General features: G+C 69.1%; 226 protein-coding genes and 4 tRNA genes (2 of these 230 cut by a window edge). 95 read left to right on the top strand and 135 right to left on the bottom strand.

Features of this window, described 5'->3' with window-relative positions; translation table 11 throughout:
- A protein-coding gene (locus FHR19_RS05090; RefSeq protein ID WP_184025121.1) for a hypothetical protein crosses the window boundary here: on the top strand, positions 1 to 188 show its 3' portion. Its footprint begins 31 nt before the window's first position; the window shows 188 of its 219 coding nt (coding positions 32–219); its start codon lies off the left edge, out of view; its stop codon occupies positions 186 to 188.
- A 40-nt stretch (positions 189 to 228) separates the two neighbouring features.
- On the opposite strand, the gene FHR19_RS05085 is transcribed toward FHR19_RS05090, so the two are convergent.
- Positions 229 to 873, bottom strand: a complete 645-nt coding sequence (locus FHR19_RS05085) for a glutathione S-transferase family protein (RefSeq protein WP_184025119.1) — start codon at positions 871 to 873, stop codon at positions 229 to 231.
- Positions 870 to 1706: a class I SAM-dependent methyltransferase gene (locus FHR19_RS05080; RefSeq protein WP_184025117.1), complete on the bottom strand. Its 837-nt coding sequence runs from the start codon at positions 1704 to 1706 to the stop codon at positions 870 to 872. The genes FHR19_RS05085 and FHR19_RS05080 overlap by 4 nt, the downstream gene beginning before the upstream one ends.
- A 324-nt stretch (positions 1707 to 2030) precedes the next feature.
- Here FHR19_RS05080 and rpsA point away from each other — a divergent pair, with 324 nt between their 5' ends.
- Positions 2031 to 3743 carry a 30S ribosomal protein S1 gene (gene rpsA, locus FHR19_RS05075; RefSeq protein ID WP_184025114.1) on the top strand — a complete coding sequence of 571 codons (1713 nt, stop codon included), beginning with the start codon at positions 2031 to 2033 and terminating at the stop codon, positions 3741 to 3743.
- Positions 3744 to 3955: 212 nt separating this feature from the next.
- Positions 3956 to 4240: an integration host factor subunit beta gene (locus tag FHR19_RS05070; RefSeq protein ID WP_184025112.1), complete on the top strand. Its 285-nt coding sequence runs from the start codon at positions 3956 to 3958 to the stop codon at positions 4238 to 4240.
- Between the two features lie 497 nt (positions 4241 to 4737).
- Here FHR19_RS05070 and rimM read toward each other — a convergent pair whose 3' ends face one another.
- The 3 genes from rimM to ffh all read right to left on the bottom strand — a co-directional run bounded on the left by rimM (position 4738) and on the right by ffh (position 7332).
- Positions 4738 to 5238 carry a ribosome maturation factor RimM gene (gene rimM / locus FHR19_RS05065; RefSeq protein WP_343053165.1) on the bottom strand — a complete coding sequence of 167 codons (501 nt, stop codon included), beginning with the start codon at positions 5236 to 5238 and terminating at the stop codon, positions 4738 to 4740.
- 84 nt (positions 5239 to 5322) lie between these two features.
- Complete coding sequence (rpsP, locus tag FHR19_RS05060) at positions 5323 to 5733, bottom strand: 30S ribosomal protein S16 (RefSeq protein ID WP_184025108.1); 411 nt, start codon at positions 5731 to 5733, stop codon at positions 5323 to 5325.
- A 105-nt stretch (positions 5734 to 5838) separates the two neighbouring features.
- Complete coding sequence (ffh, locus tag FHR19_RS05055) at positions 5839 to 7332, bottom strand: signal recognition particle protein (protein WP_184025106.1); 1494 nt, start codon at positions 7330 to 7332, stop codon at positions 5839 to 5841.
- Between the two features lie 230 nt (positions 7333 to 7562).
- On the opposite strand from ffh, the gene FHR19_RS05050 reads away from it, so the two are divergent.
- The gene (locus FHR19_RS05050; RefSeq protein WP_246359288.1) at positions 7563 to 9176 is read left to right on the top strand and encodes a putative bifunctional diguanylate cyclase/phosphodiesterase; all 1614 of its coding nucleotides are present in this window, start codon (positions 7563 to 7565) and stop codon (positions 9174 to 9176) included.
- Here the strand turns inward: FHR19_RS05050 and FHR19_RS05045 are convergent.
- A complete protein-coding gene (locus tag FHR19_RS05045; protein WP_246359287.1) occupies positions 9151 to 9696 on the bottom strand; it encodes a DUF924 family protein in 546 nt (181 codons plus the stop codon). The genes FHR19_RS05050 and FHR19_RS05045 overlap by 26 nt on opposite strands.
- Before the next feature lie 83 nt (positions 9697 to 9779).
- On the opposite strand from FHR19_RS05045, the gene FHR19_RS05040 reads away from it, so the two are divergent.
- The 3 genes from FHR19_RS05040 to FHR19_RS05030 are packed head-to-tail and all read left to right on the top strand — an operon-like array spanning position 9780 to position 12504.
- Positions 9780 to 10961, top strand: a complete 1182-nt coding sequence (locus tag FHR19_RS05040; protein WP_184025096.1) for a MiaB/RimO family radical SAM methylthiotransferase — start codon at positions 9780 to 9782, stop codon at positions 10959 to 10961.
- Positions 10958 to 11887 (top strand): signal recognition particle-docking protein FtsY, encoded by a 930-nt coding sequence (gene ftsY, locus FHR19_RS05035; protein WP_184025092.1) that lies wholly within the window; start codon positions 10958 to 10960, stop codon positions 11885 to 11887. Before FHR19_RS05040 ends, ftsY begins: the two co-directional genes overlap by 4 nt.
- A 35-nt stretch (positions 11888 to 11922) precedes the next feature.
- Positions 11923 to 12504, top strand: coding sequence for an inner membrane-spanning protein YciB (locus FHR19_RS05030; protein ID WP_184025933.1), 582 nt, complete (start codon positions 11923 to 11925; stop codon positions 12502 to 12504).
- A gap of 97 nt (positions 12505 to 12601) precedes the next feature.
- Here the strand turns inward: FHR19_RS05030 and FHR19_RS05025 are convergent, their stop codons facing one another.
- The 6 genes from FHR19_RS05025 to FHR19_RS05000 form a co-directional block, all read right to left on the bottom strand.
- The gene (locus FHR19_RS05025) at positions 12602 to 12745 is read right to left on the bottom strand and encodes an entericidin A/B family lipoprotein (protein WP_184025088.1); all 144 of its coding nucleotides are present in this window, start codon (positions 12743 to 12745) and stop codon (positions 12602 to 12604) included.
- Between the two features lie 59 nt (positions 12746 to 12804).
- The gene (locus FHR19_RS05020) at positions 12805 to 12951 is read right to left on the bottom strand and encodes a hypothetical protein (protein WP_184025085.1); all 147 of its coding nucleotides are present in this window, start codon (positions 12949 to 12951) and stop codon (positions 12805 to 12807) included.
- Positions 12948 to 14459 (bottom strand): PAS domain S-box protein, encoded by a 1512-nt coding sequence (locus tag FHR19_RS05015; RefSeq protein WP_184025082.1) that lies wholly within the window; start codon positions 14457 to 14459, stop codon positions 12948 to 12950. Before FHR19_RS05015 ends, FHR19_RS05020 begins: the two co-directional genes overlap by 4 nt.
- 11 nt (positions 14460 to 14470) lie before the next feature.
- A complete protein-coding gene (locus tag FHR19_RS05010; RefSeq protein ID WP_184025079.1) occupies positions 14471 to 14938 on the bottom strand; it encodes a CsbD family protein in 468 nt (155 codons plus the stop codon).
- Positions 14939 to 14963: 25 nt separating this feature from the next.
- The gene (locus tag FHR19_RS05005; RefSeq protein ID WP_184025077.1) at positions 14964 to 15287 is read right to left on the bottom strand and encodes a hypothetical protein; all 324 of its coding nucleotides are present in this window, start codon (positions 15285 to 15287) and stop codon (positions 14964 to 14966) included.
- Between the two features lie 96 nt (positions 15288 to 15383).
- Positions 15384 to 15548, bottom strand: coding sequence for a hypothetical protein (locus tag FHR19_RS05000; RefSeq protein ID WP_184025074.1), 165 nt, complete (start codon positions 15546 to 15548; stop codon positions 15384 to 15386).
- A 158-nt stretch (positions 15549 to 15706) separates the two neighbouring features.
- On the opposite strand from FHR19_RS05000, the gene FHR19_RS04995 reads away from it, so the two are divergent.
- Positions 15707 to 16600, top strand: a complete 894-nt coding sequence (locus FHR19_RS04995) for an ROK family protein (RefSeq protein ID WP_184025072.1) — start codon at positions 15707 to 15709, stop codon at positions 16598 to 16600.
- Positions 16601 to 16609: 9 nt separating this feature from the next.
- Here FHR19_RS04995 and FHR19_RS04990 read toward each other — a convergent pair.
- The 4 genes from FHR19_RS04990 to FHR19_RS04975 all read right to left on the bottom strand — a co-directional run bounded on the left by FHR19_RS04990 (position 16610) and on the right by FHR19_RS04975 (position 19787).
- Positions 16610 to 16686 (bottom strand) — tRNA-Met (locus tag FHR19_RS04990).
- Between the two features lie 59 nt (positions 16687 to 16745).
- On the bottom strand, positions 16746 to 17258 hold the full coding sequence (locus FHR19_RS04985) for a 2'-5' RNA ligase family protein (RefSeq protein WP_184025070.1): 513 nt from the start codon (positions 17256 to 17258) through the stop codon (positions 16746 to 16748).
- On the bottom strand, positions 17255 to 19099 hold the full coding sequence (locus FHR19_RS04980; RefSeq protein WP_184025930.1) for a potassium transporter Kup: 1845 nt from the start codon (positions 19097 to 19099) through the stop codon (positions 17255 to 17257). Before FHR19_RS04980 ends, FHR19_RS04985 begins: the two co-directional genes overlap by 4 nt.
- 220 nt (positions 19100 to 19319) lie before the next feature.
- Entirely contained in the window at positions 19320 to 19787 is a 468-nt protein-coding gene (locus FHR19_RS04975) for an Lrp/AsnC family transcriptional regulator (RefSeq protein WP_184025068.1), read from the bottom strand.
- A gap of 132 nt (positions 19788 to 19919) precedes the next feature.
- On the opposite strand from FHR19_RS04975, the gene ald reads away from it, so the two are divergent.
- The 3 genes from ald to FHR19_RS04960 all read left to right on the top strand — a co-directional run bounded on the left by ald (position 19920) and on the right by FHR19_RS04960 (position 21826).
- Complete coding sequence (gene ald / locus FHR19_RS04970) at positions 19920 to 21026, top strand: alanine dehydrogenase (RefSeq protein WP_184025066.1); 1107 nt, start codon at positions 19920 to 19922, stop codon at positions 21024 to 21026.
- A gap of 52 nt (positions 21027 to 21078) precedes the next feature.
- Positions 21079 to 21303, top strand: a complete 225-nt coding sequence (locus FHR19_RS04965; RefSeq protein ID WP_184025064.1) for a DUF3072 domain-containing protein — start codon at positions 21079 to 21081, stop codon at positions 21301 to 21303.
- 67 nt (positions 21304 to 21370) lie between these two features.
- The gene (locus tag FHR19_RS04960) at positions 21371 to 21826 is read left to right on the top strand and encodes a nuclear transport factor 2 family protein (RefSeq protein ID WP_184025060.1); all 456 of its coding nucleotides are present in this window, start codon (positions 21371 to 21373) and stop codon (positions 21824 to 21826) included.
- Between the two features lie 249 nt (positions 21827 to 22075).
- On the opposite strand, the gene FHR19_RS04955 is transcribed toward FHR19_RS04960, so the two are convergent.
- Positions 22076 to 23044, bottom strand: coding sequence for a cysteine synthase A (locus FHR19_RS04955; protein WP_184025057.1), 969 nt, complete (start codon positions 23042 to 23044; stop codon positions 22076 to 22078).
- Positions 23045 to 23149: 105 nt separating this feature from the next.
- Between FHR19_RS04955 and FHR19_RS04950 the strand changes: the two genes are divergently transcribed.
- Both FHR19_RS04950 and FHR19_RS04945 read left to right on the top strand, forming a co-directional pair.
- Positions 23150 to 24928, top strand: a complete 1779-nt coding sequence (locus FHR19_RS04950; protein ID WP_184025055.1) for an ABC transporter transmembrane domain-containing protein — start codon at positions 23150 to 23152, stop codon at positions 24926 to 24928.
- 22 nt (positions 24929 to 24950) lie between these two features.
- Positions 24951 to 26108, top strand: a complete 1158-nt coding sequence (locus tag FHR19_RS04945; protein WP_184025053.1) for a saccharopine dehydrogenase family protein — start codon at positions 24951 to 24953, stop codon at positions 26106 to 26108.
- Positions 26109 to 26218: 110 nt separating this feature from the next.
- On the opposite strand, the gene FHR19_RS04940 is transcribed toward FHR19_RS04945, so the two are convergent.
- Genes FHR19_RS04940 through FHR19_RS17840 form a run of 4 tightly spaced genes read right to left on the bottom strand, consistent with a single transcriptional unit; the run spans position 26219 to position 29428 of the window.
- Positions 26219 to 26731: a hypothetical protein gene (locus tag FHR19_RS04940; RefSeq protein WP_184025050.1), complete on the bottom strand. Its 513-nt coding sequence runs from the start codon at positions 26729 to 26731 to the stop codon at positions 26219 to 26221.
- A gap of 32 nt (positions 26732 to 26763) precedes the next feature.
- Positions 26764 to 27738 carry a glutathione S-transferase family protein gene (locus tag FHR19_RS04935; protein ID WP_184025048.1) on the bottom strand — a complete coding sequence of 325 codons (975 nt, stop codon included), beginning with the start codon at positions 27736 to 27738 and terminating at the stop codon, positions 26764 to 26766.
- A 35-nt stretch (positions 27739 to 27773) separates the two neighbouring features.
- Entirely contained in the window at positions 27774 to 28580 is an 807-nt protein-coding gene (locus tag FHR19_RS04930; RefSeq protein ID WP_184025046.1) for a glutaminyl-peptide cyclotransferase, read from the bottom strand.
- Positions 28581 to 28606: 26 nt separating this feature from the next.
- Positions 28607 to 29428 (bottom strand): cold-shock protein, encoded by an 822-nt coding sequence (locus FHR19_RS17840; RefSeq protein WP_184025927.1) that lies wholly within the window; start codon positions 29426 to 29428, stop codon positions 28607 to 28609.
- A 210-nt stretch (positions 29429 to 29638) separates the two neighbouring features.
- Between FHR19_RS17840 and FHR19_RS04920 the strand changes: the two genes are divergently transcribed.
- The 5 genes from FHR19_RS04920 (at position 29639) to FHR19_RS04900 (ending at position 32992) form a co-directional block, all read left to right on the top strand.
- Positions 29639 to 30430: a TerC family protein gene (locus tag FHR19_RS04920; RefSeq protein WP_184025044.1), complete on the top strand. Its 792-nt coding sequence runs from the start codon at positions 29639 to 29641 to the stop codon at positions 30428 to 30430.
- Between the two features lie 31 nt (positions 30431 to 30461).
- Entirely contained in the window at positions 30462 to 31082 is a 621-nt protein-coding gene (locus FHR19_RS04915; RefSeq protein WP_184025042.1) for a ribonuclease D, read from the top strand.
- A 26-nt stretch (positions 31083 to 31108) separates the two neighbouring features.
- A complete protein-coding gene (gene lptC / locus FHR19_RS04910; protein ID WP_246359286.1) occupies positions 31109 to 31753 on the top strand; it encodes an LPS export ABC transporter periplasmic protein LptC in 645 nt (214 codons plus the stop codon).
- Positions 31753 to 32298 carry an LptA/OstA family protein gene (locus tag FHR19_RS04905; RefSeq protein WP_184025040.1) on the top strand — a complete coding sequence of 182 codons (546 nt, stop codon included), beginning with the start codon at positions 31753 to 31755 and terminating at the stop codon, positions 32296 to 32298. The genes lptC and FHR19_RS04905 overlap by 1 nt, the downstream gene beginning before the upstream one ends.
- Before the next feature lie 67 nt (positions 32299 to 32365).
- Positions 32366 to 32992, top strand: a complete 627-nt coding sequence (locus FHR19_RS04900; RefSeq protein WP_246359285.1) for a PAS domain-containing protein — start codon at positions 32366 to 32368, stop codon at positions 32990 to 32992.
- A 22-nt stretch (positions 32993 to 33014) separates the two neighbouring features.
- On the opposite strand, the gene FHR19_RS04895 is transcribed toward FHR19_RS04900, so the two are convergent.
- The 8 genes from FHR19_RS04895 to FHR19_RS04860 form a co-directional block, all read right to left on the bottom strand.
- Positions 33015 to 33338, bottom strand: coding sequence for a hypothetical protein (locus FHR19_RS04895; protein WP_184025038.1), 324 nt, complete (start codon positions 33336 to 33338; stop codon positions 33015 to 33017).
- On the bottom strand, positions 33335 to 34915 hold the full coding sequence (locus FHR19_RS04890; protein ID WP_184025036.1) for a cisplatin damage response ATP-dependent DNA ligase: 1581 nt from the start codon (positions 34913 to 34915) through the stop codon (positions 33335 to 33337). The genes FHR19_RS04895 and FHR19_RS04890 overlap by 4 nt, the downstream gene beginning before the upstream one ends.
- A gap of 42 nt (positions 34916 to 34957) precedes the next feature.
- Positions 34958 to 35782 (bottom strand): glycoside hydrolase family 16 protein, encoded by an 825-nt coding sequence (locus FHR19_RS04885; RefSeq protein WP_184025034.1) that lies wholly within the window; start codon positions 35780 to 35782, stop codon positions 34958 to 34960.
- A gap of 4 nt (positions 35783 to 35786) precedes the next feature.
- Entirely contained in the window at positions 35787 to 38120 is a 2334-nt protein-coding gene (locus FHR19_RS04880; protein WP_184025032.1) for a xanthine dehydrogenase family protein molybdopterin-binding subunit, read from the bottom strand.
- On the bottom strand, positions 38117 to 39100 hold the full coding sequence (locus tag FHR19_RS04875) for an FAD binding domain-containing protein (protein WP_184025030.1): 984 nt from the start codon (positions 39098 to 39100) through the stop codon (positions 38117 to 38119). Before FHR19_RS04875 ends, FHR19_RS04880 begins: the two co-directional genes overlap by 4 nt.
- A complete protein-coding gene (locus FHR19_RS04870) occupies positions 39097 to 39606 on the bottom strand; it encodes a 2Fe-2S iron-sulfur cluster-binding protein (protein ID WP_184025027.1) in 510 nt (169 codons plus the stop codon). Before FHR19_RS04870 ends, FHR19_RS04875 begins: the two co-directional genes overlap by 4 nt.
- 47 nt (positions 39607 to 39653) lie before the next feature.
- The gene (locus FHR19_RS04865; protein WP_184025025.1) at positions 39654 to 40757 is read right to left on the bottom strand and encodes a GNAT family N-acetyltransferase; all 1104 of its coding nucleotides are present in this window, start codon (positions 40755 to 40757) and stop codon (positions 39654 to 39656) included.
- Between the two features lie 122 nt (positions 40758 to 40879).
- Positions 40880 to 42256: a methyl-accepting chemotaxis protein gene (locus FHR19_RS04860; RefSeq protein ID WP_184025023.1), complete on the bottom strand. Its 1377-nt coding sequence runs from the start codon at positions 42254 to 42256 to the stop codon at positions 40880 to 40882.
- 157 nt (positions 42257 to 42413) lie between these two features.
- On the opposite strand from FHR19_RS04860, the gene FHR19_RS04855 reads away from it, so the two are divergent.
- Complete coding sequence (locus tag FHR19_RS04855) at positions 42414 to 44147, top strand: DUF885 domain-containing protein (protein WP_184025021.1); 1734 nt, start codon at positions 42414 to 42416, stop codon at positions 44145 to 44147.
- Positions 44148 to 44173: 26 nt separating this feature from the next.
- Here FHR19_RS04855 and FHR19_RS04850 read toward each other — a convergent pair whose 3' ends face one another.
- The 4 genes from FHR19_RS04850 to FHR19_RS04835 are packed head-to-tail and all read right to left on the bottom strand — an operon-like array spanning position 44174 to position 48831.
- Positions 44174 to 45535, bottom strand: coding sequence for an efflux transporter outer membrane subunit (locus tag FHR19_RS04850; protein ID WP_184025019.1), 1362 nt, complete (start codon positions 45533 to 45535; stop codon positions 44174 to 44176).
- Positions 45532 to 46665 (bottom strand): HlyD family secretion protein, encoded by a 1134-nt coding sequence (locus FHR19_RS04845; protein WP_184025017.1) that lies wholly within the window; start codon positions 46663 to 46665, stop codon positions 45532 to 45534. The genes FHR19_RS04850 and FHR19_RS04845 overlap by 4 nt, the downstream gene beginning before the upstream one ends.
- A complete protein-coding gene (locus FHR19_RS04840; protein ID WP_184025015.1) occupies positions 46662 to 48314 on the bottom strand; it encodes an MFS transporter in 1653 nt (550 codons plus the stop codon). Before FHR19_RS04840 ends, FHR19_RS04845 begins: the two co-directional genes overlap by 4 nt.
- 19 nt (positions 48315 to 48333) lie before the next feature.
- A complete protein-coding gene (locus FHR19_RS04835) occupies positions 48334 to 48831 on the bottom strand; it encodes a TspO/MBR family protein (RefSeq protein ID WP_184025013.1) in 498 nt (165 codons plus the stop codon).
- A gap of 45 nt (positions 48832 to 48876) precedes the next feature.
- Between FHR19_RS04835 and FHR19_RS04830 the strand changes: the two genes are divergently transcribed.
- Genes FHR19_RS04830 through bchO form a run of 3 tightly spaced genes read left to right on the top strand, consistent with a single transcriptional unit; the run spans position 48877 to position 52357 of the window.
- Positions 48877 to 49848, top strand: a complete 972-nt coding sequence (locus FHR19_RS04830; RefSeq protein WP_184025011.1) for an ATP-binding protein — start codon at positions 48877 to 48879, stop codon at positions 49846 to 49848.
- Entirely contained in the window at positions 49845 to 51488 is a 1644-nt protein-coding gene (locus FHR19_RS04825; protein ID WP_343053163.1) for a magnesium chelatase subunit D, read from the top strand. The genes FHR19_RS04830 and FHR19_RS04825 overlap by 4 nt, the downstream gene beginning before the upstream one ends.
- Entirely contained in the window at positions 51485 to 52357 is an 873-nt protein-coding gene (bchO, locus tag FHR19_RS04820; protein ID WP_184025009.1) for an alpha/beta fold hydrolase BchO, read from the top strand. Before FHR19_RS04825 ends, bchO begins: the two co-directional genes overlap by 4 nt.
- A 107-nt stretch (positions 52358 to 52464) precedes the next feature.
- Here the strand turns inward: bchO and FHR19_RS04815 are convergent, their stop codons facing one another.
- Positions 52465 to 53364, bottom strand: coding sequence for a hydratase (locus FHR19_RS04815; protein ID WP_343053162.1), 900 nt, complete (start codon positions 53362 to 53364; stop codon positions 52465 to 52467).
- Positions 53298 to 54851 carry a 1-hydroxycarotenoid 3,4-desaturase CrtD gene (gene crtD, locus FHR19_RS04810; protein WP_184025006.1) on the bottom strand — a complete coding sequence of 518 codons (1554 nt, stop codon included), beginning with the start codon at positions 54849 to 54851 and terminating at the stop codon, positions 53298 to 53300. Before crtD ends, FHR19_RS04815 begins: the two co-directional genes overlap by 67 nt.
- 55 nt (positions 54852 to 54906) lie before the next feature.
- Here crtD and FHR19_RS04805 point away from each other — a divergent pair, with 55 nt between their 5' ends.
- The 11 genes from FHR19_RS04805 to FHR19_RS04755 all read left to right on the top strand — a co-directional run bounded on the left by FHR19_RS04805 (position 54907) and on the right by FHR19_RS04755 (position 65833).
- Positions 54907 to 56001: a methyltransferase gene (locus FHR19_RS04805; RefSeq protein WP_184025004.1), complete on the top strand. Its 1095-nt coding sequence runs from the start codon at positions 54907 to 54909 to the stop codon at positions 55999 to 56001.
- 98 nt (positions 56002 to 56099) lie between these two features.
- Positions 56100 to 57026: a chlorophyll synthesis pathway protein BchC gene (bchC, locus tag FHR19_RS04800; protein WP_184025001.1), complete on the top strand. Its 927-nt coding sequence runs from the start codon at positions 56100 to 56102 to the stop codon at positions 57024 to 57026.
- A gap of 2 nt (positions 57027 to 57028) precedes the next feature.
- A complete protein-coding gene (locus FHR19_RS04795; RefSeq protein WP_184025913.1) occupies positions 57029 to 58006 on the top strand; it encodes a chlorophyllide a reductase iron protein subunit X in 978 nt (325 codons plus the stop codon).
- Between the two features lie 3 nt (positions 58007 to 58009).
- A complete protein-coding gene (gene bchY / locus FHR19_RS04790; RefSeq protein WP_184024998.1) occupies positions 58010 to 59521 on the top strand; it encodes a chlorophyllide a reductase subunit Y in 1512 nt (503 codons plus the stop codon).
- Positions 59518 to 60963 (top strand): chlorophyllide a reductase subunit Z, encoded by a 1446-nt coding sequence (bchZ, locus tag FHR19_RS04785; RefSeq protein ID WP_184024995.1) that lies wholly within the window; start codon positions 59518 to 59520, stop codon positions 60961 to 60963. Before bchY ends, bchZ begins: the two co-directional genes overlap by 4 nt.
- 139 nt (positions 60964 to 61102) lie before the next feature.
- Positions 61103 to 61255, top strand: coding sequence for a light-harvesting antenna LH1, beta subunit (gene pufB, locus FHR19_RS04780; RefSeq protein ID WP_184024992.1), 153 nt, complete (start codon positions 61103 to 61105; stop codon positions 61253 to 61255).
- 46 nt (positions 61256 to 61301) lie between these two features.
- Positions 61302 to 61478 carry a light-harvesting antenna LH1, alpha subunit gene (pufA, locus tag FHR19_RS04775; RefSeq protein WP_096342032.1) on the top strand — a complete coding sequence of 59 codons (177 nt, stop codon included), beginning with the start codon at positions 61302 to 61304 and terminating at the stop codon, positions 61476 to 61478.
- 126 nt (positions 61479 to 61604) lie between these two features.
- Entirely contained in the window at positions 61605 to 62429 is an 825-nt protein-coding gene (gene pufL, locus FHR19_RS04770; protein WP_184024989.1) for a photosynthetic reaction center subunit L, read from the top strand.
- Between the two features lie 14 nt (positions 62430 to 62443).
- On the top strand, positions 62444 to 63415 hold the full coding sequence (gene pufM, locus FHR19_RS04765; protein WP_184024986.1) for a photosynthetic reaction center subunit M: 972 nt from the start codon (positions 62444 to 62446) through the stop codon (positions 63413 to 63415).
- Positions 63412 to 64533, top strand: coding sequence for a photosynthetic reaction center cytochrome PufC (gene pufC / locus FHR19_RS04760; protein WP_184024983.1), 1122 nt, complete (start codon positions 63412 to 63414; stop codon positions 64531 to 64533). Before pufM ends, pufC begins: the two co-directional genes overlap by 4 nt.
- A gap of 46 nt (positions 64534 to 64579) precedes the next feature.
- Positions 64580 to 65833: a DUF3422 family protein gene (locus tag FHR19_RS04755; RefSeq protein WP_343053161.1), complete on the top strand. Its 1254-nt coding sequence runs from the start codon at positions 64580 to 64582 to the stop codon at positions 65831 to 65833.
- 148 nt (positions 65834 to 65981) lie between these two features.
- On the opposite strand, the gene hemA is transcribed toward FHR19_RS04755, so the two are convergent.
- From hemA to bchF, 14 genes are read right to left on the bottom strand one after another with little or no spacing between them, the layout of a single operon-like run.
- Positions 65982 to 67205, bottom strand: a complete 1224-nt coding sequence (gene hemA, locus FHR19_RS04750; RefSeq protein ID WP_184024980.1) for a 5-aminolevulinate synthase — start codon at positions 67203 to 67205, stop codon at positions 65982 to 65984.
- The gene (gene puhE / locus FHR19_RS04745; protein WP_184024977.1) at positions 67202 to 67993 is read right to left on the bottom strand and encodes a putative photosynthetic complex assembly protein PuhE; all 792 of its coding nucleotides are present in this window, start codon (positions 67991 to 67993) and stop codon (positions 67202 to 67204) included. Before puhE ends, hemA begins: the two co-directional genes overlap by 4 nt.
- The gene (gene acsF, locus FHR19_RS04740) at positions 67990 to 69054 is read right to left on the bottom strand and encodes a magnesium-protoporphyrin IX monomethyl ester (oxidative) cyclase (RefSeq protein ID WP_184024974.1); all 1065 of its coding nucleotides are present in this window, start codon (positions 69052 to 69054) and stop codon (positions 67990 to 67992) included. The genes puhE and acsF overlap by 4 nt, the downstream gene beginning before the upstream one ends.
- Positions 69051 to 69347: a hypothetical protein gene (locus FHR19_RS04735; RefSeq protein WP_184024970.1), complete on the bottom strand. Its 297-nt coding sequence runs from the start codon at positions 69345 to 69347 to the stop codon at positions 69051 to 69053. The genes acsF and FHR19_RS04735 overlap by 4 nt, the downstream gene beginning before the upstream one ends.
- Positions 69344 to 69820: a photosynthetic complex assembly protein PuhC gene (gene puhC, locus FHR19_RS04730; protein WP_184024967.1), complete on the bottom strand. Its 477-nt coding sequence runs from the start codon at positions 69818 to 69820 to the stop codon at positions 69344 to 69346. The genes FHR19_RS04735 and puhC overlap by 4 nt, the downstream gene beginning before the upstream one ends.
- Positions 69817 to 70428: a photosynthetic complex putative assembly protein PuhB gene (puhB, locus tag FHR19_RS04725; protein ID WP_184024964.1), complete on the bottom strand. Its 612-nt coding sequence runs from the start codon at positions 70426 to 70428 to the stop codon at positions 69817 to 69819. Before puhB ends, puhC begins: the two co-directional genes overlap by 4 nt.
- Positions 70425 to 71192, bottom strand: a complete 768-nt coding sequence (puhA, locus tag FHR19_RS04720; protein ID WP_184024961.1) for a photosynthetic reaction center subunit H — start codon at positions 71190 to 71192, stop codon at positions 70425 to 70427. The genes puhB and puhA overlap by 4 nt, the downstream gene beginning before the upstream one ends.
- An 11-nt stretch (positions 71193 to 71203) precedes the next feature.
- Entirely contained in the window at positions 71204 to 72628 is a 1425-nt protein-coding gene (locus FHR19_RS04715; protein WP_184024958.1) for an MFS transporter, read from the bottom strand.
- The gene (bchM, locus tag FHR19_RS04710; RefSeq protein WP_184025907.1) at positions 72625 to 73320 is read right to left on the bottom strand and encodes a magnesium protoporphyrin IX methyltransferase; all 696 of its coding nucleotides are present in this window, start codon (positions 73318 to 73320) and stop codon (positions 72625 to 72627) included. Before bchM ends, FHR19_RS04715 begins: the two co-directional genes overlap by 4 nt.
- Positions 73320 to 74210: a ferredoxin:protochlorophyllide reductase (ATP-dependent) iron-sulfur ATP-binding protein gene (bchL, locus tag FHR19_RS04705; protein WP_184024956.1), complete on the bottom strand. Its 891-nt coding sequence runs from the start codon at positions 74208 to 74210 to the stop codon at positions 73320 to 73322. The genes bchM and bchL overlap by 1 nt, the downstream gene beginning before the upstream one ends.
- A gap of 10 nt (positions 74211 to 74220) precedes the next feature.
- A complete protein-coding gene (locus FHR19_RS04700; RefSeq protein WP_184024953.1) occupies positions 74221 to 77748 on the bottom strand; it encodes a magnesium chelatase subunit H in 3528 nt (1175 codons plus the stop codon).
- The gene (gene bchB / locus FHR19_RS04695; protein WP_184024950.1) at positions 77738 to 79270 is read right to left on the bottom strand and encodes a ferredoxin:protochlorophyllide reductase (ATP-dependent) subunit B; all 1533 of its coding nucleotides are present in this window, start codon (positions 79268 to 79270) and stop codon (positions 77738 to 77740) included. Before bchB ends, FHR19_RS04700 begins: the two co-directional genes overlap by 11 nt.
- Positions 79270 to 80541 carry a ferredoxin:protochlorophyllide reductase (ATP-dependent) subunit N gene (locus FHR19_RS04690; RefSeq protein ID WP_184024947.1) on the bottom strand — a complete coding sequence of 424 codons (1272 nt, stop codon included), beginning with the start codon at positions 80539 to 80541 and terminating at the stop codon, positions 79270 to 79272. The genes bchB and FHR19_RS04690 overlap by 1 nt, the downstream gene beginning before the upstream one ends.
- Positions 80538 to 81050 carry a 2-vinyl bacteriochlorophyllide hydratase gene (bchF, locus tag FHR19_RS04685; RefSeq protein WP_184024944.1) on the bottom strand — a complete coding sequence of 171 codons (513 nt, stop codon included), beginning with the start codon at positions 81048 to 81050 and terminating at the stop codon, positions 80538 to 80540. The genes FHR19_RS04690 and bchF overlap by 4 nt, the downstream gene beginning before the upstream one ends.
- A gap of 371 nt (positions 81051 to 81421) precedes the next feature.
- Between bchF and FHR19_RS04680 the strand changes: the two genes are divergently transcribed.
- The 7 genes from FHR19_RS04680 to FHR19_RS04650 are packed head-to-tail and all read left to right on the top strand — an operon-like array spanning position 81422 to position 87762.
- A complete protein-coding gene (locus tag FHR19_RS04680) occupies positions 81422 to 82153 on the top strand; it encodes a cobalamin B12-binding domain-containing protein (RefSeq protein ID WP_184024941.1) in 732 nt (243 codons plus the stop codon).
- A gap of 31 nt (positions 82154 to 82184) precedes the next feature.
- The gene (gene ppsR / locus FHR19_RS04675; RefSeq protein WP_343053160.1) at positions 82185 to 83612 is read left to right on the top strand and encodes a transcriptional regulator PpsR; all 1428 of its coding nucleotides are present in this window, start codon (positions 82185 to 82187) and stop codon (positions 83610 to 83612) included.
- Positions 83613 to 83665: 53 nt separating this feature from the next.
- Entirely contained in the window at positions 83666 to 84562 is an 897-nt protein-coding gene (gene chlG / locus FHR19_RS04670) for a chlorophyll synthase ChlG (RefSeq protein WP_184024938.1), read from the top strand.
- A complete protein-coding gene (locus FHR19_RS04665) occupies positions 84559 to 85833 on the top strand; it encodes a BCD family MFS transporter (protein ID WP_343053159.1) in 1275 nt (424 codons plus the stop codon). Before chlG ends, FHR19_RS04665 begins: the two co-directional genes overlap by 4 nt.
- Positions 85830 to 86993: a geranylgeranyl diphosphate reductase gene (locus FHR19_RS04660; RefSeq protein WP_184024935.1), complete on the top strand. Its 1164-nt coding sequence runs from the start codon at positions 85830 to 85832 to the stop codon at positions 86991 to 86993. Before FHR19_RS04665 ends, FHR19_RS04660 begins: the two co-directional genes overlap by 4 nt.
- Positions 86990 to 87475: a TspO/MBR family protein gene (locus FHR19_RS04655; RefSeq protein ID WP_184024932.1), complete on the top strand. Its 486-nt coding sequence runs from the start codon at positions 86990 to 86992 to the stop codon at positions 87473 to 87475. Before FHR19_RS04660 ends, FHR19_RS04655 begins: the two co-directional genes overlap by 4 nt.
- Positions 87475 to 87762: a hypothetical protein gene (locus tag FHR19_RS04650; RefSeq protein ID WP_184024929.1), complete on the top strand. Its 288-nt coding sequence runs from the start codon at positions 87475 to 87477 to the stop codon at positions 87760 to 87762. The genes FHR19_RS04655 and FHR19_RS04650 overlap by 1 nt, the downstream gene beginning before the upstream one ends.
- On the opposite strand, the gene FHR19_RS04645 is transcribed toward FHR19_RS04650, so the two are convergent.
- Positions 87749 to 88294 (bottom strand): c-type cytochrome, encoded by a 546-nt coding sequence (locus FHR19_RS04645; RefSeq protein WP_184024927.1) that lies wholly within the window; start codon positions 88292 to 88294, stop codon positions 87749 to 87751. The genes FHR19_RS04650 and FHR19_RS04645 overlap by 14 nt on opposite strands.
- Before the next feature lie 245 nt (positions 88295 to 88539).
- Positions 88540 to 88615 (bottom strand) — tRNA-Ala (locus FHR19_RS04640).
- A 237-nt stretch (positions 88616 to 88852) separates the two neighbouring features.
- Here FHR19_RS04640 and FHR19_RS04635 point away from each other — a divergent pair.
- Complete coding sequence (locus FHR19_RS04635) at positions 88853 to 90127, top strand: DUF2171 domain-containing protein (protein ID WP_184024925.1); 1275 nt, start codon at positions 88853 to 88855, stop codon at positions 90125 to 90127.
- 57 nt (positions 90128 to 90184) lie between these two features.
- On the opposite strand, the gene FHR19_RS04630 is transcribed toward FHR19_RS04635, so the two are convergent.
- The gene (locus FHR19_RS04630; RefSeq protein WP_184024923.1) at positions 90185 to 91327 is read right to left on the bottom strand and encodes a DUF1501 domain-containing protein; all 1143 of its coding nucleotides are present in this window, start codon (positions 91325 to 91327) and stop codon (positions 90185 to 90187) included.
- 2 nt (positions 91328 to 91329) lie between these two features.
- Positions 91330 to 92718, bottom strand: a complete 1389-nt coding sequence (locus FHR19_RS04625) for a DUF1800 domain-containing protein (protein WP_184024921.1) — start codon at positions 92716 to 92718, stop codon at positions 91330 to 91332.
- A gap of 209 nt (positions 92719 to 92927) precedes the next feature.
- Here FHR19_RS04625 and FHR19_RS04620 point away from each other — a divergent pair, with 209 nt between their 5' ends.
- Positions 92928 to 93227, top strand: a complete 300-nt coding sequence (locus FHR19_RS04620) for a hypothetical protein (RefSeq protein ID WP_184024919.1) — start codon at positions 92928 to 92930, stop codon at positions 93225 to 93227.
- A gap of 45 nt (positions 93228 to 93272) precedes the next feature.
- On the opposite strand, the gene FHR19_RS04615 is transcribed toward FHR19_RS04620, so the two are convergent.
- The 20 genes from FHR19_RS04615 to FHR19_RS04520 form a co-directional block, all read right to left on the bottom strand.
- Positions 93273 to 94439: a deoxyguanosinetriphosphate triphosphohydrolase gene (locus FHR19_RS04615; RefSeq protein ID WP_184024917.1), complete on the bottom strand. Its 1167-nt coding sequence runs from the start codon at positions 94437 to 94439 to the stop codon at positions 93273 to 93275.
- Positions 94436 to 96724: an SPOR domain-containing protein gene (locus tag FHR19_RS04610; protein WP_184024915.1), complete on the bottom strand. Its 2289-nt coding sequence runs from the start codon at positions 96722 to 96724 to the stop codon at positions 94436 to 94438. Before FHR19_RS04610 ends, FHR19_RS04615 begins: the two co-directional genes overlap by 4 nt.
- A gap of 106 nt (positions 96725 to 96830) precedes the next feature.
- Positions 96831 to 98240 (bottom strand): cell division protein FtsZ, encoded by a 1410-nt coding sequence (gene ftsZ / locus FHR19_RS04605; protein WP_184024914.1) that lies wholly within the window; start codon positions 98238 to 98240, stop codon positions 96831 to 96833.
- 112 nt (positions 98241 to 98352) lie between these two features.
- A complete protein-coding gene (ftsA, locus tag FHR19_RS04600) occupies positions 98353 to 99612 on the bottom strand; it encodes a cell division protein FtsA (RefSeq protein ID WP_184024911.1) in 1260 nt (419 codons plus the stop codon).
- A 27-nt stretch (positions 99613 to 99639) separates the two neighbouring features.
- Positions 99640 to 100590 carry a cell division protein FtsQ/DivIB gene (locus tag FHR19_RS04595; protein ID WP_184024909.1) on the bottom strand — a complete coding sequence of 317 codons (951 nt, stop codon included), beginning with the start codon at positions 100588 to 100590 and terminating at the stop codon, positions 99640 to 99642.
- Entirely contained in the window at positions 100587 to 101555 is a 969-nt protein-coding gene (locus FHR19_RS04590; RefSeq protein ID WP_184024907.1) for a D-alanine--D-alanine ligase, read from the bottom strand. The genes FHR19_RS04595 and FHR19_RS04590 overlap by 4 nt, the downstream gene beginning before the upstream one ends.
- Positions 101522 to 102463: a UDP-N-acetylmuramate dehydrogenase gene (gene murB, locus FHR19_RS04585; RefSeq protein WP_343053157.1), complete on the bottom strand. Its 942-nt coding sequence runs from the start codon at positions 102461 to 102463 to the stop codon at positions 101522 to 101524. Before murB ends, FHR19_RS04590 begins: the two co-directional genes overlap by 34 nt.
- On the bottom strand, positions 102424 to 102621 hold the full coding sequence (locus FHR19_RS04580) for a hypothetical protein (RefSeq protein WP_246359283.1): 198 nt from the start codon (positions 102619 to 102621) through the stop codon (positions 102424 to 102426). Before FHR19_RS04580 ends, murB begins: the two co-directional genes overlap by 40 nt.
- Positions 102618 to 104024: a UDP-N-acetylmuramate--L-alanine ligase gene (gene murC, locus FHR19_RS04575; protein ID WP_184024903.1), complete on the bottom strand. Its 1407-nt coding sequence runs from the start codon at positions 104022 to 104024 to the stop codon at positions 102618 to 102620. The genes FHR19_RS04580 and murC overlap by 4 nt, the downstream gene beginning before the upstream one ends.
- Positions 104021 to 105157 (bottom strand): undecaprenyldiphospho-muramoylpentapeptide beta-N-acetylglucosaminyltransferase, encoded by a 1137-nt coding sequence (murG, locus tag FHR19_RS04570; protein ID WP_184024901.1) that lies wholly within the window; start codon positions 105155 to 105157, stop codon positions 104021 to 104023. Before murG ends, murC begins: the two co-directional genes overlap by 4 nt.
- Positions 105154 to 106383 (bottom strand): putative lipid II flippase FtsW, encoded by a 1230-nt coding sequence (ftsW, locus tag FHR19_RS04565; protein ID WP_246359282.1) that lies wholly within the window; start codon positions 106381 to 106383, stop codon positions 105154 to 105156. Before ftsW ends, murG begins: the two co-directional genes overlap by 4 nt.
- Positions 106383 to 107672: a UDP-N-acetylmuramoyl-L-alanine--D-glutamate ligase gene (gene murD, locus FHR19_RS04560; RefSeq protein WP_184024898.1), complete on the bottom strand. Its 1290-nt coding sequence runs from the start codon at positions 107670 to 107672 to the stop codon at positions 106383 to 106385. The genes ftsW and murD overlap by 1 nt, the downstream gene beginning before the upstream one ends.
- Positions 107669 to 108739 (bottom strand): phospho-N-acetylmuramoyl-pentapeptide-transferase, encoded by a 1071-nt coding sequence (gene mraY / locus FHR19_RS04555; RefSeq protein WP_184024896.1) that lies wholly within the window; start codon positions 108737 to 108739, stop codon positions 107669 to 107671. The genes murD and mraY overlap by 4 nt, the downstream gene beginning before the upstream one ends.
- Positions 108727 to 110109 (bottom strand): UDP-N-acetylmuramoyl-tripeptide--D-alanyl-D-alanine ligase, encoded by a 1383-nt coding sequence (locus FHR19_RS04550; RefSeq protein WP_184024894.1) that lies wholly within the window; start codon positions 110107 to 110109, stop codon positions 108727 to 108729. The genes mraY and FHR19_RS04550 overlap by 13 nt, the downstream gene beginning before the upstream one ends.
- A complete protein-coding gene (locus FHR19_RS04545; RefSeq protein WP_184024892.1) occupies positions 110106 to 111521 on the bottom strand; it encodes a UDP-N-acetylmuramoyl-L-alanyl-D-glutamate--2,6-diaminopimelate ligase in 1416 nt (471 codons plus the stop codon). The genes FHR19_RS04550 and FHR19_RS04545 overlap by 4 nt, the downstream gene beginning before the upstream one ends.
- Entirely contained in the window at positions 111521 to 113221 is a 1701-nt protein-coding gene (locus tag FHR19_RS04540) for a peptidoglycan D,D-transpeptidase FtsI family protein (protein WP_246359281.1), read from the bottom strand. Before FHR19_RS04540 ends, FHR19_RS04545 begins: the two co-directional genes overlap by 1 nt.
- Positions 113218 to 113862, bottom strand: coding sequence for a hypothetical protein (locus FHR19_RS04535; protein ID WP_246359280.1), 645 nt, complete (start codon positions 113860 to 113862; stop codon positions 113218 to 113220). Before FHR19_RS04535 ends, FHR19_RS04540 begins: the two co-directional genes overlap by 4 nt.
- Positions 113862 to 114791 (bottom strand): 16S rRNA (cytosine(1402)-N(4))-methyltransferase RsmH, encoded by a 930-nt coding sequence (gene rsmH / locus FHR19_RS04530; RefSeq protein ID WP_184024887.1) that lies wholly within the window; start codon positions 114789 to 114791, stop codon positions 113862 to 113864. The genes FHR19_RS04535 and rsmH overlap by 1 nt, the downstream gene beginning before the upstream one ends.
- The gene (locus FHR19_RS04525; protein ID WP_184024885.1) at positions 114788 to 115270 is read right to left on the bottom strand and encodes a division/cell wall cluster transcriptional repressor MraZ; all 483 of its coding nucleotides are present in this window, start codon (positions 115268 to 115270) and stop codon (positions 114788 to 114790) included. Before FHR19_RS04525 ends, rsmH begins: the two co-directional genes overlap by 4 nt.
- Positions 115271 to 115656: 386 nt before the next feature.
- On the bottom strand, positions 115657 to 115950 hold the full coding sequence (locus tag FHR19_RS04520) for a hypothetical protein (RefSeq protein WP_184024882.1): 294 nt from the start codon (positions 115948 to 115950) through the stop codon (positions 115657 to 115659).
- Positions 115951 to 116082: 132 nt separating this feature from the next.
- Between FHR19_RS04520 and FHR19_RS04515 the strand changes: the two genes are divergently transcribed.
- From FHR19_RS04515 to FHR19_RS04485, 7 genes are all read left to right on the top strand, one after another.
- Complete coding sequence (locus FHR19_RS04515; protein ID WP_184024880.1) at positions 116083 to 116985, top strand: DMT family transporter; 903 nt, start codon at positions 116083 to 116085, stop codon at positions 116983 to 116985.
- Between the two features lie 106 nt (positions 116986 to 117091).
- Positions 117092 to 117316, top strand: a complete 225-nt coding sequence (locus tag FHR19_RS04510; RefSeq protein ID WP_184024877.1) for a hypothetical protein — start codon at positions 117092 to 117094, stop codon at positions 117314 to 117316.
- A 46-nt stretch (positions 117317 to 117362) separates the two neighbouring features.
- Positions 117363 to 118316 (top strand): NAD(P)H-dependent flavin oxidoreductase, encoded by a 954-nt coding sequence (locus FHR19_RS04505; protein ID WP_184024876.1) that lies wholly within the window; start codon positions 117363 to 117365, stop codon positions 118314 to 118316.
- Between the two features lie 52 nt (positions 118317 to 118368).
- Complete coding sequence (locus FHR19_RS04500) at positions 118369 to 120051, top strand: GGDEF domain-containing protein (protein WP_184024874.1); 1683 nt, start codon at positions 118369 to 118371, stop codon at positions 120049 to 120051.
- 47 nt (positions 120052 to 120098) lie between these two features.
- The gene (locus FHR19_RS04495; RefSeq protein ID WP_184024872.1) at positions 120099 to 120299 is read left to right on the top strand and encodes a hypothetical protein; all 201 of its coding nucleotides are present in this window, start codon (positions 120099 to 120101) and stop codon (positions 120297 to 120299) included.
- 64 nt (positions 120300 to 120363) lie between these two features.
- Entirely contained in the window at positions 120364 to 122055 is a 1692-nt protein-coding gene (locus FHR19_RS04490) for a long-chain-fatty-acid--CoA ligase (RefSeq protein ID WP_246359279.1), read from the top strand.
- Between the two features lie 66 nt (positions 122056 to 122121).
- The gene (locus tag FHR19_RS04485; protein WP_184024871.1) at positions 122122 to 122385 is read left to right on the top strand and encodes a hypothetical protein; all 264 of its coding nucleotides are present in this window, start codon (positions 122122 to 122124) and stop codon (positions 122383 to 122385) included.
- On the opposite strand, the gene FHR19_RS04480 is transcribed toward FHR19_RS04485, so the two are convergent.
- The 8 genes from FHR19_RS04480 to FHR19_RS04445 form a co-directional block, all read right to left on the bottom strand.
- Positions 122382 to 123068: an N-acetylmuramoyl-L-alanine amidase gene (locus FHR19_RS04480; RefSeq protein WP_184024869.1), complete on the bottom strand. Its 687-nt coding sequence runs from the start codon at positions 123066 to 123068 to the stop codon at positions 122382 to 122384. The two genes, FHR19_RS04485 and FHR19_RS04480, sit on opposite strands and share 4 nt — an antisense overlap.
- A gap of 41 nt (positions 123069 to 123109) precedes the next feature.
- Positions 123110 to 123946, bottom strand: a complete 837-nt coding sequence (locus FHR19_RS04475; protein WP_246359278.1) for a CheR family methyltransferase — start codon at positions 123944 to 123946, stop codon at positions 123110 to 123112.
- Positions 123943 to 124956: a chemotaxis protein CheB gene (locus FHR19_RS04470; protein ID WP_184025883.1), complete on the bottom strand. Its 1014-nt coding sequence runs from the start codon at positions 124954 to 124956 to the stop codon at positions 123943 to 123945. Before FHR19_RS04470 ends, FHR19_RS04475 begins: the two co-directional genes overlap by 4 nt.
- Positions 124957 to 125018: 62 nt before the next feature.
- Positions 125019 to 125384, bottom strand: a complete 366-nt coding sequence (locus FHR19_RS04465) for a response regulator (RefSeq protein ID WP_184024867.1) — start codon at positions 125382 to 125384, stop codon at positions 125019 to 125021.
- A gap of 63 nt (positions 125385 to 125447) precedes the next feature.
- The gene (locus tag FHR19_RS04460) at positions 125448 to 125882 is read right to left on the bottom strand and encodes a chemotaxis protein CheW (RefSeq protein WP_184024865.1); all 435 of its coding nucleotides are present in this window, start codon (positions 125880 to 125882) and stop codon (positions 125448 to 125450) included.
- Positions 125879 to 128194 carry a chemotaxis protein CheA gene (locus FHR19_RS04455; protein WP_184024862.1) on the bottom strand — a complete coding sequence of 772 codons (2316 nt, stop codon included), beginning with the start codon at positions 128192 to 128194 and terminating at the stop codon, positions 125879 to 125881. The genes FHR19_RS04460 and FHR19_RS04455 overlap by 4 nt, the downstream gene beginning before the upstream one ends.
- Positions 128195 to 128247: 53 nt before the next feature.
- Positions 128248 to 128892 carry a histidine phosphotransferase family protein gene (locus tag FHR19_RS04450; protein ID WP_184024860.1) on the bottom strand — a complete coding sequence of 215 codons (645 nt, stop codon included), beginning with the start codon at positions 128890 to 128892 and terminating at the stop codon, positions 128248 to 128250.
- A 66-nt stretch (positions 128893 to 128958) separates the two neighbouring features.
- Positions 128959 to 129372: a M67 family metallopeptidase gene (locus FHR19_RS04445; protein ID WP_343053155.1), complete on the bottom strand. Its 414-nt coding sequence runs from the start codon at positions 129370 to 129372 to the stop codon at positions 128959 to 128961.
- A gap of 17 nt (positions 129373 to 129389) precedes the next feature.
- Here FHR19_RS04445 and FHR19_RS04440 point away from each other — a divergent pair, with 17 nt between their 5' ends.
- Both FHR19_RS04440 and rpoH read left to right on the top strand, forming a co-directional pair.
- Positions 129390 to 130343, top strand: coding sequence for an RluA family pseudouridine synthase (locus FHR19_RS04440; protein ID WP_184024858.1), 954 nt, complete (start codon positions 129390 to 129392; stop codon positions 130341 to 130343).
- Between the two features lie 68 nt (positions 130344 to 130411).
- The gene (gene rpoH, locus FHR19_RS04435; protein ID WP_184024856.1) at positions 130412 to 131317 is read left to right on the top strand and encodes an RNA polymerase sigma factor RpoH; all 906 of its coding nucleotides are present in this window, start codon (positions 130412 to 130414) and stop codon (positions 131315 to 131317) included.
- A 69-nt stretch (positions 131318 to 131386) separates the two neighbouring features.
- Here rpoH and FHR19_RS04430 read toward each other — a convergent pair whose 3' ends face one another.
- The 5 genes from FHR19_RS04430 to gspL are packed head-to-tail and all read right to left on the bottom strand — an operon-like array spanning position 131387 to position 135736.
- On the bottom strand, positions 131387 to 131929 hold the full coding sequence (locus FHR19_RS04430; RefSeq protein ID WP_184024853.1) for a hypothetical protein: 543 nt from the start codon (positions 131927 to 131929) through the stop codon (positions 131387 to 131389).
- 40 nt (positions 131930 to 131969) lie between these two features.
- On the bottom strand, positions 131970 to 132755 hold the full coding sequence (locus FHR19_RS04425; RefSeq protein ID WP_184024850.1) for a transporter: 786 nt from the start codon (positions 132753 to 132755) through the stop codon (positions 131970 to 131972).
- Positions 132742 to 134193, bottom strand: coding sequence for a type II secretion system ATPase GspE (gene gspE / locus FHR19_RS04420; RefSeq protein ID WP_184024848.1), 1452 nt, complete (start codon positions 134191 to 134193; stop codon positions 132742 to 132744). Before gspE ends, FHR19_RS04425 begins: the two co-directional genes overlap by 14 nt.
- On the bottom strand, positions 134190 to 134687 hold the full coding sequence (gspM, locus tag FHR19_RS04415; RefSeq protein WP_184024846.1) for a type II secretion system protein GspM: 498 nt from the start codon (positions 134685 to 134687) through the stop codon (positions 134190 to 134192). The genes gspE and gspM overlap by 4 nt, the downstream gene beginning before the upstream one ends.
- Positions 134684 to 135736 (bottom strand): type II secretion system protein GspL, encoded by a 1053-nt coding sequence (gene gspL / locus FHR19_RS04410; protein WP_343053154.1) that lies wholly within the window; start codon positions 135734 to 135736, stop codon positions 134684 to 134686. The genes gspM and gspL overlap by 4 nt, the downstream gene beginning before the upstream one ends.
- A gap of 45 nt (positions 135737 to 135781) precedes the next feature.
- On the opposite strand from gspL, the gene gspG reads away from it, so the two are divergent.
- Genes gspG through gspD form a run of 5 tightly spaced genes read left to right on the top strand, consistent with a single transcriptional unit; the run spans position 135782 to position 140068 of the window.
- Positions 135782 to 136240, top strand: coding sequence for a type II secretion system major pseudopilin GspG (gene gspG / locus FHR19_RS04405; protein ID WP_281375631.1), 459 nt, complete (start codon positions 135782 to 135784; stop codon positions 136238 to 136240).
- A 4-nt stretch (positions 136241 to 136244) separates the two neighbouring features.
- The gene (locus tag FHR19_RS04400) at positions 136245 to 136832 is read left to right on the top strand and encodes a prepilin-type N-terminal cleavage/methylation domain-containing protein (RefSeq protein ID WP_425505939.1); all 588 of its coding nucleotides are present in this window, start codon (positions 136245 to 136247) and stop codon (positions 136830 to 136832) included.
- Positions 136829 to 137185, top strand: a complete 357-nt coding sequence (gspI, locus tag FHR19_RS04395) for a type II secretion system minor pseudopilin GspI (protein ID WP_184024838.1) — start codon at positions 136829 to 136831, stop codon at positions 137183 to 137185. The genes FHR19_RS04400 and gspI overlap by 4 nt, the downstream gene beginning before the upstream one ends.
- Positions 137182 to 137982 (top strand): type II secretion system protein N, encoded by an 801-nt coding sequence (locus FHR19_RS04390; RefSeq protein WP_184024835.1) that lies wholly within the window; start codon positions 137182 to 137184, stop codon positions 137980 to 137982. Before gspI ends, FHR19_RS04390 begins: the two co-directional genes overlap by 4 nt.
- Before the next feature lie 4 nt (positions 137983 to 137986).
- A complete protein-coding gene (gene gspD / locus FHR19_RS04385; RefSeq protein ID WP_184024832.1) occupies positions 137987 to 140068 on the top strand; it encodes a type II secretion system secretin GspD in 2082 nt (693 codons plus the stop codon).
- A 7-nt stretch (positions 140069 to 140075) separates the two neighbouring features.
- On the opposite strand, the gene FHR19_RS04380 is transcribed toward gspD, so the two are convergent.
- From FHR19_RS04380 to FHR19_RS04370, 3 genes are read right to left on the bottom strand one after another with little or no spacing between them, the layout of a single operon-like run.
- Positions 140076 to 140468 (bottom strand): hypothetical protein, encoded by a 393-nt coding sequence (locus FHR19_RS04380; protein ID WP_184024829.1) that lies wholly within the window; start codon positions 140466 to 140468, stop codon positions 140076 to 140078.
- A complete protein-coding gene (locus tag FHR19_RS04375) occupies positions 140465 to 140917 on the bottom strand; it encodes a hypothetical protein (protein WP_184024826.1) in 453 nt (150 codons plus the stop codon). The genes FHR19_RS04380 and FHR19_RS04375 overlap by 4 nt, the downstream gene beginning before the upstream one ends.
- Positions 140914 to 141429: a hypothetical protein gene (locus FHR19_RS04370; protein ID WP_184024823.1), complete on the bottom strand. Its 516-nt coding sequence runs from the start codon at positions 141427 to 141429 to the stop codon at positions 140914 to 140916. Before FHR19_RS04370 ends, FHR19_RS04375 begins: the two co-directional genes overlap by 4 nt.
- 184 nt (positions 141430 to 141613) lie before the next feature.
- Between FHR19_RS04370 and FHR19_RS04365 the strand changes: the two genes are divergently transcribed.
- Positions 141614 to 144088, top strand: coding sequence for a PhoX family protein (locus FHR19_RS04365; protein WP_184024820.1), 2475 nt, complete (start codon positions 141614 to 141616; stop codon positions 144086 to 144088).
- 109 nt (positions 144089 to 144197) lie between these two features.
- Here the strand turns inward: FHR19_RS04365 and FHR19_RS04360 are convergent, their stop codons facing one another.
- From FHR19_RS04360 to FHR19_RS04340, 5 genes are read right to left on the bottom strand one after another with little or no spacing between them, the layout of a single operon-like run.
- On the bottom strand, positions 144198 to 144542 hold the full coding sequence (locus tag FHR19_RS04360; protein ID WP_184024816.1) for a hypothetical protein: 345 nt from the start codon (positions 144540 to 144542) through the stop codon (positions 144198 to 144200).
- Positions 144543 to 144544: 2 nt separating this feature from the next.
- On the bottom strand, positions 144545 to 145258 hold the full coding sequence (locus FHR19_RS04355; RefSeq protein ID WP_184024814.1) for a TetR/AcrR family transcriptional regulator: 714 nt from the start codon (positions 145256 to 145258) through the stop codon (positions 144545 to 144547).
- Positions 145259 to 145300: 42 nt separating this feature from the next.
- Positions 145301 to 146608 (bottom strand): amidohydrolase family protein, encoded by a 1308-nt coding sequence (locus tag FHR19_RS04350; RefSeq protein ID WP_184024811.1) that lies wholly within the window; start codon positions 146606 to 146608, stop codon positions 145301 to 145303.
- A complete protein-coding gene (locus FHR19_RS04345) occupies positions 146608 to 148011 on the bottom strand; it encodes an amidohydrolase (protein WP_184025877.1) in 1404 nt (467 codons plus the stop codon). Before FHR19_RS04345 ends, FHR19_RS04350 begins: the two co-directional genes overlap by 1 nt.
- A gap of 44 nt (positions 148012 to 148055) precedes the next feature.
- Entirely contained in the window at positions 148056 to 148856 is an 801-nt protein-coding gene (locus tag FHR19_RS04340) for a YciC family protein (protein WP_184024808.1), read from the bottom strand.
- 142 nt (positions 148857 to 148998) lie between these two features.
- Between FHR19_RS04340 and FHR19_RS04335 the strand changes: the two genes are divergently transcribed.
- The 8 genes from FHR19_RS04335 (at position 148999) to FHR19_RS04300 (ending at position 156546) form a co-directional block, all read left to right on the top strand.
- Positions 148999 to 149622 carry a hypothetical protein gene (locus tag FHR19_RS04335; RefSeq protein ID WP_184024805.1) on the top strand — a complete coding sequence of 208 codons (624 nt, stop codon included), beginning with the start codon at positions 148999 to 149001 and terminating at the stop codon, positions 149620 to 149622.
- On the top strand, positions 149619 to 150797 hold the full coding sequence (locus tag FHR19_RS04330) for a hypothetical protein (RefSeq protein WP_184024802.1): 1179 nt from the start codon (positions 149619 to 149621) through the stop codon (positions 150795 to 150797). Before FHR19_RS04335 ends, FHR19_RS04330 begins: the two co-directional genes overlap by 4 nt.
- On the top strand, positions 150794 to 151750 hold the full coding sequence (locus FHR19_RS04325) for an AAA family ATPase (RefSeq protein WP_184024799.1): 957 nt from the start codon (positions 150794 to 150796) through the stop codon (positions 151748 to 151750). The genes FHR19_RS04330 and FHR19_RS04325 overlap by 4 nt, the downstream gene beginning before the upstream one ends.
- Positions 151747 to 152994, top strand: coding sequence for a DUF58 domain-containing protein (locus FHR19_RS04320; protein ID WP_184024796.1), 1248 nt, complete (start codon positions 151747 to 151749; stop codon positions 152992 to 152994). The genes FHR19_RS04325 and FHR19_RS04320 overlap by 4 nt, the downstream gene beginning before the upstream one ends.
- On the top strand, positions 152991 to 153992 hold the full coding sequence (locus FHR19_RS04315) for a stage II sporulation protein M (protein ID WP_184024793.1): 1002 nt from the start codon (positions 152991 to 152993) through the stop codon (positions 153990 to 153992). Before FHR19_RS04320 ends, FHR19_RS04315 begins: the two co-directional genes overlap by 4 nt.
- A complete protein-coding gene (locus FHR19_RS04310; RefSeq protein WP_184024789.1) occupies positions 153976 to 154830 on the top strand; it encodes an RDD family protein in 855 nt (284 codons plus the stop codon). The genes FHR19_RS04315 and FHR19_RS04310 overlap by 17 nt, the downstream gene beginning before the upstream one ends.
- Before the next feature lie 62 nt (positions 154831 to 154892).
- Positions 154893 to 155813 carry a TraB/GumN family protein gene (locus FHR19_RS04305; RefSeq protein WP_246359277.1) on the top strand — a complete coding sequence of 307 codons (921 nt, stop codon included), beginning with the start codon at positions 154893 to 154895 and terminating at the stop codon, positions 155811 to 155813.
- 4 nt (positions 155814 to 155817) lie between these two features.
- Complete coding sequence (locus tag FHR19_RS04300; RefSeq protein WP_184024786.1) at positions 155818 to 156546, top strand: metallophosphoesterase family protein; 729 nt, start codon at positions 155818 to 155820, stop codon at positions 156544 to 156546.
- 151 nt (positions 156547 to 156697) lie between these two features.
- On the opposite strand, the gene groL is transcribed toward FHR19_RS04300, so the two are convergent.
- The gene (gene groL / locus FHR19_RS04295; protein ID WP_184024783.1) at positions 156698 to 158335 is read right to left on the bottom strand and encodes a chaperonin GroEL; all 1638 of its coding nucleotides are present in this window, start codon (positions 158333 to 158335) and stop codon (positions 156698 to 156700) included.
- 49 nt (positions 158336 to 158384) lie between these two features.
- Entirely contained in the window at positions 158385 to 158675 is a 291-nt protein-coding gene (groES, locus tag FHR19_RS04290; RefSeq protein WP_096342122.1) for a co-chaperone GroES, read from the bottom strand.
- A gap of 208 nt (positions 158676 to 158883) precedes the next feature.
- On the opposite strand from groES, the gene sppA reads away from it, so the two are divergent.
- The 3 genes from sppA to FHR19_RS04275 are packed head-to-tail and all read left to right on the top strand — an operon-like array spanning position 158884 to position 162047.
- Entirely contained in the window at positions 158884 to 160776 is a 1893-nt protein-coding gene (gene sppA, locus FHR19_RS04285) for a signal peptide peptidase SppA (protein WP_184024780.1), read from the top strand.
- On the top strand, positions 160773 to 161336 hold the full coding sequence (locus tag FHR19_RS04280; RefSeq protein ID WP_184024777.1) for a GNAT family N-acetyltransferase: 564 nt from the start codon (positions 160773 to 160775) through the stop codon (positions 161334 to 161336). Before sppA ends, FHR19_RS04280 begins: the two co-directional genes overlap by 4 nt.
- 39 nt (positions 161337 to 161375) lie before the next feature.
- Entirely contained in the window at positions 161376 to 162047 is a 672-nt protein-coding gene (locus FHR19_RS04275; RefSeq protein ID WP_184024774.1) for a DUF2490 domain-containing protein, read from the top strand.
- 34 nt (positions 162048 to 162081) lie between these two features.
- Here FHR19_RS04275 and FHR19_RS04270 read toward each other — a convergent pair whose 3' ends face one another.
- Positions 162082 to 162708 (bottom strand): trimeric intracellular cation channel family protein, encoded by a 627-nt coding sequence (locus FHR19_RS04270; protein WP_184024772.1) that lies wholly within the window; start codon positions 162706 to 162708, stop codon positions 162082 to 162084.
- Positions 162709 to 163016: 308 nt separating this feature from the next.
- Between FHR19_RS04270 and FHR19_RS04265 the strand changes: the two genes are divergently transcribed.
- The 5 genes from FHR19_RS04265 (at position 163017) to FHR19_RS04245 (ending at position 167640) form a co-directional block, all read left to right on the top strand.
- On the top strand, positions 163017 to 164615 hold the full coding sequence (locus FHR19_RS04265; RefSeq protein ID WP_184024769.1) for a DUF6311 domain-containing protein: 1599 nt from the start codon (positions 163017 to 163019) through the stop codon (positions 164613 to 164615).
- 185 nt (positions 164616 to 164800) lie between these two features.
- The gene (locus FHR19_RS04260) at positions 164801 to 165334 is read left to right on the top strand and encodes a CarD family transcriptional regulator (RefSeq protein WP_184024766.1); all 534 of its coding nucleotides are present in this window, start codon (positions 164801 to 164803) and stop codon (positions 165332 to 165334) included.
- A 122-nt stretch (positions 165335 to 165456) separates the two neighbouring features.
- Positions 165457 to 166164, top strand: coding sequence for a head GIN domain-containing protein (locus FHR19_RS04255; RefSeq protein ID WP_184024762.1), 708 nt, complete (start codon positions 165457 to 165459; stop codon positions 166162 to 166164).
- A gap of 41 nt (positions 166165 to 166205) precedes the next feature.
- The gene (locus FHR19_RS04250; protein ID WP_184024759.1) at positions 166206 to 166889 is read left to right on the top strand and encodes a head GIN domain-containing protein; all 684 of its coding nucleotides are present in this window, start codon (positions 166206 to 166208) and stop codon (positions 166887 to 166889) included.
- 115 nt (positions 166890 to 167004) lie between these two features.
- Positions 167005 to 167640 carry a hypothetical protein gene (locus tag FHR19_RS04245; protein WP_184024756.1) on the top strand — a complete coding sequence of 212 codons (636 nt, stop codon included), beginning with the start codon at positions 167005 to 167007 and terminating at the stop codon, positions 167638 to 167640.
- Between the two features lie 84 nt (positions 167641 to 167724).
- Here the strand turns inward: FHR19_RS04245 and pdeM are convergent, their stop codons facing one another.
- From pdeM to FHR19_RS04220, 5 genes are all read right to left on the bottom strand, one after another.
- Positions 167725 to 168387, bottom strand: a complete 663-nt coding sequence (gene pdeM / locus FHR19_RS04240) for a ligase-associated DNA damage response endonuclease PdeM (RefSeq protein WP_184024753.1) — start codon at positions 168385 to 168387, stop codon at positions 167725 to 167727.
- 40 nt (positions 168388 to 168427) lie between these two features.
- Positions 168428 to 169408, bottom strand: coding sequence for a retroviral-like aspartic protease family protein (locus FHR19_RS04235; protein ID WP_184024750.1), 981 nt, complete (start codon positions 169406 to 169408; stop codon positions 168428 to 168430).
- 153 nt (positions 169409 to 169561) lie between these two features.
- Positions 169562 to 171952: a ligase-associated DNA damage response DEXH box helicase gene (locus FHR19_RS04230; protein WP_184025871.1), complete on the bottom strand. Its 2391-nt coding sequence runs from the start codon at positions 171950 to 171952 to the stop codon at positions 169562 to 169564.
- 20 nt (positions 171953 to 171972) lie between these two features.
- Positions 171973 to 172878 (bottom strand): helix-turn-helix domain-containing protein, encoded by a 906-nt coding sequence (locus FHR19_RS04225; protein ID WP_184024747.1) that lies wholly within the window; start codon positions 172876 to 172878, stop codon positions 171973 to 171975.
- A 46-nt stretch (positions 172879 to 172924) separates the two neighbouring features.
- Positions 172925 to 173116 carry a hypothetical protein gene (locus tag FHR19_RS04220; protein WP_184024744.1) on the bottom strand — a complete coding sequence of 64 codons (192 nt, stop codon included), beginning with the start codon at positions 173114 to 173116 and terminating at the stop codon, positions 172925 to 172927.
- A gap of 92 nt (positions 173117 to 173208) precedes the next feature.
- Here FHR19_RS04220 and FHR19_RS04215 point away from each other — a divergent pair, with 92 nt between their 5' ends.
- The 3 genes from FHR19_RS04215 (at position 173209) to FHR19_RS04205 (ending at position 176586) form a co-directional block, all read left to right on the top strand.
- Complete coding sequence (locus tag FHR19_RS04215) at positions 173209 to 174207, top strand: ligase-associated DNA damage response exonuclease (RefSeq protein WP_184024741.1); 999 nt, start codon at positions 173209 to 173211, stop codon at positions 174205 to 174207.
- 100 nt (positions 174208 to 174307) lie between these two features.
- Entirely contained in the window at positions 174308 to 176110 is a 1803-nt protein-coding gene (locus FHR19_RS04210) for a DUF885 domain-containing protein (protein WP_184024739.1), read from the top strand.
- Between the two features lie 5 nt (positions 176111 to 176115).
- On the top strand, positions 176116 to 176586 hold the full coding sequence (locus tag FHR19_RS04205; RefSeq protein ID WP_184024736.1) for a hypothetical protein: 471 nt from the start codon (positions 176116 to 176118) through the stop codon (positions 176584 to 176586).
- 243 nt (positions 176587 to 176829) lie between these two features.
- On the opposite strand, the gene queG is transcribed toward FHR19_RS04205, so the two are convergent.
- Entirely contained in the window at positions 176830 to 177885 is a 1056-nt protein-coding gene (gene queG, locus FHR19_RS04200) for a tRNA epoxyqueuosine(34) reductase QueG (RefSeq protein ID WP_184024733.1), read from the bottom strand.
- A 60-nt stretch (positions 177886 to 177945) separates the two neighbouring features.
- Between queG and FHR19_RS04195 the strand changes: the two genes are divergently transcribed.
- The 3 genes from FHR19_RS04195 to FHR19_RS04185 are packed head-to-tail and all read left to right on the top strand — an operon-like array spanning position 177946 to position 181374.
- Positions 177946 to 178872, top strand: a complete 927-nt coding sequence (locus tag FHR19_RS04195) for an ABC transporter ATP-binding protein (protein WP_184024730.1) — start codon at positions 177946 to 177948, stop codon at positions 178870 to 178872.
- Positions 178869 to 180113 carry an ABC transporter permease gene (locus tag FHR19_RS04190; protein WP_184024728.1) on the top strand — a complete coding sequence of 415 codons (1245 nt, stop codon included), beginning with the start codon at positions 178869 to 178871 and terminating at the stop codon, positions 180111 to 180113. The genes FHR19_RS04195 and FHR19_RS04190 overlap by 4 nt, the downstream gene beginning before the upstream one ends.
- 34 nt (positions 180114 to 180147) lie before the next feature.
- The gene (locus FHR19_RS04185) at positions 180148 to 181374 is read left to right on the top strand and encodes a cytochrome P450 (RefSeq protein ID WP_184024725.1); all 1227 of its coding nucleotides are present in this window, start codon (positions 180148 to 180150) and stop codon (positions 181372 to 181374) included.
- Here FHR19_RS04185 and FHR19_RS04180 read toward each other — a convergent pair.
- Positions 181371 to 181643 (bottom strand): hypothetical protein, encoded by a 273-nt coding sequence (locus FHR19_RS04180; RefSeq protein ID WP_184024722.1) that lies wholly within the window; start codon positions 181641 to 181643, stop codon positions 181371 to 181373. The two genes, FHR19_RS04185 and FHR19_RS04180, sit on opposite strands and share 4 nt — an antisense overlap.
- Positions 181644 to 181714: 71 nt before the next feature.
- Here FHR19_RS04180 and msrB point away from each other — a divergent pair, with 71 nt between their 5' ends.
- A complete protein-coding gene (msrB, locus tag FHR19_RS04175) occupies positions 181715 to 182203 on the top strand; it encodes a peptide-methionine (R)-S-oxide reductase MsrB (RefSeq protein ID WP_184024720.1) in 489 nt (162 codons plus the stop codon).
- Positions 182204 to 182207: 4 nt separating this feature from the next.
- Here the strand turns inward: msrB and FHR19_RS04170 are convergent, their stop codons facing one another.
- Complete coding sequence (locus FHR19_RS04170; RefSeq protein ID WP_246359341.1) at positions 182208 to 182738, bottom strand: CHAP domain-containing protein; 531 nt, start codon at positions 182736 to 182738, stop codon at positions 182208 to 182210.
- Between the two features lie 336 nt (positions 182739 to 183074).
- On the opposite strand from FHR19_RS04170, the gene FHR19_RS04165 reads away from it, so the two are divergent.
- Positions 183075 to 183626, top strand: a complete 552-nt coding sequence (locus FHR19_RS04165; protein WP_184024717.1) for a hypothetical protein — start codon at positions 183075 to 183077, stop codon at positions 183624 to 183626.
- Positions 183627 to 183642: 16 nt separating this feature from the next.
- Here the strand turns inward: FHR19_RS04165 and FHR19_RS04160 are convergent, their stop codons facing one another.
- The 9 genes from FHR19_RS04160 to FHR19_RS04125 form a co-directional block, all read right to left on the bottom strand.
- A complete protein-coding gene (locus FHR19_RS04160) occupies positions 183643 to 184101 on the bottom strand; it encodes a MarR family winged helix-turn-helix transcriptional regulator (protein WP_184024714.1) in 459 nt (152 codons plus the stop codon).
- A gap of 4 nt (positions 184102 to 184105) precedes the next feature.
- The gene (locus FHR19_RS04155) at positions 184106 to 184345 is read right to left on the bottom strand and encodes a hypothetical protein (protein ID WP_184024711.1); all 240 of its coding nucleotides are present in this window, start codon (positions 184343 to 184345) and stop codon (positions 184106 to 184108) included.
- A 22-nt stretch (positions 184346 to 184367) separates the two neighbouring features.
- Positions 184368 to 184443, bottom strand: a tRNA-Val gene (locus FHR19_RS04150).
- Between the two features lie 50 nt (positions 184444 to 184493).
- A complete protein-coding gene (locus FHR19_RS04145) occupies positions 184494 to 185966 on the bottom strand; it encodes a S41 family peptidase (RefSeq protein WP_184024708.1) in 1473 nt (490 codons plus the stop codon).
- 83 nt (positions 185967 to 186049) lie between these two features.
- Positions 186050 to 187468 carry a dihydrolipoyl dehydrogenase gene (gene lpdA / locus FHR19_RS04140; protein WP_184024705.1) on the bottom strand — a complete coding sequence of 473 codons (1419 nt, stop codon included), beginning with the start codon at positions 187466 to 187468 and terminating at the stop codon, positions 186050 to 186052.
- Positions 187469 to 187894 (bottom strand): endonuclease domain-containing protein, encoded by a 426-nt coding sequence (locus FHR19_RS04135; RefSeq protein WP_425505947.1) that lies wholly within the window; start codon positions 187892 to 187894, stop codon positions 187469 to 187471.
- Between the two features lie 115 nt (positions 187895 to 188009).
- Positions 188010 to 188345 (bottom strand): acyl-CoA thioesterase, encoded by a 336-nt coding sequence (locus FHR19_RS04130; protein ID WP_246359340.1) that lies wholly within the window; start codon positions 188343 to 188345, stop codon positions 188010 to 188012.
- A gap of 44 nt (positions 188346 to 188389) precedes the next feature.
- The gene (locus FHR19_RS17610) at positions 188390 to 188590 is read right to left on the bottom strand and encodes a hypothetical protein (RefSeq protein ID WP_246359276.1); all 201 of its coding nucleotides are present in this window, start codon (positions 188588 to 188590) and stop codon (positions 188390 to 188392) included.
- A 13-nt stretch (positions 188591 to 188603) separates the two neighbouring features.
- The gene (locus FHR19_RS04125; RefSeq protein ID WP_184024696.1) at positions 188604 to 189926 is read right to left on the bottom strand and encodes a pyruvate dehydrogenase complex dihydrolipoamide acetyltransferase; all 1323 of its coding nucleotides are present in this window, start codon (positions 189924 to 189926) and stop codon (positions 188604 to 188606) included.
- Between the two features lie 146 nt (positions 189927 to 190072).
- Here FHR19_RS04125 and FHR19_RS04120 point away from each other — a divergent pair, with 146 nt between their 5' ends.
- On the top strand, positions 190073 to 190528 hold the full coding sequence (locus tag FHR19_RS04120) for a universal stress protein (protein WP_184024693.1): 456 nt from the start codon (positions 190073 to 190075) through the stop codon (positions 190526 to 190528).
- 31 nt (positions 190529 to 190559) lie between these two features.
- Entirely contained in the window at positions 190560 to 191855 is a 1296-nt protein-coding gene (locus FHR19_RS04115; RefSeq protein ID WP_184024690.1) for a M28 family metallopeptidase, read from the top strand.
- Positions 191856 to 191888: 33 nt separating this feature from the next.
- Here the strand turns inward: FHR19_RS04115 and trxB are convergent, their stop codons facing one another.
- Positions 191889 to 192860, bottom strand: coding sequence for a thioredoxin-disulfide reductase (trxB, locus tag FHR19_RS04110; protein ID WP_184024687.1), 972 nt, complete (start codon positions 192858 to 192860; stop codon positions 191889 to 191891).
- A 113-nt stretch (positions 192861 to 192973) separates the two neighbouring features.
- Here trxB and FHR19_RS04105 point away from each other — a divergent pair, with 113 nt between their 5' ends.
- The 3 genes from FHR19_RS04105 to FHR19_RS04095 all read left to right on the top strand — a co-directional run bounded on the left by FHR19_RS04105 (position 192974) and on the right by FHR19_RS04095 (position 196486).
- Entirely contained in the window at positions 192974 to 193558 is a 585-nt protein-coding gene (locus FHR19_RS04105) for a peptidylprolyl isomerase (protein WP_184025865.1), read from the top strand.
- A gap of 128 nt (positions 193559 to 193686) precedes the next feature.
- The gene (locus tag FHR19_RS04100) at positions 193687 to 195279 is read left to right on the top strand and encodes an isocitrate lyase (protein WP_184024684.1); all 1593 of its coding nucleotides are present in this window, start codon (positions 193687 to 193689) and stop codon (positions 195277 to 195279) included.
- A gap of 139 nt (positions 195280 to 195418) precedes the next feature.
- Complete coding sequence (locus tag FHR19_RS04095) at positions 195419 to 196486, top strand: ATP-binding cassette domain-containing protein (protein WP_184024681.1); 1068 nt, start codon at positions 195419 to 195421, stop codon at positions 196484 to 196486.
- On the opposite strand, the gene FHR19_RS04090 is transcribed toward FHR19_RS04095, so the two are convergent.
- From FHR19_RS04090 to FHR19_RS04080, 3 genes are read right to left on the bottom strand one after another with little or no spacing between them, the layout of a single operon-like run.
- Positions 196483 to 197334, bottom strand: a complete 852-nt coding sequence (locus FHR19_RS04090; protein ID WP_343053152.1) for a carbohydrate ABC transporter permease — start codon at positions 197332 to 197334, stop codon at positions 196483 to 196485. The genes FHR19_RS04095 and FHR19_RS04090 overlap by 4 nt on opposite strands.
- Positions 197331 to 198212, bottom strand: a complete 882-nt coding sequence (locus FHR19_RS04085; protein ID WP_184024678.1) for a carbohydrate ABC transporter permease — start codon at positions 198210 to 198212, stop codon at positions 197331 to 197333. Before FHR19_RS04085 ends, FHR19_RS04090 begins: the two co-directional genes overlap by 4 nt.
- Complete coding sequence (locus FHR19_RS04080; protein ID WP_184024676.1) at positions 198209 to 199504, bottom strand: extracellular solute-binding protein; 1296 nt, start codon at positions 199502 to 199504, stop codon at positions 198209 to 198211. Before FHR19_RS04080 ends, FHR19_RS04085 begins: the two co-directional genes overlap by 4 nt.
- Before the next feature lie 113 nt (positions 199505 to 199617).
- Between FHR19_RS04080 and FHR19_RS04075 the strand changes: the two genes are divergently transcribed.
- Both FHR19_RS04075 and FHR19_RS04070 read left to right on the top strand, forming a co-directional pair.
- Positions 199618 to 202533, top strand: a complete 2916-nt coding sequence (locus FHR19_RS04075; RefSeq protein ID WP_184024674.1) for a TonB-dependent receptor plug domain-containing protein — start codon at positions 199618 to 199620, stop codon at positions 202531 to 202533.
- Positions 202534 to 202582: 49 nt separating this feature from the next.
- A complete protein-coding gene (locus FHR19_RS04070) occupies positions 202583 to 203308 on the top strand; it encodes a glycosyltransferase family 2 protein (protein ID WP_184024672.1) in 726 nt (241 codons plus the stop codon).
- On the opposite strand, the gene FHR19_RS04065 is transcribed toward FHR19_RS04070, so the two are convergent.
- The 9 genes from FHR19_RS04065 to FHR19_RS04025 all read right to left on the bottom strand — a co-directional run bounded on the left by FHR19_RS04065 (position 203290) and on the right by FHR19_RS04025 (position 211970).
- Positions 203290 to 204636 (bottom strand): ABC1 kinase family protein, encoded by a 1347-nt coding sequence (locus FHR19_RS04065; protein ID WP_184024670.1) that lies wholly within the window; start codon positions 204634 to 204636, stop codon positions 203290 to 203292. The genes FHR19_RS04070 and FHR19_RS04065 overlap by 19 nt on opposite strands.
- A gap of 100 nt (positions 204637 to 204736) precedes the next feature.
- The gene (mmsB, locus tag FHR19_RS17605; RefSeq protein ID WP_184024667.1) at positions 204737 to 205615 is read right to left on the bottom strand and encodes a 3-hydroxyisobutyrate dehydrogenase; all 879 of its coding nucleotides are present in this window, start codon (positions 205613 to 205615) and stop codon (positions 204737 to 204739) included.
- Positions 205615 to 206388 (bottom strand): enoyl-CoA hydratase, encoded by a 774-nt coding sequence (locus FHR19_RS17600; RefSeq protein WP_184024664.1) that lies wholly within the window; start codon positions 206386 to 206388, stop codon positions 205615 to 205617. The genes mmsB and FHR19_RS17600 overlap by 1 nt, the downstream gene beginning before the upstream one ends.
- A 50-nt stretch (positions 206389 to 206438) precedes the next feature.
- Positions 206439 to 207482: an enoyl-CoA hydratase/isomerase family protein gene (locus tag FHR19_RS04050; RefSeq protein WP_184024661.1), complete on the bottom strand. Its 1044-nt coding sequence runs from the start codon at positions 207480 to 207482 to the stop codon at positions 206439 to 206441.
- A gap of 5 nt (positions 207483 to 207487) precedes the next feature.
- Complete coding sequence (locus FHR19_RS04045) at positions 207488 to 208636, bottom strand: acyl-CoA dehydrogenase family protein (protein ID WP_184024659.1); 1149 nt, start codon at positions 208634 to 208636, stop codon at positions 207488 to 207490.
- Positions 208633 to 209067: a hypothetical protein gene (locus tag FHR19_RS04040; protein ID WP_184024657.1), complete on the bottom strand. Its 435-nt coding sequence runs from the start codon at positions 209065 to 209067 to the stop codon at positions 208633 to 208635. Before FHR19_RS04040 ends, FHR19_RS04045 begins: the two co-directional genes overlap by 4 nt.
- Complete coding sequence (locus FHR19_RS04035; RefSeq protein ID WP_184024654.1) at positions 209064 to 209546, bottom strand: hypothetical protein; 483 nt, start codon at positions 209544 to 209546, stop codon at positions 209064 to 209066. Before FHR19_RS04035 ends, FHR19_RS04040 begins: the two co-directional genes overlap by 4 nt.
- Entirely contained in the window at positions 209543 to 210466 is a 924-nt protein-coding gene (locus tag FHR19_RS04030; RefSeq protein WP_184024651.1) for a polysaccharide deacetylase family protein, read from the bottom strand. Before FHR19_RS04030 ends, FHR19_RS04035 begins: the two co-directional genes overlap by 4 nt.
- Positions 210467 to 210470: 4 nt before the next feature.
- On the bottom strand, positions 210471 to 211970 hold the full coding sequence (locus tag FHR19_RS04025; protein WP_184024647.1) for a CoA-acylating methylmalonate-semialdehyde dehydrogenase: 1500 nt from the start codon (positions 211968 to 211970) through the stop codon (positions 210471 to 210473).
- An 80-nt stretch (positions 211971 to 212050) separates the two neighbouring features.
- Here FHR19_RS04025 and FHR19_RS04020 point away from each other — a divergent pair, with 80 nt between their 5' ends.
- Positions 212051 to 212938, top strand: coding sequence for a LysR family transcriptional regulator (locus tag FHR19_RS04020; RefSeq protein WP_184024644.1), 888 nt, complete (start codon positions 212051 to 212053; stop codon positions 212936 to 212938).
- A 34-nt stretch (positions 212939 to 212972) separates the two neighbouring features.
- The gene (locus FHR19_RS04015; protein WP_184024641.1) at positions 212973 to 213944 is read left to right on the top strand and encodes a cation diffusion facilitator family transporter; all 972 of its coding nucleotides are present in this window, start codon (positions 212973 to 212975) and stop codon (positions 213942 to 213944) included.
- Between the two features lie 92 nt (positions 213945 to 214036).
- On the opposite strand, the gene FHR19_RS04010 is transcribed toward FHR19_RS04015, so the two are convergent.
- Positions 214037 to 214762: an SDR family oxidoreductase gene (locus FHR19_RS04010; RefSeq protein ID WP_184024638.1), complete on the bottom strand. Its 726-nt coding sequence runs from the start codon at positions 214760 to 214762 to the stop codon at positions 214037 to 214039.
- 148 nt (positions 214763 to 214910) lie between these two features.
- Here FHR19_RS04010 and FHR19_RS04005 point away from each other — a divergent pair, with 148 nt between their 5' ends.
- Positions 214911 to 215807: an AraC family transcriptional regulator gene (locus FHR19_RS04005; protein WP_184024634.1), complete on the top strand. Its 897-nt coding sequence runs from the start codon at positions 214911 to 214913 to the stop codon at positions 215805 to 215807.
- Positions 215808 to 215829: 22 nt separating this feature from the next.
- On the opposite strand, the gene lepB is transcribed toward FHR19_RS04005, so the two are convergent.
- From lepB to FHR19_RS03985, 4 genes are all read right to left on the bottom strand, one after another.
- On the bottom strand, positions 215830 to 216612 hold the full coding sequence (gene lepB, locus FHR19_RS04000) for a signal peptidase I (RefSeq protein WP_184024631.1): 783 nt from the start codon (positions 216610 to 216612) through the stop codon (positions 215830 to 215832).
- A gap of 79 nt (positions 216613 to 216691) precedes the next feature.
- Complete coding sequence (locus FHR19_RS03995; protein ID WP_184025860.1) at positions 216692 to 217024, bottom strand: EF-hand domain-containing protein; 333 nt, start codon at positions 217022 to 217024, stop codon at positions 216692 to 216694.
- Between the two features lie 170 nt (positions 217025 to 217194).
- Positions 217195 to 217270: transfer RNA gene (locus FHR19_RS03990), tRNA-Ala, on the bottom strand.
- Between the two features lie 111 nt (positions 217271 to 217381).
- Positions 217382 to 217702, bottom strand: coding sequence for an FYDLN acid domain-containing protein (locus FHR19_RS03985; RefSeq protein WP_184025857.1), 321 nt, complete (start codon positions 217700 to 217702; stop codon positions 217382 to 217384).
- Between the two features lie 105 nt (positions 217703 to 217807).
- On the opposite strand from FHR19_RS03985, the gene aroA reads away from it, so the two are divergent.
- Together aroA and cmk are read left to right on the top strand one after the other, a co-directional pair.
- Positions 217808 to 219151 carry a 3-phosphoshikimate 1-carboxyvinyltransferase gene (gene aroA / locus FHR19_RS03980; RefSeq protein WP_184024628.1) on the top strand — a complete coding sequence of 448 codons (1344 nt, stop codon included), beginning with the start codon at positions 217808 to 217810 and terminating at the stop codon, positions 219149 to 219151.
- Positions 219148 to 219777, top strand: coding sequence for a (d)CMP kinase (cmk, locus tag FHR19_RS03975; protein ID WP_184024625.1), 630 nt, complete (start codon positions 219148 to 219150; stop codon positions 219775 to 219777). Before aroA ends, cmk begins: the two co-directional genes overlap by 4 nt.
- Before the next feature lie 95 nt (positions 219778 to 219872).
- Here the strand turns inward: cmk and FHR19_RS03970 are convergent, their stop codons facing one another.
- Genes FHR19_RS03970 through xseA form a run of 3 tightly spaced genes read right to left on the bottom strand, consistent with a single transcriptional unit; the run spans position 219873 to position 222289 of the window.
- Positions 219873 to 220685, bottom strand: a complete 813-nt coding sequence (locus FHR19_RS03970) for a M23 family metallopeptidase (protein ID WP_425505936.1) — start codon at positions 220683 to 220685, stop codon at positions 219873 to 219875.
- The gene (locus tag FHR19_RS03965) at positions 220682 to 220882 is read right to left on the bottom strand and encodes a DUF2093 domain-containing protein (protein WP_184024622.1); all 201 of its coding nucleotides are present in this window, start codon (positions 220880 to 220882) and stop codon (positions 220682 to 220684) included. The genes FHR19_RS03970 and FHR19_RS03965 overlap by 4 nt, the downstream gene beginning before the upstream one ends.
- Before the next feature lie 18 nt (positions 220883 to 220900).
- On the bottom strand, positions 220901 to 222289 hold the full coding sequence (gene xseA / locus FHR19_RS03960; protein WP_184024619.1) for an exodeoxyribonuclease VII large subunit: 1389 nt from the start codon (positions 222287 to 222289) through the stop codon (positions 220901 to 220903).
- Between xseA and purD the strand changes: the two genes are divergently transcribed.
- Both purD and FHR19_RS03950 read left to right on the top strand, forming a co-directional pair.
- On the top strand, positions 222288 to 223553 hold the full coding sequence (gene purD, locus FHR19_RS03955) for a phosphoribosylamine--glycine ligase (RefSeq protein WP_184024616.1): 1266 nt from the start codon (positions 222288 to 222290) through the stop codon (positions 223551 to 223553). The two genes, xseA and purD, sit on opposite strands and share 2 nt — an antisense overlap.
- Positions 223554 to 223590: 37 nt before the next feature.
- On the top strand, positions 223591 to 224057 hold the 5' portion of the coding sequence (locus FHR19_RS03950; RefSeq protein WP_184024614.1) for a hypothetical protein. Its footprint extends 193 nt past the window's final position; only the first 467 of its 660 coding nucleotides appear in the window; the start codon lies at positions 223591 to 223593; the stop codon falls past the right edge of the window.

Here is a 224057-nt window from a genome sequence, read left to right as displayed (position 1 = left end):
TCAAGACGAAGTTCGAAGCCTTCGTCGTCATCTACGGCCTCGGCACCGGGGCCGTGGAGCGTGGCATGCATTACCTGCACGATTATCCGGGCTTCGGCGGCAAGCTCCTGTTCGCGGTCTGCCCGCTCGCCGTCTTCATGGCCGGCGCGCGCATCCTCGATTCGATCGAGCGCGGCTACGGCGAGTAACCCCGTCACCCCGGACTTGATCCGGGGTGACGCGCAGATGTTAGGCGTAGGCGTACGGCCCACCCTTCGCCAGCGCGGTCTGGTATGCCGGGCGCGCGTGGATGCGCTCGAGCCATGCGATCGTCGCCGGCCGGCTGGCGTCCAGCCCGCCGCGGCTCTTCGCCGCCTCCAGCGGGAAACTCATCATCACGTCGGCGGCGGTGAAAGCATCGCCCGCGAACCACGGCCGGGTCGCGAGTTCGCTTTCGATATAGTCGAGATGCACGTCGATCATCGGCTGGATGCGCTTCATCGCCGCCTTGCCCAGCACCGGCACCTTGCTCAGTACCAGCTTGACCAGCAGCGGCGGCATCACCGACCCCTCCGCATAATGGAGGAAGAAGCGGTAGCGCAGCATATCCTCTCGCCGCGCCGGAGTACCGAGGCGGCCGTCGCATTTCTCGACCAGATATTCGACGATCGCGCCGGTTTCGGCGACGACAACACGGTCGCCGCCGGCGGGGGCGACATCCTCGATCACCGGCGACTTGCCGAGCGGGTGGATGCGGCGCAGTTCGGGCGGCGCGAGCATGGTCGCCTTGTTCCGCTCGTACCGCTTGACCTCATAGGGCAGGCCCAGTTCCTCGAGCAGCCAGAGCACGCGCTGCGACCGCGAGTTTTCGAGATGGTGGACGATGATCGTCATGCGGGCTCCTCGGGATTGCGGGCGGTCCAGATCCAGGCGGCGGCGGAAAAGGCGACGCGGTTCTCCGAACGCTTCGCCGCGCAAAGCGCCGCAAGCCGCTCTAGCAATTCGCCCTGCCGGTCGCGCGGCGCGTCGGCGATCGCACGGGCAGCCGGACCGATACGGCGGAGCAGCGCTACCGCCTCGTCCACCGCATCGGCGCCGTCGCCCGCGACATAGTCGTAATCGACTACCTCGCCCCGCGCATCGCGCCAGCCGGCATCGGCCAGGATGCGCTCGACCTCGCCCGCCAGTGCAAAGGCGAACGGCCCCGGCCCGCCCGCCTGCCCGTCGGCGCCGCCAGTCTCGACGCCGAGAGCCGCCGCCGGCTCGGTCGCCCAGCCGTTCAGCGCGCGCGCTCGAAAGCAACTGAAGACGATCCGCCCGTTCGGCGCCGTCGCGCGCCGGAGCGCTGCAAAGGCTGAGACGGGATCGTCGAAAAACATGACCCCGTGGCGCGAAACGAGCCGGTCGTACGCCGCCTCTCCCGTCAGCACCGCTGCGTCCGCGACCCGGAACGTCGCACGCCCCGCGCCCCGCTTCTCCGCCGCGGCGACCAGCGCGGCGGACAGGTCGACGCCCGTCACTGCCACGTCACGCCGCGCCGCGGCGATGGCGAGCGACGTCGCCCCCGCCCCGCACCCGACGTCGAGCACGCGCGCCCCCTCGCCCAGCCCGTCCAGCGCCGCCGCCAGCAGTGCGGGGTCCAGCTCGGCAAAGCTTCGGTCGGTCCGCAGCCACTCCGCGGCCCAGGCGTCGCCGACGCGCGCCCGCCAGTCGGCGCCGCCCGTCATGCAGTCGGAAGTTCGATCGTCATGGGGCGAAACTAGGCGGCTCGCCCCGCTACGGCAACGGCGGCGCGCGCTTGCGTTTTTGGCGCGCACGCGCTAGGCGCGCGACCGTCCGACGAGTATATGCTCGGCGGCGGAGCGGCCTTGCGGCATGACCGACCGGCCCCTTTCGCTATCGTAACCGCGATCGAGAGACCTTCGCCTCCCCGCTCATGCGCTCGCGCGGATGCCGTAGCGGCATTCGGCCGCCACGGCATTCTGGCCCAAAGACCGCCGGATCCAACCGGCTGGCCGGAAAACGTCAACACTGAGGATCCACTCCAACCCATGGCTACCAACCCCACCCGCGACGATTTCGCCGCGATGCTCGACGACATGTTCGGCGGTGCCGACAGCTTCGAGGGCCGTGTCGTCCACGGCACCGTCACCGCGATCGAGAACGACCTTGCCGTCATCGACGTCGGCCTGAAGAGCGAAGGCCGCGTGCCGCTGCGCGAGTTCGCCGCGCCGGGCCAGAAGGCCGAGCTCAAGGTCGGTGACGAAGTCGAGGTCTATGTCGACCGCGTCGAGAACGCCAATGGCGAAGCGATGCTGTCGCGCGACCGCGCCCGCCGCGAAGCCGCCTGGGACAAGCTCGAGCTCGAGTTCAGCCAGGGCAACCGCGTCGAGGGCGTGATCTTCGGCCGCGTAAAGGGCGGCTTCACCGTCGACCTGTCGGGCGCCGTCGCGTTCCTGCCGGGTTCGCAGGTCGACATCCGCCCCGTGCGCGACGTCACCCCGCTGATGGACCTGCCCCAGCCCTTCCAGATCCTGAAGATGGACCGCAAGCGCGGCAACATCGTCGTGTCGCGCCGCGCCGTCCTCGAAGAGACGCGCGCCGAGCAGCGTTCGGGCCTGATCCAGAGCCTGGCCGAGGGTCAGATCATCGACGGTGTCGTCAAGAACATCACCGACTACGGTGCGTTCGTCGACCTCGGCGGCATCGACGGCCTGCTCCACGTCACCGACCTCAGCTACAAGCGCGTCGGCCACCCGTCGGAGATGCTGAACATCGGCGACACGGTGAAGGTGCAGATCATCCGCATCAACCGCGACACCCAGCGCATCAGCCTTGGCATGAAGCAGCTCGAGAGCGATCCGTGGGATGGCGCCGGTGCCAAGTATCCGGTCGGCGCGAAGCTGTCGGGCCGCGTCACGAACATCACCGAATATGGTGCGTTCGTCGAGCTGGAGCCGGGCATCGAGGGCCTCGTCCACGTCAGCGAAATGTCGTGGACCAAGAAGAACGTCCATCCGGGCAAGATCGTCTCGACTTCGCAGGAAGTCGAAGTCGTCGTGCTCGAGGTCGACGAGGACAAGCGCCGCATCAGCCTCGGCCTCAAGCAGGCGCAGCAGAACCCGTGGGAGCGCTTCGCAGAGGCGCATCCGGTCGGCACCGAGGTCGAGGGCGAAGTCAAGAACGCCACCGAGTTCGGCCTGTTCATCGGCCTGGACGGCGACGTCGACGGCATGGTCCACATGTCGGACATCGCCTGGGGCATCTCGGGCGAGGACGCGCTGGCGCTCCACCGCAAGGGTGAGGTCGTCAAGGCGATCGTCCTGGCGGTCGAGGCCGACAAGGAGCGCATCAGCCTTGGCATGAAGCAGCTCGAGCGCGGCGCCCCGGTTGCGGGCGGTGCGGCGGCTGCCGGCGGCGCGGGCCGCGTGGGCAAGAACGAGATCGTTACCGTGACGGTGCTCGAAGTCCGCGACGCGGGCCTCGAGGTCCAGACCGGCGACGACGGCGCCACCGGCTTCATCAAGCGCACCGACCTCGGCCGCGACCGCGACGAGCAGCGCCCGGAGCGTTTCCAAGTCGGCCAGAAGTTCGATGCGATGGTGACCGGCTTCGACCGTTCGAAGAAGCCCACCTTCTCGATCAAGGCGATGCAGATCGCCGAAGAGAAGCAGGCGGTCGCGCAGTACGGCTCGTCCGACTCGGGCGCGTCGCTCGGCGACATTCTCGGCGAGGCGCTGAAGGCGCGCGGCGAGAAGAACTAAGACCTTTCGGGAAACCGGATGGGAATCGGGCGGCGGGTGCATTCGCATCCGCCGCCCTTTTCATTGGGTCTCACCCCAATGGATCATCGGTACGGGACAGGTTTCAACGCCGCTACCGATTGATGGAGATTAGCCCTATGCGCTAGGGTACGTCGTTAGCGGACTTATCTCGATCGATCGTTGGATCGATATCCGCAGGGGCATGATTTGACATGATACGTTCCGAACTCGTCCAGCTACTGGTCCGCGACAATCCGGATCTTGCGGTCCGTGACGTCGAGCGCATCGTCAACATCTTCTTCGACCAGATCACCGCGCGCCTGTCGGAGGATGGCCGCGTCGAGCTGCGCGGTTTCGGCGCCTTCTCGACCCGCGCACGCGATGCCCGCACCGGCCGCAACCCGCGCACGGGCGAGGTCGTGCCGGTGGATGCCAAGCGCGTCCCCTATTTCAAGCCCGGCAAGGAAATGCGTCAGCGCCTGAACGTCGGCGAATAGCTTGCCTTGCGCCGCGCCCGCCTTATGGCAGGAGCGCGGCATGCGGGCGTGGCGGAATGGTAGACGCAACGGACTTGACGCGAAAATTGAGTGCGCGCCGGGAAACCGGCGACGTAGAACCGCTCAAATTCGGGGAACCCTGTCAGATGGCGATCCCGAGCCAAGCCCGGCGGCCTCGTGCGGCCGGGAAGGTGTAGAGACTAGACGGGCGGCGCCTAAATCCCGGTTGCGGGACAGGGCGAAGGGATAGTCCAGACCCCGAACGCTTGCGGCCCCTAGCGGCCGGAGCGGCGGCGAAAGCCGTAGCGGGTACGAAAATCCGGTGGGCCGAACGGCCCGTGGGGGTTCGAGTCCCCCGGCCCGCACCAACCGCACTACCTCAGATCAACAGGTATCAAGCTGATCTCGGCGCTGGAGGAGATCGTCCAGTAAGCGCGCAACCGGCGGTCGAAGGCGCGGTTGAAGGAGGACAAAGGTCGCGTGACAGGCGATTGAGGCTAATCAATGAAGGCCTCGGCGACGACCAGTTCGGTCTCGTCCCAATGCGGCACCGCCTGCACCGTCAGGGGCACGAGGAAGCGGCGGCCGCCTTCGCGCTCGATCTCGACCAGGTCGCTCGCGCCGTAATTCTCGACCGCGACGACAGTGCCGAGCAGTTCGCCCGTCCCGCTGCGCGCGGGAAGGCCGATGAGGTCGGCATGGTAATATTCGCCCTCGCCCAGCGGCGGCAGGCACGATCGGGGTACGGTCAGCGCGGTGCCGCGCATCGCCTCTGCGGCGGTGCGGTCGGCCACACCCTCGAACCGGGCGATATCCTGGCGCAGGCTCACCAATTTCAGCGTGCCGCCGTTGAACAGGCGGTAGGATGCCAGATCGTTGGCGAAGATCTTGAGCTTCACCTCACCGCGAATGCCGTGCGCGCCGGTGATCGCGGCCAGCGTCACGGGCCGGTCCGGGTCCGCCGGGAGCGGCGCCTTGCTGTTCGCCGGATCGGTCACGCGCGGAATCCTTGTAATCGGTCGACGCATCGCCCGCCGCCGCGCGCGCCGGACCCGGCGGACCGCGCGGCGACGGGCAAGCCCTTACGCCTCGGCGCTCTCTTCGGCCGGGGCATCGGCGGGCGCGTTCTTCGCCGCTTCCGCGGCTTCCTGCTGCGCCTTCAGCTTCTCGGCCTTCTCCTCGGCGCGCTCGGTCGCCTTCTCGCCCGGCTTGGCCTTGTTCGGGTTGTTGCGCGCGGCGCGCTCACGGACGCCCGCGGCGTCGAGGAAGCGAGCGACGCGGTCGGTCGGCTGCGCACCGACGCTCAGCCAGTGCTTCGCGCGATCGGTGTCGAGCTTGACGCGCTCGTCCGAATCCTTGGCGAGCAGCGGGTTGTAGGTGCCGATCTTCTCGATGAACTTGCCGTCGCGCGGGCTGCGCGCGTCGGCGACGACGATGCGGTAATAGGGACGCTTCTTCGAGCCGCCACGCGACAGACGCATGCTGATTGCCATTTGAACTTCTTCCTTCTTCTCAATTCGTGACCCCGGCTGGCCGGGGCCTGATAGTTGTCGTTTGCTTGCGGCCGAAGACCCCCGCGTTCGCCGGGGCGACGGCCCTTACTTCTTCTTCAACAGGTCTTCGAAGCCGGGCGGCAGCTTGGGCATCTCGCCCCCGCCGCCGAGGCCGGGGAGCCCCCCGCCCGCCTTCGACATGAAATCGCCCATCGCCGGGCCGCCGAGCGCATTGCCGATCCCGCCCATGCCGCCGCCGGGGCCGCCCTTGCCGAGCATCGCGGCAAGGCCCTTGATGCCGCCCATCTTCTTGATGCGCTTCATCGCGGTCGCCATTTCCTGATGCATCTTCAGGAGCTTGTTGACGTCCTGCACGGTGGTGCCAGACCCCTTGGCCACGCGGATCTTGCGCTTGGCGTTCAGAAGCTCGGGCTTGGCACGCTCCTTGATGGTCATCGACCCGATCATCGCGTCCATGCGCAGGAGGATACGCTCGTCCATGTTCGAAGCCGCCATCGCGGCCTGCGCCTTCTTCATGCCGGGGATCATGCCGGCCAGCGCACCCAGACCGCCCATGCGCCGCATCTGCGCCAGCTGGCTGCGCAGGTCGTTCATGTCGAACTGACCCTTGGCCATGCGCGCGGCCATCTTCTCGGCATCGTCGGCCTGGATCGCCTCCGCCGCGCGCTCGACCAGCGACACCACGTCGCCCATGCCGAGGATGCGGCCGGCGACGCGCTTGGGGTGGAACGGCTCGATCGCGTCGAGCTTTTCGCCGACGCCCGCGAACTTGATCGGCTTGCCGGTGACGGCGCGCATCGACAGCGCAGCGCCGCCGCGCGCATCGCCGTCCATCCGCGTCAGCACGACGCCGGTCAGCGGCACCTGCTGAGAAAAGTTGGTGGCGACGTTGACCGCGTCCTGGCCGGTCAGCGAATCGACGACGAGCAGGATTTCGTCCGGCTTCGAGATGTCGGCAACCGCCTTCATCTCGTCCATCAGCGCCTGATCGACGTGCAGGCGACCCGCGGTGTCGAGCATCACCACGTCGAAGCCCTGGAGCTTCGCCGACTGCATCGCGCGCCGGGCGATATCGACGGGCTGCTGGCCCGCGACGATCGGCAGCGTCGCGACCTCGATCTGCGTGCCGAGTACCGCCAGCTGCTCTTGCGCAGCCGGGCGATTGACGTCGAGCGACGCCATCAGCACCTTCTTGCCGCGCTTCTTGACGAGGCGCGAGAGCTTGGCCGTCGTCGTCGTCTTGCCCGAGCCCTGAAGCCCGACCATCATCACGACCGCGGGCGGCGTCACGTCGAGGTTCAGGTCGGCGCTGTCCGACCCTAGCATCTCGACCAGCGCGTCGTTGACGATCTTAACGACCTGCTGCCCCGGCGTGACCGAGCGAAGGACGTTCTGGCCGACCGCTTCCTCGGTCACCTTGTCGACAAATGCACGCGCGACAGGCAGCGCCACGTCCGCCTCGAGCAGGGCGATCCGCACCTCGCGCATCGCGCCGCGCACATCGGCTTCGGTCAGCGCGCCGCGGCCGCGCAGACGGTCGAAGACGCCGCCAAGCCGATCGCTGAGACTGTCGAACATGCGCTTTCAACTCCGTTTCCGCGACCCGACCGGCGTAACGCAAAATGCGCCGGCGGACGAAACCTCGTCGGCCGGCGTACCCCTCGGGGCGCTCTGCATCACGATCCGTTCGGAGCGTTGGCCGCGGCGCATAGCGCAACACCCGCGCCGACGCAACGCCGCGTCGCGATTAACGGCTTCTTGACGCGACCTGTGGCACCCGGCGTTCGATGGGGAGCGATCGACACGCCATGCGGAAGACCGAACGGGCCGATTCCGGCGACAGCCAGCGCCTGACCGGCGCGATCAGCGTCGCAGCGATCCTGCTGTTCGTCGGCATCGGTTCGACCGTCCTGTCGCAGCTTGTCGGCCAGCAGCTGGGCACGCGTGACGGCGCGGACGAGATCCTCGTCATCGCGCTCCTCCTCAACACCGCGCTGATCCTGATCGGATGGCGGCGCCATGCGGGGCTTGTCGGCCAGGTGCGTGGCCATGCCGAGGCGGAGGCGCGCGCCCGCGCACTTGCCGCGCGCGATCCGCTGACGGGCTTCCACAACCGCCGCAGCCTGGCCGACGAGGGCGCGGCGATGCTCGTGGATGCGGAGCGGCGGGGCAAGGCGACCGCGCTGATGATGCTCGACCTCGACCACTTCAAGAGCGTCAACGACATGCATGGCCATGCCGTCGGCGACACTTTGCTGCGCATCGTCGCGCAGGAAGTGACAGCGATCACGCCGACCAGCGCGCTGCACGCGCGCCTCGGCGGTGACGAGTTCGCGATCGCGATGGTGTTCGATTCGAGCGCACCCGAGGTCGTCGAACGCGTGGCCGAACGCCTCGTCGCGCGCCTGGCCCAGCCCTTCGATGCCGAGGGGCAGAAGCTGCACATCAGTTGCTCGCTGGGCCTCGCCCGATCCGATTTCGGATCGCGGTCGATCGAGGCGCTGATGCGCGCGGGCGACATCGCGATGTATGCGGCCAAGAAATCGGGCCGCAACCGCTTCGCCTGGTTCGACGAATCGATGGAGCGCGAGCTCAAGGCGCGCAACGACCTGGAACAGGGTCTGCGCATCGCCATTCCGGGCGGCCAGATCGTCCCCTATTTCGAGCAGCAGATCGACCTTGCGACTGGCGCGCTAACGGGGTTCGAGGTGCTGGCCCGCTGGGAGCACCCGACGCGCGGCGTGATCGGCCCCGACCGCTTCATCCCGATCGCCGAGGAAACCGGCATGATCGCCGACCTGTCGCTGTCGATCATGCGACAGGCGTTCACCGCGGCGCGCGACTGGGACCAGGCGCTGACGCTCTCGGTCAACATCTCGCCATGGCAGCTTCGCGATGCGTGGCTGGCGCAGAAGATCATCAAGACGCTGACCGAGACGGGTTTCCCCGCCAGCCGGCTCGAGATCGAGATCACCGAGAGCGCGCTGTTCGACAACCTCGCGCTCGCGCAGTCGATCGCCGGCAGCCTGAAGAACCAGGGCGTTCGCCTCGCGCTCGACGATTTCGGCACGGGCTATTCGAGCCTCGCGCACCTGCGCGCGCTGCCGTTCGACCGGATCAAGATCGACAAGTCGTTCGTCACCTCGATCAACGAGGCGCCTGATTCGGCGGCGATCGTCACCGCGATCGTCCGGCTGGGCGAGAGCCTCAACCTGCCGGTGACGGCCGAAGGGGTCGAGGACGGCGCGATCGCCGCGCGCCTGATCGCAATGGGCTGTGCGAAGGCGCAGGGCTGGCATTATGGCAAGCCGCTGTCGCCAGTGGGCGTGCGGTCGCTACTTGCCGAGCGCCACCTGATCGTCGGCGCCGCGCCCGCGACCAGCAATGTCGAGCCGATCACCAGCCGGCGTCGGGCCGGCTGAGATAGGCCTGCTCGGCGGGCGTACTCTCCCGCCCCAGCGCCGCGTTTCGCGACGGGAAGCGGCCATACTCCTCGATCACTTCGCGATGCGCCCTCGCGAAATCGAGCGAGTCGGCATCGCCCAGCGCCTCGAACAGCCGCACGCATTCGGCCTGCGCGCCGGCATCCTCTGCGTGCATGAACGGCATGTAGAGGAACTTCGCGCGGGCGGGCGGCAGTTGCCCGTCATACCCCTTCGCCACGCCCTCTCGCGCCAGTTGCAGCGCCAGCGGGTCGGCGGCGAACGCCTCCCCCGACCCGCGATGGAGGTTGCGGCCGAACTGGTCGATCAGGACGATCGCGGCGAGCAGGCTGTCGGCATCGTCGCGCCAGCCCGCCGCTCCGCCCGCCACCACCACCCCGCGAAGCTCGCCGAAACGCCGCGCGATTTCGGCATCGAGCGCGTCGTCCTTGGCGAAATGCTGTTCGGGCGTGCATTCGCCGAACCAGAAATCGAGAATGGCGGCGGCATCCTTGTGCATCAGTCCCCTTTCGCGGTGATGGACTTCCGGGGCCATCGCTCCTAAGTCCCGGCCCATGTTCGCCGCCAAGCGCCCGGGCTGACATGGCCGAGATCGTCACGCTGGGCTGCCGCCTCAACCTCTCCGAAAGCGAAACGATCCGGTCGATGCTGGGCGATCGTCCCGTCGCGGTCGTCAATTCGTGCGCGGTGACGGGCGAAGCCGTGCGCCGCTCGCGCCGTGCGGTGCGGCGACTGGCGCGCGAAAATCCCGGCGCGGAGCTCGTCGTCACCGGTTGTGCCGCGACGATCGACCCGACGGCATTCGCCGCGTTGCCCGGCGTCACCCGCGTCGTCGCCAACCCTTTGAAGCTGGCGCCCGAGGCATGGGGCGCTTCGGCGCCCGCCGCCCTGCCCCCCTCACCCCACGCCCGCGCGCTGGTCGAGGTGCAGAATGGCTGCGACCACAGCTGCACCTTCTGCATCATCCCCGCCGGCCGCGGTCCCAGCCGGTCGCTGCCCGCCGGCGGCGTGGTCGAGCGTATCGCGGCGCTGGTCGCGGCGGGCCATCTGGAGGTGGTGCTGACCGGCGTCGACCTGACGAGCTACGGCGCCGACCTCCCCGGCGTGCCGACGCTCGGCCATCTGGTCGAGCGCATCCTGCGGCTGATTCCCGATCTTCCTCGCCTGCGCCTGTCCTCGATCGACCCGGCCGAGGTCGACGACCGGCTGTTCGCGCTGCTTGCGCACGAACCGCGGGTGATGCCGCACCTCCACCTATCGATGCAGGCAGGCGACGACCTGATCCTCAAGCGGATGAAGCGCCGCCACAGCCGCGCACAAGCCGTCTCGCTGGTCGACCGGCTGCGCGAGGCGAGACCCGACCTCGCCGTCGGTGCCGACCTGATCGCCGGCTTCCCGACCGAGAGCGAGGCGGCATTCGAGAACGGCCGCGCGCTGATCGAGGAATGCGGGATCGTCCACGCGCACATCTTCCCCTTCTCCCCACGCGAAGGCACCCCCGCTGCGCGGATGCCAGAGGTCGATCCGGTGACGGTGCGCGAGCGCGCCGCGATCCTGCGCGATACTGCCGCCCGTGTCCGCCGCGACTGGCTTACCAGCCTTGTCGGCACCGCTCAGTCGGTGCTGGTCGAACGCCCCGGCGATACCGGCCATGCCGAGAACTTCGCCGAGGTCCGCTTCGCCGCGCGGCGCGAGCCCGGCACCCTTATCCCGGCGCGCATCACGGCAGCCGCCGACGACCATCTGATCGGAGACATCGAATGAACGGCCCAAGCTGGCATGAAAAGCTGCTCGGGGGCTTTCGCAAGACCTCCGACCGGCTGATGGGCAATCTGGCCGGCCTCTCGCTCGCGCGACTGGACGACGCGACGCTCGACGAGATCGAGGAGGCGCTGATCGCCTCCGACCTCGGCCCCGAAACCGCCGCGCGTGTCCGCCAGCGGCTGGCCGAGGGGCAGTATGAGCGCAACATGGAGGAACTCGGCATCCGCCTGGTCGTCGCCGAGGAAGTGGAAAAGGCGCTGCAAAAGGTCGCCAAGCCGCTGGAGATCGAGGCCTTTCCGCGGCCGCAGGTGATCCTCGTCATCGGCGTCAACGGTTCCGGCAAGACGACGACGATCGCCAAGCTCGCCAAGACGCTGGTCGATCAGGATTACGGCGTGATGCTCGCGGCAGGCGACACCTTCCGCGCCGCCGCGATCGGCCAGCTTCGCACCTGGGCCGACCGCATCGGCGTGCCGATCGTCTCGGGCGCCGAGGGCGGCGACGCGGCCGGCATCGTCTATGAGGCGGTGAAGCAAGCGACCGCGACCGGCATCGACGTGCTGATCGTCGACACCGCCGGCCGCCTCCAGAACAAGCGTGAGCTGATGGACGAGCTGGCGAAGATCCGCCGCGTCCTCGGTCGCCTCAATCCCGCCGCGCCGCATGACGTGGTGCTCGTCCTCGACGCGACGACGGGGCAGAATGCGCTCAGCCAGATCGAGGTGTTCAAGGAAGTCGCCGGCGTCACCGGCCTCGTCATGACCAAGCTCGACGGCACTGCGCGGGGCGGCGTGCTCGTGGCGGCGGCGGAGAAATACGGCCTGCCGATCCACGCGATCGGCGTCGGCGAAAAGGCCGACGACCTGCGCCCGTTCGACGCGCGCGAAGTGTCGCGGATCATCGCCGGGGTGGAGGAACTGCTGTGAGCACGGCCAAGCCCCCCCTCTCCCCGGCCCTCCGCATGGCGGTCGACTATGGCCCGCTCGCGGTCTTTTTCGCGGTCAACGCGCTGGCGCCAGGGAACGAGATCGGCCGCATCCTCGCCGCCACCGCCGCCTTCATGGTCGCGATCGCCGCGGCGCTGATCTTTTCGTGGGTGAAGGCGGGGCACATCTCGCCGATGCTGTGGCTGTCGGGCGGGCTCGTCCTCGTGTTCGGCAGCCTGACGCTCTATTTCCACGACCGCACCTTCATTCAGGTGAAGCCGACCTTCGTCTATGCGATGTTCGCGGTACTGCTCGCCTATGGCCTCGCGACCGGCAAGCCGCTGCTCCAGAACCTGCTCGAGAGCGCCTATCCCGGATTGTCGGCAAAGGGGTGGCGGCAACTGACGATCAACTGGGCCGGCTTCTTCGCGGTGGCGGCCGTCGCAAACGAGGTCGCCCGCGCGAGCCTCGACTGGGATCAGTGGGTGACGTTCAAGACATGGGGGATGATCCCGGCGACGCTGATCTTCACCTTCGCCAACATTCCCATGCTGCTGAAAAACGGCCTGCAACTCGAAAAGCGCGAGGAAGCCGCCGTCCCGCCACCCGAGGGCTGACAAGCAAAAGGACGGCCGGCGGTAGGGGCGCCGGCCGTCCATTCGCCGCGGCAAGCCGCCGACTGGGCGGCCGAAACGCCGCCGCGGCGAAACCCGTTTAGTTCTTGCTCTTCTGGCCCGACGCTTTCTCGACGGCACTGCCCGCCGACTTCAGGTCCTTGCCCGCGCCGCCCACAGTGTTGCAGGCGCCGAGCGTCATCATCGCGGCCAGGCCGGCCATCGCGGCAATCTTCGTCTTCATCGATAGTCTCCTCTTCATGGGATCATCGCCCGCGGCCAAGCTGCGAGCGCCGGGGGAAGCTATTTCTTCGGGTTGGCGTCGGCCTTCGCCTCCGCCTTTTCGGCCTCGCCGCGGCGCACCGCGGCGTCGTCGCCGATCAGCTTGCCGATCGCCGCGCTTGCCGCGCCTTTCGCGGCCTTGGCTTCGTCCTTCGGCTTGTCGGTCATCCGCCATTCTCCAGTCGTCCGGCGATCAGCGCCTCGCCGTCGAAACCGCGCGCGCGCGCCCAGGCGGCGGCGGCGGTGCGGCGATTGACGCCAATCTTGGAATAGATGCGCGCGACATGATTGCGCACGGTGTTGCCCGAAACGCCCAGCGCCCGCGCGATGCTCTTGTCGTCGAGCCCGCGACAGATCTGCGCCAGCACCTCGCGCTCGCGCGGGGTCAGGTCATCGATCCCCGCCCCGTTCTCGTCGGGCTGCGGCGCGCGCAGCCGGGCGAGCTTGTCCATGATCGACCGGCTGAACCAGCGCGTGTCCTTCATCACCGCCTCGATCGCCTCTACGAGCTCGATTTCGGTCGCCTTGCGCTGGGTGATGTCCTGGAACGCCCAGAGCACGCAGTCGTCGCCGCCGATCCGGATCGAGACGGTGGAGACGAGGCAGTCGATATGCCCGCCCTCCCGCGCGGCGATGCGCACCTCATGCCCGCGCAGGTCGCGGCCGTCGGCGATCGCCTGTTCGACCTCCCGCCGGGTCCGCTCGTCGGCCCAGAGGCCCGCCTCGGCCAGCGAGCGGCCGATGATCGTCGCCTCCTCATGCCCTGTCAGGCCTGAGAAGCTCTCGTTGATCTCGCACAGGCGATGGCCGTCGCGCGCGCCGATCGCCATCGGCACCGGCGCCATCTGGAAGGTCCGGGTGAACCGCTCCTCGCTATGGCGCAGCGCCGCCTCGGCCGAGCGGCGCGGCTCGAGATCCGCGAAGGTGAACAGCATGCACGGCTCGCCGCTCATCTCGATCGGTTGCCCGGCGACGATGACCAGCTTGGTCCCGCCGCCCGGCAGTTCGAGTTCGGCCTCCATCTGGGGAATCGTGCGCCCCTCGGCCAGGCGCGACTTGGCAAGCTCGCGGTCGGTCGCCTCGCGCAGCACGTCGATCTCGTAAACCGTGTGCGCCATCACTTGGTCGCGCGCGTGCCCGGTCATGTCGAGAAAGCCCTGGTTGACCTTGACGTAGCGAAGGTCCGCCAGCCGCGTGATGACCGCGGGCGCGGGATTGGCGTTGAACGACTGTTCGAAGCGATCCTCCGCCTCGAACCGCGCGGTCACGTCCTGGATGACGAGCACGACCATCGCTGGCTCGCCCTCGTCATCGTCGTTGAGGACGAGGCTGCGGACCTGATGCACCCAGCGGGGCGTATCGTCGTCGCCGACCGACACCTCCACCACCACTTCGGAAAAGCTGTCGCCGGCGACCACCCGCTCGATCGGATAGTCATCGGCGGCGAGCCGGTGGTTGTTGCGATAGCGCAGGCGGAACCGCTCGCGATACTCGTCGACCGTCCGGCCGAGCTCCTCCAGACGCTCGACCCCGTGCATCGAAAGCGCGGCATCGTTCGCCCAGAGCAGCGTCTCGTCGGGGTCGATCAGGATCACGCCCTCGTCGAGCCCGGCGATGATCTGGCGGAGATGGCGCAGGTCGACGGACTCGCGAAGGGGCTTGAGCTGGCTCGCCATGCGCGTCTCGCTCAGGCGCGGCGCCCGTGGATCAGCGCGCCGATCGCATAGCCGCCGGCCAGCGCCGCGATCACCGCCCAGACCGGCGCGTCGCGGCGCACCGCCGCCTCGGCACGCCTCACACCGCGGCGCAGTTCCTTCTCGGCGCGATTCGCCCCGTGGCGCAGCTCGTGCTCGGCATGCTTGGCCCCGCGGCGCAGGTCGCGCTCTGCCTTGTCGGCCTCGTGGCCCAAATCCTTGCCCGAGCGGCCGACCAGATCGGCCGCACGGTCGCGCGCGCGCTCGATCAGCGAAGCGGTTGCATCGGCGACGTCGCCCGCCACCGACTGGGCGCGGCCGAGCAAGTTTTCTGCCCCACCGGCGAGCTGGTTCTTGACGCCGTTGGCCTGCATTTCGCGATTGCCGATCAGGTCGCCGACCGCTTCCTCCACCTTGCCGCCGGCATAGCAGACGTCGCCGCCCAGTTCATGCTTGTTCATCTGAAATCTCCTGTCTGGCTCGGGATCAGAGCACGACGCCGCATGTCGCGGCCGCCTTGCCCACTTCGAGCGCCACCTTGGGATCCTTGATCTCGCCCGCCACGCGGACGAGGTCGCCGCCCGTCAGCTGACCGGGGTTCGGGTCGTCGCGGCGATAGGCCGCCGCCGCCTTGCCCAGTTGCTGAAGCTGGCCGAACGAAAGCTCGCGCCCCAGCCGGTCGCCGACACACTGCGACCGTGCCTGGTCGAGGCCGTAGCGCTGGAGCCCGTCGGAGATGCGCATCGACGGCGCGGCGCAGGCGGCAAGCCCGCCCGCAGCGACGGTGATGATCGAAAGCGTCTTCTTCATGGCCGTCTCCGCAACGCGAACACGCCCACATCGGCGGGTTCGGGCGGAAAAACCTATGATAGGTTAGGGCGTTCCTGGTATCTTTGCGCCTGATCCTTAGTGGTCATCTACCATGACCGACGCCGCACGCTCGGTATAGAGCGTCGCAAACCGTTCATGCAGCACGCGATTTCCCGCCTCGGCGGTGCGCGCTGCTAGGTCGCGATGATCCGCGCTGCGGCGCAGGAAATAGTCACGCTCTTCGCTGGCGCTGCGGCTCATCGGAACATCCTTGGTCTGAAGGCCCACGCATATCCGAGCGTTCAGGAGGGCGGAATGGTGCGGACCGACCCCCCGCCTAGTGCAAGCCCCGCGTCCGTTCGGGTGGCTTGACGCGCATCGCGGGCCATGCGCTTTGCAGCAGGGCTGCGGAGATTTGTATGAGCGGAAATCGATTGTACGGCTGCGTCGAGGCCGGGGGTACAAAGTTCGTCTGTTCGCTCGGCAACGACGAGGGGCTGATCGGCGAGCGGGCGCGGATTGCGACGACGAGGCCGGAGCAGACGTTGGCCGAGGTTCGCGCCTTCTTCGCCGCTGCCGCTGACCGCCACGGCCCGATCGACGCCTATGGCATCGGCAGTTTCGGCCCGATCGACCGCGACCGCGGCTCGCCCGGCTGGGGCAGCATCCTGAAAACACCGAAGCCGCACTGGAGCGATGCCGCGCTAGTCGCCGGGATCGTCGGCGACGCCGACGTGCCGACCGGCTTCGACACCGACGTCGCCGCGGCGGCGATGGCGGAAGCCACGGTGGGCGCGATCGGCGGGATCGTCGTCTACGTGACCGTCGGTACCGGCATCGGCGGCGGCGTGGTCGCGGACGGCGTGCCGCTCGACGGCGAGCGTCATGCCGAGATGGGCCATTTCCGCGTGCCCCGCCATCCCGCCGACACGGGCTTTGCCGGCCGCTGCCCTTATCATGGCGACTGCCTGGAGGGGATCGCATCCGGGCCGGCGATCGTCGACCGCTGGGGTTGCTCGCTCTCCGACCTGCCGGACGATCATGTGGGGCATGAGATCGTCGCCCAAGCGCTCGCCCATCTGTCGATCACGCTGATCGCGACGCTGTCACCGCGCCGCATCGCGCTGGGCGGCGGCGTGCTGCACACGCCCGGGCTGATTGACCGGATCCGGCGCGAGGCACGGCGGCTCAACAACGGATATCTGCTGCCCGACGAGATGATCGACAGCGTGGTCGCCCCGACCGCGCTCGACGGCGATGCCGGCCTGCTCGGCGCGCTGATGCTGGCCCGGCGGGCAGCGCAGATCGACTGACTGAAGGGATGGTAGCGGAGGAGGGACTTGAACCCCCGACACGCGGATTATGATTCCGCTGCTCTAACCAACTGAGCTACTCCGCCCCAAGGGGCCGCGCCGCATGGCGGCGAGGCGGGCCACATATCGGCCGCCCGCCCCCCGGTCAAGCGAACATATGGCGGCTCATCAATTCCCACGGGCCGCCGCGATACCACCACGCGGCAAGGCCGGCGACGGCGAGCGGGCGGGGCGTGAACCCCGCCTCCAGCTCGGCCTTCAGCACCTTCGCCGCGGCGGGCTCGACCTTGTTCTGGATCGTCACGTGCGGGCGCCAGCCGGCCTGATCCTGCGGCATCAGCATGCCCCGGAACGCATCGGCCAGGCGAGCACGGATCGCCTCCAGCTCGGGACTCTCGATACGAAACGCTGTCCCCCGCCCCAGCGACATGACGCCGCCGACGCGCGCCGGCGGCATGGGCACGCCGCGAGTCTCGGCGACGAGGCGCTGCTTGAGCTCCGGCGCGAGGCTCGGCGCGATGTGGTGGAACAGCGTCAGATGCGCGTCGAGGTGGTTGCGCTCGGGCGGGAAGTACGCGCGGCGCAGGTCCGTTAGCCAGGCCGCATCCTCGGCCCCCAACAGCGCCGTCACGATGATGGGCGCGTCGACCGCGCTCAAATCTCCACCTGGCTGCCCAGTTCGACCACGCGGTTGGTGGGCAGGCGGAAGAACTCCATCGCGCTTTCGGCGTTGCGAAGCATCCAGGCGAACAGCTTTTCGCGCCACAGCATCATGCCCGGCCGGGCCGAGGGGAGCAGCGTCTGGCGCGCGAGGAAGAAGCTCGTCTCCATCATCCGGAACTCGCCCTCGCAATTGTGGATGCGCTTCAAGGCGGCGGGCACGTCGACTTCCTCCATGAAGCCGTAGCACAGCACCATGCGGTGGAAGCCGCTTTCCAGATGCTCCAGCCGCACGCGATTGGGCTCAGCCACATAGGGCTCGTCGATGACCTTGACGGTCAGGAGGATCACGCGCTCGTGCAGCACCTTGTTGTGCTTGAGGTTGTGGAGAAGCGCATGCGGCACCCCCTCTGGCGTCGAGGTCATGAAGACCGCGGTGCCGGGCACGCGGGTCGCCGAATTGGCGGCGGACTGAATGAACACCTTGATCGGCATCGCGCTCTCGCGCAGCCGCTCCATCATCAGCTTGCGCCCCTTCGACCAGGTCGTGAGCAGCGTGAAGATGACGATCCCGACGAGCAGCGGGAACCAGCCGCCATCGGTTACCTTGAGCATGTTGGACGCCAGATACGCGCCATCGATGATGATGAAGGCGGCGAACAGGATGCCCGCAAGGATCCGGTTGAACTTCCAAACCCGGAACATCAGCACGCCGAGCATGCAGGCGGTGATGAACATCGTCCCCGTCACCGCGATGCCATAGGCGGCGGCAAGGTCGGTCGAATTACCGAAGGTGAACACCAGCAGCAGCACCATGACGAGCAGCGTCCAGTTGACCGTCGGGATATAGATCTGCCCCACGGTCGTCGCGCTGGTGTGCGTGATCCGCATCCGCGGGATGAAGCCGAGCTGGATCGCCTGCTGCGTGATCGAGAAGGCGCCCGAGATCACCGCCTGGCTGGCGATCACCGTCGCCATCGTCGCCAGGATGACCAGCGGCAGGCGCCATTCGTCCGGGGCCATGCGGAAGAACGGATTGGACACCGCGCTGGGGTCGTTGAGCAGCAGCGCCGCCTGTCCCAGATAGTTGAGGATCAGCGCCGGAAAGACGAGATACAGCCACGCGATCGAGATCGGCCGGCGGCCGAAATGGCCCATATCGGCATAAAGCGCTTCCGCCCCGGTCACCGCGAGCACGACCGAGCCCAGCGCCAGGAAGGCGAGCATCGGCCGCTGCGCGAAGAATTCGGCCGCATAATGCGGCGAAAGCGCGAAAAGGACCTCGGGCCGGGTGACGATCTGCATCACGCCGAGCACCGCCAGCGTCGCGAAATAGACGAGCACGATCGGGCCGAACAGCTTGCCCATCGTCTCCGTCCCCCGCGCCTGAAGCACGAACAGGAAGACGAGGATCGCCGTCGCGATCGGCAGCACCCACGGGCCGAAGCCGGGGCTGACCGTCGTCAGGCCCTCCACCGCCGACAGCACCGAGATCGCCGGCGTGATGACGCTGTCGCCATAGAAAAGCGCGGTCGCGAACACGCCGAGCATGACGAGGCTGGCGGTCCACCCCGCCCCGCCGCTGCGCCGCGTGATGAGCGCGAGGAGCGACATGCTGCCCCCCTCGCCATTGTTGTCGGCGCGCATGATGAAGCCGACATATTTGACCGTGACGATCATCACCATCGTCCAGAAGACGAGGCTGACGACGCCGTAGATGAAGAAGCTCTCCACCGGCAGCCGGTGGTGGCCGATGAAGGTCTCCTTCATCGCGTAGAGCGGGCTGGTGCCGATGTCGCCGAACACGATGCCGATCGCGCCCACGACGAGTCGCCACATCGGCTGGCTCTTGTGATGCGGGGCGGCAACGGTTTCGGCCGTCGGGTCGGTGGGGGCGCCTTCGGCGGCGGCGGTCGCGCCTGCGGGAGGGGTCACGGGCGCGCGGCTTTCCGGGCGGCCGGTGGGGGCGAGGTCAGCGCGGTGGCGACGGTCCGGTCCATGATCGGCGCGCCGTTAGCACCGCGCGATGCGGCCCGCAATGCGGGGCGGGTAAGCCGGCTCATCCGAGCATCGCCTCCGCCTCGCCCAAGGTGGGCACCTCGCGCAGGACGAAGCTCGAATTGATCGTCGTCACGCCCGGCAACCGGCCCAGATGCTCGCGGTGAAGCCGTTCATAATCATCGAGATCGCGGGCAAGGATCGTCAGCCGGTAATCCTGCTGGCCGGAAACGAGCGCGCAGCCGACGACGCCGGGGATCGCGCCCACCGCCCGCTCGAACGCGGCCAGATCCTCCTCGACCTGAGTCGACAGCGTGATGTCGACAAGTGCGGTGACGTGCACGCCGAGTCGCCGCGCGCCCAGCCGCGCGCCGTATCCTCGGATCGCGCCCGCCGCCTCCAACGCGGCGATGCGACGCGAGCAGGCCGATTGCGACAACCCGCACTGGTCGGCCACGCGTGCGACAGGCGCGCGTGCATCGTCGGCCAACGCGCGCAGGATAACTCGGTCGATGCGATCGATCTGCATGGATACGCCATATAAACGGATCCTAGCGCGGCATCCATGCAAAGAACGCTTCCAAGGCGCGTGTCTTTGCAAGGACGCCGCTCCCGTCCCGATGCTATTTGCCGCGCAAATAACTCGACAGGAGATAGAGTGATGCGGATCGGCGTCCCCAAGGAAATCAAGAACCACGAATATCGCGTCGGCCTGACCCCGCCGTCGGTCGCCGAACTCGTCGCCGCCGGGCACGAGGTCGTCGTCGAGACCAAGGCGGGCGGCGGCATCGATTTCGAGGATCAGGATTATGTCGCCGCGGGCGCGCGCATCGTCGTCACCGCGGCCGAAGTGTTCGCGCAGAGCGACATGATCGTGAAGGTGAAGGAGCCGCAGGCGAGCGAGATCGCGCTGCTGGAGCCGCGCCACACGCTGTTCACCTACCTTCACCTCGCCGCCGACAAGCCGCAGGCCGAGGGGTTGATGAAGTCGGGCGCGACCTGCATCGCGTACGAGACCGTCACCAGCGACTCGCGCAGCCTGCCGCTGCTCAAGCCGATGAGCGAGGTCGCGGGCCGCATGTCGGTCCAGGTCGGCGCGCATTACCTTGAAAAGGAGCAGGGCGGCCGCGGCGTGCTGCTCGGCGGCGTGCCGGGCGTGGCGCCGGCGCGGGTCGCGATCCTCGGCGGCGGCGTCTCGGGCGTCAACGCCGCGCAGATGGCGGTCGGCATGCGCGCCGACGTGACGATCTACGACATCAACAACGATCGCTTGGCCGAGCTCGACATGTTCTTCTCGAGCCAGATCAAGACCGCGTACGCGTCGAAGGCGGCGATCGCGGCGGCGGTGAAGAACGCGCACCTCGTCATCGGCGCGGTGCTCGTCCCCGGCGCGGCCGCGCCGAAGCTCGTCACGCGCGAGATGGTCAAGACGATGAAGCGCGGTTCGGTGATGGTCGACATCGCCATCGACCAGGGCGGCTGCTTCGAGACGAGCCACGCGACGACGCACGAAGACCCGGTGTTCGAGGTCGACGGCGTGATCCATTATTGCGTCGCCAACATGCCGGGCGCGGTCGCGCGTACCAGCGCGTTCGCGCTCAACAACGCGACGTTGCCCTTCGCCCTCCGCCTCGCCAACCTGGGTGCGGAAGCGGCGATGAAGGCGGACCGCCATCTCGCCAACGGCCTCAACGTCTACAAGGGCAACATCGCGTTCAAGGCGGTCGCCGACGATCTGGGTCTGCCCTATCAGGCCTGGACCGCCTGATCGGAACACATTGAGAACATGATGCGTTGGCCGCGGCGAAGGAGACTTTGCCGTGGCCGAACCGCACAATCCCAAGACCGAACCCTTCTCCAATGCCGAGAAGGACCCCGACGACTGGACGACCGGCGACGAGCCGATGACCGGTGCGCAGGCGAGCTATCTCAAGACGCTGAGCGAGGAAGCGGGCGCGCCGTTCGACGACTCGCTGACCAAGGCCAACGCATCGAAGGCGATCGACGCCCTGCAGGCGAAAACCGGCCGCGGAACAGAAAGCTAGACTCCAGTCTTGCACCTCTCCGGCGCACATGGTTTGTTATGACAAACAAAAGCGTCGGAGAGTTGCCATGGGCCTGTCGAGCGTCGATCCCGTCACCAAGCTCGAGCTGCACGAAGTACTCAGCCGGTTCTGCTGGGCGATCGATCACGACGATACGGGTGAATGGGAACAGCTCTTCACGATCGACGCGCGTTACGCCAAGTCGGGCATGGACCCGATCGAGGGGCGCGCCGGCATCATGCGCATCCCCGGCGACCTCCGAGCGAAGAGCGGCGGCAACTGGCGGCACCATTTCACCAACATCATCGTCGACCGCGCGGCAAGCGGCCGCGAGATGAAGGTCCGCGCGTTCCTGACCGTGCGCGACTGCATGGACTGCGCCCCCGTCGCCTCGGCCGACTGCGTCATCCTGATGCGCCGAACCGATCACTGGCGCATCGCCGGGTTCGAGGCGGTGTCGGTTTGCAAGGGCGCCGGCCTGCCCCGCCCGGCGGCGAGTGAGAGCGAAACACGAGTCCATTGATCGGCTCAGCGTACCCCGGCGAAGGCGGGGGTCCAGTAGGGCGACGCTGTTTGGCGGGCGCACCTCCAGATCACCGCCGGCCCGTAACTGGCCCCCGGCCTTCGCCGGGTACGAACGCTTAATCCTGCCCCGTCAGGGGGAGGGGGACCGCCGCAGGCGGTGGAGGGGGCGGACCGCAGACGAAACGCTCGTGGCCTGCCCCCTTCGTCGCACTACGCGCACCACCTCGCCCTGACGGGCAGGGTGGACTCAAGCTAACCCCTTCGCCGCCAGCCACTCATCATTGTACAGCGTCGACAGATACCGGAATCCGGTATCGCACAGGATCGTCGCAACGCGCGCGCCCGGCCCGATCTCGCGCGCCAGCCGCACCGCGCCCGCGACGTTAATGCCCGACGACAGGCCCAGGCACAGCCCCTCTTCGTCGAGCAGGCGGCGGACCCATTCATAGCCTTCGGCGTCCGAGATGCGGAACTGGGTGTCGATCGGCGCGCCCTCCAGATTTGCGGTGATCCGCCCCTGCCCGATCCCCTCGGCGACCGAAGACCCTTCGGCCTTCAGCTCGCCATGCGCGTAATATTCGTAGAGCGCCGCGCCATGCGGGTCGCTCAAGGCGATGCGAACGTTCGCGTCCTTTTCCTTGAGCCCGAGGCCGACGCCCGCCAGCGTCCCCCCGGTGCCCACCGCACAGGTAAAGCCGTCGATGCGCCCGTCCATCTGCTCCCAGATTTCGGGCGCGGTGCCGACGATGTGCGCGCGGCGATTGGCGATATTGTCGAACTGGTTCGCCCAGACGGCGTTCTGCGTCTCCTCGGCGATGCGGCGGCTGGTGTGCACGAAATGGCCGGGGTTGGAATAGGGCGCGGCGGGGACGAGGACGAGCTCGGCGCCCAGCGCGCGAAGCGTGTCCATCTTTTCCCGGCTCTGCGTCTCGGGCATGACGATGATCGTCTTATAGCCCTTGGCATTGGCGACCAGCGCCAGGCCGATGCCGGTATTGCCCGCCGTCCCCTCGACGAAGGTACCGCCGGGCTGGATCAGCCCCTTTTCCTCGGCATCCTCGACGATGAAGCGGGCGGCGCGGTCCTTCACGCTGGCGCCCGGATTGGCGAACTCGCACTTGGCGAAGATTTCGGCGTTCGCGGCCTCGCTTGGCCCCTTCAGCCGGACGAGCGGAGTGTTGCCGATGAGCGCGATGGTATCTGCGGCGATATGCATCGGCGGGAGATAGGGCGTGCCCCCCTCCCCGCCAAGCAAGCATCGCTTGGGGACCGACAATCGCCCGCCTTTCCCCGCCCCGCGCTTCGCGCTACGCCCGCGCCCATGGCAACCGAAGCCCCCGTCCCGCCCGCCCCGTCCCGCAAGCTGTCGAACCTCCTCGTCGTCTGGCGATTCACGCGCAGCTATCCGCTCCAACTTGCCTGTGCGGTGCTGGCGCTGATCGTGGCGGCGACGGCGACGCTCTACATCCCGCGCACCTTCCAGCTTGTTGTCGACAACGGGTTCGCGGGCGGCAGCGCGGCGGCGATCGCGCCCTATTTTCACCGGCTGCTGATGGTGGTCGTGGTGCTCGCGGTCGCCACCGCCGCACGCTTCTGGTTCGTGTCGTGGCTGGCGGAGCGGACGGTCGCCGACATGCGCGTCGCGGTGCAGCGCAATCTCCTGCGCCTCGCGCCGCGCTGGTTCGAGGAGAACCGCCCGTCGGAGATCGCCAGCCGCCTGACCGCCGACACCGCGATCGTCGAACAGATCGTCGGCTCGACCGTGTCGGTGGCGCTGCGCAACCTGCTCGTTGGCGTCGGTGGCCTCATTTATCTCTTCGCACTCAGTCCGAAGATCGCCGGCTACCTGCTGCTCGGCCTGCCGCTGATCGTGCTGCCGATCTTCCTATTGGGCGCCCGCGTCCGCCGGCTGTCGCGCTCCAGCCAGGACCGCGTGGCCGATATCGGCGCGACCGCGAACGAGACGCTGGGCGCGATGAAGATCGTCCAGGCGTTCGGCCAAGAAGGGCGCGAGGCCGATCGCTTCGCCGCCGCGGTCGATCGCGGCTTCGCCACCGCCAAGGCGCGCTTCGGCACGCGCGCGCTGATGACCGCGCTCGTCATCCTCCTGCTCTTCGGTGCGGTGACACTCATCATCTGGGAAGCGGTCGCCGACGTCGCGTCGGGTCGGACCACCGGCGGGTCGATCACCGCGTTCGTGCTGACCGCCGGCCTCGTCACCGGCGCGTTCGGGGCGCTGATCGAGGTTTACGGCGACCTGCTGCGCGCCTCCGGCGCCGCCGCGCGGCTAGCCGAACTTCTCGCCGAACAGCCCGACATCGCCCCGCCCGCCAACCCGCGCGCGCTGCCGACGCCGGCGCGGGGCAGCATCGCGTTCGAGGGTGTGACGTTTCGCTATCCCACCCGGCCCGAGCATGCCGCGCTCGACGACTTCACGCTCGACGTGGCGCCGGGCGAGACGATCGCCGTCGTCGGCCCCTCCGGCGCGGGCAAGTCGACGCTGTTCCAGCTTGCCGAGCGTTTCTACGACCCGCAGGCGGGCACCGTCCGCATCGACGGCGTGCCGGTGGCGGAGGCCGACCCCGCCGAGCTCCGCGCGCGCATCGCGATGGTGCCGCAGGAGACGGTGATCTTCGCCTCCTCCGCGCGCGACAACTTGCGCTACGGCCGCTGGGACGCGAGCGACGAGGCGATCTGGGAAGCGGCCCAAGCGGCCAACGCCGCCGAGTTCCTGCGCACCCTGCCCCAGGGCCTCGACACCTTCCTTGGCGAAGGCGGCGCGCGCCTGTCGGGCGGGCAGCGCCAACGGATCGCGATCGCCCGCGCGCTGCTGCGCGACGCGCCGATCCTGCTCCTCGACGAGGCGACCTCCGCACTCGATGCCGAGAGCGAGCGGCTGGTGCAGGACGCGCTCGAGCGACTGATGGCGACGCGCACGACGCTGGTGATCGCGCATCGCCTTGCGACCGTCCGCAATGCCGACCGCATCGTCGTCATGGAAAACGGCCGGATCGTCGAAACCGGCACGCATTCGGCGCTGGCGGCGAACAGCGGGCTTTACGCGCGGCTCGCGGCGCTGCAATTCAATGAGGTTGCATAACGAAACCGATCGGGAGCGGAACATGGATCGCGAATTCGACGTCATCGTCTATGGCGCCACCGGCTATACGGGCAAGCTTGTCGCCGAATATCTGGCGCAGCGCGATCCCGCTCCCCGTTGGGCGATGGCGGGCCGATCGCTGACCAAGCTGGAGGCCGCGCGGGCGGAGGTCGGCGCACCGGCCGACACGCCCCTGATCGTCGCGGATGCCGATGATCCTTCCGCGCTGAAGGCGATGTGCGGGCGGACGAAGGTCGTCCTGACCACGGTCGGCCCTTACCAGCTTTATGGCGAGCCGCTGGTCGCCGCCTGCGCGCATACCGGCACCGGCTATGTCGACCTGTGCGGCGAGCCGGCGTGGATGCGCGCGATGATCGACAAGTACGACGCCGATGCAAAGGCGTCGGGCGCGCGCATCGTCTTTTCCTGCGGGTTCGACTCGATCCCCTTCGACCTTGGCGTCTGGGAAGTGCAGCAGTGCGCCAAGGCCAAGTTCGGCCGCCCCGCCCCGCGCGTGAAGGGCCGCATCCGTAAGATGCAGGGCACTTTCTCGGGCGGCACCTTCGCCAGTGCCAAGGCGACGATGGCCGCCGCCGCCCGCGATCCGGGCATCCTGAAACTGATGATCAACCCCTTCGCGCTGACCCCCGGTTTCCAGGGGCCGTCGCAGCCCACCGGCATGATCCCCGAATATGACGCGGCGGTCGGCGGCTGGGTCGCGCCGTTCGTCATGGCGACGATCAACACCAAGAACGTCCACCGCACCAACGCGCTGACCGGCCACGCCTATGGCACCGACTTCGTCTATGACGAGATGATGATCGCGCCGGGCCTGGGCGAACTCGGCAAGGCGGCGGCCGAGGCGATCGCCAAGATGAACCCGATCGGCGGCAACAAGGGCCCCGCCCCCGGCGAGGGGCCGAGCCGCGAGGAGCGCGAGGCGGGGTTCTACGACATCCTCTTCATCGCCGAGATGCCGGACGGCGACCGTGCCGAGGCGGTCGTGACCGGCGATCGCGATCCGGGCTACGGCTCGACCTCAAAGATGATCGCGGAGACCGCGCTGCTGCTGGGCGAGACGGAGAGCGAGGGCGGCGTCTGGACGCCGACCGCGCTGCTTGGCGCAGCGTTGCGAGACCGGCTGACGGCACGGGCGGGGCTGACCTTCCGGGCGGGGTAGAAGAAGAAGCGGGATCCCGGATCAAGTCCAGGATGACGATTTTGGATAGGTCGATCCCTTCCCGCAAACCGTCATCGCGGACTTGATCCGGGGTCCCGCTTCTTTACTTCCTACCGGCAATCCTCAGCCACGCGCAAAATCTCGGGCCAGGCGGGAATGACCAGCGGCCGCGGCGTCACGCCCTCGACCACGAACCGACCACGGCTGAATCCCATCGCGTCGAGCAGACTGTCGCGCGCGGGCAGCCGCACCGACACGCCGGCCGCCTCGGGGGCCATCGACAGCGTCCGCGCAGTGCTGCTGGTGCGCACGATCGCGCGGGTACCGCTGCCCTGCACCGTGAAGGTGACGGTGCCCGCCCCGCGGTCGCAGGCCAGGGTGGCGAGCCCCGCCCCGAACCGCGCGACCGATCCGCCCGCCGTCGCGTTATAGCGCCAGTCGCCGGGCGTCAGCGCCCAGTCGCGCCAGTCACTCGACGCCGGCGGTGGGGCCGGCGCCGGCATCGGTCGCGGCGCAGGCATCGGCCGCGGTGCGGGTTCGGGGCTCGGCAGCGGGCGCGAAGGCGCAACGCAGCCCGCGACGGCGAGGAGTGGCAGGGCGGCAAGAAGGAGCTTACGCGACATGGTGCGCCTTATGCGGGCCATGGCCCCCGCGTTCAACCGCCGTCCGCCTCGCCGACCACGCCGTGCGCCGGGCCGATCGGCACGATGCCGGTCGGGTTTATGTCGGGATGGCTGCGATAATAATGCGTCTTGATGTGATCGAGGTCGATCGTCGCCGCCACACCCGGCAGTTCGGCGATCCGCGCCGCAAAGTCCGACAGCCGAGGATAGTCGATAAGCCGCCGCCAGTTGCACTTGAAATGCCCGTGATAGACCGGGTCGAACCGGACGAGCGTGGTGAACGTCCGAATGTCCGCCTCGGTCAGCCGCTCGCCGACCAGCCATTCACGATCCGCCAGCCGCTCCTCCAGCCAGTCGAGGGTCGCGAAAACCTCGCGCGCCGCCGCCTCATACGCGTCCTGCCTGGTCGCGAAGCCCGCGCGGTAGACGCCGTTGTTGAGCCCCGGATAGACGCGGTCGTTCACCGCATCGATCTCGGCGCGCAGATCGGCCGGGTAATAGTCCCCCGGCGCCGCGCCAAGCCCGTCATAGGCGGTCGACAGCATCCGCAGGATATCGGCCGACTCGTTGCTGACGATCGTCTGCTCGGCCTCGTCCCAGAGCACCGGGACCGTCACTTTCCCCGTCATGTCGGGTCGTGCGCGGGTGTAAAGCTGGTGCAGATGGTCGAGGCCGTAGAGCGGCTCACCCGTCCCGCCATAAGCCTCGGCGAAGCTCCAGCCGTCCTTGCCCATGATCGGGCCGACGACGGTGACGGGGATCAGGTCGTCGAGCCGCTTGAGCGCGCGCACGACCAGCGTCCGATGCGCCCAGGGGCAGGCAAGGCTGACGTACAGACGATAGCGCCCCGGCTCAGCACGCCAGCCCTGCTGACCGTCCAGCCCCGGACTGCCATCCGCGGTCAGCCAGCCGCGAAAGCCGCTGTCGGCGCGTTCGAACTCACCCTTGTCGTTGGTCGGCGCGACCGCGTCGCCGCTCGTCCACTTGCCGTCAATCAGCTTGCCCATCCGCCCCCAACGCCGGGCAGCGGTTTTCGTTCAGGCTATTTCCGCTCGGGAAGCGCGATCTCGAACAGCCGCGGCCAGTCCTTGCCCGTGACGTAAAGGCGCTTGCCCTTCTCGTCCCAGGCAATGCCGTTGAGGACGGCTTCGGGATCGCCGGCGGCAACTTCGCGCGACAGCGGCGACAGGTCGAAGCGGCGCGCGACGCAGCCCGTCTTTGGGTCGATCGCGACGATCACGTCGCTGTGCCAGACATTGGCGAAGACCAGTCCGCCGATCCATTCGAGCTCGTTGAGCTCGGGCAGCGGCGTGCCGGCCAGCGTCACTCGAACGCGGCCGGTTTCCTTGAAGGTCGCCGCGTCGTGAAAGATCAGGTTGTCGCTGCCGTCCGACCGGATCCAGCGTTTCCCGTCGCTGGTCAGGCCCCAACCCTCACCCTGATAACGAAAGCTGCCGAGCGGCTTCAGCGTGTCGGCGGCAAAGCGGTGCGCGACACCGTTGGTCCAAGTAAGCGCGACCAGTTCGTTGCCGATCCGACCCAGGCCTTCGCCGAACTGGTCGACGGGCAGCGTGCGGCGCACCAGCACCTTGCCCGTCCGCGCATCGAGCCGGCGTAACTGCGACTGACCGTACTGGCCCGTGGTTTCAAGGAGCGCGCCCGAATGGAAGATCAGCCCCTGCGTAAAGGCGCGGGGATCATGCGTCATCCGCGCGACCACGCGCACCTGCTCCATCGCCGGCGCGGGACAGGTGACGGCGGGGACCGCCTCCTGCGCCAGAAGCGGACACGAAAACGCCGCGCCGGCGAGAGCCGACGCGACGATTTTCAGGATCGTTGCGGCGCGCACGCGGGCGTGCCCCCTCGATCCGTCGGTTACTGGACGGGGTTGAGGTTCACCGCGGCGTACTTGCCGCGACGATCGACCTCGAGCTCGAACTCGAGCCGGTCACCCTCGTTGAGCGTCGGGAGGCCCGCACGCTCGACCGCCGAAATGTGCACGAACGCATCGGGCTGGCCGTCGTCGCGCTGAATGAAGCCGAAGCCCTTCATCGCGTTGAAGAACTTAACCGTACCCGACGAACGCTCGCCGGTCAGCTGACGCTGCGGACCACCCGCGCCGGCACCGCCACGCGGACCGGCATCGCGATCGCCGCGGGGCGCTGCCGCGCCGCCACCGGTGACGGGCATGGGCTCGCCATCGATCTTGAGCTCGGTCGCCGAGATGCGGCCACCACGGTCGACGAGCGTGAAGCCGAGCGGCTGACCCTCGGCCAGACCCGACAGACCCGCCTGCTCGACGGCCGAGATGTGCACGAACACGTCCTCGCCGCCATCGTCACGGACGATGAAGCCGAAGCCCTTCTGGCCGTTGAAAAACTTGACGACGCCCTTGCCCTCGCCGACGACCTGGGGGGGCATGCCGCGGCCACCGCCGCCGCCACCACCAAAGCCGCCACCGCCGCCGCCGAAGCCACCGCCGCCACCGCCGCGGTAACCACCGCCGCCGCCGCCGCCGAAACCACCGCCGCCGCCGCCATAGCCGCCGCCACCGCCGAAGCGGTCACCGCCGCCAAAGCCGCCGCGATCGCCGAAGCCGCCACCGCCGCCGCCGAAATCATCGCCGCCGAAAAAGTCGCGCTTGTCCTTGCCGCCACGGCCACCGCGGCCACCGCCGCGTCCTCGATCGAAACTCATGCCCTGTTCGTCTTCCCGCTTCGCCCGTTGCAATCCCTTAACCCCAAGCGCCGGACGAACAACGCAGGTGTCTGAGCGCGTGGAACCCACACACTTCCAATCAAGGCATAGCCGATAAAAACGATCACCGCGAACGAAATCGTCGCGCAAAAGGCGGCTTGGCGGAACCAAGCGACGCACGGGGGTTTCGTCGCGGCGAAAGCACAGGTCATGGACAATATAACCGCTCTTCTCACCGATCCCGCCGCCTGGGCCGCGCTCGTCACGTTGATCGTGATGGAAGTTGTGCTCGGCATCGACAATCTGATCTTCATCTCGATCCTGTCGAACAAGCTGCCCGAAGCACAGCGACAGAAGGTCCGGCGAATCGGCATCGGCCTCGCGCTCGTCATGCGCCTGCTCCTCCTGACCGCGATCGCGTGGATCGTCGCGCTGACCGCGCCGGTCTTCGACCTCGGCATCACCGGGCCGCCGGGCGCGCATGGCGAGCCGAGCTTCGAAACGCAGTTCTCGTGGCGCGACCTAATCCTGATCGCTGGCGGCCTCTTCCTGATGTGGAAGGCGACGAAGGAAATCCACGGCACGCTCGACGGGCACGAAAGCGACGACCTGCTCGACAAAACGAAGAGCACGATCGAGATCGGCTTTGCCGCCGCGATCGTCCAGATCATCCTGCTCGACATCGTCTTCTCGATCGATTCGATCCTGACCGCGGTCGGCATGACCGAGCATGTCGAGATCATGTACGTGGCGGTCGTCGTCGCGGTGTCGGTGATGCTGATCGCCGCCGATCCGCTCGCCAACTTCATCAACCGCAATCCGACCGTGGTGATGCTCGCGCTCGGCTTCCTCCTGATGATCGGCATGGTGCTGATCGCCGAGGGGTTCGGCGCGCATATTCCCAAGGGCTATATCTACACCGCGATGGCGTTTTCCGCCGGTGTCGAGTTGCTCAACATCTTCGCCCGGCGGCGGCGCGAGCGGGCGAAGGGCGGGCATTGAGCAAGCGCCCGCCTTTCCCTATGGCGCGGCGATGACCGTTCATTTTCATGAGGAAGACCTGCCCGCGGGCGTCTTCGCCCCCGGCGCCTCGATCGCCGTCGATACCGAGACGATGGGCCTTATCACCCCGCGCGACCGCCTATGCGTCGTCCAGCTGTCGGACGGCGGCGGCGACGAGCATCTGGTCCGCTTCGGCCCCGACAGCGACTATGCCGCGCCCAACCTGCGCGCCGTGCTCGCCGATCCCGAGCGGCTGAAGCTCTATCACTTCGCGCGCTTCGACCTGGCGGCGATCCAGCATTATCTCGGCGTTGTGGCGGCGCCCGTCTATTGCACCAAGATCGCCTCGCGGCTGGTGCGGACCTATACCGACCGCCACGGCCTCAAGGAGCTGGTGCGCGAATTGCTCGGCCAGGACATTTCCAAGCAGCAGCAGTCTTCCGACTGGGGCGGGCCTGTTCTGTCCGACGCGCAAAAGGACTATGCCGCTTCCGACGTGCGCTTCCTTCACGCGCTCAAGAGCGAGTTCGACAAGCGGCTGACGCGCGAGGGGCGGATGCCGCTGGCGCGGGCGTGCTTCGACTTCCTGCCGACGCGGGCCGCGCTCGACCTTGCCGGCTGGCCCGAAACCGACATCTTCGCCCACGCCTGACCCCCCTTACCCGCCGGGAGCCGCCCTTGTCAGAGACCGCCGTCCGCGTCCGCACCGAACGCCAGCGCTGGGCGGCGCCCGGCAGCCGTCACGATGCGCTGATCAGGCTGCTTCAGGTTGCGCTGCCGATGGGGATCGGCATCCTTGCCGCCTTCCTCGTCATGGCGCCGCTGTTCACCGGTGGCGACGTGTCGTTCGTGCTCGACAAGAACAAGGTCGATATCGCCGCCGAGCGGATGCGCAGCCAGTCGGCAAAATACCGCGGCGCCGATGACAAGGGCCGCGCATTCGAACTCGACGCCGGCTCGGCGGTGCAGAAAAGCTCGGCCGAGCGGATCGTGCGGCTCAATCAGCTTGCCGCCGGGATCGAGCTGACCGACGGCCCCGCGACGATCAACGCCAATCAGGGCCGCTATTTCATGGACACCGACCGCGTGGCAATCGACGGCCCGATCGCGGTGCGCGCCGCCAATGGCTACCAGCTCGACACGCGCGACGCGACGGTGGATCTGCGCTCGAAAAAGCTCGCCTCGGGCGGGGCGGTGACGGGGTCGACGCCGCAGGGTAATTTCAGCGGAAAGCGCCTTGAAGCCGATCTGGAGGCCCGAACGGTGCGAATCGTCGGCGACGCCCGCTTGCGGATCGTGCCGAAGCGCGCAAATAGGCAGTGATGCTTCGCGCCCCAGCCCTTCTCGCTCTCGTGCTTGCCGGCACGGCGTTTCCCAGTGCCGCACGTGCGCAGCGCCACGACACCAGCGCGCCGATCGACTTCGCCGCCAATGCGATCGAGCTTCAGGACAAGGCCAACCGCGCCGTCCTGTCCGGCGGGGTCAATATCCGCCAGTCGAACATGACGCTGACCGCCGACCGCGTGACCGTCGCCTATACCGGCCAGGTGATCGGCGACAGCCCGCAGGTGTCGCGCCTCGACGCGTCGGGCGGGGTGACCGTCGTGCGGCCGCAGCAGAAGGCGCGCGCGCAATACGGCGTCTACGACCTCAACCGCCGGGTCATTACGATGCTGGGCGCGGTGTCGCTGACGCAGGGGACGAACACCGTCACCGGCGGGCGGCTGTCGATCAACCTCGACACCGGACGCGCAGTGATCGACGGCTCCTCGGTCGGCGGCGCCGCCGCCGGCACCTCGACCGACAACGGTGTCGTGCGCCAGAGCGGCCGGGTCACTGGGCGATTCACGGTACCGGAACGACAGTAGCACGCGGTTCATCGCGAAAGGCGTAACGCTACTGGAACAACTTGGCCGGATTGTTTATTGTACGGTCATGTCGCCATTCCCTGAACCGGTCCTGACCATCGAGCCTTGGGTCGAGGCGATGATCGCTGACAGCCCGATTGCGTCGGTGATTTCCAACCCGCGCATTCAGGACAATCCGATCGTTGCGTGTAATCAGTCGTTCTGCACGCTGACCGGCTACAACCGCGACGAGATCGTCGGCCGCAACTGCCGCTTCCTTGCCGGCAAGGGGACCGAGCCCTGGCTCACTGAGGAAATCCGGGCTGGCGTGCGTGAACAGCGGCCGGTGCTGGTCGAGATCCTCAACTACAAGAAGTGCGGCACGCCGTTCCGCAACGCCGTCGTCGTGGCGCCGATGTTCGACGAAAGGGGTGACCTCGCCTATTTTGTCGGCTCGCAGGTCGAACTGGCGGAAGGTGTGCCCGGCCCCTCCACCAGCCGCCGCATCCGCGCCGCCGAGAGCATTAAGGCCTTGTCCGAGCGGCAGCGCCAGGTGCTGATGCTCGTCGCGAAGGGGCTGCTCAACAAACAGATCGCCGGCGTGCTGGGCCTGTCGGAAAAGACGGTGAAGATGCACCGAGCGATCGTGATGGAACGGCTCGGCATCAGCCGCTCGGCCGAAATGGTGCGGCTGGCGGTCGAGGCGGGGCTTTAAGCCACGCACCGTCACTCCGGACTTAATCCGGGTCCCGCTTCTTCCTTCTTCCGATGAGCGCTAGCAGGGCGCCTGCGATCGCGATCCACAGGCCCCAATCAACGGCGAATGGCACCAAATCCAGCCGGTCGCCGCCCAGCCACGCCTCGAACGCGTCGGTGCGGCCCACCACCGACAGCCCGGGATAATCGCGCGCGTAGCGAAGCGGCCAGCCGCTCGCGACGACGGTGCATCCCCGCTCGCACACCAGGATGTCGGGATAGACCACCACCGCCGTCCCCGCCGCGACGAAGCTCGACCCCAGCGCCAGCACCAGCCCGAGCACCGCCGCAAGCAGCGCCCTCACGTCACCATCCGCCGCAGCGTCTCGATCCGGTCGGCTTCGCCCGCAGGCTTGTCACGCCGGATCCGCGCGATGCGGGGGAAGCGCATGGCGAGCCCCGACTTGTGCCGCTTCGATTCGTGGATCGAGTCGAACGCGACCTCCAGCACCAGCGTCTTCTCGACCTCTCGCACCGGGCCGAAGCGCTGGATAGTGTGATTGCGCACGAACCGGTCGAGCCATTTTAGCTCCTCGTCGGTGAACCCCGAATAGGCCTTACCGACGGGCAGCAGTTCGCCGTCCTCGGTCCAGCAGCCGAAGGTATAGTCGCTGTAGAAGCTCGACCGCTTGCCGCTGCCGCGCTGCGCGTACATCATCACGCAATCGGCGGTCAGCGGATCGCGCTTCCACTTGTACCAGAGACCGACGCGCCGCCCGGCGACATAGGGGCTGTCGCGCCGCTTGAGCATCACCCCCTCGATCGCCGAGTCGCGGGCGCCCGCCCGCACCTCCCCCAGCGCCGCAAAGTCGATCGAGTCGATCACGCGGCTGAGGTCGAAGGTCTCGGGATCGAGCCGGCCCACGAACGCCTCCAGCCGCGCGCGCCGCTCGGTCCACGGCAGCGTGCGCAAATCCTCCGGTCCGTCGAACAGGATGTCGTAGAGCCTAACGAAGGCGGGGTAATCGGCCAGCATCTTCGCGGACACGACCTTGCGCCCCAACCGCTGTTGCAGCGCGTTGAAGCTCGCCGCCTCCCCGCCCTGCGCATCGCCGCGCACCAGCAACTCGCCGTCGAGCACGCCCGGCGTCTGAAACGCGGCGGCCACCTCCGGAAAACTGCCCGTCACGTCGTCGCCCGCGCGGCTGTATAGGCGCGTCTGCCCCGCGACATGGACAAGCTGGACGCGGATGCCGTCCCATTTCCATTCGGCGGCATAGTCGGCGAGATCGACCGTCCCGTCCTCCAGCGGATGCGCGAGCATGAACGGGCGGAACACCGGCACGTCGGCGGCGGTCGGCTGTGCGCCCCGCCCCTCGGCCCAGTCGAACAGTTCGGGGTACGGCGCGTCGATGCCGTGCCACACCTCCTCTACCGCATCGACGTCGAGCCCGAACGCCTGCGCCAGCGCGGTCTTTGCGAGCCGCGCCGACACGCCCACCCGCAAACCGCCGGTCGCGAGCTTCAAAAGCGCGTAGCGCTCGTCCGCCTCCAGCCGGTCGAGCATGTCGGCCAGCACCGCGGGCGCGTCGGAACGAGTGAGCGCCGCCAGCCGGTCGATAACCTGCGCCACCGTCAGCGGCTCGGCGTTGTGCGCGCGCTTCTCCGCCGGCTCGGGCCAGAGCAGCGCCACCGTCTCGGCCGTATCGCCGACGAAATCGCGGCTCATCGCAAACAGCACCGGATCGACCCGCTCGGCGATCAGCGCACGGATCAGCGCAGGCTTCACCGCAGGGAGATCGACTTCACCGGTCAGCGCGGCGAGCGCCCAGCCGCGATCGGGATCTGGCGTCGCGCGCAGATAGTCGGCGATCAGCTTCAGCTTGGCATTGCGCGACCGGGTATAGATCAGGCGGTCGAGCAGATCGGCAAAGGCGCGCATGGCGTCCCTAACGCACCACCGCCGAAAGGGTGCGACGTGCGGCTATTTCGCCTTCCAGTAGCGGACGTGATCGATCGAGAAGCGCATCGGGAATGCCGTGTCGTCGATCCCCATCTTGCCGCCCCAGTCGCCGCCGACCGCCAGGTTGAGGATCAAATGATAGGGCCGGTCGAATGGCCAAGCGCCTTGGTCGCCGGGCTTCGTATTCGGCACCCGCATATAGGCGCGGCCGTCCATGCCGATGGTGATCGCGTCGGGCCGCCAGTCGAGCTGATAATCGTGATACGCGGTGCAGGCGTCGGGCACCCGCTTCTGCGCGCCGCGCTGCGTCCCCTTCACATGGTTGTAGTCGCCCGAATGAAGCGTCGCGTGAACGACGCCCGCGTCCCAGCCGACCATCTCCATGATGTCGATCTCGCCCATTTCAGGCCATTTTCCGCCCGTTGGGAGCAGCCAGACCGCCGGCCAGCTTCCGCGCTCGCACGGCAGCTTGGCGCGCACCGAGTAGAAGCCGTAGCCGAGCGGTTGCCTCGTCACCAGCTTGGCCGAGCTGTACCCCTGCCCGCCCCAGTCGGCGAAGCGATCCTTCGACAGGGTCTCCCGCCGCGCCTCGATCAACAGCGCGCCTTTCTCGATCCGCGCATTCTCGCGCCGGTCCGCGGCGTAGTACTGCTTCTCGTTGTTCGCCCACCCCTCGGCATTGCGCGAGGTGTCGTAGCGCCACGCCTTCGTATCGACGCGCGGGTCATCGAACTCATCGGCGAAGTCGGGCTTCGTCGCGGGCGCGGCCATGGCTGCATCGACGCCGTAATTGGTCGCGCCGAGCGTCGCGGTCTGTAGCGCCATCGCCAACAGCATCATTGCCATGCCCTTACAGCAGCTTGTCGAGCGTGATCGGCAGGTCGCGGACGCGCTTGCCGATGGCGTTGTAGATCGCGTTGGCGACCGCCGCGCCAGTTCCCGTGATGCCGATCTCGCCGATCCCGCGCGCCCCCATCGGCGTGTGCGGGTCGGGAATGTCGGTCCAGATCACCTCGATATCCGGCACGTCGAGATGCACGGGGAGGTGATATTCGGCCAGGCTCGCGTTCATCACCCGGCCCTTGCGCTCGTCGAACTGCGTCTCTTCCATGAGGGCGAGGCCCAGGCCCATGATGATGCCGCCCCTGAACTGGCTGGCCGCCGTCTTGGGATTGAGGATGCGCCCGCAATCGAAGCTGCCGAGGAAGCGGCTGACGCGCACTTCGCCGGTGACGGCGTTCACCCGCACCTCGGCGAACATCGCCGCATGGCTGTGCATCGACCAGTGCATCATCTCGAGCGGCAGCGGCGGCGACGCTTCCGCGCTCACCGACGGTCGGTTCGCGCGTGCGAGGATCGAGGCGTAGCTTTCATATGCCGCCTCGTCATCGGCGCGGCACAGGCCCGCGTCACGGCAGGAGAGCTCGTCGGGCTTGGCCCCAGCGATCGGCGAGTCGTTGCCCGCGAGCTTGACGAGCTCGGCCACCAGCGCCCGGTGCGCGGCGACGATCGACGCACCGATCGAGGCGGTCTGCTGCGACCCGCCCGCCATCACCGTGCCGGGCAGCGTCGAGTCGCCATAGTTGAAGGCGATCGCCTCGGGCGACAGGCCTAGCCGGTCCGCCGCCACCTGCGTCGCGGCGGTGGCGGTGCCCATCCCCATTTCATGCGCGGCGATGTCGATCTTCGCGCCTTCCGCCGTCAGCGTGATCCGCGCCGCGCCGCCGGGCATCCGGTAATAGGGATAGGTGCCGGTGGCACAGCCCATGCCGACCCACCACTCCCCCTCACGCTGCGCTCGCGGGGTGGGCGAGCGGCGATCCCAGCCGAACTTCTCCGCGGCCATCCGGTAGGCGGCGTCGAGGTGCCGGCCGGAAAAGGGCAGGCCGGACACCGGATCCTTCTCCGGTTCGTTGCGCAGCCGCAGCTCGATCGGGTCGATGCCCGCAACCTCCGCCAGCTCATCGATCGCGCATTCGAGCGCGAAGGTGCCCACCGCCTCGCCCGGCGCGCGCATGAAGGTGTTGGACAGCGATTCGATCTCGACCGTCTTCACGTCAAGCAGCATCGTCTCCGCCGCATAGGCGCTGCGCGTCGGCAGGATGAACGGCTCTGGCATCGGGCTGGCCGGCGACTTGGCGGTCAGGCCGGTGTGGATGAGCGCGGTCAGCTTCCCCTCCGCCGTCGCGCCCAGTGCCACGCGCTGATCGGTCGGCGCGCGGCCGCCGACGATGCGATAGACGCTCTCGCGCGACAGCATCAGCCGGACGGGGCGCTTCGCCAGCTTCGCGGCGGCGGCGGCGCAGGCCTGATGCTGCCACAGCCCCTTGCCGCCGAACCCGCCGCCGACGAAGGGCGAGGTGACGACGACCTTGTCCTCGCTCAAACCGAACACGCGGCCGATCGTCCACGCTTCCTGCGCGACCATCTGCGTCGTGTCGTGGATGCGCAGCACGCCGTCGTCCTGCCATTCGCAGGTGAGCGCGTGAAGCTCGATCGCATTGTGATTATGCCGCGGCGTCGTGTAGCGCGCATCGATGCGGAAATGCGCGGCGGCCAGCGTTTTCTCCGCGTCGCCGATCTCGTTGCGCAGCGGCTGGGCCATGAAGCTGCCCTGCTGCGTCCCCTTCGCCCGCGCGGCGGCGAAGGCGGTGACGGCAGGCTCTTCCTTGAACGTCGCCGCAATCAGCCCCGCGGCCTCGTCGGCAATCTCCTGCGTCTCGGCCACCACGACCGCGACCGGCTGGCCGCTCCAGTGGATGCGGTCGTCCTGAAGGATCGGGAGCGCGTCCGGCCCCGCCGCCTTGGCCGCCGACATGAACACCGGCATCGGGTTCATCCGCGGCGCGTTGCGGTGGGTCATGACGAGCACGACGCCCGGCACCGCCTCCGCCGCCGCCGTGTCGAGCGACGCGATCCGGCCCTTGGGCGTGTCGGCGTGGACGATCGCGGCATAGGCCATGTTCGGGAGCGCCACCTCCGCCGAAAACCGCGCCTGCCCCGCCACCTTGAGCGGCCCGTCGAGGCGCGACAGCGGCTTGCCGACATGGCCGTTCTGCTTGCGGATCAGCGGATCGGGCGTGCTGCCGGGAATCCATTTGTCGGGGGCGAGCGCCACCGCCTTGGTCAGCGCGGCCATCGCCAGCCCCTGTGCGCGCGACTTGGCATTGTCGAGGATGCTCATGCGCCTACCCCTGAAAGGTCGGAAAGGACCGCGGCGATGGTTCGCCGGGCAAGGTCGATCTTGAAGCCGTTGTCGCGCAGCGGCACCGCCGCCGACAGTTCGGCATCGGCCGCCGCAAGGAAGCTCGCCTCGTTCGCCGCCGCGCCCACCAGTGCGGCTTCGGCCGCGTGCGCACGCCACGGCCGATGCGCGACGCCGCCCAGCGCCAGCCGGACCTCGGCCACCCGGCCGTCCTCGACGCGGAGCGCCGCGGCGACGGAGATCAGCGCGAAGGCATAGCTCGCCCGGTCGCGCACCTTCCGATAGCGCGAGTGCGCGGCGACCGGCAGCGGCGGCAGTTCGATGGCAGTGACGAGTTCACCCGGGGCCAGCGCCGTCTCGCGTTTGGGCGTGTCACCGGGTAGAAGGTGAAAGTCGCCGAACGCGATTTCCCGCGCCCCCTGCGGCCCCTCGACATGCACGGTGGCATCGAGCGCGGCCAGCGCGACGCACAGGTCCGAGGGATGCGTCGCGACGCACGCCTCGCTCGCGCCCAGGATCGCATGAATGCGGTTGAACCCGCCCTGCGCGTCGCAGCCCTCGCCCGGCACCCGCTTGTTGCAGCGCGAACCCTCGACGTCGTAGAAATAGGTGCAGCGCGTTCGCTGGAGCAGGTTGCCGCCCACCGTCGCCATGTTGCGAATCTGCGCCGACGCCCCCGCCACGATCGCGCGAGTGACGAGCGGATAGCGGGTGCGGACCAGCGGATGCTCGGCCAGATCGGTGTTGCGCACGCCGGCACCGATCAGGAGCCCGCCGTCCGCCGTCTCCTCGATCGTGCGGCCGATGCCGCTTACGTCGACCAGCGCGGCGGGCGCCTCGATCCGCTCGCGCATCAGGTCGATGAGGTTGGTGCCGCCGCCCAGAAACCGCGCGCCGCCGCCCGCCAGTTCGAGCGCCTGTTCGGCGGCATCCGCGCGCGCATAGGTGAAGGGCGTCATGCCGCGTTCTCCAGCCCGAACGCATCCTCGATCGCGGCGATGATGCCGTTGTGCGCGCCGCAGCGGCAGAGGTTGCCGCTCATCCGCTCGCGCAGTTCCTCGCGCGTGGCGGCGATCGTCCCGGCGGTCAGGTCCGCGGTCACGTTGCTCGGCAGGCCGCGGCGTAGTTCCTCGATCATCGCCACCGCCGAACAGATCTGACCCGGCGTGCAATAGCCGCATTGCAGCCCGTCATGCTCGACGAACGCGGCCTGAAGCGGGTGGAGACTGCCCGGCGTCCCCAGCCCCTCGATCGTCGTCACTTCCAGCCCGTCGACCTGTACGGCGAGCGTCAGGCAGGACAGCACCCGGCGACCATCGACGATTACCGTACAGGCCCCGCACGCACCCTGATTGCAGCCGACCTTGGTGCCGGTCAGGCCCCTGTGTTCACGCAGGAAATCGAGCAGCGATACGCGCGGATCGGCGGGCGGCGGCGCCTCGATCCCGTTGACGATCAATGCCATGCGCCTCTCCTTTTCGAGGCCATGGTAACGGGGGTTTGTGACGACGGCTAGACGGCTGTTGAGCCCTGCCCGCTCCCCGTCCAGCGGCGCTCGATCAGCCGCGCGACGGCGGAAGCGAGGCCCGGCCGAACGAACAGCCAGTCGCGGATCATCGGCCCCGGTTCGGCCCCGATCACCCGCTTGTACCCGCTGTCGCCCGCCCCCCAGTCGACGCGGGCGATCCCGTCCTCCCGCGCGCGCACGAGGTTGCGATAGTAGAGGAGCTTCCCCGGCGAATGCTTTGAATAATCAGGGATATAGCTGTTGGCGATCGCGTATTTGAGGTCGCCGACATTCATGTCGAAGCTGAACGCAGCGGGCCGCCCGTCGACACGCAGCACCGCCGCCCACATCATCTGCGCCAACACCGGATCGGCGGCGGCGGCGCGCCAGAAGGCGCCGTGGCCGGCCGCGGTGAACTTCGCGTCGCTACCGTCGGTGCGGTCGGCGATCCAGCTTGCCTGCTCGACTTCTGCCAGCGCGTGGAATGCGCCCTCGTCCCAATCCGCGCCGCTGACGAACGACCAGTCGAGCGTGCCGTGCGCGCCCAGATGCTTTTCGTGAAAGCGGTTCTTTTTGAGCGTTGACAGCCGCGGAAACGGCCCCTCGGCATCCTTGGCGGCCATGTCGAGGAGGAAGCTCGGCGCCAAGTCGCGCGGCATCGCCCGCCAGCCGCGCGAGACGGCGGCCGCGCACAGCAGCGACAGCGCCGGATCGTCGTCATAGACCGGACCGATCCGCAGCGCCCGCGCCTCTCGCCCCAGCGCATCGAGCAGCGCCTCGCCCGCCTCGACGCCCGCATCCTCGGCCACCGGGAAGCTGCGCATCGGCCAGTAACAGCCGGGCACCGCGACCAGCCCGAGCAGCGACGGCCCCGCCGTCACGGCCGGCAGCGCGGCGACCGCCTGCCCCTCGCGCGTTACGGTCAGCGTTCGCGCCGACCCGCCATAGGCCGCCAGCGCCGCCGCGAACCAGCCATAGCGCAAAAATCGATGCGTCGGCCGCGCCCGCTCGGCCACCGCGTCGATCGCCGCCGACAGGCCGACAACGGCATCCACGCCATGCGCGGGCGGCAGACGATCGAACTCGGCAAGGGACATCGGCTTGGTCATCGGGGGCGGCATAGCCCAAGTCGGTTAGCAAGTGGTGGAGGGCGATGCACGGCCGGTCGCATCCGTTGCCGTCCTGTGCCGGATGCCCGCCCCCCGACGGACACCCGGCGTCCCTCAACCCCTCAGAAGGCGGACCACTCGTCCTCGAGCATCTTGAGCGCGGCGTTGCCCTGCGTCGGCGCCATCGTGCGCGCGGGTCTGGGCGCGCGGGTGCGCTGCTCGATCACGATCGGCGGCGTGCCGGTCTGGAACCGCTGGACGAGCGCCGACAGCGCATTCGCCTCTTCGGCCAGGCTGCGCGCCGCCGCGGTCGATTCCTCGACCATCGCGGCGTTCTGCTGCGTCATCTTGTCCATCTCGCCGACCGAGGTGTTGACCTGGACCAGCTGCTCGGCCTGCGCCTTGGCCGAGATCGAGATTTCGCCGATCCGCTCGTTGATCTCGCTGACGCGCGCGCTGATCCGGTCGAGCATCCGGCCGGTCTCGCCGACCAGCGCCGCGCCGTTGGCGACGCCGGTGGTCGACGCGGTGATGAGGCCGCTAATCTCCTTGGCCGCCTCCGCCGATCGCTGGGCGAGCGCGCGCACCTCGTTGGCGACGACGGCGAACCCCTTGCCCGCGTCGCCCGCGCGCGCCGCCTCGACCCCGGCGTTCAGCGCCAAGAGGTTGGTCTGGAAGGCGATGCCGTCGATCACGTTGATGATTTTGGTGATCTCCTGCGCCGAGCTTTCGATCTCGCCCATCGCGTCGATCGCGCGGCGAACGACGGCGCCGCCCTCGTTCGCGGCGACATTGGTCTCGGCGATCTGCACGCCGACGGCGGCGGCGTTCTGCGCCGTCGCCTCGACGATCGCGGTCACGTCGCGCATCGCGGCGGCGCCGTCCTCCAGCCGGGCTGCCTGCTGCTCGGTCCGAACCGACAGGTCGTCGGACGCGAGGCGGATTTCCGACGCGCCGCTATGAACGTTCCCCGCAGCTTCGGACACGCGGCGAAGCAGGTCCTGAAGCTCGGTCATCGTCGAATTGAAATCGTCGCGCAGCACATCGTGCGTCTCACCGAACGTCGTGCCGATGCGATAGGTGAGGTCACCCTGCTTCAGATGGCGCAGCGCCACCGTCAGCTCGGGCACGACGATCTTCAGCACCACGTCGGATTGCTGCATCGCCAGCGCGTTGTCGCGGAACACCGCCATCGCCTTGGTCAGGCGACCGACGCAATCGGTATGTTCGGTATAGTAGATCGGCCCGTCGAGATTGCCGGCTGCCAGCCCCTCCATCCGAACCACGGTGTCCACGTATGGATCGCAGATCAGCCGCTTGGCCTGGCGCATCACCACCACGACCACGATCGCCGCGCCCGCCGTGATCCAGAACGGCAATGTGAAGCCGCCGGCCAGCAACGTCATCAACGTCTGAAAAGCGGCGATCGCGCCGGACACGGCGGTCAGGATATCGAACTTCTTGCGGATCGGTGCGTGCTTCTGGAACGTGTCGATCATTGGACCCAACCCCTCCCGGATGTGGCCGTGGCGCTATCAATCGCTCGCCTAACAAGAGGCTATCGACCTACATCCCTTCGGGTCACGGGATCGGGCGGCGAATGGCCGAAGCCGCGCAAAACTACGCCTTGTGGAAAGGCAATTGGGGGGAATTACGATGCGCTCGACGATCATCCCGGCGGTTACCGTCGCGATTTGCAGCCCCGCGATCGCCGCCGCGCAGGCGCCGGACGCACGGCTGAAGGCGATCTACGACGCCGAATGGGCGTTCCGCGCGCGCGAGTTCGCCGAGATCGCCGACGCGGCGCCGGGCGAACCGTCCGCCGACGACCATCTGCCGAGCGTCACTCCCGCCGCGTGGCACCGCCGGCTTGCGACGTGGCGCGACATGCTCGCGCGCGTCGATGCGATCCCGGTCGCGTCCCTCGGCGACGAGGATCGGATGAATCACGCGGTCTTCCGAACTTACCTCTGGGAACAGGTCAACAATATCGAATGGCGCACCTATGAGGCGCCGTTCAACAGCGACAGCTTCTTCTGGGCCGGCCTCAGCCCCCGCCGGGGCTATGCGCGCGCGATCGACTATCGCCGCTATCTCGGCCGGATGCGCGACGTGCCGCGCTATTTCGACGAGCAGATCGCCAATATGGGATCCGGGCTGAAACGCGGCTACAGCGTCCCCGCCCCGTCGCTGGTGGGGCGCGACAGGACGATCGAGCCGTTCGCGGCGCCCGGCACCGCCAACCCCTTCTACGCCGCGTTCGCCGCGATGCCCGCGACGATTCCCGCCGCCGAACAGGCCGCCCTCCGCGCCGAAGCGGAGCGCGTCATCGCCGGGCAGGTCGCCCCCGCCTATGCCCGGCTCCTGTCGTTCATGCGGACGGAGTATCTGCCCAAAACGCGGCGGACGATCGACGCGGCGTCGCTGCCCGACGGGCGCCGTTTCTATCAGGACCGCATCCGCGAGCACACGACGCTGGACCTGACGCCCGACCAGATCCACGAGATCGGTCTCAGGGAAGTCGCGCGGATCGACGCCGACATGCAGGCGACGATGAAAGAGACGGGCTTCAAGGGGACGTTCCCCGCGTTTCTGACGTTCCTGCGCACCGACCCGCGATTCTATGCCAAGACGCCGAAGGAACTGCTCTCGCTCTCGGCCTATGTGGTCAAGAAGATGGACGGCAAGCTCAAGGACAATTTCGGCCTGCTGCCGCGCTATCGCTTCACCATCCTGCCCGTGCCGGACGAGATCGCGCCGATCTATACCTCCGGCCGCGGCGGGCTCGATAGCTGCCTCATGAACACCTACGACCTCGCCCAGCGGCCGCTCTACAACATCCCCGCGCTGACGCTCCACGAATGCAGCCCGGGCCACAGCTTCCAGGCCGCGGTGGCGCTCGAGGCGCCGGCGCGCCCGCGCTTCCGGCAGGAGACCTATTTCTCGGGCTATGGCGAAGGCTGGGGGCTCTACACCGAATATCTAGGGAAGGAGCTCGGCATCTATGAGGGGCCGTACGAAGAGTTCGGCCGCCAGACGTTCGAGATGTGGCGCGCCGCGCGGCTGGTCGTCGACACCGGCATCCATGCCAAGGGCTGGTCGCGGCAGCAGGCGATCGACTATTTCGCGGCGCACACCGCGCTCGCCCCGCTCGACATCGCCAACGAGGTCGATCGCTACATCAGTTGGCCGGGACAGGCGCTCGCCTACAAACTCGGCGAGCTGACGATCCGTCGGATGCGGGCAAAGGCCGAGCGCGAGCTTGGCCCCCGCTTCGACATTCGCCGCTTTCACGATGCGGTGCTGGGCATGGGATCGGTGCCGCTGTCGACCTTCGAGGACGAGATGAACCGCTTCATCGCGCGCGAAAAGGCGGCCCCGGCCGGTTAGCGCCGGCCGCCGCCCCCTCCCGCCGGTTAGCGCCAGCCGCCGCCCATCGCCTGATAGAGCGAGACGAAGCTCGTCAGCCGGTCCGCCTCGACCTGCACCAGCGACAGTTCGGCCGAAAGCTGGCTGCGCTGGGCATCGAGTTGCTCCAGATAACCCGAATAGCCCGCGCGGTAGCGGTTGGTCGCATTGCTGACCGCGCCGCGCGTCGCCGCCACCTGATCGCGCAGCGCCCGCGCCTGCTCCGCGGTGCGCGCGACGCCCGCCAGCGCGTCGTCGACCTCACGGAAGGCGGTGAGCGCGGTGCGGCGATAGGCGAACGCCGCCTGGTCGCGCCGCGCGGTCGCCGCATCCTCCTGTGCCGCCAGCCGCCCGCCGTCGAAGATCGGCGCGAGCACGCTGGCGCCGAGCGAGAAGATGCCGATCGGCTCCTTGAGCGCGCTCGAAAGGACGAGCCCCGCCGAGCCGGTGAGCAACAGGTTGGGCAGGAACGCCGCCCGCTGGCTGTCGAGCGACAGGTCGGCGGCGACCAGCGTCTGCTCGGCCTGATAGAGGTCGGGCCGGCGGCGCAGCAGGTCGGCGGGCAGCCCGGCTGGAATCGGCGGCAGCGCGATCCGGTCGAGCGACAGGCCCCGCGCGATCGGCCCCGGCGAGTCGCCGACGAGCAGCGACAGCGCATTTTCCTGTCGCGCGATCGCCAGCCGCGCGGCGGGCACGAGCTGTTCGGTAGCGGCATATTCGGCCTGCGCCTGCCGGTATTCGAGGCGCGAGGAATAGCCCGTCTCATACCGCCGCCGCGCGATCCGCAGCGCGTCGTTGCGCGCCGCCAGCGTCGCCTCGGCGATCGACAGCCGCTGGTCGAGCGCGCGCAGCGTGATGTAGCCGCTGGCGGCCGTCGCGGCGGTGGCGAGCCGAACGGTATCGCGCGCCCCCTCGCTCGCCAGCAACTGCGCGCGCGCCGCCCGGCTGGCGAGCCTGAGCCGCCCGAACAGGTCGAGGTCGAAGCTCGCGCTGATGCTCGGCTGCGCAGAGATCGCGCGCGACGGCTGGCCGAGCGCGCTCACCGACTGGCCCTGCGTCTCGGGCAGCGTGCCGCCGACCTGCGGCAGGAGCTGTGCGCGTGACAGCGCCTCGGCCGCGCGCGCTTCCTCGACACGGGCAGCGGCGATGGCAATGTCGACGTTGTTGGCCAGCGCGCGTTCGACCAGCGCCGCAAGCGCGGGGTCGCCGAACTTGCGCCACCAGTCGGCGGTGACGGGATCGGCGCCGTTCAGCGCGGTCCGCCAAGCGGGCGGCGGCACGACCGCGGCGGCCGGCGGCGCGTCCGCCCGCTCGCCCGCCGACACGCAGCCGCCGAGCGCCGCCAGCGCAAGGAGCGCCGCCCGCTTCACCGCGCGCCGCTCGTATCGACGCGGGCGACGACCGACATGCCGGGGCGCAGCCGCTCGGCCGCGCGCTGGCCGGGATCGATGCGGATGCGCACGGCGATCCGCTGCGGCACCTTGGTGAAATTGCCCGTCGCATTGTCGGACTTGAGCACCGCGAACTCGCTACCCGTAGCGGGCGAAATACGCTCGACCCGGCCGGTCAGCCTGGTGTTGGCGAGTGCATCGACGGTGAAGCTCGCCGGCTGGCCAACCGCAATGCGCGCGGTCTGCGCCTCCTTGTAATTGGCGATGACCCAGACGTCGGTGGGGACGAGGAACAGGAGCTGCGATCCGGCGGTCACATATTGCCCGACACGCACGCCCACTTCGCTCACGCGCCCGCCCTCCGGCGCGCGAATGAGCGTGTTCGACAGGTCGATCCGCGCGAGTCGCAGCGCGGCCTCCGCGCCGGAGACGCCGGCTTCCTGTCCGCCGCGGCCGACCTCGACCGTGCGCACGTCCTCGACGGCGATCCGGCGTGCGGCCTCGGCCTGTTTCACCGCGGCTTCGGCTTGGCGAAGCGCGGCGCGCGTCTGGTCGCGCTCGCGCAGCGAGACCGATCCGTCGGATACAAGGTCGTTGACGCGTGCCATGTCCGCCTGCGCCCGCATCAACTGCGCCTGCGCGTTGGCGACAGCGGCTTCCTGCGCCTGGACGGAGGCGGCGCGGCTGGCGGCAGCCTGTCGGTTGTTGGCGAGCGTCGCCTGCTGCGCCTGTACCTGCGCCTCTGCCTGCGCGACCTTTTGCGCGTAGATGCGCCGGTCGATCTCGACGAGCGGCTCGCCGGGCTTCACCGTCTCAAAATCGCGGACAAGGACGCGGGTGACGTAGCCCGACACCTGCGGCGCGATCACCGTCACGCGGCCGCGGACATAGGCGTTGTCGGTATTCTCGATCGCGCTGGCGAACGGCCCGATCCGCCACCCCGCCATCACCGCCGCCATGCCCGCCACCGTGAGGACCGCAATGACGATCAGCGCGAGGGGCGACAGCTTCGGCGGCCGCCAGCCCGAGCCGGTCGGTGCCGTGGGCGCGGCGCCCTGTTCGGCGATGCGCTCGTCGGTGGGCGGTGCGGCGGTTCGGTTGTCGGTCATGCGGGGTTCCCGCGCCGCTCACGGACCCGGCGGCGCACCAGAAGGAAGAAGAGATAGAGGAACGTCAGGGCGGCAAGCACCGCGACGAAGCGGAACACGTCGTCATAGGCAAGGACATTGGCCTCCCGCGTCGCGGTCTGCGACAGGAGCGCGCCGCCCTTTGCGCTGCGCAGCGCCGGATCGCCGACGACGCGGCCGATCCCGGCCGCACCCGCCTGTAGCCGCGCCTGTACCAAGGGGTCGGTGGGATCGATCGCCTGCACCAGCGCGGCGCTGTTCGCCTTCTCGCGCACCACCTGATAGGTGCCGAGGATCGCCGAGCCGGCCAGACCACCCAGCGAGTTGATGATCCCGAACAGCGCGATGAAGCTGATGATGTGCCCGCTCCCCTGCTTGAGTGCGCGGGTCATGCCGAACAGCAGCGCCGGACCGAGGAAGAAGGTGCCGGCGAACGCGATCAGCGCCTGCGTCACGTAGAGCTGCGGCGCGCGCGTGAGGTTCGTTGAATAGGAATCGACCCAAGCGGCGACCGCGACGATCCCCACCGCCAGCATCACCGGATGCGCGGGCTTTTCGAGATTGAGCGTCGCCGCGCTCAAAAGCACGCCCGCGACCGACGCGACGGCGATGATCGAGAAGAAGGTCTGGAGCTCGTCGTTGTTCTGGCCGAGCAGGTTGAGCAGACCCACCGCGCCCAGCGTCTGTTCGGACAGGACGATGCGCGCCATCACCGTCACCACGGCGAAGCGGACGATGTCGGCGCTCGCCAGCCAGCGGGTGTTGAGAAGCGGATTGGCGCGGCCATGCTCGATCAGCAGCGCCGCCGCGAGCATCGGGATCGCCGCGAGCAGCGCCCAGCCGATCCACGCCGCCTGCGTCCACCAGACGACACGGCCGAGCCCCAGCACCGCGGCGAACAGCGCCATGCTCGTCGCGAACAGCGCGAAGGTGACGAAATCCAGCCGCTCGAATGCCTTTTGCCGCACCGTCGGCGGCAGGCGGAACGCGAGGACGGCGGCAAGGCTCAGCACCGACAGCCCCAGCTCGAACAGATAGAGCGCCCGCCACTGGCTCATCGCGAGGAGTTCGGGCGAGAACAGGCGCGCGAGCGGCGTCGCGCATTGCGGGATGCCGATGCCGAGCACGACGCCGCGAAGTCGCGCGGCCGGCGGCATCGCCTGCATGATGTAATAGAGCGCAAAGGTACTGAGCGGCGCCGCGGCGAGGCCGCTGGCGGCACGCACGAGGATCGCCGAGGTGAAGTCGCTGACGAACAGATGCGCGAAGGCGAGCAGCGAATAGAGGCCGATGAAGATCAGCGCGAAGGGGCGAAGGCCGAACTGCTGGCGAAACTTGATGAGCAGCAGGTTGATGCTGACATTGGTCATCACATAGACCGTCGGCAGCCATGCGATTTCTACGGGATCAAGCCCCAGCGATCCCGCCAGCGTGGTCGTGTTGACCGCGACCAGCGCGTTGCCGAACCCGCCCGCCAACCCCAGCAGGATCGCACAGAGCACATAGGCGAGCTTGCGCCGCCCCGAATGCGCAGGCGATCCGGGCGATCCGGGCATGACCGGCGCCTCGTGCGGGGCATAGTTCCACCGCTCTTCGGCAAGGACACGTCCTATGCGGGCGGCGATCGACATGATCGCCCGCTGCACCCTTTTACGCGGGCGCGCCAGCCCCCGCGAACGGGCCGTTCAACCGCACGATCGCGCGGTTCAGAACGGCAGCGAAACTGACCCACAGAAAATAGGGCAGGATCAACAGGCTGGCGAAGCTGGAGATCGGCCAGAGCCCGACGATCAGCGCGACGAGCGAGGCCCAGAGAAACACCACCTCGATCAATGCCCAGTCGGGCCGCCTGAGCTTGAAGAACAGCGGGCTCCACAGGAAGTGGTAGACCGCGTTGACGACGAACAGGATAGCGACGTCGCGGCGCGCGCCCGAATCGCCCGCCGTCGCTTCCCAGGCAATGACCGCCGACCAGGCGGCTAGGCCGAGGATGATCGTCCAGGCGGGGCCGAACAGCCAGTCGGGCGGCTGGAAGCCCGGCTTGCGCAGGCCTCGATACCACGCCCCGATCGGCGTCAGCAGCCCGCCCGCCAGCCCGAGAAACAGCGCGCCGCCGCCGGCGATCAGGATCGGGGTCCAGTTTGTCATCTTTGCCTGTCTTGCCGCGTGTCCAGTGTGTGTTACAAGCCGTTCGTGCGCAGATCGTTCCCCTTCTCGGCGATCGTCGGCCAGGACGAGATGAAGCGCGCGCTGCTGATCGCGGCGGTCGACGCCCGGATTGGCGGCGTGATGGTCTTCGGCGACCGCGGCACCGGCAAGTCGACCGCGGTCCGCGCGCTCGCCGCGCTCCTGCCTCCCGTTCCCGCCGCCTCGGCCGGCTATCAGGATGGTTCGGCCCGCAAGGGCAAGGTGCCCGTGCCCTTCGTCGACCTGCCATTGGGCGCCACCGAGGATCGCGTCGTCGGCGCGCTCGACCTCGAACGCGCATTGGGTGCCGGCGAAAAGGCGTTCGAGCCGGGCCTGCTCGCGCGCGCCAATGGTGGCTTTCTCTATATCGACGAGATCAACCTGCTCGAGGATCACATCGTCGACCTGCTGCTCGACGTCGCCGCCTCGGGCGAGAACGTCGTCGAGCGCGAGGGGCTGAGCGTTCGCCACCCGGCGCGGTTCGTGCTGGTCGGCAGCGGCAATCCGGAGGAGGGCGAGCTTCGCCCGCAATTGCTCGACCGCTTCGGCCTGTCGGTGGAGGTGCGCACGCCCGGCCACCTGCCCGACCGGATCGAGATCCTGAAACGCTGCGATGCGTTCGAGCGCGATCCCGACGGTTTTGCCGCGACCTGGGAAAAGACCGAGCGAAAGACGCTGCGTCAGCTTGCTCGCGCGCGAGACGCGCTGCCCGGCGTTGCGGTGCCCGACGAGGTGCTGGGCTATGCGGCGCAGCTCTGCATGGCGGTCGGCGCCGATGGCCTTCGCGGCGAACTGACGTTGATGCGCGCCGCCCGTGCGATCGCGGCGCTGGAGGGCGTGGCCGAAGCGACGCCCGCGCATGTCGCCGCGGTCGCGCCGATGGCGCTACGCCATCGCCTGCGCCGCAACGTGCTCGACGAAACCGGCTCCACCGTCCGCATCGAACGCGCGCTCGCCGATCTGGCGCAGGCCGCGTGACCGCGCTGGGCGCCGCGGCGCCCGATGCGCACCGCGACGCGCTGATCGCCGCCCGCCTCTGCACGATCGACCCACGTCTGGGCGGCATCGTCCTCAAGGGCGGCGAGATACTGCGCGAGGCAGTGCTCGCCGACCTACGCGAAGGCTTGGGGCCCGAGCGGCGCATCCCCGTCAACGTGGATGACGACCGACTGCTCGGCGGCATCGACCTGACCGCCACGCTCGCCGCCGGGCGGCCCGTGCGCCGCGATGGGTTGCTGGCGGAAGCCGCGGGCGGGTTCGTCGTGCTGCCGATGGCCGAGCGGCTGTCCGAGGCCGTCGCCGGCCGCATCGCCGCCGCGATCGACACGGGCGACGCGCGATTCGTGACGATCGCGTTCGACGACGGGGTCGAGGCCGACGCCCGCCCGCCCGCTGCGCTGATGGAGCGGCTGGCGTTCCACATCGACCTGACGGAGGCGCGGCCCGGTGCGGCCCTCTCGCCGGTAACGGTTGCCGATCACGCGGAGGACACGCCCGGCGCCATCGACGCGCTCGTCACCACCGCCGCCGCGCTCGGCATCGCCTCGGCACGCGCGCCGCGGTTCGCGATGCTGGCGGCAAGGGCAGCGGCGCGAGCGGACGGACGTACGCAAGTCACCGACGCCGACCTCGCCCTCGCCGCCCGCCTCGTTCTCGCGCCCCGCGCGACGCAATGGCCTGCCGAGCCGGAAGGCGCCGAAGCCCCGCCACCGCCGCCCGAACCCGGCGACGGGCAGGACGAGACCGCATCGGACACGCCCCCGCTCGACGATCTCGTCCTCGCCGCCGTGCTCGCCGCGCTGCCGCCCGACCTGCTGGCACAGGTCGCCGCGGGGAAGAGCCGGCAGCGCGCGCGAGCAAACGGCGCCGGGGAACGACGGCTGGGTCATGCGCGCGGTCGCCCGCTCGGCGCGCGGGCGGGGATGCCCGGCGGGGGCAAGCGCCTCTCGCTGATTGACACGCTGCGCGCGGCCGCGCCGTGGCAGCGCCTCCGCGGGCGGGGCGGCCGCGTCCTCATCCGCCGCGACGACCTGCGCATCCGGCGGTTCGAGGCTCGCGCGGAGGCGCTGACGATCTTCGCGGTCGATGCCTCGGGCTCGTCGGCCCTCGCCCGGCTGGCCGAGGCGAAGGGCGCGGTCGAGCTGCTGCTCGCCGAAGCCTATGTGAAGCGGGCCGAGGTTGCGCTGATCGCGTTTCGGGGGACGGGCGCGGAACCGCTGCTGCCCCCCACCCGCTCGCTGACGCGCGCGCGCCGGTCGCTCGCCGACCTGCCCGGCGGCGGCGGCACGCCGCTTGCCGCCGGCCTCAACGCCGCGCGCGAGCTGGCCGAGAGTGCGCGGGCACGCGGGCGGACGCCCTTCATCGTCGTCCTGACCGACGGCCGCGCCAACATCGCCGCCGATGGCGGCACCGTCCGCGCGATCGCCGAAAGCGATGCCGCCAGCGCCGCTCGCGCGATCGGGGTCGCGGGGATCGCCGCCGCTTTCGTCGACATTTCCGCTCGGCCGCGGCCCGAAGGCGCGATGCTCGCGGCAGCCATGCGCGCGCGCTACCTCGCGCTGCCGCGCGCCGACGCCACGGCGATGCACGCCGCGATCAGCGCCGTGCAGGCCGCGTGACCCTGCGCTGGTCGGTCGAGGGCCGCGACTGGCCGCATCGCGAGCATAGCCGCTTCGTCACGCGAGGGGGCTTGCGCTGGCACGTTCAAGTGATGGGCGATGGCCCGCCGCTGCTCCTTCTCCACGGCACGGGCGCGGCGACGCATAGCTGGCGCGACCTCGCGCCGCTGCTGGCCGCACACTACACTATCGTTGCGCCCGACCTGCCCGGGCACGGCTTCACGACCGGCCGCCCGCCCGGCGGCATGGCGATGCCGGCGATGGCGCGTGCGATCGGCGGGCTGCTCGACACAATGGGGGTGAAGCCGCACGCGATCGTCGGCCATTCGGCGGGCGCGGCGGTGGCGGCGCGGATGGCGCTGGACGGCATCGCCACGCCGCGCACGATCGTCGGGCTGGGCGCCGCGCTTCTCCCCTTCCCCGGCCTGGCCGCCGCGCTGTTTCCGACGCTGGCGAAGCTCCTGTTCGTCAACCCGTTCGCGCCGCACATCTTTGCACAGATGGCGCGGATGCAGGGGGAGACGGCGCGTTTCGTCGTCCGCGCGACCAGCTCGACGATCGAGCCCGAGGGGATCGTGCTCTACGAACGGCTGCTGCGCGACTCTGGCCATGTCGGCGCGGCGATCGCGATGATGGCCGACTGGGATCTGGAGGCGCTGAAACGCGACCTTCCCCGCCTCACCATGCCGCTCCGCCTGATCCATGGCGAGCGCGACGCGGCGATCCCGATCGCGACGGCGCGGGAAGCGGCGGCGACGGTGCCCGATGGCCGAACGACCGGCTTGCCCGTGCTCGGCCATCTCGCGCACGAAGAGCAACCGGGCGAGGTCGCGGCACTGATCCTCGCCGCGCTCAAGGAGGCGGCATGAGCGATCACATCTTCGGCATGCTCGACATGGCCGTCGTCGGCGTCGTCGTCTTCGGCTTCGGGATCTGGCAGCTCGTCTCGATCAACCGCGAGATCAGGAAGGACCGCTCACCAGAACGCCCTGGGCATTCGGTAGGGGAGCATGGTCTGGACGATGGGCGACCGAAACCGCCCGAGTGACAGGCTTTCGTGCACCGCCTGCGCCGGCTCGCCGAACAGGCGCGTCGATAAGGCGCTGCGCGCATAGAAGGGCGCGTCGATCCACGTCTTGAGCACCCTTGGGAAGGCATCGGCATCGGCGCGCGTCGCCCGCTCGATCAGCCAGCCGGTGCGCGGCAGCGTCGCCTTGGGCGGCTGGACGCAGTCGTGCCAGCGCCCCTGTCGGTCGAATCGCAGCGCCAGCTCGAACGGCGCGCCGCCGCGCCGCCGCCCCTCGTACAGCACCGCCACGTCCTGCTTCAGGTGCGCGCGCGACCAGTGCCAGTCGTCGAACCCCGCCTCCAGCGCCTCGTCGCCGAAGTTCGAATCGAAATAGCCGTCGCCCGACCAGCTTGTGCCGGGGTGGTTCATCTGCACCTCCACGCGCGCGCGCGGCGCGACGGGGTGCCAGCGGTGCCGCCCGGCGGGGTCGAGCATGAAGGCGGTGGTGCCGATCATCTCTGGGCTGATTCGCACCCGCCCCTTCACGCGGTACGGGAGCGGCGCGGACCATTCGTCGATGTCGATCGTGAGCGCGTCGCCGTCCCAGCGCAGCCCGCTCGGCCCCACCCGAAAATGATCGCGGCCTCGGTCGACTCTGGCTTGTCCGCGCTCGGTCATCGCCCAAGCGCCCGCACCCTTGCCCGTGAGCGACACGTTGATCGCGCAGTGATTGTCCGGCCGCCCCCGCCCCGTGACCTTGTAATAGGGCGAGAACACGCTGCCGACGAAGGCGATGATTGTCAGCCCGTAGCACCCGCAGTCGCTGGTCGCGTCGACATACCACCAGGCATAGCCCTGCGGTGCCACCACGACGTCGAAACGCGGTCCTGCGCCAAGCATTCGGCGGCTAGCCGGCCGGAGAGCGCCGCCATCGGGACGCCGGCGCCCGGGTGCGTGCTCCCGCCCGCGCAATAGAGCCCAGGGATCGACGTCCGGCTGCCCTGCCGGCGGAAGGACGCCGCCCATCCGTGCGAGGCCGGTCCATAAAGGGCTCCACCCGTCGACGGACAGAGGCGCGCGAAATCGCTCGGCGTCGTCAGCACCGCCGATTCCCCCAGGTCCAGCGAAAGCCCCGCCCGCGAAACGCCGTCCAGCATCTGCCGCCTGCACCGCTCGATCTCCTGATGTGTGAGGGGGGCGCCGTCGCCGGTGGCGGGCGCGTTGACGATAATCTGGATGCGCTCGGGCCCCGGCTGCGCCCCGCCCGCATCGCCGCGATCCTGCGCGCACAGATAGACGGTGGGCACATCGGCCAGCCGGCCGTGGCGGAGTGCATCGAACTCGGCGCGATAGTCCTTCGAGAAAATGACGTTGTGCCGTGCCAGCGGAAAGCCGGTGCAGACCGCATTGGCGGTCCACACCATCGCACTCAGCGAGCGACGGCGCGGGCCGACGCGCGACGACGCGCGCGATGCGGCGCGCCCGAACGCGCCCGCGCCGATTGCGGCGGGATCGGCGGCGCAGACGGTGCACGGTGCCTCGAGCACCTCGCCGCTTTCGAGAGTCACGCCCGCCGCGCAGCCGTGCTCGACGCGGATCTCGGCCACCCGCTCGCCGTATCGCCGCATCACGCCCATCCGCTCGCACAGGGTCGCCAGCGCCGCGGCCAGCCGATGCATCCCGCCGTCGACCAGCCACACACCACTCGCCTCAACATGCGCGATCAGCATCAGCGTGGCGGGCGCGGCAAAGGGCGATGACCCGCAATAGGTGGCGTAGCGCCCGAACAGTTGCTGCAACCGCGGATCGGCGAAATAACCGCTGAGCGCTCGCCACATCGACGTATATGCGCGCAGGTTCATGTAATCGGGCAGCCCGCGCAGCCCCATTCGCCAGCCGAGGGTCAGCGGATCGGGCTTCAGCGCGCGCAGGAACGGCGCGTCGCACGCGTCGAACAACCGCTTCGCCTCGGCCCGGAAGGCGCGATAACCACGTGCCTCCGCCGCGCCCGCGAGCTCGCCGATCGCCGCCTCGCTTTGCGCGGGGTCGGCGAACAGGTCCAGCCGCGCCTCGCCCCACGCATGGCGCGCCAGCGTCGTCGCCGGCCGCATCGTCACGAAATCGGACAGGCGCTGGCCGCAATCGGCGAACACGCCCTCGAACACGTCGCGCATCGTGAACACGGTGGGGCCACCGTCGATCGCCCGCCCGTCGACCGGGATCGCGCGTAGCTTGCCACCGGGCCTTGGCTGCGCCTCGATCAGCGTCACGGCATGTCCGCGCGCGGCCAGCAGCGCGGCGGCGACCATGCCGCCCACCCCGGCACCGATGACGATCACGCGCGCGTCGGCCATTCCGCCGCTCCTCTCGTTGACGGCGACGCTAACACATGTCCACATTGCTTGACATATGAAATCGTCCACTAGCCTGCATGAGCGATGGATCGCGTGGCGCAACGCGATGATCGGATCGCCGCGATTCCAGCGGTTCGCCGCGCGATCGCCGTTCATGCGCCCGGTGGCGCGGCGGCGCGCGCGGGCGCTGTTCGATCTGGTGGCGGGCTTCACCTACTCTCAGGCACTGGCCGCCTGTATCGAGACCCGCCTGCTCGACTACCTCAGCGATACGCCCCGGCGTGCGGCCGACCTTGCGTCGAAGATCGATTTGCCGGTCGAGGCGACCGAACGCCTGCTCCGCGCCGCCGCCGGGCTCGGCTTCGTCGAGCGGCTGGACGACCGCTGGGCGTTGGGGAGCGAGGGCGCCGCGCTGCTCGGCAATCCGGGCATTGCCGAGATGGTGGCGCATCACCGCCTGCTCTACGCCGACCTTGCCGATCCGCTGGCACTTCTCAGGCGCGGGGGTGGCGGCGGAGCTTTGTCGGCGCACTGGCACTATGCCGAAGCGTCGGGGACCGGCGATGCCGCGGCGGTCGCGCCCTATTCGGCGCTGATGGCCGCGTCGCAGCCGATGGTCGCCGCCCAGGCGCTCGCCGCCTATCAGTTCGACCGGCACGCACGCGTCCTCGACATCGGCGGCGGCGAAGGCGCGTTCCTGTCGGCCGTCGCGCAGGCGGTACCCGAGCTTCAGCGTGGCCTGTTCGACCTGCCGGCGGTGGGCGAGCGCGCGCGAACGCGACTCGGCGCGGGCGTGACGATCCATGGCGGCGACTTCCTGCGCGACGCGCTCCCGACCGGATACGACCTCATCACGCTGATCCGCGTGCTGCACGATCATGACGATGCGCCCGCAATGACCTTGCTGCGCGCGATCCGTGCCGCGCTGCCCCCGGGCGGCGCGCTGCTGATCGCCGAGCCGATGGCGGAGACGACCGGCGCGCGGGGCGTCGGCAGCTATTTCGAACTCTACCTGCTCGCCATGGGATCGGGCCGCCCCCGCTCGATGGCGGAGGTCCGCGACATGCTCGCCATGGCGGGCTTTGGTCGGATCCGTCCCTTGCGTACCCACCTGCCGCTGGTGGCTAGCGCGATCATCGCGCAGGCGTAACAAATGAGTGTCTACATTAATTGACATTCATAATCGTCAGCGTAGGATGACGCTTACACGGTGAGCTATCTTGCGACGCCGGGTAGGGGATGGATCGTATGGACGCGATCGCGGTCATACTGGAGGCACCGGAGACGCTTTCGTTGCGTCCCCTGGCCCTCGTCCCCATCGGCCCCGCCGACGTCCGGGTGGCGATCGAATGGAGCGGCATTTCCTCCGGCACCGAAAAGCTCCTGTGGGCGGGCCGGATGCCGAGCTTCCCCGGCATGGGCTATCCGCTGGTCCCCGGCTACGAGTCGGTCGGTCGTATCGTCGATGCCGGCAGCGACGCCCGCGCGCGGATCAGCGAATGGGTGTTCGTCCCCGGCGCCAACTGCTTCCAGGGCGCGCGCGGGCTGTTCGGCGGCTCCGCCTCGACCGTGGTCATGCCCGCTGCCCGCGCGATTCCGATCCGCGAGACGCTGGGCCGCGACGGCATCCTGCTGGCGCTTGCCGCCACCGCCTTCCACGCAATCGAGGTGGGCGGCGTGCCCGAACTGGTCATCGGCCACGGGATCCTCGGCCGGCTGATCGCGCGCATCGCCATAGCCAGCGGCGGCACCGCGCCGACCGTGTGGGAAACCGACGCGAGCCGCCGCGACTCCTTCGACTATGCGGTAATCGACCCGGCGAGTGACGAGCGCCGCGACTATGCCGCGATCTGCGACGCCAGCGGCGCGGGGGACGTGCTCGACCTCGCCTTTGCGCGGATCGCGAAACGCGGGTCGGTGACGCTGGCGGGTTTCTACGACCGGCTCGCCTTCGCCTTCCCCCCGGCATTCATGCGCGAGGCGCGGCTCAACATCTCGGCCGAGTTCACCCCCGGCGACATCGCCGGCGTGCTCGCGCTGATCGACGCGGGCCTGCTCGACCTGTCGGGCCTCATTACCCACGCCCGCCCCGCGGGCGAGGCCGCCGACGCCTATCCGCAGGCCTTCACCGACACGGCGTGCCTGAAAATGGTGCTCGACTGGAGAACGATGTGAGCATGTTCGACCCCGGCGAGCTGCGCGAGGAAGCCTCGTTCGAGCCCGATCCCGTGCCCACCGGCCCGGTGACCAAGGAAACGCAGATCATCGCCATCTATGGCAAGGGCGGGAGCGGCAAGTCCTTTGCGCTCGCCAATCTGAGCTACATGATGGCGCAGCAGGGCAAGCGCGTCCTCCTGATCGGCTGCGATCCCAAGAGCGACACGACCAGCCTGCTCTTCGGCGGCCGCTCGACCCCGACGATCATCGAAACCTCCGCCGCCAAGAAACTGGCCGGTGAGGAAGTGGGCATCGAGGACGTCTGCTTCCAGCGCGACGGCGTGTTCGCGATGGAACTCGGCGGGCCGGAGGTCGGCCGCGGCTGCGGCGGGCGCGGCATCATCCACGGGTTCGAGACGCTGGAGAAGCTGGGCTTCCACGAATGGGGCTTCGACTATGTTCTGCTCGACTTCCTGGGCGACGTGGTCTGCGGCGGGTTCGGCCTGCCGATCGCGCGCGACATGTGCCAGAAGGTGATCGTCGTCGCCTCCAACGACCTTCAATCGCTCTACGTCGCGAACAACGTCTGCAAGGCGGTGGAGTATTTCCGGCGCCTCGGCGGAAATGTCGGCGTCGCCGGCATGATCCTGAACAAGGACGACGGCACGGGCGAGGCCAATGCCTTTGCCGAGGCGGTGGGCATCCCCGTCCTGACCGCGATCCCGGCGAACGAGGATATCCGCAAGAAGAGCGCGAACTACCAGATCATTGGCAAGCCCGGCGGCGAATGGGCATCCTTGTTCGAGGAACTGGCGATCAACGTCGCCGAAGCGCCGCCGCTGCGCCCCGCCCCGCTCGACCAGGACGGGCTGCTCGGCCTGTTCAGTGCCGAGGTGACGGGCGCCGACTTCGCGCTGAAGCCCGCCAGCCAGGCGGACATGCGCGGCGCGGCGTACCTGCCCAAGGCGAGCCTCGAAGTCGTGTACGATCGGACCTGATCGGTGGACGGCGACGCCCCTCCCCGCGACCGCGACCGGATCGACCTTGGCGAGGGCGGCTGCAGCTCGCGCGAGACGCTGCGCGAGGCGGCGAACGCGGCGGGCAAGGCCGAGATCCTCGACCGCTACGCCGCCGACTATCCCAAGGGGCCGCACGACCAGCCGCAATCCATGTGCCCCGCCTTCGGCTCGCTGCGCGTGGGCCTGCGCATGCGGCGGACGGCGACGGTGCTGTCGGGCTCGGCGTGCTGCGTCTATGGCCTGACCTTCACCAGCCATTTCTACGGCGCGCGGCGCAGCGTCGGCTATGTGCCGTTCAGCTCGGAAACGCTCGTCACCGGCAAGCTGTTCGAGGATATTCGCGACGCGGTGCACGAGCTGGCCGATCCGGCGCTCTACGACACGATCGTCGTCACCAATCTGTGCGTCCCGACCGCCAGCGGGGTGCCGCTTCAGCTGCTACCCGACTCGATCAACGGCGTCCGGGTGATCGGCATCGACGTCCCGGGCTTCGGCGTGCCCACCCATGCCGAGGCGAAGGACGTGCTCGCGGGCGCGATGCTCGCCTATGCGCGGGCGGAGGCGGAGGTCGGCCCCGTCGCCGCCCCCGCGACGCGGACCGACCGCCCGACCGTGACGCTCCTGGGCGAGATGTTCCCCGCCGACCCGCCGGGTATCGGCCTGATGCTCGAGCCGATGGGCCTTGCCGCTGGCCCCGTCGTGCCGACACGCGAATGGCGCGAACTCTACGCCGCACTCGACTGCGCCGTGGTCGGTGCGATCCACCCCTTCTATACCGCCAGCGTCCGCGAGTTCGAGGCGGCGGGCCGCGCCGTCGTCGGCTCGGCGCCAGTCGGCGTCGACGGTACCGCCGCCTGGCTCGACGCGATCGGCGCGGCCTGCGGCATCGCCGAGCGACAGGTCGCCGCCGCCAAAGACCGCATCCTGCCCGCGATTCGGGGCGCGCTCGCCGCGCGGCCGATCAAGGGGCGGATCACCGTCTCTGGTTACGAGGGTTCCGAACTGCTCGTCGCGCGCCTGCTGATCGAAAGCGGGGCGGATGTGCCTTACGTGGGCACCGCCTGTCCGCGTACGAAGTGGAGCGATCCCGACCGCGACTGGCTGGAGGCACGCGGGACCCACGTCCAGTATCGCGCCAGCCTGGAGCAGGACATCGCCGCGGTCGACGCATTCCAGCCCGACCTCGCGATCGGCACCACGCCCGTCGTCCAGCACGCCAAGCAGAAGTCGATCCCTGCGCTCTACTTCACCAACCTCATTTCCGCGCGCCCGCTGATGGGGCCCGCGGGTGCGGGCAGCCTCGCCGCCGTCGTCGGCGGGGCGCTTGCCAACAAGCACCGCTTTGACCGGATGAGCGCGTTCTTCGAGGGCGTCGGCACCGGTCATGCGACCGGCGTCTGGACCGACACGCCCGAGGATCGCCCCGGCTTCAAGGCCAAGTATGCCGCGCGCCGCATCGCCGCGGCGAAGGCAGAGGAGCATGTCGGGACATGACCCTCGTCATCGACCATGATCGGGCCGGCGGCTACTGGGGCGCAGTCTACGCGTTCACCGCGATCAAGGGCCTACAGGTCATCATCGACGGCCCCGTTGGCTGCGAGAACCTGCCGGTCACCTCGGTCCTTCACTATACCGACGCGCTGCCGCCGCACGAGCTGCCGATCACGGTGACGGGCCTTGGTGAGCAGGAGCTCGGCCGGGACGGGACCGAGGGGGCGATGAAGCGCGCCTGGGGCACGCTCGACCCCGACCTCCCCTCCGTCGTCGTGACCGGATCGATCGCCGAGATGATCGGCGGCGGCGTCACGCCGGAGGGGACGAGCATCCAGCGTTTCCTTCCCCGCACGATCGACGAGGATCAGTGGCAGTCGGGCGACCGCGCACTCACCTGGCTCTGGACGCAGTTCGGGCCGAAGAAAGTGCCCGCCCCGCGCCCGCGCAAGGAGGGGCAGCGCCCGCGCGTCAACATCATCGGGCCGATGTACGGCACGTTCAACATGCCCTCCGACCTCGCCGAGGTCCGCCGGTTAATCGAGGGCATCGGTGCGGAGGTCAACATGACCTTCCCACTCGGCAGCCACCTTGCCGACGTCGCCAAGCTGGCGAACGCGGAGGTCAATGTCTGCCTGTACCGTGAGTTCGGCCGCGGGCTGTGCGAGGTCTTGGAACGGCCGTACCTTCAGGCGCCGATCGGGCTGGAGAGCACGACGCTGTTCCTGCGCAAACTGGGCGAACTCACCGGCCTCGATCCCGAGCCGTTCATCGAGCGCGAGAAGCATACCACGATCAAGCCGCTGTGGGACCTCTGGCGCTCGGTCACGCAGGACTTCTTCGGCACCGCGAGCTTCGGCATCGTTGCCACCGACACCTATACCCGCGGCATCCGCCGTTTCCTCGAGGAGGAAATGGGCCTGCCATGCACGCTCGCGGAGTCGCGGACGGCCGGGACCAAGCCCGACAACGAAGCGATCCGCGCCACGATCGCGGCCAACCCGCCGCTCATCCTGTTCGGCAGCGTCAACGAACGGATGTACATGGCCGAGGCCGGCGGACGCGGCGTGTTCATCCCGGCGAGCTTCCCCGGCGCGGTGATCCGCCGCCATACCGGCACGCCGTTCATGGGCTATGCCGGCGCGACCTATCTGGTTCAGGAAGTGTGCAACGCGCTGTTCGACGCGCTCTTCCACATCATTCCGCTCGCCGGCCAGCTCGACCGGGTGGAGGCGACGCCCTCGCGGCTCGATCGCGAGCTGGCGTGGGACGACCTCGCCAAGCGCGAGCTCGACGCCGCGGTCGAGCGCGAGCCGGTACTGGTCCGCATTTCCGCCGCCAAGCGCATCCGCGACGCCGCCGAGCGCGCCGCGCGCCGCGCCGGCGAGGATGTCGTCTCGCCCGCGCGCCTCGCGCTCGCGATCACCGAAAGTCGGGTGCCATGACGGCGCCCCGCCATCTCCGCCGGCGTGCCCCGGGCACCAGCGGATCCACGATCCTCACGCGGGCGACGCCCGGGTGCGGATGCCGCCGGGCAGGCCGGTCCACGCTCCTGTCATCGTCGGAACAACGGAGACGTAGAACATGAACGATCCAGAACGGATGGGGCCGGGAACTTACCTCAGCCCCGAAGAAGCCAAGGAGTTTCACAAGCTCTTCATCACCAGCTTCCTGATCTTCACGGCAGTTGCGGCCGTTGCGCACTTCCTCGTCTGGAACTGGCGCCCCTGGCTCTGAGCCGGGCCGACGCTTCATCCGGCGACAATAGAAAGGAACCCACGCCATGTGGAGAATCTGGCTAATCTTTGACCCGCGCCGTGCGCTGGTCGCGCTGTTCGTATTCCTGTTCGTGCTGGCCCTGTTGATTCACTTCATCCTGCTCAGCACCGACAAGTTCAACTGGCTCGATGGCCCGCGCACGCCCCCGGCGGCGGCGGCCCCGGCGATGCCCGGCACCTGACGCGTATCCTCGCGATTTCGGGTGGGCGGGCGCCGGTTCCCTCCGGCCGGCCCGACCCACCCGAAAGACCGACTTCTATCGACGTGACCACCCGCTCCATCCTGGCAGCGGCGAGGAGAGGCAGACATGGCGCTCTTGAGCTTCGAGCGGAAATATCGGGTCAGGGGCGGCACGCTGATCGGCGGCGACCTGTTCGATTTCTGGGTCGGCCCCTTCTATGTCGGCTTCTTCGGCGTGGTCAGTGCGATCACCGCGATCCTAGGCACCGCGCTCATCTTCTACGCGGCCTCGCTCGGGCCGACCTGGAACCCCTGGCTCATCAGCATCGCGCCGCCGGACCTCGACTACGGGTTGGGCCTGGCGCCGCTGCGCGAGGGCGGGTTCTGGCAGATCATCACCATTTGCGCGATCGCCGCCTTCACCTCGTGGGCGCTGCGCGAGGTCGAGATCTGCCGCAAGCTGGGTATGGGATATCACGTCCCCTTCGCCTACGGCTTTGCGATCTTCGCCTATGTCAGCCTCGTCGTGATCCGCCCGCTGATGCTGGGTGCCTGGGGCTTCGGCTTCCCGTACGGCATCTTCAGCCATCTCGATTGGGTGTCGAACACCGGCTATCAGTATCTCCATTTCCACTACAATCCGGCGCACATGCTGGCGGTCAGCTTCTTCTTCATGACCGGCGGTGCGCTCGCCTTCCACGGCGCGCTCGTCCTCTCCTCGGTCAATCCGGGCAAGGGCGAGGAGGTGAAGTCGCCGGAATATGAGGACGCGTTCTTCCGCGACTCGATCGGCTATTCGGTGGGTACACTCGGCATCCACCGCGTCGGCCTGCTCCTCGCCCTCTCGGCGGGTTTCTGGAGCGCCATCTGCATCATCATCTCCGGCCCGTTCTGGACGCGCGGGTGGCCCGAATGGTGGACCTGGTGGCTCAACCTGCCGATCTGGTCGTGAAGGGGGTATAGACGATGCAATACCAGAACATCTTCACCCAGGTTCAGCTACGCGGCCCGCTGGAGGCCGGCCCGCCGGTGCCGGACAGCACGTTCCAGCGCACCAACCTTGCCACCTACAACTATTGGGCTGGCAAGCTCGGCAACGCGCAGCTTGGGCCCCTCTATCTCGGCAAGCTCGGCCTCGCCTCGCTGCTGTGCGCGTTCGTCGCGATCGAGATCATCGGCCTCAACATGGCCGCCAGCGTCAACTGGAGCCCGATCCAGTTCGTGCGTCAGCTTCCCTGGCTCGCGCTCGAGCCGCCGGGGCCGGAATGGGGCTTCACGCTCTCGGTGCCATTGGCGCAGGGCGGCTGGTGGCAGATGGCGGGCTTCTTCATGACCGCTTCGCTCCTGCTCTTCTGGGCGCGCACCTATCTGCGCGCCAAGAAGATGGGGATGGGCACGCATGTCGCCTGGGCGTTCGCCGCCGGCATCTTCCTCATTCTCGTCCTCGGCTTCATCCGCCCGCTCCTGATGGGCAGCTGGGCAGAGGCGGTGCCGTTCGGGATTTTCCCGCACCTCGACTGGACCGCGGCCTTTTCGATCCGGTACGGCAACCTCTTCTACAACCCCTTTCACTGCCTCTCGATCGTCTTCCTCTACGGCTCGACGCTGCTCTTCGCGATGCACGGCGCGACGATCCTGGCGGTGGGGCGCTATGGCGGCGAGCGCGAGATCGAACAGATCACCGATCGCGGTACGGCCTCCGAACGCGCGGCGCTGTTCTGGCGCTGGACGATGGGGTTCAACGCGACGATGGAATCGATCCACCGCTGGGCGTGGTGGTTCGCGGTCCTCTGCCCCATCACCGGCGGCATCGGCATCCTGTTGACCGGAACCGTCGTCGACAACTGGTATCTGTGGGCGGTGCTCCACCATTTTGCGCCCGATTATCCCAGCACCGGCGTTCTCGATCCTGCCATCCTGCCGGGAGCCCCGCGATGATCCGACGCCTTACTCTCCTCGCGATCGGCGGTGCCGCGGTGACCCTCACCGGCGGCTGCGACCTCGGCCCCAAGGACTCCGTCCAGACTGGCTATCGCGGCGCGGGCCTTGCCCAGATCGTCGATCGCGGCAAGGTCGCGGCCGCTGCGGTCATCCCGCCCGCCCCCTATCCGTTGCCGCCCGACACCGGGCCGCGCGCGTCGGAGACGTACCAGAACGTGCAGGTGCTCGGCGGGCTCAGCACCGAGCGGTTCAACCACCTGATGGCGGAAATGAACCAGTGGGTCGCCCCGCCCGAGGCCGGCTGCAACTACTGCCACAATCCCGAGAACATGGCCTCGGACGAGAAATACACCAAGGTCGTCGCGCGGCGCATGATCCAGATGACACAGCGGATCAATTCGACCTGGGCCAGCCATGTGAAGGCCACCAAGGTCACCTGCTACACCTGTCACCGCGGCAAGCCCGTGCCCGACTATAAATGGGCGCTGTCCGACGGCGCGCCCAACGACCGCTCGATCCTCGGCAACAAGCGCGGGCAAAACACGCCCGACCCCAATGTCGGCTATGCCTCGCTCCCCTCGGACCCGTTCGCCGCCTATTTCGCGGGCAAGGCGAACATCCGTGTGGCGTCCGATAAGGCGCTGCCCTCGCCCGACCATGTCGTGTCGATCAAGGATGCGGAGAAAAGCTACGGCCTGATGATGCACGTCAGCTCCGCGCTGGGCGTCAACTGCACCTATTGCCACAACAGCCAGTCGTTCCGCGCCTGGAACCTCAGCCGCGGGCAACGCGCGACTGCCTATTACGGCATCCGCATGGTCCGCCAGGCAAATGACGAGTACATCACGTCGCTCGCGTCAGTGTTCCCCGCCAACCGCAAGGGGCCGCACGGGGACCCGTACAAGATCAACTGCACCACCTGTCACCAGGGGATCAACAAGCCGCTGGGTGGCAAGAGCATGATCGATCAGGCGCCCGTCCTCGCCGGTCCGCTCGTCCGCCCCGCCGCGACCGAGGCAGGATCCGCGGGCAGCAACGCCGTCACTGATGCGCTCGCCAATCCCGGCGCGATGACCGGCAAGAACGAACCGGCGCCGACCCCGGCGCGCCAGTGAAAACCCGGCCCGTCACGGTCGCCCGCCCTTCGGAAAGGCGGGCGCCGTGATCGGCAACCACCTGCTGCGCGCCTCGCTGTCGGAGGAGATGCACGTCCGCCGGTTGCCGCGTTTTGCGGCGCCGGCGCGGCTGATCCAGATCCTGACGTTGCTGGGCGAGACGACCGGCGGCGCAGCGAGCGACCATATCGCCGCAATCGCCGCACGCGGCGAGATTGTGATCCCGATCGCCGCCAAGTATGCGGTCCTCAAACTGGGCGACCTCTGCCTGGTCTGGGAGCGGCATACGGAATTTGCCAGCTATACGCTGCTCCTCACCGGGCCATTCGATGCGCCGTTCGACCGCCGCGCGTTCGAGCCGCACCTCGCCTCGATCCTGGAGGGGATGCCAGGCGAGATCATCCGCGCCGTCCATATCGCGGTACTCGCCCCCGGTGCCCCCATCCCAACCCCGGCCGAGCGGCAGGACTGGTTCGACGCTGACGAGGCGATCATCGAGTGCGATGTCGCCGGGGGAGCGGCCCGGATCGTTTCCGACTTCCGGCTGCATGCCGACGGCTATGGCCGGCTGGCGATCCTCGACCGCGGGCTGGCGGGGGACGAGCCGTCGCAACTCGTCGTCCGGCTTCAGGAACTCGGCAATTACCGCAAGATGGCGCTGCTGGGCCTGCCGCTGGCGCAGCGGCTGACCCCCGCGGTGGGCGAACTCGAGGCGCGGCTCGCGGACCTCACTGCGCAGGTCGCGGAGCGGACGGCTGAGGACGACGCGCTGATGGGCGAACTCACCTATCTCTCCTCGAAGCTCGCCCAGCTGACGACCGAGACGCGCTATCGCATGAGCGCGACGCAGGCCTATGCCAAGCTTGCGATCGAGCGGCTGGAGAAGCTGCGGATCGGTGCGGTCGCGGGCCACCAGTCGCTCGACGATTTCACCGAGCGGCGGCTGATGCCCGCGGTGCGCACCTGCGACAGCTTCACCTCGCGGCTCGAGGACCTGTCGCAGCGTGCGGCGTGGACCAGCGAACTGCTGCGCACGCGCATCGACATCGCGCTGGCCAAGCAGAACCGCGACCTGCTCGCCTCGATGGACCGGCGCACCGACCTGCAGCTACGGCTGCAACAGACGGTCGAGGGACTGTCGGTGGTGGCGATCAGCTACTACCTCGTCGCGTTGATCGGCTATATCGCCGCGGCGGTGCCGGGACTGGACAAGAAGCTGACGATGGCGGCAGCGGTACCGTTCGTCGTCGCCGGCGTGGCGCTGTCGATGCTGCGGGTACGGAAGAAGCTGCACGGTTAGTCTAGATCGTACCCCGGCGGAGGCCGGGGTACGCCGAAGCCATACTCCTAAATCATCCGTCACGCCGGACTTGATCCGGGGTCCCCCTTGTTCTTTTAGAAGAAAGGCAGCGCCCCCCAAGCTCAAGCCCGGGGTCACGCCAAGCGGCTCAGGCCGCCATCTCCCGCCGCGCCAGCGCGCATTGCGACCAGATCTCGCTCAGCGCCTCGACCAGACGGTCGATGTCGCCGTCGGTGTGGACGGGCGACGGGGTGATGCGCAGCCGCTCGGTCCCCTTGGGCACGGTCGGATAGTTGATCGGCTGCACGTAGATGCCGTGATTTTCCATCAGCCAGTCGGAGATCATCTTGGCATGGTGCGCATCGCCGACCATCACCGGGATGATGTGGCTGTCGTTGTGGAGGTGTGGGATGCCCATCGCGTCCAGCCGCTCGCGCACCATCGCGACGCGGTTCTGGTGGCGCGTCCGCTCGATCTGACTGTCCTTCAGGTGCCGGATCGACGCCGCCGCCCCCGCGGCGATCGCCGGCGGCAGCGCGGTCGAGAAGATGAAGCCGCTGGCGAAGCTGCGCACGAAGTCGCACAGCGTCTTCGACGCGGCGATATAGCCGCCCATGACGCCGAATGCCTTGCCCAGCGTCCCCTCGATCACGTCGATGCGTTGCATCAGCCCGCGCGCCTCGGCGACGCCGCCGCCGCGCGGGCCGTAGAGACCGACCGCGTGCACCTCGTCGATGTAGGACAGCGCGCCGTGCTTCTCGCACAGCTCGATGATCTCCTCGATCGGGGCGATGTCGCCGTCCATCGAATAAACGCTCTCGAACGCGACGATCTTGGGCCGGCCGGGGGCGATGCCCGAGAGCAGCTCGTCGAGGTGCGCGACGTCGTTGTGGCGGAACCGCAGGCACTCGGCGCGACTGTGGCGCATTCCCTCGATCATAGAGGCGTGGTTGAGCGCGTCGGACAGGATGACGCAATCGGGCAGGCGCGAGGCGAGCGTCGACAGCGACGCCCAGTTCGAGACATAGCCCGAGGTGAAGATGAGCGCCGCTTCCTTGCCGTGCAGGTCGGCCAGTTCGTCCTCGAGCAGCACATGCTGGTGGTTGGTGCCCGAGATGTTGCGCGTGCCCCCCGCACCCGCGCCGCAGCGGTCGAGCGCCGAATGCATCGCGTCCAGCACCTTGGGATGCTGGCCCATGCCCAGATAATCGTTGGAGCACCAGACGGTGACGTCAGCGACCTGATTGCCCTCGACCCAGCGGCGCGCACGCGGGAACTGGCCCGCCTGCCGCTCGATCTCGGCAAAGACGCGGTAATTCCCCGCCTCGCGCAGGCCGTCGAGCTGCTGCGCGAATACCGCGTCGTAATTCATCGCCGTCTCCCATCGAACTCAATGCCGGCGGCTCGGACCGCCTTGTTGCCATGCAGCGCCCAGGCGAACAGACGCCCGTCACGCAGCGGAAGTACCAGAAACAGATGCTCGGTCACGCCCAGGACCGCAAGCCCGGCCAAAAGGGTCATGCCCGCCGCCGTGCCGCCCGCGGACAGTTCGGCTCCGCGCCACGCCATTACCGCCGCGCCGACGCCGCCCGCGATCGACAGCGGGAACAACCAGTTCATCGGCGCGGTGCGGAAATAGCTCTTCAGGTGCGCCAGATGCACCGGAAACACCTCGTCGCTCAGGTTCGGGACGCCGAGATAGAGGTTGAACTTGGCCGACAGCCGCATCGCGAAGAGCAGGCCGAAGGTAAGTGGCGCGACCGCATTGGGCTGGCCCCAGGTCAGCGCGACCAGCGCGACCAGCGTCGCCGCGATCGCCAGCTCGTGATGGATCACCGTCGCTGTCGCCGCCCGGAACCGCGCCCAGCCGGTGGCGCCCGCCGGGCACTCACCCCGGTTGGGCCCAGCGACATGGCCCATCAGGAAGCTCATCTCGTGCCAGCCCCAGATCGCGATCGCCGCGGCGCAGGCGATGTACGCGCCGCCGGTACTCGTATCGCCCGCCGTCGCCCACACCGCCCCGCCCGCACCCAACGCCACAACCCCGGCGAGCGTCAAACTCTGCCCGAACGTCGCGCGCGGGCGGCTGCACAGCCACACCACCGCGGCGGTGCCGATGAACCACATCAGGAGCGCGAAGAGGAGCGGCGGCACCGTCACCAGGCGGGCACCAGCCGGACGTTGGCGGGTGCCGCATTACGCTTGACCGGAGTGAAGTAGAGGCCCGCGAATGTCGCGGCGGCCGCCAGCGTCAGGCCGGCGCGCTTGACCGCGCCGACGATGCCGCCGCGCGCCTTGGCCGCGTCGATCGCGACCGCCACGCGGCGCATCTGTTCGAGCAGCGCGAGGAAGCGGGGCGAGTCGGTGTCGAGGACCACGGGGAAGACCTGCCGGGTGATCTCCGAACAGATGTTGAAGACGCGGCGGTCATACTCGGTCGGGTCGATGCCCAGCGCCTTGTGGAACGCCGGCCGGTTGTGGTCGCGCACGTACATCGTCGCATAGACCGCGACGAGGAAGAAGCGGATCCACAGCTTGTTGATGCCGGTCAACAGCTTCGGATCGGTGCGCATCAGGATCGCGAACGCGTCGCCATGCCGGAACTCGTCGTTGCACCACAATTCGAACCAGTCGAAGATCGGATGGAAGCGAAGCTCCGGGTGCCGCGCCAGATGGCGGAAGATGGTGATGTAGCGCGCATAGCCGATCTTCTCACTTAGATACGTCGCGTAGAAGATGAACTTTGGTCTGAAATAGGTGTATTTCTTGGTGCGCGTCAGGAAGCCGAGGTCGATGCCGATCCCCGCGTCCTTGAGTGTATCGTTGATGAAGCCCGCGTGCCGGCTCTCGTCGCGGCTCATCAGCTTGAACAGCTGCTTGATATCGGGATTCTTCACCCGCTTGGCAATCTCGGCATAGAGGATGCAGCCCGAAAACTCGGCGGTCAGCGAGCTGACGAGGAAGTCGATGAACTCCTCGCGCAGACCGTCGGGCAGGCTCTCGATCACGCCGTCGAACGCCGCCGTCCGCTTGAAATGCAGGCGGTTGGGATCGTCGGCCATCTCCTGGATCAGCGCGTCCCACTCGTGGCGGACGCCCGACACGTCGATGCGGTCCAGCGCCTCGAAATCGGTGGTGTAGAAACGCGGGCTGAGGACCGTATCCTCCCGCGCGATGGCCATCGTGTCGGGGGCTGCCTTGACAGGCGAGATCGCGTTCATAGCCGGGTCCGATCGCTGAAACTGACTTCGTAAAGCTCGGTCATCTCGAAATGGCCGGCAAGCTTGGTCCACAGCCGCTCGGCGGTGGAGGCGCGCTCGACCGTGGCGGTCCGTTCGACCACCTTGCGCTCGCCGAAGCCGACGACGATCGGCGCGCCGTGGACGCGAACGCGGTCGCCCGGTCCGAGTTCGACGTCGTTGGCCAGCACGACATGCGCACACAGGAACTCGTCGCTATGCTCGAGCTCGACACGACATTCGGTGTCGAAGCGGGTTCGGCGCAGCGCGATCATGGGCGTTTCTCCTGCGGCAGCAGCGCGGCGAAGGCGGCGCGGTTGGTCGCGCCGAACGCGGTCAATTCGATCGAGCGGCCGGTGACGGTATCGGTGAGCGACAATTCGCCGTCGCGCCACAGCGTCAGGCTGAAGGGCGGCGCCTCGCCCACGCCGTGCATCCGCCGGTCGCGGGCCAGCCCACGCATCACACCGCGGATGAAGCCGGTCTGCTCGCCGGGTTCGATCACCTGCGCGACGCTGCCGGCATCGACATCCTCGATTACCACGGCGCCGTCGGCCCGGTCGGCAAAGCGCAGCGTTCGGGTCGCGACGGGGGCGACATGGCTTTCGGCGCGCATCGCCGCGGGAGAGGCGGCGAGCGGTGTTCCGGTCAGCCGCACCGCCGCCGTCGCACCGATCGCGAACAGGATCAGCGCGCCGGTCATTGCCACCGTCCCGCGCGGGAGCATCGTGGCGTGGTCGTGACTCATGCCGCCTGTGCTCCTGCGAACATCGGCTCGGGCGCGGCCCGCACCTCCGCTCGCGCCGCGCCGGCGGCGAGGCAGGTGCGCGCGAGCAGCGCGGCGACCGCCTGCGGGTCCTTTAGCGAGCGCAGCATCGGCTGCGGCCGCGCGAGCTTCAGCGGCCGGGCGTGTGGCCATAGCGCGAGATAGCCAAGGCCAGAACCGCTGGCGAGCGTGAGCGGCAGGTCGCCGGTACCGTCACGGCGCACCGCCATGTCGACTGCGACGACCTGCGACAGCGGCAGGTTGACGCATTTGGGCACCGCCGTTCCGATGCGCAGCACGACGCGGCGATCGGTCAGCGTGTAGATCGTCGTCCTCGCGGCCCCCCATGCGAAAGCATGCAGCAGCGCGAACGCCGTCAGCCCAAGCCCCGCGGTCATCGCCGCCGCCACCGGCCCGCCGCTCGCCAGCGCCAGTGCGGTCAACAGCGCGAAGTAGATCGCGACGCCGCGGGTATGGAACGCGTGCCGCGCCAGGCTCGCCCGGTCGGGCCGCCCCTGCCACAGCATCGTCTCGCCCGGCGGCAAGTGGCCGGGGAGGCCCGGTACCGGCTCGATCTCATATTCGGTCACAGGAACGGCTCCTGCCGGTTACGAGTGGCATAGAGATAGCCACCGCCGAAGTAAGCCTGGACGCGCTCTTCCTCATAGAGCGTAATCTGGGTCGGCGAGTCGAGGCGCGGCACGCCCGCAAACTGCGCGCCGTTGAGCGCGTCGACGACCACCTTACCGCGGCGGCGATTGACCGACGCCATCATCATCGGGGCCAGCGCCGGGCCGCCGGGCGCATCGAACTGGATGTAGCGGACGAGGCGATCGGCCTTGTCGATCCACAGGTCGGTGATCTTGCCCGCCAGCACGCCGTCGAGGCCAAAGAGCGGCCAGCCGACCAGGCCCGGATCCTCATGCGCGATGTGGAAACCCGCCGCGCTCGACATCGGCACGACGCGCGGATGCCCCTCGAAATCGAGGTCGGGGCGCTTGGCGCGCTCAACCCAGGCGGCCGGGCCGATGCCGTCGGCCAGCGGATCGCCGGTCGGCGCGATGGGCGCGCCGGGAAAGCGGTCGGTGCGCCGCGCGGCAATGTTGACCGGATCGCGCTTGTCGTGCGGCGCATAGACGGTGCCGTGGCCGAAGGGCAGCTTGTACGCCTTGGGGCTTGCAGTGCTGAGCACGCCGCCGGGCGGATCGAGCCGGCCGGTCACGTTGTCCTCGAGCGGGTAACCCTCGCGCCGATCCTCGCGCCGCAGATAGAAGATCAGGCCCACAAAGAACAGCACGAACGCCCAGAACACCAGCATGGCGACGTCGAGACCGGGGGTGAGATCGGGATGCATGGCCGTTCCTTTCAGATCGGAAATTCGCTGAGGCCGAAGCGAGACGGGGGCGCACCGGCACCGCGAACGAGCGGCCCCAATGCGACGATGGTGGCAAGCAGAAGCAGGATTTCGGCGAGATAGACCGCGGCATAGCCCGTCACCGGCCCGGCCAGCGTCGCGCCCAGTCGGTTCGCAACAGCGGCGCTCGACACCCAGTCGCGCATCAGCGCGCCGATCGCGATGGCGGTGCCCGCCGCGCTCGCCTGTACCGCGCCCCAGGCGCCGAGCGACAGCCCGCGATGGCCGCCATCCTCCAGCGCCATCGCCGCAGTCAGCGTGCCAACCGAGAACAGGCCGGAACCCGCGCCGATAAACGCCGCGCCGATGCCCAGCAGCACCGGCGCCTCCAGCGGGCCGGCGAACAGGATGGCGATGAAGGCGGTGATCCCGCCGACCGCGCCGAACCCGGCCAGCCGGTGCGGATCGGCGCCGCCGGCCAGCGCGCGCGCAGCAAAGGCGAAGCCGGCGAGCATCCCGGCGGCCCACACGGCGGTCAGCGACGTCGTGACCCCGACCGACAGGCGCAGGATCTGTCCGCCATAGGGTTCGAGCAGCACGTCCTGCATGCTGAACGCCGCGGCACCCAGCCCGACCGCAACGAGCAGCCGGCGCGTGCGCGGCACCGCGATGAACCGGCCCCAGGCAGGTCCAAAGGCAGGCTTCGCCTCTGCCACCGGGCGGCGGGTGCGATCGCGCGCTTCCTGCTTCCACAGCGCGGTGATGTTGAGGACCATGGTCAGGACGGCGGCACCCTGCACCACCTGCACCAGCCGCGTCGGGCTGAAGTCGGCAAGGACGCGGCCGATGACGATCGCGCTCACCAGCATTCCGACAAGCAGGCTGACGTATAGAAGCGCGACGACGCGCGGGCGGGAGGCTTCGTCGGCAAGGTCGGTGGCAAGGGCGAGGCCCGCAGTCTGCGTCGTGTGCATGCCGGCGCCGACCAGCAGGAACGCTGCCGCCGCGCCCAGATGCCCGACCGCCGCCGACCCCTGCCCCGCACCCGTCATCACGAGGATTGCGAACGGCAACAGCGCCAAGCCGCCGAACTGAAGAAGCGTACCGAACCAGATATATGGCACCCGCCGCCAGCCGAGCACCGAGCGGTGCGTGTCCGACCGGAAGCCGATCAGCGCGCGCAGCGGCGCAAAGACGAGCGGCAGCGACACCATGATCGCGACGAAACTGGCCGACATGCCCAGCTCGACGATCATCACCCGGTTGAGCGTGCCGGTCAGCAGCACGGCGGCCATGCCCACCGAAATCTGGAACAGCGACAGGCGCAGGAGCCGCCCCAGCGGCAGCTCGGGCGTCGCCGCATCCGCGAACGGCAGGAAGCGCGTGCCGAGCCGCGCCCAGAAGTGGCCGTCACGAAGGGCGGCGATGCGGCTCACGGCAGCATTTCCACCGCGTGGCTGATGTAGAAACCGCCGCCGATTCGCGCGTCGCGGCCGATCCGCGCGGCGGGCATCGCGCCGGCGATCAGCGTGCGCAGCAGCCGCTCGGCCACCGGCTCGATCGCGGGCGCGCGGTCGCCGCGGGGGAACAGCTTGCCCACCGAATGCATCGCGCGCAGCGCCGGGGTTGAGGGCGCGAAAGTGAAGGCGACGCTGCCGCGCGTCCGTTCGGTCAGCGCCTTGACCACGTTCACGATGTCGAACGCGTCGTAGTGGATCAGCGAATCCATCGCGACGACGTGATCGAACGTGCCGAGCTTGGGGTCGAGCATGTCGCCGACGCGCCAGTCGATCGACAGCCCCTCCGGCGCGCGGTCGCGGGCGACCTTGACCAGGCTGCCGGCCACGTCGATCGCCACCACGTCGGCGCCGCGCCGCGCCGCCTCGACCGCCAGTGCGCCGGTGCCGCAACCGGCATCGAGCAGGCGGGCGCCGCGCAGATCCTCGGGCAGCCAGGCGAGCAGCGTGCCGCGCATCCGGTCGCGCCCTGCACGCACGGTCGCACGGATCCCGCTGACCGGCGCGTCGGAGGTGAGCGCTTCCCACGCCTTGGCCGCGGTGCGGTCGAAATAGGTTTCGAGCCGCTGGCGCCGGTCGGCATAGCGGGTGGGGGAAGCCGCCTGTCCCATCATTCGAACCCCAGGAACTCGAAAATCTCGCGATCCTTCATCGGTTTGGCGTCGAGCGGGTCGCACCCGGCCCAGAGCTGCGCGGCGAGGCGCTTGTACTCGTTGCACGCCGCCTCGACCTCCGGCGTCTGGTCCATCTCGAACAGCGTGCATTTCTTGAGGCGGCTGCGGCGGATCGCGTCGAGGTCCGGGAAGTGCGCGAGGCGCTTCAAGCCCGTCGCCTCGTTGAAACGGTCGATCTCGTCGGTCGCGGCCGAACGGTTGGCGATGACGCCCGCCATTCGCACGTCGTAGTTCTTCGCCTTCGCCCCGATCGCCGCGACGATGCGGTTCATCGCGAAGATGCTGTCGAAATCGTTGGCGGCGACCACCACCGCGCGCTCGGCATGTTGCAGCGGCGCGGCGAACCCGCCGCACACCACGTCGCCCAGCACGTCGAAGATGACGACATCGGTATCCTCGAGCAGATGGTGCTGCTTCAGGAGCTTGACCGTCTGGCCCACGACATAGCCGCCGCAACCAGTGCCGGCGGGCGGGCCGCCCGCCTCGACGCACATCACGCCGTTGAACCCCTCGAACATATAGTCCTCGGGCCGCAGCTCCTCGCTGTGGAACTCGACCGTCTCGAGCACGTCGATGACGGTGGGCATCAGCTTCTTGGTCAGCGTGAAGGTGCTGTCGTGCTTCGGATCGCAGCCGATCTGGAGCACGCGCTTGCCGAGCATCGAAAAGGCCGCGGAAAGGTTCGACGAGGTGGTCGACTTGCCGATGCCGCCCTTGCCATAGACGGCGAAGACCTTGGCCGTGCCGATCCGGTCGCGTGGGTCGAGTGCGACCTGAACCGAGCCATCGCCGTCGCCGCGGCCGCCGGGGGGATCGAATAGGGCCATCAGTCGCTCCTCATGCCGCTGCCGCGGTGACGCCTTCGAGGGCATCCTCGAACTCGTCGCTTGCCGCCTGGAGCGCGGCGAGGGTCGCCGCATCGGGGGTCCAGAACTGCCGTTCGCTTGCTTCGATCAGCCGGTTCGCGACGCGCGCCGCGGCCTTGGCATTCAGCCCGGCCAGCCGCTGGCGCATCGCGGGGTCGAGGACAAAGGTCTCGCTGATCCGCTGATAGACCCAGGGGCTGACCCCCTCGGTCGTCGCCGACCAGCCCATCGTGTTGGTGACGTGCGCCTCGATATGGCGGACGCCCTCGAAGCCGTGGCTGAGCATCGCCTCGTACCACGCCGGATTGAGCATCCGTGTGCGGGTTTCGAGATCGACCTGCTCGGCGAGCGTGCGGACCTTGGCCGCCCCTTGCGTCGCATCGAGGATGTAGACCGGGGCCGCGCTGCCCTTGGCCCGCGCGATCGAGCGGCTGATGCCGCCCAGCGCGTCGACATAATGGTCGATGTCGGTGACGCCCAATTCGACCGAGTCGAGATTCTGGTACGCGGCATCGACACCGGCGAGTGCGGTCTTCAGCAACTCGTGCTGGCGCGCAGGCTTGCCGGTGCGGCCGTACGCATAGCCCTTCTGCCGCTCGAACACCTCGGCGATCTCGTCCGGGTCGGTCCACGCGCCGTCGTCGATCAGCATGTTGACGTTGGCGCCGTACGACCCTTCGGCATTCGAGAAGACGCGGAGCGCCGCGGTTTCGAGGTCGCAGCCGTGCCGCTCGGCATGCGCCAGGCTGTGCTTGCGGACGAAATTGGCCTCCAGCGGCTCGTCGGCGGTCGCGGCGAGGAATGCGGCCTCCGCGATCATGCGCGTCTGGAGCGGCAAGAGGTCCCGGAAGATGCCCGACAGCGTGACGATCACGTCGATGCGCGGACGGCCGAGTTCGGCGAGCGGGATCAGCTCGGCGCCCGAGAGGCGACCGTACCCGTCGAAGCGCGGGCGGGCGCCGATCAGCGCTAGTGCCTGTGCGATCTGGACACCCTCGGACTTCAGATTGTCGGTGCCCCACAGAACCATCGCCAGCGTTTCGGGGAAAGCAGCAGCGGCGGTGTGACGCGCGATCAGCTCGTCCGCCTGTACGCGGCCGGTCTCGCACGCGAAGGTGCCAGGTATCCGGAAGGGGTCGAAGCCGTGGATGTTGCGGCCGGTCGGCAGCACTTCCGGGTTGCGCAGCACGTCGCCGCCAGGCGCGGGGCGGACGAAACCGGCGTCGAGCGCGTGGACAAGCGCGTCGAGCTCGCCGTTCGCGGCGGGCACTTCGACCCCTGCCGCCAGCATCTCGGCGCGCTGCGCCTCGGGCATATCCCGGCCCAGAACGTGGAGGCCGTGCGGGATCAGTTCGCGCTCGATCTCGTAGAGGCGGCCGGCGAGCGTTCCTGTGTCGCTGCCGTCGAGGTCGAGGGCATCGGCCGCGCCGGCAATCATCGGTTCGAGCTTCGCGCGCTCGGCGGCGTCGGGTGACGAGCGCCACCGCTCGACCAGCGCCTTGAGCTCCGACAGGCCCTTGTAGAGCCCCGCCTGTGCCAGCGGCGGCGTCAGGTAGCTGACGAGCGTCGCGCCCGACCGCCGCTTGGCGATCAGCGCCTCCGACGGGTTGTTCGCGGCGTAGAGGTAATAGTTGGGCAGATGGCCGATCAGCCGCTCGGGCCAGCAGTCGCCCGACAGCCCCGCCTGCTTGCCCGGCATGAACTCCAGCGCGCCGTGCGTGCCGAAATGGAGGACGGCGTCGGCGGCGAAATCCTCGCGCAGCCACCGATAGAAGGCGCTGAACGCATGCGTCGGGGTGAAGCGGCCCTCGAACAGGAGGCGCATCGGATCGCCCTCGTACCCGAAGGCGGGCTGGATGCCGACGAAGACGTTGCCGAACTGCGCGCCGAGGATGTGGATCGAGCCGCCGTCGCTCTGCTGGCGGCCGGGCGCCGGTCCCCATTGCGCCTCGATCGCGGCGAGGTGCGGCTCGCGGCGGACATGGTCGTCGGCGGCGATGCGCGCATGGACGTTGGCGTCGGCGCCGTAGCGCGCGGCATTGCCCTTCAGCACCGCATCGCGCAGCGCATCGACGTCGGCGGGCACGTCGACCGCGTACCCCTCGCCCGCCAGCCGCGACAGCGTCGCATGGAGCGATTCCCAGACCGCCAGATGCGCCGCGGTGCCGGTCGCGCCCGCGTTGGGCGGGAAGTTGAACAGGACGACGGCCAGCTTGCGCGCCGCGCGCTGCGACCGCTTGAGCGCCACGATCTTCGCGACCTTGCCCGCCAGTGCCTCGGCCCGTTCGGGGCAGGCCTGCATCTCGCGGCGAAGGCCCGCGCTCTCGAAGCTGCAACCGCGGTCGCAGCCGGTGCAAGTGCCCGAGGCATCGGCCCGCCCGCCGAACACGCTGGGAAGGATCGCGCCATCCAGCTCGGGGATCGCGACCATCATCGTCGCCTCGATCGGCAGCAGGCCCTGGCGGCTCGCACCCCATTGCTGGATCGACTGGAACTCGATCGGGTGCGCCGCCACGTAAGGCACGTCGAGCGCGGCCAGCGCCGCCTCGGCCGCGGCGGTGTCGTTGTAGGCGGGACCGCCGACGAGGCTGAACCCGGTGAGCGAGACGATCGCATCGACGATCGCGCGGCCGCCCTCGCCCATGAAGAACGCGTCGATCGCGGGGCGCGAATCGAGGCCGCTGGCAAAGACCGGCACGACGTTCAGCCCCTGCGCCTCGATCGCGGCGATCACGCCGTCATAATGGCCGGTGTCGTGCGCGAGGAGGTAGGAGCGGAGCAGAAGCAGGCCAACGGTCCCGCGTGCCCCGGTCGCGCGCGGCAGGTCGGCGACGCGCTCGCTCATCCCGCCTGCCAGCATCGGGTGATAGACGCCGACGTCCGGGTAATCGCGCGGCGCCTCGGCCTTCACCGCATGCCCGGCGTAGCGATGAGCGAGTGCGCGGACCATCGAAACGACATTGTCGTCGCTGCCCGCCAGCCAATATTGCAGCGTCAGGAAATAGGCGCGCACGTCCTGCGCGGTGCCCGGAATGAAGCGCAGCATCCGCGGCAGGCGGCGCAGCATCTTCATCTGCCCGGCACCTGACGACCCGCCACCCTTTGACGAGCCGCGCAGCCGCTTCAGCAGCGCCAAGGGACCTTTCGCGGGCTTGTCCATGCGATAGGCGCCGAGGCGGGTCAGCTTGACCACCTCTGCCCCCGACATGAGGCCGAGCATCGCCGCGCAATCTTCGCGCCGCGCCTCGAGCGCCGGCATCACCGCGCGGATATGGTCGTCGAGGAACAGCATCGTCGCGATGACGATGTCGGCGCGGCCGATATCGGCGATGCAGCGGTCGAGCGCGCCGGCATGATGGTCCCAGTCCGACGCGGCGTGGAAGCCGATGCTGATCCCCGCACCCTCTCCTGCGAACCGCGCCCCCGCACGCTCGACCGCGCCGGCCAGGTGGTTGTCGAGCGTGACGATCACGACATGAAGGGGCGCGTCAGCGGGCATAATGCGCCTTGGCCTCGTACAGCGTGTCGAGGGTGATGCTGGCGATCCCTCGCCCGGCGGCGAACGCTTCGGTGTTCCGGCGCGCCTTGCCGCGGACGAAGAAGGGGATCTTTAACAGCTCGCGCTCGGCCTCGGGCGTCCAGCCTTCCGCTTCGGGCACCTCGACCGACGCCGTCGTGGGGGCGGCGTGGCCGAGGTGAGCATGTCCAAGGTGGCTGGCGCCATGCGCGTCCGAGAACTCGAAATCGTCGCGGAACATGGTGAGGAGATGCTCCTCCAGCCCCATGACCAGCGGGTGGACCCAGGTGTCGAACAGGACGTTCGCCCCCTCGAACCCCATTTGCGGCGAATAGCGCGCTGGGAAGTCCTGGACATGGACGGGCGAGGAGATGACCGCGCAGGGGATGCGCAGCCGCTTGGCGATGTGCCGCTCCATTTGCGTGCCGAGCACCAGTTCGGGCTGCGCCGCCTGGATCGCCTGCTCGACCGCCAGATAGTCGTCGGTGACAAGCGGCTCGACGCCGTACAGCTTGGCGGCCTCGCGGAGGTCGCGGGCGAATTCGCGGTTGTAGCAGCCCAGGCCGACGACCTCGAACCCCAGTTCGTCGCGCGCTACGCGAGCGGCGGCGATCGCGTGGGTCGCGTCGCCGAACACGAACACGCGCTTGGCGGTGAGATAGGTCGAATCGACCGACTTGCTCCACCAGGGCAGGTTCGAGTGCGGCAGCGCGGGGATGTCGGCGAGGCCCGCGGCGGCAGCGACCTCCGCCACGAAGTCCATCGTCGCGCCATGGCCGATCGGCACGGTCCGCACCGTCTTCTGCCCGAAGGTCCGCTCCAGCCAGCGACAGGCAGTGTCGGCGGTTTCGGGATAGAGACAGATGTTGAAATCCGCGGTCCCGATCGCGGCGAGATCGGCTGGGCTAGCCCCGAGCGGGACGACCAGCGCCACGTCGATCCCCATCGTCTCCAGGAGCCGCGTCACCTCGATCACGTCATCGCGGTGGCGAAAGCCGAGCGCGGTCGGCCCCAGCAGATTGGCGCGCGGCCGGCGGCCCTCACGCGGGGCGGGCCGCGCATCGCGGTCGGCGAGTGCGCGGACGAGCTGGTAGAAGGTCTCGCTCGCGCCCCAGCTTTCGCGGCGCTGATAGCTCGGCAGTTCGAGCGCGATGACCGGGCACGGCAAGCGCATCGCCTCGGCCAGGCCCGCCGGGTCGTCCTGGATCAGCTCGGCGGTGCACGACGCGCCGACCAGCATCGCCTGTGGCTGGAAGCGCGCATACGCCTCGCGCGCCGCAGTCTGGAACAGGTGCGCGGTATCCTTGCCGAGATCCCGCGCCTGGAACGTCGTGTAGGTGACGGGCGGGCGCTTGGCGCGCCGCTCGATCATCGTGAACAACAGGTCGGCATAGGTGTCGCCCTGCGGCGCGTGGAGAACGTAGTGGACGCCCTCCATCGCAGTCGCGACCCGCATCGCGCCGACATGGGGTGGCCCCTCATATGTCCAGACCGCGAGCTGCATCAGAGCCTCAGCACGTCGCGGCGACGGAGCGGCCGCGCGAAGAGTTCGGCCAGGTCGCCCGCCTGCTCGAAGCCGTGGATGGGCGAGAAGACGAGCTCGATCGCCCATTTCGTCGCCAGCCCCTCCCCCTCCAGCGGGTTGGCGAGGCCGAGGCCGCAGACGGTGAGGTCGGGCCGGGCGGCGCGCACCCGGTCCAGCTGCCGGTCGACGTCCTGCCCCTCGCTGATGACGGTGCCGGCGGGCAGCAGCGCGAGTTCGCGGGCGAGGTGGCGGCGGTGGAGATACGGCGTCCCCACCTCGACCGGCAGCATGCCGAGCTCGGTCGCGAGGAAGCGCGCCAGCGGCACCTCGAGCTGCGAGTCGGGGAGGAAGAAGATCGACTTGCCGGCGAGGCGCTCGCGCATCGGTTCGAGCGCGCGCTTGGCGCGTTCGCGCGGGCCGGCGACGACGCGGCGGAAGTGCATCTCGTCGATGCCGACCGCCATGGCCGCGGCGTGGAGCCACTCGGTCGTGCCCTCGGCACCGAAGGGGAACAGCGCGTCGATGCGGGTCGCACCGCGATCCTCGAGCGCGCGCGCCGTCTCGCCAAGGAAAGGCTGCGCGAGCAGGTAGCGCGTGTTCGGCCCGACCGCGGGCATCGCCCCCGCCCGGCGCGCGGGCAGGCAATCGACGTGCGCGATACCGAGTTCGGCAAACAGGCGGCGAAACTGGTCCTCGACGATGTCGGGCAGCGCGCCGACGATCATTAGGTTCGCCGCCTCGGTCGCGGCGAGGTCGGGGACCAGCGCGGCGAGGCAGGCGTCCTCGCCCTCGGTAAAGGTCGTCTCGATCCCCGAACCCGAATAGTTGAGGATCGCGGTCCGGCTGGCATGCTTGACCGACAGGCGCTGTGCCGCGCGCGACAGGTCGAGCTTGATGACTTCCGACGGGCAGGAGCCGACGAGGAACAGGAGCTTGATCTCGGGTCGGCGGTCGAGCAGCCGATCGACCACACGATCAAGCTCCTCGTTGCAATCCGCCATGCCGGCCAGGTCGCGCTCCTCGATGATCGCGGTGCCGAAGCGCGGCTCGGCGAAGATCATCACGCCCGCCGCCGATTGCAGCAGGTGCGCGCAGGTGCGTGACCCGACGACGAGGAAGAAGGCGTCCTGAATCTTACGATGCAGCCAGACGATGCCGGTCAGGCCGCAGAACACCTCGCGCTGGCCGCGCTCGCGAAGGACCGGCGCGTCAGCGCATCCCGGCATCGCGATGGGCAGCGACGCGCTCATCCCGCCACCGCCAATCGCGGGCTGCTCTCGAGCCGCGCGGCGCGCAGCTTGAGAAGGAACTGCGCGGCGTTGATCGCGTAGGTCGCATAGGCGGCGAGCGCGAGCAGCATCCGCTCCCGCTCGGTCCCGATACCCGCCACCAGCGCCGCCAGATAGGCGGTGTGCAGCGCGATCACGACCATGCTGAACACGTCCTCCCAGAAGAAGGGACGCGCGAACAGCCACTTGTCGAAGACCACTTTCTCCCAGATCGAGCCGGTCAGCATGATCGCGTAGAGCGCCAGCGTCTTGGCGACGATCGAGACCGTCGCGGCGCCCGCACCCTCGCCGGTCGAGAGATAGCGCAGGACGAGGGCGAGGCTGACGAGGAAGATCAGGAACTGCACGGGGGCAAGGATGCCCTGCACCAGCGTCCAGCGCGTGGCGTCGCGGCGGCGGCGCTGCTCGGGCGTATAGAGCGGGATCGCTCCCGGCCCGGTCCGCTCGCCTGCTGTGCCCTCCGCCCGCATGTCGCGCCCGTTCCTTTGTTCTGAGGCTGGCTCGAAGCTACGCCCACCCCAGCCAAAGTGTCAATCTTTCTTGACGTCCATGGAACAAGACACTTCGTTGCGATGCAATAACGACTGACGATTGCGAGTCACCCGAAACAGGCATAGGTTATGATTCGCGGGACATTCCAAAGATGGCGATCCTGCCAGCCGGACCAAGGCTAACTTGACCGGGCGGAGAGCTGACGATGGCGACCACTGCGCCAGTTGATGGGAAGGGATGGTCCGACCGCGGTCGGGCACCGCGCGACCGCGACAATGTCAGTTTCCTGCACGCCCCCTCTCCCAGCGTGCTATCCGCACTGATTGAGGGCGAGATCATTCCCCGACTGATGGTCGCGCATCGCCATGCGGCCCCCGTGCCGAACTTCTCGCCGATCCACGCGATCGGGGCGCAGGACGTAGCCACCCTCGCGCCGATGACGCTGGAGGTGGAGGCCGACATCGTGCTTGCGCATGTCGAGGGGATTCTAGCGCGCGGCGTTCCGCTGGAGGCGGTGCTCGTCGATCTGATGGCCCCCACCGCCCGGCTGCTCGGCGAATGGTGGGAAAGCGATCGTTGCGACTTTGTCGAAGTGACCATGGGCCTTTGGCGATTGCAGGAAGTGGTGCACGAGATCGCCGATCGCACGCCGCGGCCTCGGATTGATGCCGAACCGCGACTGACCGCCCTGTTCACGGTGATGCCCGGTGATTCCCACACCTTCGGCACCGTCGTTGTCGAGGAGCTGTTCCGCGGCGGGGGATGGGATACCGATCGCTGGTTCGGTGCGGAGGTCAACGAGCTGCTCGATCGCGTGGCCGGACGCCACTTCGATCTGATCGGATTGACGATCAGTTGCGACTGCCATATCGCCCCGCTCGCATCGCTGATCGCCGACCTTAGGATTTCCTCGAAAAATCCGCAGGTTAGCGTGATGGTCGGTGGGCGTGTCTTCCTTCAGGACCCGCTTCTCGCAACCTGTGTCGGCGCCGATGGCACCGCGCGCGACCCCAGGCTCGCCCTCGACATGGCGGCGGACCTGGTCCGGGCTCGCGCCGGGGAGGTCCTTGCCGCCCAGTGAAACCCGTTTTTCCCGGAGTCCGGTGCTCGTCGTGAACAAGCAGATCGCTCCCGCCCGGACCACCGCCTTTTCCCGTTCGGGCACGCTGCCCGCAACGCTCGACGCTGCGACAGCGGGTGGGTTGCTCGCCGCGATGGGCGACGTCGCGCTGATCCTGTCGGGCGATGGCCGCATCCTCGACGTGGCGGTGTCCAACGGCGAGCTTGCGCACCATGGCCTTGACGCCTGGGTCGGTGAGCGCTTTGCCGAGACGGTGACGATCGAAAGCCGCGACAAGGTGGCCGAGATGCTCGCCGCCGCTGCCGGGGGCGATGCGCCGGGCCGATGGCGCCAGGTGAACCACCCGCTGGCCGGCGGCGACGTGCCGATCCGCTACCTCGTCATGGGCCTTGGCGAGGATCGCCGCATCGCGATCGGCCGCGACATGCGCAGCGCCGCGCAGATGCAGCAGCGCCTGATCCAGGCGCAGCAGTCGCTGGAGCGCGACTATATCCGCCTGCGCCAGGCCGAGACCCGCTATCGCCTGCTGTTCGAGATGGCGTCAGAGCCCGTCCTGATCGTCGACGCCGGCACCAGGCGTATCCGCGAGGCGAACCCCGCCGCCCATCGCCTGATCGGCGCGGTCGAGGGCGCGCTGGTCGGCGAGCCCGTGCATATCCTGGTCGACCCTGCCGCGCGCGACGACCTGATGGCGCATCTGGGCGCGGTGGAGGCGGCGGACGACGTAGCCCCCGCGACCGTGACCCTCGCGGGCGGCCATGGCACCGCCACGCTTTCCGCGCGTCCGTTCCGACAGGCGCGCGCACCGCTCCTCCTCGTGCGGATCGCCGCCGCGCCCATGTCACCGGCGCGGCGTCAGGACGACGCACTCGGCGAGGTCGTCGACCGGATGCCCGACGCCTTTGTGCTGACCGACCGCAACCTGTCGATCCTGACCGCCAACGCCGCCTTCATCGACCTTGCCGAGGTGCCGTCGGCGGACCGCGTCGCGGGCGCGCGCCTTAATGCCTGGCTGGGCCGGCCGGGCATCGACCTCGAACTCATCGTCGCGCAGCTTCGCGAGCATGGCGCGGTCCGCAACGTCGCGACGATCGTGCGGGGGTCGGCGGGCGGCGAGGAGGCGGTCGAGGTATCCGCGGTCATGGCGCCCAGCCCGGCGGGCGAATGTTTCGGCTTTACGCTTCGTTCGGTCGGCCGGCGCCTGCGCGACGCGCCGGAGATCCCGCGCGACCTGCCACGCTCGGTCGAGCAGCTGACGGGCCTGGTCGGGCGCATGTCGCTGAAGGAGATCGTGCGGGAATCGACCGACCTGATCGAGCGACTGTGCATCGAGGCGGCGCTTGCCTACACCGCCGACAACCGCGCGTCGGCGGCGGAGATCCTGGGCGTCAGCCGGCAGAGCCTTTATTCGAAGCTCCACCGCCACGGTCTCGGCAACCTCGTTTCGAACGAGGACTGAGCGATCTGTCAATTCGGTTTGACGCGGGGGTGCGTCAGGCATAGCCTCCTGCCATGGCGCGCCTGACGACCACGGCCGGAGTAGTTCCCCTTCCCGCCGCGCGCGACGTGATCGAGCTATTGAAGCCGATCACCTGGTTTCCGCCGATCTGGGCATTCATGTGCGGCGTCGTCTCCTCCGGCGTGCCACTGGCGGATCGCTGGGGTTTCCTGATCGCGGGCATCCTGCTCACCGGGCCGCTGGTTTGCGGGACCAGCCAGGCGGTCAACGACTGGTTCGACCGCCATGTCGACGCGATCAACCAGCCGGAGCGACCGATTCCCTCTGGCCGGATTGCAGGGCGCTGGGGCCTGGCCATCGCGATCATCGGCACCGCCCTGTCAGCCGCGATCGCCGCCGCGACCGGGCCGTGGGTGTTCGCCGCGACGCTGCTCGGACTTGCCTGCGCATGGGCCTATAGTGCCCCGCCGTTTCGGCTGAAGGCGAGCGGATGGTGGGGGCCGGCGGTGGTGGCACTCACCTATGAGGGGCTGACCTGGTTCACGGGTGCCTCGGTGATGGCGGGCGGGCTGCCGCCGCTGCCGGTACTGGCGATCCTGATGCTCTATAGCGTCGGCGCGCACGGCATCATGACGCTCAATGATTTCAAGGCGGTGGAGGGCGACCGGCAGACCGGGTTGCGATCGCTGCCGGTGATACTTGGCGTCGAGCGTGCGGCGCGGCTGGCCTGCGCGGTGATGGCGCTGCCACAGATCGTCGTGGTGGCGCTTCTCGCGCATTGGGGCCATCCGATCGCCGCCACGGCGGTGACGGCAGTGCTTGCCGGACAGGTGGTGCTGATGCGGCGCCTGCTGTCCGATCCGCGTCGCCATGCCCCGTGGTACAATGCGACCGGCACTTCGCTCTATGTCACCGGCATGCTCGCCGCCGCGTTCGGGCTCGGCGCGTGAAGCCACTCGGCTGGCCCGGGATCGTCCGGCTCGGCCTCGTCCAGAGCGCGATCGGCGCGCTGGCGGTGCTCGCCACCTCGCTGCTCAACCGGGTGATGGTCGTCGAATATGCGCTGCCCGCTGCGCTGCCCGCCGGGCTGGTCGCGTGGCATTATGCGGTCCAGTTGTCACGCCCCGCCTGGGGTCATGGTTCCGACAGGACGCAGCGGCGGGGCGGCTGGATCATAGGCGGGATGGTGGTGCTTGCCGCCGGCACGCAACTCGCGGTCGCGGCACTGCCGCTCTTGGCGACGCGAAGCGCGGGCGGGTTCGCGCTGGCCGTACTGGCGTTCTCGCTGATCGGTGCGGGCGTGGGCGCCGCGGGCACGTCGCTGCTCGCGCTGCTCGCCGCGCGCACCGCCCCGGCACAGCGCGCGCCCGCTGCCGCGATCGCGTGGATCATGATGGTGTTCGGCATCGCCGTGACCGCGGGGGTCGTCGGCGCGCTGATCGATCCGTTCAGCCCAGCGCGGCTGCTGCGCGTCACCGCGGTCGTTGCGCTTGCCGCCATCACGCTGACGGCGCTGGCCGTCTGGCGGATCGAGACCGCACCGGAAGCGCCCGCCGCCCCCGCCCCGCCGCTGGCGGCGGCGCTGCGGACCATCGCCGGGGACCCGGCCGCGCGGCGGTTCACCGCGTTCGTGTTCGTCTCGATGCTCGCATACTCGATGCAGGACCTGATCCTCGAACCCTTTGCCGGCCTGCGCTTCGGGATGAGCCCGGGTCAGTCGACCGCGCTGACCGGCGTGCAGCATGGCGGCGTCCTCCTCGGCATGATCACCGCGGGGTTGGGCGGCAGCCTGCGCGGTGGGGCTGGCCTTCGCCGGTGGATCGGCGGCGGCTGTGCCGGATCGGCGGCGGCGATGGCAGCACTGGCATTCGGGGCACAGGCGGGACCCGGCTGGCCGCTGGTCCTCAACATCGCACTACTGGGCCTCGCCAACGGCGTGTTCGCGGTGGCGGCGATCGGCGCGATGATGACGCTGGCGAGCGCAGGCAGACCGGGGCGAGAGGGCGTGCGGATGGGCGTCTGGGGCGCGGCGCAGGCGATCGCCTTTGCGCTCGGCGGGTTGATCGGTGCGGGCGGCGTCGATGCGCTTCGCGCACTGACCGGTTCGATCCCAGCCGCGTTCGGACTGGTATTCGCGCTGGAGGCGGCGTTGTTCGTCGCCGCTGCATGGCTCGCCTGGCGCCCGGCCGTGGCCGGCCCGCTCGTGATGCGCGCGGCATGACCGTCGATTGCGTCGTCGTCGGCGGCGGCCCCGCGGGGGCGACCGCGGCGACCGATCTGGCCGCCACCGGCGCCTCGGTCGTGCTGCTCGACCGTGGCGGTCGGATCAAGCCGTGCGGCGGTGCCATTCCGCCGCGGCTGATCGTCGATTTCGCGATCCCCGAAACGCTGCTCGTCGGGCGCGCCGTCGCCGCGCGCATGGTGGGGCCAAGCGACGCCTACGTCGACATGGCGGTCGACCGCGGCGGCGACGGGTTCGTCGGCATGGTCGATCGCGGTCCGTTTGACGAATGGCTGCGCGACCGAGCCGCGGCGGCGGGGGCCGTGCGGCGGACGGGCAGCTTCGTCGGGATCGAGCGGGGCGGCGGCGGGACGGTCGTCGCCTATCGCGACGGCGACGGGCGCGAACATCGCCTGGTGGCGCGATGCGTCGTCGGTGCCGACGGCGCCCGCTCGCGCGTCGCAAGCGCAGCAATGCCCGATCAGCCCGCCCCGCCCCAGGTCTTCGCCTATCACGAGATCGTGCGCACCCCCGCCGGCTTCGACCGCGGCCGCTGCGACGTCTTCTATCAGGGTGCGCTGTCGCCCGATTTCTACGGCTGGGTCTTCCCGCATGGCGACACGACCAGCGTCGGCATCGGCAGCGCACAAAAGGGCTTTGCCCTGCGCGCCGCCGTCGATCGCCTGCGCGCGCAGAGCGGCCTGTCCGATGCGCCCGTCGTCCGGCGCGAGGGCGCGCCGATCCCGCTCAAGCCGCTGAAGCGCTGGGACGACGGCCGCGCCGTCGTGCTCGCCGGGGATGCGGCCGGCGTCGTCGCCCCCGCGTCGGGCGAGGGCATCTATTACGCGATGGCCAGCGGAAGAGAGGTCGCCGCGTCGGTCGGCACCTTCCTCGCCACCGGCGACGCGCGCGCGCTGGCGGGAGCGCGGACCCGGTTCATGCGCGCGCATGGCCGCGTCTTCTGGGTCCTCGGTGTCATGCAGCATTTCTGGTACCGCAACGATCGCCGGCGCGAGCGTTTCGTCGCGATGTGCGAGGATCGCGACGTCCAGCGGCTGATCTGGCCCGCCTATATGAACAAGCGCATCGTCTATGCCGACCCACTTGCCTATCTGCGCATCTTCGCCAAGGATATGCGCCACCTGATGCAGACCGCATGATGGCGCGGCCGTGGCTGATGCCCGTGGTGATCGCGCTGCTGCTGGCGGCGGCGGTCGCGTTCATGGGCGCGACGGTGACGGAGATCGGGCCGTGGTACGCCGGGCTTGCCAAGCCGCGCTGGGCACCGCCCGACGCGGCGTACGGGGCGGCATGGACGGTCATCTATGCGCTGACGGCGCTGGCCGGCGTCCGCGGCTGGCTCGCCGCGCGGACGAAGGCGGAGCGGGAGTGGCTGCTGGGCCTGTTCGCGCTCAACGGCTTTCTCAATATCGCCTGGAGCCTGATCTTCTTCCAGCTGCGACGGCCCGACTGGGCGATGGTCGAGGTGCTGGCGCTCTGGGTGTCGGTCGCGGTGCTGATCCTGGTGATCTGGCGTCGGTCGATGACGGGGGCGCTGCTGCTCGTCCCGTATCTGGCCTGGGTCACGTTCGCGGGCTATCTCAACATGACGATCGTGCGGCTGAACGGCCCGTTCGGATGATGGCCGCGCTGTTCGCAAGCGGTCATGCGGTCGATATCGTGCTGGCGGTGATCGCGGCCGAGTTCGTGCTGCTCGTCACGCGTTTCGGCTGGCCGTCGGGGCGGGCGCTGCTGCGGCTGCTACCGGGGGCATTGATGCTGCTGGGGCTTCGCGCCGCACTGGTCGGGGCGCCTTGGGTCTGGATCGCGCTACCGGTGACGGCGTCGCTGCCGATCCATCTGCTCGACCTTCGAGCCGAGAGGCCGGACAGCAAGCGCCGCCCGGCCCGATCGATCAGATTGTCTTGAGATAGGCGATCACGTCGGCGCGCTTCTGCGCATCCGACCAGCCGGCAAAGGCCATCTTCGTACCCGGCACCACGCGCTGCGGGTTCTGGAGATACTGGAACAGCTTGTCCTCGGTCCAGGTAATGCCGCTGTTCTTGTTGGCGGTCGAGTAGCTATAGCCCGCGACGCTGCCCGCCTTGCGGCCGACCACGGCGTGGAGCGACGGGCCGATCTTGTTCACGCCCGCCTCGACCGCATGACAGGTCGAGCAGGTGGCGAAGTCGGTCTTGCCCTTGGCCGCGTCGCCGGTGAAGCTGGCGAGCTTGGTGCCGTCGGTGGTGTCGGTGTTGTCCGCCGCAACCGCGGCGGCAGAGGGCGCAGCCGCAGGCGCCGCTGCGGTGTCGGCGGCGGCGCCGGTATTGGCGGCCGCGGTTTCGGTGCTTGCGGTCGAGCCCGAATTCTCGGGCGCCTTGGAACAGCCGGCCAGTGCCAGCGCCGCCAGCGTCGCGCCAACCGACCATTGGGTCAAACGGGTCGTCGATACAGACTTCATGATCTCGCCCTCTCCATCACGGTTTACTCGGCGCCGCGTTACGCTGCGGTCGCTTGGCGAACCATGACACCGTCAGGGCCGCCGGCAAGCGACGCGAGTCTCCGCGTCGACCTGATGTAACACCTTCACCTGTGAAACGATCCAAGTCCACACGGCAAATGGACGGCATTTCGACGAGCCGAGCGCGAACCGATCGATCGGGCGGTCAGCGGCGCTTCATGAGGGAGATTTTGGAGAGCGGTGGCTGGTGGAGCTGAGGGGAATCGAACCCCTGACCTCTGCAGTGCGATTGCAGCGCTCTCCCATCTGAGCTACAGCCCCGCCACCGGTTTCCCGCGCGTCTCGCGGCGGGAAGGTGGCCCCTCTAGCGGCCCCTGCGGCGCGATGCAACGCCCCCGAAGCAGCTATTTTCAGTCTTTTTTCGTGCCCTCACGGCTCGTCGCCGTCCCGTTCGCGCCAAGTTGAGGAACATAAGGCCCGGTCGATCCTTAAGGTCAGGGCTGGCAGCGCAATGACGCGCCTCGCCTGCTTGTAAATATTTCCCTGGAGGATCGTGTGATGGGCAACGACCGCAACCCGCGTGACGGCTGGCGCAACGACGACGACCGCGATTTCGACTATGGCCGCGAAAGTGGCGCCCGGCGCGACTATGGCTATTCGAGCGACCGCGACTATGGCGCGTCGCCGCAGTACGGCGACAACAGCCGTTTCGGTCCGCAGCGCGATCGGTCTGACTTCCGCGGCGAGGGTCGCGACTATTATGGCAGCCGCGAAACCGGCCGCGACCAGCGTGGCTATTATGGCCAGCAGGGCGGCAGCTATGGCGCGCAGGGTAGCTACGGCTCGCGCGACAGCTATGGCTCGCGCAGCGGCTACGGCTCGCAGGGCAATGTCGGTGCCCAGGGCAGCTATGGCCGCGGTCGCAGCGGCTATGGCGGCGATCAGGGCCGCGACACCTATGGCTTCGGCGGCGACTATCAGGGCTATGGCCAGCGCGACTATGGCCAGCGCGACCGCGGCTTCGGCGATCGTTCCGGCTATCAGCGCCAGACCGGCTATGGCCGCGATGCCGAGCGCAACCGCGGTTATGCCGGTCAGCCGCAGGGCTATGACTATGAGGAGCGCGGCTTCTTCGACCGTGCCGGCGACGAGGTCCGCTCGTGGTTCGGCGACGAAGAGGCGGAGCGCCGCCGCGAGCAGGACCGCCGCCTCGACGAGCGCTACGGCAACAGCGCCGAAGGATCGCGTGACGAGCATTATTCGAACTGGCGCCGCCAGCGGATCGGCGAGCTCGACCGCGACTATGACGAATATCGCCGCGAGAACGCAACCAAGTTCGAGAACGAGTTCAACAGCTTCCGCACCGAGCGCCAGACGCAGCGTTCGTCGCTCGCCCAAGTGAACGAGCATATGGAAGTCGTGGGCTCGGACGGCGAGCATGTCGGCACCGTCGACAAGGTGCGCGGCGACCGCATCATCCTGACCAAGAACGACGTCGATGCCGGTGGCCGCCACCACTCGATCCCGTCGCGCTGGATCGACAGCGTCGACGGCAAGGTCAAGATCCGCAAGACCGCCGCGGAGGCCAAGGCCGAGTGGCGCGACGAGGAGCGGAACCAGGCGATGTTCGGCGACGACAATCGCTCGACCTATGGCGATCGCACGACGAACTATGGCGAAGCGCGTCGTAATGCCGAAAGCACCGGCACGAGTGCGGCGACGCCCACCAGCGGGACCGCCTCGGGCCTCGGCTCGACCGGCACCGACGCCACCGGGACCGATACGTCGGGCACGACGGGAAATCTCGGCAAGAGCTTCTCGGGCACCTACTGATCCCGATTGGCTGAACTGACGCGGGGCCGGACAGCGATGTCCGGCCCCGTTGTCGTATCAGGCGCGCAGTAGTCCCTCGGTCGGTCGTGTCGCCCGGCTTGCGGGGAACAGCGCCGCCAGCGCGCGGGCCGGGTCCAATCCGTAATGCTGCGCGAGCGCGCCCGCGACGACCGCGTTGACGTCGCCCGTCGCCTTCAGGTCGCGCCCTTCATAGAGCGTCGCGTCGGCGAGGCCCGGCCAGTCGGCGACCACCCGCCCGCCCCTCACCGCCCCGCCCATCAGCATCGCCACCGACGCGGTGCCGTGATCGGTCCCGCCGGTCCCGTTGACGCGGACGGTGCGTCCGAACTCGGTCGCGACGATCACCAGCGTCTGTGCCCAGAGCGGCCCCAGCCCCGCCTTCAGCGCCGCCGTCATAGCGTCCAGCCCCTTGAGCTGTGCTGCCAGTCGACCGACCTGCCCGGCGTGGGTGTCCCAGCCGCCCGTCTCGATCATCGCGATCCGCGCGCCGTTGTCGGGCGCGATCAGCTTTGCAGCGAGTTCGCCGGTCGCGGCGGCGTTGCGCCCCTGATCGGCGGCAAGGTCGCCGGTCAGCATCCGCGTCGCCGTCGCCTGCGCCCAGAGCGCGTGAAGCTGCGCATCGCCCTCGTACAGCCGCGTCACCCGCGCGATCAGGTCGTCGCTGGCGTCAGGCAGCGCGGAGGGGGCGTAGCTTGCGACCTCCACCTTGCCACGCAGCGCCATCGGCACCGTCGCGGCGACCGCGATCGCTCGCGCTTCGTCCGGCGGCAACAGGCCGAGCAGGCGGTTCATCCACCCGTCCTTGATCGCATAAGGCTGTGCGCTGCCGGTTTCGAGCGCGTTCTGCCCGTCGAAATGCGAGCGCTCGCGATAGGGGGACGCGACGGCGTGGACGAACAGTGCTTCCCGAGCCCGGTACAGATCGCCGATCGCGCCCAGCGCCGGATGAAGTGCGAACATCCCGTCGAGTTTTGTCGCGCCAGCGAACGGTTCGGCCAGCGCGCCGCGCTGCCCGGCGAAGGCGGGATCGCCGACGGGCGCGACCGTGCCCAACCCGTCGGCGGCGCCGCGCTGCAGGATGAAGACGAAGCGGCGATCGGTTGCCGCACGCGCGAACGCGATGCGCGGGGCGAAGCCGAGCGAGAGCCCGGCGGCGAGCAGTGAGCGGCGGTCGACCATGATTATCTCCGCATGAAATCGGGCGAGGCGAAGAGGAGCGCGAGCGCCTGCGGCGGGCTTTCCGCGCGCGCCACCGCCTCTGCGGTCGCGCTGGTGCTGCCCGGAAACTGATCGCGGGCGAGCAGGCGGGCATCGAGCGTCGCCGATTGCGCGCGCGAGGCCAGCCGCTGCGCCGCTTCCACCCGCCGCATGAGCGCGTCGGGCGCGGCCCAGGTGGCGTCGGTATCGTCCCAGCCCGCCGGGGAGTCCGGCTTCCATACCGGCTGGCCGAGTTGTTGCTGCAACCCCGACAGCGCCGGTCCGGGAAACTCGCGAACGCCGCTCGCGCGCAGCACGGCGATCGTCCAGTCCCAGGGGCTGCGGAACTTGAGCGGCTGGGGCACCCACACCTCCGGCGAAGCGATCAGCGCGCGATATACGGTGGGCAGGTCGCCGCCCGATCGCACGAACGCCGCCTCCAGCCGCGCGACCATCACCGGCGGCGGGGCGTCGCCGGCGAAATGGCGGGCGAGCTTGGTGGCGATATGCTTTGCCGTGGCTGGATGCGTCGCCAGCATGTCGAGCATCGCCGCGCCCTGATCCTCCTCGCCCGCCGCGAACGGCTTGCCGAGGATACGCCGCTCGCCAGGCTCGTGGACCTGCCGCGCGAAGAGGAAGCGACCGGGTTCGCCCGCCCTGCCCTGCCCCAGACCGCCGACGGTCCAGCCGGTGAGCGCCCGCGCCAGTTCGGTCACGTCGCCTTGCGAATAGCCGGTGCGCACGCCCAGCGTGTGCAGTTCCATGATCTCGCGCGCCAGATTCTCGTTCAGCCCGCGCTTGCGGCCGTTCGCGGCGGCGCGCTGCGCGGCGGGGCTGCCGGGGCCGACCGATTGCGCCTGATCGAGGAAGATCAGCATTGCCGGATGCCGCTCGACCGCCTGCACCATGTCGGCGAAGCGGCCCATGACGTGCGGGCGGATCGCCTCGAACTCGAACGCGCCGGTCAGCGCGATCATCCGCTGCTTGTCGGCAGAAATGGCGAAATGGTTCGCCCAGAAATGGACCAGCCGCTCGGCAAAGGGCGTATCGGTGGACAGCGCCGCCGCGCCGCGCGCGCCAATCGCGTCGGTCAGGTGCCGGCGGGAGGCCGGGCCGATCGCGTTCGCCGCCATCGGCCGCGCCTCGCCCACCAGTCGCGCTTCCTGCCGTGCCTGCTGACGTTCCTCCAGCAGGGCGAAAATCTCCGCCGCGATCGCCGGCGACTTCGCCGCCGCGGCGATCGGCGGCGGCGCGGGGTCGTAGGCGGTGATCTGTCGCTCCAGCCACGCCCTTGCGTCAGCCGGCGGCGCCTCGTTCAGCCGTAGTCCAAGGCCGAAGCGGTGCCACGCGATCCGGATATCCTGCTTTGCCATGGCGCGACGTTGCGCCCGACTTGTCGCAGAAGTCTGTCAGCCCAATCGTTCGTCGCAGGCGGGCCCCGGCCTGCCGTTGCGCGACATGCAACTGCATCGGCACTTTGCGCGATTGCGACATTGCTGCAACGCAACAACATTGGTGCAAACAAAAAATACCGGGATGCCGATCAGGCTCTTTCAGGGCTTTCCGCCAGAGGAGACAGATCGTGACCAAATTTTTCTTCGCCGCCGCTGCCGCTGCCATCGTCGCCACCCCCGCGCTTGCCGCCGAGGGTGAGAAGACGTTCACGCGCGATGGCCAAACCTATGCCTATACCGTCGCGGCCGATGGCGACGCGACGGTGATCGCTGGCCGCACCGTGCCGCAGGACGAGCCGTTCCGCCTCGTCGTCAAGGGCCGCAATGCCGCTGGCGAGGTCGATGGCCGTCAGGTCAGCTTCCGCATCGCCAAGCCGCTGGCGGTCGCCGCCGCCGCGCAGCAGACCGCGAGCGTCGACGCCAACTGATCCGGTTTGCGAAAGGGGCGGCCGTCGCGGTCGCCCCTTTTGCGTTCAGAACCCCTCGGGCAGGTCGATGGTGCCGACATGCTCGCGGTATCGGGTGATCGCGAACCGATCGGTCATGCCGGCGATGAAGTCGGCGAGATGACGGCTGCGCCCCGGCTCGCTCTCCGGCAGCGCTTCGCGCCAGCCGTCCGGCAATCGCCGCGGATCGTCGGCATAGGCCGTGAACAATCCCGCCACGACCTGAGCCGCCGTCTCCGCCGCGGCAAGCTGGCGCGGATGGTGATAGAGTTCGGCGTACATGAAGCGCTTGAGCGTCCGCTCCGCCGCGCGCATCCCGTCGGAAAAAGCGACCATCGCGCGATCCGCGGCCCGTACGTCGTCGGCGGTCTCGATCCGGTGTGCGGCTAGGTTCGCGCGGGTCGAGGCGATCAGGTCGTTGACCATCGCCCCGATCTGCGACCGGATCAGTTCCCCCACCAGCCGGTCGGGCGCACAGTCGGGGAAGCGCGCGCGCACCGCATCCCACCCCTCGGCGATCATCGGCACCGCCAGGATCGCGTCGAGCGACAACAGCCCAGCCCGCAAGCCGTCGTCGATATCGTGATTGTCGTAGGCGATGTCGTCGGCCAGCGCTGCCACCTGCGCCTCGAGCGAGGAATAGCGCGTCAGCTCAAGCGGGAACGCGGCATCGGCCTCCGCCAGCGCCCAGCCGGGATGGCGTACGGGACCGTTATGCTTCGCCAGTCCCTCCAGCGTTTCCCAGGACAGGTTCAGCCCTTGCCAGCGCGGATAGGGGCTCTCCAGCACCATCAGCGCGCGCAGCGTGTGGCCGTTGTGGTCGAACCCGCCCTTGCCCGTGAGCGCCGCCTTCAGCGCATCCTCGCCCGCATGGCCGAACGGCGGATGGCCGATATCGTGGGCGAGGCACAGCGCCTCGGTCAGGTCCTCGTTCAGGCCGAGCGACCGCGCGATCACACGGCCGATCTGCGCGACCTCGAGACTGTGGGTCAGGCGGACGCGGAAATGATCGCCGTCGGGCGCCATGAATACCTGCGTCTTGTGGCGCAGGCGGCGGAAGCTGATCGAATGGACGACGCGGTCGCGGTCACGCTGGAACGCGTCGCGCGGGCCGCGTTCGGCGGCCCCCGGCTCGACATGGAGCCGCCCCCTGCTTCGTGCCGGGTCCGATGCCCAGCGTGCCGGCGTTGTCATTTCGCGGGGAGCCGCGTGACCTTCTGGCCCGCCTCGCTCTGGAATGCGAAGGCCGAGAGCCCGTCCTTGCCGAGCGTGTTGACGTACGCCTGCGCCTCCGCGCTGCTCGCGAACGGCCCGGTCAGCAGGCGGTTGGTGAAGCGAAGCGGCGTGGTCCACGCATGACGCTTCTTGAGCGCGGGATTCTTAACGGTCAGCGCGTTCCATGCCTTGGGCAGGTCGGCGACATTGGCGCCGCCCGCCACCTGCACCCACCAGCGCGCGGGTTCCGCACTCTTCTTGGGCTCGGGCTTCGTGGTCTCGCCCTTTTTCGCATCGCCCTTTTTCAGATCGGCCTTGGCGAGATCGGCCTTCTTGGTGTCGGCCTTCTTCCCATTCGCCTTGGCGAGGTCGGCCTTCCCGGCATCGGCGAGTTTGGCTTCGCGCTTTTTCGCTTCCTTTGCCTCTGCCGCCTTGGGATCGCCCTTCTTTGCGGCGGGGGTCTTGAGCTCGGCGGGCTTCTTCGATGCCGTGGCCGGGGCGGCAGGTACGGGCGCACGCTCGGGCGATGTCTTGGGCGCGGCGGTCGGCGACGGCCTCGCCGCGGCGACGGGCGGCGTCGGAGCAGGCTCAGTGGCGGACGGCATCGCTGCGGGCGGCGTCGGCACGCCGAGTTCGTTCGCCGGCACGGCGATGTTGCGGACGATCATCGCCAGCACATCGTCCTCGCGCCCTATCGGCCGCGTCGCAGGCGCCGGCGCGGCGGTCGCCGGCCGGTCCGTCGTCGAGAAGCCGGGTGTGGCTGTCGATGGCGCAGCGGCGGCGGCAACGGGGTCTGACGCTCGCATGACCGGAGCGAGGGTCCCGGTGGCCGGCATGGGCGTACTCACCGCGACGGAAGCGGCGGGCGCGGCCGAAACGCCTGATCCTGCGGGCGGCGAAGCGGTGGGCGAGACTGCTGGCGCTGCGGGCGCGGCTGTCGAGAGGTCCGCTTCCGCCGATGTTAACGTCGCCTCGGGCCGCGTGGGGGCGGGCATCGTGGCGACGACCGCGCTGGCGACCGGCGGGCTCGCAGGCGCCAGTGTACTCGCCGCCGCCGGGGCCGGATTGGGTGCCGCGGTTGCCGTGGACACGGCGCCGGTCGGCAGCGGCGCGTTCGCAGTCGGCAGGGACGCACTCACGGTGGGCAGAGCCGTGCGCCCGACCGGGAGCGTAGAGGTTGCGGCCGGCGGGCGCCGCGTATCGACCGCCGCCGTCTCGACGCGCCGGGGGCGCCGGCCATAGCGCTCGGCCATCAGCGCATCGCGCTCCGCCCGCCGTTCGAGCGCGCGCCGCTCGCGAGCGCGCGCGCGCGTATCGGCAGACGCTTCGGCCGACGCCGTTTCGACGCGCGTCGGCCTGGCCTGTCCCTTGATCGGGGCCGTCGTCGTCGGCCCGCGCGTCGCAGCAGGTGGCGGGACGCTCGCCGCCGCCACGCGCACCGGGGCGGGCTGAGGTAAGGGCGGCGCGGCGGGCGCGAGGCTCGCATCGGCAAGCCGTGCGGGGGTGCGGGTGAACTCGCCGAGATGCGCCGCGAACGCGCGGTCGGCCGGATCGCGGATTTCCGAGAGGCGGCGGAAAAGCGGCAGATAGGCGGTCGAGAAGCCCGGCATCATCGTCGCCGTGACGCGCTCCGCCCCCGTCGTGTTGCCGCCCAGCGCCATCACTAGCGCCTTAGTCCGCCAGGAGGCACGGTCCTGCTGGCGAAGCAGCGGGTCGAGCGTCTTCTCGGCCCCCGGCTGGTCGCCCGAGATCGCCTGCGAGATGGCGAGGCGGCGGCGGACCTCGGCATCCTCGCGCACTGCCAGCGCGCGGTTATATTCGAGCTGAGCATGCGCCTGATCGCCGACTAGATCATAGGCGAGACCGCGATCGTCGGCATAGGTCGCGGGTCCAAGGCCGCCGCGCTCGGCATCGGCGAAGCGGCGCAGCGCCTCGCCCGGCCGGCCCATCCGCACGAACGCGCGGCCGCGCGCCGCCGGGATGCGCGGGTCGGCGGGACGAAGCTTTTCGGCGCGGGCGAGGAATTGCAGCGCGGCGGGCGTATCGTCGAGCGCGGCGCTCGCCTCACCCGCGGCGATCAGCGCTTCGACATCCTGCGGCGAGCGGCCGAGCGTACTCATCGCGGCGGCGAGCTTGTCGGCGGTGGGTGTGGGTTGCGGCACGAAGCCGGGCGCCGTCGGGGCGCTCTGCTGTGCGAACGCGGGGGCCGCGGCAAGCGCCAGCAACGCGGCGCCGCCGAACCACAGGGCGGAATGACGAGTCATGCTTGAGATGGCCGTTACCACGCCCGCGCTGAACCGCGACTGTCGAAACGCAGCGCGAGCGGCGGAGCGACGCCGCCCGGCGACGAACCGGGCGGCGTGCTGCTGCTTACTGGTTGTTCTGGCGGTGAAGGAAGCGCGGGATGTCCAGCGGATCCTTGTCGTCGGAGCCACGGCCGAGGCCGCGGCCAGCGGCCGACATCCGCTCGAACAGCGTGCCGCCCGGACGCGCGGCGGGTGCCGCCTCGGCCTCGGGCGCTTCCTCGGCGCCGGTCAGCCAGCGGCGACGGGGCGCCTCGGCATCGGCCGGCGGGGCAACGGGGGCCGCTTCGGGCTCTCCGCCGGGCAGCGTCGATTCGGCACCGAGCACCAGCTCGTCGCTTTCCTCGGCCACCGGCTGCGGCGCGGGCGCGGCAGGCTCGGCGACGGGCGCCGGCTCTTCGCTATAGGCGGGCTGCGGCGCGGGCGCGGCGGGCTTCTTCGGGGCCGAGAAGCTAAAGCTGCGCGTCGTCTCGGCATTCGCGGTCGCGGCGGGCGCGGGGATCGCGTTGCCGTCGGCCTCGATGCCGGTCGCGACGACCGACACGCGGATGCGGCCCTCGAGCTCGGGGTTGAACGCCGAGCCCCAGATGATGTTGGCGTCGGGATCGACCAGCTCGCGGATGTGGTTCGCGGCCTCGTCCACCTCGAGCAGGCGCATGTCGTCGCCACCGGTGATCGACACGATGACGCCCTTGGCGCCCTTCATGCTGACGCCGTCGAGCAGCGGGTTGGCGATCGCCTTCTGCGCCGCCTCGATCGCGCGGCTGTCGCCCTCGGCCTCGCCGGTACCCATCATCGCCTTGCCCATCTCCTGCATCACCGAGCGGACGTCGGCGAAGTCGAGGTTGATGAGGCCGGGCATGACCATGAGGTCGGTGATGCCGCGCACGCCCTGCTGAAGGACTTCGTCCGCCATCTCGAACGCCTGCTTGAACGTTGTGTTGGCGTTGGCAATCAGGAACAGGTTCTGGTTGGGAATGACGATCAGCGTGTCGACATACTTCTGAAGCTCGTCGATCCCCGCCTCGGCGCTGGCCGAGCGGCGCTTGCCCTCGAACGCGAAGGGCTTGGTGACGACGCCGACGGTCAGGATGCCCATGTCGCGCGCGGCCTTGGCGATGACGGGCGCGGCGCCCGTGCCGGTGCCGCCGCCCATGCCGGCCGCGAGGAAGCACATATGGCTGCCCTCGAGCGACTTCTGGACCTGCTCGATCGTCTCTTCGGCTGCCGCCCGACCGATCTCGGGCCGGCTGCCGGCGCCCAGGCCCTGCGTGATCTTGGCGCCCAGCTGGATGCGCGCCGGCGCGACCGACTGCTTCAGCGCCTGCGCGTCGGTGTTGGCGACGACGAACTCGACCCCCTGCACCTCGGCGCGGATCATGTTCGCGATCGCGTTGCCGCCGGCGCCGCCGACGCCGATGACGGTGATGCGCGGCGTCAGCTCGTCGACGTCAGGCGGCAGAAAATCGATACCCATGTTCTTCTCCCCAGTGCCCCCAGATTACACGCGGGCGCCTGATACTCGCGCCCGTTCTGCACCATCGTTTCGTCCGATCCTAGCGGCAAAAAGGGGTGCAAGTCGCATATTCTTAATAATTCGACCGAAACGCGGCCAGCAGGCGCTTCACCATCGTGCCCATCGTCGGCCGCACGACCAGCTGATGCTGCGGCTCCATCCCGCGCAGATCGACCGGATCGGCCGCTGCGAACATCGCGAGGCCCGCCAGCGTCGAGAAGGCGGGACCCGAATGCGCCTCGGGCAGCGCGCTCATACCGCGCGGGCGGCCGACACGAACCGTGCGGCCCAGCGCCTGCTGCGCATAGTCGGCGATGCCCTTCAGCTCGGCGCCGCCGCCGGTCAGTACGATCTGGCGCCCGACCGGATCGTCGAAGTTGAGTTTCTTCAGCTCGCGCTGCACTTCCTGCATCAGCCGGTCGAGGCGTAGGCGGATCGTCGCGATCAACTGCGCCTTGGTGATGCGGCTCCCCTCCTCGCCCTGCTCGGCGCTGATCGGGGCGATGTCGATCATCTCGTGATTGTCGCGCGGGCTCATGTTGGCCGAGCCGTGGAAGCACTTGATCCGCTCGGCCTGCGCGCGCCGCGTGCCGAAGGCGCTGGCGATGTCGTCGGTCACGTCCGCCGCGCCCATCCCGATCGAGGCGAGGCCCGTCAGCACCCCGTGCTGGAACACCGACACGTTTGTGACGCCCGCGCCGATCTCGACCAGCGCGACGCCCAGGTCCCGCTCCTCCTCGCTCAGTACCGCAAGGCCCGTGGCGACCGGCGCGGCGACGATCGATTTCACGTCGAGATGCGCGGAGCGGACGCACAGGTCGAGGTTACGCACGGGCGAGCCGTCGGTGGCGACGACGTGGATCTCGACGCCCAGCCGGTCGGCGTGCATGCCGATCGGCTTGGGCGTGCCGGTGAGGCCGTCGAGCGTGTAGCGCGTCGGCTGTGCATGCAGCACCATCCGCCCCTGCGGATCGAGCGCCTCGCCCGCAGCCTTGAGCAGCGCGTCGATATCCGCCTGTTCGACGCGGTGGCCGCCGAGGTCCACCTCCAGCTTGACGATATCGCTGACGAGGCCGCCGGCGGAGAAGGCGACCCACACGTCCTCGATCGACACGCCGGCGATCCGTTCGGCCTGTTCCACCGCCTCTCGCACCGCGACTTCGGTCGCGGCCATGTCGGCGATGTAGCCGCGCCGCACGCCCCGGCTCTCGCGCTGGCCGGTACCGAGCACGGTCAGTTCGCCGCCATCGCCCTTTTGCGCGATCAGCGCCGAAACCTTCGACGATCCGATGTCGAGTACGGTGAGAAGTCCGTCCGCTACCTGCTTCGCCATGTTGCCCTTACCCCCTGAAACCCGCCCCTATTCCGCGTCGCGGGGCAGCGACTTGTCCGCTTCGGCCTGCACCTTGGCATTGGGATCGATCGACGTCGTCCGCTCCAGGCCGCTGGCCTTTCGCATCACCAGATTCTTCGGGATGCGAAGGTCGAAGCGGACATATGGCCCGCCGAGCAGCCGGTCGCGCCCGTCGAGTTCGGCGAACTTGACCAGCGCCGCCTGCCCCTCCGCCTCGCCCGCGGGCAGCATCAGCGTCTCGCCCGACACGAATTGCAGGTCCCAGCGCCGGTCCCCGACCCAGGTCGCGGCACGCACCATGGGTTTCAGCGCGGGCGCGGCATCGATCAGCCGCTCGTATGCCGGCGTCTGCGCATTCGCCCCCTCGCCCACCAGCAGCGGCAGGTTGGGGACGGCGTCGGCGCGAACCGGTTCGAGCAACGTGCCGCCCTCGTCGATCAGCATCAGCTGGCCGTTATTCTGCCAGACCGCGGCGGGCACCCGCTCGACCACGTCGATGACGATCGTGTCGGGCAAGCGGCGCGACACGCGCGCATCGGCGATCCAGCCATAGCGCATCAGCCGCTCGCGCACCTCGTCCAGGTCGACCAGCGCCATCGCCCGCGACCGCTGGTCGAGCGCGACCGAATAGACCGCCATCCGGTCCATGCGCTTGAGGCCCGTCACCTCGACCTGCTCGACGCGAAGGCCCGCGCGCCCCATCCCCTCGGCGATCGCGGTGCCGATCATGCCGGGCACGCCGAAGAAGGTGGCGACGCCGATCGCGGTCCCGCCGATCGCGATGGTGAAGCCCCAGCCGAACACGCGGCGCAGCGTCGCCTCCGACACCGGCACCACCGCGATCATCCGGTCGAGCAGCCCCGCGCGCGGCTTGCGGCCGCCGGGCTTGCGCGTCGTGCCCTTTCCCTTGGGGGCGGGGCGGCGCTGGGCGGTGCGGCGCTGTTCCATCCGGCTCATCCCTGCGCTTCCTGCATCGCTTCGTCCACAATGGCTTGCACCAGTTGCGGGTAGCTCATGCCCCGGTGCCGCGCCTGTTCGGGAACGAGGCTGAGCGGCGTCATCCCCGGCTGCGTGTTGACCTCAAGCAGGAACAGCCCGGCAACGCCCTGGCTGTCGTCCCACCGGAAATCGGAGCGCGACGCGCCCTTGCAGCCGAGCAGGCGATGCGCCTCGACCGCGATCGCCTCGCACGACTGAGCCACGTCGTCGGGGATGTCGGCCGGATAGACATGCTCGGTCAGGCCGTCGGTATATTTGGATTCATAGTCGTAGAAGCCGGTCTTGGGCTTGAGTTCGGTCACGCCCATCGCCCGGTCGCCCAGCACCGCGGTCGTCAACTCGCGCCCGCGGATGAACGGTTCGGCGAGCAGTTCGTCGAACTCGGCCCACGGCCCCTTTGCATCGCGGGCGATCGGGTTGCCGTAATTGCTCTCGTCGGTGACGATCGCGACGCCGACCGAGGAGCCCTCATTGACGGGCTTCAGCACATAGGGGCGCGGCAGCGGGTCGCGCTCGTGCAGCTCCTCGCTCCTGACGATCCGGCCGCCGGGCATGGGAATACCGTGCGGGACCAGCGCCTGCTTGGTCAGTTGCTTGTCGATCGCGATGACCGAGGTGGCGAGACCGCTATGCGTATAGCGCAGCCCCATCAGGTCGAGCATCCCCTGCACGCTGCCGTCCTCGCCAGGCGTGCCGTGCAGCGCGTTGAAGACGAGGTCGGGCTTCGCCTCCGCCAGCCGGAGCGCCACGTCGCGGCCCATGTCGATGCGGGTAACGCGGTGGCCAAGGCTTTCGAGCGCGTCGGCGACACCCGCCCCGCTCATCAGCGACACCTCGCGCTCGGCCGACCAGCCGCCCATCAGGACCGCGATGTGGAGGGGCGATACGCTCACGACGATACTCCTACCCGCTGGATTTCCCATTCCAGCTCGATGCCCGATGCGGCCCTGACGCGGGCGCGCACGTCCTCGCCCAGCGCCTCGATCTCCGCGCTGGTGGCGGTGCCGGTGTTGATGAGGAAATTGGTGTGCTTTTCCGAAACCTGCGCGCCGCCCAGCGTCAGGCCGCGGCAGCCGGCCGCATCGACCAGCGCCCACGCCTTTTCGCCCGGCGGGTTCTTGAAGGTCGAGCCACCGGTCTTGGTGCGCAGCGGCTGCGAGGCCTCCCGCGCGGCGGCGATGCGGTCCATTTCCGCCTGGATCGCTTGCGGCGCGGCGGGTTCGCCGCGGAAGGTGGCGGACACGACCACCGCGCCATCGGGCAGGTTGCTGTGACGATAGGTGTAGCCGAGGTCGGCGTTGACGAGCGTCACCCGCTCGCCCGAGCGGAGCACCACCTCGGCCTCGACCAGCACGTCCTTCACCTCGCGGCCATAGGCGCCGCCGTTCATGCGAACGAAGCCGCCGACGGTGCCGGGGATCGAGCGCAGGAATTCCACGCCGCCGATCCCTGCGTCGCGCGCGGTCGAGGATACGAGAATACCGCTCGCCCCGCCGCCGCATCTGAGCGTCGTCTCGTCCAGCCGCTCGACGCTGGCAAATGGCTTGCCCAGCCGCACGACGACGCCCGGCACGCCGCCGTCGCGGACGATCAGGTTCGAGCCAAGGCCGAGCGCCATCACCGGCACCGCGGGGTCGAGCGCGGCGAGGAACGCCGACAGGTCGTCCACATCCGCCGGCTCGAACAGCCACTCGGCCGCGCCGCCCGCCTTGAACCAGACGAGCGGGGCGAGCGGGGCTTGGCGTGTCAGCCGGCCACGCACCGCGGGCAGCGAGGGGGCGAGCGCCGTCGTCACCGCTTCCCGCTCCAGAACTGCATCCAGGCCTGCCACGCGGCGAGGTTCGCCTCGGCCGCCTTGGCGGTCGCTTCCTGCGCGGCGATCAGCGGCGCGGCGCTGTTCAGCGCCTGCCGCCCCGCCTCGACCTGCGCGCGCTGAGCGCGAAGGATCTCGCGCTGCATCTCGATCGCGGTGGAGAACCAGTCGCTCATGCCGGCACCGCCCGGATCGCATCGGCAAGGCCCGCGGCCCATTTCGTGATGTCGCCCGCGCCGAGGCAGATGACCTGATCGCCGGCGCGCAGATCGCCCGCCAACGCCGCGGCCAGCGCATCCGCGCCGCCGATCGCCTGGGCCGAGCGATGCCCGCGCTGGCGGATGCGCTCGGCCAGCGCCTCTGCATCGACGCCCTCGACCGGCGCCTCGCCGGCGGCATAGACGGGCGCGACATAGACGATGTCGGCGTCGTTGAAGGCCTGCGCGAACTCGTCCATCAGGTTGCCGAGCCGGCTGTAGCGATGCGGCTGGACGACCGCGATCACCCGGCCCTGCCCGCTCTCTCGCGCGCCGGCGAGCACCGCGCGGATCTCGACCGGGTGGTGGCCGTAATCGTCGATGATCGTCGCCCCGAAGACTTCACCTACGCGGGTGAAGCGCCGCTTGACGCCGGTGAACGCGCCGAAGCCCTTTTCGATCGTCCTGTCGTCGATGCCGAGTTCCAGCGCCACGGCGATCGCCGCCAGCGCGTTCTGGACATTGTGGCGGCCGGGCATCGGCAGCTCGATATTCTCGATCGACCGCTGGGCGCCGTCGCGGCCGCGCACGATCGCCTCGAACCGGTTGCCGCCCGCGTGCGGCGTCACGTTGACGCCGCGCACGTCCGACTGCGCGGAGAAGCCATAGGTGACGATCCGCCGGTCGCGCACGCGCGGGATGATCGCCTGCACCTCCGGGTGGTCGAGACAGAGCACCGCCGCGCCGTAGAAGGGCACGTTCTCGACGAACTCGACAAACGCGTCCTTCACCCGGTCGAAGCTACCGTAATGATCCAGATGCTCAGGGTCGATGTTGGTGACGATGGCATAGGTGCCGTCGAGGCGCAGGAAGCTGCCGTCGCTCTCGTCCGCCTCGACCACCATCCAGTCGCTTTCGCCGAGGCGGGCGTTGGAGCCGTAGCTGTTGATGATGCCGCCGTTGATGACCGTGGGATCGACGCCGCCGGCATCGAGCAGCGCCGCGACCATGCTGGTCGTCGTCGTCTTGCCGTGCGTGCCCGCGACCGCGATCGTCGATTTGAGCCGCATCAGCTCGGCGAGCATCTCGGCGCGGCGGACGACGGGGATGCGCTCGTTGAGCGCCGCCTCGACCTCAGGATTGCCGCGCTGGATCGCGGTCGAGGTGACGACGACCGCGACGCCCTCGACGTTCGCCGCGGCATGGCCGATGGTGACGGGGATCCCGCGCGAGCGCAGCCCCTCGACCACATAGCCCTCGGCCACGTCGCTGCCCTGCACGCGGTAGCCCAAATTGTACATCACCTCGGCGATGCCCGACATGCCGATGCCGCCGATCCCGACGAAATGGATCGTGCCGATATCGGTCGCGACCCCCCTCATGCCGGCACCACCAGCGGGCGCGGCGCACCGAGCAGCGAGGGCGCGTCGATATGCTCGACCAGATCGGCGAGCGCGGCGGCGGCTTGGGGGCGCCCGCACGCTTTTGCGCGCGCGGCGGCGTTGGCGAGGGACTGGGGCTCGAGCCCGAGCTTCTGCATCTGCTTGGCGAGTTCCTGTGCGGTAAAGGCGCCTTGCGCGATCGTGCGGGCGCCGCCCGCCAACGTGATCTCGCGCGCATTGGCGGTCTGGTGGTCGTCGGTTGCGCTTGGCAGCGGCACAAGGATGGCGGGGCGGCCCGCGGCGGTCAGCTCGGCGATGGTCGAGGCACCCGCCCGCGCGATCACCACATGCGCCCAGGCCAGCCGCTCGGGCAGGTCGGGCAGATAGGTGGCGGTCTCCGCCGGGATGCCGTGCTCGGCATAGCGCTGGCGCACGCCGTCGATATCCTCGGGCCGCGCCTGATGCGTCACCTGTAGCCGCGCACGGAAATGCGGGGGCAAGAGCGCGAGGCCGTCGGGCACCACGTCGCTGAGGATGCTCGCCCCCTGGCTGCCGCCGGTGACGAGGACGCGGAAGATGCCCTCCTCGTCCAGTTCGGGATAGGGCCGGTCGCGCAGCTCGAGCACGGAATCGCGCACCGGGTTGCCGATCAGGTGGACCTTGCGCTCGTGCGACTGCTTCAGCCGCTCGACATCGGCATAGCTGGTGGCGATCGCATCGACCTTGCCCGCCACCAGCCGGTTGACGCGGCCGAGCACGGCGTTCTGTTCGTGGACGATCGTCGGGATCTTCAGTTTGAACGCCGCCGCCAGCGCCGGAAACGCGGGATAGCCGCCGAAGCCGATCACCGCGGCAGGCTTGAAGCTGCGATAGAGTTCGACGGCCATCGACCGGCCGGCGAGCATCTTGCGCCCCGCCTTCATCCAGCCGAGCGGCCCGCCCGACAGCCGCCCCGCGGGCAGCACGTGCGTCTGCACCCCGTCGAACAGGCCGGGGAAGCGCACGCCGCGCTCGTCGCTGACCAGCGCGACGTGATGGCCGCGGCGCATCAGTTCGGCCGCCAGCGCGGCGGCGGGGACCATGTGGCCGCCGGTACCCCCGGCGGCGAGAACGTAATGACGCGGAATGCTCACGGACGATTCAACCTGACGCTATAGGGCGATCGCTTCAGATACGGGTTCCGGCGCGTGAAGGCGAGCAGCAGTCCGAAGCCGATCGACAGCGCGATCATCGACGACCCGCCATAGCTGATGAAGGGCAGCGTCATCCCCTTGGACGGGGCGATGCCGGTGTTGACCGCCATGTTGATGAGCGCCTGAAGCCCGAACTGGACCGCGAGGCCCGAAGCGGCGAAGAGGCGGAACGCATCCTCCTCGTCCAGCAGCTTGACGAACACGCGCACGACGAGCGCGAGGAACAGCGCGGCGATGATCATGCACGCGATCAGCCCGAACTCCTCGCCGATCACCGAATAGATATAGTCGGTGTGCGCCTCGGGCAGCTTGAACTTGACGATGCCGCCGCCAGGCCCGGTGCCGGTGAAGCCACCGCCGGTGATGACCGCATGGGCCATGTCGGTCTGGTAATGATCCGACATCGCCTTGTCGGGATCGGGGAACAGGAACGCGTCGATGCGCATGCGCGCGGTGTTGTAGAGGAAATAGGCCGCGACGATCCCGCCAAGGCCCACGCCGCCCAGCGCGCCGATCACCTTGGGGCTGGTGCCCGCGATCAGTAGCATCGTCACCCACACGGTCACGAACACCACCGTCTGCCCGAAATCGGGCTGGAGCATCAGCAGTCCGCCGATCAGGCCGGTGAGCGCCATCGTGATCGGGAAGAGCGGCAGGTCGGGATCGCGCGCGCGCAGCGACAACAGCCACGCGATGGCGACGACGAAGAAGGGCTTCAAAAACTCCGACGGCTGGAACTGCGTGAAGCCGAGGCCGATCCAGCGACGCGCGCCATTCTTCTCGTCGCCGATGAACGGCACGATCGCCAGCAGCACCAGCATGATCCCCGCGCCGGTCAACGCAAAGCGGCGCGCGACCAATGTCGGCATCATCGACACGACCAGCATCACCGGGATCGACAGAAACACCCATATCGCCTGGCGGTAGAAATAATACATCGGCGGGAAGGACTTGGCGGTATCGGAATAGCGGACCGCCGAGGCCGGGCTGGCCGCCGCGACGGCGACGAGGCCGATGCCGATCAGGAGCAGCGCGAGGAGAAGGAGAACGCGGTCGATCTCCCAGAACCAGAGGCCGAGCGGTGAGCGATTGCCGCGGCCGAGCCGCTCCTCGACCTTGCCGCGCAGGCCCCTGCCCCCCGCTTCGCTGCGCATGACGTCGGTCATCAGAGCTTCTCCACGAGGGCCGCGAACGCGTTTCCGCGCGCGGCATAATCGGCGAACTGGTCGAACGAGGCGCAGGCCGGCGACAGCAGCACCGTCTCGCCGGGCTTGGCCGCCTGCGCCGCTGCGCCGACGGCGGTGCCGAGCGTGCCGCAGGGCGTCACCGGAAAGGCTTCGGGGCCAAGCAGACGGTCGAAGAGCGGCCCCGCTTCGCCGATCGTGTAGGCGGCGACGACATGGGCGAAGCCGGGGCGGCAGGCCTCAAGGCTGTCGGACTTGGCGACGCCGCCGAGGATCCAGTGGACGCGATCGAAGGCGCGAAGCGCGGGGGCGACCGATTCGGGGTTGGTCGCCTTCGAATCGTCGACGAAGCGGACGCCGTGCTTCACCGCGACGGTGCGGGTACGGTGGGGCAGCCCCTCGAAACTGGCGAGGCCCGCGTCGATCGCCGCATTGCTCACGCCCAGCGCCTCGCACGCGGCGATTGCGGCGAGCGCGTTCTGCGCGTTGTGCGGGCCTTGCAGCGCGGGCCAGCGCGACTGGTCCATGCAGACGCCGGGCGCGATCTTCGTCAGGTCCTCGGCACGGCCCGAACGGGCGACCTGCCTGGCGATGGCGGCGGAGGCCTCGTCGCCGATGCCGATAATCGCCGCTTGCCCCGCCGACTGCATCGCGAACAGCCGCGCCTTGCTCGCGGCATAGGCGTCGAACCCGTCATAGCGGTCGAGATGATCGGGGGTGATGTTGAGCAGCACCGCCACGTCGCAGTCGAGGGTCTGCGTCAGGTCGATCTGGTAGCTCGACAGCTCGAGCACGTAGACGCCGCCCTCGGGAAGCGGCGCCTGACCGAGGATCGGCAGGCCGATGTTGCCGCCCATCAAGGTGCGCACGCCCGCGGTTTCGAGGATGTGGTGGATCAGCGCGGTCGTCGTCGACTTGCCGTTGGTGCCGGTGATGCCCACGACCTTGTGCGAGGGCAGCTCGGCGCGCGCCTGAGCGAAGAGTTCGATGTCGCCAATGACGGACACGCCAGCCGTCTTCGCCTGCGCGGCGATTGGGTGGGCGTTGAGCGGCACACCGGGCGACACGACGACGCCGGCGTAGCCCGTGAAGTCGGTGTCCTCGATCGGCTGGATCGTCGCACCTTCGACCGTTTCACGCTTCGCCGCGTCGCTGTCCCATGCCGTCACCTCGGCGCCGCTAGCGACCAGCGCGCGGACCGTCGCCGCTCCCGACCGCGCAAGGCCGAGAACCGCGAAGCGCTTGCCGGCCCAGGCGGTCAAGCGGATCACCGCAGCTTCAACGTCGACAAGCCGGCGAGCGCCAGCACGAGGCTGATGATCCAGAAGCGGATGACGACGGTGGGCTCCGACCAGCCGAGCTGCTCGAAATGGTGGTGGATCGGGGCCATGCGGAACACGCGCTTGCCGGTACGCTTGTAGAAGAAGACCTGGATGATGACGCTCATCGCCTCCATCACGAACAGCCCGCCGATGATGCCGAGCACGATCTCGTGGTGCGCGGTCACCGCGATCGCGCCCAGCGCGCCGCCGAGTGCGAGGCTACCGGTGTCGCCCATGAAGACCGCGGCGGGGGGCGCGTTGAACCACAGGAACGCCAGCCCCGCCCCCGCGATCGCGCCGCAAAACAGCGCCAAGTCCCCCGCGCGCGGCACGTGCGGGATGCCGAGATAGTTGGAATAGATCGCGTTGCCGGCGAGATAGACGATGACCATGAACGCCACGCTGGCGATGATGACCGGCATCGTCGCGAGGCCGTCGAGCCCGTCGGTCAGGTTCACCGCATTGCCGAACGCGACGATCGTGAATGCCGCGAACACGATGTAGAAATAGCCGAGATCGACCGAGAAGCTGGAAAAGAACGGGACGTAGAGCATCGTCCCGTTCTGCTGCGTGATGATCCAGCCGGCGATACCAGCGATCGCGAACTCCGCGAGCAGCCGCGTCCGCCCCGACACCCCCGCGGTCGAGGCCTTTCGCACCTTGTCATAGTCGTCGAGGAACCCGATCAGCCCGAAGCCCAGAGTCACGAACAGGCAAGCCCAGACGAAGGGGTTGGTGAGGTCCATCCAGATCAGGATCGACAGCGTCATCGCCGTCAGGATCATCAGGCCGCCCATCGTCGGCGTGCCGCGCTTGGCAAGATGGCTCTGCGGGCCGTCGGCGCGGATCGGCTGACCCTTGCCTTGGCGGATGCGCAGCCAGCCGATGAACTTCGGCCCGATGATGAGGCCGATGACCAGCGCCGTCGCCACCGCCCCGCCGGTGCGGAACGACAGATAGCGGACGACGTTGAGGGCGCCGGGGAAGCCGAGATATTCGGCGATCAGATAGAGCATGGTTGCCTGGCCCGGATGAGCCCTGCGACCACCGCCGACAGTCCCACCCCGTTCGATCCCTTGACGAGCACCGCGTCCCCAGCGGCCAGCACCGCAGTGAGCGCCTCGCCCGCATCGGCGGCGCGCGGCACATGCACGAAGTCGATCCGCCCCTCAAGCGCCTTGGCGAGCGGGGCCATCCCCTCGCCCACCAGCACGGCGTAATCCACGCCCGCTTCGGCGATCGGGTCGGCAAGGCCGGCGTGATAGGCGGCGCCGTCATCACCCAGCTCGCGCATCTCGCCCAGCACCGCGAGGCGGCGGGCGGCCGGGGTGTCGGCCAGCACCTTCAGCGTCGCGCGCATCGAGGCGGGGTTGGCGTTGTAGCTCTCGTCGATCAGCCGCGCGGTGCCCTCGCCCACCGCCACGTCGGTCTGCGCCCCGCGCCCGGCGAGGCCGCCGAGTTCGGCGAGCGCCAGTCCCGCCTGGGCGAGGTCGCCGCCCGCAGCATCGACCGCGGCGAGCACCGCCATCGCATTGGCGACCCAGTGTGCGCCCGGCTGGCTGAGCGTGAAGCTCAATTCGCGGACGCCGACCTTCGCGACGACGAAGCTGCCGCCCGCCGCGGGCATTACCTCGATCGCGCGCACGTCGGCGCCCTCGTTCAGGCCGAAGGTCACGATCCGCCCGGCATGAGGCCGCGCCGCCTCGATCAGGCGGTCGCGATAGGGGCTGTCGAACGGCACGATCGCGGTGCCGCCGGGCTCCAGCCCCTGAAAGATCTCGCCCTTGGCATCGGCGATCGCCTCGACCGAGGGGAAAAAAGCGGTGTGCGCGGGGGCGATCGTCGTGACGATAGCGATGTGCGGGCGCACGATCCGGGTGAGCGCAGCGAGTTCGCCCGCGTGGTTCATGCCCATCTCAAACACGCCGAACCGGGTCGCGCGCGGCATCCGCGACAGGCTGAGCGGCACGCCAGTATGGTTGTTGTAGCTCTTGACCGATTTGTGCGCCTCGCCCGGCTCGATCCGGTCGAGGGCTGCGTGGAGTGCTTCCTTCGTCCCGGTCTTGCCCGCCGAGCCGGTGACGCCGATGATCGTCGCGGTCGTCCGCGCGCGGCTGGCGCGGGCCAGCGCCTCCAGCGCGGTAGTGGTGTCGGCGACCCGGACGTGCGGGAGGTCGACGGGCTGCGACACGATCGCCCCGGCTGCCCCCTGGGCGAACGCCTGCGCCACGAAGCGGTGGCCGTCGGTGCTTTCCCCGGTCAGCGCGACGAACAGGTCGCCGGGCCCGACCTCGCGCGAATCGAAGGCGACGCCGGTGACGGCGAAGTCGCCGTGCACTTCGCCGCCCGTCGCCGCCGCGATTTCCGCCGCGGTCCAGAGGCTCACGCCGCGCACTCCCGCGCGACGGTTACGTCGTCGAAGGGGAGGACGAGGTCGCCGACGATCTGGCCCTGTTCGTGCCCCTTGCCCGCGATCAGCACGATGTCCGTAGCGCCGGCCTGCTCGATCGCCGCGCGGATCGCCGCGCGTCGGTCGCCGATCTCGGTCGCGTTGGGCGCACCCTTCAGCACCTCGCGGCGGATCGCGGCGGCATCCTCGGTCCGGGGATTGTCGTCGGTGACGATCACCACATCGGCACCGCGCGCCGCCGCCTCGCCCATCGGCTCGCGCTTGCCGGTATCGCGGTCGCCGCCTGCGCCGAACACGACGATCAGCCGCCCCTCGGCATGGGGCTTCAGCGCGGCGATCGCCGCCTCCAGCGCGTCGGGGGTATGGGCATAGTCGACATAGACCGGCGCGCCCGACGCGGCGATCGCCGCACGCTCCAGCCGCCCGCGTACCGGCTGAAGCCGCGCGAGGCCCGCCAGCGTCGCCGCCACCTCACCCCCAGTCGCGATGACAAGGCCGGCAGCGGTCAGCGCGTTCGCCGCCTGATAGGCGCCGATCAGCGGCAGCTTGACGACATGCGCGCGCCCATCCGCCTCGATCGTCAGCGTCTGGCCGAGCAGGCTCGGTTCGCGCTTCGTCAGGCGCAGCGTGTCGCCATGCTCGCCCACGGTGATGAGCCGATTGCCGCGCGTGCGGGCAAGGTCGATCACGCGTTCCGAATGCGGATCGTCGACCCAGACGACGGTGGTGCCGGCGTCGTCGAGCACCTCGGCGAACAGCCGCAGCTTGGCGGTGAAATACTCCGCCATGTCCTTGTGATAGTCGAGGTGATCGCGGCTCAAGTTGGTGAACGCCGCCGCGCTGACGGGCAGCCCCTGCGTCCGGTATTGCGACAGGCCGTGACTGGAGGCCTCGAACGCCAGATGCGTGACCCCCTCGCGCGCGAGGCCCGCGACGTTGGACAGGAAGGTCACGACGTCGGGCGTCGTCAGTCCCGTCGACACGCGGTCGTCGGCGGTCGTCACGCCCAGCGTGCCGATCGAGGCGGCATGATGCCCCGCCATCCGCCAGAGCTGGCGCGTCATCTCGACGGTCGAGGTCTTGCCGTTGGTGCCGGTGACCGCCGCGGTGACGGCCGGGAACGGCGCGAAGAAGCGGGCGGCGAGGTCGGCGAAGCACGCGCGTGGATTGTCGGCGGCGATGTGGACCGCGCCCTCCACTCGCACCTGCGGCCGCGCGACAACGGCGATCGCCCCGGCGGCGACCGCGGCCTCGACATAATCCTCGCCGTTGACGCGCATCCCCTCAAACGCGCCGAAGATGGTGCCCGGCGCGACCTTTCGGTGGTCGATCGCGAAGCCCGTGACGACGCCCTCGTCGGCGGTTTCGATCAGATTGCCCAGCCGCATCAGTGCGCTTTCTCGCCCGCGCTGCGCCAGATCAGCGGCATCAGCGCGCTCACGTCCACGTCGCGGTCCATTTCGGGAACGACACCCAGGATCGGGCCGGTGCGTGAGATGACGCGGCTGACCACCGGGGCGGCGGTCCAGGCGGCGGTGGTGAGGCCGAAGCTTTCGGCGTTCCCCTTGGGCGAGTCGAGCATGACGATCACCACATAGCGCGGTGCGTCCATCGGGAAAGCCGCCGCGAAGGTCGAGACGTTGATCTTCTTGCTGTATCCGCCCGCGCCCGGCTTTTCGCCGGTGCCGGTCTTGCCGCCGACGCGGTAGCCCGGCGCCTCGCCCTTGCGGCCCGTCCCTTCGAGCACGATCAGGCGCATCATCGCGCGCATCTTGGCGCTCGTCGCCTCGCTGAACACGCGTCGGCCTTTGGACGCATGGCCCGGCTCGACCTTGCGCAGCGTCGCCGGGCGCCAGGTGCCGCCGTTGACGAGCGCGGCATAGGCGCTGGCCAGGTGAAGCGGCGTCACCGCGATGCCGTGGCCGTACGCGGTGGTCAGCGTCGTCGCCCGGCCCCAGCTGCGCGGCCAGAGCGGGCGTGCCTTCTCGATCTCGATATCGGGCGCGGTGTCGAAGCCGACCTTGCGGAACAGATGCTCCATTCGTGCCTGTCCCATCTCGTCGGCGATGCGCGCGGTGGCGATGTTCGACGAATAGATCAGCAGCTCGGGCATGTTGAGCCAGCGGCGCTGCGCATGGTCGTCGCGAATGTGGAAGCGGCCGATCGGGACCGGCGCGGTCGCATCGACGCGGCGCGAAATGTCGGAAACGACGCCGCTGTCGATTGCCTCGGCCACGGTCAGGGGCTTGAACACCGACCCGAGTTCGTAGACCGACTGGGTGACGTTGTTCATCAGGCCGGCGCCGCCACGTGTCAGCTTGTTGGGATTGAAGCTCGGCAGCGACGCCATCGCGCGTACCTCGCCGGTCGCCACGTCGAGGATGACGCCAGCCGCGCCCGCGGCCTGGAACGCCGCCATCGATCGGCCGAGCTCGCTCTCCAGCGCACCCTGCACGCGCAGGTCGATCGACAGCGGCACCGGCCGCCCGCGCATCGCCGGGTTGGTGAGCTCGGCATCGAGCACCTTCTCCATGCCCGAGATGCCGTGGCCGTCGAAATTCAGGCTACCGAGCGTGTGCGCGGCCAGCGTCGTCTGCGGATAGAGCCGCTCGGGCTCGCGCGCGAAGGCGATGCCGGGTTCACCGAGCGCATTCACCGCGTTGACGAGTTCGGGCAGCGCGCGGCGGCGCAGATAGGTGAAGGAGGAGCCGGCGTTCAGCGCCTTGTAGTAGTAACCCGCGTCATGCTCCGGCATCAGTACCGCCAGCTGATCGGCGAGCTGCAGCTTGTCGCCGATCACCTTGTCGGGATGCACGCCGATCGACCAGGCATCGATCGTGCGCGCCATTGCTGTACCGTTGCGGTCGACGATATCGCCGCGGATCGGCACCAGCGCGGCGGCGGCATCGTGGCTCGACGCCGGCTCCGCCAGCGCGCCGAGCATGGCGAGCCGGCCGAGCACGAGCGTGATCCCGGCGGCGAAGATCAGCATCAGCACCATCAGCCGCGCATGCGCGGTCTGTACGAGGGCCTGCTGCCCGCCCGCCTTGCGACGATCGGGCGTTCCGGGGGCGACGAGGACGATCAACGTTTGACCGTGCGTTCGGCGCGCGCGCCGCGGGCGAGGTCGCCGAGCGTCGTGTCGCTAAGCAGCGCAGAGTCGAGCATCGCCACCGCCTGCGCCTTGCGGACCGGCTTGGCGGGCTTGGTCGTGACCATCGCGCGGGCGGGCGTCGCGGGCGCGGCGGCGGCGAGCGCGACGGGGGCCGGCGCGCGGCGCGCGGGCTCGGCCGGCGCAGCGGCGGGCTTGGGCTGAGCCGCGGCCGGGGCGGGGGCGCCGGCGACCGCGGCGGCGGGGACGACCGGCGGGATCGTGTTCTGCGCATAGCCGGCGGGGACGATATAGCTGGCCGGGCGGACCGCGCCCTCACCCGCGGGACCGAAGTGGAGCTGGGCCAGCGCCTCTTCGCTCGCGACATACTGGTCGGGGCGCGGCGCGGCGAGCGCGAGGACGTCGCCATTCCACCGCTCCAGCTGGGCCAGGTTGGCGCGCGTCTGGAACTCGGTCTCCAGGTCGCGGATGTCGCGGCGCGCGGTCAGGATCGAGCGTTCGAGCGTTTCCACCCGCGCCCGCTCCGCCGCGACCCAGCTCGAGACGAGGTAACAGGGCGGCGCCACCAGCACGCCGCAGACGAACCAGCCGAACCCCTTCAATCGCTTGGTCGCCATCATTGCCCTCCATTTGCGGACCAGGCCGCCGCCGTCGTCCGCCGTGCCACGCGCAGGGTCGCCGAGCGGGCGCGCGGATTGCGCGCCAGTTCGGCCTCGCCCGGGCGCACGGCGCGCGCGGGCGGCTCGAAACTGGGTGCCCGCGGCGCGGTGGCCGCCGGGCGATGGCGCGAACCGGCGGGCTCGCCGCCCGACCGTTCGCGCAGGAAGCGCTTGACCATCCGGTCCTCCAGGCTGTGGAACGTCACTACCGCCAGCCGTCCGCCGGGCTTCAGCGCCCGCTCCGCCGCGGCCAGCCCCTCGGCCAGTTCGTCGAGCTCGGAATTGAGATGAATCCGGATCGCCTGGAAAGTCCGCGTCGCCGGATCCTTCTTGTCGTGCGGCCGATAGCCGAGCGCACGGCGCACCACCGCAGCGAGCTCGCCCGTCCGCGCGATCGGCCGCGCGGCGACGATCGCACTGGCGACGCGGCGCGAGCGCGGCTCCTCGCCATAGCGGAACAGCACGTCGGCGATCGCGCCCTCGTCCGCCTCGTTCAGGAAATCGGCGGCGCTCATGCCCGACTGGCTCATCCGCATGTCGAGCGGGCCGTCGGCCTGGAACGAGAAGCCGCGCTCCGCCCGATCGAGCTGCATCGAGGAAACACCGATATCCATGACCACGCCGTCGACCGGCCCGGCGATGTCGAGCGCGGAGAAAGGCGATTCGACCAGGCGCAACCGCCCGTCGCTCGCGTCCACCAACCCCTGCCCCTCGCGGATCGCGTCGGGGTCGCGGTCGAAGGCGACGACGCTTGCCCCCGCCGCCAGCATCGCGCGGGTATAGCCGCCCGCGCCGAAGGTCGCGTCGATGTGCGTCTCGCCGGGAACGATGGCGAGACCCTCGATCACTTCGTCGAGCAGGACGGGGATATGCGGCGCGGCGGTCACAGCGCCACCTTCTTCGCTGCGGCATAATAGCGGCAGCGCTCTTTCAGATCCTCGTCGTCATGGTCGCTGGCGACGAGCACGTCGGGTGCCCAGATCTGGAAGGTGTCGCCGTCGCCAACGAAGAACGCCCAGCGCTTAATCGACGCGCGGTCCTTCTCGAAGCCGGGAATGACGAAGCGGCCGTTGGCGTCATAGGTCGCCTTCTCGGCGCGCATCGCGCGGCGCTCCGCCGATTCGTCAAAGACTTGTCCAGCCGCCTTGGCAATGCGCGCGAGGTTGTTCAGCCGCTCGTTGAGCTCCTGCGCCCAGCCCGCGTCATAGCAGACGAGACACGGCAGCGTCGGGTGGCGGGCGATCAGCACCTGCTTCGCCGGGGAATTGCCGTCCAGCGTTTCGCGCAGGTCGGCGGGGATCGCGACGCGACCCTTGTCGTCGACCGACTGCAGCGAAAAGCCGTGAAAGAGGTCCCTGTTCGACACGCACATCCCTTTGGAAGGCGCACGACCCCAGCCGTTCCGAAAACCAACCCAATGGCCCCGGTCGAATCCGAACGACAAAAAGGAGTGTGCCCCCTGCGATGTTGGTAACAGAGCGGCCGTTCGCGTTCAATCCAATAACCCCCACTTGACCCCAATTTTCCCCACTGATCTACATGTTTGTGGTTTGTTCCGCCCAAGTTCAGCCAAAGCTTCCATTGATCGACATTGCTGATCGAGATCGGCGCGAGGGAGGGGGAACGGAGAAGAGCAGGACGGAGCGGGATCCCGGCTCAAGGCCGGGATGACGTGCGTGGGTAGGTTATGCCTCCAACAAAACACGTCACCCCGGACTTGATCCGGGATCCCGCTTCTTCTTTGTTTTCGGCTTAAGGCTTGGGCGCGCCGGGATTCGGCGGCTGCTCGACGACGGTCACGTTGACCGGCTCGGCTGCCGACTTGCTCGGCGCGACGCCCAGTTCGGCGAGCGGCTCGTCGACGACGGCGGCCTCGGCGGCAGGGCTCGGCAGGGCGCCGGTCAAGTTGGCGACCACTTCGGGCCGGGCGGCGCCCGCCGCCTCGACCGGGGCATCGCGATCCACGGCGCTGAAGATCGCACCGGCGATGCCGATCAGCAGCACGACCGCCGCCAGCCCGGTCAGGGCGACGCGAAGCCGCTGCATCGTCTGCTGGGGATCTGGGAGTTGCGACCGCATCTTTGCGCCCAAGCTAACGCCTGTCGGGCGGCTTGTCGACAGGGCGCCCCGGCCCGCCGCGCATTGCATCGCCGGCCGTGCGCGCCCAAGACGCGCGCGATGGATCGCCCCGCCCCCGCCTTCTCACCGATCCGCGCCTACGCGATGCTGGGGCTCGTCATGCTGCTGTGGGCCGGCAACTCGATCGTCGGGCGTGCGATTCGCGAGGATGTCGCGCCGCTCACGCTTGCGCTGATGCGCTGGAGCGGTGCGCTCGCGATCGTGCTGCCCTTCGCGTGGCGATCGCTGTCGCGCGACCGGGCGGTCATCGCCGCCAATTGGCGCATCCTGCTGCTGCTCGGCCTGCTCGGGATCGCGGCGTTCAACGCGCTCCTCTATTCGGGGCTTGCCGCGACCACCGCGAGCAACGCCCTGTTGCTACAGGCCGCGGTGCCCGCCGCGGTGCTGGTCGTCGACCGGCTGGGCTTCGGCATTCGCGCGCGCGGGATCGAGGTGGCCGCGGTGGTGGTCGGCAGCCTGGGCGTCGCGCTGATCGTCTTTCGCGCCGATTGGGCGACGCTGATCGCCTTTCGCCTCAATCCCGGCGATGCGCTGATCCTGGCCAGCGTAGTCGTCTGGGCACTCTACACCTCGCTGCTGCGCAAACGCCCGGCGATCGCGCCGGCAAGTTTCCTTGCTGTCACCTTCGCGATCGGCGTCGCGGCGATGCTGCCCGCCGCCGCGACCGAATGGGCGCAAGGCCACGGCATCCGCCCCGGCCCGCGGGCATTCGCGGGCGTCGCCTATGTGGCGATCTTTCCCTCGACGATCGCCTATGCGCTCTACAACCGCGCGGTCATGGCGATCGGCCCGGCAAGCGCGGGGCGGACGATCGCGCTGCTGCCGCTGTTCGGGGCGCTGCTCGCCGCGCTGCTGTTGGGCGAGCCGCTCTACGCCTATCACGCAGTCGGGATGGCAATGATCCTGACCGGCATCCTCCTGCCGCTCGCGCGCCGGACGTGACGAACCATCGCCGCGGTGCGGCGAAACGCGGCGCGCGAGGTTGAAGCGTTAACCATTTGCGAATATCGACGGGGCGAAACCACGCGGGGGCGGGGCCAGATCGATGATGCTTGAAATTGCCGTTTTTCTGTACGGGCTGTGCGCGGGCCTGGTGCTGATGATCGCGAGCCGGAATCAGCGTGAGGCGCGGCCGAATCCGGCGGTCGTCACGGCCATGGGCTGGGGCCTGTTGTCGATGTCGTCGGTGCTGGCGCTGCTGCTCGCCACGGTCGCGATGGCGATGGCGATGGGCGCGCACGGCCCGATGCTCGAGATGCTCGCCGCGCGCTGACCGGACACGGCTGGACAGCCATATCGGTTGCGCTATGAAACGGTTCATGGCGCTTCCTCCTCTCTTCGACCGTCTGCGGCTGCCGATCGTGGCAAGCCCCATGTTCATCGTCTCCGGCCCGGAGCTGGTCATCGCCCAGTGCAAGGCGGGGATCGTCGGCTCTTTCCCGGCGCTCAACGCGCGGCCGCAGAGCCTGCTCGACGAGTGGATGCACCGCATCACCGAAGAACTCGCCGCCTGGGACCGTGAGAACCCCGACCGGCCATCCGCGCCCTTCGCGGTCAATCAGATCGTCCACAAGTCGAACGACCGGCTGGAAGCGGACCTCGAAACCTGTGCGAAATGGCGGGTGCCGATCGTCATCACCTCATTGGGCGCGCGTGAGGAACTCAACACCGCGGTTCATGGCTGGGGCGGCATCACGCTGCACGACGTGATCGATGACCGCTTCGCGCACAAGGCGGTGGAAAAGGGCGCCGACGGCCTGATCCTCGTGACGACCGGCGCAGGCGGCCATGCCGGGCGCCTCAATCCCTTCGCCTTCGTGCAGGAAGTGCGCGACTGGTTCGACGGGCCGGTGCTGTTGTCCGGCGCAATCGCCAATGGCGGTGCGGTGCTGGGCGCACAGGCGGCGGGCGCGGACCTTGCCTATATCGGATCGCCCTTCATCGCCACGGTCGAGGCGAATGCCGACCCTGCGTACAAGCAGGGGATCGTCGAGGGCCGCGCCGACGATATCGTCTACACCAACCTCTTCACGGGGGTGCACGGCAACTATCTCAAGCAATCGATCGTCGCCGCGGGTCTCGATCCCGACAATCTTCCCGAGAGCGATCCGAGCAAGATGAACTTCGGCTCGGGCGGCGGGGCCAAGGCGTGGCGCGATATCTGGGGCTCGGGCCAGGGGATCGGCGCCGTGCGGGCGGTCGAGACCGTGGCGGACCGCGTCGACCGCCTCGCTGCCGAATATGCCGCGGCACGGGCGCGCCTGCTCGGCTGAGCAACAAAGTTACGTTTACGTCACGTTTATTACCCGCTGCCATGGTGTCGGCATGGGGTGCGGGAGAATCTGGCTTGCGGCGCTGCTCTGTGCGCTGGCGGCTTGGTGGCCGGCTGCGGCCACGGCGCAGGTCGGGCTGAGCGGCCCGGCACTGCGCATCTGTCTTGCCCCCGTCCGGCCGGGCGAAACGCTGGGCGACCTGCTCGCCGGCCGTATTCCGCTCGATTGCCAGGGGCGGCAGACGCGATACGGCGCGGGCAATTTCTGGGCGGCGACCGGGCCGCTCGACATCCCGGTCGCCGACGGGCGCATGCGGCTTCGCAACGCGAGCATGTGGCAGGCGCGGCAGACGATCGGCATCGTCCATGCCAGCGGGCGGATCGACTGGATCGTCGCCGACACCCGCGACCTGACCCGCCATGTCCAGCTCGGCGCGATTATCGAGTTCGCGATCCCCGCCGATCCATCGCCGGTGGTCCGCATCGTCTGGCGGATCGAGGGCGCGGGCAATCGCCGCGGGGTCATCAACGGCGTCCAGATCGTCAGCGAGCGCGAGAGCGACCGCTCGAACCTCTACATGGGCACGCTCTATGCCGCCTTTGCCGGGCTGGCGATCGCGCTGCTGATCTTCAATTTCGCGCTGTGGCGCGCGCTGAAGCACCCGTTTCAGCTCGCCTATTGCCTGATGCTGGCGCTGCTTCTGTCCTACGCGCTGTCCAGTTCGGGGCTGTTGGCATGGCTGGCGCCGGGGATCGACAACAACAACCGGCTGCGCATCAACTACATGATGCTGTCGGCCTCCGCGGGCGCCGCGCTCTTGTTCGCGCGCACCTATTTCGAGGCGCGGGTGTTCGAGGGTGGGCTGGGGCGCGTCGTCGATGCGGTCGTCGTCGCGATGTTCGCGGTCGGCATCGGCGTGGCGCTGTTCGCCCATCGCTGGATGGTGGAGCTCGACCTCGCCTTCTCGATCACCTGCGGTTCGCTGATCGCGGTCATCCCCGCGATCGTGTGGCAGGCGTTCGCGAAGAAGAGCCAGTTCATCTGGATGTTCTCGCTCGCCTGGGCGACGCCAATCGCGATGGCCGCGATGCGGATCGGACAGGCGATGAACCTCGTTGCCTGGAACTTCTGGCTCGACAATTCGACGCTGATCGCGATGGCGGTGGAAGCGCTGCTGTCGAGCCTTGCCATCGCCTATCGCATCCGCCTGTTGTCGGCGGAGCGCGACCGCGCGGTCGAACAGGCGGCGGTCGACCGGCTGCTGGCCGCCACCGATCCGCTCACCGCGCTGCTCAATCGCCGCGCGTTCCTGAACCACGCGATCGGGCGCGAGGGGCGCCAGCAATTGCTCCTCCTCGACATCGACCATTTCAAGCAGGTCAACGAAACCCTCGGCCATGACGGCGGCGACGAGGTGCTGCGCGTCGTGGCGCGTGTGCTGCGAACCGGGGTGCCGGAGGGCACGCTGGTCGCGCGGCTGGGCGGCGAGGAGTTCGCGCTGGTCGCGGACGCCGCCACGCCGATCGATCCGCGCGCGCTGCTCGCGCGGCTGCGCGCAACGCGGATGCCGTTCGACTATGCCGTTACCGCCAGCGTCGGCGCGTGCATGGGGCCGCTCGCCACCGACATCGACTGGAAGCGGTTGTATCAGAGCGCCGACCGCGCGCTGTTCGAAGCGAAAGCCGGCGGCCGCGATCGTGCAAGGATCGTCGAAGGGCTCGCCGCCGTCGCCTGAACGCGCTATACCCGCGGCGAAACGATCCGACGGAGCCGACCCTTCTGATGCAGCGCCGCCGCCTTGCCCTCGGCCTCTCCGTCCTCGCCTTTGCGATCCTGATCGCGGTGAAGCCGCCGATCGGGCAGCTGCGCCTGTCGCTCGACACCGATCCGGACAGCGGCCCCGCCCGCGCCGAGGCCGCGATCGAGATCGGCACCATCGCCGTCAGCATCCTGTTCCGGCAGGCCGAGCGCCGGGTGCGCTGAAACAAATCATTTCCCGCCCGGGCAGCCGGTTGACGCGCACGTCAACCTGCTTACACTCGTGTAAATGACAGAAACTGGAGAGGTCTGGCGGCAGCATTACCGCCATCCGGGCGAATGGGACCGCCCCTTCCCGCCCGAGACGATGATCGCGCTGTTCGAGGCGTCGGCCGCGGCGAACGGCCCGCGTCCGCTCATCGATTTCCTGGGGCGCAAGTTCAGCTATGCCGAGACGCTGGACGGCGCCAACCGCGTCGCCTGCGGCCTTGCCGCGCTCGGCTACGGCCCCGGCGACCGGATCGGGCTGTTCCTGCCCAACGTGCCGCATTACCTCGCGGCCTATTACGGCATCCTCAAGCTGGGCGCGACGGCGGTCAATTTCTCGCCGCTCTACACCGTCGACGAACTGGCGCATCAGGTCGCCGATTCGGGCACGCGGCTGCTGTTTACCCTCTCGGCCACGGCATTGCTGCCGACCGCGCTCAAGGTGCTGGAAAAGTCGGCGCTCGAGCGGCTGGTCGTGGGCTCGGTCGCCGGCGCGCTGCCCGCGACCAAGTCGGTGCTCTATCGCTGGTTCAAGGCCAAGGAGATCGCCGAAAAGCCCACCGACTCGCGGATCATCGCCTTTTCCAGGCTGATCGCTAACAAGGGCGCGTGCTCGACCCCGCCGCTCGATCCCGAACGCGACCTTGCGCTCATCCAGTATACCGGCGGCACGACCGGCGTGCCCAAGGGCGCGATGCTGAGCCACCAGAACCTGTCGGCGAATGCGCGGCAGGTGGCGCTGCTCGATCCGCAGATGGGCAAGACGACCGATCGCATCCTCGGCGCGCTGCCGATGTTCCACGTCTTCGCCAACACCTGCGTCCTCAATCGCACGGTGGTGACGGGGGGCGAGATCGTCCTGCTGCCGCGCTTCGACGCAGGGCAGGTACTGGCCGCGATCCAGCGGACCAAGGCGACCGCGCTGCCCGGCGTGCCGACGATGTATCGCGCGCTGCTCGACCATCCGAAGCTCGCGCAGACCGATCTGTCGAGCCTGCGCATCTGCATCTCGGGTGGTGCGCCGCTGCCCGCGGAATTGAAGGAGAAGTTCGAGGCGGCGACCGGCGCGACGCTGATCGAGGGCTATGGCCTGTCCGAAAGCTCGGGCGTCGTCTCCGCCAACCCTTACGAAGCGGAGGGCAAGGCGGGTACGATCGGCCAGCCGCTCGCCGCCACGCGCGTGTCGCTGGTGGACAAGGAGGACCCGTCCCGCCCCGCCCCCGACGGCGAGCCGGGCGAGATCGTCATCGCCGGGCCGCAGATCATGTGCGGTTACTGGCAGCGGCCCGACGCCGACGCGGAAGTGTTCGTGACCGACGCCGCGGGCACCCGCTGGCTGCGCACCGGCGATGTGGGCACGATCGACGCGGACGGCTTCATCCGCATCGTCGACCGGCTGAAGGACATGATTGCGGTCGGCGGGTTCAAGGTGTTCCCCAGCCAGATCGAGGCGATCCTCTATCATCACCCCGCGGTGCGCGAGGCGCTGGTGATCGGCATGCCCGACGCGTACCGCGGCGAGGTACCGCGCGCTTACGTCACGCTGGAGGCGGAAAGCGACGCGACCGGCGAGGCGATCCGCGACTGGCTCAATCCGCAGCTCGGCAAGCACGAGCGTGTGGACGAGGTGGTCGTGCGGCTGGCGCTGCCCAAGACGATGATTGGCAAGCTCAGTCGCAAGGACCTGGTGAAGGAAGTGATGGCGGAGGCCTGACACGCTCCGCACGCCCGGCGATGATTGGCTGTATCGGTCTCGAAGCGATGTGATACCCTGATCTTCATGCGCAATGAGGAGGATCGCTTTCACCGAGTGGTCGGCTGGATCGCCGGGGTTGGCGGCCTCTTGCTGATCGGGCTTCCGGTCCTGGCGGTTGTCGCGATCGGCGACTGTCAGGCGCGGGACGCTGCCGAGATCGATGCGTGCCGCGATAAGCAGCGGGCGCTATTCCTGTCTCTGCTGGTCGCCATTCCGCTCGCCTCGGCTGCGCTCGGCTGGTCGATGTGTCGGCTCAGCAGGCTTTTCGACGCGGCCGATTCCCGCTAATCCCCCTGCGGCTGGGGAAGCAGCAGCGCCAGCAGGATCATGCGGCACTCCGCGTCCATCTCGCCGTCGATCATCTCGGGGCGGAAGCGGCGCTGGAAAGCACGGATCGCGGCGCGCGGCTCGCTCACGTCATAGCCGAAGCGTTCGAGCGCGAGGAGGAAGCTTGCCTCGTTCCAGTGCGGATCCATCAAACCGCGGGTCGGGCGCGGGAGCGCGAGGCGCAGGCGCGAGAGGCTCCACCACGGAAACAGCTCGCCAGGGTCCTTCTTGCGGGTAGGGGCGATGTCCGAATGGCCGACGACGTTGCCGCGGGTAATCGAATAGCGATCCTTGATCGCGGCGACGAGGCGGATGACCGCGTGGACCTGCGCCTCGGGAAAGTCGCGATAGCCGAATTCGTGGCCGGGATTGACGATCTCGATCCCGATCGAGGCGGAATTGACGTCCTTGACGCCCCGCCAGTGCGAGCGGCCGGCGTGCCAGGCGCGCTTGTCCTCGTCCACCAGCGCGAAGACGGTGCCGTCCTCCTCGACCAGATAATGTGCCGATACCTTGGCCTCCGGATCGCGCAGGCGCGCGAGCGCGGCCTCGCCCGTCTCCATGCCGGTATAATGGAGCACGATCATGCTGATCGGCAGCGCACGCGCGTCGTAATTCGGCGATGGGGCCTCTACCGGCTGCATGACGCCTGATTGCGGCGCGCGCGCCGGCAACGCAAGGGGCGTCAGGCGGTGCGGCGTGCCGGTTCGGCGATGGCGTAGAAACCGCGCCAGTCGCGGCTGGGCTCCAGCCGGTCGGTCTGGCCGATCACCGTCTCCCCCGCGCCCAGCACCAGCAGGCCACCGGGCCGCAGCGCGCAGGATAGCGCATCGAGCACCTTCGCGCGCATCCCCGCGTTGAAATAGAGCAGCACGTTGCGGCACAGGATGATGTCGAACCTGCCCGGCAGGACGGGATCGCTGGCAAGGTTGAGGCGGCGATAGCGGATGCGGTCGACCAGATCGCTCTTGGCCACCCAATCCTCACCCACCGGATCGAACCATTGCATCAGCCGCCGGATCGGCAGGCCGCGCTGCACCTCGAACTGCGAATAGCGGCCCGCGCGGGCACGGACGAGCGCGCCGTTCGACACGTCTGTCGCCTGGATATCGGGCATGTCGCCGCCGCGCTCGGCGAACAGCATCGCGAGGCTCAGCGGCTCCTGCCCCGTCGAGCAGCCGGCGGACCAAATGCGCAGCCGCCCGCCCTCGTTCGGCATCGCCGCCGCCGCCTCGACCACCTGTTCGAGGACGCCGGCATCGCGGAAGAAGCTCGTCTCCTGATTGAGCAGCGCCTCGACCACCGCATCGGCGAGGCTGGGGTCGCGCGCGCCGAGCAGCGCACCGACCAGCTCGTCGAAATCGGCCAGCCCGCGCTCGCGCAGCAGCGGTTTCAGCGTCGCATCGAGCCGCCACGAGCGGTTCGGCGCAAGCTGCTGCCCCGTCCGCTGTTCGAGCAGCGCGGCGATGATTCCCGTCGCGCCCACGCGCGGCGCGGCGGCGGGCATCGGCCTCAGCGTCATCGGCGACCTCCGAAGCGTTGGTTGAGCGCTCGCCCAATCGCCTCGGGCGGCAGCGCGGCGCGGGCAAGGCCGGCGGCGACGACCGCGCCGGGCATTCCCCAGACGACTGAGCTTTCCTGATCCTGCGCGATCAGCGCGCCGCCGGTCGCGACGATCCGCTCGGCCCCGATCGCGCCGTCGCGGCCCATGCCGCTCAGCACCACGGCAAAGGCATCGGCGCCGAACACGCGCGCGACGCTGTCGAACATCGGATCGACCGACGGCATGCAGCCGCTGGCGGACTTGGCGCGGTCGAGGCGAAGGACATGGCCATCGGTCATCGGCGCGCAGACAAGATGGGCGTCGCCGGGCGCGACATAGACATGGCCGTGCCGAACCCGCATCCGATCCTCGGCGACGAGGCAGGGGCGGCGAGCCATCGCGCTCACCTGCGCGGCGAAATAGGGCATGAAGGACGCCGGCAGATGCTGGGTGATGAGGATCGGCGCGTCGCAGCTCGCATCGAGCGTACCGAAGAACCGGCCGAGCGCGTGGATCCCGCCGGTCGAGGCGCCGATCGCGACGATGCGCGGCGGATCGCGCTGCGGACCGATCGCGACAGGGGCGTCGCTCGGCCGCACCGACGGCGCAATATCGTCGGTGAGGCGGGCGACCCGCTCTTCCAGCGCCTGTGCGAACTGGCCCGCGAGCACGCCCGCGCTCGGCTTGACCAGCGTATCGGCCGCGCCGAGCGCGAGGGCGCGCAGGCTCGCCTCTGCCCCAGGCGCGCTGGTCGAGGAAACGATGAGAACGCGCGCACCGGCACCCGCGCGCAGGATCTCGGGCAGCGCGGCCAGCCCGCTCTGGCCCGGCATCTCGATGTCGAGGAGGATCACGTCGACCCGCTCGCGCGCCAGCAGGTCGAGCGCGCCGCGGGCATCCCCCGCTTCCACGACGTCGCAGCGCCCGCCGCCCTCGATGATCCGGCGCAGCACCGCGCGCGCGACGATCGAATCGTCGACGATCAGCACCCGCGGACGGGCCGCCTTCACTGTCCGAATGGCCGGGGAGGTCGCCACCGCGATTCGCCGGGTCAGGCCATGCCGACGATCTGGAGTTTCGACTGGAGCGTCTCGCGGTCGAAGGGCTTCATGACATATTCGTCGGCCCCCGCCTCGATCGCGGCGCGGATATAGGCAATGCCGTTCTCGGTCGTGCAAAACACGACCTTGGGCTTGTCGGGGATCGCCGTCTCGCGCAGCGCGCGCAGGAAATCCATGCCGCTCATCACCGGCATGTTCCAGTCGAGCAGCACCACATCGGGCGGACTGTCGAGGCAAGCGTCGAGCGCCTCGCGGCCATCCGCCGCCTCGCGCACCTCGAAGGACAATCCCTCGAGGATGTGGCGGGCGACCTTGCGGATCACCTTCGAATCGTCGACGACCAGACAGCTTTTCATGCAACGCTTACCTTGTTTTTCCGCGACATGGCCCACCCTTGCACGGCGAGCGTAAGCGCCGCGTTAATTGACCCGCGATCCCTGGATGCCGGGTACGAGCGCGGACAGATCGACGACGAGCGCGCTCGTGCCCCCCTGCTCGACCAGGCCGGAGGTTGCCCCGGCCCAGGCGCCGGCCAACGCGACGCCCGATTCGAGTGGCTGCGCTGCGAACATCGCCACATCGTCGAGCGCGTCGACGACGAATGCGTAATGATGCCCCTCGATCGCCGAGACGATGGCGCGGCGCGGGCGGCCGGTCGACGGCGTGCCGGTCAGCGTGCCGGCGGTGTCGATCACTGTGACGATCCGGCTGCGCAGCGTCGCGAGGCCGAGGACGTGGCGCGCGGCCAGCGGCGTCGGCGTCACCTCGCCCAGATCAACGACGGATTCGACAGAGCGCGAGGCGACGGCGATCGACTGGCCGGCGACTTCGGCCACGAGAAAGAGTTCGCTCACCGGCGTTGCTCCAGACGGGCACCGACCGCGGCGAGCAGGCCCGCCCGGTCATAGCGGTGGATGGCATCGCCGCGCCGGGCAGCGGCGGGATCGGTGACGAGGCGGACGACCGCGGCATCGCCGGCGGCAGGGGCATCGTCGTCGAGGCGGATGACCACGTCGGCCTGCTCCCCCTCACTCAGCCGCGCGGCCACGCGCCAGCCCGCCCCGCGCAGCATCGGCGCGAGGAAAATGGCCATCCAGCCGCCCTCCCCCTCGTCCAGCAACGCCAGCGGCTTGTGCTCGGCCGCAGCGACGTCGGCATGACCCGCAAACAGCCACAGCGGATCGACCAGTTCGACCGGCTCGTCGCCGTAGAGCGCCACGCCCGCGATCGCGCCGGGCGCGGCGGGGGCGGCAAGCTCGGCGGGCAGCCGGACGATGTCGCTCGCCTCGCCGATGGCATAGGCGATCTCGGTCGTGCCGTCGCGCAGGCGAAGCGCGGCGAAGCTGCCACCCGGCAGGTCGCCGAGCGCAGCCAGCGGCACCAGCACGCCGTCAAGATGCAGGCGCAGGCGACCGCCCGCGCGGTGGAGCTGATGTGCGGCGATCGTCTCGATCCGGTCGACCGCGGCGAGCGGCAGCGCGCGCAGCACGCCGTCCAGGTCGTGGAAGGTCAGCACCTCGATCCCCGGCGCCGCCTGTTCGGCGTCGGTATCGGTGGCGACGGGCGCCTCCCGGCGGAAGCTGATATTGGCGCGGTGCGCGACACCGGCGCAATCGACGAGCAGCATCGGCCGCCCACTGTCGGGCAGCGCCTGGCCGGCATAGACGCCCGCGCTCATCACCGCGGGAGCAGCGGGCTTGATAACCAGCTCCTCATGGTCGAGCACGTCATCGACGCCGATCACCAGCGCCCCCGGCCCGACATTGGCGATGACCAGCATGTTGGGCGCGGCATCCGCTGGCGCGAGGCCGAGCAGTGACGACAGCGTGACCATCGGCAACCGCCGCCCGCGCACCATCGCGACGGGCTGGCCGCCGAGCGTATCGACGCTGACGCCCGCGGCGCGCACGGACACGATCTCCTCGATCACCCCGCGCGGGATGGCGAGCCGCTGGCCGCCGACCGCGACGACGATCGTCGACAGGATCGACAGGGTGAGCGGCACATGGATGGCAAGGCGAAGGCCGCGGCCGGGGGTCGAATCGAGCTCGATCCGCCCGCCGATGCCGTCGATCGCGGCGCGCACCACGTCCATGCCGACCCCGCGGCCGGAGATCGCGGTCACGTCGTCCTTGGTGCTGAAGCCGGGCTCGAAGATCAGCGCGAGCTTCTCGCGCTCGGGCAGCTGGCGCAGCGATCGTTCGTCGCGGCCGTTCGCGACGAGCTTGGCGATAACGCGATCGGTATCGATCCCGCGGCCGTCGTCGACGACCTCGACGACGATCTGGTTGCCCGCCTGACGCGCGGAGACGGTGAGGCGTCCCGCCTCCGGCTTGCCAGCGGCAAGGCGGGCAGTGCCGTCCTCGATCCCGTGGTCAATCGAATTGCGGATGATGTGGACCAGCGGATCGCGCATCACCTCGATCATCTCGCGGTCGAGCTCGACGTCGCTGCCCTCGATATCGAGGACGATGCGCTTGCCCACCGACGCGGCGGTATCGCGCACGAGACGCGGCAGCGCGGAGAAGAGCGCGTCGATCTTCTGCATGCGCGTGCGGGTGACGGTCTCGCGCATCTCGGCAACGGTGGCGGAAAGCCGCTCCAGCGCCGCCTCCGCACTCGGGTCGACATCGCCCGCGCGCAGGCGGCGGGCCAGCTCGTTGCGCGCCAGCACCATGTCGGACATGCCGCTCATCATCCGGTCGAGCAGGTCGACGCCCAGTCGCACGCTGCGCATCGGTGCGCGGGCGGCGACGGGGCTGGCGGGGGTAACGAGTGATTCGACCGCCTGAGGCGCGGCGCTGCCGTCGAGCGCGGCGATCAGCAGATCCTCGCCGCCGTCGTCGAGCGGGGTGCCGCGCTCCATCGCGTCGACGATCTCGGTAATACGGTCGACGATCGCGAGCACCGCATCGACCATCGCGCGGTCGGGTACGCGCCGGCCGTCGCGGACCGCCGCCAGCGTATCCTCGGCCGCATGCGCAAGCCGCTCGAGCCGCGGCAGGTCGAGGAAGCCGCAGCTTCCCTTCACCGTGTGGACGAAGCGGAAGATGCCGTCGAGGCGGCCACGATCGCCGGGCGCGGCTTCCCACGCGACGATCTCGCCGGCCAGCGCCTCGGCGGTCTCGCGCGTTTCCGCAATGAATTCCTGCAACAGGTCGTCCATGGTCCCCCGCACGATCGGCGAGGGACCTTGGCGCGCGTCAGGTTAAGACGGGGTTAGCCCTGCCCGAAATGCGCGCCGAACAGCAGCACCTCGGCCTCGGCGGGCGAGACCTGAAGCGAGCCGCCGCTTTCGGTGACGAGGCTGTGGACGAGGTGCGCCGCCGCCGACCGCGGGGTGAGGCCGTCGGGCAGATGCTCCCCCTCCAGCGCGCGGCGCAGTTCGGGGTCGAGGACGATGCGCGGCCCGTCGGCGCGCACGACGATCTCGACCCGCTCGCCATCGCCCTCGGCGCCGATGTCGAGACGCCCGCCGCGCACCAGGGCGTCGCCGGCGATGAGCGCGAGGTTGAGCAACACCTTGATCGCGGGCTTGGGCAACTGCCCCGCCTCGATCATCCAGCCGAGTTGCAGGCGCTGATTGTCGACGAACAGCCCCTCGATCGCCGCCTTCGCCTCGCGCGTGTCGACCATCTCGCCGAAACCCCCGGCAGCGCCGAAGGCGAGGCGAAAGAATTTGAGCTTGTTGGCCGACGCCCGCGCGCTGTCGGCAAGCAGTTCGAGGCAGCGGGCGCGCATTTCCGGATCATGCTCGTCGGCGAGCAGTTCGAGCCCGTTGTTGAGCGCGCCCACGGGGCTCAAGAGGTCATGGCACAGGCGCGAGCAGAGAAGGCTCGCAAACTCGGTGGGACTGGTCGACAACGAAACGCTCCCCTTGGACAGCACGCCTTGTGCCACGCCCGCGCGACACCGCGCAAGGCAAGCGCTTCAGTCGGGGTCGAATACCGCCTCGATCGGGTCGAAGCGCCCGTGGAGAGCGCCGTGCGGCACCGCGCGGAACCATCGGATACCCCGGCCCGCGACGATCGCCCAGATACGGCCATCGGGATCGGCCATCGCCGCATCGGTCGCCGACGGCTCGGCCAGACCCGAGGGATGCGAATGCCAATAGCCGAGGATCGTCCCTCCCCCGCCCCGCGCGGCGCGGTGCGCGGCGAACAGGTGCGCGGGGTCGATCTCGAACCGCCGCGCGCGGTCGGAGGCGACGTTGGCGGCGATCGTCGCGCGCTCGATCCGGTCGCCCGCGCCGAGCAGCAGACCGCACGCCTCCGACGGCATCGCCGCGGCAGCCGCATCGAGCATCGCGGCCGCCGCCGCCCTTGAAATCGTTACACCTGCCACCCACTTTCCCTACAAGAATGGACCGGGGGGTTTCCACCATCGAAGCGACGATTTCGCCTGCCGCGGACGGCTGGCGGCTCGATCGCGCACTGGCCGAGGCGGTGCCGACGCTGTCGCGCGAGCGGCTGAAGGTGCTGATCGCCTCGGGCGCGGTCGTCGGCGATGCCGGCCCGGTCCGCGATCCTGCGCGAAAGGCGACCGCGGGTGCGCAGTTCCAGGTCAACGTCCCCGAACCCAAGCCCGCGCATAACGAGGCGCAGGCGATCGACCTGACCATCGCCTATGAGGACGAGCATCTGATCGTCGTCGACAAGCCTGCCGGGCTGGTCGTCCACCCCGCCGCGGGCAATCTCGACGGCACCATGGTCAACGCGCTGCTCCACCACTGCGCCGGGCAGCTTTCCGGTATCGGCGGCGTCGCGCGGCCGGGGATCGTCCACCGGATCGACAAGGATACGTCGGGCCTCATCGTGGCGGCCAAGCACGACCGCGCGCACGAGGGGCTGGCGCGGCAGTTCAAGGCGCACAGCATCGACCGCCGCTATCTTGCGATCGTCGCGGGCCGACCGCTGACCGGCAGCGGCCGGGTCGAGGCGCGGCTCGGCCGGTCGAGCGCCGATCGCAAGAAGATGGCGGTGGTCGGCGGCGAGGCGGGCAGGCACGCGATCACCCACTGGCGGCTGCTCGATCCGCTACGCGAGGCGGCGCTGGTCGAATGCCGGCTGGAGACGGGCCGGACGCATCAGGTGCGCGTCCATATGGCCTCGATCGGCCATCCCTTGCTCGGCGATCCGGTGTATGGCAGGAGTAAGGCAGTGCACCGTCCGATCCTCGAAACACTGGGTTTCCGCAGGCAGGCGTTGCACGCCACGCGCCTGGGGTTCATCCATCCTGTGACGGGGCACGCCCTGTCGTTCGACAGCGCGATGCCGGACGATATGCAGGAACTGTTCAACCGGCTTGTCGTATAGCCTTAGGGCCGAATTGCCGCGGTGCACCCACGGCTGCGATAGTGCGAATCAATTAGGGAGATTTGGTCATGGCAAGCGGCAGCAACGTCCCTGCGACGATCCCCGCGCTCGGCGGCGAGGCGAGCCTCAACCGCTACCTGTCCGAGATCAAGAAATTCCCGATCCTGAGCCCCGAGCAGGAATACATGCTCGCCAAGCGGTTCCAGGATCATCAGGACCCGGAGGCGGCGGCACAGCTCGTCACCAGCCACCTGCGCCTCGTGGCCAAGATCGCGATGGGCTATCGTGGCTATGGCCTGCCGGTCAGCGAGCTCATCAGCGAGGGCAATATCGGCCTGATGCAGGGGGTGAAGAAGTTCGAGGCCGATCGCGGCTTCCGCCTCGCCACCTATGCGATGTGGTGGATTCGCGCGAGCATCCAGGAGTTCATCCTGCGCTCGTGGAGTCTCGTGAAGATGGGCACCACCGCGGCGCAGAAGAAGCTGTTCTTCAACCTGCGCCGGATGAAGGCCAAGCTCGACGCGTTCGAGGACGGCGACCTTCGGCCCGAGGACGTGGCCAAGATCGCCACCGACCTTGGCGTCACCGAGGACGAGGTCGTCAGCATGAACCGCCGCATGGCGATGGGCGGCGACACGTCGCTCAACGTGCCGATGCGCGAGGATTCGGAAAGCCAGTGGCAGGACTGGCTCGCCGACGACGAACCGCTCCAGGACCAGCGCGTCGCCGAGGCACAGGAAGCGGACGTGCGCCACACGATGCTGGTCGAGGCGATGGACGACCTCAACGACCGCGAGAAGCACATCCTGACCGAGCGCCGCCTGACCGACGATCCCAAGACGCTGGAAGAGCTCTCGCAGGTGTACGGCGTGTCGCGCGAGCGCGTCCGCCAGATCGAGGTCCGCGCGTTCGAGAAGCTTCAAAAGGCGATGATGCGGCTGGCGGGTGAAAAGCGGCTGCTGGCGGTCGGCTAAGCGGGCGCCATCGATCCGTGATCGTTTCGTTGCCGGCGGACCGTTACGGGCCGACCGACGACGAGCCGATCAAAAAATTTCGCTCGCCATGATGTCGACCCCCGTCGGTGAGGTCGGCAGGTAGATGACGACAGGCGCCTTGCGAAACTCATCGCAGCCGATGACGCCGCCGCTGATCCACAGGCGGGAGCCGACGAGCCGCACCGACACGATCTCAAGCTCAAGCTTCGAGGGCAAGGCCGGAACGACGTTGCGCATCAGGAACGGCCGTCCGTTTCGCCGATCGATTGCGGGTGTGTTCTGAAGAAGTTCGTCGACTTCGCGATCGGATAGCGGGACGATTTCGGCTGTGTCCGCCAGCGCGATTGCCTGACGCAACCGATCCTGCCGGACCTCATGAACGGCATCATCGGGGACGGCGGTCCCCACATCCTTGGTTGCCCGAGCGCTTTTCGCAAGCCAATCGGCGTAGCGGTCCGTGTCAGGCGGGCAGGACGGCGGCGGCGGCGCGACGATCGACGGTGCGGCTTTGCGCTTCTGCGCGATCGAGGACTGCCCCCAACCGGCCGTGGTCAGGAAAGCGCCGATCAGCAAAGCTCGCGCAAGTGTCATTGCGACAAGGTCTCACACCGGCCGCGCTCGGGCAATCCGGCTAAAACCGCCGCGCGAGGCCGACGTAGAGCTGCACATCGTCCGCGTCGCGATCGAGGCCCAGGTTGCAGCCGGCGTCGATCTGGAAATCCGGGCTAGGGCGCCAGCCGCCCGACAGGCCGAGCAGCAGCGGCGTCTTGATCTCGGCCGGGTCGCGGTCGCGATCGACGGCGAGTTCGAGCGTCGCGAAATGCGTGTCGAAATCGGCGCTTACGCCCGCCACCAGCCCGTAGTCGAGGTGCCGCCCGCTGCGATCCTCGTCCACCGCTGCCGCGACGCTCGGCGTCAGTTCGAACGACAGCACGTCGGTCAGTTCGAGCTCGACCGGCACATAGAGCGCCGCCGACCAGTCCCCCGCCCCGATCGCCTGCCCGCCGCTGGGTAGCGTCGCGCGGCCGATAACCGACAAGGCGAGCGTGTCGCCCTTCACCAGCTGCTGCAACACGCCGACCGACACGTCGCCGATCCCCGACATACGCGACACCTGGCCGTCCATCCGGTCCCGCACGCTGCCGAAGGCGGTCCAGCCGACCTGCACCTCGGTCCCGCCGCCGAGCCCGACGCGCGCGAGTGCATCGCCCGCGACGATCGTGTCGGTGCGCTCGCCATCGCCCTTCGCGAGCGTCCAGCTGACGAGGCCGAGTTCGCCGACCACTCGCCCCTTCTCGGTCGCGCATGGCGGCGTGCCGAGGCCGGGACGCTCGGCACAGACCGGCTCGTCCTGCGCCAGTGCAGGCGCGGCGATGGCGACCAGCGGCAGGAGCAGCGCGGCGCTAAGCCTCCTCACGCGTCACCCGCGCGACTTCCTCGACCGTGGTGATCCCGGCGCGCAGCTTGGCGATTCCGTCGTCGAGCAGGCTGGGATTGTCGGCGCGCGCATGGCGTTCGAGTTGCGCTTCCGACGACCCATCGTGGATCATCGCCTGAAAGCGGTCGTCCACCGCGACGACTTCGTATAGCCCTGCGCGCCCGCGATAGCCGTCACCGTGACACGCCTCGCACCCCTCGGCGCGCCAGACGGGCTCGCCGACCGAAAGCCCGCCGCCGACCAGCGCCACATCCCCCGGCGTCGCCACATCCTCGCGCCGGCAGGTCGGGCAGAGTCGCCGCACCAGGCGCTGTGCGCAGAGACCCACGACCATTGGTGCCAGCAGATAGCGCTCGACCCCCATGTCGATGAGCCGCGTCACCGATCCGACCGCGGAGTTGGTGTGAAGCGTCGAGAGCACGAAATGCCCCGTCATCGCCGATCGGACCGCGACCTGCGCGGTCTCCTGATCGCGGATCTCGCCCACCATGATGACGTCGGGATCCTGGCGCAGGATCGCACGCAGGCCGCGCGCGAACGTCATGTCGGTTCGCGGATTGACCTGGGTCTGGGCGATGCCGGCGAGTTCGTATTCGATCGGATCCTCGACCGTCATCACGTTGCGCTTGCGGTCGTTCAGCCTCGTGAGCGCGGTGTAGAGCGTCGTCGTCTTGCCCGAGCCGGTCGGGCCGGTGACGAGCAGGATGCCGTTCGGCCGCTCCAAGAGCCGCGTGAACACCGCGCGATCGCGGTCGCTCATGCCGAGCGCGCCGAGGTCGAGCGTCATCGACCCGCGTTCGAGCAGGCGCATCACCACCCGCTCGCCATGCTGGGTCGGGATGGTAGAGACGCGCGCATCGACATCGTGCCCGCCGATGCGGAGCGTCACGCGCCCGTCCTGCGGCACGCGCTTTTCGGCGATGTCGAGCTTGGCCATCACCTTGATGCGGCTGACGAGCAAAGGCGCCAGCGCCCGCTGCGGCTCGACGATGTCGCGCAATACGCCGTCGATGCGGAAGCGGACGACGAGGCGCTTTTCCTGCGTCTCGACATGCACGTCCGACGCGCCTTCCTTGATCGCCTCGAGCAGCAACGCGTTGATGAGGCGGATGACGGGCGAATCGTCGCGGCTGTCGAGCAGGTCGTCGACCGCCGCCGCCGAGTCGGCGAGCGCGGCAAGGTCGGTGCCGTCGATCTCGAAATCCGCCGCCTGCGCCGCCCGGTCGCCATAGGAGGCACCGAGCGCGGCGTCGAACGCATCGTCGGCGACGGGCACCAGCCGCGCGGCGGGCGCGATCCGCTGAACCTCGAGCAGCGCATCGAGCGGGGCACCGGTGCGATAGACGCATTCGGCCCCGCCCTCCCCCTCGCGCAGGACGACGCCGTGGCGGCGCGCGAAGCTGTAGGGGAGCGTCATGGCGCGAAGCTGACCTGTGCCTCGACCATGCCGGCGGTCGGGCGTTTGGTGATGCGCGCGGAGGTGATCGCAAGGCCGGAGGAGCGGTTCACGTCGGCCAGCCAGTTGACGACCTTGGCATATTCCCCCTCGCTCACGACCGCACGCACGCCGCCGCCCGAGGGCTCGACCGCGACGGTCAGCGCCTGTGCCTGCGCGGCGGCCTGGACGATCTCGGCGGGGCTGCCGGTGCGGCGCTGGCCCGCGGTCTGTGGCTGGAGCGTGCCCGCGGCGCGGATGCGGGCGGACAGCGTTTCGTAGATGCGGATGTCCGCCTGCGCCTCCGCCCGAGCGGCCTGGAGCGGCTTGACGACGCCGTAGACCAGCACCGCGCCCGCCAGCAGCACGCCGAGCACGGTCAGCAGCACCCGCTCGCGTGTGGAGAGCGTCGCCCACCACGCCTCGAACCGGGCGATGGCGGCTTCCAGCCGGGGATCGCGAAGCTCGATCTTCATGCGCCCCTCGCCGTCAGCCGCAGGCCGCCATCGGGCAGCGTCGTCACCGTCCCCGAAACCCGCGCGTCGGTGAGCGCGCCGTTGATGCGCCCCGCCATGCCCGGCGCGAATGCGTCGAGGTCGATCACCAGCGCGCTCCCCTGAAACCCGATCGACCGCACCGCCACCTGCCCGTTCATCGGCGCGAGCACGGTCGAGACGCGCGACAGGAGCGGCAGGAAGGCGCTGTACCGCTTCGGCTCGGGCAGCAGGTCGGCGACTGTGCCCGCCAGATCGTCGGTGCCGGTCGGCACGCCGGGCGCGGCGCTCGCGACGAGCATCCGCGTATCGTCCTCGCGCCGGTCGGCGATCGAGCGGAGCATAGCCGTGTCCGCCGCGGCAATGCCGACATGCGCGGTCAGCCCGATCGCGCCGACCCAGAACAGCCGCCGTCCCCAACCGGGCAGCGCCGCCGCTCGGCGCCGGGCATAAGCGCCCTGCCTGAGGTCCAGCGCCGGCTCGGCGATGCGGCGCGCCAGCGACAGCTCGCCGAGTTCGGCGGGCAGCGCGCCCATATCCTCGGGCAGGGCCACGCCGTAATTGCGGATCGCGGGCCGCCCTGCCGCTTCCCACGCCGGCCGCAGCAACGGCGCAGGGATCGCGAAGCCGGTGCCGTCACCGCTGCGCACCACCGCGCGGGTGTCGCCCAGCTCGACCGCCCATTCGCCCGCATCGGGCCGCGGCAGCGCGAGCGCGTCGGGGACGAAGGCGGCATTGGGATGGCCCGCGGCGGCGGCTTCCTCGATCCACGCCAGCATCTGCGCATGACGAACGACACCGACGAGAAAGCGGCGGGGGGCCAGTTCCGTACCGAGCGCCAGATGCACCGCGTCCAATGGATCGGCGATCATCTCCTCGACCGCGAAGGGCAGTGCCTCGATCCGCCTGGCGCGCGTCGGCAGCGGCAGGTCGACGGCGAGCAGGCGTACGGCCTCCCCCGGCACCAGCATGGTTGCCGCGCCCGCCCCCTCGGCTATGATGAGCGCCGATGGTGCGGGGGCAGCTGTCACATTGTTTTCATCGAGACGACGCATGGGGCGGCGATGCACATCCTATTGAAACAGTTTCATGACAGCCGGCGCGATACTGCGCAATTCCCCCGCGACAGCGAAGCGGGCCTGACGCTGGTCGAAATGATCGTGGTGCTGGCGATCATCGCGCTGGTTGCCGCGCTAATCGTGCCCAACGTCATCGGCCGGCCTGACGAGGCGCGCGTCACCGTCGCCAACACCGACATCCGCACCATCTCCGCCGCGCTCAAGATGTACCGCCTCGACAATGGCGGCTATCCGACGACCGCGCAGGGGCTGAAGGCGCTGGCCGATAAGCCCTCGACCCCGCCGCTCCCGTCCAACTGGTCGGGCGAGGGTTATCTGGGCGAGGTGCCGCTCGACCCGTGGGGCAATCCTTACGCCTACACCTCGACCGGCAGCGCCTTCACGCTCAAGTCGCTCGGCAAGGACGGAAAGCCCGGCGGCGAGGGTCTCGACGCGGACCTCGACGGGAAGAAGTAGGGCGATGGGCCGGATGGCCGCCCTTTCCCTTTCGTCACCCCGGACTTGTTCCGGGGCCCACCGTGCCGCGCACCCAGCGGCATCGACGCTTGCGGGTTGGTGGACCCCGGAACAAGTCCGGAGTGACGGGGCGTGTTCGGCGAGCGTACGACCTGCTGAAACCGGCATGACTCTGATCGAGATGCTGATCGTCCTGTCGATCATCGCGGTCGCCGCCGGGGCCGTCACGCTCGGCATCGGTGCCGCCACGCGCGCGCCGTCGGTCGGGAGCGAGGCGCAGCGGCTGGCCGACCGGCTTCAGGCCGCGGCCGACGACGCGATGCTAGGCGACAGCCTCGTCGCCTTTACCGCCGAGAAATCGGGCTATGGCTTCGCGCGGTTCGACGGGAAGACCTGGCAGCCGCTCGCCAGCGAGGCGCTCGGTTTCCATGCGCTGCCCGGCGGCATGACGATGCGCCTGTCCGCCCGCCCGCCGGTGGTGTTGGGGCCGGAGGGGTCGGGCAAGCCGCTGACCGCGATCATCGCCGAGCGCGGCCAGTCGGCGAGCGTCGCCTATGACGGGCTCACTGCCCGCGTCGTCCCCGCGACATGAAAGAAGAGGGCTTCTCGCTGATCGAGGCGCTGGTCGCGCTCGCGATCCTCGCGATCGCCACTGTCGGCCTGATCCGTACGGTCGAGACGCATATCGATTCGACGCGCGCGATGGAGGGGCGACAGGCGGCGATGTGGGTGGCCGAGAACCGGCTTGCCGAACTCGAAGCCCGCGCGGGCGGCGCGAACGAGGTCGAGATGCTCGGCCGCCGCTGGCGCGTCGCAGTCGCCGAGCGCGCGACCGCCGATGCCGAGATTCGCCGCGTGCGCATCGACGTGTACGAAATGACCGGGCCGCCGGGCGCGTCGCCGCTTGCATCGCTCGATGGTTTCGTGGACGCGGGGCCGGCATGAAGCACACGCTCGACCTTACCCCGCGGCAACAGCGGCTTGCGCTCGACCTCGTCACCGGCGCGATGGTCGTGTCGGTCGCGTTCGCGCTGGCGGGCCTGACGTGGCGACTGGCGGGTCATGCAGGTCAGGGCGCGATCACCGTCCCTTCCGGCGCGCGGCCGGTGCCGCCGCCCGACCTGTCGCCCGCGATCGGCTGGCAACCCTTCGGTCAGGCGACGCAGACCGAGCAGGCGCAGCCGACCAGCCTCGCCTTCGTCCTCAAGGGCGTCGTCTTCGCGATCCCGCAGAGCTTCGCCGTCGCGTACGTCAGCGAGTCTGGCGGCACCCCGCGCGCGGTGCGGGTGGGCGAGGCGCTGGGCGGGGCGACGATCAGTTCGATCCAACGCGACCGCATCCTCATCAACAATGGCGGGCGGATTGAGTATCTAGCGCTCCCCGACCCCGCCGCCGCGGCGAGCGCACCCGGCACGCCCGGCGCCCCGCCCCCCGCCGCGGCACCGCCCGCGACCAGCAACGGCGTCCCCGTCCCCGGCACCGCCGCCGTCCCGCCGCCGCAGGGGGCCGCGCAGATCCTCCAGCGGCTCGATGCCGCGCCGGTCGAGGGCGGCTATCGCATCGGCAGCGGGTCGATGCCCGGGATGCGCGCGGGCGACGTCATTCAGTCGGTCAACGGGCAGGCACTCGGCCGCGGCCCCGCCGACCAGGCCGCGTTCGCCGCTGCACAGGCGAGCGGCGCGGCGCAGGTCCAGATCCTTCGCGACGGCAAGCCCGTGACGCTTACCGTCCCGCTACGCTAGAGACATGTCCGTGATCCAAGCCCTTCGCCGCACCACGCTCGCCTGCGCCCTTGCCGCCACGGCGCTGTCGCCGCTCGCCGCGCAGCAGCCGCCGGGCGACATCGTCGTCAACATGCGCGGGATCGAGATCGCCGATGTCGCCGACCAGATCTCGCGCCTGACCGGCCGCACGCTGATCCTCGACCCGGCGGTCAAGGGCGTGGTCACCGTGACCTCCGCTCAGCCGCTGTCGGCGGACGGGGTGTGGGAGCTGTTCCAGTCAGTCCTGCGCGCCAACGGCTTCGCGGCGCTGCGCTCGGGCCGGGCGTGGCGGATCGTGCCCGCGGCCAACGCGGTGCGCGACGGCGGCGTGCGCCGGTCGGCCTCGGGCCAGGAAATGACGACACGGATGATCCGCCTGTCGAACGTGCCGGCGGCAGAGGCCGCACGGATCGCCCGGCCGCTGATCGCGAGCTTCGGCTCGGTCGAGCCGCTCGCCAGCCCCAATGCGATCGTCGTCACCGACTATGCCGACAATGTCCGCCGCATCGAGGGGCTGGTGCGCAGCCTCGATAGCGGCGGCGGGCAGAGCTTCGCCGTCATCCCGCTGCGCAACGGATCCGCCGCCGACGTGGCCGCCGCGATCGGCCAGGTGCTGGGCGACGGCGAGGCGGGCGGCGCGCGTGTTGCCGGCGACGCCCGCAGCAACATGGTCGTGGTGCGCGGCACCCCCTCGGCAGTTGCGGAGGCGCGCCGGATCGCGCTGTCGCTCGACACACCGGGCGGCGCGACGCCGATCACCCGCACCTTTCGGCTCAACTATGCCGACGCCGAAAGCGTGACCGAGGTGCTGCGCGGCGTCCTCGGCCAGGAAGCACAGCCGACCAATGCTGTGGCGCAGAGCCTGTCGTCGCGCGGCACCCGCGGCGGCCTCGGCACCCAGGCGAACCGCAGCCCGACCGCGGCGCTCGCGGGCCTCGTCAACAACAGCAACCAACAGTCGCTGGGCGCGGGCGGCGGCATGAACGGCGCGGGCGCGGGCGGCACCAGCATCTCGACCGTCGGCCAGACCGAGCGACAGGCGACGCCGCAGGGCTTCTCGACCCCCGACCTTACCGTCCAGCCCGCGCCCGACATCAACGCGATCGTGGTGAGGGGCACGCCCACCGCGATGGCGGGGATGGACCAGCTCATCGCTGACCTCGACGTCCGCCGGCCGCAGGTGCTGCTCGAGGCCGCGATCGCCGAGATCACCGGCGACGAGGCGGAGCGGCTGGCGGTACAGATCGGCAGCGCGGGCACCGTGCTCGACCAGGTGGAGGGCGTGGCGACCAGCTTCGGCCAGCCGGGTGCGGGCGTGTCGCTCGGCACCATCCTCCAGACGCTGGGTGTGCCCGCCGGGGCGCTGCTGACCGGCGGCCTTACGGGCAACATCGCCTTCGGCAACGACTTCTCGATCCTCGTCCAGGCGCTCGGCACCTCGACCAAGGCGAACCTGCTCTCCACCCCGTCGGTGACGGTGCTCGACAACAAGGTGGGCGAGTTCGTGGTGGCGCAGGAAGTGCCGTTCGTGACCGGATCGGTGCTCACCAACAACAACGGCGCGGCGCCCTATACCTCGATCGAGCGCAAGGACGTGGGCATTACCCTGCGCGTCCTGCCGCGTGTCAATGCCGGCGACACGATCCGGTTGGAGGTGAGCCAGGAAGCCTCGACCATCGCGCAGACGCAGCTCAACCAGGCCGCCGACCTCATCACCAACCGCCGCGCGATCAACACGACGGTGCTGGCCGACAACGGCCGGACGATCGTGCTCGGCGGGCTCATCAACGACGACTATATCCGCGCCAAGAGCCAAGTGCCGATCCTCGGCGACATTCCGGTTGTCGGCGAGCTGTTCAAATCGCGACAGGAGCAACGGCAGAAGCGGACGCTGTTCATCTTCCTGAAGCCCACGATCCTGCGCGACCCCGACGCCACCGCCGCCGCCGCCGCCGAACGCTATCAGCGGCTCCGCGGCATCGAGGCGGCGACGACGCAGAAGGGCAGCCTGCTCCTCAACCCGCCTGCCCCGCGGCTGACGGTCGAGATCGACGGCATCTATTGAGGATCGTTCAGTCGGCGACGGCGACCCGCGTCGACTGGGTCCCCCGCGTGAAATAGGCCGCGTCGATCGCGAGGCTGCGTAACTGCCAGCCGTCGACGCCCTCGCCCGGCCGCAGCGTCCGCATCGCTCCGTTGCGTCCACGCACCATCGCCACCGCATCCTGATCGAGCCGACCGACGATCCCGACCAATTCGGGGGCGTCGGCGGGTGCCTCCGCCGCTGCCGGCGCGTCGAACAACGGACGTTCGAGCGCGGCCGACAGCAGCGGCGGCGCGGCCCAGACGACCGGCGCCAACGTGACTGTCGGCAGCGTCGGCGGCTTCTCGAACAACCGCGGCAGCGCGAACGCCAGCGGAACGCCGATCGCCGCTGCGAGGAAAACGAGGATGCCGCGGTTCACCGCCACGCGATCGCCACCGTGCCCATCAGCCGCACGCCGCCCGGCACCGCCGCAAGTTCCCAGTTCTCCCAGCGAACGCCGCGCCCGCCGCGCTCGACCGCATCGCCAAGCGTCAGCACCGCCTTTTCCGGTCCCGACATGGATAGCTCGATCCGGGCGATACCCGGTCCGATCGGCTCGGCGGCCTTGAGCGTTTCGACCAGCACGCCGTTCGCCTTCGCCGCGGCGCGCACCCGGCGCGCCACTGCCGCCTGCGCCGCGCCCGCCGACCCCGCGGCCAGCCGCCACGGCGCATCGGCCAGTCGATCGGCCGGTCCGCGTCGCGCCGATTCCCGCGCCGCCAGCGTGCGCGCCAGATCGAGGTTGTCGAGATTGCGAAAGGCCGTCCACCAAGGGACCATCGACAACAGCATGCCCGCCAGCCCGCCGATCAGCAGCCCGCGATTCACGGCTCGCCCCGGATCGAAACGATCATCACCCCGTCTCCGCGCCGCTCGTTAACGACGCGTAGCGACCCTTCGCCTCCCGCTCTCGCCAGCGCGCCGCGCAGCCGGTCCGGATCGGGCGTCGCGATGTCGGCGAGCAGTCGCGGCCGTTCGTCCTGGCGATCGACCTCCAGCGATCGCAGCCGCGCTTCGGGCGGCAGCAGGCGGGCGATGCGATCGACCTGCGCCGAGAAACTGGTAGCCCCGAGGTTCACGAGTGCCCGCCGCTCGATCCGGACCGGGTCGGGTTCGGCCGCATCCCGGCTCATCGCGGCGATCCGGGCGGTCGCGAGATAGCTGATTGCCCCGGCACAGAGCGACGACCCCGTCCAGAGCGCCCCGGCCAGCAACATCCCGGCGGGCAGCCCCCGCCGCGGCGCGTCCGGTTTCCGCCGCGCCGCCGCGCTCAGCCGGTCGGTCAGGCTTGGCGGCGATCCGGGCGCGGGATCGGGTGGGGGCAGCTTTTCGGGCTCCATCGTGGGGTCGCGCTTAGCCGCGAACGGACCGTCAAGCCAGCATCGCCGCCACTGTCGCAATCGCGTCACATGGCTGACGCACGACGGTAACGCATTGTGCATGCGCGCGTAAGCTGGCACCGCCACAGGCAACAGAGGGACCGGGGGCTCGCCTGCCCGACAGGACGCTATGGGGAATCGATCAATGAGTGAGATGCTTGAACTCGAGTCGGGCTATTCCGACGGCGATATCGACACCAATCCGACCAGCAATCCGTCGCTGAACGATCTGGTCGATCGCCGCTATTCGCGCCGCGACACGCTGAAGAGCGGCGTGTCGGCCGCGGCGATCGCGGTGTTCGGCGGCTCGGTGCTCGCCGCGTGCGACAGCAATAGCAGCGGCAACGGCAACAACACCGCGCCGGTCGTGACGGCGGGGTCGAGCGGATCGGCGTCGGCCGGGCGTCTGGTCACGCTGACCAGCACGGTCACCGACGACGGCGGGATCGTCACCTCGGCCTGGACGCAGGTGTCGGGGCCGACCGTCTCGCTCACCAACGCCAATACCGCCACCGCGACCTTCACCGCGCCCGCGGTTTCGGCTGCCACCCCGCTCGTCTTCCGCTATATCGCGACCGACCAGCAGGGGCTTCAGGCCTCGGCCGAGACGACCGTGAGCGTCACCCCCGCCGCGCTCGGCTTCACCGCGGTCGCCAAGAACAAGAACGACGTCGTCACCGTCCCCACGGGCTATTCGGTCGGCGTGCTGACGCGTCTGGGCGATCCGATCGTCAAGGACGTGGCCGCGTTCAAGAACGACGGCACCGACACCGGCTATGGCTCGCGCATCGGCGACCACGGCGACGCGCTACACTATTTCGGGCTCAACGCCGCCGGCGCGCGTGACGACACCAGCAACACGCGCGGCGTTCTCGTCCAGAATCACGAGAACATCACCGTCGCCTATCTTCATGCCAGCGGCCCCACCAACGTGGCCGCCGGCCCCCGCCCGGAGGCCGAAGCGCTCAAGGAGATCGAGGCGCACGGCGTGTCGGCCGTGGAGCTCGTCCGCGGCACCGCCGGCTGGGCCTATGTACAGGACAGCACCTTCAACCGCCGCGTCACCCCGAACACTGCGGTCGACATCAGCGGCCCGGTGCGCGGTTCGGCACTGCTCGTCACGCCCTATTCGACCGGCGGCACCGCGGGTCGCGGCACGATCAACAACTGCGCCAACGGCTCGACCCCTTGGGCGACGCTCCTCACCTGTGAGGAGAATTGGGCCGGCTATTTCCGCCGCCCCGCCGCCACCGACAATGCGCGCCGCACGCCCAAGGAAGTGACCGCGCTCAGCCGCTACGGCGTCACCAGCACCAACGGCAACTATGCCTGGGCCAGCGTCACCCCGGCGGATGCGTCAAACACCACCTATCGCCGCTGGGACGCGCAGGCGACCGGCACTTCGTCGACCACCGACTATCGCAACGAGCCCAATCAGTTCGGCTGGGTGGTCGAGATCGATCCCTATGACCGCAGCAAGGCGCCGCGCAAGCGCACCGCGCTCGGCCGCATGAACCACGAGGGTTGCTGGCCCGGCCCGTTCGTCGCCGGGCGCAAGCCTGCCTTCTACATGGGCGACGACGCGCAGAACGAGTATCTCTACAAGTTCGTGTCCGCGACCGGCTGGGCCGAGGCAGATGCGACCAACGCCGACCGGCTCGCGATCGGCGACAAGTATCTCGATGCCGGCACGCTCTATGTCGCGAAGTTCAATGCCGACGGCACCGGCCAGTGGCTGCCGCTGGTGTTCGGCCAGGGCAATGTCGTCAGCACCAACGCGACCTATGCCTTTGCCGACCAGGCCGACGTGCTGACGCACGCGCGCCTCGCCGCCGACGTGCAGGGCGCGACGCGGATGGACCGGCCCGAATGGACCGCGGTCAATCCGGTGACGGGCGAAGTCTATCTGACCCTCACCAACAACGCCTCGCGCACCACCGCGACGGCGGATGCTGCAAACCCGCGCGTCTATGTCGATCCGCCGAGCACCGCGCGCGGCAATCGCAACGGCCACATCATCCGCCTGCGCGAGACCGGCGACACGACCGAGGCGACCAGCTTCAACTGGGATATCTATCTGTTCGCCGCGGGCTCGGACCTCGACGCCACCAACATCAACCTGTCGGCCCTCACCGCCGACAACGACCTGTCGAGCCCCGACGGCCTGTGGTTCGGCCGCCCCTCGAACGCGTCGGGTCAGGTGACGCCGCTGCTCTGGATCCAGACCGACGACGGCGCCTTCACCGACGTGACCAACAACCAGATGCTCGCCGCTTTCCCCGGCCGGGTCGGCGACGGCGGCACGCGCACCGTCACCAACACGGCTGCGGACGGCACCACGTCGCAGGTAGTGACGCGGATCGGCGCGGCACCGGGCACGAACCTTCGCCGCTTCCTCGTCGGGCCGGTGGAGTGCGAGATCACCGGTGTCGATTCGACCCCGGATGGCCGCACGCTGTTCGTCGGCATCCAGCATCCGGGCGAGAACGGCACCGCGGCGACGCCGACCAGCAAGTGGCCGGACAGCCAGGGCGCCGTCTCCACCCCGCCCGCCACGACGCGCCCGCGTTCGGCGGTGGTGGTCGTGGTCAAGAACGACGGCGGTGTCGTCGGCCTCTGATCGAACGGACCGGACATGAAAAAAGGGGGGCGGCCACCAAGGCCCGCCCCCCTTTTTTTCTAATCCCAAGCCCAACCCATCATCCCGGACTTGATCCGGGATGACGTGATTACTTCTTCGCCGCGGCGCCCGCGCTGATGACCTTGGCGTTGCCGTCGGCATCGATCGCCACGACATGACTTGCCCCGTCGGAGCACTTGGCCTGATAGGTCAGTGCCTCGCCCTTGATCTGCTGACTCTCGATCACCTTCTCGCAACCGATATTGGCGTCCTGAATCGCGCGGATCATGACGATGTTGCGCTGGCCCACCGGCAGGTCGAGCACCGCCGCCTGATAGTTGAGCGCCGCCTCGTTCGCGGTCGCCTCGTTCACCGCGGGGGCCGGTGCGGTCGTGCCGCCGCCACATCCCGCCAGCATCGCCGCACCCGCCAGCGCCGCCGTCCAACGCACCATCTTCAGCCTCCCTGAGGGACGGGCGCATAGGCCCGCAAGAATACCGCCGTGCCCCGCGCCGCGCGTGCGACGATCGCATCGTGCGGGGGCCGCTCGATCAGGCCGAGCTTGAGCTGGAAGTCGCAGAACCCCTTCCACAGCGCGGTAAGGTCCTCGGCCGCGAGTTCGGAATCGTCCACCGACACCTCGCCTCGCGCCGCCGCTTCGTCAATGATCGCGGCCAGCGCGCCGCGGCACTTGCCCGGTGCCGCCTCGAAAAACCGCTTGGCCAGCTTGGGCGACTGGGCGATCTCACCCGAGATCAGCCGGTCGAAGCGCACATGGTCGGGCTCGAACAGCATTTCCAGCAGCGCCGTACCGATCGCGGTCAGCCGGTCGGCCAGCGCCATCGGCCCATCGACGCTCGGTTCGAACAGCGCATTCATCCGGCCCACCTCGCCGCGGACCATCTCGTCAAACAGCGCCTCCTTGTCGCCGAAGCGATTGTAGAGCGTCACTTTCGACACGCCGGCGCGTGCGGCGATGTCCTCGATCGTCGAGGCGTGGAAGCCCTTTTCCAGGAAGCTTTCGCGCGCGGCCGACAGGATGGCATCGTTCTTCGACGGATCGCGCGGTCGCCCCGGCCCTGCGCGCGTGCGCATGCCCGCACATCCGCCCGCCGCTTCCACCAACTCGATCGCCTTCACATGCCTCGCCTCGATAAGAAGCGGGCGCAAGATACGCCCTTGCGCCCGCTCTTCGTCATATAGGCGCTACCCTCAATACTGATAGGCCTTGGGGAGCGTTCCCTCCTTGGGATCAAGATAGCGATCGCGCAGCCGCGTCTGCCGGTTGACGAGCGGCTGCTCGACCCCGTCGACGAACACCGAGGTGGCCGCCGAGCCGATCTCGAGCGGGTCGCCGTCCCAGATCACCACGTCGCCATGGCGGCCGGGACGAAGCGAGCCGATCTCGGCGCCCATGCCGATCGCCTCGGCGGGCAGCGAGCTGATCGCCGCGAACGCCTGACCCCAGCTGAGGCCCGCCGCGCCCGGGATCTTGCCCAGCGCGACGAGGTTGCCGGCATATTGCTTGACCAGCCGCGCCTGCCGAGCCTCGTCGTCGTTGATCGAGCCGATGCCCACTGTGACGCCCGCCGCGCGCAGGCGGCCGATGTTCGACTGGGTCGCGGCCAACTGCTCGAAGCTGATCGGCAGGTCGGCGAGCGCGGAGGCGATAACCGGGATGCCGGCCGCCGCGATCTCGCGCGCCACGGTCCACCCCTCGGTCGCGCCGACGAGCACGGGCTTCAGCCCCGCAAACTCGCGCTTCAGCTCGATGAGGTTGAGGATGTCCGACGCCCGCTCGACATGGACGAGCAGCGGCATCTGGCCCGACAGCACCGGCACCAGCGCCGCGGCGTCGGCGCGCGTCAGCAGCGCATCCTTGCCGCGATCGTCGAAGCTCGACGGGTTGCGGCGATAGGCCTGCGCCTCGAACAGCGCGTTCTTGAGCATCGCCATCGCCGCCGCCCGGCTGCCGCCGGCGCGCTGCGCGCCCGTCTCGCCCCATTCCATGAACTGGAACGCGCGTGGCTTCGTCAGCGCGTTCATATCGGCGCCTAGGTCGATGACCGCGCCCTGTCCGGCGAAGATCGAGCCGCGCGCGTCGGGCGCGACGACCGCGCGGGTAATCCCCTCCGCCCGGTTGATCGCGATCGGGCTCGCCTTGGGATTGACTGCGGGCGCGAGGTCGAGGGCGGCATTGAAGACCGAGTTCGCCGCCGAGGAATCGTCGGTATCGCGGACGCCGTCCACCTCGACCACGCCCATCCGGGTGAAGCCCGCGACGATGCCCGGCGTCACCCAGCGCCCGCCCGCGTCGATCGTGCGCGCGCCAGCCGGCGCCGCACCGCCGCGCCCGGCGGAGACGACGCGGCCGCCGCGGATGACGACGGTGCCGCCGTCGATCGGCTCGGACCCGTCGCCGATCACGACCTTTGCATTGGTGATGACCACGTCCTGCGCCGCGGCAGGAAGCGCGGCGGCGGTCGCCATCAGGACCGCGAGGGTTTTCAGGCCGCGCATCACTTCACGTCTCCTTCGCCGGGCTGGCCGAGCTCGAAGTCGGACACCGGGCGCAGCTTGGGATTGTTCATGTCGTACAGGAGCGCGCCGTCGACCCAAACGCGCTCGGGCCGGGTATAGACGCTGAACGGATTGCCATTCCACAGCACGAGGTCGGCCATCTTGCCGGGCTTCAGGCTGCCGGTCCTGTCGGCGATGCCGAGCGCCTTGGCCGGGTTGTAGGACAGCCACGTCCACGCATGCTCGGGCGTGATCGGCATCCCCGCGCGCCGCCCCGCGGCCATTGCCTTGGCCACTTCTTGATTGAGCCGCTGAATGCCGTTGGCGTCGTCCGAATGGATCATCACGCACGCCCCCTCCTTGTCGAGGATGGCGAGGTTCTCGTTCACCGCGTCGTAGCTTTCCATCTTGAAGCCGTACCAGTCGGCCCAAACCGCGGAGCAGACGTTGTTCGCCTTCAAAAGGTCGGCGATCTTGTAGCTCTCGACCGCGTGGTGGAAGGTCGAGACCTGATATCCGAACTCCTTGGCCATATCCATGACGATGGCCATCTCGTCGGCGCGGTAGCAGTGGTTGTGCACGAGGATCTCGCCCGACAGGACGCCGCGCAGCGTATCGAGCTGGATGTCGCGCGTCGGCGCCTCGCCGCCGTCCTTTTCATACTTGTCCCATTTGCGGCGATAGTCCGCCGCCTTGGCCCAGGTCGCGCGATTGACCGCGACGTTGCCCATCCGGGTCGAGGGCATCCGGCCCTTCGACCCATAGACGCGCTTGGGGTTTTCGCCGCACGCCATCTTGAGGCCATAGGGCGCGCCGGGGAACTTCATCCCCTGCATCGTCCGGGCATAGACGTTCTTGAGCACCACCGATCGCCCGCCCATCAGGTTGGCGGAGCCGGGCAGGATCTGGAGCGTGGTCACGCCGCCATTGGCGAGCGCGCGGGCGAAGCCGGGATCCTGCGGCCAGACCGAATGTTCGGCCCAGACCTCCGCCGTGATCGGCGCGGTGGCTTCGTTGCCGTCGGAATTGGCGTCGACGCCGGGGCTGGGATAGTCGCCCAGATGGCTGTGCACGTCGATGATCCCGGGGGTGACGAACTTGCCCTGCCCGTCGATGACGTCGGCGCCGGCGGGGTCGAGGCTCTGACCGACCGCGACGATCCTGCCGTCGCGGAACAGCACCTGGCCGCCCTCGATCTTGCCGCCCTCGCCATCGAACACCGTCACGTTGGTGATGAGCGTCGGGCGGCCCGGATAGGCGTGATAGGTCGAGGGGAAGGGATCGTGCGAATAGCCCTTGTTCATCCCCGGCGCGGCCGCCTTCGGCGCGGCGGACGCGGACTTGGTGCCCCCGCCCCCTTGCGCGGCGCAGCCCGCGAGGAGCGCCGTGGCGGCGCCCAGCATCAACAGTCGTTTCACGTCATTCTCCCTGACCATTCCTGTCCGTCTCAAGCGAAGATTTCTTCGAGCTCGTGCCGGCGCGGCCCCTCCCGCACCGTCACGATCTGGCGATAGGCGCTGGCGACCAGCGCGGGCGGCAGCATGCCCAGCAGCGAGGAGGCGAGCGCAAAGGCGATCTGCGCCGCGACCCCGCCACCGAGCAGCGCCGCGAGCGCCCCGAGCATCGACTGGACGACGACGCCGAACACGAAGCCGAGCATGGCGAGCAAGAACAGCTGCCACCGCACCCCGCGGCTGAGCTTCGCCGCGCGCCCGAACGCGGCGAAAAGGCCCGGCCGCTCCTCGACCAGTACGGGCAGCACCAGCATCCACACGCAGGCGAGAATGACGCCCGGCACCACGAAGAACGAAAAGCCGATGCCGACCGCCACCCAGTAGAGGACGATCGTCAGCATCGCCTTTGGCAGCATCGGCAGCGCGGCGGCGATCACCCCGCGCGGGTGCGGACTTCCGCTTAGCGCCTCGAGCGTCGCGGTGACCATCGCCAGCAGGAAGAACTGGTACCAGGCGAAGGCGATGAGTGCACCCACAAGGCCGAGCGTCAGTGTCGATCCGAAGTCGAACAGCGTGGGCGTCGCCGCCACCGACACGAACACCGCCGCATTGGGCAACCCCGCCCCGACCAGCGCCAGCCCGCAGAACAGCACAGGCGCTTTCGCGATCGCCGCCCCCGCATCGCCGATGACGCGCGCGAGGTCGATCTGCGCGCTGCCGCGTAGTGCCATGAACACGGCACCCGCGAACACGCCCGCCACCAGCAGGAAGCCCAGCCCGAGGATCGAAAACACGCCCACCCCTTTTCGGATACGGGCCTCGGCGCGCGCCTTCGCGTCGTCGAACCCGTGTCCTTTGATACAGGGTGAAGCGAAACGGCTTGCGTGTAAACGTCGGAGTTGCTTGGTTCGAGGCGAACGGGTGGGAGCAAGACGGGTGCCGGCGACGACGATCGATACCCGCGCCGTCGACGCCGCCCATGCTCGCGTCCGCGCCGATCCGTCGATCCAGTTCGACTTCCCCTGGCGCGCGGTCGAGGCGCAGCAACAGACGCCCGAATGGCTGCGCAATCTGGCCGCGGCGATCGACCGCTTCTTTCGCGCGCTGGGACCGTTCTGGCAGGTGGTGTTCTGGATCCTCGTCGCGCTGATCGTCGCGGTGCTGGTCGTCAGCTTCTTCCCGCCGCTGCGCGACTGGGTCCGCAACCTGCTCTCACCCAGAAAGGACGAGGTCGTGGAAGCGGAATGGCGCCCCGCCCCCGCCGCCGCCCGCGCGCTGCTGGAGGAGGCGGAGGCGCTGGCCGCTGCCGGCCGGTTCGAGGCGGCGGTCCAGCTTCTGCTCCACCGCTCGATCGAGGATATCGAGGCTTGGCGACGCGGCATCGTCCGTCCCGCACGCACCGCGCGGGACCTTGCAGCCGAACCGGCGATCCCCGACCGCGCGCGGGCCGTGTTCGCGCGGCTGGTGGCGCTCACCGAACGTGGCATCTTCGCGCGCCGCCCGCTCGGCCCCGCCGACTGGACCGATGCGCGCGACGCGTACCGGGCCTTCGCACTTTGAGCGACAATCCCTCGCCCTTCACCACGCGGACCGCACTGGTCCTGACCGGCATCGGCGGGCTTCTGCTCCTCGCGCTGCTCGTCATGGCGGGGTTCGGGCAGGAGATCGAGGCGCGGGTGACGCGCACGCCCGGTGTTGCTTCAAAGGGCGCGACGGGGTTCCAGGCGCTGCACGACCTGCTCGCCGGATTGCCCGGCACCACCGTCACGCTCGCGCGCGACAACGACGCGTTGGCCGCCGACCACCTCGTCATCGCTACCCCCGATGCGCAAACCAAGGGCGCCGACCTGACCGAACTCGTCCGGCTGCGCGACGCCCGGCCGCTGCTCATCATCCTCCCCAAATGGCAGACCGAACGCGACGGCCTGTCCCCGACGCGCGAGCGCCGCATCTCCGACGCGATGAACCTCGCCCCCGTCGGCGCGATGCTGCGTGGCCTGACGCAGGCCGCGATCAGCCGCGCGGGCCAAGGTGCGCGCCGCCCCGTCGCCCCCGGCTGGCCGCTCGCCCCCATCGAGGCGCCGCAGACGCTGGCGATCGGCGGGGTGGAGCCGTGGATCACCGTCCGCGGTCAGGGGGCGATCCTGTCGAAGCTGCCGGACCAGAATGTCTGGATCCTCGCCGACCCCGATCTTGCCAACAATTACGGCCTGCGCGACCCGCGCAATGCCCGCGCGATCGTCGCCGCGATCAAGGCGATGAACGACGACCAGCTCGATGCCGTGACCTTCGACCTGACGCTTCATTACCGCGCGGGCGAGCGCAACCTGGTCAAGCTGATGCTCACCCCGCCCTTCGTCGCGGTGACGATCGCGCTGCTCGCCGCCGCGCTGCTGGCCGGCTGGGCGAGCGCGGCGCGCTTCGGCCCGCCGCGGCGGGAGGCGCGCGCGATCCCGTTCGGCAAGGCTGCGCTGATCGAGACGATCGCCGCTCTGACCCGGCGCGCAGGGCGGGCCGCGGCGGGCGGCCCGCGCTTCGCCGCGATGCGGGCCGAGCGGCTGGGCGCGCGCCTTCACGCCCCGCGCGGCCTCGGCGGCGACGCGCTCGCCGACTGGATCGACACGCGCCGGCCGGGTTTTGCCGACCGCTATCGCGCCGTGGCGCGGGCAGGCGACGAGGCCAGCCTGACCGATGCCGCCCGCCGGCTCGACGATTTTACCAAGGAGCTTTCATGACCCTCGACGATGTTGCGGCGATGGGCCGCGCGATCGACGCCGAAGTGGCAAAAGCAGTGGTCGACCAGTCGGCGACCGTCCGCCTGCTGCTCGTCGCCGTGCTGTCGGGCGGGCACGTCCTGCTCGAAGGGCCGCCGGGCACTGCCAAGACGCTGCTGGCGCAGAGTTTCGCGCGCACGCTCGGCCTCGATTTCGGGCGCATCCAGTTCACCCCCGACCTGATGCCCGGCGACATCGTCGGCGCCAACCTGTTCAACTTCCAGACCAGTGCGTTCGCGCTCACCAAGGGGCCGGTGTTCTGCGAACTGCTGCTGGCGGACGAGATCAACCGTACCCCGCCCAAGACGCAGGCGGCACTGCTGGAGGCGATGCAGGAACGCTCGATCACGCTCGACGGGCGGACCGAGCGATTGTCCGAGCGCTTCACCGTCGTCGCGACGCAGAACCCGATCGAGCAGCAGGGCGTCTATCCGCTGCCCGAGGCGCAGCTCGACCGTTTCCTGTTCAAGATCGGCATCGACTATCCGAGCGAGGCGGCGGAGCGCGCGATCGTCGCACAATATGGCGCGGCGGGCGGCGTACCGCGTGCGGCCGAACAGGGCGTCGAGCAGGTCGCCGACGCCCCTGCGCTCGCCGAAGCGATCGCCGCGGTTCAGGGTGTGTCGCTGGTGGAGGAGATCGTCGGCTATGTCGTCGCATTGGTCCGCGCGACGCGTGTCCACGCCGACCTTGCGAGCGGGGCGAGCCCCCGCGCCGCCGCCGCGCTTGCCAGCGCGGCGCGGGCGGCGGCGGCGCTCGACGGGCGCGATTACGTCATCCCGGACGATGTGAAGGCACTCGCCGCGCCGATGCTGCGCCATCGCCTGATCCTGTCCCCCGCCGCCGAGATCGACGGCCGCCGGATCGACGACGTGGTCGCCGAACTGATCGAAAGCGTCGAGGCACCGCGTTGATCGTCCCCACCCCCCGCGCGGCGATGCTGGCGCTGGTCGCGGCGCCCGCCGCGCTGGCGCTCGGCGTCGTGATGCCCGGCGGGTGGGCGCTGGCGGTAATCTGGGTGATGGGGATCGCGCTGCTGGTCCTGATCGACGGGATGCTCGCCTCGGGCGCGCGCGGGCCGATCGCGGTCGCCGCGCCCGCGGCGGTGCCGGTCGGATCGGCGGTGACGCTCGTGCCGGAAATGGCGGGGGCCGTGCGCCTCGACTTCGCCGCCGATGTAAGCGAGCCGCTGGTGCGCGAGGGCGGCTTCCGCTACCGCGCCGCGCGGCGAGGGACTGCGCGGATCGAGCGCATCTGGGCGCGTGCGCGCGGCCCGCTCGGCCTCGGTGCGTGGCAGCGGTCGCGGCCCGCCGACATCGCCATTCGCGTGACCCCCGACATCGCCGGGGTGCGCGAGACGGCGATGCGCCAGCGCCTGAACGGTCCGCAATTCGGCCAGCGGATGCGGATCGAGGCGGGCGAAGGTCAGGAGTTTCAGGCGCTCACCGGCTTCCAGCCCGGCATGGCCCGCCGCACGATCGACTGGAAGGCATCGGCCCGCCACGCCGCCCTCCTTGCCCGCGAATACCGGACCGAGCGCGACAATCCGATCGTCCTCGCCGTCGATGCCGGCCGCACGATGGCCGAGCCGGTCGGCGGCGTCCCCCGCGTCGACCGGGCAGTGTCGGCCGCGCTGCTCGCCGCATTCGTCGCGCTGAAGTCGGGCGACCGCGCGCGGCTCTTCGCCTTCGATTCCAAGCCCCGCGTCGATTCGGGCAGCGTCAGCGGCCCGCGCGCCTTTGCCCGGCTCCACGCCCACGCCGCCGAGATCGATTACGGCGCGGAGGAGACCAACTTCACGCTCGGCCTGACGCTGCTCGACCAGCGGCTCGACCGGCGCTCGCTGATCGTCCTGTTCACCGAGTTTTCCGACCCCACTGCCGCCGAGCTGATGCTCGCCGCCGCGGGCCGGCTGCTGCGCCGTCACCGCCTGTTGTTCGTGCTGTTCCATGACGAGGAACTGATCGCCTATACCGATGCGCGCCCCGACACCGCCGACGACGTGACCCGCGCCAATGTCGCCGCGACCCTGCTGCGGGAGCGGCGGATCGTCGTCGAGCGGCTGAAGCGACAGGGCATCGACGTGATCGAGGCCGCGCCCGGCGACGCGCCGCTCGCGCTGGTCGAGCGCTACCTTCAGATGCGCGAGCGGCCATGACCGACGCAATCTTCACCCCCAACCATTTCCGCGCCGAGCGCGAGGGCGACTGGGCGCGGCTCGAAACGCTGCTCAACCGCGTCGAGAAGGGATCGGCGCGCAAACTGACCGAAGCCGAACTCGTCGAGCTGCCGCGTCTCTATCGCGCCACGCTGTCGGCGCTGTCGATCGCGCGCGAAACGTCGCTCGACGCCGACCTGATCGGATATCTCGAGCAACTCTCGTCGCGCGCCTATTTTCTGCTCTATTCGGCGCGCGAGCCCTGGGGCCGCGCGGTCATGCGCTTCTTCGCCCGCGACTGGCCGGTGGCGGTGCGCGGCATGGTACCGGAGATTTTGCTCGCCTTATTGCTGTTCGTCGCCTCCGCGGCGGCGGGCTATGCGCTGATCCTCGCCGATCCGGGCTGGTTCGATGCGATCGTGCCGCCTGGCCTTGCCAACGGCCGCAATCCGCAGGCGGCGGTGCAGTTCCTGCGCGGCACGCTCTACGACGCGCCGGGCGAAGGCGGGCTGGAGGTGTTCGCGACCGCGCTGTTCACGCACAACGCCCAGATATCGATCCTCGTCTTTGCGCTCGGCTTCGCGTTCGGGGTGCCGACGATGCTGCTACTCGCCTCGAACGGCGCGTTGCTGGGGGCATTCTACGCGGTTTATCTCCCCAAGGGCCTTGGCTGGGGGCTGACCGGCTGGCTGATGATCCACGGCACGACCGAGCTGACCGCGATCATCGTCTCGGCCGCGGCGGGATTTCATATCGGCCGCGCGGTCGCGTTCCCGGGGGAGCGCAACCGGCTGTCCGCGGCAAAGGCTGCGGGCGAGCGCGCGGCACTGGTCATGATCGGCGTCGTCGTCATGCTGCTGGTGGCGGGGCTGCTAGAGGGGTTCGGTCGTCAGCTGGTCCGCACCGACGACGGCAGGTTCGCGATCGCGGCGGCGATGCTGGCGCTCTGGACCGTCTATTTCGCGTTCGGGGGGCGGCGTCGTGGCTCGCCGCGCTAAGGTCGGCCTCGCCCGCCGGCTGGTGACGCCCGAGGGCGTGGCGCTCGACCTGCGCCTCGCCAGCGGCGGCGCGCGGGCGGGGGCGTTCGTCCTCGACGCGTTGCTAATGCTGGGCATCCTCATCGGCGTGTCGCTGGCGCTGGTCGCGTTCCATGTCGGCTTCGGCGCGGTGCTCGGCAATTTCCTGATCGTCATCTGGCTGCTCGGCTTCTTTCTCCTCCGAAACTTCTACTTCATTCTCGGCGAGAGCAGCGGCCGCGCGGCGACGCTGGGCAAGCGGGTGATGAAACTGCGAGTCGTCGCGCGCGACGGCGGGCGGCTGACCGGCGGGGCGATCGTCGCGCGCAACCTGATGCGCGAGATCGAAGTGTTCCTTCCCCTCACCTTTCTCGCCTATTCGAGCGCGCAGGGGATCGCCGATCAGTGGACGGCGGCGCTGGGCCTTGGCTGGACCGCGCTGTTCCTGTTCTTCCCGCTGTTCAACCGCGACCGGCTGCGTGCAGGCGACCTCATCGCCGGGACCTGGGTGATCGAGACGGGGCGGCGGCGGATCGGTGCCGACCTGATGGCGAAGGGGGCGGACCGGCGCATCGACTTCGCCCCCAGCGAGCTCGAGGTGTACGGCCAGTACGAGCTCCAGCGGCTGGAGGACGTGCTGCGCCGCGGCGAGGCGGGCGCGATGGCCGCCGTCGCCGACGCGATTCGCGCCAAGATCGGCCGTTATGACGAGCCCGGCGATCAGGCGTTCCTCGACGCCTATTACCGCGCGCTGCGTCGCCACCTCGAACGGCGGCTGCTGTTCGGGCGGCGCAAGCGCGACAAGTTCGACGCCGCCTGACCGCCTTATCAACGCGGGGGCCAGCCGCTATCTAGGGCGCGGTACCGTATCGGGAGGGTGGATTGCCGGATCGTCTGAAGAAGCTGCTGCTCGCACTTGGCCTTGCCGCGTCGCCCACCGCGCTGTCGGCGCAAACGGCTCCGGCACCCGCCCCCGCCGCGCAGACCACGGCCGTCGACGCCGACCCCGCTTTGTGGGTGGTCAAGGACGCCGATACGACGATCTATCTGTTCGGGACGATCCACGTCCTGAAACCGGGCCTCAGCTGGTTCGACGATGGCGTGAAGAAGGCCTTCGACGAAAGCCAGGAAGTCGTGCTGGAAATGGTGATGCCCGACCCGCAGGCGATGACGGCACTGATCCAGCGCCTCGCCATCACCACCGGCGGCCCCGCCCTTCCCGACAAGCTCGCCCCCGACAAGAAGGCGGCGTATCTGAAGGCGCTGTCGGACCTTGGCCTGCCGGCCAACGCGTTCGACCGCACCGATCCGTGGTTCGCCTCGACCAACCTGTCGCTCCTGCCGCTCATCAAGCTCGGCTACGATCCCGCCGCGGGTGCGGAGGCGAAGATCACCGAGGCGGCAAAGACCGCGCGCAAGACCGTGACGGGGCTGGAGACCGCCGAACAGCAACTCGGCTATTTCGAAAGCATGTCTGACTCCGCGCAGATCGCGCTGCTTAACTCGACCGTCGCCGAACTGCCCAAGATGCAGCCGATGATCGAGAACATGGTCGCCGCCTGGGCCGCGGGCGATCCCGATAAGCTTGGCGCGATCATGAACGAGGGGCTGACCGACACGCCAGAGGTCGCCAAGATCCTGCTGACCGACCGCAACCAGCGCTGGGCCGACTGGATCGACACGCGGCTGGAGAAGCCCGGTACGGTGTTTATCGCGGTAGGAGCGGGGCATCTGGCGGGCAAGGACAGCGTGATCGCCGACCTCGAAAAGAAGAAGTTGAAGGTGACGCGGGTGAAGTATTGAGCCGATGCGGGTTGCCGTCCTGTCCGACATCCACGGCAACCTGCCCGCGCTGGAAGCAGTCCTGCTCGATATCGAGCGCCAGCGCGTCGATTGGGTCGTCAATCTCGGCGACCTTTTCTCCGGTCCTCTATGGCCGTGTGAGACGGCGGATCGGCTGATCGCTTTTGGTTGGCCGACGATCCGCGGCAATCACGAGCGACAGCTGATCGAAACGCCGCTCGACCGGATGGAAGCATCCGACCGATACGCGGCCGCGACGATGCGGCAGGATCAGCTCGACTGGATGGCGGCGCTACCGGCAACGCTTAAGCTCGATGAGCTGCTGCTCGTCCATGGCTCGCCGCGAAGCGATGTCGAATGCCTGCTCGAAACGGTGACGGCGGCGGGAATGCGAACCGCGACCGCCGGGGAAGTCGGCGAACGGCTGGGCGATGCAGCAGCGCCGCTTACCCTTTGCGGCCACACGCATCTGCAACGGACGTGGACGCTCGGCGACGGGCGGATGATCGTCAATCCGGGCAGCGTCGGGCTCCCCGCATATCGCGACGATCGCCCCTTCCCCCATAGCGCGGACAGCGGATCGCCGCATGCGCGCTACGCGATCCTCACGCGCGGGTCCGGGTGGCGCGTCGAGTTTCGCCGGGTTGAATATGACAGGGAATCCGCCGCGCTTCAGGCAGAGGCCAACAACCGGGCGGACTGGGCGCGGGCGCTTCGCACCGGCTTGGCCTGAGGCGAGAAAAAGGGCCGGAGGCGAAACTCCGGCCCTTTTCTGTTTGCTCGGACCGGCGCGGCGGAGCCGCGCCGTCGGTCGGGGCCTTGGCCCCGCCGTTCGGATCGGTGCGAGTCCCCGGCCAAGCTCGCTTGGCCAGGGCCGCAGCCGATCAGAAGTCCATGCCGCCCATGCCGCCGCCGGGCATCGCCGGCATCGCGGGCTTGTCGTCGGGCAGCTCGGCGACCGTCGCTTCGGTCGTGATGAGCAGGCCCGCGACCGAGGCTGCGTTCTGGAGCGCGGTGCGCACGACCTTGGTCGGGTCGATCACGCCGGCCGCGACCAGGTTCTCGTACGTGTCGGTCGACGCGTTGAAGCCGAACGAGGTGTCCTGCTGGTCGAGCAGCTTGCCCGACACCACCGCGCCGTCATGGCCGGCGTTGCTGGCGATCTGGCGAACCAGCGCGGTCAGCGACTTGCGGACGATGTCGATGCCGCGCGTCTGGTCCTCGTTCGCACCCGTCATGCCGTCGAGCGCACGCGTGCCGTAGAGAAGCGCCGTGCCGCCACCGGGGACGATGCCCTCTTCGACCGCCGCGCGCGTCGCGTGCAGCGCGTCGTCGACGCGGTCCTTGCGCTCCTTGACCTCGACCTCGGTCGCGCCGCCGACCTTGATGACGGCAACGCCGCCCGCAAGCTTGGCCAGACGCTCCTGCAGCTTCTCGCGGTCATAGTCCGAGGTCGTGACCTCGATCTGCTGACGGATCGCCTCGGTGCGGCCCTTGATCGCATCGGCTTCACCCGCACCATCGACGATGGTGGTGTTGTCCTTGTCGATCGTGACGCGCTTGGCGGTGCCGAGCATGCCGAGCGTGACGCTCTCGAGCTTGATGCCGAGATCCTCGCTGACGACTTCGCCCTTGGTCAGGATCGCGATGTCCTCGAGCATCGCCTTGCGACGATCGCCGAAGCCCGGCGCCTTGACGGCCGCGACCTTCAGGCCGCCGCGCAGCTTGTTGACGACCAGCGTGGCGAGCGCCTCGCCCTCGATGTCCTCGGCGATGATGAGCAGCGGGCGACCCGACTGCACGACCGCCTCGAGCACCGGCAGCATCGACTGCAGGTTCGAGAGCTTCTTCTCGTGGATCAGGATGTACGGATCGGCGAGCTCGACCGACATCTTCTCGGGGTTGGTGATGAAGTAGGGCGACAGATAGCCGCGGTCGAACTGCATGCCCTCGACGACGTCAAGCTCGAACTCGAGACCCTTGGCCTCCTCGACGGTGATGACGCCTTCCTTGCCGACCTTCTCCATCGCCTCGGCGATCTTCTCGCCGACTTCGCGGTCGCCGTTGGCCGAGATGATGCCGACCTGGGCGACTTCCGACGATCCCGAGACGGGCTTCGAGCGCGCTTTGACGTCGGCGACGACCTTCTCGACCGCCAGGTCGATGCCGCGCTTCAGGTCCATGGGGTTCATGCCGGCCGCGACCGACTTCATGCCCTCGCGGACGATCGCCTGGGCAAGGACCGTCGCGGTCGTCGTGCCGTCACCGGCGACGTCGTTGGTCTTCGAGGCCACTTCGCGCACCATCTGCGCGCCCATGTTCTCGAACTTGTCCTTGAGCTCGATCTCCTTGGCGACGGTGACGCCGTCCTTGGTGATGCGCGGCGCGCCGAAGCTCTTGTCGATGACGACGTTGCGGCCCTTCGGCCCCAGCGTGACCTTGACCGCGTCGGCGAGGATGTCGACGCCGCGCAGGATGCGCTCACGCGCGTCGCGGCTGAATTTCACGTCCTTGGCTGCCATGTGGCTACCCTTTCAGTTGAAGTTTAAAACAGGAAGGAAGGAGAAAGGCTTACGCCTCGACGATGCCGAGGATGTCGCTTTCCTTCATGATGAGCAGGTCTTCGCCGCCCACCTTGACCTCGGTGCCCGACCACTTGCCGAACAGGATGCGGTCGCCGGCCTTGACGTCGAGCGGGCTGATCTCGCCCTTGTCGTTCTTGGCGCCGGCGCCGGCGGCCACGACCTCGCCCTCCTGGGGCTTTTCCTTGGCGGTGTCGGGGATGATGATGCCACCGGCCGTCTTTTCCTCGGCCTCGACGCGGCGGACCAGCACGCGGTCGTGCAGCGGACGAAAGTTCATGCGCCTTCCTCTCAAAGCGAATGGTTGAGTCTGCTTAGCACTCACCAATCGCGAGTGCTAACGGGCCGGGATATGTTCCGCGCGGGGCCGGTCGTCAAGCAGCGGCAGCGACAAAAATTGCACGCGCTGTGTTACGTCCACAAGACGGCGTTGCCTGTCTCCGGCCGATGCTCTAGCGCCATGAGACCGGACGAAGGAGAATTGCGACGTGAAGCTGGTACGGGCCGCCTGGAAGCTCCTGGTCGGGATCAAGGACGCGCTCGTCCTTCTCTTCATGCTCCTGTTCTTCGCCGCGCTGTTCGCGGCGCTGACCGCGCGCCCCAACCCAGCGACGGTCACCGACGGCGCGCTGGTCGTGGCTTTGCAGGGCCAGTTGGTCGAACAGCCGGAGGAGACCGATCCGTTCGCCGGGCTGGCGGGCGGGCAGATGGCCAAGCAGACGCGGCTGCGCGACGTGATCCGCGCGCTCGACCTCGCCAAGACCGATGCCAGGGTGAAGGCCGTCGTCCTCGACATGGACAGCTTCACCGGCGGCTACCCCGCCGTCGTCGCACAGGCGGCAGAGGCCGTTGCGGCGGTACGCGCGACGGGCAAGCCGGTGCTTGCCTACGCGCTCGGCTATACCGACGCCGGCTATCTGATCGCCGCCAACGCGAGCGAGATCTGGGCGCACCCCCTCGTCGGCACCGCGTTCATGGGGCCGGGCGGGTCGCAGCTCTACTACAAGGGGCTGATCGACAAGCTCGGCGTCAATGCGCACATCTATCGCGTCGGCACCTACAAGTCGGCGGTCGAGCCGTATCTGCGCGCCGACCAGTCGCCCGAGGCGCGCGCCGCGAACCAGGCGCTGTATGGCGCGATCCTGTCGCGCTGGCAGGAACTGGTGAGCAAGGCGCGGCCCAAGGCACGCGTGGCCGACTTCCTCGCCCGCCCCGCCGACATGATCCGCGCCGCGGGCGGCGACATGAGCCGCGCGAACCTCGCCGCCGGCATTCTCGACAAGACGGGCGACAAGATCGCGTTCGGCAAGCGGGTGGCCGAACTGGTCGGCGCGCCGTCGGGCAAGCCGGTGGGCAGCTTCAATACGATCAAGATCGCCGACTATCTCGCCGCCAATCCGCTGCCGACCACCGGCGACGCGATCGGCGTCGTCACGATCGCGGGCGAGATCGTCGATGGCGAGGCGGGGCCGGGCCGCGCGGGCGGCGACACTGTTGCGCGCCTCGTCCTCAAGGGTCTGGCCGAGAAGAAGCTCAAGGCGCTGGTCGTTCGCGTCGATTCGCCCGGCGGCTCGGTGCTGGCGTCCGAGACGATTCGCCAGGCAATCCTTCAGGCCAAGGCGCAGGGCCTGCCCGTCATCGTGTCGATGAGCGGGCTTGCCGCCTCGGGCGGCTACTGGGTTTCGACGCCCGCCGACATGATCTTTGCCGAGCCGAATACGATCACCGGCTCGATCGGCGTGTTCGGCGTCATCCCGACGTTCGAGAATGCGCTGTCGAAGATCGGCGTGACCGCGGACGGCGTGCGCACCACGCCGCTGTCGGGCCAGCCCGACGTGTTCGGCGGGACCACGCCCGAGTTCGACACGATCCTGCAAAGTTCGATCGAGGACATCTATCGCCGCTTCGTCGGCGTCGTCTCCGCCTCGCGCAAGCTGCCGCCCGCGCGCGTGAACGAGATCGGCCAGGGCCGCGTCTGGGACGGCGGCACCGCGCGGCAGATCGGCCTCGTCGACCGGTTCGGCGGCCTCAAGGACGCGATCGCCGAGGCGGCGCGCCGCGCCAAGCTCGACCCCGCCAAGGTCCGCACCGTCTATCTGGAAAAGGAACCCGGCTGGGCCGCGCAGATCGCCGAGGCGTGGCAGCGCGAGCAGGACCGCGACAAGGGTTCGGAGGATGCCGCGCTCGGCAGCGACCTGTTCGCGCGGATCGCCGCGGATCGCCGCGCGTCGCTGGCGCAGGCCGCGGGCGACGTGCGGCGGCTGCTGACGGGACAGTCGGTGCAGGCCCGCTGCCTCGAATGCGCGGGCTTCGCGCCCGCCGATCCGCGCGGCGCCGATCGAGCACTGGCCGACCTCATGCTCGCGCGGGTGCTGCCGTGATCGCCATCCGCGCGGCCGAGCCCACCGACGCCGCCGCGATCGCGGCGATCTATGCGCCGTTCGTCCTGTCGGGCACGGTCAGCTTCGAGAGCGAGGCCCCCGACGCGCGCGCGATGCGCGGGCGCATGGCCGCGAGCGACGGCCTTTATCCGTGGCTGGTCGCGACCAATGGCGACAGCGAGGGCGGCGGCGTGCTCGGCTATGCCTATGCCTCGCGCTTCAGGGATCGTCCGGCGTACCACTGGACGACCGAGACCTCGATCTACCTCGCCGGCGATGCGCAGCAGCGCGGGGTGGGACGCCTGCTCTACGAGGCACTGCTCGACACGCTGCGCGCACAGGGCTTCATCCAGGCGATCGGCACGATCGCGCTGCCGAACGATGCCTCGATCAAGCTGCACGAGCAGGTCGGCTTCCGCCGCGCAGGCGTGATCCGGGAAGCGGGGTTCAAGTTCGGCCGCTGGATCGACATCGGCTTCTGGCAGTGCGAGCTCGCCGACGCCGCCAGCCCGCCAAGGCCGGTGCGCCCATTCAGCGAGATCGGCGTCGTCCGCGACTGAGACGGTTGTCCGAATGCCGCGGCGGATTAAGGAGGGGGCATGCGTAGCCTGATCTTGCTTGTCGCCGCCCTCGCCGCCGCCTCGCCCGCCCTGGCGGAGGATGATGTCCAGGGCTGGACCGGCATCATCGCCAGCGGCGCCGTCAGAGGCGACCTGTTCGTCTGGGCCGAGGGACAGGCGCGGCTGACCGACGATGTCGGCGGCGGCAGCCAGTTCATCCTGCGCCCCGCGATCGGCGCGCGGATCGCCCGCGATGCGCACGCCGTCATCGGCTATGCCTATGTCCGCACCGATCCGGAGGGCGGCGCGACCACCCACGAGCACCGGATCTGGCAGCAGGTCCAGTTCGTCGCCGCGCGCAGCGGCACCGGCGCGCCGCTGGTCATCAGCCGGACGCGGCTGGAGCAGCGGATGATCGAGGGGCGAGAGGATACCGGCTGGCGGCTGCGCCAGTTCGTCCGCGTTCAGGTGCCCATCGCACGGGCGGGCAAAGTGCAGGCGGTCGCCTATACCGAGGGATTCTTCAACCTGAACGCGACCGACGCGGGCGCGCGGACGGGTATCGACCAGTGGCGCAATTTCGTCGGCGTGGGCCTGCCGCTCGCGCCCAAATTGCGGATCGAGCCGGGCTATCTCAACCAGACGGTGTTCCGCGCGGGCGAGAACCGCAGCAACCACATCGCCAACGTCGCGCTGTTCCTGAGCCTTTGAAGCCGGACATCCCCTCCAGGACGGGGAGAAAAAGCTACCGCCCGCGATACGTCGGCAGGCCCAGCTTCAGCCGGATCGCCGCGGCGCGCAGGCCGAAGCCCGCCCCCGCCGCGACGAGCGACACCGCGAAGCCCTGAAACCCCATCAGCCGCAGCCCGACATAGAGCGCAGAGGCGAGCGCCGCCGCGGTCACGTAGAGCTCCGGCCGCATCAGGATCGACGGCTCGCCCGCCAGCACGTCGCGGATGATCCCGCCAACGCAGGCCGTCACCACCCCCATCAGGAACGCCGGCACCGGCGGCACGCCGAGCCCCAGCGCCTTGGCCGCGCCGAACACCGCATAGGATGCAAGCCCGATGGCATCCAGCCAGTCGAGCCCCTGCCCCGCCCACCACCGTTCCGGCGTCACCCAGATGACCAGCGCGGCACCGAGCACGATCAGCGCGATCCACGGATCGACGATCCAGAATACGGGCGCCCCGATCAGCAGGTCGCGCACCGTCCCCCCGCCGACCCCGGTGACGAGCGCGAAGAACGCCGCGGTCACGAACGTCTGCCGCGCACGCGCAGCCGCGATCGCGCCCGAGGCAGCGAACATCGCGATCCCGAACACGTCGAGGAATTGCAGGATCGGACCGGGGCTGATCGGCAACGGCGTCATGCGTCGGAGCGCTAGGGCGGATGCGGCGGGCGGGCAAGGCGGGGTGTGCTCCACCGGCCGCCCCACCACCGACGTCATCCCGGACTTGATCCGGGATCCCGCTTCTTCCTTCTCTCCCGGCCGGATAAGAAGAAGCCGGGCCCCCGGATCAAGTTCGGGGTGACGGGGAAAGAATTATGCCGTCATCCCAGCGAAGGCTGCGATCGCTTCGTGATGGTTCGCAAAAATGGCATGCGACCCCAGCCTTTGCTGGGATGACGTGAGGCGCGTTAACCTTGTTTCGACCTCAGCGTGGCAAAGTGGGCGCCATGGCCCTGTCGCTACGCCACTGGCTGATCCTCGCGCTGATCCCGATCGGGCTGTATCTGGCGCTGTTCGATCCCGTGACGCTCGATCCGCGGGCGGTCGGCTGGCTGATCCGCGGCACCGACAATGGCGAGAATGCGCTCGGCCTTCACGCCTTCCTGAACGATCCCGCCGGCGGATGGTGGCCGTATACGACGTTGCTGGGCGCGCCGGAGGGGGTGACGCTGCTCTTTACCGACAGCAACCCGCTCGTCGCGCTGCTGCTGCGCCCGTTCGCCGGCTGGCTGCCCGCCGACTTCCAGTTCGTGGGGCCGTGGATCCTCGCCTGCCTGCTGCTCCACGCCTTCTTTGCCATCCTGTTGCTGCGCGATCATGCGCCGAGCTTCGTGGCGCTCTGGTGCGGGACGGCGCTGCTCCTGCTCGTGCCCACGCTCGCCAACCGCTTCATCCACGCCAATCTGATGGCGCACTGGCTGATCCTGTGGAGCCTGTGGCTGTTCCTCGATCGGAAGCGGGCCGGCAACCTCGCCTGGTGGGCGGCGGTGATGCTGACCGCAGCGATGGTCCACAACTACCTCCTCCTGATGGTCGCGGCGATCTGGGCGAGTGCGATGCTCGAGCGGGTCATGATCGCCGACTGGCCCACACGTGTGCGCCTGGCCGCCGGGTCGCTGGCCATCCTGCTCGCCGTGGGGCTGATCGCAAAGGCCCATGGCGCCGGCGGCAATTTCGAGGTGACGGGCTCCTACGGCGCCTTTGCCATGAGCCTCGACGCGCTCTGGAATCCCGGCAACCCGAGCTACTCGACCTTCCTGCCCGCGATAGCGCAGCGTCAGGGCCGCGGGTTCGAGGGGTTCCAGTATCTCGGCCTCGGCCTGTTGATCCTGATCCCCGCCGCGTTCGCGATCCGGACAGTGCAGGGCACGCGCGGGTCGGATCTGCGCCGGCTGTTCTGGCTGGTCCCGGCGCTGCTCGTCCTCACCGCGCTCGCCATCACCCCGGCAGTCGATTTCGCGGGGCAGAAGCTCCTGCGCCTGCCGATCCCCGCCGCGCTCGACGCGCCGCTCGACATGGTGCGCGCGTCGGGCCGGCTGTTCTGGCCGGTCGCCTATGTGCTGGTGCTAGTGGCGATCCGCCTCGCCTATCGGCTGCGCCACGATCGCGCGACATTGCTCCTCGCCAGCGTCACCGTGCTCCAGCTTCTCGACCTGTCGGGGTTGCTGCGCGCCGCGCATGCCGCGAGTGCCGACCGGCGCCCGACCTGGGTCCGCACCCCCTCGCCCCGCTGGGACCGCCTGATCGCAGAGGCCGACGACGTGACGCTGGCCCCGGCGGAGGCGATCGCCGACCTCCAACTCTATCAGGAACTTGCATGGCGCGCGGCCTCGGCGCGCAAGCCCGTCATCCACGTCTATGCCGCGCGCACTCCGCTCGCCACGCGGACGCGGCTGATGCACGAGGACCTCGACTTCTCCCACGGGCGGCTCAAGCCCAAGCGGCTCTACGTCCTGCTGCCCGGCACGCCCGTGCCGGATGGCACACGGCGGCGGCTCGTGCGCATCGACGGTCTCCGGGTTCTGGCCCAGGAAACGCGGCGATAGGCGCAGACGCTGGCAATTTTATTGCTGCTGTGTTAAATGCGCCGCGACGGAGCGAAGATTCGCATCCGCCTCTCGGAGACGCACTCGAAATTTGGCCCGACATCGCTGTCCGTCAGCCGGCGTGCGCTACGCTGGTGCGACATGCGCCCCTATCGGGTCAAGGGTCCACGGAAAGGTTTGTAAGAATGGCTGCCAAGGCGCTGTCCTTCGACGTCGGTGATTATGTTGTTTACCCCAAGCATGGCGTCGGTCGCGTCATCGAGCTGCAACGACAGGAAATCGCGGGGATGCAGCTCGAGCTGTACGTCCTCCGCTTCGAAAAGGAGCGCATGACGCTCCGCGTTCCCACCAACAAGGCCGAGAGCGTGGGCATGCGCAAGCTGTCCAGCGACAAGACGCTCAAGGAAGCGATGGAGACGCTGAAGGGCAAGCCCAAGGTCAAGCGCACCATGTGGTCGCGCCGCGCGCAGGAATATGAGGCGAAGATCAACTCGGGAGACCTCGTGTCGATCGCCGAGGTGGTCCGCGACCTGTTCCGCGCGGACGACCAGCCCGAGCAGAGCTATTCGGAGCGTCAGATCTTCGAAGCGGCCGCCAGCCGCCTCGCGCGCGAACTCGCCGCGATGGAAGAAGTGGACGAGCCGACCGCGCTCCAGAAGATCCTCGAGGTGCTGCGCAAGGCCGCCGCGATCTATAACAAGGACAAGGTCGAGGCCTGATCGGGCCGTCCGACCGGACCAAAGAAAGGGGGAGCGGGCGACCGCTTCCCCTTTTTTCTTGCGCGGGCGCGGCACCGGTGTATTATTTCTATAATACAGACTGATCTTGAGGGAGGTCACCCATGCGCTTCAACGCCGTCCTGCTCGCCATTCCGCTCGTCGCTTGCGGCAGCGGGTCCGCCATCGGCAGCAGCGATCCGGGACCGCAGGGCGAGCGCAGCTTCGCTGCATCGGGCTTTACCCGCGTCGCCAACTCGGCCCCCGCCGACGTGCGCGTGACGACGGGCGGCGGCTTTTCGGTGAAGGCGACGGGCGCGCAGAAGATGCTCGACCGGCTCGAAATCGCCAGTGAGAACGGCACGCTGAAGATCCGCTTCAAAAAGGGCGCCTGGGAATGGGGCCGGAGCGAGAAGGCGACGGTCGAGGTGTCGATGCCGCAGATCGAGGGCGCGTCGATCGCCGGCGCCGGCGGCATGACGATCGACCGCGGCACGGGCAATTTCACCGGTACCATCTCCGGCGCGGGCGACCTGACCGTCGGGCAGGTCGAGGGCAGCAATGTCAGCTTCGACGTGTCGGGCGCGGGCGACGTGGCGGCGGCGGGAACCGCCCAGACACTCAACGCCAGCGTGTCGGGCGCCGGATCGGTCCGCGCCAAGGAACTGCGCGTCCGCGCGGCGGAGGTATCGGTGGCGGGCGCGGGCAGCATCGAGGCGACCGTCGACGGCGATGCGCGGGTGTCGATCGCCGGCATCGGATCGGTCGATCTCGGCCCGCGCGCCAAGTGCAACGTCAGCAAGTCGGGACTGGGCAGCGTCACCTGCGGCTGATGCCGCTTGCATCGGCGGCGGCGGCGGTGCGATCTAGCGCCATGCGCTACCTCCTCGTCGCCCTCGCCCTCATCCCCGCCGCGCTGCATGCCCAGGAGCGGCGGGTGATGGTCACGAGCTTCGACCGCGTGCGCGTCGAGGGGCCGTTCAGCGTGGACATCCGAAGCGGCGGCAGCCCCGGCGTGACCACCCGCGGCGACGCGCGCGCGCTCGACGGCGTCGAAATCCGTGTCGAGGACCGCACGCTTGTCATCCGGCCGAGTCCCAATGGCTGGGGCGGCTGGCCGGGCGACCGGACCGAGGCAGCGAGCGTCAGCATCACCGCGCCGCGCCTCGTCGACCTGCGCGTTAGCGGGTCAGGCTCGGCCCGCGTCGACCAGCTTCAGGGGCTGGAGGTCGGCGTCGCGCTTACCGGATCGGGCCGGGTGGAGGTGGCTCGGGTCGAGGCGGACCGGCTGGATGCGGCGCTCGCCGGATCGGGTGGGCTGACGCTCGCCGGCACCGCGCGTACCGCCCGCCTTGCGAACACCGGCGTCGGCACGATCGAGGCGGCGGGGCTGGCCGTTCGCGACCTCACCCTCTCCTCCGAAAGCGCCGGCGAAAGCCGCGCCGCGGCGAGCGAAACCGCGCGCGTCATCGCGACGGGGACGGGCAGCGTGGTCGTGTCGGGCAATGCTGCCTGCACCAGCGCGGGGACGGCGCCGATCCGGTGTGGGCGGGAGTAGACCTTCACCCGCCAGTGTCCGCACTGGGCAGGAAAGCGGTCATTCTGATGATTGAGAGAAGCCGCAACGAACCAGTGTAGTGACACGATTAAGCTTCGCCGGGTAAGCGCTGCTTATGAACAAGCTGTCCATCGTGCCATGGATCTGTGATCTCGACCCCGACCGAGCGACCGTGGGCCGGACCATCATCTATTATCCAACTCTGAAGCTCTGCGTGCGCTTCGCGGGAAGCAAGGATTTAGGAGGAAAGACCTTCTCGCTTACAATCGATCGTGATCCGCTGATCGATCCGAGCAAACTCTTGGTTCGACGTTCAGACGATGAGCGCGAGTTGATGCTCCGCGTTCCCGTGCTTGCTGAGCTCGTCGATACGCTTGTTCCATTTAAGTCAAATCAATCTTTCCGGGTGACCAGCTTGGTTATGAGCTATTCGATCGAGGAAAGAGCCCTAACGATCCGGCTCGAGTCCGGCATCACTTCCTTGCATATCAGCTCCGGACTTCTCCAGCGGAGTCCGGTCGGAATGTCGCCACTGGCAGCCAAAGCGTTCCTCGCGGATGCGACCCTTGCACTCTGGCATAGGCTGAGCGGTCAAGACCTCGACATGACGTGGGATCCATCCCGTGAGGACGCTCCCAAAGAGGTGCGGCTACTCGTCGACCGAAGCGTTCGTGCCTTCCTTGGTCTGAGCGTTTTGGGGGAGCCTTCGCTTCACGAGTGGGACCTCGTCGCGATCCGCCCGATCGCTTAGCGTCCGAACGGTTTCGGCGGACGAGCAGTCGGACGGGATGCAACGTCCGCAATCGGGCGATAGCGGACGTCCGCTCCAGCTCGCTCACGCCGCCAGCGGGAACCGCAGCAACCGCCCACCCGCCGCCACCAGCGCCTGCGCCGGGGCACCCATCACGCGCATCAGTTCGGGGTGCGTCGCATCCAGCCCGCCGGTGAGCGAGCCGAATGCCGGCAGCACCAGCTTGGTGGCGGTCGCGACGAAGCAGCGGCGGGCGACCAGGCGCCCGCGCACGGCCACGCGCAGCTTGGGATGCCAGTGGCCCGACAGTTCGGGAAGCGGCTCGTCGGGTTCGGCCTCGTGACGCAGGATCAGGTCGCCGAGCCGCGCCTCCGCCATCACCTCGCCGCCGCAGCGGTCGGTCATGCCCGCATCGTGGTTGCCGGTGATCCAGACGAACCGCCGCGCCGCCGTCAGTGCGCGAAGCCCCGCCTGCACCTCGGCCGGCAGGCGGTCGCAGCCGGCGGCGTCGTGGAAGCTGTCGCCCAGGCACCATATCTCAGCCGGGTCGCACGCCTCGACCACCGCCTCCAGCGCGGCGAGCGTCGCGAAGCTGTCATAGGGGGGCAGCATCTGGCCGTGCTTGGCGAACCAACTCGCCTTCTCGAAATGCAAGTCGGCGGCAAACAGCGCGCGGCGCGCGGGCCAGAACAACGCGCCCTCGGGCATCGCGGCAAACGCATGGCCGGCGAACGAAAACGGAACCATGGGGTCGCTATGCCGCGCGGAACCGCGGTCCGCAACGGGGTTAACGCACGACCCGCGCCGTCATGCCCGGCCGCACGACGTCACGCGGCAGCATGAAGCGGACCTCGCGGTTGGGAAAGTCGATGCGCACCTGCCGGAACAGCTTCATCGCGTCCATGCCGAGGAACAGCGCGGGCTTCTCGTCGAGCTTCAACCGCTTGAACGGCGGCACATCGGCGAACGCGACGGGCAGCGTGTTGACCTCGATCCCGCCGACGCTGACGCGGGGCACGATGCGATAGTCAGCGGTCAGCATCGCGCCGGTCACGCTCATGATGCGGATCGGCGTGCCGGTCTTCACCCGGTTTTCGACCAGCTTGAGGAGCGCGGTATTGCCGACGCTGACCGCAGTGCCGGTGTCGAGCACGACGCTGATCCGCTTGCCCGCAAAGCGCGCGTCGGTGACGATCAGCCGGCCCATCACCGACTTGGCGACGACGACGATCTCGTCGGGAGCGGCGGCACGCTGGCGGCGCCGCGACTTCTGGACGTGCATCACCCGGTCGTCGAAGTCGATGAGCAGCGCGTTGTTCGCGAGGCTGTCGAGGCCCACCAACCCATCGGCGCCCAGATGCGGCCCCTCGAGCTGCGGCGCGTCGATCGCGATCCCGCGCGGCACCGCGTCGATCTCAAGCGAGGGGATGCGCGCGGTCGGCACCGGCACGACGCCCGTCATCGCCGCGACGTTGACGCGCGGTCCCATCGCCAGCCCGAGCGCAGTCGCGACCTGTCGCGAGATCACCGTCCGCTCGGCGCCGGTGTCGATCACGAACTGGAAGGGCCCGGCGCCGTTGACGCGAACGGGTACGCGCATCCGCTGCTCATATTCGGCAAAGGCGAGGAGTTCGGCGGGGTCGACGGGCGTCACCGCCTCGGCGGCGGCCGGCGTCGGCAGGGGCGGCACCGCCACCTGCGGATCGCGCGGCGCGGCCGGCTGGCCCGCGGCCAGCAACAGCGCGAGCGGGGCGCAAAGCTGCAGCATTGGCGCAGCATAGCACAGGGTGGCGTTGCCCCCTAGCCGTCACCCCGGACTTGTTCCGGGGTCCACTTCACCGCAAGACAAGCGGTGACTGGGTACGCGGCACGGTGGACCCCGGAACAAGTCCGGGGTGACGATGGGATCAGGCGCGAATCATCAATCCAGCCGCATCGCCTCGTTCGCCAGCGCCTCGGCCTCGATCAGCAGGTCGTCGTCCACCGTCCCCTGCGCCACCCGCTCGCGCCCGATCAGCACCAGCACCGGCACGGCAAGCGGGCTCACCCGCTCCAGATCGACATGCACCATCGTGTCGGCGGCGCGGTCGAGGAGCCCTGCCAGCCGCCCGACATCGGTCATCCGCGCGCGCGCATCCTCCCACGCAGCCTGGAGCAGCAAATGCCCCGGCTCGTACTTGCGCAGCACGTCGTAGATGAGGTCGGTGGAGAAGGTCACCTGCTTGCCGGTCTTCTTCTTGCCCGGATGCTGCCGCTCGACCAGGCCGCCGATCACTGCCACCTCGCGGAACGCGCGCTTCAGGAGCGCGGAGTTCTGCACCCATTCGACGAACTCGTGCTCGAGAATGTCGGGCGAGAACAGCGCCGCCGGGTCGGTGATCTTCTCCAGGCCGTAGCAGGCGATGGCATAGTCGTTCGACACGAAGCCCATCGGCTTCAGCCCCAGCGCCTCCATGCGCCGGGTGACGAGCATGCCGAGCGACTGGTGCGCGTTCCACCCCTCGAAACTGTAGGCGACCATGTAGTGCCGCCCCTCACGCGGGAAGGTCTCGACGAGGAGCTGGTCGGGATGGGGCAGGACCGAGCGGCGATCCTGCACCTCCAGCCACTCGCGCACATCGTCGGGGAAACGCGGCCACTCGGTCTTGTCGCACAGGAACGAGCGGACGCGGTGAGCAAGGTTGGTGGAGAGCGGCATTCGCGCGCCGACATAGGTGGGGATGCGCGCGGGCTTGGACGTCGCGCGCACGAGCAGGTCGAGCTGATCGATCCGCTCCACCTCCAGCGCCATGCCGGCGAAGAAGAAGGTATCGCCCGGCGACAGCGTGGCGGCGAAGAACTCCTCGACAGTGCCTAGCGTCCGGCCGTTCTTGAACCGGACGTTGAGGACCGGTGCATCGACGATAATGCCTGCGTTCAGCCGGTGCTGCGTAACGAACCGCGGATGGCTGACGCGCCATAGCCCGTCCGGCCCCTTCGTCAGCCGCTTGAACCGGTCATAGGCGCGCAGGGCATAGCCGCCATCGGCGATGAACTGGAGCACGCGCTCGAACGTCTCGGCCGTCAGCGCCGAATAGGGGAGCGCCGACTGCACCTCCGCCAGCATCGCCTCGGGCGCGAACGGTTCGGCGCAGGCACAAGCCATCAGGTGCTGGGCCAGCACGTCGAGCGCGCCGGGGCGGAAGATGTCGGGATCGAGTTCGCGGGCCTCCACCGCGTCCAATGCCGCGCGCGCCTCCAGATATTCGAAGCGGTTGCCGGGGACGAGCACCGCCTCCGACGCCTCGTCCAGCCGGTGGTTGGCGCGGCCGATCCGCTGGAGCAGGCGCGACGATCCCTTGGGCGCGCCCATCTGGATCACGCAGTCGACATCGCCCCAGTCGACTCCAAGGTCGAGGCTGGCGGTCGCGACCAGCGCGCGAAGGCGCCCGTCGGCCATCGCCCCCTCGACCTTGCGCCGCGCCTCGACCGCCAGGCTGCCGTGGTGGACTCCCATCGGCAGATTGTCGTCATTGACCTTCCACAGGTCCTGAAAGATCAGTTCGGCGAGGCTGCGCGTGTTGCAGAACACGATCGTCGTGCGGTGCGCCTCGATCTCTCGCATAACCTGCGGCGCGGCATAGCGGCCCGAATGGCCCGACCAAGGGACGCGATCCTCCGGCAACAGGATCGAGATGTCGGGGTCCGCCCCCTTCTCGCCCTCCACCAGCGCCACAGCATCGATATCGCCGTCGGGTGCCAGCCAGGCGCGATAGCCGTCGGCGTCCGCGACCGTCGCCGACAGCGCGACACGGCGAAGCGCCGGCGCGAACCGCTGAAGCCGCGCGAGGCAGAGCGAGAGCAGGTCGCCGCGCTTACCCGTAGCAAAGGCGTGCACCTCGTCGATCACCACGGTGCGCAGGTCCGCGAACATGATCGCCGCGTCGGGATAGCTCAGCAGCAGGCTCAGAGACTCGGGCGTCGTCAGCAGAATGCTGGGCGGCTTGGCCCGCTGACGCGCCTTGCGGTCGCTGGGGGTGTCCCCGGTCCGCGCCTCGACGGTGATCGCCGCGCCCATTTCCTCGATCGGGGTCAGAAGGTTGCGGCGCACGTCGACCGCCAGCGCCTTCAAGGGCGAGATATAGAGCGTGTGCAGCCCCTCGCGCGGGGCCTCGATCAACTCGGTCAGCGTCGGCAGGAACCCGGCCAGCGTCTTGCCCGCGCCCGTCGTCGCGACGAGCAGCGCGTGGCGCCCCGCACGCGCCGCCGCCAGCATGTCGAGCTGATGCCGGCGCGGCCGCCAGCCGCGGCCCGCGAACCAGTCCTCGATCATCGGCGGCAGCGGCGCGGTCTTCACGCCAGCCAGGGTATCCGCTCCCCGGTCCGGTCCGCCAGTTCGTATTTGCGCCGCTGCCGCGATTCGAGCGCGAGGTTGAACAGCGGTGTCGACGCGCGGGCGAATGCGCCCGGCGTCATGCCCGTAAAGTGGCGGAACTCGCGCACCTGATGCGACTGGTCGTAGAAGCGCAGGCTCGCCAGCATCTCCTCGTCAGGGACCGCGATGCCGCGTACCGTCGCGGCCATGTCGAGGAAGCGTGCGCGGCGCAGCACCATCTTGGGACTGAGGCCGAAGCTGGTCTGGATACGTCGGTCGAGTGTGCGCGGCGTCACCGCGATCTCGCGCGCCAGATCGGCGACCGACCGCGTGGGGTCGAGGTGGATGCGCTGGTCGAACCGTTCGGCGACGCTGTCGATCTCGCCGCCGGTGACCTTGACCCAATCGCGCACCGCCGAATTGAGCGCGGCGAAGGTCGCGTCATGCGACCAGGGATCGTCACCCGCCTGATCCAGCCGGTCGCCGATCGGCCCGACCAGCCGCTTCACCCGGTCAGCGAGGTCGCGGTGGTCGATCCCCGTCAGGCTGCGCCACGCTCCCGGCAGGATCGCGAACCCGCACATCGCGAACGCACCCTTTACCCGGCAGCGAAACGGGCGCGACTGGGCGCCGAACAGCACCGACCCTTCATAGTCGCGCCATGCGCCGTCCTCGAGCGTCGCCCACTCCCCGGTCAGCAGGATGCGGATGAAACCGGTTTCACTTACGATGAAGTCTTCAAGTATCGCATCGTCGGGCTGTTCGACGATCGTAATGAAGAGGCGCGCGATATGCCTCTGTAGATCCGGATCGGGCGCCAGGTTGATCGAAACCGGATGCCCCCGTTTCGTCTGCCCCGTGCGCGCGACAAGCGGGCTGTTCATGACTGGCGCGCTATCCCGATGAAATGCGACTGGCAACCGGCTGGAATCAGCCGTTGTCCCGAGCGATGTCTTCGCGGTTCTGTTCGTCGTACATGGCCTTGGTCGCGGCCTCGGTCCGTTCGATCTCGTGCCGGGTGGCGCCGCGATTGCGCAGCATGGCCCAGCCGATGACCAGCGTCAGCACGATCGGGCCGATTACCACCACCGCGCCCCAGATGCCGTTGTCGTCGAGGAGCATTATCTCTCTCCGTCGTTCGGATCGCTGCCAACGCGCCGCGTAAGTCTTTCGATCCGCTTGCGTCCGTACCCGGGGCGCCCCACATCACCGCGATGCCCGCACCCGGCCGATGGATCGATCCCCGCCCCGAGGGCATCTACCTTCCCGCGGCCGACGCCTGGATCGACCCGTCGACGCCCAAGCCGCGCGCGCTCGTCACCCACGGCCATGCCGACCATGCCCGGGGCGGCCACGGCGAGGTCTGGGCGACGCCCGAGACGCTGGCGATCATGGCAGCACGCTACGGCCCGCAGAACGGCGTGCCCGTGGCGTATGGCGAGAGCGTGACGATGGGGCCGGTCGAGGTGGGCTTCGTCCCCGCCGGCCATGTCCTCGGCTCAGCGCAAATCGTCCTCGACCACGCCGGCGAACGGGTCGTCGTGTCGGGGGACTATAAGCGCCGGCCCGATCCCACCTGCGCCGCGTTCGAGCCGGTCCCGTGCGACGTGTTCGTGACGGAAGCGACGTTCGGCCTGCCCGTCTTCCGCCATCCCGAGACGACCGAGGAGCTGGCGAAAATCGACGCCGCGCTGCTCGCCGAACCCGATCGCTGCGTCCTCGTCGGCGCCTATGCGCTCGGCAAGGCGCAGCGGGTGATCCGCGAGCTTCGCGACATGGGACATGTCCACCCGATCTATCTGCACGGCGCGCTCCAGAAATTGTGCGACCTTTATGTCGAGCACGGCGTCGACCTTGGCGACCTTCGCCCTGCGATGGAGGCGACGAAGGACGAGTTGCGCGGCCGCGTCGTCATGGCGCCGCCCTCGGCGCTCGGCGATCGCTGGTCGCGGCGGCTGCCCGACCCGATCACGGCGATGGCGTCGGGCTGGATGCGGGTGCGCCAGCGGGCGCGCCAGCGACAGGTCGAGTTGCCGATCATCCTGTCCGACCATGCCGACTGGGACGAGCTCACCACGACGATCCGCGAACTCGCCCCGCGCGAGGTGTGGGTAACGCACGGGCGCGAGGACGCGCTGGTCCACTGGTGCGCGCTCCACCAGATCAAGGCGCGCGCGCTGGACCTCGTCGGGTTCGAGGATGAGGACGACTGACGCGCGCTCGTTCCGCGCGAAACGATGTTGCCCTCCCGCCCCCGGCCGCATAGCCTCCTTGCAAAATCAGGAGGTTTGCTTGACTCTTTCGCTTCGTCTTATGCTGTCCGCCGCCCTCGCCCTTCCGTTCGCCGCGACGGCATCGGCACAGCAGGCCGCCCCCGTCGCCGCCACGGCCGATGCCGAGGATGCCCGGCTCAACACGTTCCTCGACGCCGCCTTCGACGCCTCGACCGCCTTGAGCCCGGAGCAGACCACCTCGCTCGGCGGCAAGATGAACTACGACAAGCTCGACGACTATACCGGCGCGACCGGTGAAAAGCGGCTGCAGATGGCCGAGGCGACGCTGGCCGAGATGAAGCGCCGCTTCGATCCGGCGAAGCTCGGGACCCAGGGCAAGCTCAGCTACCGCCTCTATGAATTCCAGGTCGCCAACCAGCGCCGCCAGTATCAGTGGCGCGACTACAGCTTCCCCGTCTCGACCAACGGCAGCCCGGCGGGCGAGATCCCAGTCTTCCTCATCAACAATCACAAGATCGCCAGCGTCGCCGATGCCGAGGCCTATATCGCCCGCATCCGCGAGACCGATCGCGTGATGCGCGAGGTTTCGGCCAAGATGCGCGCGCAGGCGGCGAAGGGCATCGTCCCGCCGCAGATGGTTTTCGCGCCCGCGCGGGCGGATGCCAAGAAGATCCTCGTCGGCGCGCCCTTCACCGCCGGCCCCGACAGCACGGTGATGGCCGACTTCGCCAAGAAGGTCGCCGCGCTCGATGCGCCCGCCGCGACGAAGAACAAGCTGCTCGCCGACGCGCGCGCCGCGCTGACCGGCCCGTTCAAGGCCGGCTACGACACGCTGTTCGCCGCGCTGGACGAGATCGAGGGCAAGGCGAAGGGCAATAACGGCGCGTGGAGCCTGCCGAACGGCGACGCCTATTACGCCGCGCGGCTCTACAACTTCACGACCACTGACCTGACCGCCGACCAGATCCACCAGCTCGGCCTGCGCCAGGTGGCGGCGATCCGGGCCGAGATGGACGCGATCCGAAAGCAGACCGGGTTCAAGGGCGATCTCAAGGCGTTCTTCGCCTTCATTCGCGACGACCCGCGCTTCAAGTACGAGAATTCGGAAGCCGGCAAGGAAGCGTATCTCAACGACGCGCGCGCGGTGATCGCCGAGGTGATGGGCAAGGCCCCGCAATATTTCAGCGTGCTGCCCAAGGCCCCGCTGGAGGTTCGCGCGGTCGAGAAGTGGCGCGAGGCGACCGCGTCGACCGCCTTCTACAACCGCCCCGCCCCCGACGGGTCGCGGCCGGGCATCTTCTACGTCAACCTCGCCGACATGAGCCAGGTGCAGAAGGTGCAGAACTCCGGCATCGCGGTGCATGAGGGCGCGCCCGGCCATCATTTCCAGATCGCCCGCGCGCAGGAGCTGACCGGCCTGCCCAAGTTCCGCAAATTGGGCGGCTACAGTGCCTATACCGAAGGGTGGGGCCTCTATACCGAGCGGCTGGCGGACGAGATGGGCGTCTACAAGGACCCGTATCAGCGGTTCGGGATGCTCTCGCTCCAGATGTGGCGCGCGATCCGGCTGGTCGTCGACACCGGCATGCATTCGAAGCGGTGGACGCGCGAGCAGGCGCAGCAATATTTCCGCGACAACTCGTCGCTGTCGGAGATCGACCTGAAGCGCGAGGTCGACCGCTACATGAACAATCCCGGCCAGGCGACGAGCTACATGGTCGGGCAACTCAAGATCGCCGAACTGCGCGAGCGGGCGAAAAAGGCGCTGGGGCCTAAGTTCGACATCCGCGACTTCCACGAAGCGGTGCTGGCGAACGGCATGATGCCGCTCGACGTGCTGGAGCAGGTGGTCGACGGCTACATCGCGGCGAAGAAGGGGTAGTGGCGATGCTGACAACGATGGTGGCGCTCACGCTGGCCGCGGCGCCGGCCGGGCAGAACGAACCCTACACCGCCGACCTGGCGAAGTGCCTCGTCGCCAAGACGAGCGAGGCCGATCGCACGGGCCTCATCAAATGGATATTCGCCTCGATCTCCGCGAGCCCGGCGGTCGCCGGCATGACCAACCTGACGCCGGCGGAGCGGCTCGACCATCATCGGCGGGTCGGCCAGATGTTCACCCGCCTCATGACGCAGGATTGCCGCAAGGAAACGGTCGTCGCGATCAAGTACGAAGGTCTGGGCACGATCGAGAAGAGCTTCCGGGTGCTCGGCGAAGTGGCAATGCGCGGTCTCATGACCGATCCGGCGGTCACCGCCTCCTTGGGCGACATGACGAAGTTCTTCGACCAAAGCGCGCTGGAGGCAGTGGGCCGGGAAGCGGGCCTGCCCATCCCCTCGACCAAGCCGGCCAAATAGCCGCCGGACCTGGCCATGATCCTATCGCGTCGAGCTTGATAAGGGGTTCTGCTTCTACAGCCCCGCACGCCGCCCTCTTCGGTCTGCGTCACCCCGGACTTGATCCGGGGTCCCGCTTCTTCCTCCTTTCCGCCGCCGAGAAGAAGCAGCAGCGGGATCCCGGATCAAGTCCGGGATGACGGGTTGCGTTGGGCGGTCCTCCCGCCCCAACCAAACGCGTACCCCGGCCTTCGCCGCGGTACGTCATTTGCTGGAAACAGCCCCCAACCGCGCCGCTGCCCTCGCCGCTGCGCCGCGCACCGTCTCGTCCTCGTCCGCCAAGAGCGCCGTCACCGCGGGTAGCAGCGACGCGTCCCCGCCATTCCCTGCCGCGATCAGCGCGTTGCGCACCATCCGGTTGCGGCCGATCCGCTTGATCGGCGACCCCGCGAACACCTGCCGGAACCCCGCATCGTCGAGCGCCAGCAACTCGGCGAGCGACGGCGCGACCAGTTCGGCGCGCGGCCAGAAGGCGCGGTTGGCGGCCGCTGCCGCAGCGAACTTGTTCCAGGGACAGACCGCCAGGCAATCGTCGCACCCATAGAGGCGGTTGCCCATCGCGTCGGCGATTTCGTCGGGCACCGGCCCGGCATGCTCGATCGTCCAGTAGGAAATGCACCGCCGCGCATCGAGCCGATAGGGTGCGGGGAACGCACCGGTCGGGCACGCGCGCTGGCACGCATCGCACGACCCGCACCGGTCGCGCCCCGCCCCCTCGCCCGACAATTCCAGCGTCGTGTAGATCGCGCCGAGGAACAGCCACGACCCATGCTCGCGGCTGACGAGATTGGTGTGCTTGCCCTGCCACCCCAGCCCCGCCGCCTCGGCGAGCGGTTTTTCCATCACCGGCGCGGTGTCGACGAAGACCTTGAGCTCGCCCCCAGCCTCCGCCACCAGCCAGCGGCCGAGCGCCTTCAGCGCCTTCTTCACCACGTCGTGATAATCGGCGCCCTGCGCATAGACCGAGATGCGTCCGTGGTCCCCCACCCCTTCGAGCGCCAGCGGATCGACCGCGGGGGCGTAGCTCATGCCAAGCGCGATGATGCTCTTCACCTGGGGCCACAGGCCGGCGGGGCTGGCACGCTGGTCGGCGCGGCCCTCCATCCAGATCATGCTGCCATGGCACCCGTCCGCCAGCCATTGGCGCAGCCGCTCGCCCGCGCGCGGCGCGGCATCCGCGCGCGCGAAGCCGCAGGCGGCAAAGCCGAGTTCGGCCGCCTTCTGTGCAATCCGCGCTTCAATCGACTTGTCTATCGCCACGCCCGCCCGCTACCAGTTTCGCGGGCGTCGCGCGAATGGCACGTGCCCGTGGGGGGATTGATGTTGCAGGCACCCGAACTGGCGCTTCAGGCGCACGGGCTGGTCAAGCGGTTCGGCGACCGGCGCGTCGTCGACGGCATCGACATCGCCGTGCCCGCGGGCAGCATCTATGGCGTGCTCGGCCCAAACGGCGCGGGCAAGACGACGACACTGCGCATGCTGCTCGGCATCCTCGAACCCGATGAAGGGCATCGCACGCTCCTCGGCCACGCCCGCCCGCGCGAGGCGAGCGACCGCGTCGGCTATCTGCCCGAGGAACGCGGCCTCTATCCCGGCATGAAGGCGCGCGAGGCGATCGCCTTCATGGGTGCGCTTCGCGGCCTCGACTGGCGCACCGGGCGCAAGCGGGCGGAGGCGATGCTCGAGGAAGCGGGGCTCGGCCACGCGATCGACGAGAAGATCCGCAAGCTGTCCAAGGGGATGGCGCAGCTCGTCCAGCTATTGGGCTCGGTCGTCCACGAACCCGACTTCATCGTCCTGGACGAGCCCTTTTCGGGCCTCGACCCGGTCAACCAGAACCGGCTGGAAGCACTGATCCACGCGCAGCGCGATCGCGGCGCGACGATCCTGTTTTCCACCCACGTGATGGCGCACGCCGAGCGGCTATGCGACCGGCTGACGATCATCGCGCGGGGCCGCGCGCGGTTCGAGGGGACCGTCGCCGACGCGCGCGGCACCCTGCCCTATCGCGCGCATTACGTGCCGCATCACGCGCATGAGGGACTAGCCGCGCTGCTGCCCGCCGACGCGGTAAGGGAAGGCGACGGCTTCCGCTTCGTCGTGCCCGACGAGGGGATCGAGCCTTTGCTGTCGCGCCTGCTCGCCGCGGGGCACGGCATTTCGGGGCTGTCGATCGAGCGCCCCAGCCTGCACGACGTGTTCGTCCGCATCGTCGGCCCCGACGCGCTGGAGGAGACGCCGGCATGAGCAATACCCGCCGCCTGATCCGCCAGACGCTGACGATCGCCCGCCGGGACTTCACCGCGACGGTGTTCACGCCCACCTTCCTCCTGTTTCTGTTCGCGCCGTTCCTGTTCATGGGGCTGTCGGCGGCGATCGGCGGCATGGGCGCGGCCAGCATCGCCGAGCGGGGCGAGCGCGCGCTGCGCATCGTCGCGCTGACCGCGCCTGCCGACCGCGAGCTTTTGTTCGCCGGCGACCGCAACCTGCGCGCGATGTTCCGCGACCGCGATGCGCCACCCGCGCTCGAGCTGCCAGCCACCGCCGCCAATGACGAACGCACTGCCCGCGCCCAGCTCGACCGCCGCGATGCGCAGGTGACGGCGGTCCTCTACGGCCCGCTCGACCGGCCCACCGTGCTGCACGCGCCGATTGGCACGCGCTCCGCCGCGTATCTCGCGCAGCTTGCCGATCAGGGTATTCGCCTGCGCGAAACCGGCACCCGGCCGAAGAGCACCGCGCGTCTCGTCGAGGTGAAGCGCGCCCGCGCCGCCCCGCTCAGCAGCGACGAGGGCGGGTTCTTCGCGGTGTTCGCGCTGTTCTTCCTCACCCTGCTACTCGCCGGTCAGGTCGTCTCCTCGATGGCGGAGGAGCGCTCGAACAAGGTGATCGAGGTGCTGGCCGCTGCCGTCCCGCTCGAATCGGTATTCCTCGGCAAGCTGATCGGCATGTTCGGGGTCGCGCTCACCTTCGTCGCCTTTTGGGGCACGATCGCCGCCAATGTCGCCAGCGTCCTGCCGGGCAATGTCGGCGCGGCGCTGGCGGGGATGGCACCCGCGCTCGGCTTGCCGACGTTCGTGATGCTGTTCGTCGCCTATTTCACCATGGCCTATCTGCTGCTCGGTGCAGTCTTCCTCGGCGTCGGCGCACAGGCATCGACGCCGCGCGAGATTCAGATGCTGTCGCTGCCCATCACGATCTTTCAGGTCGCGATGTTCGGCCTTGCCAGTGCAGCCGCCGCCAATCCAGGCGGCTGGGTGGCGACCGCGGCGGCGGTGTTTCCGTTCAGCTCGCCCTTCGCGATGGCGGGCCGCGCGGCGAGCGCGCCGGCGCTGTGGCCGCATCTGCTCGCGCTCGCCTGGCAGCTCGGCTGGGTGGCGCTCACCGTCGCGATCGGCGCGCGGGCGTTCCGGCGCGGCGTGCTCCAGTCGGCGGGGCCGAAGCTCAAATGGTTCCGCCGCGCTGCTGTTGACACGCCTGTAAGTTGAGGCATCCTCTCCGGCAAAAGACCGGAGAGGATCGATGGCTACCCTAGCGCCCGAATTGCGCCACGAGGTCGATGCGTTCGACGTCACCCGGCCGGAACTCTACCGCGACGATGCCTGGCACGAACCCTTCCGCGCGATCCGCGCCGCCGGAGGCATCCGGTGGACTGAGGGATCGGCGTTCGGCGATTACTGGTCGGTCGCCAACTATCGCTACATCGTCGAGGTCGAATCGCTCCCAGACCTTTATTCCTCCGCCGCCGGCATCGTCGTCGCCGATTTCGAGGAGGGCGATGTGCGACTGCCGATGTTCATCGCGATGGACCGGCCCAAGCACACCGGCCAGCGCCGCACCGTCGCCCCCGCCTTTGCGCCCGGCGCGATGGCGCGGACGAAGGAGGACATCGCCCGGCGGACGGGCGAACTCCTCGACACGCTGCCGGTCGGCGAAACCTTCGACTGGGTTGATACCGTGTCGATCGAGTTGACGACGCAGATGCTGGCGATCCTGTTCGACTTTCCCTGGGCCGACCGGCGCAAGCTCACCTTCTGGTCCGATTGGGCCGGCGATATCGAGGCCGTGCGCGATCCGGTGCGCAAGGCCGAGCGGCTCGGCCACCTCTACGAATGTGCCGCCGCGTTCACGACCTTGTGGAACGACCGCTTCGGGGCCGAGCCGACGAGCGACCTTATCTCGATGATGATCCATTCGGACGCGATGCGGGAGATGGATTCACAGGCGTTCCTCGGCAACCTGATCCTGCTGATCGTCGGCGGCAATGACACCACGCGCAACGCGATGAGCGCCTATGCCTACAGCCTCGACCGCTTCGAGGGCGAGCGCGCGAAGCTGGAGCGCGATCCCGCTCTCACCGCCAATGCGGTGCAGGAGATCATCCGCTGGCAGACCCCGCTCAGCCATATGCGCCGTACCGCGACCCGCGACACGCTGCTCGACGGGCATCGCATCCGCGAGGGCGACAAGCTCGCGCTCTGGTACGTGTCGGCCAATCGCGACGAGGCGGTGTTCGAGAATGCCGACGCGATCCACGTCGATCGGCCCAATGCGCGTCGGCACCTGTCGTTTGGGCACGGCATCCATCGCTGCGTCGGCGCGCGGCTGGCCGAATTGCAGCTGTCGATCCTGATCGACGCGATGCGCGAGCGACGGTTGCGCGTTCATGTCACGGGCGAGCCGGAGCGCGTCCCCGCCTGCTTCGTCCATGGCTACAGGGCGCTGCCCGTCACGCTGGAGCGGTATTAGGCGGCGATCGCGCCGCCACCGTTCAACGCATCCCCGGCACAGGCATCGCGCTCGGCGGCGACCGCCGCCGGGCGCGCGCGGCCCATCGTCCAGTTGCCCTGCATCCGCACCTTCGGATTGGGCGCGCACCAGATCTCGCCATTGGCATCGAGCGCCGTCACCCAGATCAGGTTGTGCTCCGGCCCGTAATCGATGACCGCGAAAGCGAGGCCGGGGCCACGCTCGAGCACATGGACGGGGATCGGCGGGTCGAGTTGCTGGAACGACATGGGGTTATCCTCCACGTACGAAGCGCTCGCCGCCATGTTGCGGTTCCGCGCGCGGCCCCCACATAATCCTGATGTCGATCAGCGCCCCCGACCGCCGCGGCTTTCTGTCGAGTGCCGCACTCGCCGTTCTAGCCACCGCCTGCGGCTCGCCGCCGTCGCGCGCGGCCGAACGCTTCCCCTTCAGCCCGAGCGAGGCGGAATGGCGCAAGCGCCTGTCCCCCGCCGCCTACGCCGTGCTGCGAGAGGCGGATACCGAGCGGCCGTACAGTTCGCCGCTCAACAAGGAAAAGCGCAAGGGCATCTTCAGCTGCGCGGGATGCGACCTGCCGCTGTTCCTGTCCTCGACCAAGTTTGAGAGCGGCACCGGCTGGCCGAGCTTCTACGACGTTCGCAAGAATGCGGTGGTCGAGCGGGTGGACAATACGCTGGGGATGAAGCGGACGGAGGTGCTGTGCCGGCGCTGCGGCGGGCATCTGGGCCATGTGTTCGACGACGGGCCGCCGCCGACGGGGCTTCGCTACTGCATGAACGGCGTGGCGATGAAGTTCCGCTCCGCCTGAGGCCTTACTCGGCGATCACGACCGCGCTGTCGACCGCGGCGGGCGCGGCACTGGCAATCGTCACGCGCGGCAGTTCGCGGGGTGCAGGGGCGCCGTCGGCGTAGATGAAGCCGTGTGCCGGGTTGCTGCTGGTGCCGAGGCCACCGACCGGGCCGTACCACACGCGCACGTCGGTCCAGTCGTTGTTCGCAGATACGTCGACTGCGCGCACGTCGGTCTCGATCCCGCCGCGGCGCGACCAGTTGGCATGGGTGAGCAGCACTTCGCGATCGCTGACGACCCGCGACACCATCGCGACATGGCCGAGCGGCATGCGGCGGCTGGAGGCGAGGGCGAGGACGGCACCGACCTTCGGCGTGTTGCCACGGGCATAATGGCCGGCGGCCTGGCCCCACCAGGTGTTCGCATTGCCGTGGATCTGGATGCCCGAAATCTTGCGGGCATAGGGCGCGCATTGCCAGAATTGCGCGAACGCCGGGGTCGCCGTCAGCAGGCAACACGCCACCATCGCGGCGAAACGCGCCGCCAGACCCATCGACTTCACTGTGGAACCCCGCGTCCCGTTTTTGCCCGAGGCGGGATAAAGCAGGTAAGTTTCGGGCGCGGAAGAGCCGCAACCTGTCGATCCGATGAACGGTGAACGGCCAGCGCCCAGTTGAGAAACCGAATCGCAACTTGCGACAAAAGGCGGCAGCAAGCCTGCGAATCTGCGTACTTTAGGGTCAGGCCCACCGATCATCGCAACGCGTGTTGCGTCGCACCACGATCCATGTTCCTCTGTCTGAACCGAAGCCGACCAAGTGGTTAAGGGGTGTGTTAACCATCTTGTCGTACGGTGAGGCGTGCATGATGCGGGATGGGTGAAATAGCCATGGGTGCGCGATCGAAGCCGGCCGAAGGGGCCATGACACTTTCGGAAATGAAGGAATTTGCCGGGTTCGCCGCGGCGACGCAGCGCTATGTGCGCCGTTCGCTCGACATCGGGCTCGACCGCGACGACGCGCTGTCGCGCTGGTCGCGCGACGTGGTCGAGGCGGCGAGCATCCGGGCACAGGCACGGATGTACGACCGCCTGCCCGAACTGCGCGCGATGGTGCCCGACGACAACGGTCTCCACTCGGTAGAGCCGTTTATGGCGCCGCTGGTCACCGTCTCCGCCTTCGACCTCGGCCAGGGGCGGCTGACGAGCTTCTCGGCCTATCGCTTCCTCTATGAGCGGCTGATCGGTGCGGAAGTGCGGCCGTGGCTGCCCGCGGCCTTCTGTTCGGCGGCGGCGCTGCCGACGCTGCACCCCGACCTTCGCCGCCGGCTGCTCCAGTCGATCAGCGAGGCCGCGGCGACCGCCTCCGGCTGGTCGTCGCGCCAGCCGAGCTTCTATCCGGCCTGGGTGGAAAAGGTGGACTCGACCGCCCTGCCCAACTGATCGCGGGCTGGCGGGTTCAGCCCGCCGAGCCGTCGAGGCGCGAGAGCAGGTCGAGGAGCGTGCGCCGCTCCGTCGGCGTCAGCGGCGCGAGCAGTTCGTCCTCGTTGCCGCGGATGCGCTCGACACCCTGTTCGACCAGCACCTTGCCCGCGGGCGTCAGTTCGAGCGCGAAGGCACGGCGGTCGCTTTCCGACACGCGCCGCTCGACCAGCCCGCGATCGACGAGTTCGTTGACCAGGCTGACCATGTTCGCGCGTTGGATGCCCAGCGCCTCGCCCGCCGCACCCTGTCGGATGCCGGGATTGTCGTGGATGACGGTGAGCACGCCGAACAGCACCTGGCGCATGCCCATCGGCCCGACCGTGTCGGCAAAGCCCGCGGCGAAGCGCTGCGACGCGCGGCGCAGGAAATAACCCGCGAAGCTGCCCAGCAGCGTCAGGCGCGTCGTCTCCACCTTGTGGTCCGCCGCGGCCATGGCGCTATTCCGCGACGACCGCGTCGTTGGCCGCAGGATTGCCGACCGGCGTATCGGGCGCGAGCGGCTGGATCGCGGCATCGTTGGCCGCCGCATCGATCGAGGTGAGGTTGTCACCCGCATAACTGCGCGCATCGCCGATGCCGCCCGCATCGGCATCGGTCAGGTTTGCCGTCTGCTCGCCGCCGCTGCCGCATGCCGCCAGCAGCAACAGGGGCGTCACCATCGACAGCTTGCGGACCAACGTGCGAACCCTCTCGGCATGGTGGTGGGCGGTGACGGGCTCGAACCGCCGACATCCTCGGTGTAAACGAGGCGCTCTACCAACTGAGCTAACCGCCCTTGCTGCGCCGCTGGTTAGGCGAGCGGCATCCATGGGGCAAGTCCCCGTATCAGAATGACCCCGGCACCTCCCGCTGCGACGGGCTGGGCCGGTCCGGCGTGACGAGGCGACGACCCGCCGGTGCCGCAATCCGCTCGGCACTGGCGCTGAGCGCCGCAGTGCCCGGCGCGATCGGCGTACAGCTCTGCCCGCCGATGAAGCCGAGCGCGGTCCGCACCGACGCCTCGGCCGGGTCGCCCAGCGGGCGCGAGGGATCGTCGATCGCCTGGCACGTCGCCTTCAGATAGGGGGCGAGGCCGCTGTAATAGTCGCCCTGATTGTCGCGGTTGCGCACCGAAAAGGCGATGACGCGCAGCCGGTCGTCGCACTCGGTCTTGTCGAGCGCGATCTGGCCGACAGGCTTGCCATAGGTATTGGTGCCGATCAGCGCGACGTCGGCATTGAGGTACGGGATCATCGCGTTGATGACGAGCTCGCTCGCCGACGCGGTGCCGCCGGTGCCGATGAACGCGATGCGCCGCGGCGTCACCGTCTCGGCAAGCTGGTTGAAATAGCGCGTCTCGTTCTCCGCGCTCTTTTCGGGGCGGAAAACGACCTTGCTCTGCACGTCGCTCGAAGAACGACCACCGCCGATCAGGTCGCCGAGTACCCCCGCCACCGACAAGAGCCCGCCGCCATTGTAGCGCAGGTCGATGATGAGGTCGCGGACGCCCTGCGCCTTGAACTGCGCGAACGCCGATTTCAGCGCGGGTTCGGCGGGGTTGATGAAGGTGCGCAGGTTGACATAGCCGACCTTGCCGTTCGGCCCGTCGAGCACGCGCACGCCCGTGCGCGAGGATACGGGCGCAATGTCGTAATCGGCCTTGGCCAGCGTGACGTTGCGCGTGCCGGCGGCGTCGGACACGCGCAGCACGCGCGTCACGCCGGGGTTCGAGGGACCGAGCGCGTTGTTGATCCCGCCCGTCCCCTCAGCGGCGATGATGTCGGACACGGTGCGCAGGTTCGACTCGCTCGTGCCGATCGCCAGGATCTCCGTCCCGCGATCCAGCCCGGCGGCGAGCGCGGGCGCGCCCTCGAACGCCTCGAGGATGCCGGCGCGGCGCGTGCTCGCATCGGCGCCCAGCCGAAAGCCGAAGCCCGCGCTCGACCCGGAATTGTAGAAGGCGTTCTCTTCCGCGATCGACGTGACATAGGTGAAGTATCGGTCACGCCCCTGCCCGCGCGCGGTCGCGGTCAGCGCGTCGGTCCAGTCGTCGAGGTTCGAGTAGCTCGCCGGATTGGGCGCGGCGGGCAGCGTTTCGGGGAACAGATACCATTCCCGCATCTGCGCCAGCACCCAGTCCTGCCTCGACCGCAGCGAACAGGCGCCGGTCGTCGGCGGGCTTGCGGTCGGGGTGGGCGTCGGCGCGGGCGTGCCGCCTCCACCGATGGCCGTCGCGCCGCCGCCCCCTCCGCCACAGGCAGACAGGAGAGCGACGATGGCGAGCGCGGCACTGGTACGCGCAAGGACTGGGTTACGCATGAGCCGCAGCATGACGCGCAAACTCGCTTCTGTCAGCGGCATTTATCGGGGGGCGGACGGACCGATCCGCCGCCCCCGACCGGTCAGATGTGCAGCGCCTTGCCGTACGCCGACAGCACGCTTTCGTGCATCATCTCGGACAGCGTCGGATGCGGGAAGACGGTCTGCATCAGCTCGGCTTCGGTCGTCTCGAGCGTCTTGCCGACGGTATAGCCCTGGATCAGCTCGGTCACCTCGGCGCCGACCATGTGCGCGCCCAAGAGCTCGCCGGTCTTGGCATCGAACACCGTCTTGATGAAGCCTTCGGCCTCGCCCAACGCGATCGCCTTGCCGTTGCCGATGAACGGGAAATTGCCGACCTTGACCTCGTAACCCGCTTCCTTCGCCTTCGCCTCGGTCAGGCCGACGCTGGCCACCTGCGGATGGCAATAGGTGCAGCCGGGAATGTTGCGCACGTCCATCGCGTGCGGGTGGACGTCCTTGTTGCCCAGCGCCTGCGCGATGCTCTCGGCGGCGATCACGCCCTCGTGGCTCGCCTTGTGGGCCAGCCACGGCGGCGCGGTGATGTCGCCGATCGCCCACAGCCCATCGACATTGGTGCGGCACATCGGATCGGTCTTCAGGAACCCGCGGTCGTTGACCTCGACCTTCAGCGCCTCAAGCCCCAGATTCTCGGTGTTGGGGACGATGCCGATCGCGGTGATGACGTGGCTGAACGTCTCGGTCGTTTCCTTGCCGGCCTTGTCCTTCAACTTGACCGATACGCCGTCGCCGCCGACCTTTATGTCGCTGACGCCCGCCTTGGTCAGGATGCGCATCCCCTGCTTCACCAGCGACTTTTCGAGGAAGGCGGACACGTCGGCATCCTCGACCGGCACGATGCGGTCCATCATCTCGACGACGGTCGTCTCGGCGCCCATGTCGTTGTAGAAGCTCGCGAACTCGATTCCGATCGCGCCCGATCCGATGACGAGCAGCTTGGTCGGCATCTCGGTCGGCGTCATCGCGTGACGATAGGTCCAGACGCGCTTGCCGTCTGCGGGCGTGCCCGGCAGGTCGCGGGCGCGCGCGCCGGTCGCCAGGATGATGTGTTTGGCGCTGAGCTCGGTCGTCTTGCCGTCCTTGTCGGTGACGCTGAGCTTGCCCTTCCCCGTCAGCTTGCCCTCGCCCATGTGGACGGCGATCTTGTTCTTCTTCATCAGGTGCGTGACGCCCTGATTGAGCTGCTTGGCCACCCCGCGCGACCGCTTGACCACCGCATCCAGGTCGGCGCTGATCTTCTCGGCGGCCAGCCCGTAATTCTTCGCGTGCTGCATGTAATGGAAGATCTCGGCCGAACGCAGCAGCGCCTTGGTCGGGATACAGCCCCAGTTGAGGCAGATGCCCCCGAGCAACTCGCGCTCGACGATCGCGGTCTTGAGTCCGAGCTGGCTCGCGCGGATCGCCGCGACATAGCCGCCGGGCCCGGAGCCGAGAACGATGAGGTCGTAGGTGTCAGCCATTCAAAGCTCCATGCTCTCCCTCCCCCCTTGCGGGGGAGGGCCGGGGAGAGGGGGTGGCGGCGGGGCCGGCTCGATGCCGGCCTCGCTGCCGTTCAGCGCCGCGAGGATGGCGGTCGCCACGCCTTCGGCATTGTTCAGAATGTCGTCGTTCCAGAAACGGAGGATCGCGAACCCCTGCGCCCGGAGCCATGCGTCGCGCGCGACGTCATAGGTGTTGTCGGCGTGTTGGCTGCCATCAGCTTCAACGATCAGACGACGCTCGAAACAGACGAAATCGACGATGTATCGGCCGATCGGCTGTTGACGCTTCCATTTGGTTGCAGCGAAACGATGCGCGCGGAGGAGCCGCCACATAACACGCTCGGCATCGGTCGGCTGGCGGCGCATCGACCGCGCTCTGGCGAGCGCGACCCCTCTCCCTCCCACGCCTTCGGCGCGGGCCCAATGCGAGGGAAACGGCGCCCCGCGCCATTTCGGTTCTCCCAGGGGCAGAACCGACCTCGCACTCTCCCCCGCGAGGGGGGAGGGAAAGGAAGCGGCATTACCCCTCACCGATCACCCGCGGGCGCTTCTGCTCGTCCACCGCCACGAACACGAACTGCGCCTGCGTAACGCGGCACTGTTCCTCCTGGTGACGGTCGCGGCGCCAGGCTTCGACGGCGATCGTCATCGACGTGCGACCGACCCTGACGATGTCACAGAACACCGACACCTCATCGCCGACCGCGACGGGCGCGTGGAACTGCATCCCGTCCATCGCGACGGTGACCGCCCGTCCCTTGGAATAGCGCGCGGCGACAAGGCCCGCGGCCATGTCCATCTGGCTCATCAGCCAGCCGCCGAAGATGTCGCCGTAAGCATTGGCATCGGCGGGCATCGTCGTGACGCGCAGCGCGGGCGCGCGGTCGGGCGGGGTTTCACTCACTTCGTTTCTCCGCGGATCGCGCGCAGCACCGGGCGGATACCGAGCAGCACCACCACCGCCGCCGATACATAGGTTACGAGCCAGATATTGGCCCGCCCGACCGGATAGGCCCATGCCGCCGCCCAGCCGATCGCGAACGCCGCCAGCACGCCCGATGCGACGTAGAGCAATTCGACGACGACGCGATTGGCGGGCACGGCGGCGTTACCTTCAGGCGATCATACCCATCGGGTTCTCGACCAGCTCCTTGAACAGCTTCATCAACTCGGCACCGTCCGCGCCGTCGATCGCGCGGTGGTCGAAGCTGCCAGTGGCCGACATGACCGTCGCGACGCCCAGTGCGTCGTCGACGATGTAGGGGCGCTTCTCGCCCGCGCCGATCGCCAGGATCATGCCCTGCGGCGGATTGATGACCGCCTCGAACTGCTTGATCCCGAACATGCCCATGTTGGAGAGGCTCGCGGTGCCGCCCTGATACTGTTCGGGCTTGAGCTTGTTGTCCTTCGCCAGCGCGCCCAGTTCCTTCATCTCGGTCGAGATCTTCGACAGCGCCTTGTTGGCCGCATCGCGCACGATCGGGGTGATGAGGCCGGTGGGCGTCGACACCGCCACCGACACGTCGGCGCGGTGGTAGCTGACAAGGTCGTTGCCCAGGAACGTGACGTTGCACTTGGGCGTCGCTTCCAGCGCCACGCCCAGCGCCTTGATGAGCATGTCGTTGACCGACAGCTTCACGCCGCGCTTCTCCAGCCCCTTGTTGAGCTCGCCGCGCAGCTTGAGCAGCGCGTCGAGGCGGATGTCGACGGTCAGGTAAATGTGCGGGATCGTCTGCTTCGCCTCGGTCAGGCGGCGGGCGATCGTCTTGCGGATGTTCGAGAGCTTGGCGACCTCGTGCGGGATCGACTCGTCGTACCAGACGGCCTTCGCCTCGGTCGGCGCAGCGGCGGGCGCGGGCGCGGCGGCCTCGGCCTTGGGCGCAGCCTCGCTCCTGGCGGCGGGGGCAGCGGCAGCGCCGGGCTTCGCGCCCTCGACATCCGCCTTGACGATCCGGCCGTTCGGGCCGCTGCCCGACACGCCCGACAGGTCGACGCCCTTTTCGGCAGCGATGCGGCGCGCCAGCGGGCTGGCCTTCACGCGGTTGCCGTCGCTCTTGGCGGCGGGGGCAGGCGCAGGGGTCGGCGCGGGGGCGGGCTTTTCCTCGGCCTTGGGGGCTTCGGCCTTCGCTTCGGCCTTCGGCGCCTCTGCCTTCGGAGCCTCTGCCTTGGGCGCCTCGACCGAACCGGCATCTTCGCCCTCTTCGGCCAGGATCGCGATGACCGTGCCGACCTTCACGCCGTCGGTGCCTTCGGCGACGGTGATCTTGGCGATCGTGCCCTCGTCGACCGCCTCGAACTCCATCGTCGCCTTGTCGGTCTCGATCTCGGCCATGATGTCGCCGGCCTTGACCGTGTCGCCTTCCTTCACGAGCCACTTGGCAAGCGTGCCCTCCTCCATCGTCGGCGAGAGTGCGGGCATCTTGAGTTCGATGGACATGGAAGGAATCCTGCCTGTTCGCTGGGGTTGAGGCCTCTTCGCCATCCGACCGCGCGGGGTCAAGGGCCGGCACGCGCGCATACGTATCTTGCGCTGGGCCGCGGACCGGGCCACCTCTGGTCCATCGGGGGGAGAGGAACCGGCACATGCGCACCTATCTGGTGGTCATCGACGAAAGCCCGGAGGCGGAGATCGCGATGCGCTTTGCCGCGCGGCGCGCGGTCAAGACGGGCGGATCGGTCGAGATCCTCGCGCTCGTCCCCTCGACCGAGTTCGTCCAGTGGGGCGGGGTAATGGCGACGATGGAGGAGGAAGCGCGCCTGCATGCCGAGGCGCTGGTCGCCGGCGCGGCGGGCACACTCCTGTCCGAATCGGGGCTCAAGCCCTCGATCACCGTGCGCCAGGGCGACGGACCGAAGATCGTGCGCGAGATGATCGCCGCGAACCCGGAGATCGCCGCACTCGTGCTCGGCGCAGCGGCAAGCGGCGCGCCGGGGCCGCTCGTCACGCATTTCGCGGGCACCGATGCGGGCGCGCTCCCCGTGCCCGTCATGATTATCCCCGGCAGCCTCGACCGCGACGGGATCGATCGTCTCAGTTGACACCGCGCGGATCGGCGGGTCCATTTGGCTGATGCGCAAAACCCTGATCCCCCTCGCCCTTCTCGCCGTCCCCGCCACCGCGCAGGAGGCGCCCTCGCCGCAACGGATGCGCGCCGACGTGCAGAAGATGGTAAGCTTCGGCACCCGCCACTCGGCCTCCACCACCACCGATCCCAAGCGCGGCATCGGTGCGGCGCGCAACTGGGTCGAGGCCGAGTTCAAGGCGATCGGCAAGGCGTGCGGCGGCTGCCTCAGGACCGAGCGGATCGCCCGCAGCTTCACCGGCCCGCGCGCGCCTACGGGCGTCGAGATCGCCGACGTGCTCGCCATCCAGCCGGGGACCGAGCCCAACCGCGTCGTCATCATCATGGGCCATCTCGACAGCCGCAATTCCGACGTGATGGACGCCGCGGGCGAAGCGCCGGGCGCCAATGACGACGCATCGGGCGTGGCGCTGGCGATCGAATCGGCGCGCCTCCTGTCCAAGTCCAAGCACCGCGCGACGATCGTCTATGCGGCGCTGTCGGGTGAGGAACAGGGGCTGTGGGGCGCGACGTTGCTCGCGGAAACCGCCAAGCAGCGCGGCTGGATCGTCGATGCGGTCCTCAACAACGATATCGTCGGCAACACCGTGGGGCAGGATGGCCGCCGCGTCGCCGACCGGGTGCGCGTCTTCTCGGAGGGCATCCGCCAGGTCGAGACGATCGAGGAAGCCAAGAAGCGTCGCGGCGACGGCGGCGAGGACGACGGCCCCAGTCGCGCGCTCGCCAAGGCGATCGACGCGACGGCGAAGGCGATGCCCGGCGCGCTCGACGTATTCGCCGTACGCCGCCCCGACCGCTTCGGCCGCGGCGGCGATCACGAGGCGTTCCTGCGCCTCGGCTATCCCGCTGTCCGCTTCACCGTGGGGGTCGAGAATTACGACCAGCAGCACCAGAATCTGCGCACCGAAAACGGCCGCGTCTATGGCGACACGATCGACAAGATGAACTTTGACTATGCGGCCAAGGTGACGGCGATCAACGTCGCGGTGGCACGCCGCCTCGCCGACGCGCCCTCCGCGCCCACGGGCGTCAGCGTCGACGGCGCGCTCGGCGTCGATTCGGCGGTGAAGTGGGCGGCGGTGCCCGGCACCACCGGCTATCGCATCCACTGGCGCCGCAACGACGCGCAGGACTGGACCGACCATGCGGATGTGGGGGCCGACGCGACGAGCTTCACTGCGAAGGGCGTGATCGTCGACGACTATTTCTTCGGCGTGTCCGCGCTGGCGGGCGGCGCGGAGAGCATCGTTACCTTCGCAGGAAGGGCCGCGCCGACGCGCTGACCGGATCGGGGCGCCGCGCGGGCGCCCCGCCGCTTACTCCGCCGCCTGCGCCTGTTCCTCGACGAACTCCGCCTCGGCAAGGAACCGCTCGGCGTCGAGCGCGGCCATGCAGCCGGTGCCCGCCGCCGTGATCGCCTGGCGATAGACCTTGTCCATCACGTCGCCGCACGCGAACACGCCCGGCACGTTCGTGCGCGTCGAGCCCGTCTCGACCGCGATATAGCCATCGTCGTCGAGCGCGACATGGCCGCGGAACAGCTCGGTCGCGGGGTGATGCCCGATCGCGACGAAGCCGCCATCGACGTCGAGCGTCGACAATTCGCCTGTCACCGTGTCGCGCAGCTCGATCGCGACGAGCCCCGCGGTGCCGCCGCCGTCGATGAAGCGCACGACTTCCTTGTTCCAGAGCGTCGTGATCCGCTCGTTGGCGTGCAGCCGCGCCTGCAGGATCTTCTCGGCGCGCAGGGTGTCGCGGCGGTGGATCAGCGTCACGTCGGGCGAATGGTTGGTGAGGTACAGTGCCTCCTCGACCGCGGTGTTGCCGCCGCCGATCACCGCCACCTTCTTGCCGCGATAGAAGAAGCCGTCGCACGTTGCGCAAGCGCTGACGCCCTTGCCCTTGAGCGCCTCCTCGCTGTCGAGGCCGAGCCACTTGGCCTGCGCGCCGGTCGCGATGACCAGCGTCTCGCCCTCGTACACGTCGCCGCCGTCGCCGATCAGGCGGAAGGGCCGGCGCGACAGATCGACCTCGACGATGGTGTCGTACATCAGGCGCGTGCCGACATGGCTTGCCTGCGCCTGCATCTCGTCCATCAGCCAGGGGCCCTGGATGACCTCGCGAAAGCCGGGGTAATTCTCGACATCGGTGGTGGTCATCAGCTGGCCGCCGGGCTGGATGCCCTGCACGACGATCGGCTCCATGCCGGCGCGCGCGCCATAGATCGCCGCGGACAGCCCGGCAGGGCCGGAGCCCAGGATCAGCATGCGGGTCGAATGGGTCGTCATCGGGCAAACTTTCGTCGAGAAAACGGAATGCTCCGGCCTTACGATCCGGGGCGGTTTGCTGCAACATGGGGACGTGCCTGCACCGGGGCAAAGGAGTTTGCGTTGTGAGCCTGATGCCGATCATTTGCCTGTTCGCCGCCGCGCTCCAGACCGCGCCGGCCCCTGCCCCCGCCCCCCAGCCGAAGACCGAGCGGGTGGCGATCGACACCGACAAGGGCCGCTTCGTCGTCGCGGTCGAGACCGACCGCGCGCCCGTCACCGCCGCCAATTTCCTGAAATATGTCGATCAGAAGCGGCTGGACGGCATCACCTTCTATCGGACGGTCAAGGCGGGGGAGAAGTTCGGCTTCGTCCAGTTCGGCGTGCAGAACGATCCCAAGCGCGCCCTCCCACCGATCAGGCACGAGCCGACGACGCAGACCGGGGTCAAGCACCTCGACGGCGCGATCAGCGTCGCGCGGTTCGAGCCGGGCAGCGCGCGCGGCGACTTCACGATCAGCGTCGGCGACCAGCCGAGCCTCGATGCCGATCCGACCAAGCCCGGCGACAATCTGGGCTATGCCGCGTTCGGCCGCGTGGTCGAGGGGATGGACGTGATCTACAACATCCTGAATGCGCCGACCCAGCCGGGCGGCCACTTCCCCGGCCAGATGATTGCGCAGCCGATAAAGGTCCTTCACGCAGCTCGATTAAAGTGAAGAATTTACAGAGTTTCACTGCATTTTGCAGTTAAGCGGACTTCATCACGTCAAAAGCTGACTGATTACCTCGATTCGTGACAGCGCCGCCGATAACCCGGTGGTACCTTCACGAAGCGAGACGTGCCATGACCCTTGCCCAGACGACCGCCGACGCCGCCCGCACCATCGCCGCCGCGGGTGCCCCCTGGGCCGCGATCGACGCGCATTCGGTGGCGCGGATGCGCCTCCAAAACCGCTTCCGCACCGGCCTCGACATCGCGCGCTACACCGCGAAGATCATGCGCGAGGACATGGCCGCCTACGACGCGGACCCCGCGAACTACACCCAGTCGCTCGGCTGCTGGCACGGCTTCATCGGCCAGCAGAAGCTGATCGCGATCAAGAAGCATTTCGGCACCACCAAGCGCCGCTACCTCTATCTCTCCGGCTGGATGATCGCCGCGCTGCGCAGCGAGTTCGGCCCCCTGCCCGACCAGTCGATGCACGAGAAGACGAGCGTCCCCGCGCTGATCGAGGAGCTCTACACCTTCCTGCGCCAGGCGGACGCGCGCGAATTGGGTGGCCTGTTCCGCGACCTCGACAAGGCGCGCGAGGCGGGCAACGCGATCGAGGAGCAGCGCATCCTCAACGCGATCGACAATCACGAGACGCATGTCGTGCCGATCATCGCCGATATCGACGCGGGCTTCGGCAATGCCGAGGCGACGTACCTTCTTGCCAAGAAGATGATCGAGGCGGGCGCCTGCGCGCTCCAGATCGAGAACCAAGTGTCGGACGAAAAGCAGTGTGGGCACCAGGACGGCAAGGTGACGGTCCCGCACGAGGATTTCCTGCAAAAGATCCGCGCGATCCGCTACGCCTTCCTTGAACTCGGCATCGACGACGGCATCATCGTCGCCCGTACCGACTCGCTCGGCGCCGGCCTCACCAAGCAGATCGCTTTTTCCAAGGAGCCCGGCGACCTCGGCGACCAGTATAACCGCTTCCTCGATTGCGAGCCGGTCGATGCCGCCAGCCTCAACGGCGACGTCGTCATCAACCGCGACGGCCAGTTGATGCGGCCCAAGCGCCTGCCCTCGAACCTCTATCAGTTCCGCGCGGGTACGGGCGAGGATCGCTGCGTCCTCGACTGTATCACCAGCCTTCAGAACGGCGCGGACCTGCTCTGGATCGAGACCGAGAAGCCGCATATCGAGCAGATCGCCGGCATGGTCGACCGCATCCGCGCGGTCGTCCCCGACGCCAAGCTCGTCTACAACAATTCGCCCAGCTTCAACTGGACGCTCAACTTCCGCCAACAGGTGTTCGACGCCTGGGCAGGCGAGGGCCGCGACGTGTCGGGCTACGACCGCGCGCGGCTGATGAGCGTGGATTACGACGGCACCGATCTGGCAACGGAGGCCGACGAGCGCATCCGCACCTTCCAGCGCGATGCCGCGGCGCGGGCGGGCATCTTCCACCACCTCATCACGCTGCCGACCTATCACACCGCGGCGTTGTCGACCGACAATCTGGCGAAGGAGTACTTCGGCGAGGCGGGAATGCTCGGCTATGTCGCGGGCGTGCAGCGCAAGGAGATCCGCGAGGGGATCGCTTGTGTGAAGCACCAGAACATGTCGGGCAGCGACATCGGCGACGACCACAAGGAATATTTCGCCGGCGAGGCCGCGCTGAAGGCGGGCGGCGTCCACAACACGATGAACCAGTTCGCCGCCTGACGCGGCATCCAGTTCCTGGGGAGGAAGGCAGCCCGCTTCGCGTTCGCGCGGGGCGGGCTGTTCCCATGCTTGCCAGCCGCAGCGGCCGCGCGCACGGTAGCGGCGATGACTGTCTTACCCAGCCGCGTCCCCGCCTGACGTGGCGACCGTCGAAATCCAGGGCCTGACCAAGCGCTTCGGCGCGGTGACGGTGCTCGAACCCACCGACCTTGCGGTCGCCGATGGCGAGTTCGCGGTGATCGTCGGCCCGTCGGGCTGCGGCAAGTCGACGCTGCTGCGCATGATCGCGGGGCTCGAAGTGCCGAGCGACGGCCGCGTGCTGATCGACGGGCGCGACGTGACCGACGCGGCGCCCGCCGACCGAGGGCTGGCCATGGTCTTCCAGTCCTACGCGCTCTACCCGCATCTGTCGGTCGCCGAGAACATCGCCTTCCCGCTGAAGGTCCAGCGCCGCCCCCGCGCCGAGATTGCGGCCCGCGTCGCCGAGGTCGCCGACACGCTCGAACTAGGCGCCTTGCTCCACCGCCGCCCCGCCGCATTGTCGGGCGGGCAGCGCCAGCGCGTGTCGATCGCCCGCGCGATCGTGCGCGAACCCAAGGTGCTGCTGCTCGACGAACCCTTGTCGAACCTCGATGCCGAATTGCGCGTCCGGATGCGGCACGAGTTCGCACGGCTGCACGGGCGGCTGGGCGCGACGATGATCTATGTGACGCACGACCAGCTCGAGGCGATGACGCTCGCCAACCGCATCGTCGTGATGGGCGGCGGCCGGGTGGAACAGGTGGGCGCGCCGCTCGACCTCTATGCCCGCCCCGCCAACCTGGCCGTCGCGCGGGCGATCGGCGCGCCGGGGATCAACCTGCTGCCCGCGACGGTCTCGGCCACCGACGACACCGGCATCGAAGTGACGCTGGCGGACGGCCATCGCCAGCGCAGCATCGCGCGCGCACCCGCCGACGCGCTGGGGAGTGCGGTGACGATCGGCATCCGACCCGAGCATCTGGAGCCCGATCCCGACGGGCCGTTCGTCGGCGCGGTGGAACTGTTCGAGCGGCTTGGCCCCCTTTCCTTCGCGCACCTCGACACCTCGCTCGTCGCGCAGCTGCCCGGCGACCGCGCGGTGACGCTGGGCGAGGTGCTGCGCTTCGGTACCGCCCCCTACCGCGTGCAGGTGTTCGATGCCGCGGGCGACGCGCTGCCGCGCTAGCCCTTGACGCTGCCGCCCAAGAGCCCGCCGATATAGAAGCGCTGGAGCGGCAGGAAGATCAGCAGCACCGGCAGCGTCGTGACGACCGACGCCGCCATCATCAGCTCGCCGTCGGCGGCATGCTCGCGCATGATCGCCGCGACCGCGACGGGGAGCGTGTAGCGCTCCTGATCCGACAGGATGATGAGCGGCCAAAGGAAGTCGTTCCAGCTGCCGAGGAAGATGAAGAGCGCCAGCGTCACCGTGATCGGCGCGATCAGCGGAAGGACGATCGAGACGAAGATCCGCCCCTCCCCCGCCCCGTCGATCCGCGCGGCGTCAAGCATCTCGTCGGGGATCGCCAGCACCGCCTGGCGCACGAACAGCACCGCGAACACGCCGGCAAGGCCCGGAAGGATGACGCCGGCATAGCTGTTCACGAGGCCCAGTTCCTTGAACATCAGGAACAAGGGCAGCATCGCCACCTGCCCCGGCACCACCAGCGCGGCGATCAGCAGCTTGAGTAGCCGCTCGCGCCCGCGAAACCGCAGCTTGGCGAAGGCATAGCCGGCGGGCACGGTCAGCAGGAGCCCGAGCAGCGTCGCGATCGCCGCCACGCCGATGCTGTTGAGCAGCGCCGGCAGGATGCGATAGTCGAACCACGCGCCCTCGAACTGGCGGCGGACCAGGAGCTCGTAATAATTCTCGATGCTCCAGCGATCGGGCCAGAACGGCACCGGCACCTGCGACGAACTGCCCCGCGGCATGAACGACACCGTGACCATCCAGACGAGCGGGACGAGCGTCACCGCGGTCAGCGCCGCCACCGCGCCGTTGGCGACGATCGCGCGCAGGGTCCGCCGCCTCACAGCCATTGGTACCGCCGCCCGATCCGCGCCTGCACCGCCGTCACGCCGAGGATCAGGACGAACAGAATGAGCGCCGTCGCCGACGCCTGACCCAGATTCCACCACCTGAACCCCTCGTCGAACATGAAATAGAGGACGGTGACGGTGCTCTGCGCCGGCCCGCCCATGGTCATCACATAGGGTTCGGCAAAAAGCTGGAGAAACCCCGCGACGCTCATCACCGCGGCAAGCAGCAGCGTCGGCCCGATCGCGGGCAGCGTCACGTGCCGGAACCGCCCCCAGCGGGAGGCGCCATCGAGCCGCGCCGCTTCCATCAGCTCACCCGGCACCGCCGACAGCGCGGCGGTGAAGACGATCATGTTGTAGCCGAAGATCTTCCAGGTGACGAAGAGCAGGATCGCCGGGATCGAGGCGCGCGGATCGCCCAGCCAGTCGACCGGGCCGATCCCCGCCGCGCCCAGCGCCGAGTTGAGCAACCCGAACCGCGTGTTGAGCACGAACCGCCAGACTATCGCGGTCGCCACCACGCTTGTCACATAGGGGGCGAACAGCGCGACGCGCCACAGCGGCTTCCACCGCACCGTCGCGTCGTGGAGCAGCAGCGCCGCCGCCAGTGACGCGCCGATCGCCATCGGCACGCCCAGGGCCGCGAACAGCGCGGTATTGCCGAGCGCGCGCCAGAACAGCGGCGTCGCCAGCAGCTCGGTGAAATTGGCGAGACCGACGAAGCGCAGGTTCTTCAGATCCGCCAGCGCATAGATGCTGTAATCGGTCAGCCCCAGCAGCAGCGCGAGCGCGACCGGCAGCACCAGCATCGCCGCGATCGCCGCCAGCACCGGACCGGCGAACAGCCAGGCGGCGCGCTCCTGCCGGCTCATGCGATCCGCCCCGCCTCGACCAGCGCGCGGCGCTTGGCGAGGATGCGGTCGATGCGCGTGTCGATCGCCGCCAGCGCCTCGTCGATCGACAGGCCGCCGCGCACCATCCGCTCGGCGACGAGTTGCACCTCGTTCTGAATTCGCTCCCACTCGACCACGGGCGGGGCGATGGCGGGCTGGCGCATCTGCTCGGCAAAGGGGGCGAGGACGGGGTCGGCCATCTGCGGCGCGTCCCATGCACTCGCCCGCGCGGGCAGATTGCCGATTAGCGACTGGAAGCGAAGCTCGCTCGCCGCGGAGGAGAGATGGCGGACCAGCGCCCATGCCTCGGCCGGACGCTCGCAGGTGGAGGCGACGCACAGGCTGTTGGCGACCATCGTCGCCGGCCCCGGCCCGTTCGGTCCGGCCAATCGCGCGACGCCCCATCGTTCGCGCGGCAGTTCGGCCGCGCGGCGGTGCAAGTCGAGGAGCAGGGTCGGCCAGCTCGGCCAGACCGCAAACCGCCCCTGCGCGAACGCGGCATAGGGGTCCTGCACCTCGGTCGACAAAACCTTGGGCGCCAGCCCCTCGTCGAACAGCGACTTGTAGAAGGCGAACGCCTCGCGCGCCTCGTCCGTGCGGAAATTGCCGCGCGTATCGCGGTCGCGCAACAACGTCGCGCCAGCCTGATAGAGCATCGAAAACAGCGTATCGGGCCAGTTGAGCAGCGCGAGGAACACGAACTCACCTGGCCGCCGCCCTTTCAGCGCGCTGCCCATGCGAAGCCAGCCCGCCCAGTCGGTCGGCGGCGCGTCGTACCCGGCCGCGCCCAGGAGATCGCGGCGATAGAATTGCACCTGCGGCGCGATCGCCCAGGGCACGGCATAGTCGCGCCCGCCCACCTGAGCGATCGCGCGCGCGGCGGGCAGCGTGTCGGCGACCAGCGCGGGCGACGGCACCGGCGCCACTGCGCCGATCATCGCGAACTCCCCCACCCAGCCCGAGGGGAGCATGAACACGTCGGGCAGCACGCCGCCGGCGAACGCGGTCAGGAACTTCTCGTGCGCCGCGGTACTCGGTACCGACTGCGTCTCGACCTCGATCCCCGTCGCGGCGGTGAAGGGGACCATCAGGTGCGGCGAATAATCGCCCTCATATCCCGTTGCCCAGAAGCGCAATGCGCCGCTTTCCCGCGCCCGCGCGCATGCCGTGAGCGTCAGCGCCGCCGCACCGCCCAGCATCGTCCGGCGGTCGAGAGCGATCAACGCAGGCTGCCGGAACGGTCCATCGGGACAGGGTGGCAGGTCGCACATCGACGCGCCATAGCGGTGTACGGAAACGCGCCGGAAACATCCTGTACCCGGCACGTTCTCCAATCCGGTTGCATCTGCCCAAGGCAGAGCGGCCGCAACGGGGGAAAGATCAGATGGCGTTCGGCACTTCATCGCGCGGCGGGCTTCTCGCCGGCGCAGCGCTGCTCCTATGGGCGCCCGCCGCCCTTGCGCAGGAAGCACCCCCGCCGCCCGCCCCGGAGGCGGCGCAGGAAGCCCCCGCCGACGATATCGTCGTGACCGGATCGCGTATCCAGCGCCCCGACTATGCCGCGCCCAACCCCATCGTCTCGCTCGACGCACAGGCGCTGGAGCGGTCGGGCAATACCAATGTGACCAGCTTCCTCCAGCGCGTGCCCGCACTCACCAACTCGCTCGATAGCAGCCGGACAGCGGGCAACGCGCAGACCGAAGCCAGCCTGGGTCAGGCGGGCCTCAACCTGCTCGACCTGCGCGGGCTCGGCACCAACCGGACGCTGGTGCTCGTCAACGGCCGCCGCCACGTCGCCAGCCAGTTCGACACCGCCGCCGTCGATATCAACGCGATCCCCACCGACCTGATCGAGCGGGTCGACGTGCTGACCGGCGCGGCCTCCGCCGTTTACGGTGCGGACGGCGTGTCGGGCGTCGTCAACTTCGTGCTGCGCCGCGATTTCGACGGGATCGCCGCGCGGGTACAGGCGGGCATTTCGGAGCGCGGGGACGCGGGCAACCGCTTCGCCTCTGTCATCGCGGGTCGCAACTTCGCCGACGGCCGCGCCAACGTGACGCTCGGCTACGAATATAATGCCGAGGATCCGCTGGCGAACGACGACCGCTCGTTCCTGCGCTCGGCCAACCGCTTCAACTTCGTCAATCTCGACGGCTATGATCCGACCCGGCCGGACAGCTATCAGCAGGGGCCGGTCGCCGACATTCGCTACGCGCAAAGCTCGCCCTACGGCCTCGTCTATATCGGCAACCAGGTGTTCCGCGGCGACGGCGTCATCTACACGCCGGGTCGGCAGCTTCAGAACGACAGCTACACGCTGGGCGGCGACGATACGCCGGTCGCGGGCTATATCGGCGACATCCTGCCGCGCACAGAGCGCCATGCGGTCAACCTGCTCACCCGCTTCGATGCGTCCGACGCGTTCAAGCTGACGCTGGAGGGCAAGTTCGTGCAGTCGGAGGCGCGCACCTTCGGCAGCTATAGCGGCACCTATCCCTCGACGATCAGCTTCGATAATCCGTACCTGCCCGCCTCGATCCTCGCTGCCGCGCGCGCAAACGGCGACACCGCGGTCTATATCAGCCGCAACAATTTCGACCTGCCGCGCCGGGGCGAGGACGATCGCCGCCGGACGTGGCGCGGGGTGATCGACGCGACCGGGCGGATCAGCGACCATGCGCAATACGACGTATATTACACCTATGGCCGCACCGACATTCGCGCGACCAAGCTCAACGACCGCAACGTCGCCAACTTCGTCGCCGCGATCGATGCGGTGCGCGACGGGTCGGGCAACATCGTCTGTCGCTCGGCCGCGGCGCGCGCGGACGGGTGCCGGCCGCTCAACACCTTCGGCATCAATACCGCCGATCCGGCCTCGTTCGACTATTTCCTGACCGATCCGGTCAGCAACGCGCGCGTCGAGCAGCACGTCGTTAACGCCTCTCTTACCGGCGATTTCGGCCAGTTCTTCGCGCTGCCCGGCGGGCCGGTGCAGTTCGCGGCCGGCGCCGAATATCGCCGTGAATCGAGCCGCTTCCGCCCCGACGCCGGGTTGGCGACGGGCGCGTACTTCTCCGTCGACAACGGGATCTATGACGAGCCCGTCGTCCAAACCCCGTCGAGCGGCGCCTTCGACGTGTGGGAAGTGTTCGGCGAACTCAACGCCCCGCTCCTCAAGGACCAGCCGTTCGCGCATCTGTTGTCGGTCGGCGCGGCGGGCCGCTATTCGGACTATTCGACGATCGGCGGCACCCGCGCCTATTCGTTCAACGCGGTCTATGCACCGGTGGAGGACATCACCTTCCGCGGCTCCTATGGCCAGTCGGTCCGCGCGCCCAACATCGCCGAGGTGTTCCGCCCCCGCACGGGCTTTGCGGACTTCATCAGCGACCCCTGCTATCTCGGCCGCCGCGATCAGGGGACGCAGTATCGCGAGGCGAACTGCCAGTCGCTGATCCGCGCGGCGGGCGGCGATCCGACGAGCTTCACCAACGCCAACAACCCAGACGCCAACCTCAACATCCCCGGCGCGCAGCAGGGCAACGCGAACCTGCGCCCCGAAACCGCGCGGACCTGGACCGCGGGCGTCGTGCTCCGCCCCGGCTTTCTGCCGCGGTTGCAGCTTGCGGTCGACTGGTACGACATCCGCCTGCGCGACGCGATCAGCCAGGCGTCGCCGACGACCATCGCCGAGCTCTGCGTCGATCAGCCGACCACCGACAATCCCTTTTGCCGCGCGATCTCTCGTCGGACGGGGACCGGCTACATCAACGGCTACATCGTCCAGCCCGAGAACGTCGCCGCGTTCCGCACCGCGGGACTGGAGGCGAACCTGACCTATGCGATCGATGCCGGTTCGATCGGCCGGTTCGACCTGCGCCTCGTCGGCGGCTATCTGCACCGGCTGGAGCAGGTCGCGACGCCGGGGGCGGACGTCGAGAACAATGCCGACCGGCCGTTCCGCCCGCGCTACACCGTCACCTTCTCGCCCACCTGGACGACGGGTGCGCTGACGCTGGCCTATAACCTGCGCTGGCAGAACGGCGTGCGGCGCTTCTCGCGCTTCGCCACCGACGACAATCCGACCTTCGTCGCGCCGCAGTACTTCCGCTTCAAGGAATTGTGGCAGCACGACATTCAGGCGTCGATCGCGGCGAACGACGATTTCTCCTTCTATGCCGGCGTCAACAACCTCGCCGACCAGAAACCCGATATCGGGTTCGAGACCAATGTCCCGATCTCGCCGCTCGGCCGCTATTTCTACGCCGGGGCAAAGGTACGGCTGGACCGGCGCTGACGGGCTTGCGGGTCGCAGGCCGTGCGGACATAGGCGCATCATGCAAAGCATGAGCGAGATGTTCGCGGCCGGACCCCGGCTGCCCGCCTATGACGTGGTCATACCCTGCTACAACCGCGCGCACAGCGTGGCCGAGGCGGTGGAAAGCGTGCTGACGCAGGACCATGCGCCTGCCCGCGTGATCGTTGTCGACGATGGCTCGCACGACGACAGCGCGCACGTCATCCGCGCGTTGGAGGCGGCGTATCCGGGCTGCGTGACCGCCGCGATCCTGCCGCGCAACGGCGGCGCGTCGAATGCGCGCAACGTCGGCGCGGCGCTGGCCGGATCCGACTGGATCGCGTTTCTCGACAGCGACGATCGCTGGTTGCCGGGGGCTGCGCGTGCGCTACTGGGCGCGGCAGCGGACGCGGATGTCGTCGTCGGCTATTTCGAGCGGGTCGAAGGCGACGGCGCGCCGCAGGCGCCGGAGTGTCACTGGGATGGCGGCTGCATCCGCGCGGGCCTTGCCAGCGGCGGCGTGATCGGGCCGAGCTGGGCAATCGTGCGGCGCACGACTGTCTTCGCGGTCGACGGGTTCGACCCCAGCTTCCACAATTGCAACGACTGGGACTTCTACACCCGTGTCGGCGCGGCGGGCGGACGGTTCGCGCGCGTTGAGGCAGTGGTCGCCCAGTACCGTACCGTGCCCGGCAGCCGCCTCGTCAACGATACCGCGATCGGGGCGGAGAACGCACGACGCGTCCTCGCCCACCCCTATTTCGCGGACGCCTGAGCGCCGATCGCGGCGGCGGCGAGCCCGCGCACGTCGACACGCGCCTTCATCCGCGCGGCGAGCAGCGCGGTGCCGCTAACCTTGCGCTGGACGAACAGGACCTCGGCATCGGGCACGTGCCAGGTCGCGCGATCGGCGGCGAGCGTCCGCCCCTCCTCACGCACCACGGGGACGAAGGCGCGGTCGCCGAAGTCGAACGGGCCGGGGCGGTTGAGCGTCGCGTCGATCGCCGCGATGATCCGGTCCACCGACGCGCGGTGCGCAGTGACCGCCTCCGCTCCCAGGAACCCGGTCTCCACCGCCACGTCGCGGATGCGGCCGAGGTCTCGGTCCAGCCCCGCCTCGATCAGCCGGCGATAGGCGTCCGACGTTTCCGCCGGCACGTCGCGCGCCGCGCCGAAGTCTAGGAGGACCAGCGCGCCTGTCTCCGGCTGCCAGCGGTAATTGGCGAAATTGGGGTCGGTCTGCATCGCGCCGAACTCGAACAGTTCGCGCAGCACAAGCGTCAGGAGCGCGGTCATCACGCGGTCGCGCGTTTCCTGCGGCTCGGTCTCCAGCACCTCGATCGGCCGCCCGTCGACGAACGACATGGCAAGGACGCGCGGCGTCGTCAGTTCGGGCTCGAGGCTGGGCACGACGAAGCGCGCATCGCCCGCCAGTCTCTCGCCATAAAGGCGCATCTGCTCGCCCTCGCGCACATAGTCGGCCTCCTCGGCCAGCTGCCGTTTCGCCGCCGTCAAGAGCGGGGCGAGGTCCAACGTCGAGGGCAGCAGCTGCGATACGCGCAAAAGCGTCGCGACATTGTCGACATCGGCGTCGATTGAATCGGCCACGCCCGGATACTGCACCTTGATCGCCAGTTGCCGCCCGTCAGGCAACGTCGCGCGGTGGACCTGCCCGATCGAAGCGGCGGCGATCGGCGCGGCCTCGAAATGGCGGAAGCGGCGCCGCCAGTCGGCGCCCCATTCGGCGCGAAGAACCTTATCGAGCTGCGCCGGCGGCATCCGGTATGCCTGATCGCGGACGCGAGACAGGATCGTCGCGAGTTCGGGCGGCAACAGGTCGCCCGCATCCATCGAGATCATCTGCCCCAGCTTCATCGCCGCGCCGCGCAGGTGCGAGAGGCGGTCGGCGACGCGCGCGGCATTGGCGGGCGTCATGACGAGATCGCCGAGCTTCGGCCGCTCGCCGCTTGCCAGCCGCCGCGCGCCTTCGGCGAGCACGCCGCCGGCGACACCGCCCGCGAGCCGTCCGAAACCGCCTAGCCGGGCAAGCCGCCCGCTCGGCACCGCGCGATGCCGCGCGCCTGCATCTTGTTCATGAGCCATGGCGACAGAGCGAAGCGCCCCCCGCCCCGGTTCCGCCATCCGGTCGAAGGGCGGTAGCGTTCCGTCACCCGGGACTTGTTCCGGGGTTAACGGCGAGAAGTTACCCCTTCAGCATCCGGATGATCCCGGAAAAGTCGGTCGCGGCGTTCCCATCGTCGACGAACCGCTGGTACAGCTCCGCCGCCCGCGCACCCATCGGCGTGTCCGCCGACGTGCCCGCCGCCGCATCCATCGCAAGGCGGAGGTCCTTCAGCATCAGCGCCGCCGCAAACCCGCCCTGATAATCGCGGTCGGCGGGCGTTTCCGGCCCCACCCCCGGCACCGGGCAATAGCTCGTCATCGACCAGCTCTGGCCCGAGGCCTGGCTGGCGATGTCGTAATAGGTCTGGAGGTCGAGGCCGAGCTTCTCCGCCAGCGCAAAGCTCTCGCACGTCGCGACCATGGTGGCGCCGAGCAGCATGTTGTTGCAGATCTTCGCCGCCTGGCCCGCGCCCGCGCCGCCGGCATGGATCACCGCCTTGCCCATCACGTCGAGGAACGGCTCGGCCCGCCCGAACGCCTCGGCACTGCCGCCGACCATGAATGTGAGGGTTCCCGCATTCGCCGCCGCGATCCCGCCGGAAACGGGTGCGTCGACCATCGTGAAGCCCTGGGCCGCCGCCCGATCGGCGACCGCGCGCGCGGTGGCGACGGGGATGGTCGAACAGTCGATCAGGATCGCCGTGCGCGGTGCCGCGGTCAGCACGCTCTCGTCGTAGACACTTTCGACATGCGTGCCGGCGGGAAGCATCGTCACCACGACCTCCGCCCCGTCGCACGCTGCCGCCGCGCTGTCGGCGGGCAGGCAGCCCGCCGCCTTCGCGCGATCGAGCGCCTCGGCCGACAGGTCGAATGCGCGGACGTCATGCCCCGCCTTGGCCAGGTTCGCGGCCATCCCGCCACCCATGTTCCCCAACCCGATGAATGCGATCCGTGCCATCAGCGGCCCTTCCAATTTCCGGGCCGCTTCTCGGTGAAAGCGGCCATGCCTTCCTTCTGGTCCTCGGTCCCGAACAGGCCGTTGAACAGGCGGCGCTCGAACTGCACGCCCTGCGCCAGCGGCATCTCGAAGGCGGCGTTCACCATCTCCTTGTTGGCGAGGACGGCGAGCGGGGCCATCGCCGCGATCGCCGCGGCGGTCTTCAGCGCTTCCTCGACCAGATCGGCGGCCGGGACGATGCGGGCGACGAGGCCGGCGCGCTCGGCTTCCTCGGCGTCGATCATCCGGCCGGTCAGGACCATTTCCATCGCCTTGGCCTTGCCCACGGCATGGACCAGCCGCTGCGACCCGCCCATGCCTGGGGTGACGCCGAGCTTGATCTCCGGCTGGCCGAACTTCGCGGTGTCGGCGGCGAGGATGAAGTCGCACATCATGGCGAGCTCGCACCCGCCGCCCAGCGCATAGCCCGCGACCGCGGCGATGACGGGCTTGCGCGTCCGCCCGAACGCCTCCCAGCCGGAGAAATGGTTGCTGCCGTACATCTCGGCGAAGCCCATCGCCGACATTTCCTTGATGTCCGCACCCGCCGCGAACGCCTTTTCGCTGCCGGTGATGACCGCGCAGCCCTGTCCTGCATCGGCATCGAAGGCGGCGAGCGCGGCGAGCAGGTCGGCGAGCACCTGCGCGTTCAGAGCGTTGAGCGCCTTGGGCCGGTTCAGCGTGATGAGCGTGACGCGCTCGCGCTGTTCGACGGTGATCGTTTCGTAGGTCATCGAAATCTCCTTCGTCACCCCCGACTTGATCCGGGATGACGGCAATAAAGTCAGGCGGGATTCCATTCCTCGTCAGCCGGAAGCGGCGCAAAGATGCGGTCGATCACGTGATCGCTGACCGCCTCGGGCGTCGCCGGGTTCCAGCGGGGGGCGTGGTCCTTGTCTACGATCACCGCGCGCACGCCCTCGACGATATCGGGGCGCTGGACGACATGCGCCGCGACGGCGAATTCCTGTCGCATCTCGTCCTCGAACGTCGGCATCGCGCGGCCGTCGAGGAGAAGCTTGAGGCTGACCTTCATCGCCTGCGGCGATTTCTGCGCGAGCAGCTTGCGCTGCTCGCGGGCGAAGTCGGTGTCGTCCTCGTCAAGCGCTTCGAGGATTTCCTCCAGCTTGTCGCTGGCGAACAGGCGGTCAATCTCGCCCTGATGAGCCAGAATTGCCGCCTCGGGCGCAGGGGCGGACAGGTCGCCAAGCACAGTCTCGATCTCTCGCGGATCGGCAGCAATACGTTGCTTGGCCTCATCCAGCGCAGTGGCTGGCAGGTAATGGGTGGCAAGACCCAACGCGAGGCACTCCGCCCCGTCCAGCCGGTGGCCGGTCAGCGCAAGGAACTGGCCCATGCGTCCGGGCAGCCGCGAAAGATACCAGCCGCCGCCGACGTCGGGGAACAACCCAATCGAGGTCTCCGGCATCGCAAACTTCGTATTTTCGGTCGCGACGCGGTGCTTCGCCGGCTGCGAAATGCCGACGCCGCCGCCCATGGTGATGCCGTCCATGAATGCGACGACCGGCTTGGCAAAGGTGAACAGCCGGTGGTTCATCGCATATTCGACGCGAAAGAAATCGCGCGCTGCGCTGCCGTCGCCGCGGCTCGATTCCGCGATCAGGCGAATGTCGCCGCCCGCGCAGAAGCCGCGGCCGTCGGCATGGTCGATGCTCACGGCCTCGATCGAGGGATCGCCGGCCCACTCGCCGAGCGTGCTCAGCACCACACGGCACATGTCCGCGGTCAGGGCATGGATCGCCTTGGGCCGGTTGAGCCGAATGCGGCCCAGCGCACCCTCGCGCTCAATCAGGACGTCGTCGGTCATCGCGCTCACCCCTGTCGCAGCAGGTCGCGGCCGACGATCATGCGCATCACCTGGTTCGTCCCCTCGAGGATCGAATGGACGCGCAGGTCGCGCCAGAAGCGCTCGATCGGATAATCCTGAAGATAGCCATAGCCGCCATGCAGCTGGAGCGCGCGGTCGACCACCGCGCTGCCGGTATCGGTCGCCAACCGCTTCGCCATCGCCGCGAACCGCGTCTTGTCGGGCGCGTTCGCCGTCACCTTGGCCGCCGCCATGTAGAGGAGCGCGCGCGCCGCCTCCAGCTCGGTCGCCATGTCGGCGAGCATGAACTGCGTGTTCTGGAAGTCGGCGATCGCCTGACCGAACTGCTTGCGCTCCTTCGTATAGGCCACCGCCTCGTCCAGACAGCGCTGCGCACCGCCCAGCGAACAGGCGCCGATGTTGAGCCGCCCGCCGTCGAGGCCCATCATCGCGATGCGGAACCCCTCGCCCTCCCCGCCGACGAGGTTGGCGACGGGGACGCGCACCTCCTCGAGGATCACCGCGCGGGTCGGCTGCGAATGCCAGCCGAGCTTCTTCTCGTTCGCGCCGAAGCTGACGCCCGGCATGTCGCGCTCGATCGCGAGGCAGGAGATGCCCTTCGGCCCCTCCGCGCCCGTGCGGCACATAACGAGATAGAGCTCGTTCTCGCCGCCGCCCGAAATGAACTGCTTGGTGCCGGTGACGACATAATGGTCGCCATCGCGCACCGCCCGGGTCTTGAGCGCCGCGGCGTCGGAGCCCGACGACGGCTCGGTCAGGCAATAGCTCGCCAGCCATTCCGCGCCGACCAGGCGGGGGAGATAGCGGTCCTTGATCTCCGCCGACCCGAACCGGTCGAGCATCCACGCGGCCATGTTGTGGATCGAGATGAACGCGCTGGTCGAGGGGCAGCCATAGGCCATCGCCTCCATGATGAGCGCCGCTTCCAGCCGGCCGAGGCCGATGCCGCCCGATTCCTCGCTGACATAGATCGCGCCGAAGCCGAGCTCGGCCGCGGCCTGTACCACGTCGCGGGGGAAATGGTGCTTCTCGTCCCACTCGCCCGCGAACGGGGTGATGCGGTCGGCGGTGAAGCGGCGCGCCAGCTCCTGGATCTCGCGCTGGTCGTCGGTCAAATCGAACTGGTTGGTCATAGCGTATCGGTTTCCACAGAAGCGGTCATGAGCGCGGCGATGCCGCTGCCCAGAACCGCGATCATCCAGAGATAATAGCCGGCGCCGTAACGGACGATCAGGTTCGATCCGCTATCGTCGGGAAGGTCAGACCAGAAGAGCGCGCCGACCGCACAGATGATCAGCGCGCCGCCGCAAAGCCGCAGCGTGACCTTCCACGGTCGCTCGCTGCTCCCCACGATCGGCAGCACGATCCAGATGAGCAGGTTGCCCAGCCAGGCGGGCTGCAGCATCAGCACGCTGATCCACCCAATCATCAGCAGCAGCAAACCCCGGGGCGCATCGCCATTGGCCAGATACGCCGCAGGCAGCCCGAGCGACGCGAACCAAGCGGCGAAAAAGCCGACTGCCGACCATCGCCGCACCGTCGGGGTCCAGAAATCCGGCGTCATGCCGCGCACCGCGTATAGGTGACCGCGTCCATCCCCGCCTCGGCCCGGGTCAGGCGTTCGCCGTCCTCGGACAGCGTCAGGACGGCGCGACGCTCCCATGCCTCGCCCTCGCCCGACATGGCGAGCTTCAGCGCGATCTCGCGGGGCGCGCGGCGTTCGATCTCGCTGGCGACGCCCTCCGCCTCGTAGAAGACCAGCCGGTCGGGCACGACACTGAGGCGCATGGTGGCCGAACGCGCGCAGCCGTCGCGGCCCGCCCAGACGCCCTGCCATTCGACCGGGATCGCCGTCAGCGCGCCGGTCGCGGCGGGCGTTTCCATCGGGCTCGGCTCGGGCGCGGGGGTCTCGGCAGGCTCCGTCACCGGCTCGCTGGTCGGTGACGCCTCGGGCACCGCGACCGACAGGTTGCTCTCGCTGTCGTCCCCCGCCGAACCGCAGGCGGCGAGGAGCAGGGACAGGGCAACCGCCGTGCGCTTCACGGTGCCGCTACCTTGAGCACGCGCGTGTCGAACCACTCGCCGAGCAGCTTGCCGCCGTACCAGCGCGGCTCGGGCAGGCCGCGCGCCCATGCGACGGCCTCGACCAACGTGCCCTGCGCGCTCGGCACGTCGATCGTCGCGGCTTCCTTGGCGATGGGGTCCGCGAACGCGGCGTCGGCGCTGACGAAGCGCCAGCCGCGCCGTTTCAGCTCGGCGATCAGGTCGGGCAGGAACCGCGCGGCCAGGTCGGTCTCGTGCATCAGCATGACGTGCGCGGGCGAGCGGCCCGTCGCCCTGACCGCCAGCGCATCATAGAAGTCGGCGGCGTCGGCCTGCGTCTGGACGTAGAGTGTGCGGAGCGCGGCCATGTCGACGGCCTTGCCCGCCTTTACGGCGTCGATCGTCCGCTGTTCGAGATACCAGTCCGACCCGTCGGCAGTGACATAGCCGTTCGACAGGCGACGCTGCGCAAGCGCCGCTCGGACGGCATCGCGCTTGACCTTGTCGCCCCGCCCCTCGTTCAGATACGGAAAGCGATACCAGGGGCGGAAACCCTTGCGCTTGCTGAGCCACGCATCCGCGCGCTCGATATCGGCGATGTACGTCTCGACCGGCACCGCGGTCAGCGCCAGATGCGACCAACCGTGATTGGCGATGACGTGCCCTGCGCGGACATAGGCGGCGATGCGCTGCTCGCCCCCCGCTCCCTCGGGCTTTTCGAGCGAGCCGGGATTGACGAAAAACGCCGCGCCGCGGACGCCGCCCTTGCGCAGCGCCGCGATGATCCGCCGCGTCCGCTCGTCGGGGGTGTACCACGCGCCCGGAAAACGCGGCACGTCGTCGAAGGTCAGCGCGATCCGCTTCTGCGCCTGTGCCGGCACCGCGATCAGCAGCGCCAAGAGAAACAGAAGCGTGCGCATGGCCTTACCCCATCGTCGGAATGACGAAGGCGTTGCTACCGTCCGGCGAGCCGTCGGGCCAGCGCTGCGTGATCGTCTTGACCTTGGTCCAGAAGCGAACGCCCTCCATACCGTGCTGGTTGACGTCGCCGAACGCCGAACGTTTCCACCCGCCGAAGCTGTGATAGGCGACGGGCACGGGGATCGGCACGTTGATGCCGACCATGCCCACCTCGACCCGCGCGGCGAACTCGCGCGCCGCATGGCCGTTGCGCGTGAAGATCGCGACGCCGTTGCCATACTGATGCTCGCTCGGCAGCCGCACCGCGGTCTCGAAATCGGGCGCGCGGACGATCTGCAGCACGGGGCCGAAAATCTCCTCCTTGTACGATTCCATCTTTGTCGTGACGCGATCGAACAGCGTCGGGCCGATGAAGAAGCCCTCCTCATGCCCCTGAAGCTTGAAGCCGCGGCCGTCGACGACCAGCTCCGCACCCTCGTCGACGCCGGTCTGAATCCAGTTTTCCACGCGCTGCTTGTGCGCGGCGTTCACCACCGGCCCGTAATGCGCCTCCGCATCGGTCGAGACCCCGACGCGCAACGCCTCGATCGCGGGGATCAGCTTTTCGCGCAGCGCATCGGCGGTCTTGTCGCCGACCGGCACCACCACCGGCAGCGCCATGCACCGCTCGCCCGCCGAACCGAACGCCGCGCCCGAGAGGTCGTTGACCACCTGATCGAGGTCGGCATCGGGCATGACGATGCCGTGGTTCTTCGCCCCGCCCATCGCCTGCACGCGCTTCCCCGCTTCGACGCCGCGGCGATAGACATAATGCGCGATATCCGACGAGCCGACGAAGCTCACGGCCGCGATGGCGGGGTGGTCGAGGATCGCGTCGACCATCTCCTTGTCGCCGTGGACGACCTGAAGAATGCCCTCCGGCGCGCCGGCCTCTCGCATCAGCTCCGCAAGGCGGACGGGGACGCTCGGATCGCGCTCGCTGGGCTTCAGGATGAACGCGTTGCCGCAGGCGATGGCGACGCCGAACATCCACATCGGGATCATCGCCGGGAAATTGAACGGCGTGATGCCCGCGCCGATGCCCAGCGGCGTACGCATCGAATAAACGTCGATGCCCGGCCCCGCCCCTTGCGTATATTCGCCCTTCAGCGCGTGCGGGATGCCGCAGGCGAACTCGACGACTTCCAGACCGCGCTGGATGTCGCCCTTGGCATCGGCGATCACCTTGCCATGCTCGGACGAGAGCATGTGCGCGAGCGCGTCCATGTTCGCCTCGACCAGTTCCTTGAAGCGGAACATGACGCGGGCGCGGCGCTGCGGGTTGGTCGCGGCCCAGCCGGGCTGGGCGGCGCGGGCGGCAGCGACGGCGGCATCCAGCTCGACCGTGCTGCCGAGGTTCACATGCGCCTGAACCTGGCCGCTATTGGGATCGAAGACCTCGCCCGTCCGGCCTGCGCTGCTGGAGCCACCCGCACCGGCGATGAAATGGTCGATGATCCGCATGACATTCTCTCCTGTGGCGCCCTCATCGCACCTGACGCCATTGCAGGCAACGCGCGACTTTGCTTGTATTACCTGCAATCATGCAGCCACCCGACTGGAACGACCTTCGCATCTTCCTCGCCATCGCTCGCGGTGGCCAGATCGCGCGTGCCGCCCGTGCGCTCGGCCTCGACGCGACGACGATCGGCCGCCGCCTCCGCAAGCTGGAGGGCGACCTCGGCCAGCGGCTGTTCGAACAGACGCGCGACGGGCAATCGCTGACGCAGGCCGGCGAGCGCCTGCTCGCGCAGGTTGAGGCGATGCAGGCCGCGGCCGAGGCGATCGGCGAGCCGGGCGGGACCAGCGGCCTGTCGGGCACGCTGCGCATCAGCGTGTCGGAGGGGTTCGGCACCGGGTATCTGTCCCCGCGCATTGCCGATTTCGCCGCCCGGCATCCGGGGCTGACCATCGACCTTGCCGCCAACAGCGGGTTCCTCAGCCCCTCGAAGCGCGAGACCGACATCGCGATCCTCCTCGCCCGCCCCCGCGCCGGACAGGTCGTGGCCTCGCGGCTCACCGACTATATGCTCGGATTCTACGCCTCGGCCGATTACCTGACCGCGGAGGGGGAGCCGCGCGACCTTGCCGCTGCCCGCACCCGAACGCTCGTCGGCTATGTCCCCGACCTCCTCTACGCGCCCGAGCTTCGCTATCTCGACGGGCTGGGCGAGGACCTGACCGCGCGCATCCGCAGCACGAGCATCAATGCGCAGGCGCAGATGATCCGCGCGGGCGCCGGGATCGGCATCCTGCCGCGCTTCATCGGCGACGCCGACCCGCAGCTTCGCCGCATCGTCGCCGACGTGGCGATCCGGCGCAGCTTCTGGCTGGTCACGCATCGCGACAACCAACGGCTCGGCCGGATCGAGGCGTTCAGGCGCTGGATCGCCGAGCGGGTGGCGACCGACGCCGCACTCTTCACGACCTGACGGAACCGCCGCGCGCCCGGCGCGTCCCGCTTCCATGACGGCACAGAAACAATCGGAAACAAAAGCCGGGTGGCGCGAGAACATCGTCCTGTTCGGCGCACTGGCCGCCAATCTCGGCATCGCGGTCGCCAAGTTCGTGGCGGCGGGCATCACCGGATCGTCGTCGATGCTGACCGAGGGCGTGCACTCGGTCGTCGACAGCGGCAACCAAGTGCTCCTCCTCTATGGCCAGAAGCGCGCGAAGCGGCCGGCCGACGCCGCCCACCCCTTCGGCTATGGGCGCGAGCTTTATTTCTGGTCGTTCGTCGTCGCGATCCTGATCTTCGCGGTGGGTGCCGGCGTCTCGATCTACGAGGGCTATCTGCACATCATCGAGCCGGAGCCGCTGACCGATCCGCTCGTCAACTACATCGTCCTCGGCATCGCCTTCGCGCTGGAGGGCGGGTCGTGCTGGATTGCGCTGCGCGAATTCAACGAGGCACGCGGCGATGCCGGCTGGTGGGAAGCAATCCGCGAATCGAAGGACCCGCCGGGCTTCATCGTCCTGTTCGAGGATTCGGCCGCGCTCATCGGCCTCGTCGTCGCGGCGTTCGGCGTCTGGATCAGCCATGCGGTCGGCGACCCACGGATCGACGGCTATGCCTCGATCGTCATCGGCCTGATCCTCGCCGCCGTCGCGGTCGTGCTGGCGCGTGAGTCGAAAGGCCTCCTGATCGGCGAACGCGCCGACCCGGCCGTTATCGAACGCGTCCGCCAGCTTCTCGACCGGCGGCCCGAGATCGTCGCGGTCAATCACATCCGCACGATCCACACCGGGCCAGACACCGTGTTCGTCGCGATCAGCGCCGACTTCGACGACGAGCTGACGATGGGCGACGCCGAACCGCTGATCGAGGCGATCGAGGCGGAGCTGCGCGCCGCGCTGCCGCAATTGTCCTCGATCTACATCCGTCCCGAGCGCCGCGATGACGCCGTGCTCGGATCGGGCGCGAGCGAGACCGCATAGGGGGTCGACGCCGGGGCTCAGCGTCGCCGCGCCCGCGCCGCGCCGCGCCGATCGACGCGGCAGCGGACGCCCCTGCCCGACCCGCGATTCGGTCACATGTCGGCGGCGACAGGACGGACGATCACCTCGTTGATGTCGATGCCCTCGGGTTGCTCGATCGCATAGCGGATGGCCCGCGCGATCGCGTCGGGGGTCAGCGACTTCCGGCGCCAGCCAGTCAGGGCAGTGGCGACGTCGGGATCGGTGATATCGTGCCCCAGCTCGGTCGCGACCACGCCGGGCGAGATCAGCGTCGTTCGAATCTTGTCCTGCTCCTGCCGCAACCCCTCGGTAATGACCCGGACGGCGTGCTTGGTCGCACAATAGACCGCCGCGGTCGGCATCACCATGTGCGCCGCGACCGACGCGACGTTGACGACATGCCCCCGCTTCTGTTCGAGGAACCGCGGCAGCACCGCCGCGATCCCGTTGAGGACGCCGCCCACGTTGACGTCGATCATCCGCTTCCACTCGTCCTGCTTGCGCGCGGCGAGCGGGGAAAGCGGCATCACGCCGGCATTGTTGACCAGCACGTCGATCCCGCCGAACCGCGCCGCTGCCGCTTCGACGAACCGCTCAAAATCGGTGCCGTTGGTCACGTCGAGTTCGCGCCAGCCGACCGTGTCGCCGAGTTCGGCGGCAAGCGCCCGCAAGCGATCGCCGCGCCGCGCGCCGATGAAGAGCCGCGCGCCCGTCGCGGCCAGCTCGCGCGCCGCCGCCTCGCCGATTCCGCTCGATGCCCCGGTAATCAGGACGACCTTGTCGATACCTTCTGTCATGATGTGCTCCGTTGCTTGGGTGACGGAGGGCAGATGGCGTTCCGGGCGGCGCAAGCGGTAGCGCGATCGTCCGACAGTCTTGCACGATCCTCCAAAACCGGCATCGCCTCGCTTGCCGCGGGCGGCAAGGCCGGGGATAGGAACGGCCATGGACCGGATCGCCGACCTTGCCGCCGCCATCGACCGCCATGTGGCAAACCCCGGGATTACCGCGACGGCGATACCCCGCCTGAGCCTGATCCGCGCGGACCGGCCGAGCACGCCCACGCCCGCCGTCTACGAGGCATCGCTCTGCCTGATTGCCCAGGGCTCGAAGCGCGTGTCGCTGGGCGAGCGAAGCGTGATCTACGACGCGGCGCATTACCTCGTCGTCTCGGTCGACCTGCCACTCGTCGGCCATGTGATCGATGCCAGCGCCGAGCGGCCCTATCTGTGCTGCAAGATCGATCTCGATCCCGTGGTGATCGCCGACCTGATGCTGCCGGCGGGGCGCGCGGTGCAGCCGGCCGAACGGCCGGTCCTCGGCGTCTATCCGGTCGAGCATGACCTGATCGACGCCGCCTGCCGGCTGGTGGCGCTGCTTGACCGGCCCGACACGATCGGCGCGCTGGCGCCGCTGATCGAGCGGGAGATCCAGTATCGCCTGCTGACCGGACCGCACGGCCCCGTCCTTCGCCAGATCGCGACCGCGGACAGCCGCCTCAACCAGATCAGCCGCGCGATCGGTGCGATCCGGCAGCGCTTCGACGCGGCGATCCGTATCGATGAGATTGCAGCCGCAGCGGGCATGAGCCCGTCGTCGCTCCACGCGCACTTCAAGGCGATCACCGGGATGACCCCGCTTGCCTATCAGAAGCAATTGCGCCTTCAGGAGGCGCGGCGGCTGATGCTGGCCGGCGATGCCGGCGCGGGCAGCGCGGGCTTCGCCGTCGGCTATGAAAGCCCGTCCCAGTTCAGCCGTGAATATCGCCGCCTGTTCGGCGCGCCGCCGGCCCGGGACATCGAGCGGCTGCGCGCCACGCCGACTGCTGGGCTGGCGCTTTGAACGAGCGCCCGCTTCCTGCGGCTCACCGTGCCAACCTGGCCGGACGCAGCGAGCGCCACGAGCGCTCGGGCCGCAGCGCGCCCCACCAACTCAGCGGGTTCCAGCCGGCCGACTCGCCGAGCGAAAAGGTGACGACCTCCGCCCGCCCGCCGATCGCCTCGACCGGAACCGGCCCGCCCAGCCCGCCGAACGCCAGCGGCACGCGGCTGTCCGCGCTGACGTCGCGATTATCGCCCAGGACGAAGACATTGCCCGTGGGCACGCGCACCGGCGGGGTATCGTCGGTGAAGGAGGGCCCGCGATCGAGCGTGTCGTAGCCCACACCGCCGGGCAGCGTCTCGCGCACGATCGACGCGGCGCATGGCTCTCGCTGCTCGGCGGGACACCCGCGTCCGCGGACGCGCTCTGAACGCACCGGCCGCCCGTTGAGCCACAACCGTCCCGCGATCATCTGAACCGTGTCGCCCGGCAGGCCGACGACGCGCTTGATCCAGTCCTCCCCGCCCCGGCCGGCGCCCGGCGGGATGAGGATCACCACGTCGCCGCGCGCAGGCATGCGGCCGAACAGCCGTCCCGGAAGCGGCGGCAGCAGATGCAATGCCGCGGAGGCGTAGGACCAGCCATAGGGCCACCGGCTGACGACCAGCCGGTCGCCGACCTGCAGCGTCGGCATCATCGACGCGGACGGAATGTAGAAGGGCCTTGCGACCAGGCTGTGCAGCGCAAACACGCCAAGCGTGAGGAGGGCAAGGCCGCGGAGCTCGACGAGCCAGCGGCGGCGGGCGGATGGGAGCGAGTGTGTCATTCGCCGCATCGAGCCGCTGCGCTCGCGGCGATCCAGCGTTACCGTGCCCGGACACGTCCGTTTTCGTGTCCGGACAAACCTATCGGGCGAATTCCGCGGGGGTCAGCACGCCGTCACGGTCGCGATCGAGCTGTTCGAAGGTCGGACGGTTCGTCGCCGCGGACTGTGCAAAGGAAGGGGCGGCAGCGCCCGCACCGAGCGCGACGCCGAGCAGGCCGGCAGCGATCAGCCGCCCTCGCCCACGCCGGGCGCGATCGGTCGCGCCGCTCAACTGACGTTCCATCAGTCGGCGCACCGCCTCGCTCACGGTCACGTCCTCACGCCGGCATCGCTCGGCAAACGCGGCCTTCATCTCGTCGGTCAGGCGGATTTCGACGGTGCCGGTCTTCTTGGCGGATTTCGGCGCGGGCATCGGCAATTCTCCTTGCCAGACCCTAGGCGCGCGGCGCGCTCGTCCGCAAGCGGCGGATTGTCTGCGAAGCGATCGGGATGCGCCAATACCCGGCCCACGGATCGGGGCGAAAGCGAACGGCGATGTGCTGAAACCGGAACTTCGTCATGCCAGCCGCATCGGGGCTGGAATGGTGGAGCCGAGGGGGATCGAACCCCTGACCTTCGCAATGCCATTGCGACGCTCTCCCAGCTGAGCTACGGCCCCATCGTTCCGGGAAGGCGCCCATTAGGGGCGCTTTTCTGGGTTGGCAAGCGCGTTTTTGAAGGCGCCGCCGAATGGGCACCGGACGGCCGCGGCCGCCCGGCGCCCGATCGATCAGTTCTCGTCGTCGTCGCTCGGCGCTTCAACACCCAGATCGTCGTCGCCGCCCAGATCGACATCGTCGTCGGCGGGGGTGTCGTCGTCCTCGGTGTCGATGTCCAGATCGTCACCCAGATCCGAATCGGCTTCCTTGTCCTTGTCCTTGTCGGCCTTCACCGCCTCGAACGGCAGCGGCTGCTTGGACTTCAGGATGGGTTCGGGCTCCCACGCATAGCCGCAGTTGATGCAGGTGACGGGCTCGTCCTTCTGCAAATCGTAGAAGCGGGTTCCGCATTTCGGGCACGAACGCTTCGTGCCCCATTCCGGCTTGACCATGCCGCGTATCGCCTTTCGGATGGGATGATTTCGGGCCTTGAGAAGGGCCCGCGAAGTGGCGCGCGCCTTGCCATAGTGCAAGCCCCCTGTCAAAAGCCCGCGCCCATGCACCCTCCTGCCACGCCCCGCCCGCTGTCGATCGCCGCCGCCGGCCCCCTCACGGGCGAGGTGACGGTGCCGGGCGACAAGTCGATCAGCCACCGCTCGCTGATGTTCGCCGGCCTTGCGATCGGCGAGAGCCGCATCCGCGGGCTGCTCGAGGGCGAGGACGTGCTCGCCACCGCCGCCGCGATGCGGGCGATGGGCGCGAGCATCGAGCGGCGCGACGACGGCGAATGGCGCGTGTCGGGCGTCGGCGTCGGCGGGCTCCTCCAGCCGCAAACCGCGCTCGACATGGGCAACTCGGGGACCTCCACCCGCCTTCTCATGGGCCTGGTCGCCAGCCATCCGATCACCGCGACGTTCATCGGCGACGCCAGCCTGTCGAAGCGGCCGATGGGCCGCGTGATCGAGCCCTTGTCGCGGATGGGCGCCGACTTCACCGCCAGCCCCGGCGACCGCCTGCCGCTCACCATGCGCGGCCTGTGCCCCGCGGTGCCGATCGAATACCGGCTGCCCGTCGCCTCCGCCCAGGTGAAGTCGGCAGTGCTGCTCGCGGGCCTCAATACGCCGGGCATCACCCGCGTCATCGAAAGCGTGCCGACGCGCGACCATAGCGAGCGGATGCTGCGCGGCTTCGGCGCCGAACTGACGGTGGAGGGTGAGGTCGTGTCGATCCGCGGCGAGGCGGAGCTTCGCGCGCGCGATATCGACGTGCCGGGCGATCCGTCGTCGGCGGGCTTCTGGATGGTCGCAGCCTCGATCGTGCCGGGGTCGGACGTCACGATACGCAACGTGCTGATGAACCCAACGCGCACGGGCCTGATGACGGCGCTCCAGATGATGGGCGCGTCGATCGAGCGGCTGAACCCGCGCGACGTGGGCGGCGAGGACGTCGCCGACTTGCGTGTCCGTCACGCGCCCCTGTCGGCGATCGAGGTGCCGCCCGAGCTCGCCCCCAGCATGATAGACGAATATCCGGTGCTGTTCGTCGCCGCTGCCTTTTCGAAGGGCCGCACCGTCGCGCGCGGCGCGCACGAGCTGCGCGTTAAGGAATCGGACCGCATCGCCGCGATGGCCGCCGCGCTCGGCCTTGCCGGCGTTTCGGTCGAGGAGCATGAGGACGGCCTGTCGATCGAGGGCCGCGACGGCGAGCCGCTGGCGGGCACCGGCGGCGATCGCGTCGCCAGCCTGCTCGACCACCGGATCGCGATGGCGATGGCGGTCGCAGGGATGCACGCGGCGCACGCCGTCGCGATCGACGACGCATCGCCCATCGCCACCAGCTATCCCGATTTCATCGCAACCGCGCAGACGCTCGGCGCGCAACCGACATGGCTCGAAGCATGATTATTGCCGTCGACGGCCCCGCCGCCTCTGGCAAGGGCACGATCGCCCGCGCGCTGGCGAAGCATTTCGGCCTGCCGCACCTCGACACCGGGCTTCTCTATCGCGCGGTCGCCGCGCGCGTGCTGGCCGAGGGGCTGGACCCGGCGCGCGAGGCGGACGTGGTGGCGATGTGCGACTTCGACGAAAGCGTCCTCGCCTCGCCCGACCTGCGCAGCGATCACGTCGGCAAGACGGCCTCGATCGTCTCGGCGCATCCGCTGGTGCGCGCAGCATTGCTCCAGCGCCAGCGACGGTTCGCGCAGCAGGATGGCGGCGCGGTGCTCGACGGTCGCGATATCGGCACCGTCATCGCCCCCGATGCCGACGTGAAGCTGTTCGTGAAGGCCACACCCGCCATCCGCGCGCGCCGCCGGCACGAGGAACTGCGCCGCCACGGGATCGACGTGAGCTACGACCGCGTGCTCGCCGACATCCGCGCCCGCGACGACCGCGACAGCCGCCGCAGCGAAGCGCCGCTCCGTCAGGCCGCCGATGCCGCGGCGCTGGACACGAGCTTCCTGTCGATCGAGGCCGCCGTGCAAAAGGCGATCGCGCTATCGGAAGCGCAGATGGCGCGGCGGGATTAAATATGCCCGTCATCCCAGCGAAAGCCGGGATCGCTTGATGATTGAGCATGGCGCCTGCCGCCAACGGCTCCAGCCTTCGCTGGGGCGACGACCTGTTACATCGCCCCCGCCAGCAGCGCCGGGTCGATCCGCGCGTCGCGCCACTTCATGCCCCAGTGGAGATGCGGCCCGGTCGCCCGCCCCGTCGCGCCGACCGCACCGATCAGTTGCCCTTGGCGCGCCGCCTGCCCTTCCTTCACGTCGATCTGCGACAGATGAAGGAACGCGCTGTTGAGGCCCATGCCGTGGTCGATCATCAGCAGCAGCCCCTCCAGCGTAAAGGGCGCCGCCGCCGCGAGGATCACCACGCCGTCGGCGGGCGCCACCACCGGCGCGCCGGTCGGCCGCGCGACGTCGACGCCGGAGTGATAGGCACCCGGCTCGCCCGCATAGACGCGCTGCGACCCGAACCGGCCGGAAATGCGCCCCTTTGCGGGCCAAATAAAGCGCTGGCGCCAGCCGCCGCTGTCACTATCGCTGCCGCGCGCGGCGGCGATGCGCGCGAGCTCGGGCGCACGGCGGCGGGTGAACTCGGCACTCGGCTGGCTGATGCGCGGCAGCGTCGGCAGGCGCTCGATCTGCCAGTCGCCGGGCGCGACGCTGATGATCTCGCTGAGCGAACCCGCCACCAGCCGCGCGATCGGCCCGGCATCGCGGTCGAAGGCGATCAGGAAGCGGCCATCCGCGGCGACCGGCACCGGCGTCCCGTCGAACGTCAGCGACCCGGCGCCGCGCGGCGCGGTCCCGGTCATCACCCCGCCCTGTACCGCCCGCCCGGTCAGGCCGAAGCGCGAGGAACCCTGCCCCCGCGCCGCCCCGGCAATCGCCAGCGCCGCGCCTGCGCCCAGCACTTGCCGCCGGGCGATCACGCCCCCGTCATCACCTTTGTCGCGACCTCGGCACTCGCATAGGCCTCCTGCCGCGCGACACTCCAATATTTTAGCGCGTCGAGCGCGATCCGCTCGCCCGTCACCGCGCACAGCACATGGTCGCCCGGCGACAGCACGCGAAAGCCGTTGGCCATGAAATGCAGCCGGGCGGGACGGGCGGTGTGCGACATCAACATGGGATCTCTCATCCGCGTTCAGAAAAGATTGGGTTGTTCGGGTGTGCCCTCAGTGTAGGCACGCCCGCCGCTGCGCTCAACCCGCGCATCGACGGTGCCGTCCTTGAAGTGAAGACGGAGCGCCCCCGCCGACCGCGCCGCAGCCGTATCGGCGACGACGCGCCCGCTCACCCGCCCCTCGACATAGGCATAGCCGCGCTCCAGCGGCTTTTCGGGATCGTTCGCCGCCAGTGCCCGTCCGGCCGACGCCAGTGCCGCCCCCGCCCGCTCCAGTCGCCGGTCGAGCAGCGCCGGGCGCAGCACCGCCCCCGCGCGGTCGAGCTGCCCGCGCCCCGCGGTCAGCCGCCGCTCCAACCCGCGCACCAGCCGCGCGCCGGCATCGTCGGCCCGCTGGCGCTGCGGCCCGAGCAGCGCATCGCGCTTGGGCATCACCCGCGCCAGCGCCGCCAGCCGCTCGCCCGCCCGCTCGTGATAGCGCCGCACGCACCGCTGCGTGCGCAGGCCCAGCATCGCGACCTGTTCGGCCAGGTCAGCGCGCACCGGCACCGCGATCTCCGCCGCGGCGGTGGGGGTGGGCGCGCGCAGATCGGCGGCGAAGTCGCAGAGCGTCGTGTCGGTCTCGTGCCCCACCGCCGAGACGATCGGGATCGAGCAGGCGGCGACCGCACGCACGACGGCCTCCTCGTTGAACGCCCACAAGTCCTCGATCGAGCCGCCACCGCGCGCGACGATGACGAGGTCGGGGCGCGGCACCGGGCCGCCCGGCGCGATCGCATCGAACCCGCGCACCGCCGCCGCCACTTCGTTCGCCGCGCCGTCGCCCTGCACCTTCACCGGCCAGACGATCACGTGCGAGGGACAGCGATCCTCCAGCCGGTGGAGAATGTCGCGGATCACTGCGCCGGTTGGGCTGGTGACGACGCCGATCACGCGCGGCATGAACGGCAGCGGCCGGCGCGCCTTCGACTTCTGGAAAAGCCCCTCGGCCTCGAACCGCGCCTTGTTGCGTTCGAGGAGCGCCATCAGCGCGCCCTCGCCCGCCAGTTCCATCCGCTCGATGACGATCTGGTATTTCGACCGGCCGGGATAGGTGGTGAGCTTGCCCGTCGCGATTACCTCGATCCCGTCCGCGGGGGAAAAGGCGAGCGCGCCCGCCGACCCGCGCCACATCACCGCGTCGATCACCGCCGCCTCGTCCTTGAGCGCAAGGTACACATGGCCCGAGGTCGCGCGCTTGAAGCCCGAGATTTCGCCGCGCAGGCGGACATGGCCGAACTCGCCCTCGACCATCCGCTTCAGCCGGCCCGACAACTCGCCCACGCTCATCGGCGCGGCGTTGTCGCCTGGGCGTCCCTCGGCTAACAGCGCGGGCCTGTCGTCGTCGGACATGATGAAGGGATCGGGCATGAACGTCCTGCTGATCGGATCGGGAGGGCGTGAACATGCGCTCGCATGGAAGCTCGCGCAATCGCCGGGCCTTACTACGCTGTTCGCCGCGCCGGGCAATCCGGGCATTGCGAACCACGCCGAATGCGTCGCGCTGAACGTCGCCGATCATGCCGCGGTTACCGATTTCTGCCGCGAAAAGAACGTCGCGCTCGTCGTCGTCGGGCCGGAGGCGCCATTGGTCGCGGGCCTTGCCGACGACCTGCGCGCCGCCGGCATCGCCGTGTTCGGCCCATCGAAGGCGGCGGCGCAGCTCGAGGGGTCGAAGGGGTTCACCAAGGCGCTCTGCACCCGCGCGAACATCCCGACCGCGGGCTATGTCCACGTCACTTCGCTTGAACAGGCGCGCACCGCGATCGCGCCGTTCGGCCTGCCCGTCGTCATCAAGGCGGACGGCCTCGCCGCGGGCAAGGGCGTGACGATCGCGATGACCCCGGAGGAGGCCGACGCCGCGCTTGCCGCGCTGTTCGCCGAACCGGGCGGCGAGGCGGTGATCGAGGAGTTTCTGACCGGCGAGGAAGCCAGCCTGTTCGTACTGACCGACGGCGCCGCACTGGTCCCGTTCGGATCGGCGCAGGACCACAAGCGGGTTGGCGACGGCGATACCGGCCCGAATACCGGCGGCATGGGCGCCTATTCCCCCGCCCGCGTCCTCACCCCCGAACTGGAACGCCGCGCGATCGAGGAAATCGTCCGCCCGACAGTCGCGGCGCTGGCTTCCGAGGGCACGCCGTATTCGGGCGTCCTCTATGCCGGGCTGATGCTCACCAACACCGGGCCGAAGCTGATCGAATACAATGCGCGGTTCGGCGATCCCGAATGTCAGGTGCTGATGGCGCGGTTTGAGGGCGACCTGCTCGCGCTGTTGCAGGCGGTGGCGGAGGGCCGGCTGGCCGAGGCGCCCGCCCCCGCCTTTGCCGAGGTGCCCGCGCTCACCGTCGTCATGGCCGCACGCGGCTATCCCGGCACGCCCGAGACCGGCGGCGCGATCGGCGGCATCGACGCGGCCGAGGCGACGGGTGCGACGGTGTTCCAAGCGGGTACGAAGCTGGCCGGCGACACGCTGGTCGCCGCGGGGGGCCGCGTGCTTGCCGTGACCGCCAGCGGACCCGATGTTGCGAGCGCCCAGGCCGCCGCCTATCGCGGGGTCGATGCGCTCGACTTCCCCACGGGCTTCTGCCGCCGCGACATCGGCTGGCGCGAGGTGGAACGCGAACGCGCCTGATTCGTCCCGCTTTCGACGGTTTCCCTGAAGGATCGCCATGGCCAGCTCCACGTCCGCCGACACGATCACCACGACCTCGCCCGGCGGGGCGGCGGAAATGATGATGCCGATCACCGTCACGCACCTCGTCGTGATCGCCATCGCGATCGTGCTGACGATCGCGATGATACTGTGGGGCCAGAAGCGTCGCCGCCAGCGCCGCGCGGGCGAGCGCGAGCTGGCCGAACGCAGCGAAACGGTCGAGGTGGTTGCCGCCGCGCCGGGCGCCGAAACCCGGGCGGAAGCGCCTGCCGCACCCGCGCCCGCCGCCGCTGATGCCAAAACGCAGTCGGAAACGCCCCCCGCGCCCCCTCCCGTCGAGCCGGAAACGACGCCGCACGTCACCGACACGCCTGCGGTCGCGCCCGCGCCGCCGCCGCTTGCCGACACCCTGCCCGCTACGCCGCCGCTCGCCATGGAACCGCCGCTTACGACGCTGAAGGGGCTGGGCCCAAAGGCCGCCGC

The sequence above is a fragment of the Sphingomonas yantingensis genome (assembly GCF_014199325.1).
In the GTDB taxonomy this organism is placed as follows: domain Bacteria; phylum Pseudomonadota; class Alphaproteobacteria; order Sphingomonadales; family Sphingomonadaceae; genus Sphingomonas; species Sphingomonas yantingensis.
Note: the sequence above shows the minus strand (reverse complement) of the source record. Positions and strands in the feature narration are given on the sequence as shown.

Coding starts and splice junctions, on each gene's coding strand:
- FHR19_RS05085 (WP_184025119.1), bottom strand. CDS start 873: ATGACGATCATCGTCCACCATCTCGAAAACTCGCGGTCGCAGCGCGTG.
- FHR19_RS05080 (WP_184025117.1), bottom strand. CDS start 1,706: ATGACGGGCGGCGCCGACTGGCGGGCGCGCGTCGGCGACGCCTGGGCC.
- rpsA (WP_184025114.1), top strand. CDS start 2,031: ATGGCTACCAACCCCACCCGCGACGATTTCGCCGCGATGCTCGACGAC.
- FHR19_RS05070 (WP_184025112.1), top strand. CDS start 3,956: ATGATACGTTCCGAACTCGTCCAGCTACTGGTCCGCGACAATCCGGAT.
- rpsP (WP_184025108.1), bottom strand. CDS start 5,733: ATGGCAATCAGCATGCGTCTGTCGCGTGGCGGCTCGAAGAAGCGTCCC.
- ffh (WP_184025106.1), bottom strand. CDS start 7,332: ATGTTCGACAGTCTCAGCGATCGGCTTGGCGGCGTCTTCGACCGTCTG.
- FHR19_RS05050 (WP_246359288.1), top strand. CDS start 7,563: ATGCGGAAGACCGAACGGGCCGATTCCGGCGACAGCCAGCGCCTGACC.
- FHR19_RS05045 (WP_246359287.1), bottom strand. CDS start 9,696: ATGCACAAGGATGCCGCCGCCATTCTCGATTTCTGGTTCGGCGAATGC.
- FHR19_RS05040 (WP_184025096.1), top strand. CDS start 9,780: ATGGCCGAGATCGTCACGCTGGGCTGCCGCCTCAACCTCTCCGAAAGC.
- ftsY (WP_184025092.1), top strand. CDS start 10,958: ATGAACGGCCCAAGCTGGCATGAAAAGCTGCTCGGGGGCTTTCGCAAG.
- FHR19_RS05030 (WP_184025933.1), top strand. CDS start 11,923: ATGGCGGTCGACTATGGCCCGCTCGCGGTCTTTTTCGCGGTCAACGCG.
- FHR19_RS05025 (WP_184025088.1), bottom strand. CDS start 12,745: ATGAAGACGAAGATTGCCGCGATGGCCGGCCTGGCCGCGATGATGACG.
- FHR19_RS05020 (WP_184025085.1), bottom strand. CDS start 12,951: ATGACCGACAAGCCGAAGGACGAAGCCAAGGCCGCGAAAGGCGCGGCA.
- FHR19_RS05015 (WP_184025082.1), bottom strand. CDS start 14,459: ATGGCGAGCCAGCTCAAGCCCCTTCGCGAGTCCGTCGACCTGCGCCAT.
- FHR19_RS05010 (WP_184025079.1), bottom strand. CDS start 14,938: ATGAACAAGCATGAACTGGGCGGCGACGTCTGCTATGCCGGCGGCAAG.
- FHR19_RS05005 (WP_184025077.1), bottom strand. CDS start 15,287: ATGAAGAAGACGCTTTCGATCATCACCGTCGCTGCGGGCGGGCTTGCC.
- FHR19_RS05000 (WP_184025074.1), bottom strand. CDS start 15,548: ATGAGCCGCAGCGCCAGCGAAGAGCGTGACTATTTCCTGCGCCGCAGC.
- FHR19_RS04995 (WP_184025072.1), top strand. CDS start 15,707: ATGAGCGGAAATCGATTGTACGGCTGCGTCGAGGCCGGGGGTACAAAG.
- FHR19_RS04980 (WP_184025930.1), bottom strand. CDS start 19,099: ATGTGGCGACTCGTCGTGGGCGCGATCGGCATCGTGTTCGGCGACATC.
- FHR19_RS04975 (WP_184025068.1), bottom strand. CDS start 19,787: ATGCAGATCGATCGCATCGACCGAGTTATCCTGCGCGCGTTGGCCGAC.
- ald (WP_184025066.1), top strand. CDS start 19,920: ATGCGGATCGGCGTCCCCAAGGAAATCAAGAACCACGAATATCGCGTC.
- FHR19_RS04960 (WP_184025060.1), top strand. CDS start 21,371: ATGGGCCTGTCGAGCGTCGATCCCGTCACCAAGCTCGAGCTGCACGAA.
- FHR19_RS04955 (WP_184025057.1), bottom strand. CDS start 23,044: ATGCATATCGCCGCAGATACCATCGCGCTCATCGGCAACACTCCGCTC.
- FHR19_RS04950 (WP_184025055.1), top strand. CDS start 23,150: ATGGCAACCGAAGCCCCCGTCCCGCCCGCCCCGTCCCGCAAGCTGTCG.
- FHR19_RS04945 (WP_184025053.1), top strand. CDS start 24,951: ATGGATCGCGAATTCGACGTCATCGTCTATGGCGCCACCGGCTATACG.
- FHR19_RS04940 (WP_184025050.1), bottom strand. CDS start 26,731: ATGTCGCGTAAGCTCCTTCTTGCCGCCCTGCCACTCCTCGCCGTCGCG.
- FHR19_RS04935 (WP_184025048.1), bottom strand. CDS start 27,738: ATGGGCAAGCTGATTGACGGCAAGTGGACGAGCGGCGACGCGGTCGCG.
- FHR19_RS17840 (WP_184025927.1), bottom strand. CDS start 29,428: ATGAGTTTCGATCGAGGACGCGGCGGTGGCCGCGGTGGCCGTGGCGGC.
- FHR19_RS04920 (WP_184025044.1), top strand. CDS start 29,639: ATGGACAATATAACCGCTCTTCTCACCGATCCCGCCGCCTGGGCCGCG.
- FHR19_RS04915 (WP_184025042.1), top strand. CDS start 30,462: ATGACCGTTCATTTTCATGAGGAAGACCTGCCCGCGGGCGTCTTCGCC.
- FHR19_RS04905 (WP_184025040.1), top strand. CDS start 31,753: ATGCTTCGCGCCCCAGCCCTTCTCGCTCTCGTGCTTGCCGGCACGGCG.
- FHR19_RS04900 (WP_246359285.1), top strand. CDS start 32,366: ATGTCGCCATTCCCTGAACCGGTCCTGACCATCGAGCCTTGGGTCGAG.
- FHR19_RS04890 (WP_184025036.1), bottom strand. CDS start 34,915: ATGCGCGCCTTTGCCGATCTGCTCGACCGCCTGATCTATACCCGGTCG.
- FHR19_RS04885 (WP_184025034.1), bottom strand. CDS start 35,782: ATGGCAATGATGCTGTTGGCGATGGCGCTACAGACCGCGACGCTCGGC.
- FHR19_RS04880 (WP_184025032.1), bottom strand. CDS start 38,120: ATGAGCATCCTCGACAATGCCAAGTCGCGCGCACAGGGGCTGGCGATG.
- FHR19_RS04875 (WP_184025030.1), bottom strand. CDS start 39,100: ATGACGCCCTTCACCTATGCGCGCGCGGATGCCGCCGAACAGGCGCTC.
- FHR19_RS04870 (WP_184025027.1), bottom strand. CDS start 39,606: ATGGCATTGATCGTCAACGGGATCGAGGCGCCGCCGCCCGCCGATCCG.
- FHR19_RS04865 (WP_184025025.1), bottom strand. CDS start 40,757: ATGACCAAGCCGATGTCCCTTGCCGAGTTCGATCGTCTGCCGCCCGCG.
- FHR19_RS04860 (WP_184025023.1), bottom strand. CDS start 42,256: ATGATCGACACGTTCCAGAAGCACGCACCGATCCGCAAGAAGTTCGAT.
- FHR19_RS04855 (WP_184025021.1), top strand. CDS start 42,414: ATGCGCTCGACGATCATCCCGGCGGTTACCGTCGCGATTTGCAGCCCC.
- FHR19_RS04845 (WP_184025017.1), bottom strand. CDS start 46,665: ATGACCGACAACCGAACCGCCGCACCGCCCACCGACGAGCGCATCGCC.
- FHR19_RS04840 (WP_184025015.1), bottom strand. CDS start 48,314: ATGTCGATCGCCGCCCGCATAGGACGTGTCCTTGCCGAAGAGCGGTGG.
- FHR19_RS04835 (WP_184025013.1), bottom strand. CDS start 48,831: ATGACAAACTGGACCCCGATCCTGATCGCCGGCGGCGGCGCGCTGTTT.
- crtD (WP_184025006.1), bottom strand. CDS start 54,851: ATGGCCGACGCGCGCGTGATCGTCATCGGTGCCGGGGTGGGCGGCATG.
- FHR19_RS04805 (WP_184025004.1), top strand. CDS start 54,907: ATGAAATCGTCCACTAGCCTGCATGAGCGATGGATCGCGTGGCGCAAC.
- bchC (WP_184025001.1), top strand. CDS start 56,100: ATGGACGCGATCGCGGTCATACTGGAGGCACCGGAGACGCTTTCGTTG.
- FHR19_RS04795 (WP_184025913.1), top strand. CDS start 57,029: ATGTTCGACCCCGGCGAGCTGCGCGAGGAAGCCTCGTTCGAGCCCGAT.
- bchZ (WP_184024995.1), top strand. CDS start 59,518: ATGACCCTCGTCATCGACCATGATCGGGCCGGCGGCTACTGGGGCGCA.
- pufB (WP_184024992.1), top strand. CDS start 61,103: ATGAACGATCCAGAACGGATGGGGCCGGGAACTTACCTCAGCCCCGAA.
- pufA (WP_096342032.1), top strand. CDS start 61,302: ATGTGGAGAATCTGGCTAATCTTTGACCCGCGCCGTGCGCTGGTCGCG.
- pufL (WP_184024989.1), top strand. CDS start 61,605: ATGGCGCTCTTGAGCTTCGAGCGGAAATATCGGGTCAGGGGCGGCACG.
- pufM (WP_184024986.1), top strand. CDS start 62,444: ATGCAATACCAGAACATCTTCACCCAGGTTCAGCTACGCGGCCCGCTG.
- pufC (WP_184024983.1), top strand. CDS start 63,412: ATGATCCGACGCCTTACTCTCCTCGCGATCGGCGGTGCCGCGGTGACC.
- hemA (WP_184024980.1), bottom strand. CDS start 67,205: ATGAATTACGACGCGGTATTCGCGCAGCAGCTCGACGGCCTGCGCGAG.
- acsF (WP_184024974.1), bottom strand. CDS start 69,054: ATGAACGCGATCTCGCCTGTCAAGGCAGCCCCCGACACGATGGCCATC.
- FHR19_RS04735 (WP_184024970.1), bottom strand. CDS start 69,347: ATGATCGCGCTGCGCCGAACCCGCTTCGACACCGAATGTCGTGTCGAG.
- puhC (WP_184024967.1), bottom strand. CDS start 69,820: ATGAGTCACGACCACGCCACGATGCTCCCGCGCGGGACGGTGGCAATG.
- puhA (WP_184024961.1), bottom strand. CDS start 71,192: ATGCATCCCGATCTCACCCCCGGTCTCGACGTCGCCATGCTGGTGTTC.
- bchM (WP_184025907.1), bottom strand. CDS start 73,320: ATGGGACAGGCGGCTTCCCCCACCCGCTATGCCGACCGGCGCCAGCGG.
- bchL (WP_184024956.1), bottom strand. CDS start 74,210: ATGGCCCTATTCGATCCCCCCGGCGGCCGCGGCGACGGCGATGGCTCG.
- FHR19_RS04700 (WP_184024953.1), bottom strand. CDS start 77,748: ATGCCCGCTGACGCGCCCCTTCATGTCGTGATCGTCACGCTCGACAAC.
- bchB (WP_184024950.1), bottom strand. CDS start 79,270: ATGCAGCTCGCGGTCTGGACATATGAGGGGCCACCCCATGTCGGCGCG.
- FHR19_RS04690 (WP_184024947.1), bottom strand. CDS start 80,541: ATGAGCGCGTCGCTGCCCATCGCGATGCCGGGATGCGCTGACGCGCCG.
- bchF (WP_184024944.1), bottom strand. CDS start 81,050: ATGCGGGCGGAGGGCACAGCAGGCGAGCGGACCGGGCCGGGAGCGATC.
- FHR19_RS04680 (WP_184024941.1), top strand. CDS start 81,422: ATGGTCGCGCATCGCCATGCGGCCCCCGTGCCGAACTTCTCGCCGATC.
- chlG (WP_184024938.1), top strand. CDS start 83,666: ATGGCGCGCCTGACGACCACGGCCGGAGTAGTTCCCCTTCCCGCCGCG.
- FHR19_RS04660 (WP_184024935.1), top strand. CDS start 85,830: ATGACCGTCGATTGCGTCGTCGTCGGCGGCGGCCCCGCGGGGGCGACC.
- FHR19_RS04655 (WP_184024932.1), top strand. CDS start 86,990: ATGATGGCGCGGCCGTGGCTGATGCCCGTGGTGATCGCGCTGCTGCTG.
- FHR19_RS04650 (WP_184024929.1), top strand. CDS start 87,475: ATGGCCGCGCTGTTCGCAAGCGGTCATGCGGTCGATATCGTGCTGGCG.
- FHR19_RS04645 (WP_184024927.1), bottom strand. CDS start 88,294: ATGAAGTCTGTATCGACGACCCGTTTGACCCAATGGTCGGTTGGCGCG.
- FHR19_RS04635 (WP_184024925.1), top strand. CDS start 88,853: ATGGGCAACGACCGCAACCCGCGTGACGGCTGGCGCAACGACGACGAC.
- FHR19_RS04630 (WP_184024923.1), bottom strand. CDS start 91,327: ATGGTCGACCGCCGCTCACTGCTCGCCGCCGGGCTCTCGCTCGGCTTC.
- FHR19_RS04625 (WP_184024921.1), bottom strand. CDS start 92,718: ATGGCAAAGCAGGATATCCGGATCGCGTGGCACCGCTTCGGCCTTGGA.
- FHR19_RS04615 (WP_184024917.1), bottom strand. CDS start 94,439: ATGACAACGCCGGCACGCTGGGCATCGGACCCGGCACGAAGCAGGGGG.
- FHR19_RS04610 (WP_184024915.1), bottom strand. CDS start 96,724: ATGACTCGTCATTCCGCCCTGTGGTTCGGCGGCGCCGCGTTGCTGGCG.
- ftsZ (WP_184024914.1), bottom strand. CDS start 98,240: ATGGGTATCGATTTTCTGCCGCCTGACGTCGACGAGCTGACGCCGCGC.
- ftsA (WP_184024911.1), bottom strand. CDS start 99,612: ATGGCGAAGCAGGTAGCGGACGGACTTCTCACCGTACTCGACATCGGA.
- FHR19_RS04595 (WP_184024909.1), bottom strand. CDS start 100,590: ATGAGCCGGATGGAACAGCGCCGCACCGCCCAGCGCCGCCCCGCCCCC.
- FHR19_RS04590 (WP_184024907.1), bottom strand. CDS start 101,555: ATGGGAAATCCAGCGGGTAGGAGTATCGTCGTGAGCGTATCGCCCCTC.
- FHR19_RS04580 (WP_246359283.1), bottom strand. CDS start 102,621: ATGAGCGACTGGTTCTCCACCGCGATCGAGATGCAGCGCGAGATCCTT.
- murC (WP_184024903.1), bottom strand. CDS start 104,024: ATGAGGGGGGTCGCGACCGATATCGGCACGATCCATTTCGTCGGGATC.
- ftsW (WP_246359282.1), bottom strand. CDS start 106,383: ATGACCGACGTCATGCGCAGCGAAGCGGGGGGCAGGGGCCTGCGCGGC.
- mraY (WP_184024896.1), bottom strand. CDS start 108,739: ATGCTCTATCTGATCGCCGAATATCTCGGCTTCCCCGGCGCCCTCAAC.
- FHR19_RS04545 (WP_184024892.1), bottom strand. CDS start 111,521: ATGCGGCTGGGCAATCTGATCGAAACCGCCGACGAGGGCGTCGTCACG.
- FHR19_RS04535 (WP_246359280.1), bottom strand. CDS start 113,862: ATGGCGACCAAGCGATTGAAGGGGTTCGGCTGGTTCGTCTGCGGCGTG.
- FHR19_RS04520 (WP_184024882.1), bottom strand. CDS start 115,950: ATGCAGCGGCTTCGCGTCGCCCTGACCGGGCTGGCGGCGGTCGTGCTG.
- FHR19_RS04515 (WP_184024880.1), top strand. CDS start 116,083: ATGGATCGCCCCGCCCCCGCCTTCTCACCGATCCGCGCCTACGCGATG.
- FHR19_RS04510 (WP_184024877.1), top strand. CDS start 117,092: ATGCTTGAAATTGCCGTTTTTCTGTACGGGCTGTGCGCGGGCCTGGTG.
- FHR19_RS04505 (WP_184024876.1), top strand. CDS start 117,363: ATGGCGCTTCCTCCTCTCTTCGACCGTCTGCGGCTGCCGATCGTGGCA.
- FHR19_RS04500 (WP_184024874.1), top strand. CDS start 118,369: ATGGGGTGCGGGAGAATCTGGCTTGCGGCGCTGCTCTGTGCGCTGGCG.
- FHR19_RS04495 (WP_184024872.1), top strand. CDS start 120,099: ATGCAGCGCCGCCGCCTTGCCCTCGGCCTCTCCGTCCTCGCCTTTGCG.
- FHR19_RS04490 (WP_246359279.1), top strand. CDS start 120,364: ATGACAGAAACTGGAGAGGTCTGGCGGCAGCATTACCGCCATCCGGGC.
- FHR19_RS04485 (WP_184024871.1), top strand. CDS start 122,122: ATGCGCAATGAGGAGGATCGCTTTCACCGAGTGGTCGGCTGGATCGCC.
- FHR19_RS04480 (WP_184024869.1), bottom strand. CDS start 123,068: ATGCAGCCGGTAGAGGCCCCATCGCCGAATTACGACGCGCGTGCGCTG.
- FHR19_RS04475 (WP_246359278.1), bottom strand. CDS start 123,946: ATGACGCTGAGGCCGATGCCCGCCGCCGCGCCGCGCGTGGGCGCGACG.
- FHR19_RS04465 (WP_184024867.1), bottom strand. CDS start 125,384: ATGAAAAGCTGTCTGGTCGTCGACGATTCGAAGGTGATCCGCAAGGTC.
- FHR19_RS04455 (WP_184024862.1), bottom strand. CDS start 128,194: ATGGACGACCTGTTGCAGGAATTCATTGCGGAAACGCGCGAGACCGCC.
- FHR19_RS04440 (WP_184024858.1), top strand. CDS start 129,390: ATGGACCGGGGGGTTTCCACCATCGAAGCGACGATTTCGCCTGCCGCG.
- rpoH (WP_184024856.1), top strand. CDS start 130,412: ATGGCAAGCGGCAGCAACGTCCCTGCGACGATCCCCGCGCTCGGCGGC.
- FHR19_RS04430 (WP_184024853.1), bottom strand. CDS start 131,929: ATGACACTTGCGCGAGCTTTGCTGATCGGCGCTTTCCTGACCACGGCC.
- gspE (WP_184024848.1), bottom strand. CDS start 134,193: ATGACGCTCCCCTACAGCTTCGCGCGCCGCCACGGCGTCGTCCTGCGC.
- gspM (WP_184024846.1), bottom strand. CDS start 134,687: ATGAAGATCGAGCTTCGCGATCCCCGGCTGGAAGCCGCCATCGCCCGG.
- FHR19_RS04400 (WP_425505939.1), top strand. CDS start 136,245: ATGGGCCGGATGGCCGCCCTTTCCCTTTCGTCACCCCGGACTTGTTCC.
- gspI (WP_184024838.1), top strand. CDS start 136,829: ATGAAAGAAGAGGGCTTCTCGCTGATCGAGGCGCTGGTCGCGCTCGCG.
- FHR19_RS04390 (WP_184024835.1), top strand. CDS start 137,182: ATGAAGCACACGCTCGACCTTACCCCGCGGCAACAGCGGCTTGCGCTC.
- gspD (WP_184024832.1), top strand. CDS start 137,987: ATGTCCGTGATCCAAGCCCTTCGCCGCACCACGCTCGCCTGCGCCCTT.
- FHR19_RS04370 (WP_184024823.1), bottom strand. CDS start 141,429: ATGGAGCCCGAAAAGCTGCCCCCACCCGATCCCGCGCCCGGATCGCCG.
- FHR19_RS04365 (WP_184024820.1), top strand. CDS start 141,614: ATGAGTGAGATGCTTGAACTCGAGTCGGGCTATTCCGACGGCGATATC.
- FHR19_RS04360 (WP_184024816.1), bottom strand. CDS start 144,542: ATGGTGCGTTGGACGGCGGCGCTGGCGGGTGCGGCGATGCTGGCGGGA.
- FHR19_RS04350 (WP_184024811.1), bottom strand. CDS start 146,608: ATGCGCGGCCTGAAAACCCTCGCGGTCCTGATGGCGACCGCCGCCGCG.
- FHR19_RS04345 (WP_184025877.1), bottom strand. CDS start 148,011: ATGCTGGGCGCCGCCACGGCGCTCCTCGCGGGCTGCGCCGCGCAAGGG.
- FHR19_RS04325 (WP_184024799.1), top strand. CDS start 150,794: ATGACCCTCGACGATGTTGCGGCGATGGGCCGCGCGATCGACGCCGAA.
- FHR19_RS04315 (WP_184024793.1), top strand. CDS start 152,991: ATGACCGACGCAATCTTCACCCCCAACCATTTCCGCGCCGAGCGCGAG.
- FHR19_RS04300 (WP_184024786.1), top strand. CDS start 155,818: ATGCGGGTTGCCGTCCTGTCCGACATCCACGGCAACCTGCCCGCGCTG.
- groL (WP_184024783.1), bottom strand. CDS start 158,335: ATGGCAGCCAAGGACGTGAAATTCAGCCGCGACGCGCGTGAGCGCATC.
- groES (WP_096342122.1), bottom strand. CDS start 158,675: ATGAACTTTCGTCCGCTGCACGACCGCGTGCTGGTCCGCCGCGTCGAG.
- FHR19_RS04275 (WP_184024774.1), top strand. CDS start 161,376: ATGCGTAGCCTGATCTTGCTTGTCGCCGCCCTCGCCGCCGCCTCGCCC.
- FHR19_RS04270 (WP_184024772.1), bottom strand. CDS start 162,708: ATGACGCCGTTGCCGATCAGCCCCGGTCCGATCCTGCAATTCCTCGAC.
- FHR19_RS04265 (WP_184024769.1), top strand. CDS start 163,017: ATGGCCCTGTCGCTACGCCACTGGCTGATCCTCGCGCTGATCCCGATC.
- FHR19_RS04260 (WP_184024766.1), top strand. CDS start 164,801: ATGGCTGCCAAGGCGCTGTCCTTCGACGTCGGTGATTATGTTGTTTAC.
- FHR19_RS04255 (WP_184024762.1), top strand. CDS start 165,457: ATGCGCTTCAACGCCGTCCTGCTCGCCATTCCGCTCGTCGCTTGCGGC.
- FHR19_RS04250 (WP_184024759.1), top strand. CDS start 166,206: ATGCGCTACCTCCTCGTCGCCCTCGCCCTCATCCCCGCCGCGCTGCAT.
- FHR19_RS04245 (WP_184024756.1), top strand. CDS start 167,005: ATGAACAAGCTGTCCATCGTGCCATGGATCTGTGATCTCGACCCCGAC.
- pdeM (WP_184024753.1), bottom strand. CDS start 168,387: ATGGTTCCGTTTTCGTTCGCCGGCCATGCGTTTGCCGCGATGCCCGAG.
- FHR19_RS04235 (WP_184024750.1), bottom strand. CDS start 169,408: ATGCTGCAGCTTTGCGCCCCGCTCGCGCTGTTGCTGGCCGCGGGCCAG.
- FHR19_RS04230 (WP_184025871.1), bottom strand. CDS start 171,952: ATGATCGAGGACTGGTTCGCGGGCCGCGGCTGGCGGCCGCGCCGGCAT.
- FHR19_RS04225 (WP_184024747.1), bottom strand. CDS start 172,878: ATGAACAGCCCGCTTGTCGCGCGCACGGGGCAGACGAAACGGGGGCAT.
- FHR19_RS04220 (WP_184024744.1), bottom strand. CDS start 173,116: ATGCTCCTCGACGACAACGGCATCTGGGGCGCGGTGGTGGTAATCGGC.
- FHR19_RS04215 (WP_184024741.1), top strand. CDS start 173,209: ATGCCCGCACCCGGCCGATGGATCGATCCCCGCCCCGAGGGCATCTAC.
- FHR19_RS04210 (WP_184024739.1), top strand. CDS start 174,308: ATGCTGTCCGCCGCCCTCGCCCTTCCGTTCGCCGCGACGGCATCGGCA.
- FHR19_RS04205 (WP_184024736.1), top strand. CDS start 176,116: ATGCTGACAACGATGGTGGCGCTCACGCTGGCCGCGGCGCCGGCCGGG.
- FHR19_RS04195 (WP_184024730.1), top strand. CDS start 177,946: ATGTTGCAGGCACCCGAACTGGCGCTTCAGGCGCACGGGCTGGTCAAG.
- FHR19_RS04190 (WP_184024728.1), top strand. CDS start 178,869: ATGAGCAATACCCGCCGCCTGATCCGCCAGACGCTGACGATCGCCCGC.
- FHR19_RS04185 (WP_184024725.1), top strand. CDS start 180,148: ATGGCTACCCTAGCGCCCGAATTGCGCCACGAGGTCGATGCGTTCGAC.
- FHR19_RS04180 (WP_184024722.1), bottom strand. CDS start 181,643: ATGTCGTTCCAGCAACTCGACCCGCCGATCCCCGTCCATGTGCTCGAG.
- msrB (WP_184024720.1), top strand. CDS start 181,715: ATGTCGATCAGCGCCCCCGACCGCCGCGGCTTTCTGTCGAGTGCCGCA.
- FHR19_RS04170 (WP_246359341.1), bottom strand. CDS start 182,738: ATGGGTCTGGCGGCGCGTTTCGCCGCGATGGTGGCGTGTTGCCTGCTG.
- FHR19_RS04165 (WP_184024717.1), top strand. CDS start 183,075: ATGGGTGCGCGATCGAAGCCGGCCGAAGGGGCCATGACACTTTCGGAA.
- FHR19_RS04160 (WP_184024714.1), bottom strand. CDS start 184,101: ATGGCCGCGGCGGACCACAAGGTGGAGACGACGCGCCTGACGCTGCTG.
- FHR19_RS04145 (WP_184024708.1), bottom strand. CDS start 185,966: ATGCGTAACCCAGTCCTTGCGCGTACCAGTGCCGCGCTCGCCATCGTC.
- lpdA (WP_184024705.1), bottom strand. CDS start 187,468: ATGGCTGACACCTACGACCTCATCGTTCTCGGCTCCGGGCCCGGCGGC.
- FHR19_RS04130 (WP_246359340.1), bottom strand. CDS start 188,345: ATGCCCGCCGATGCCAATGCTTACGGCGACATCTTCGGCGGCTGGCTG.
- FHR19_RS04125 (WP_184024696.1), bottom strand. CDS start 189,926: ATGTCCATCGAACTCAAGATGCCCGCACTCTCGCCGACGATGGAGGAG.
- FHR19_RS04120 (WP_184024693.1), top strand. CDS start 190,073: ATGCGCACCTATCTGGTGGTCATCGACGAAAGCCCGGAGGCGGAGATC.
- FHR19_RS04115 (WP_184024690.1), top strand. CDS start 190,560: ATGCGCAAAACCCTGATCCCCCTCGCCCTTCTCGCCGTCCCCGCCACC.
- trxB (WP_184024687.1), bottom strand. CDS start 192,860: ATGACGACCCATTCGACCCGCATGCTGATCCTGGGCTCCGGCCCTGCC.
- FHR19_RS04105 (WP_184025865.1), top strand. CDS start 192,974: ATGCCGATCATTTGCCTGTTCGCCGCCGCGCTCCAGACCGCGCCGGCC.
- FHR19_RS04100 (WP_184024684.1), top strand. CDS start 193,687: ATGACCCTTGCCCAGACGACCGCCGACGCCGCCCGCACCATCGCCGCC.
- FHR19_RS04085 (WP_184024678.1), bottom strand. CDS start 198,212: ATGAGCCGGCAGGAGCGCGCCGCCTGGCTGTTCGCCGGTCCGGTGCTG.
- FHR19_RS04080 (WP_184024676.1), bottom strand. CDS start 199,504: ATGTGCGACCTGCCACCCTGTCCCGATGGACCGTTCCGGCAGCCTGCG.
- FHR19_RS04075 (WP_184024674.1), top strand. CDS start 199,618: ATGGCGTTCGGCACTTCATCGCGCGGCGGGCTTCTCGCCGGCGCAGCG.
- FHR19_RS04070 (WP_184024672.1), top strand. CDS start 202,583: ATGAGCGAGATGTTCGCGGCCGGACCCCGGCTGCCCGCCTATGACGTG.
- FHR19_RS04065 (WP_184024670.1), bottom strand. CDS start 204,636: ATGGCTCATGAACAAGATGCAGGCGCGCGGCATCGCGCGGTGCCGAGC.
- mmsB (WP_184024667.1), bottom strand. CDS start 205,615: ATGGCACGGATCGCATTCATCGGGTTGGGGAACATGGGTGGCGGGATG.
- FHR19_RS17600 (WP_184024664.1), bottom strand. CDS start 206,388: ATGACCTACGAAACGATCACCGTCGAACAGCGCGAGCGCGTCACGCTC.
- FHR19_RS04050 (WP_184024661.1), bottom strand. CDS start 207,482: ATGACCGACGACGTCCTGATTGAGCGCGAGGGTGCGCTGGGCCGCATT.
- FHR19_RS04045 (WP_184024659.1), bottom strand. CDS start 208,636: ATGACCAACCAGTTCGATTTGACCGACGACCAGCGCGAGATCCAGGAG.
- FHR19_RS04040 (WP_184024657.1), bottom strand. CDS start 209,067: ATGACGCCGGATTTCTGGACCCCGACGGTGCGGCGATGGTCGGCAGTC.
- FHR19_RS04030 (WP_184024651.1), bottom strand. CDS start 210,466: ATGCGCACGCTTCTGTTTCTCTTGGCGCTGCTGATCGCGGTGCCGGCA.
- FHR19_RS04025 (WP_184024647.1), bottom strand. CDS start 211,970: ATGCGGATCATCGACCATTTCATCGCCGGTGCGGGTGGCTCCAGCAGC.
- FHR19_RS04020 (WP_184024644.1), top strand. CDS start 212,051: ATGCAGCCACCCGACTGGAACGACCTTCGCATCTTCCTCGCCATCGCT.
- FHR19_RS04015 (WP_184024641.1), top strand. CDS start 212,973: ATGACGGCACAGAAACAATCGGAAACAAAAGCCGGGTGGCGCGAGAAC.
- FHR19_RS04010 (WP_184024638.1), bottom strand. CDS start 214,762: ATGACAGAAGGTATCGACAAGGTCGTCCTGATTACCGGGGCATCGAGC.
- FHR19_RS04005 (WP_184024634.1), top strand. CDS start 214,911: ATGGACCGGATCGCCGACCTTGCCGCCGCCATCGACCGCCATGTGGCA.
- lepB (WP_184024631.1), bottom strand. CDS start 216,612: ATGACACACTCGCTCCCATCCGCCCGCCGCCGCTGGCTCGTCGAGCTC.
- FHR19_RS03995 (WP_184025860.1), bottom strand. CDS start 217,024: ATGCCCGCGCCGAAATCCGCCAAGAAGACCGGCACCGTCGAAATCCGC.
- FHR19_RS03985 (WP_184025857.1), bottom strand. CDS start 217,702: ATGGTCAAGCCGGAATGGGGCACGAAGCGTTCGTGCCCGAAATGCGGA.
- aroA (WP_184024628.1), top strand. CDS start 217,808: ATGCACCCTCCTGCCACGCCCCGCCCGCTGTCGATCGCCGCCGCCGGC.
- cmk (WP_184024625.1), top strand. CDS start 219,148: ATGATTATTGCCGTCGACGGCCCCGCCGCCTCTGGCAAGGGCACGATC.
- FHR19_RS03965 (WP_184024622.1), bottom strand. CDS start 220,882: ATGTTGATGTCGCACACCGCCCGTCCCGCCCGGCTGCATTTCATGGCC.
- purD (WP_184024616.1), top strand. CDS start 222,288: ATGAACGTCCTGCTGATCGGATCGGGAGGGCGTGAACATGCGCTCGCA.
- xseA (WP_184024619.1), bottom strand. CDS start 222,289: ATGCCCGATCCCTTCATCATGTCCGACGACGACAGGCCCGCGCTGTTA.